This is a genomic window from Varibaculum timonense (assembly GCF_027694345.1).
Lineage (GTDB): Bacteria > Actinomycetota > Actinomycetes > Actinomycetales > Actinomycetaceae > Varibaculum > Varibaculum timonense_A.
On record NZ_JAQEVU010000001.1, the window covers coordinates 57,672 to 288,357 of the forward strand.

At 50.1% G+C, this 230,686-nt stretch carries 198 protein-coding genes, 4 tRNA genes, 3 pseudogenes and 1 riboswitch (2 of these 206 only partly in view); of the genes and pseudogenes, 142 read left to right on the top strand and 63 right to left on the bottom strand.

The genetic code is table 11. The annotated features are described in order from the left end of the window. From PG728_RS00245 to PG728_RS00275, 7 genes are all read right to left on the bottom strand, one after another. A protein-coding gene (locus tag PG728_RS00245) for an MSCRAMM family protein (protein ID WP_270624991.1) crosses the window boundary here: on the bottom strand, positions 1-3,045 show its 5' portion. It extends 2,061 nt beyond the left edge of the window; only the first 3,045 of its 5,106 coding nucleotides appear in the window; it begins with the start codon at positions 3,043-3,045; its stop codon lies off the left edge, out of view. 116 nt (positions 3,046-3,161) lie between these two features. Beyond that, positions 3,162-4,499 carry a phosphotransferase gene (locus PG728_RS00250; RefSeq protein WP_270624993.1) on the bottom strand — a complete coding sequence of 446 codons (1,338 nt, stop codon included), beginning with the start codon at positions 4,497-4,499 and terminating at the stop codon, positions 3,162-3,164. Then, entirely contained in the window at positions 4,489-6,393 is a 1,905-nt protein-coding gene (treS, locus tag PG728_RS00255) for a maltose alpha-D-glucosyltransferase (protein WP_408648170.1), read from the bottom strand. The genes PG728_RS00250 and treS overlap by 11 nt, the downstream gene beginning before the upstream one ends. 44 nt (positions 6,394-6,437) lie before the next feature. Continuing rightward, positions 6,438-8,750 (bottom strand): alpha-1,4-glucan--maltose-1-phosphate maltosyltransferase, encoded by a 2,313-nt coding sequence (locus PG728_RS00260; RefSeq protein ID WP_270624995.1) that lies wholly within the window; start codon positions 8,748-8,750, stop codon positions 6,438-6,440. A 144-nt stretch (positions 8,751-8,894) separates the two neighbouring features. After that, on the bottom strand, positions 8,895-9,560 hold the full coding sequence (locus tag PG728_RS00265; protein ID WP_270624997.1) for a SanA/YdcF family protein: 666 nt from the start codon (positions 9,558-9,560) through the stop codon (positions 8,895-8,897). 4 nt (positions 9,561-9,564) lie between these two features. Further along, a complete protein-coding gene (trpS, locus tag PG728_RS00270; RefSeq protein WP_270624999.1) occupies positions 9,565-10,668 on the bottom strand; it encodes a tryptophan--tRNA ligase in 1,104 nt (367 codons plus the stop codon). A gap of 405 nt (positions 10,669-11,073) precedes the next feature. Beyond that, positions 11,074-11,988, bottom strand: a complete 915-nt coding sequence (locus PG728_RS00275) for a DUF3800 domain-containing protein (RefSeq protein ID WP_270625345.1) — start codon at positions 11,986-11,988, stop codon at positions 11,074-11,076. A gap of 408 nt (positions 11,989-12,396) precedes the next feature. On the opposite strand from PG728_RS00275, the gene PG728_RS00280 reads away from it, so the two are divergent. Further along, on the top strand, positions 12,397-16,311 hold the full coding sequence (locus PG728_RS00280; protein WP_270625001.1) for a right-handed parallel beta-helix repeat-containing protein: 3,915 nt from the start codon (positions 12,397-12,399) through the stop codon (positions 16,309-16,311). 85 nt (positions 16,312-16,396) lie between these two features. Here the strand turns inward: PG728_RS00280 and glgX are convergent, their stop codons facing one another. The 3 genes from glgX to PG728_RS00295 all read right to left on the bottom strand — a co-directional run bounded on the left by glgX (position 16,397) and on the right by PG728_RS00295 (position 20,191). Further along, positions 16,397-18,640, bottom strand: a complete 2,244-nt coding sequence (glgX, locus tag PG728_RS00285; RefSeq protein WP_270625023.1) for a glycogen debranching protein GlgX — start codon at positions 18,638-18,640, stop codon at positions 16,397-16,399. Positions 18,641-18,764: 124 nt separating this feature from the next. Continuing rightward, positions 18,765-19,391, bottom strand: coding sequence for a hypothetical protein (locus PG728_RS00290; RefSeq protein ID WP_270625025.1), 627 nt, complete (start codon positions 19,389-19,391; stop codon positions 18,765-18,767). Further along, complete coding sequence (locus PG728_RS00295; protein WP_270625027.1) at positions 19,388-20,191, bottom strand: hypothetical protein; 804 nt, start codon at positions 20,189-20,191, stop codon at positions 19,388-19,390. Before PG728_RS00295 ends, PG728_RS00290 begins: the two co-directional genes overlap by 4 nt. Before the next feature lie 214 nt (positions 20,192-20,405). On the opposite strand from PG728_RS00295, the gene PG728_RS00300 reads away from it, so the two are divergent. The 6 genes from PG728_RS00300 to PG728_RS09400 all read left to right on the top strand — a co-directional run bounded on the left by PG728_RS00300 (position 20,406) and on the right by PG728_RS09400 (position 24,720). Next, a complete protein-coding gene (locus tag PG728_RS00300; RefSeq protein WP_001129922.1) occupies positions 20,406-20,780 on the top strand; it encodes a TnpV protein in 375 nt (124 codons plus the stop codon). A gap of 366 nt (positions 20,781-21,146) precedes the next feature. Further along, positions 21,147-23,066 carry a tetracycline resistance ribosomal protection protein Tet(O) gene (tet(O), locus tag PG728_RS00305; RefSeq protein ID WP_000691759.1) on the top strand — a complete coding sequence of 640 codons (1,920 nt, stop codon included), beginning with the start codon at positions 21,147-21,149 and terminating at the stop codon, positions 23,064-23,066. Positions 23,067-23,120: 54 nt separating this feature from the next. Next, positions 23,121-23,291 carry a cysteine-rich KTR domain-containing protein gene (locus tag PG728_RS00310; protein ID WP_223213393.1) on the top strand — a complete coding sequence of 57 codons (171 nt, stop codon included), beginning with the start codon at positions 23,121-23,123 and terminating at the stop codon, positions 23,289-23,291. A gap of 345 nt (positions 23,292-23,636) precedes the next feature. Beyond that, the gene (locus PG728_RS09390; protein WP_456300831.1) at positions 23,637-23,987 is read left to right on the top strand and encodes a hypothetical protein; all 351 of its coding nucleotides are present in this window, start codon (positions 23,637-23,639) and stop codon (positions 23,985-23,987) included. A gap of 69 nt (positions 23,988-24,056) precedes the next feature. Then, a complete protein-coding gene (locus tag PG728_RS09395; RefSeq protein ID WP_456300835.1) occupies positions 24,057-24,290 on the top strand; it encodes a sigma-70 family RNA polymerase sigma factor in 234 nt (77 codons plus the stop codon). Between the two features lie 94 nt (positions 24,291-24,384). Next, complete coding sequence (locus PG728_RS09400; protein ID WP_456300832.1) at positions 24,385-24,720, top strand: hypothetical protein; 336 nt, start codon at positions 24,385-24,387, stop codon at positions 24,718-24,720. Here PG728_RS09400 and PG728_RS00325 read toward each other — a convergent pair. Both PG728_RS00325 and PG728_RS00330 read right to left on the bottom strand, forming a co-directional pair. Further along, the gene (locus PG728_RS00325) at positions 24,682-24,900 is read right to left on the bottom strand and encodes a hypothetical protein (RefSeq protein WP_270625031.1); all 219 of its coding nucleotides are present in this window, start codon (positions 24,898-24,900) and stop codon (positions 24,682-24,684) included. The two genes, PG728_RS09400 and PG728_RS00325, sit on opposite strands and share 39 nt — an antisense overlap. Beyond that, positions 24,897-25,613, bottom strand: coding sequence for an ABC transporter ATP-binding protein (locus PG728_RS00330; RefSeq protein ID WP_270625033.1), 717 nt, complete (start codon positions 25,611-25,613; stop codon positions 24,897-24,899). The genes PG728_RS00325 and PG728_RS00330 overlap by 4 nt, the downstream gene beginning before the upstream one ends. A 194-nt stretch (positions 25,614-25,807) precedes the next feature. Between PG728_RS00330 and PG728_RS00335 the strand changes: the two genes are divergently transcribed. The 6 genes from PG728_RS00335 to PG728_RS00360 all read left to right on the top strand — a co-directional run bounded on the left by PG728_RS00335 (position 25,808) and on the right by PG728_RS00360 (position 30,683). Next, positions 25,808-26,596 carry an electron transfer flavoprotein subunit beta/FixA family protein gene (locus tag PG728_RS00335; protein ID WP_270625035.1) on the top strand — a complete coding sequence of 263 codons (789 nt, stop codon included), beginning with the start codon at positions 25,808-25,810 and terminating at the stop codon, positions 26,594-26,596. A gap of 9 nt (positions 26,597-26,605) precedes the next feature. Further along, positions 26,606-27,589: an electron transfer flavoprotein subunit alpha/FixB family protein gene (locus tag PG728_RS00340; protein ID WP_270625037.1), complete on the top strand. Its 984-nt coding sequence runs from the start codon at positions 26,606-26,608 to the stop codon at positions 27,587-27,589. Continuing rightward, entirely contained in the window at positions 27,589-28,848 is a 1,260-nt protein-coding gene (locus PG728_RS00345) for a cysteine desulfurase family protein (protein WP_270625038.1), read from the top strand. The genes PG728_RS00340 and PG728_RS00345 overlap by 1 nt, the downstream gene beginning before the upstream one ends. Further along, the gene (mnmA, locus tag PG728_RS00350; protein ID WP_270625039.1) at positions 28,849-29,958 is read left to right on the top strand and encodes a tRNA 2-thiouridine(34) synthase MnmA; all 1,110 of its coding nucleotides are present in this window, start codon (positions 28,849-28,851) and stop codon (positions 29,956-29,958) included. A gap of 50 nt (positions 29,959-30,008) precedes the next feature. After that, positions 30,009-30,093: transfer RNA gene (locus PG728_RS00355), tRNA-Leu, on the top strand. A 113-nt stretch (positions 30,094-30,206) separates the two neighbouring features. After that, positions 30,207-30,683: a peroxiredoxin gene (locus PG728_RS00360; protein ID WP_072510062.1), complete on the top strand. Its 477-nt coding sequence runs from the start codon at positions 30,207-30,209 to the stop codon at positions 30,681-30,683. Positions 30,684-30,748: 65 nt separating this feature from the next. On the opposite strand, the gene PG728_RS00365 is transcribed toward PG728_RS00360, so the two are convergent. Both PG728_RS00365 and PG728_RS00370 read right to left on the bottom strand, forming a co-directional pair. Further along, positions 30,749-30,825, bottom strand: a tRNA-Lys gene (locus PG728_RS00365). Positions 30,826-30,849: 24 nt separating this feature from the next. Further along, positions 30,850-30,923 (bottom strand) — tRNA-Lys (locus PG728_RS00370). A 127-nt stretch (positions 30,924-31,050) separates the two neighbouring features. Here PG728_RS00370 and dnaE point away from each other — a divergent pair. Continuing rightward, positions 31,051-34,599, top strand: a complete 3,549-nt coding sequence (dnaE, locus tag PG728_RS00375) for a DNA polymerase III subunit alpha (protein WP_270625042.1) — start codon at positions 31,051-31,053, stop codon at positions 34,597-34,599. 822 nt (positions 34,600-35,421) lie between these two features. On the opposite strand, the gene PG728_RS00380 is transcribed toward dnaE, so the two are convergent. Beyond that, a complete protein-coding gene (locus PG728_RS00380; protein WP_270625044.1) occupies positions 35,422-35,664 on the bottom strand; it encodes an RNA-binding S4 domain-containing protein in 243 nt (80 codons plus the stop codon). A gap of 61 nt (positions 35,665-35,725) precedes the next feature. Here PG728_RS00380 and PG728_RS00385 point away from each other — a divergent pair, with 61 nt between their 5' ends. From PG728_RS00385 to PG728_RS00425, 9 genes are all read left to right on the top strand, one after another. Next, positions 35,726-36,679, top strand: coding sequence for a hypothetical protein (locus PG728_RS00385; RefSeq protein WP_270625046.1), 954 nt, complete (start codon positions 35,726-35,728; stop codon positions 36,677-36,679). Positions 36,680-36,756: 77 nt separating this feature from the next. Continuing rightward, entirely contained in the window at positions 36,757-38,082 is a 1,326-nt protein-coding gene (gene hisD, locus PG728_RS00390; protein ID WP_270625048.1) for a histidinol dehydrogenase, read from the top strand. Positions 38,083-38,100: 18 nt separating this feature from the next. Further along, the gene (locus PG728_RS00395) at positions 38,101-39,351 is read left to right on the top strand and encodes a dicarboxylate/amino acid:cation symporter (RefSeq protein ID WP_270625049.1); all 1,251 of its coding nucleotides are present in this window, start codon (positions 38,101-38,103) and stop codon (positions 39,349-39,351) included. 139 nt (positions 39,352-39,490) lie between these two features. Next, positions 39,491-40,615 (top strand): histidinol-phosphate transaminase, encoded by a 1,125-nt coding sequence (locus tag PG728_RS00400; protein ID WP_270625050.1) that lies wholly within the window; start codon positions 39,491-39,493, stop codon positions 40,613-40,615. Next, on the top strand, positions 40,612-41,211 hold the full coding sequence (hisB, locus tag PG728_RS00405; RefSeq protein WP_072510055.1) for an imidazoleglycerol-phosphate dehydratase HisB: 600 nt from the start codon (positions 40,612-40,614) through the stop codon (positions 41,209-41,211). The genes PG728_RS00400 and hisB overlap by 4 nt, the downstream gene beginning before the upstream one ends. Then, complete coding sequence (locus PG728_RS00410) at positions 41,208-42,014, top strand: hypothetical protein (protein WP_270625052.1); 807 nt, start codon at positions 41,208-41,210, stop codon at positions 42,012-42,014. The genes hisB and PG728_RS00410 overlap by 4 nt, the downstream gene beginning before the upstream one ends. Further along, complete coding sequence (gene hisH / locus PG728_RS00415; RefSeq protein WP_270625346.1) at positions 42,004-42,645, top strand: imidazole glycerol phosphate synthase subunit HisH; 642 nt, start codon at positions 42,004-42,006, stop codon at positions 42,643-42,645. Before PG728_RS00410 ends, hisH begins: the two co-directional genes overlap by 11 nt. A 10-nt stretch (positions 42,646-42,655) precedes the next feature. Continuing rightward, positions 42,656-43,381 carry a bifunctional 1-(5-phosphoribosyl)-5-((5-phosphoribosylamino)methylideneamino)imidazole-4-carboxamide isomerase/phosphoribosylanthranilate isomerase PriA gene (priA, locus tag PG728_RS00420; RefSeq protein WP_270625055.1) on the top strand — a complete coding sequence of 242 codons (726 nt, stop codon included), beginning with the start codon at positions 42,656-42,658 and terminating at the stop codon, positions 43,379-43,381. After that, positions 43,374-44,177, top strand: coding sequence for a hypothetical protein (locus PG728_RS00425; protein ID WP_270625058.1), 804 nt, complete (start codon positions 43,374-43,376; stop codon positions 44,175-44,177). Before priA ends, PG728_RS00425 begins: the two co-directional genes overlap by 8 nt. 24 nt (positions 44,178-44,201) lie before the next feature. Here PG728_RS00425 and PG728_RS00430 read toward each other — a convergent pair whose 3' ends face one another. The 4 genes and pseudogenes from PG728_RS00430 to PG728_RS00445 all read right to left on the bottom strand — a co-directional run bounded on the left by PG728_RS00430 (position 44,202) and on the right by PG728_RS00445 (position 46,930). Further along, the gene (locus tag PG728_RS00430; protein ID WP_270625060.1) at positions 44,202-45,200 is read right to left on the bottom strand and encodes a metal ABC transporter permease; all 999 of its coding nucleotides are present in this window, start codon (positions 45,198-45,200) and stop codon (positions 44,202-44,204) included. Further along, entirely contained in the window at positions 45,197-45,928 is a 732-nt protein-coding gene (locus PG728_RS00435) for a metal ABC transporter ATP-binding protein (protein ID WP_270625062.1), read from the bottom strand. The genes PG728_RS00430 and PG728_RS00435 overlap by 4 nt, the downstream gene beginning before the upstream one ends. Further along, positions 45,919-46,290, bottom strand: coding sequence for a metal ABC transporter solute-binding protein, Zn/Mn family (locus PG728_RS00440; protein WP_408648175.1), 372 nt, complete (start codon positions 46,288-46,290; stop codon positions 45,919-45,921). The genes PG728_RS00435 and PG728_RS00440 overlap by 10 nt, the downstream gene beginning before the upstream one ends. Further along, a pseudogene (locus PG728_RS00445) lies at positions 46,190-46,930 on the bottom strand (metal ABC transporter substrate-binding protein). Before PG728_RS00445 ends, PG728_RS00440 begins: the two are co-directional and overlap by 101 nt. 216 nt (positions 46,931-47,146) lie before the next feature. Here PG728_RS00445 and PG728_RS00450 point away from each other — a divergent pair. The 4 genes from PG728_RS00450 to PG728_RS00465 are packed head-to-tail and all read left to right on the top strand — an operon-like array spanning position 47,147 to position 52,517. Beyond that, on the top strand, positions 47,147-48,541 hold the full coding sequence (locus PG728_RS00450; RefSeq protein ID WP_270625064.1) for a glycine--tRNA ligase: 1,395 nt from the start codon (positions 47,147-47,149) through the stop codon (positions 48,539-48,541). 6 nt (positions 48,542-48,547) lie between these two features. Then, the gene (locus PG728_RS00455) at positions 48,548-50,017 is read left to right on the top strand and encodes a YibE/F family protein (protein ID WP_270625065.1); all 1,470 of its coding nucleotides are present in this window, start codon (positions 48,548-48,550) and stop codon (positions 50,015-50,017) included. Further along, positions 50,007-51,221, top strand: coding sequence for a tRNA dihydrouridine synthase DusB (gene dusB / locus PG728_RS00460; RefSeq protein WP_333558155.1), 1,215 nt, complete (start codon positions 50,007-50,009; stop codon positions 51,219-51,221). Before PG728_RS00455 ends, dusB begins: the two co-directional genes overlap by 11 nt. A 6-nt stretch (positions 51,222-51,227) precedes the next feature. Then, entirely contained in the window at positions 51,228-52,517 is a 1,290-nt protein-coding gene (locus PG728_RS00465) for a deoxyguanosinetriphosphate triphosphohydrolase (protein WP_408648172.1), read from the top strand. A gap of 8 nt (positions 52,518-52,525) precedes the next feature. Here the strand turns inward: PG728_RS00465 and PG728_RS00470 are convergent, their stop codons facing one another. Further along, positions 52,526-52,972 carry a hypothetical protein gene (locus PG728_RS00470; RefSeq protein WP_270625068.1) on the bottom strand — a complete coding sequence of 149 codons (447 nt, stop codon included), beginning with the start codon at positions 52,970-52,972 and terminating at the stop codon, positions 52,526-52,528. 122 nt (positions 52,973-53,094) lie between these two features. Between PG728_RS00470 and PG728_RS00475 the strand changes: the two genes are divergently transcribed. From PG728_RS00475 to PG728_RS00485, 3 genes are all read left to right on the top strand, one after another. Further along, positions 53,095-53,364 carry a hypothetical protein gene (locus tag PG728_RS00475; RefSeq protein ID WP_072510043.1) on the top strand — a complete coding sequence of 90 codons (270 nt, stop codon included), beginning with the start codon at positions 53,095-53,097 and terminating at the stop codon, positions 53,362-53,364. Between the two features lie 329 nt (positions 53,365-53,693). Continuing rightward, on the top strand, positions 53,694-55,748 hold the full coding sequence (dnaG, locus tag PG728_RS00480) for a DNA primase (RefSeq protein WP_270625069.1): 2,055 nt from the start codon (positions 53,694-53,696) through the stop codon (positions 55,746-55,748). 220 nt (positions 55,749-55,968) lie between these two features. Next, the gene (locus PG728_RS00485; protein ID WP_072510041.1) at positions 55,969-56,229 is read left to right on the top strand and encodes a DUF1540 domain-containing protein; all 261 of its coding nucleotides are present in this window, start codon (positions 55,969-55,971) and stop codon (positions 56,227-56,229) included. Positions 56,230-56,428: 199 nt separating this feature from the next. On the opposite strand, the gene PG728_RS00490 is transcribed toward PG728_RS00485, so the two are convergent. Both PG728_RS00490 and PG728_RS00495 read right to left on the bottom strand, forming a co-directional pair. Beyond that, positions 56,429-57,403: a diaminopimelate dehydrogenase gene (locus PG728_RS00490; RefSeq protein ID WP_270625073.1), complete on the bottom strand. Its 975-nt coding sequence runs from the start codon at positions 57,401-57,403 to the stop codon at positions 56,429-56,431. A gap of 101 nt (positions 57,404-57,504) precedes the next feature. Continuing rightward, positions 57,505-58,290 carry a glucosamine-6-phosphate deaminase gene (locus PG728_RS00495; protein WP_072510039.1) on the bottom strand — a complete coding sequence of 262 codons (786 nt, stop codon included), beginning with the start codon at positions 58,288-58,290 and terminating at the stop codon, positions 57,505-57,507. A 172-nt stretch (positions 58,291-58,462) separates the two neighbouring features. Here PG728_RS00495 and PG728_RS00500 point away from each other — a divergent pair, with 172 nt between their 5' ends. From PG728_RS00500 to PG728_RS00515, 4 genes are all read left to right on the top strand, one after another. Beyond that, entirely contained in the window at positions 58,463-59,506 is a 1,044-nt protein-coding gene (locus PG728_RS00500) for a LacI family DNA-binding transcriptional regulator (protein WP_270625074.1), read from the top strand. Between the two features lie 184 nt (positions 59,507-59,690). Continuing rightward, the gene (locus tag PG728_RS00505) at positions 59,691-61,055 is read left to right on the top strand and encodes an MFS transporter (protein WP_072510037.1); all 1,365 of its coding nucleotides are present in this window, start codon (positions 59,691-59,693) and stop codon (positions 61,053-61,055) included. Between the two features lie 37 nt (positions 61,056-61,092). Continuing rightward, a complete protein-coding gene (locus PG728_RS00510; RefSeq protein ID WP_270625076.1) occupies positions 61,093-61,908 on the top strand; it encodes a phosphatidylinositol-specific phospholipase C domain-containing protein in 816 nt (271 codons plus the stop codon). A gap of 9 nt (positions 61,909-61,917) precedes the next feature. Next, entirely contained in the window at positions 61,918-62,697 is a 780-nt protein-coding gene (locus tag PG728_RS00515) for an inositol monophosphatase family protein (protein ID WP_270625078.1), read from the top strand. Positions 62,698-62,889: 192 nt separating this feature from the next. On the opposite strand, the gene PG728_RS00520 is transcribed toward PG728_RS00515, so the two are convergent. The 3 genes from PG728_RS00520 to PG728_RS00530 all read right to left on the bottom strand — a co-directional run bounded on the left by PG728_RS00520 (position 62,890) and on the right by PG728_RS00530 (position 68,768). Continuing rightward, the gene (locus tag PG728_RS00520; RefSeq protein WP_270625080.1) at positions 62,890-65,259 is read right to left on the bottom strand and encodes a glycogen/starch/alpha-glucan phosphorylase; all 2,370 of its coding nucleotides are present in this window, start codon (positions 65,257-65,259) and stop codon (positions 62,890-62,892) included. A gap of 161 nt (positions 65,260-65,420) precedes the next feature. Further along, positions 65,421-67,154, bottom strand: coding sequence for a glycoside hydrolase family 13 protein (locus PG728_RS00525; protein WP_270625081.1), 1,734 nt, complete (start codon positions 67,152-67,154; stop codon positions 65,421-65,423). 12 nt (positions 67,155-67,166) lie between these two features. Next, positions 67,167-68,768, bottom strand: coding sequence for a DEAD/DEAH box helicase (locus PG728_RS00530; RefSeq protein WP_456300833.1), 1,602 nt, complete (start codon positions 68,766-68,768; stop codon positions 67,167-67,169). A 270-nt stretch (positions 68,769-69,038) separates the two neighbouring features. On the opposite strand from PG728_RS00530, the gene PG728_RS00535 reads away from it, so the two are divergent. Next, complete coding sequence (locus PG728_RS00535; protein ID WP_270625082.1) at positions 69,039-69,644, top strand: ferritin-like fold-containing protein; 606 nt, start codon at positions 69,039-69,041, stop codon at positions 69,642-69,644. Positions 69,645-69,730: 86 nt separating this feature from the next. Here the strand turns inward: PG728_RS00535 and PG728_RS00540 are convergent, their stop codons facing one another. Continuing rightward, a complete protein-coding gene (locus tag PG728_RS00540; RefSeq protein WP_270625083.1) occupies positions 69,731-69,958 on the bottom strand; it encodes a DUF3107 domain-containing protein in 228 nt (75 codons plus the stop codon). A gap of 245 nt (positions 69,959-70,203) precedes the next feature. On the opposite strand from PG728_RS00540, the gene PG728_RS00545 reads away from it, so the two are divergent. Both PG728_RS00545 and PG728_RS00550 read left to right on the top strand, forming a co-directional pair. Next, the gene (locus tag PG728_RS00545; protein ID WP_270625085.1) at positions 70,204-73,524 is read left to right on the top strand and encodes a PD-(D/E)XK nuclease family protein; all 3,321 of its coding nucleotides are present in this window, start codon (positions 70,204-70,206) and stop codon (positions 73,522-73,524) included. Beyond that, positions 73,521-77,006: an ATP-dependent DNA helicase gene (locus tag PG728_RS00550; RefSeq protein ID WP_270625086.1), complete on the top strand. Its 3,486-nt coding sequence runs from the start codon at positions 73,521-73,523 to the stop codon at positions 77,004-77,006. The genes PG728_RS00545 and PG728_RS00550 overlap by 4 nt, the downstream gene beginning before the upstream one ends. 3 nt (positions 77,007-77,009) lie before the next feature. Here the strand turns inward: PG728_RS00550 and PG728_RS00555 are convergent, their stop codons facing one another. Beyond that, entirely contained in the window at positions 77,010-78,101 is a 1,092-nt protein-coding gene (locus PG728_RS00555) for a phosphotransferase (protein WP_270625349.1), read from the bottom strand. A gap of 504 nt (positions 78,102-78,605) precedes the next feature. Between PG728_RS00555 and PG728_RS00560 the strand changes: the two genes are divergently transcribed. The 8 genes from PG728_RS00560 (at position 78,606) to PG728_RS00595 (ending at position 86,265) form a co-directional block, all read left to right on the top strand. Continuing rightward, positions 78,606-78,929, top strand: coding sequence for a hypothetical protein (locus tag PG728_RS00560; RefSeq protein WP_072510027.1), 324 nt, complete (start codon positions 78,606-78,608; stop codon positions 78,927-78,929). Between the two features lie 530 nt (positions 78,930-79,459). Continuing rightward, complete coding sequence (locus PG728_RS00565; protein WP_072510025.1) at positions 79,460-80,437, top strand: sugar-binding transcriptional regulator; 978 nt, start codon at positions 79,460-79,462, stop codon at positions 80,435-80,437. Between the two features lie 113 nt (positions 80,438-80,550). Then, positions 80,551-81,201: a deoxyribose-phosphate aldolase gene (gene deoC / locus PG728_RS00570; RefSeq protein WP_072510024.1), complete on the top strand. Its 651-nt coding sequence runs from the start codon at positions 80,551-80,553 to the stop codon at positions 81,199-81,201. Next, positions 81,201-82,604 carry an L-fucose:H+ symporter permease gene (gene fucP, locus PG728_RS00575; protein WP_333558156.1) on the top strand — a complete coding sequence of 468 codons (1,404 nt, stop codon included), beginning with the start codon at positions 81,201-81,203 and terminating at the stop codon, positions 82,602-82,604. The genes deoC and fucP overlap by 1 nt, the downstream gene beginning before the upstream one ends. After that, positions 82,604-83,626, top strand: coding sequence for an aldose 1-epimerase family protein (locus PG728_RS00580; RefSeq protein ID WP_072510023.1), 1,023 nt, complete (start codon positions 82,604-82,606; stop codon positions 83,624-83,626). Before fucP ends, PG728_RS00580 begins: the two co-directional genes overlap by 1 nt. After that, positions 83,627-84,529: a ribokinase gene (gene rbsK / locus PG728_RS00585; RefSeq protein ID WP_072510022.1), complete on the top strand. Its 903-nt coding sequence runs from the start codon at positions 83,627-83,629 to the stop codon at positions 84,527-84,529. Between the two features lie 816 nt (positions 84,530-85,345). Next, positions 85,346-86,017, top strand: coding sequence for a hypothetical protein (locus tag PG728_RS00590; protein WP_072510021.1), 672 nt, complete (start codon positions 85,346-85,348; stop codon positions 86,015-86,017). Next, entirely contained in the window at positions 86,017-86,265 is a 249-nt protein-coding gene (locus tag PG728_RS00595; RefSeq protein ID WP_270625091.1) for a hypothetical protein, read from the top strand. Before PG728_RS00590 ends, PG728_RS00595 begins: the two co-directional genes overlap by 1 nt. A 158-nt stretch (positions 86,266-86,423) precedes the next feature. Here the strand turns inward: PG728_RS00595 and PG728_RS00600 are convergent, their stop codons facing one another. The 5 genes from PG728_RS00600 to PG728_RS00620 all read right to left on the bottom strand — a co-directional run bounded on the left by PG728_RS00600 (position 86,424) and on the right by PG728_RS00620 (position 91,522). Continuing rightward, entirely contained in the window at positions 86,424-86,648 is a 225-nt protein-coding gene (locus PG728_RS00600; RefSeq protein ID WP_270625092.1) for a hypothetical protein, read from the bottom strand. Positions 86,649-86,885: 237 nt separating this feature from the next. Further along, a complete protein-coding gene (locus tag PG728_RS00605) occupies positions 86,886-89,177 on the bottom strand; it encodes a YhgE/Pip domain-containing protein (RefSeq protein WP_270625094.1) in 2,292 nt (763 codons plus the stop codon). A 68-nt stretch (positions 89,178-89,245) separates the two neighbouring features. Next, on the bottom strand, positions 89,246-89,770 hold the full coding sequence (locus PG728_RS00610) for a dihydrofolate reductase (protein ID WP_270625096.1): 525 nt from the start codon (positions 89,768-89,770) through the stop codon (positions 89,246-89,248). A 10-nt stretch (positions 89,771-89,780) separates the two neighbouring features. Further along, complete coding sequence (locus PG728_RS00615; RefSeq protein ID WP_270625098.1) at positions 89,781-90,575, bottom strand: thymidylate synthase; 795 nt, start codon at positions 90,573-90,575, stop codon at positions 89,781-89,783. Positions 90,576-90,712: 137 nt separating this feature from the next. Continuing rightward, positions 90,713-91,522 (bottom strand): hypothetical protein, encoded by an 810-nt coding sequence (locus PG728_RS00620; RefSeq protein WP_270625100.1) that lies wholly within the window; start codon positions 91,520-91,522, stop codon positions 90,713-90,715. A 135-nt stretch (positions 91,523-91,657) separates the two neighbouring features. Between PG728_RS00620 and PG728_RS00625 the strand changes: the two genes are divergently transcribed. From PG728_RS00625 to PG728_RS00650, 6 genes are all read left to right on the top strand, one after another. Next, positions 91,658-92,176 carry a DUF2505 domain-containing protein gene (locus PG728_RS00625; protein ID WP_270625101.1) on the top strand — a complete coding sequence of 173 codons (519 nt, stop codon included), beginning with the start codon at positions 91,658-91,660 and terminating at the stop codon, positions 92,174-92,176. Between the two features lie 70 nt (positions 92,177-92,246). Next, a complete protein-coding gene (locus tag PG728_RS00630; protein ID WP_072510014.1) occupies positions 92,247-93,698 on the top strand; it encodes a sensor histidine kinase in 1,452 nt (483 codons plus the stop codon). Beyond that, a complete protein-coding gene (locus PG728_RS00635) occupies positions 93,699-94,634 on the top strand; it encodes a TatD family hydrolase (RefSeq protein ID WP_270625103.1) in 936 nt (311 codons plus the stop codon). A 172-nt stretch (positions 94,635-94,806) separates the two neighbouring features. Further along, a complete protein-coding gene (locus tag PG728_RS00640) occupies positions 94,807-95,892 on the top strand; it encodes an aggregation-promoting factor C-terminal-like domain-containing protein (protein ID WP_072510012.1) in 1,086 nt (361 codons plus the stop codon). Positions 95,893-95,904: 12 nt separating this feature from the next. Further along, positions 95,905-98,061, top strand: a complete 2,157-nt coding sequence (gene ispE / locus PG728_RS00645) for a 4-(cytidine 5'-diphospho)-2-C-methyl-D-erythritol kinase (RefSeq protein ID WP_270625104.1) — start codon at positions 95,905-95,907, stop codon at positions 98,059-98,061. Next, positions 98,058-99,932 (top strand): ABC-F family ATP-binding cassette domain-containing protein, encoded by a 1,875-nt coding sequence (locus tag PG728_RS00650; RefSeq protein ID WP_072510010.1) that lies wholly within the window; start codon positions 98,058-98,060, stop codon positions 99,930-99,932. The genes ispE and PG728_RS00650 overlap by 4 nt, the downstream gene beginning before the upstream one ends. A 67-nt stretch (positions 99,933-99,999) precedes the next feature. On the opposite strand, the gene PG728_RS00655 is transcribed toward PG728_RS00650, so the two are convergent. Next, the gene (locus PG728_RS00655) at positions 100,000-100,536 is read right to left on the bottom strand and encodes a MarR family winged helix-turn-helix transcriptional regulator (protein WP_270625107.1); all 537 of its coding nucleotides are present in this window, start codon (positions 100,534-100,536) and stop codon (positions 100,000-100,002) included. Between the two features lie 154 nt (positions 100,537-100,690). Next, complete coding sequence (locus PG728_RS00660) at positions 100,691-101,308, bottom strand: TetR/AcrR family transcriptional regulator (RefSeq protein WP_072510008.1); 618 nt, start codon at positions 101,306-101,308, stop codon at positions 100,691-100,693. A gap of 166 nt (positions 101,309-101,474) precedes the next feature. Here PG728_RS00660 and PG728_RS00665 point away from each other — a divergent pair. From PG728_RS00665 to pth, 4 genes are all read left to right on the top strand, one after another. After that, positions 101,475-101,546, top strand: a tRNA-Gln gene (locus PG728_RS00665). 242 nt (positions 101,547-101,788) lie between these two features. After that, entirely contained in the window at positions 101,789-102,766 is a 978-nt protein-coding gene (locus PG728_RS00670) for a ribose-phosphate diphosphokinase (protein ID WP_270625111.1), read from the top strand. A gap of 239 nt (positions 102,767-103,005) precedes the next feature. After that, positions 103,006-103,623, top strand: coding sequence for a 50S ribosomal protein L25/general stress protein Ctc (locus tag PG728_RS00675; protein ID WP_270625112.1), 618 nt, complete (start codon positions 103,006-103,008; stop codon positions 103,621-103,623). Positions 103,624-103,705: 82 nt separating this feature from the next. After that, complete coding sequence (gene pth / locus PG728_RS00680) at positions 103,706-104,302, top strand: aminoacyl-tRNA hydrolase (protein ID WP_270625114.1); 597 nt, start codon at positions 103,706-103,708, stop codon at positions 104,300-104,302. Positions 104,303-104,320: 18 nt separating this feature from the next. Here the strand turns inward: pth and PG728_RS00685 are convergent, their stop codons facing one another. Continuing rightward, positions 104,321-105,448: a hypothetical protein gene (locus PG728_RS00685; protein ID WP_270625116.1), complete on the bottom strand. Its 1,128-nt coding sequence runs from the start codon at positions 105,446-105,448 to the stop codon at positions 104,321-104,323. A gap of 43 nt (positions 105,449-105,491) precedes the next feature. Between PG728_RS00685 and PG728_RS00690 the strand changes: the two genes are divergently transcribed. The 5 genes from PG728_RS00690 to truB all read left to right on the top strand — a co-directional run bounded on the left by PG728_RS00690 (position 105,492) and on the right by truB (position 111,735). Next, a complete protein-coding gene (locus tag PG728_RS00690; RefSeq protein WP_072510002.1) occupies positions 105,492-105,956 on the top strand; it encodes a ribosome maturation factor RimP in 465 nt (154 codons plus the stop codon). Positions 105,957-105,975: 19 nt separating this feature from the next. Next, positions 105,976-106,965, top strand: coding sequence for a transcription termination factor NusA (nusA, locus tag PG728_RS00695; protein ID WP_072510001.1), 990 nt, complete (start codon positions 105,976-105,978; stop codon positions 106,963-106,965). A 307-nt stretch (positions 106,966-107,272) separates the two neighbouring features. After that, positions 107,273-110,047, top strand: coding sequence for a translation initiation factor IF-2 (infB, locus tag PG728_RS00700; protein ID WP_270625119.1), 2,775 nt, complete (start codon positions 107,273-107,275; stop codon positions 110,045-110,047). A gap of 70 nt (positions 110,048-110,117) precedes the next feature. Continuing rightward, complete coding sequence (gene rbfA / locus PG728_RS00705; protein ID WP_270625120.1) at positions 110,118-110,642, top strand: 30S ribosome-binding factor RbfA; 525 nt, start codon at positions 110,118-110,120, stop codon at positions 110,640-110,642. Between the two features lie 58 nt (positions 110,643-110,700). Beyond that, complete coding sequence (truB, locus tag PG728_RS00710) at positions 110,701-111,735, top strand: tRNA pseudouridine(55) synthase TruB (protein ID WP_270625122.1); 1,035 nt, start codon at positions 110,701-110,703, stop codon at positions 111,733-111,735. A 1-nt stretch (position 111,736) separates the two neighbouring features. On the opposite strand, the gene PG728_RS00715 is transcribed toward truB, so the two are convergent. The 4 genes from PG728_RS00715 to PG728_RS00730 form a co-directional block, all read right to left on the bottom strand. Further along, positions 111,737-112,543, bottom strand: a complete 807-nt coding sequence (locus tag PG728_RS00715) for a carbohydrate ABC transporter permease (protein ID WP_270625124.1) — start codon at positions 112,541-112,543, stop codon at positions 111,737-111,739. Between the two features lie 2 nt (positions 112,544-112,545). After that, complete coding sequence (locus PG728_RS00720) at positions 112,546-113,439, bottom strand: carbohydrate ABC transporter permease (RefSeq protein ID WP_270625125.1); 894 nt, start codon at positions 113,437-113,439, stop codon at positions 112,546-112,548. Between the two features lie 72 nt (positions 113,440-113,511). Next, the gene (locus tag PG728_RS00725; RefSeq protein WP_270625127.1) at positions 113,512-114,870 is read right to left on the bottom strand and encodes an ABC transporter substrate-binding protein; all 1,359 of its coding nucleotides are present in this window, start codon (positions 114,868-114,870) and stop codon (positions 113,512-113,514) included. Positions 114,871-114,896: 26 nt separating this feature from the next. After that, the gene (locus PG728_RS00730) at positions 114,897-115,829 is read right to left on the bottom strand and encodes a carbohydrate kinase family protein (RefSeq protein ID WP_270625129.1); all 933 of its coding nucleotides are present in this window, start codon (positions 115,827-115,829) and stop codon (positions 114,897-114,899) included. A gap of 79 nt (positions 115,830-115,908) precedes the next feature. On the opposite strand from PG728_RS00730, the gene PG728_RS00735 reads away from it, so the two are divergent. The 5 genes from PG728_RS00735 (at position 115,909) to PG728_RS00755 (ending at position 121,585) form a co-directional block, all read left to right on the top strand. Beyond that, the gene (locus PG728_RS00735; RefSeq protein ID WP_270625131.1) at positions 115,909-116,646 is read left to right on the top strand and encodes a DeoR/GlpR family DNA-binding transcription regulator; all 738 of its coding nucleotides are present in this window, start codon (positions 115,909-115,911) and stop codon (positions 116,644-116,646) included. Then, a complete protein-coding gene (locus PG728_RS00740) occupies positions 116,643-118,010 on the top strand; it encodes a family 4 glycosyl hydrolase (RefSeq protein WP_270625132.1) in 1,368 nt (455 codons plus the stop codon). Before PG728_RS00735 ends, PG728_RS00740 begins: the two co-directional genes overlap by 4 nt. A gap of 149 nt (positions 118,011-118,159) precedes the next feature. Then, on the top strand, positions 118,160-118,366 hold the full coding sequence (locus PG728_RS00745) for a hypothetical protein (protein ID WP_270625134.1): 207 nt from the start codon (positions 118,160-118,162) through the stop codon (positions 118,364-118,366). 2 nt (positions 118,367-118,368) lie between these two features. After that, positions 118,369-119,358, top strand: a complete 990-nt coding sequence (locus PG728_RS00750; RefSeq protein WP_072509996.1) for a bifunctional riboflavin kinase/FAD synthetase — start codon at positions 118,369-118,371, stop codon at positions 119,356-119,358. A 163-nt stretch (positions 119,359-119,521) separates the two neighbouring features. Beyond that, positions 119,522-121,585, top strand: coding sequence for a Na+/H+ antiporter (locus PG728_RS00755; protein WP_270625138.1), 2,064 nt, complete (start codon positions 119,522-119,524; stop codon positions 121,583-121,585). A 1-nt stretch (position 121,586) separates the two neighbouring features. Here PG728_RS00755 and PG728_RS00760 read toward each other — a convergent pair whose 3' ends face one another. Continuing rightward, positions 121,587-123,173, bottom strand: a complete 1,587-nt coding sequence (locus PG728_RS00760) for an aspartate:alanine exchanger family transporter (protein ID WP_270625352.1) — start codon at positions 123,171-123,173, stop codon at positions 121,587-121,589. Between the two features lie 131 nt (positions 123,174-123,304). Next, entirely contained in the window at positions 123,305-124,204 is a 900-nt protein-coding gene (locus PG728_RS00765) for a TetR/AcrR family transcriptional regulator (protein WP_270625140.1), read from the bottom strand. Between the two features lie 130 nt (positions 124,205-124,334). Here PG728_RS00765 and PG728_RS00770 point away from each other — a divergent pair, with 130 nt between their 5' ends. The 8 genes from PG728_RS00770 (at position 124,335) to PG728_RS00805 (ending at position 134,764) form a co-directional block, all read left to right on the top strand. After that, positions 124,335-128,864: an acyl-CoA dehydratase activase-related protein gene (locus tag PG728_RS00770; protein ID WP_408648177.1), complete on the top strand. Its 4,530-nt coding sequence runs from the start codon at positions 124,335-124,337 to the stop codon at positions 128,862-128,864. Positions 128,865-129,050: 186 nt separating this feature from the next. Continuing rightward, a complete protein-coding gene (locus PG728_RS00775) occupies positions 129,051-129,758 on the top strand; it encodes a hypothetical protein (protein ID WP_270625145.1) in 708 nt (235 codons plus the stop codon). After that, positions 129,751-131,889 (top strand): MucBP domain-containing protein, encoded by a 2,139-nt coding sequence (locus PG728_RS00780; protein ID WP_270625146.1) that lies wholly within the window; start codon positions 129,751-129,753, stop codon positions 131,887-131,889. The genes PG728_RS00775 and PG728_RS00780 overlap by 8 nt, the downstream gene beginning before the upstream one ends. Before the next feature lie 10 nt (positions 131,890-131,899). Beyond that, entirely contained in the window at positions 131,900-132,412 is a 513-nt protein-coding gene (locus PG728_RS00785) for a hypothetical protein (RefSeq protein ID WP_270625148.1), read from the top strand. A 160-nt stretch (positions 132,413-132,572) separates the two neighbouring features. Beyond that, positions 132,573-133,004 carry a hypothetical protein gene (locus PG728_RS00790; RefSeq protein ID WP_270625150.1) on the top strand — a complete coding sequence of 144 codons (432 nt, stop codon included), beginning with the start codon at positions 132,573-132,575 and terminating at the stop codon, positions 133,002-133,004. A gap of 78 nt (positions 133,005-133,082) precedes the next feature. Beyond that, a complete protein-coding gene (locus PG728_RS00795; RefSeq protein WP_270625151.1) occupies positions 133,083-133,598 on the top strand; it encodes a hypothetical protein in 516 nt (171 codons plus the stop codon). 64 nt (positions 133,599-133,662) lie between these two features. Continuing rightward, on the top strand, positions 133,663-134,178 hold the full coding sequence (locus tag PG728_RS00800) for a hypothetical protein (protein WP_270625153.1): 516 nt from the start codon (positions 133,663-133,665) through the stop codon (positions 134,176-134,178). 67 nt (positions 134,179-134,245) lie between these two features. Then, the gene (locus PG728_RS00805; protein ID WP_270625154.1) at positions 134,246-134,764 is read left to right on the top strand and encodes a hypothetical protein; all 519 of its coding nucleotides are present in this window, start codon (positions 134,246-134,248) and stop codon (positions 134,762-134,764) included. An 87-nt stretch (positions 134,765-134,851) separates the two neighbouring features. On the opposite strand, the gene PG728_RS00810 is transcribed toward PG728_RS00805, so the two are convergent. The 3 genes and pseudogenes from PG728_RS00810 to PG728_RS00820 form a co-directional block, all read right to left on the bottom strand. Continuing rightward, positions 134,852-135,781 carry a Fic family protein gene (locus tag PG728_RS00810; protein WP_270625156.1) on the bottom strand — a complete coding sequence of 310 codons (930 nt, stop codon included), beginning with the start codon at positions 135,779-135,781 and terminating at the stop codon, positions 134,852-134,854. Between the two features lie 118 nt (positions 135,782-135,899). Next, a pseudogene (locus tag PG728_RS00815) lies at positions 135,900-136,175 on the bottom strand (type II toxin-antitoxin system mRNA interferase toxin, RelE/StbE family); the annotation flags it as partial. 32 nt (positions 136,176-136,207) lie between these two features. Next, positions 136,208-136,507, bottom strand: a complete 300-nt coding sequence (locus PG728_RS00820; RefSeq protein WP_270625157.1) for a type II toxin-antitoxin system RelB/DinJ family antitoxin — start codon at positions 136,505-136,507, stop codon at positions 136,208-136,210. A gap of 164 nt (positions 136,508-136,671) precedes the next feature. On the opposite strand from PG728_RS00820, the pseudogene PG728_RS00825 reads away from it, so the two are divergent. Then, a pseudogene (locus PG728_RS00825) lies at positions 136,672-136,878 on the top strand (AbrB/MazE/SpoVT family DNA-binding domain-containing protein); the annotation flags it as partial. Then, a complete protein-coding gene (locus PG728_RS00830; protein WP_270625159.1) occupies positions 136,878-137,045 on the top strand; it encodes a PIN domain-containing protein in 168 nt (55 codons plus the stop codon). The pseudogene PG728_RS00825 and the gene PG728_RS00830, both read left to right, overlap by 1 nt. Here the strand turns inward: PG728_RS00830 and PG728_RS00835 are convergent. Then, positions 137,034-137,753 carry a hypothetical protein gene (locus PG728_RS00835; RefSeq protein ID WP_270625160.1) on the bottom strand — a complete coding sequence of 240 codons (720 nt, stop codon included), beginning with the start codon at positions 137,751-137,753 and terminating at the stop codon, positions 137,034-137,036. The two genes, PG728_RS00830 and PG728_RS00835, sit on opposite strands and share 12 nt — an antisense overlap. Positions 137,754-137,995: 242 nt before the next feature. On the opposite strand from PG728_RS00835, the gene PG728_RS00840 reads away from it, so the two are divergent. The 26 genes from PG728_RS00840 (at position 137,996) to smpB (ending at position 168,720) form a co-directional block, all read left to right on the top strand. Then, the gene (locus PG728_RS00840) at positions 137,996-139,048 is read left to right on the top strand and encodes an ATP-binding protein (RefSeq protein WP_270625161.1); all 1,053 of its coding nucleotides are present in this window, start codon (positions 137,996-137,998) and stop codon (positions 139,046-139,048) included. Continuing rightward, positions 139,041-141,257: a S8 family peptidase gene (locus PG728_RS00845; protein WP_270625163.1), complete on the top strand. Its 2,217-nt coding sequence runs from the start codon at positions 139,041-139,043 to the stop codon at positions 141,255-141,257. The genes PG728_RS00840 and PG728_RS00845 overlap by 8 nt, the downstream gene beginning before the upstream one ends. A gap of 192 nt (positions 141,258-141,449) precedes the next feature. Continuing rightward, positions 141,450-142,520, top strand: a complete 1,071-nt coding sequence (locus tag PG728_RS00850; RefSeq protein ID WP_270625165.1) for a virulence RhuM family protein — start codon at positions 141,450-141,452, stop codon at positions 142,518-142,520. A gap of 516 nt (positions 142,521-143,036) precedes the next feature. Next, a complete protein-coding gene (gene rpsO, locus PG728_RS00855; protein WP_024058511.1) occupies positions 143,037-143,306 on the top strand; it encodes a 30S ribosomal protein S15 in 270 nt (89 codons plus the stop codon). Between the two features lie 201 nt (positions 143,307-143,507). Then, a complete protein-coding gene (locus tag PG728_RS00860) occupies positions 143,508-145,877 on the top strand; it encodes a polyribonucleotide nucleotidyltransferase (protein WP_270625168.1) in 2,370 nt (789 codons plus the stop codon). A gap of 73 nt (positions 145,878-145,950) precedes the next feature. After that, positions 145,951-146,430, top strand: a complete 480-nt coding sequence (locus PG728_RS00865) for a hypothetical protein (protein ID WP_270625169.1) — start codon at positions 145,951-145,953, stop codon at positions 146,428-146,430. Positions 146,431-146,438: 8 nt separating this feature from the next. Further along, positions 146,439-147,758, top strand: coding sequence for a M16 family metallopeptidase (locus PG728_RS00870; RefSeq protein ID WP_270625171.1), 1,320 nt, complete (start codon positions 146,439-146,441; stop codon positions 147,756-147,758). 9 nt (positions 147,759-147,767) lie between these two features. Beyond that, positions 147,768-148,250, top strand: a complete 483-nt coding sequence (locus tag PG728_RS00875; protein WP_270625172.1) for a hypothetical protein — start codon at positions 147,768-147,770, stop codon at positions 148,248-148,250. Positions 148,251-148,252: 2 nt separating this feature from the next. Next, complete coding sequence (gene dapB / locus PG728_RS00880) at positions 148,253-149,008, top strand: 4-hydroxy-tetrahydrodipicolinate reductase (protein ID WP_270625174.1); 756 nt, start codon at positions 148,253-148,255, stop codon at positions 149,006-149,008. Position 149,009: 1 nt separating this feature from the next. Further along, the gene (locus tag PG728_RS00885; RefSeq protein ID WP_270625176.1) at positions 149,010-149,582 is read left to right on the top strand and encodes a GNAT family N-acetyltransferase; all 573 of its coding nucleotides are present in this window, start codon (positions 149,010-149,012) and stop codon (positions 149,580-149,582) included. A gap of 63 nt (positions 149,583-149,645) precedes the next feature. Beyond that, positions 149,646-150,548: a 4-hydroxy-tetrahydrodipicolinate synthase gene (gene dapA, locus PG728_RS00890; protein ID WP_270625178.1), complete on the top strand. Its 903-nt coding sequence runs from the start codon at positions 149,646-149,648 to the stop codon at positions 150,546-150,548. Between the two features lie 177 nt (positions 150,549-150,725). Then, positions 150,726-152,417: a ribonuclease J gene (locus PG728_RS00895; RefSeq protein WP_270625179.1), complete on the top strand. Its 1,692-nt coding sequence runs from the start codon at positions 150,726-150,728 to the stop codon at positions 152,415-152,417. Positions 152,418-152,419: 2 nt separating this feature from the next. Continuing rightward, a complete protein-coding gene (gene lysX, locus PG728_RS00900; RefSeq protein WP_270625180.1) occupies positions 152,420-155,839 on the top strand; it encodes a bifunctional lysylphosphatidylglycerol synthetase/lysine--tRNA ligase LysX in 3,420 nt (1,139 codons plus the stop codon). Between the two features lie 22 nt (positions 155,840-155,861). Beyond that, positions 155,862-156,800 (top strand): PfkB family carbohydrate kinase, encoded by a 939-nt coding sequence (locus tag PG728_RS00905; protein ID WP_270625181.1) that lies wholly within the window; start codon positions 155,862-155,864, stop codon positions 156,798-156,800. Positions 156,801-156,901: 101 nt separating this feature from the next. Continuing rightward, complete coding sequence (locus PG728_RS00910) at positions 156,902-159,418, top strand: FtsK/SpoIIIE family DNA translocase (RefSeq protein ID WP_270625182.1); 2,517 nt, start codon at positions 156,902-156,904, stop codon at positions 159,416-159,418. 50 nt (positions 159,419-159,468) lie between these two features. Then, on the top strand, positions 159,469-160,788 hold the full coding sequence (pgsA, locus tag PG728_RS00915) for a CDP-diacylglycerol--glycerol-3-phosphate 3-phosphatidyltransferase (protein WP_270625183.1): 1,320 nt from the start codon (positions 159,469-159,471) through the stop codon (positions 160,786-160,788). Positions 160,789-160,960: 172 nt separating this feature from the next. Beyond that, on the top strand, positions 160,961-161,281 hold the full coding sequence (locus PG728_RS00920; RefSeq protein ID WP_072509974.1) for a helix-turn-helix domain-containing protein: 321 nt from the start codon (positions 160,961-160,963) through the stop codon (positions 161,279-161,281). Positions 161,282-161,285: 4 nt separating this feature from the next. Continuing rightward, positions 161,286-161,552, top strand: a complete 267-nt coding sequence (locus PG728_RS00925) for a DUF3046 domain-containing protein (protein ID WP_270625184.1) — start codon at positions 161,286-161,288, stop codon at positions 161,550-161,552. A gap of 267 nt (positions 161,553-161,819) precedes the next feature. After that, a complete protein-coding gene (recA, locus tag PG728_RS00930; protein ID WP_270625185.1) occupies positions 161,820-162,893 on the top strand; it encodes a recombinase RecA in 1,074 nt (357 codons plus the stop codon). Between the two features lie 23 nt (positions 162,894-162,916). After that, positions 162,917-163,501, top strand: a complete 585-nt coding sequence (locus tag PG728_RS00935) for a regulatory protein RecX (protein ID WP_270625186.1) — start codon at positions 162,917-162,919, stop codon at positions 163,499-163,501. 34 nt (positions 163,502-163,535) lie between these two features. Then, a complete protein-coding gene (locus PG728_RS00940) occupies positions 163,536-164,015 on the top strand; it encodes a CinA family protein (RefSeq protein ID WP_270625187.1) in 480 nt (159 codons plus the stop codon). Positions 164,016-164,056: 41 nt separating this feature from the next. Next, positions 164,057-165,178 (top strand): peptide chain release factor 2, encoded by a 1,122-nt coding sequence (gene prfB / locus PG728_RS00945; protein ID WP_270625189.1) that lies wholly within the window; start codon positions 164,057-164,059, stop codon positions 165,176-165,178. Between the two features lie 108 nt (positions 165,179-165,286). Beyond that, positions 165,287-165,979, top strand: coding sequence for a cell division ATP-binding protein FtsE (ftsE, locus tag PG728_RS00950; RefSeq protein ID WP_072509968.1), 693 nt, complete (start codon positions 165,287-165,289; stop codon positions 165,977-165,979). 8 nt (positions 165,980-165,987) lie between these two features. Next, the gene (gene ftsX / locus PG728_RS00955; protein ID WP_072509967.1) at positions 165,988-166,902 is read left to right on the top strand and encodes a permease-like cell division protein FtsX; all 915 of its coding nucleotides are present in this window, start codon (positions 165,988-165,990) and stop codon (positions 166,900-166,902) included. Positions 166,903-166,904: 2 nt separating this feature from the next. Further along, positions 166,905-168,191: a peptidoglycan DD-metalloendopeptidase family protein gene (locus PG728_RS00960; RefSeq protein ID WP_270625190.1), complete on the top strand. Its 1,287-nt coding sequence runs from the start codon at positions 166,905-166,907 to the stop codon at positions 168,189-168,191. 25 nt (positions 168,192-168,216) lie between these two features. After that, positions 168,217-168,720: an SsrA-binding protein SmpB gene (gene smpB / locus PG728_RS00965; protein WP_270625192.1), complete on the top strand. Its 504-nt coding sequence runs from the start codon at positions 168,217-168,219 to the stop codon at positions 168,718-168,720. Positions 168,721-168,749: 29 nt separating this feature from the next. Here smpB and PG728_RS00970 read toward each other — a convergent pair whose 3' ends face one another. Beyond that, positions 168,750-168,998 carry a WhiB family transcriptional regulator gene (locus tag PG728_RS00970; protein ID WP_270625195.1) on the bottom strand — a complete coding sequence of 83 codons (249 nt, stop codon included), beginning with the start codon at positions 168,996-168,998 and terminating at the stop codon, positions 168,750-168,752. 193 nt (positions 168,999-169,191) lie between these two features. Further along, a complete protein-coding gene (locus PG728_RS00975) occupies positions 169,192-172,362 on the bottom strand; it encodes an FtsK/SpoIIIE domain-containing protein (protein WP_270625196.1) in 3,171 nt (1,056 codons plus the stop codon). Between the two features lie 118 nt (positions 172,363-172,480). Here PG728_RS00975 and ligA point away from each other — a divergent pair, with 118 nt between their 5' ends. The 6 genes from ligA to PG728_RS01005 all read left to right on the top strand — a co-directional run bounded on the left by ligA (position 172,481) and on the right by PG728_RS01005 (position 180,732). Beyond that, the gene (gene ligA, locus PG728_RS00980) at positions 172,481-175,066 is read left to right on the top strand and encodes an NAD-dependent DNA ligase LigA (RefSeq protein WP_270625198.1); all 2,586 of its coding nucleotides are present in this window, start codon (positions 172,481-172,483) and stop codon (positions 175,064-175,066) included. Between the two features lie 45 nt (positions 175,067-175,111). Further along, the gene (locus PG728_RS00985) at positions 175,112-176,353 is read left to right on the top strand and encodes a phospholipase D-like domain-containing protein (RefSeq protein ID WP_270625200.1); all 1,242 of its coding nucleotides are present in this window, start codon (positions 175,112-175,114) and stop codon (positions 176,351-176,353) included. A 62-nt stretch (positions 176,354-176,415) separates the two neighbouring features. Next, positions 176,416-176,712 (top strand): Asp-tRNA(Asn)/Glu-tRNA(Gln) amidotransferase subunit GatC, encoded by a 297-nt coding sequence (gene gatC, locus PG728_RS00990; RefSeq protein ID WP_270625202.1) that lies wholly within the window; start codon positions 176,416-176,418, stop codon positions 176,710-176,712. Between the two features lie 2 nt (positions 176,713-176,714). Beyond that, positions 176,715-178,208, top strand: coding sequence for an Asp-tRNA(Asn)/Glu-tRNA(Gln) amidotransferase subunit GatA (gene gatA / locus PG728_RS00995; protein WP_270625204.1), 1,494 nt, complete (start codon positions 176,715-176,717; stop codon positions 178,206-178,208). 10 nt (positions 178,209-178,218) lie between these two features. Next, positions 178,219-179,715 (top strand): Asp-tRNA(Asn)/Glu-tRNA(Gln) amidotransferase subunit GatB, encoded by a 1,497-nt coding sequence (gatB, locus tag PG728_RS01000; RefSeq protein ID WP_270625206.1) that lies wholly within the window; start codon positions 178,219-178,221, stop codon positions 179,713-179,715. Positions 179,716-179,979: 264 nt separating this feature from the next. Then, complete coding sequence (locus PG728_RS01005; RefSeq protein ID WP_270625207.1) at positions 179,980-180,732, top strand: hypothetical protein; 753 nt, start codon at positions 179,980-179,982, stop codon at positions 180,730-180,732. 706 nt (positions 180,733-181,438) lie between these two features. Here the strand turns inward: PG728_RS01005 and PG728_RS01010 are convergent. From PG728_RS01010 to PG728_RS01030, 5 genes are all read right to left on the bottom strand, one after another. Continuing rightward, on the bottom strand, positions 181,439-181,966 hold the full coding sequence (locus PG728_RS01010) for an O-acetyl-ADP-ribose deacetylase (RefSeq protein WP_270625209.1): 528 nt from the start codon (positions 181,964-181,966) through the stop codon (positions 181,439-181,441). Next, positions 181,957-182,478: a peptide-methionine (S)-S-oxide reductase MsrA gene (gene msrA, locus PG728_RS01015; RefSeq protein WP_270625211.1), complete on the bottom strand. Its 522-nt coding sequence runs from the start codon at positions 182,476-182,478 to the stop codon at positions 181,957-181,959. Before msrA ends, PG728_RS01010 begins: the two co-directional genes overlap by 10 nt. Positions 182,479-182,556: 78 nt before the next feature. Continuing rightward, on the bottom strand, positions 182,557-183,387 hold the full coding sequence (locus PG728_RS01020) for an SGNH/GDSL hydrolase family protein (RefSeq protein WP_270625213.1): 831 nt from the start codon (positions 183,385-183,387) through the stop codon (positions 182,557-182,559). Positions 183,388-183,545: 158 nt separating this feature from the next. Further along, a complete protein-coding gene (rpsT, locus tag PG728_RS01025) occupies positions 183,546-183,812 on the bottom strand; it encodes a 30S ribosomal protein S20 (RefSeq protein WP_072509953.1) in 267 nt (88 codons plus the stop codon). Between the two features lie 337 nt (positions 183,813-184,149). Continuing rightward, positions 184,150-184,578: an RNA-binding S4 domain-containing protein gene (locus PG728_RS01030; RefSeq protein ID WP_270625215.1), complete on the bottom strand. Its 429-nt coding sequence runs from the start codon at positions 184,576-184,578 to the stop codon at positions 184,150-184,152. A gap of 166 nt (positions 184,579-184,744) precedes the next feature. Between PG728_RS01030 and PG728_RS01035 the strand changes: the two genes are divergently transcribed. The 4 genes from PG728_RS01035 (at position 184,745) to hemW (ending at position 190,405) form a co-directional block, all read left to right on the top strand. Further along, positions 184,745-186,307: an LLM class flavin-dependent oxidoreductase gene (locus PG728_RS01035; RefSeq protein ID WP_270625217.1), complete on the top strand. Its 1,563-nt coding sequence runs from the start codon at positions 184,745-184,747 to the stop codon at positions 186,305-186,307. Between the two features lie 61 nt (positions 186,308-186,368). Continuing rightward, complete coding sequence (gene lepA / locus PG728_RS01040) at positions 186,369-188,222, top strand: translation elongation factor 4 (protein ID WP_408648178.1); 1,854 nt, start codon at positions 186,369-186,371, stop codon at positions 188,220-188,222. 3 nt (positions 188,223-188,225) lie between these two features. After that, positions 188,226-189,092: a tRNA (guanosine(46)-N7)-methyltransferase TrmB gene (trmB, locus tag PG728_RS01045; RefSeq protein WP_270625221.1), complete on the top strand. Its 867-nt coding sequence runs from the start codon at positions 188,226-188,228 to the stop codon at positions 189,090-189,092. Beyond that, positions 189,092-190,405: a radical SAM family heme chaperone HemW gene (gene hemW / locus PG728_RS01050; RefSeq protein ID WP_270625223.1), complete on the top strand. Its 1,314-nt coding sequence runs from the start codon at positions 189,092-189,094 to the stop codon at positions 190,403-190,405. Before trmB ends, hemW begins: the two co-directional genes overlap by 1 nt. On the opposite strand, the gene PG728_RS01055 is transcribed toward hemW, so the two are convergent. Together PG728_RS01055 and PG728_RS01060 are read right to left on the bottom strand one after the other, a co-directional pair. Next, the gene (locus tag PG728_RS01055; protein ID WP_072509949.1) at positions 190,406-191,293 is read right to left on the bottom strand and encodes a DUF3097 family protein; all 888 of its coding nucleotides are present in this window, start codon (positions 191,291-191,293) and stop codon (positions 190,406-190,408) included. 21 nt (positions 191,294-191,314) lie between these two features. Beyond that, the gene (locus tag PG728_RS01060) at positions 191,315-192,118 is read right to left on the bottom strand and encodes a glutathione S-transferase C-terminal domain-containing protein (protein ID WP_270625225.1); all 804 of its coding nucleotides are present in this window, start codon (positions 192,116-192,118) and stop codon (positions 191,315-191,317) included. Here PG728_RS01060 and PG728_RS01065 point away from each other — a divergent pair. The 14 genes from PG728_RS01065 (at position 192,117) to leuA (ending at position 205,817) form a co-directional block, all read left to right on the top strand. Next, positions 192,117-192,266 carry a hypothetical protein gene (locus PG728_RS01065; RefSeq protein WP_270625227.1) on the top strand — a complete coding sequence of 50 codons (150 nt, stop codon included), beginning with the start codon at positions 192,117-192,119 and terminating at the stop codon, positions 192,264-192,266. The two genes, PG728_RS01060 and PG728_RS01065, sit on opposite strands and share 2 nt — an antisense overlap. A gap of 5 nt (positions 192,267-192,271) precedes the next feature. Next, positions 192,272-192,392, top strand: a riboswitch (FMN riboswitch). A 73-nt stretch (positions 192,393-192,465) separates the two neighbouring features. Beyond that, positions 192,466-193,530 (top strand): bifunctional diaminohydroxyphosphoribosylaminopyrimidine deaminase/5-amino-6-(5-phosphoribosylamino)uracil reductase RibD, encoded by a 1,065-nt coding sequence (gene ribD / locus PG728_RS01070; RefSeq protein WP_270625228.1) that lies wholly within the window; start codon positions 192,466-192,468, stop codon positions 193,528-193,530. Next, on the top strand, positions 193,515-194,108 hold the full coding sequence (locus PG728_RS01075; RefSeq protein ID WP_072509946.1) for a riboflavin synthase: 594 nt from the start codon (positions 193,515-193,517) through the stop codon (positions 194,106-194,108). Before ribD ends, PG728_RS01075 begins: the two co-directional genes overlap by 16 nt. Next, a complete protein-coding gene (gene ribA / locus PG728_RS01080; protein ID WP_270625230.1) occupies positions 194,108-195,352 on the top strand; it encodes a GTP cyclohydrolase II in 1,245 nt (414 codons plus the stop codon). Before PG728_RS01075 ends, ribA begins: the two co-directional genes overlap by 1 nt. Positions 195,353-195,393: 41 nt before the next feature. Continuing rightward, positions 195,394-195,867, top strand: coding sequence for a 6,7-dimethyl-8-ribityllumazine synthase (gene ribH, locus PG728_RS01085; protein ID WP_270625232.1), 474 nt, complete (start codon positions 195,394-195,396; stop codon positions 195,865-195,867). Between the two features lie 147 nt (positions 195,868-196,014). Further along, complete coding sequence (hrcA, locus tag PG728_RS01090; RefSeq protein ID WP_270625234.1) at positions 196,015-197,040, top strand: heat-inducible transcriptional repressor HrcA; 1,026 nt, start codon at positions 196,015-196,017, stop codon at positions 197,038-197,040. Positions 197,041-197,064: 24 nt separating this feature from the next. Further along, on the top strand, positions 197,065-198,174 hold the full coding sequence (gene dnaJ, locus PG728_RS01095) for a molecular chaperone DnaJ (RefSeq protein WP_270625236.1): 1,110 nt from the start codon (positions 197,065-197,067) through the stop codon (positions 198,172-198,174). After that, positions 198,171-198,953 (top strand): 16S rRNA (uracil(1498)-N(3))-methyltransferase, encoded by a 783-nt coding sequence (locus tag PG728_RS01100; RefSeq protein ID WP_270625237.1) that lies wholly within the window; start codon positions 198,171-198,173, stop codon positions 198,951-198,953. Before dnaJ ends, PG728_RS01100 begins: the two co-directional genes overlap by 4 nt. Then, positions 198,954-199,913, top strand: a complete 960-nt coding sequence (locus tag PG728_RS01105) for a PhoH family protein (protein WP_270625238.1) — start codon at positions 198,954-198,956, stop codon at positions 199,911-199,913. After that, positions 199,910-200,365 carry an rRNA maturation RNase YbeY gene (gene ybeY / locus PG728_RS01110; protein ID WP_270625240.1) on the top strand — a complete coding sequence of 152 codons (456 nt, stop codon included), beginning with the start codon at positions 199,910-199,912 and terminating at the stop codon, positions 200,363-200,365. The genes PG728_RS01105 and ybeY overlap by 4 nt, the downstream gene beginning before the upstream one ends. Positions 200,366-200,367: 2 nt before the next feature. After that, the gene (locus tag PG728_RS01115; RefSeq protein ID WP_270625241.1) at positions 200,368-201,657 is read left to right on the top strand and encodes a hemolysin family protein; all 1,290 of its coding nucleotides are present in this window, start codon (positions 200,368-200,370) and stop codon (positions 201,655-201,657) included. A 2-nt stretch (positions 201,658-201,659) separates the two neighbouring features. Then, the gene (gene era, locus PG728_RS01120; RefSeq protein WP_270625243.1) at positions 201,660-202,718 is read left to right on the top strand and encodes a GTPase Era; all 1,059 of its coding nucleotides are present in this window, start codon (positions 201,660-201,662) and stop codon (positions 202,716-202,718) included. Positions 202,719-202,875: 157 nt separating this feature from the next. Beyond that, a complete protein-coding gene (locus PG728_RS01125; protein ID WP_270625245.1) occupies positions 202,876-203,916 on the top strand; it encodes a LacI family DNA-binding transcriptional regulator in 1,041 nt (346 codons plus the stop codon). 149 nt (positions 203,917-204,065) lie between these two features. Further along, positions 204,066-205,817, top strand: a complete 1,752-nt coding sequence (gene leuA / locus PG728_RS01130; RefSeq protein ID WP_270625248.1) for a 2-isopropylmalate synthase — start codon at positions 204,066-204,068, stop codon at positions 205,815-205,817. Positions 205,818-205,986: 169 nt separating this feature from the next. On the opposite strand, the gene PG728_RS01135 is transcribed toward leuA, so the two are convergent. Together PG728_RS01135 and PG728_RS01140 are read right to left on the bottom strand one after the other, a co-directional pair. Then, positions 205,987-206,319 (bottom strand): HepT-like ribonuclease domain-containing protein, encoded by a 333-nt coding sequence (locus tag PG728_RS01135; RefSeq protein WP_270625249.1) that lies wholly within the window; start codon positions 206,317-206,319, stop codon positions 205,987-205,989. Continuing rightward, positions 206,316-206,651 (bottom strand): nucleotidyltransferase family protein, encoded by a 336-nt coding sequence (locus PG728_RS01140; protein WP_270625250.1) that lies wholly within the window; start codon positions 206,649-206,651, stop codon positions 206,316-206,318. The genes PG728_RS01135 and PG728_RS01140 overlap by 4 nt, the downstream gene beginning before the upstream one ends. A 235-nt stretch (positions 206,652-206,886) precedes the next feature. Between PG728_RS01140 and PG728_RS01150 the strand changes: the two genes are divergently transcribed. From PG728_RS01150 to uppS, 3 genes are all read left to right on the top strand, one after another. Continuing rightward, positions 206,887-208,191 carry an ATP-binding protein gene (locus PG728_RS01150; protein ID WP_270625252.1) on the top strand — a complete coding sequence of 435 codons (1,305 nt, stop codon included), beginning with the start codon at positions 206,887-206,889 and terminating at the stop codon, positions 208,189-208,191. 180 nt (positions 208,192-208,371) lie between these two features. Further along, on the top strand, positions 208,372-209,103 hold the full coding sequence (recO, locus tag PG728_RS01155; protein ID WP_333558158.1) for a DNA repair protein RecO: 732 nt from the start codon (positions 208,372-208,374) through the stop codon (positions 209,101-209,103). Positions 209,104-209,110: 7 nt separating this feature from the next. Further along, complete coding sequence (gene uppS, locus PG728_RS01160) at positions 209,111-209,893, top strand: polyprenyl diphosphate synthase (protein WP_270625254.1); 783 nt, start codon at positions 209,111-209,113, stop codon at positions 209,891-209,893. A 99-nt stretch (positions 209,894-209,992) separates the two neighbouring features. Here the strand turns inward: uppS and PG728_RS01165 are convergent, their stop codons facing one another. Continuing rightward, on the bottom strand, positions 209,993-211,216 hold the full coding sequence (locus tag PG728_RS01165; protein ID WP_270625255.1) for a DUF1015 domain-containing protein: 1,224 nt from the start codon (positions 211,214-211,216) through the stop codon (positions 209,993-209,995). A gap of 140 nt (positions 211,217-211,356) precedes the next feature. Here PG728_RS01165 and miaB point away from each other — a divergent pair, with 140 nt between their 5' ends. Together miaB and miaA are read left to right on the top strand one after the other, a co-directional pair. Continuing rightward, complete coding sequence (miaB, locus tag PG728_RS01170) at positions 211,357-212,871, top strand: tRNA (N6-isopentenyl adenosine(37)-C2)-methylthiotransferase MiaB (RefSeq protein WP_270625256.1); 1,515 nt, start codon at positions 211,357-211,359, stop codon at positions 212,869-212,871. A gap of 8 nt (positions 212,872-212,879) precedes the next feature. Beyond that, entirely contained in the window at positions 212,880-213,824 is a 945-nt protein-coding gene (gene miaA, locus PG728_RS01175; protein ID WP_270625257.1) for a tRNA (adenosine(37)-N6)-dimethylallyltransferase MiaA, read from the top strand. A 27-nt stretch (positions 213,825-213,851) separates the two neighbouring features. Here miaA and PG728_RS01180 read toward each other — a convergent pair whose 3' ends face one another. The 3 genes from PG728_RS01180 to PG728_RS01190 all read right to left on the bottom strand — a co-directional run bounded on the left by PG728_RS01180 (position 213,852) and on the right by PG728_RS01190 (position 216,677). Beyond that, on the bottom strand, positions 213,852-214,205 hold the full coding sequence (locus PG728_RS01180) for a hypothetical protein (protein WP_270625258.1): 354 nt from the start codon (positions 214,203-214,205) through the stop codon (positions 213,852-213,854). Positions 214,206-215,217: 1,012 nt separating this feature from the next. Next, on the bottom strand, positions 215,218-216,366 hold the full coding sequence (hypD, locus tag PG728_RS01185) for a hydrogenase formation protein HypD (protein ID WP_072509927.1): 1,149 nt from the start codon (positions 216,364-216,366) through the stop codon (positions 215,218-215,220). A 41-nt stretch (positions 216,367-216,407) separates the two neighbouring features. Further along, a complete protein-coding gene (locus PG728_RS01190) occupies positions 216,408-216,677 on the bottom strand; it encodes a HypC/HybG/HupF family hydrogenase formation chaperone (protein ID WP_072509926.1) in 270 nt (89 codons plus the stop codon). A gap of 96 nt (positions 216,678-216,773) precedes the next feature. On the opposite strand from PG728_RS01190, the gene hypE reads away from it, so the two are divergent. After that, on the top strand, positions 216,774-217,916 hold the full coding sequence (gene hypE / locus PG728_RS01195) for a hydrogenase expression/formation protein HypE (RefSeq protein WP_270625261.1): 1,143 nt from the start codon (positions 216,774-216,776) through the stop codon (positions 217,914-217,916). Between the two features lie 44 nt (positions 217,917-217,960). Here the strand turns inward: hypE and hypF are convergent, their stop codons facing one another. Continuing rightward, positions 217,961-220,261 carry a carbamoyltransferase HypF gene (gene hypF / locus PG728_RS01200; RefSeq protein ID WP_270625263.1) on the bottom strand — a complete coding sequence of 767 codons (2,301 nt, stop codon included), beginning with the start codon at positions 220,259-220,261 and terminating at the stop codon, positions 217,961-217,963. A gap of 114 nt (positions 220,262-220,375) precedes the next feature. Between hypF and PG728_RS01205 the strand changes: the two genes are divergently transcribed. The 6 genes from PG728_RS01205 to PG728_RS01230 all read left to right on the top strand — a co-directional run bounded on the left by PG728_RS01205 (position 220,376) and on the right by PG728_RS01230 (position 226,610). Further along, positions 220,376-220,726 carry a hydrogenase maturation nickel metallochaperone HypA gene (locus PG728_RS01205; protein ID WP_270625265.1) on the top strand — a complete coding sequence of 117 codons (351 nt, stop codon included), beginning with the start codon at positions 220,376-220,378 and terminating at the stop codon, positions 220,724-220,726. Beyond that, on the top strand, positions 220,726-221,514 hold the full coding sequence (gene hypB / locus PG728_RS01210) for a hydrogenase nickel incorporation protein HypB (RefSeq protein WP_072509924.1): 789 nt from the start codon (positions 220,726-220,728) through the stop codon (positions 221,512-221,514). Before PG728_RS01205 ends, hypB begins: the two co-directional genes overlap by 1 nt. 137 nt (positions 221,515-221,651) lie before the next feature. After that, on the top strand, positions 221,652-222,869 hold the full coding sequence (locus PG728_RS01215) for a hydrogenase small subunit (protein ID WP_072509923.1): 1,218 nt from the start codon (positions 221,652-221,654) through the stop codon (positions 222,867-222,869). Continuing rightward, complete coding sequence (locus tag PG728_RS01220) at positions 222,869-224,617, top strand: nickel-dependent hydrogenase large subunit (RefSeq protein ID WP_072509922.1); 1,749 nt, start codon at positions 222,869-222,871, stop codon at positions 224,615-224,617. Before PG728_RS01215 ends, PG728_RS01220 begins: the two co-directional genes overlap by 1 nt. Continuing rightward, positions 224,614-225,963 (top strand): Ni/Fe-hydrogenase, b-type cytochrome subunit, encoded by a 1,350-nt coding sequence (cybH, locus tag PG728_RS01225; RefSeq protein ID WP_270625269.1) that lies wholly within the window; start codon positions 224,614-224,616, stop codon positions 225,961-225,963. The genes PG728_RS01220 and cybH overlap by 4 nt, the downstream gene beginning before the upstream one ends. 14 nt (positions 225,964-225,977) lie before the next feature. Then, a complete protein-coding gene (locus tag PG728_RS01230; RefSeq protein WP_270625270.1) occupies positions 225,978-226,610 on the top strand; it encodes a hydrogenase maturation protease in 633 nt (210 codons plus the stop codon). 4 nt (positions 226,611-226,614) lie between these two features. Here the strand turns inward: PG728_RS01230 and PG728_RS01235 are convergent, their stop codons facing one another. Next, positions 226,615-226,971: a hydrogenase maturation nickel metallochaperone HypA/HybF gene (locus PG728_RS01235; RefSeq protein ID WP_072509920.1), complete on the bottom strand. Its 357-nt coding sequence runs from the start codon at positions 226,969-226,971 to the stop codon at positions 226,615-226,617. Positions 226,972-226,995: 24 nt separating this feature from the next. Between PG728_RS01235 and PG728_RS01240 the strand changes: the two genes are divergently transcribed. The 4 genes from PG728_RS01240 (at position 226,996) to PG728_RS01255 (ending at position 229,405) form a co-directional block, all read left to right on the top strand. After that, positions 226,996-228,249: a nickel-dependent hydrogenase large subunit gene (locus tag PG728_RS01240; protein ID WP_270625273.1), complete on the top strand. Its 1,254-nt coding sequence runs from the start codon at positions 226,996-226,998 to the stop codon at positions 228,247-228,249. A gap of 61 nt (positions 228,250-228,310) precedes the next feature. Then, positions 228,311-228,538: a HypC/HybG/HupF family hydrogenase formation chaperone gene (locus tag PG728_RS01245; protein ID WP_072509918.1), complete on the top strand. Its 228-nt coding sequence runs from the start codon at positions 228,311-228,313 to the stop codon at positions 228,536-228,538. A 96-nt stretch (positions 228,539-228,634) separates the two neighbouring features. After that, positions 228,635-229,024 (top strand): hypothetical protein, encoded by a 390-nt coding sequence (locus PG728_RS01250; RefSeq protein ID WP_270625274.1) that lies wholly within the window; start codon positions 228,635-228,637, stop codon positions 229,022-229,024. A 12-nt stretch (positions 229,025-229,036) separates the two neighbouring features. After that, positions 229,037-229,405, top strand: a complete 369-nt coding sequence (locus PG728_RS01255) for a hypothetical protein (RefSeq protein ID WP_072509916.1) — start codon at positions 229,037-229,039, stop codon at positions 229,403-229,405. A 373-nt stretch (positions 229,406-229,778) separates the two neighbouring features. Here PG728_RS01255 and PG728_RS01260 read toward each other — a convergent pair whose 3' ends face one another. Beyond that, positions 229,779-230,384, bottom strand: coding sequence for a class I SAM-dependent methyltransferase (locus tag PG728_RS01260; protein ID WP_072509915.1), 606 nt, complete (start codon positions 230,382-230,384; stop codon positions 229,779-229,781). Positions 230,385-230,517: 133 nt separating this feature from the next. Here PG728_RS01260 and PG728_RS01265 point away from each other — a divergent pair, with 133 nt between their 5' ends. Next, on the top strand, positions 230,518-230,686 hold the start of the coding sequence (locus PG728_RS01265) for a DUF885 family protein (protein ID WP_270625275.1). The gene runs 1,532 nt beyond the window's last position; 169 of the gene's 1,701 nt are visible here — the first part of the coding sequence; it begins with the start codon at positions 230,518-230,520; its stop codon lies off the right edge, out of view.

Here is a 230,686-nt window from a genome sequence, read left to right on the forward strand (position 1 = left end):
AGTCTTGGCGTTAGTGATAACAAATGCGGCAGCGCTCACCGCCGTATTATTTACCTTTGCCTGGTATCCCTGAGAAGTTTTCTCGAAAGTTACCGTATAGGAGGTCTGGGCAGGTAGCTCGTATCCTTGAGGAGCCTGCGTCTGGGTAAGTACATAGGTCTTGGCAGGATCAAGATCATTTACGGTGAAAGTACCGGAAGTAGAATCTGGTACGTTTACTGCCGCCCCGCCCTTTTCAGTCAGGGTGAACTGTCCGCCGCTTAAGGCTTTACCCTGACCGTCTTGTAGCTGCCAGCTGAAAGTAGTTTTTTCCGGCTGTGGCTGGGGAGGAGCGACTGTATCTTCGCATTTGGTAACCGCTGTCACGGTAGTATCAGCGGTGAGTTTCGCCTGTGATAGGTCAGTCTCGCGTATTCGACTTCCGTTAAGCTCCCAATGGTCAATCGAACAGGTCTTGCCGGAAATCGTAGGCAAAGTTACTGCCGGTAGCGCCCCTAAAGAGGAGTTCGGGGGCAGATAACGCTCGGTGGTGTAAGCCTGCGGAAGGCTTCCGCCCTCGCCAGCTACTTGGTATTTTAACGAGTAACCCTGCGCCCATAGCAATCCGTCCTGAGTGTATAGCTGAGAGGTGACCGGGAAGGTGAACGCGCCCTCTGCTTGCTGATCCCCGTGATAGGCGAAGAGCCGCGGAGTCACCCCAGATTGCAGATAGTAGTTGCCAGTTTTGGGAACCGAAAATGCCAATCCGTTATAAAGGGTGCTGGTAAGAGCCGAGGAAAGCACGGTTTCGCCCTCGGGGGTAACCAGGGAGAAAGGTATGGTCTGTTGGTTTTGAGCTAGCTTGCTGACCGCCGTGGTGAGTCCCAAAGTTAAGGGCGAACCGCTGCCATCAACGCTGCCGTCTGCAAAACGTAGGTTTAATACCTGCCCCTTGCCCTTAACGGCATCAAGCGGCATATTAACCCCATTGGCTAGGGCGAACTTGCCGCGATTACTGCTGCCGTCAGTGCGGGGAGAACCAATCGGGGAAGTGACCTGGATTTTTGCCCCTGCGTCCAAGTTTGCGGTAACGGAGTTACCAGAGCCGTTGCTCTTAAAGCCGAGCCCTACGCCCGAGCTGGCTTGCCCGCCAATCAAATCCAGGTTGGGACTACCGGAAAGAGTGATTTGGGCTGGTACTTGGGTTTGTAAACCAGAACCAATTGCAGCACCGAAACCGTAGCCTAACTGTTGCTTCTTAGGTAGGCGAACTGGCTGGACATAGGCTTTCACGGTGGGGGAACCAGAGATAGTGACCTTAAAGGGATCAGCTACGTAAGGTTTGATGTAACCGGCGCTGCCAATCACCGCCCCGTGCCGAAGCCCAAATACCTTGGCTGTAACCTTTGCTTGGTCGCTAATGCTCACCTGACCAGAACGGTTAGTGGCTGCTCCGATTGCACCATTTGGTGCTTCATCGTCCTCTAAAGAATCGGTATCAGTTTCCGCGGTCACCTGGGCATTGCCAAAGATGCGAACCTGATTTTGAGATTGTCCACGCGCGGTGTCCTCGTCTAGGCGAGAGTTCCCCTCGAACTGCTCTGCTGGGGGAAGCCCGCCCGCTCCGATAGCTGGGGATTCGCGCACCACCCCGAGCGCTTTTACTTCGGCGTTATCGGAAATAGAAACGGTGGAAGCTCCGGAAGCGAAGCCTCCGCCGATAGCTGCTCCTCGCCCATTGGAATAGGCAGCAACTTGCGCATTGCCGGAAATTTTCACGTTTACGCTGGCGCTGTCAGGACCAGAGCCAATAGCGGCAATGTCACCAGTGGCCGCGAGGGTGGAGTCGGCAGTCCCTACGCTCACTTTTCCGCCGCTGATTGCTACTTCGCAGCCGGGAGTGAGCGGCCATCCAAAGTCAGCAAAGTTTTCGTTCCAGTTACCCACGCCGCGGCAACCGATATTCATAGCGCTGTTACCGGTGTCGGAAGCGCTAGGAGTCACCTGTACCAAGCCACCACTAATGTTTACCTTTGCATATGCCTGGGTGTAAACACCCTGCGCAGCGCCATCTTTGCCCTTCATGGGGGTGGTGAAACTGCCCGCACCTAAAGCAGTGTGATTTCCGTGGGCGTTAATCTGCCCGCCACTGACGTTAATAGCTACCGCAGCTCCGGTTTTTGCCCAAGAAATATCGGCAGAGGTAGGCATTTTAACTGCGCCGCGACCAGCACCGATAAATGCGCCACCATAGGAGCCGTCGCCAGTCTTGTCTAGGTTAATAGTGCCACCAGTGATGTTAATAGTTCCCCCAGCACTCCAGGGGGTTTCGTCATAGTTGTTGAGCCACGAGGGGTTAGTTCCCGATTTAACCTCGTAGAAAGCGCCACCGGAACCAATCATGGCTGCGCTTTGCGAGGAAGCCTGCAAATTCAACGTACCACCAGCGATATTGATAGTGCCGAAAGTCGAGAAATGCTGAGTACCGATGAGGGCAGCTTGCGAAAGTGGGGAAGTGGGGTTGGAAAGATTCAATACGGAAGAATCTTCACTGCCAATAGTCAGCTGGGTATCGGCTTTAACCTGCACTAACGGCAGAGGTGAGGGGTTGTCCTTAGTAGCATTTTCAGAGGAGGCCTTGCTGCGAGTAAAGGTATTGTCGCCCTTGAAAGTGAGCCGGTTTTGCGGGTTCTTATCCCCGGCAACCACGATAGCTTTATCAGGGTAAGCGGTATTGTCAATCTGCAAGTTGTTTACAGTCAGGGAGTGACCCTCGCTCACCACAAAAGTTAAACCTTTGAAAGTCTTGTTAGCTGAGCCGGTGATGGTGACATTGCCAGCAACGCTAATGCTGCGACCGTTAGCGTCGGCTGGTAAGTTGGCATCGCTTAAATCAATATCCTTGCTGACCTGGGTACCTAGTTCGTTCCAGTTCTTGATTACCTGCCCGTTAGCGGCATTGGCGATACCTACCGCTAGAGCCGGCCCGAGTAGGGCAATCATATATCCGACCAGGGATAGGACGAGCACTAGCGCTGTGGGGCGCTTTGCTATGGGATTGCGCATCGAAACTCCTGCTGATTTTCAAAAGTTAAAAAGATTACAATTCTGTAACAACTCTACCAGATTTAGGGGTTGGTGCGCTAGTGTGTTTACTCTGTAAAAACGACTGTTCTTGCAGCTTAACTTGATTGTGGCAGAAGTAGCATTAGCGCCTCTAAGGGGATATGTACCCAGTCAGGGCGTTGCGCCGCCTCGTAGCGTAATTCGTAAAGCGCTTTTTCCACTTCAAACGCTCTAAGCACCGCCAAGGCCGGGGCAGGCAGTTGCTGATCTGCGAAATATCCCTCCAGGAATGCTAGACGAGCGCGGTTCAGCCAATCGCCGTTTTGACCGCCCTCTACCCGGGCATAGTCAAACGATCGCAACATTCCCGCAATATCCCGCTCTACCTGGTCAGGGGCAGTTCGCTCCTCTAGAGGACGCAGAGGCTCGCCCTCAAAATCGGTTACATACCAGCGCCCACCGCTATAGAGGCATTGCCCCAGGTGATAGTCGCCGTGAACTCGTTGAGTGGGAGGCAGCGCTCCCAGTGCGGTCAGAGCCTGCGCTAAATGCTCGATTTCGTTGCCAATCTGAGGGTGGCTAGAAAGAGCAGGATAAGACGCTTTAGCCTGCTCGTACTGGTAACGTAAACGGCTGGCAAGCATAGTTCCCGAGGATGGATTCTCACCAGCTCCAAAAGCCGCTAATAGATGGCGGTGCATATCCGCTGTGAATTCTCCAAGCTCGCGGGCAAGGGTTTCGGGATTCTCGCCACTGCGTGCCAGGGAGCACACCAGTTTGAAACCATCTTTCGCCTCGTCAAGGAGGGTAGCTGCGCAGGCGGTAGTCACCTCTTGGGGCTTACCATCTTGATTCCAGAGGTTTAGTAACGAATAACCAATAGGCTTGGGAATACCCTCCCATCCGGTCTGGGCTAAGGCGTTAGGGGTGCTGACCTCGGGATTTAGCCCCGAAACTAGCACTCGGAAAAACTTGATAATTGTAGGATATTTCCCCCGGATGAGGACGGAAGTATTGGACTGTTCCCCGGTAAGAACCGTACTGGTTTCGCTGGCTTCCAACAGACGAGGAATAAAGTCTTCCGGCTCGGGCAGTAGCGGAAGCGTCCCGGATTGGTGAGCTAAACTCAGCCAATATTTCACATATTCAGGGTAGTAAGGGGCATCTACCAGGTAGTAAGGAGTGTCTTGCGGGCAGATTGTTCGTCCGGCAATACCGGAACCCTCCCAATTGGAAACCAGCGCTAAAGGCAGGTGATACCACACATTCTGGGCTTCAAGAATAAGTAGCCTGAAACGCGAATCATCAAGCTCGCGATAATCTAAAACCCGCACTTGGGAGCGTTTAAGACCAGCAGGAAACCAACGCCGCAAACTCAAATAATCCCAAATGGCATCAATAATGGCGTCCCGGTCTGGCCAAGGTAGCCGGAAGTTAGTTACATCAGCGCTCATTATCGTCCTCCTTCAATAACGAGAAATCTAACGCCGGATAGGAAAGCTGAGAGCCGGAAGAACCCGTGCTGTCTAAATCATTAATGGTGCTGGTAGTGTCCACAATCACCGGTAGGGAAGTACTGACTGTAGCCACTTCGAGGCTGAGTTCTTTATTATCTTCAACCTGGTCAGCAGCAAAAAGCTCCAACCAATAAAAACCGTGGCGATTCATAGTTACGGTTACGGTTTCATCTGCGCCCACCGTGGGGAACCAACCCCCGTCGAAAGCCTCACGCAAACCCCAAGAAGCCATGCCCGGCAAGAATAATTTCGCTGCCAGCGCGCCCTCGCCCAGATTGTAAATACAAAGGACGGTAGAATTTTTATCCCGGCGGATAAAAGCCAACACCGAATCCTGGTCGGCTCTAACCTGCGAAAGCGAACCTTGACCAAAACAGGTAAGGCGACGTCGTAAATGAAGCGCTTGCCGCAGCCAATGCAATAAGGAAGTAGGACGCCCCAAAGATTCTTGCACGTTAATGGTGCGGTTATCCCAACCGGGAGAGTCAATCAAAGGAACCAAGAAAGAATCCGGATCCGCGGTAGAAAAACCGGCGGTAGAAGAAGTATCCCACTGCATGGGGGTGCGTACCCCGAAACGGTCAGGAAGCCAAATGTTATCACCCATGCCGATTTCGTCCCCGTAATACAAAAACGGAGAACCCGGCATAGACAGCAAGAGGGCGTGCGCCAGTTCTACTTTACGCCGCGAACCCCCCAGTAAGGGCGCGAGACGGCGGCGAATCCCCACGTTAGCGCGCATACGTGATTCCGGGGCATACCAGGAATACATATCTTCGCGTTCCTCGTCAGTAACCATCTCTAGAGTTAGTTCGTCGTGGTTACGCAGGAAAGTACCCCATTGAGCGCCAGCAGGTAGCTCGGGAAGCTCTGCCAATATTTGACGAAGCCCCTTAGAGGAGCCGGTTTGCAAAGCCGCAAACAACCGAGGCATCAGTGGGAAGTGGAAACAAATATGACACTCCGGGTCGTTCTCAGTCCCGAAATAGTCAATCACATCAAGGGGAGGTTGATTGGCTTCCGCCACCATCAAAGTTCCTGGAAACTCCGCGTCCACCATTTTTCGAAGTTCGCTCACAAACCAGTGAGTTTTCGGGAGGTTTTCGCAGTTGGTGCCGTTTTCTTCAAATAGGTAGGGGATCGCGTCCAGACGGAAACCATCCACCCCGGTGCGACACCAGTAACGCACCACATTCATTACTGCCGCTTGCACCGCCGGATTCTCAAAGTTCAAATCCGGTTGGTGCGAAAAGAAACGATGCCAATAGTATTGCCCGCGTACCTCGTCATAGGTCCAGTTTGAGGTTTCGGTGTCGATAAAAATGATACGCGCGTCCTGATAATCGGTATCGCTGTCGCGCCAAACGTAAAAATCCCCGTATTCACCCTCTGGATTCTTGCGGGAAGCCTCAAACCAAGGGTGCTGGTCAGAGGTGTGATTGACTACGATATCGACCAATACCCTAATTCCGCGCTCGTGGGCGGCCTCCACCAGGGCGGTGAAATCTTCCATCGAACCAAAAGCCGGGTTTACGTCCGTATAGGCACTAATATCGTAGCCTCCATCGCGCATAGGCGAAGGATAGAAAGGGGGAAGCCATAGGCAATCCACCCCCAGCCAAGCCAGATAATCAAGACGCGAAATCAACCCCTGGAAATCCCCGATACCGTCCCCGTTAGAATCAGAAAAAGCCTGGATTAACACCTCGTAAAAAACGGCGCTGCGATACCAGTTGGGAGACTCAGAGGGAGAAGAAACCGGACGGGAACAAGGGCGGGGAAACAACAGGTTTCCCCGCGGCTCGGTTTCTTTAGATATGCTTTCGCTCAAGCAAGACTCCTTTAACTATTTCCAAGAACTGTGCCAATACCCGTTTAGTCGGATTCCACCGCGAACACGTGGGCTACGCGCTCATAGGGATTAAGCTCAAAATAGTTGCTGGCTCCCCACTGATAGACCTGTCCATCCAGTTCGTCGCGAACTTTGAAACACGATGAGGACGAGTATCCGCTAATCTTCAAATCCGCTAAATCCAGGTAGACAGAACCAATAGCGGTATTCTTCGGATCTAGATTAACCAGCACAATCACGGTATCTGCGCTTCCAGTCGGCGACTCCCAAGCATCTAGATGACGAGAAAAGCAAACCACACTGGGGTGAGTAGTGGGATGAATACTCAGGTTTCGTAGCCTTTGTAAAGCCGGATGCCGCCTGCGGATACCATTTAGGCAGGTTAAGAGGGATTGGATTTCTTGAGCGGTTTGACCGGAATAATCACGCGGTTTGAACTGGTATTTTTCGTTATTAATCTGCTCTTCAAAACCTGGTCGCTGTACATTTTCTATCAGTTCATACCCAGAGTAAATCCCCCAATTGGGAGAACCGGTAGCTGCTAAAACTGCTCGCATTTTGAAAGCCGGTTTTCCGCCCTCAACCATAACTTGCGTGAGAATATCATGGGTGGTTGGCCAGAATGACGGTCGCATATACGAGCAAGACTCCCAGGACACCTCTTGTAAGTATTTTTCAATCTCCTCGCGATTATTACGCCACGCAAAATAGGTGTAGGACTGATGGAAACCAACCTGAGCTAAGGTGCGCATCATGGCGGGACGGGTAAATGCTTCCGCAAGGAACAACACTTCGGGGTGTTTTTCGCGGAACTCCGCTAATATCTCTTGCCAGAACTGCACCGGTTTTGTATGCGGATTATCAACCCGGAAAATCGTTACCCCATGGGCAATCCATTTTTCGATTACATCACGGACAGCGTTATATAGTCCGCGATAATCAGTGTCGAAACTCAGGGGGTAAATATCCTGATACTTCTTTGGGGGATTCTCGGCATAGGCAATCGTGCCATCGGGACGATGCTTGAACCACTGGGGGTGTTCTTTTACCCAAGGATGGTCGGGAGAACACTGCAACGCCAAATCCAGTGCTACTTCCAGCCCCAGTCCTTTAGCTTTCTTCACAAAATAATCAAAATCATCAAAAGTGCCAAGCTCAGGATGAATAGCGTCATGACCACCCTGGGGGCTGCCGATACCATACGGAGAGCCAGGGTCACCGGGCGCAGCCTCTAACGCGTTATTGCGTCCTTTGCGGAAAGTAGTACCAATCGGATGCACAGGAGTTAGATACACCACGTCAAACCCCAGGGAAGCAATCCGGGGTAAATCTGAGGTAGCAGTACGCAAGGTACCAGAATGCCACTGTCCCTCTTGATCTTGGTAAGCGCCAATGGAACGCGGAAAAATCTCGTACCAAGAACCGTATAGGGCGCGTTCGCGATCAACCCGCAAAGGATAGGTGCGCGAAGATTCTAGCAGGTCACGCAAAGGGTGGGTGCGGAAAATGCCGCGGATTGAAGAATGAAGCCCCACCGATAGGCGCTCTTGAATCGGGCGGGTTTTATCCCGCATTGCTTTAGCGGCCTCATGCAGCCGGGTAACGCGCTCACTGTCAGGAGGTAGTTGGGCGGGATTGTTAAGTGCCTGCCCACGGGCAGCCCGTTCAAGAAGCAATGCCCCCTGCTCGAACTCTAGTTCAACATCAATACCTGCCTGAATTTTGATTGAGGCTTCTTTACTCCAGGTTTGATAAGGATCTGACCAGGTGTCTATGCGGAAACTCCAGTCGCCGGGAGTGGTTGGTTTTAGCCATGCCTCTAAACGATCCAAACCGGGGGCAACATCATACATTCGTACCCGCATGGTTTCCGTCCCCTCGGGGTTAAACAATACGGCTTCCGCCCCTAAAGCGTCATGCCCTTCCCGAAAGACGGTGGCACGTACCGGAAAAGACTCGCCTTCTACCGCTTTAGCTGGCCACAGCCCATCTTCGATAACCGGTTCCACTTCGGTAACCGGAATCCTAGCTAGGCGGGCAGAGGCAGGGAATAAGTTTCGCGGTTCTAAGGACGAGGGCGCAGATTTCGCTCTACTAGCGCGCTTGCGGGTGGTGGTAGTAGCGTTACTAGCAGCTTTCTTTTCCCCAGTTGTTTTCTTAACCGTAGAGGTCGTGGTGGTTTTCTTTGTGCTTGCGGCTTTAGCGGTCTTGGCTTGACGCACGCTTCGCTTTACCCCGGTGGAGTTAGGTTTAACTGTTTTTGTGCTGGCAGCTTTGCTGGACTTAGCTTTTGCAGCTGTAGTCTTTGTGGGCGAACTGGAGGTGTCGCTTGCCATGCTGTCTCCTTATTTGATGGACTCTGCTTATTCCAGCCTAACAAGTGCAACTGTCTCGCGCGCCTTTTCAATCCTGGTAAATAACGGGAAAATCAGCCATTCCCGCACGAAACCAGGTAGAAAAATCGCTAAAATCGGTCGTCTTTAGTCGTTAGTAGCGGAAGCTGATTCCTCCAAAGAAATTTTAGGACCGAGATAAGTTGGTTTCTGTTTGGTAGTTACCCAAACAACATCTTTGGTTCGTGCCACCCACTCGCGAATACTCCTCCCGGTCTGACCTGGGTAACTATTCCCGGCAGCCCCAACTCCCCAAGCCTCGATACCGCGGCTTTCGAAATCATAGAGGGCGCGTGGAAGATGATAGGGCTGAGTAACCACTATCGCAGTGCGCACCGAAAAAATAGCATCCGCCCGATAAGCAGACTCATAGGTCGAAAAACCGGCATGATCGGCGTAAATATCCTCAGCTTTTACCTGGTGTTGTCGCAGCCAGTTCCGCATGGATTTAATCTCGTCATAGTGTACTTGTCCATGATCACCACTAATCAGAATCTTTTTCGCAGCCCCCTCCTGATACAGATTCAAAGCGGTTTGTAACCGATGAGCCAGAATCGGAGAAGGCGACCCATCCGGATAGGTAGCTGCCCCCAACACCACAATCACCTGTGCGCCCTTATCTTTTGCCTCGGAAAGGGAAACAATCTGCCCCTTAGTTCGATGCAAAACATATAAATTAGTTCCGGCCACGCAAATAATGACCATCACCACCAGGGTGATTAGGAGTTTTATCAGTGTTCGCAGTGGTTTCATAGGGCTAGTAAACCATGTTCATTGCTTGACGTACCTCGCCCAAAGTCTCGTTTGCGACCTCGTTAGCGCGCTGATTACCGCGATGTAAAATATCCCATAAATAACCGGGGTCAGCTAGCAGCTCTGCCCTTCGCGACCTAATCGGAGATAAAGCGGCATCTAAAGACTCCGTGAGTACCTGTTTCAGTTTCCCAGCCCCCTGATCCCCGATTTCTTCAGCAATAACGCGAGGATCTTGCCCACTGGCAAGACCGGCAAGGCGCAAAAGATTAGACACTTCAGGGCGATTATCCGGGTCGTAAGTAATATGACGCTGTGCATCAGTCTTCGCGCGTTTGATTAGTTTCGCGGTCTCGTCACTGGTCATTCCCAGCTCGACCGCGTTGCCACGCGACTTCGACATTTTTTCGCCATCCAAGCCTAAAATCAGGGCTCCATCTCCGGAAAGAAGCCCCTCAGGGCGAGGGAATACCCGACGTTTTAGGGAAGATTTACGTCTAAATACCCGCTCAAAACGATCCGAGATTAGTCGTGCCTGCTCCAAGTGGGGGAGTTGGTCTTTACCTACCGGAACCAGATTCGCTTTACAGAACAAAATATCGGCTGCCTGATGCACCGGATAAGTGAGCAGCAGTGCCGACATAGGGCGCTCGGAAGCCAATAGTTCAGATTTCACTGTAGGGTTACGGTGCAGCTCCGCCTCGGTCACTAAAGACAGGAAAGGCAGCATTAACTGGTTTTGAGCTGGCACTGCTGAATGGGTAAAAATAGTGGTCTTTTCGGGGTCAAGTCCACAAGCAATATAGTCAGCGAGCATATTCAGGACGCGCTCGCGAATCGGACCGGTTCCCTCCCTATCAGTGATTACCTGATAGTCGGCAATTAGAATCCAGGTTTCCACCCCGCGCCGCTGAATCGTCACCCGGTTTTTAATTGTTCCGAAATAATGCCCTAAATGTAGGGCACCGGTCGGGCGATCGCCGGTGAGTACCCGGAACTTGCTGGGGTCTTTATCTATTGCTGCCTCAATCTCTTGAGATACCCGCTCCGCTCGTTGTAGAGAGGCTGCGTCGGTAGAATTTTCTAGTTTTTCGCCACTATCACTCATAGCCCCAGTCTACGGTGCCAATGATATTCCCGGGAAACCGGGTGCAATCCTGTAGCTATTCTTGTTTACCGAAGCGGTTTAATCTGATACTGGTTGCGGGTCTGGCTCGGTAAAAGCACTCCGGGGACCCCGTGACCTGCTACGCAGGTTGGAGGGATTGTTGGAATCAGTTGGAATGGGGACGTATCCGGTTTGCAGGTGATGATTTAGTGTTCGTCCCTCTCGTATCTTTTACCGGCCGCGACCCGAAAGATCTTTATCCGCTTAGCCACATCTGTATAAGAAATGTAAGCTGCTAGGTCTGGTTGCACCCGGTTTTCGGGAATGGAGATGAATAAAGGAGCGTGTCGGCTGTTAGTTGTGAGTGCAGTTTTTGTCAGAAGGATTGAGTGCGCGGTTCACGATCTAGTAGCAGGTGGCGTAGTTGCCGAGGAATTTCGGGTAGAGATCTTTCGTGGTGCTGCTTGCGGCGCGGATTTTGGAGTGTTCGCTCGTGATCACGCTGAGCCGGTCGCCAAAATACTTGAGTGCCCACTTATATTCAGCAAAATTCGAATCGTACTTGTATGCAGCAATACGACCAAGGATTGCACATATCCAGTCCGCGCATTGAACCGTTTGATACAGATGACTCTCCACCTCCATCGGCGGCTCCACAAGTTTCGTAGCATCTTCACTGCTGAACATGAACGCTGCTGCGCCAGCGAAAATCTCCAGTCGCTCCTTCTCGCCCTGTTTATCGAGCACCATCAACAGATTCTCAGCAGCAGGCAAATCCCAATTCACTCGTTGAATCAGCTGCTTCATCACATGGTCGTAACGCTCAGCATTCGTCTCAGGGACCTCAATCGGAGTACCGCGCAGTTTCTCCTGCCCATAAAACACCACGCGAGCATCCAACGATTTCAGCGTGTCTAAAACCCTGAAAATGAGGCGACGAGTTTCACGATACTTCTCGATATTCTTCGTGGTCAGCAACGCTGAGCCTTTCTTTTCCCAATGCTCCACGCGCTTACCTGCCGAGATTACTTTCGCCTCAATTTCTTCACGTAGCCCACGCTCCTTAACGAAACGGAAAATACCAGACAGCTTGCGAATGTTCTGGGCTGGGATCACAAAACCGCCGAGTCCGAATACTGGGTGAGTCTTATAGGACGGGTCGAATCGACTCACGTATGCACCGTTATGCCCAAACTCGTCGAAATACCCGACGTACACGTCACCTCCCGCTACGAACACGAAAGCCCGCGAAATCGCGGGCTTCGGAAGTGGAGCACCGAAGTGCGTCCACAGGTAAATATACCAGAGCCCTGCCGTCACCAGCAATAGCGGATACTAGGGTCAAGGGTTAATACCTAAACCACCCCGACACGCCCGGGAAAAGACACACCATTCGGGCATTAGCCCTAATTTTCACGCGTTTCATATTCCTACAGCTACACCTGCGCGTTAATCCTTTCGGGAATCTGCCAAGAAAAATTTGTTAGACAAAAATGCTAGTTGAGTAGGGTTCATGCTGCTGGTGGTGAACTTCAGCTCGGGGTTAGGTGGGGGCGGGGGGATATGTAAGATGCTTAGCCAGGTAGCCAGGGAAGCGCTAGCGGAAATCACCGCCACCATGAAATCTGCTCCTGCTTGCTAGGGAGGACGAGGCAAATATATAGTGACTAAACAGCAAGCTTTTCGCTATATAAGCCAGTAGGCAATGATGCCACAGAAAGATATCCGATGTTGCATACCGTTTTCGCTAGGTTAAACCCTGCTAGTCACCTGTGTCCCCCCGAAAAACCAAAGACTTTAAATAAAATCATTTCGGTTATCGGCATCTTGAGTCTAGTTATTACGGCTCTTGCCTTGGCCGCTCCTACCACTGCGCTAGCTAAGGAAAAGGAATCAATAACGGTAAATGCTACTGCTTTCGGTGCTGACCCCAGTGGTAAAACAGATTCTGCCCCTGCGGTAGAAAAAGCGATAGAAAAGCTGAAAGAGCTGCGAAAAATACACCCGGATAAATCAATAGTGTTACGTTTTCCTACGGGAAGATATGATTTTTACCCCGATAAAGCCCCAGAGCGCACCCTATATGTTTCCAACACGGTGGGTGCAAGTGAAAAATTCAAAAAGAAACGAATTGGAATCCTAATTGAGGATTTAGATGACGTGACTATAGATGGTAGCGGTTCACTTTTTATGTACCACGGAAAAATGACTGAATTCGCAGCCATTAATTCCAAAAAAATAAAAATACAAAATGTAGCTACCGATTTTGCGACCCCAACCGTAATAGATCTCGCGGTAGAAAAAGTTGATAGTGACACCAAGACAGCTACTCTTCTAGTTCCAAAACAATACAACTATTCTTTGAATGGTAATGATATAACGTGGTATTCCGATAGCAGTCCTTATAGTAACCAACGATACTGGACCACAAAGCAATCAGAATTTAGCTATATGCAGGCATATGATGCTTCCAAACAGCAAACTTGGAGAGCTGGCAACCCGAATAGCACAATCTTTGCTAATGTAACCTCTATTAAAGAAATAAAAACCGATAATGCCAGTCATCTAAAAGTTACCTATTCTAGCCCGCTTAACAAGTTGTTGAAAAAGGGAATGTATTTTCAGATGCGGCTGTTAGACCGAGACCATCCCGGAATGTTTATTTGGAAATCTAAAGATGTCGCTATTGAAAAGACTCAGATAGGTTTCTTACACGGCTTTGGGATTGTGGGGCAACATAGTGAAAATATAACTATTGATAATGTTCGGTTTGAGGCTCCTGCGGAAACCGGGCGTTCTACCTCTGGATTTGCTGACTTTATCCAAATGTCAGGAACAAAAGGTAAAATACGGATAACTAATTCCTATTTTTCTAACCCTCATGACGATCCCATTAATGTTCATGGCACATTTAATGAAGTAGTCGAAAAAATAGCCGCAAATAAAATCAGGGTACGTTTCAAACATCATGAAACAGCCGGTTTCCCCAATTACTTCATCGGGGATCAAGTTGAGTTCTCTACTAAGGGGAATATGATTACTGTTCCAGATTCTGTGCGAACCGTGACCGCAGTGGATGGTCCAGACGGTAGGGGAGGAATCCAGGGTGAAGGCTCTGGAAATCTCACCGATATTATTTTGACCTTTGATAAAGACATTCCTGCCCAAATTGGGGTGAACGGCACCCACGTAGTAGAAAATATTACCTACACTCCCGAAGTGGAAATATCGAACAATGTTTTCACCGCCACCCCCACGAGAGGGATTTTGGTAACCACCCGTAAAAAAGTGGTTATAGAGAATAACACCTTTGACGGAATCGGAATGGCAGGAATATATATTTCTAACGATGCTCAAGGCTGGTACGAATCCGGTCCAGTCAGAAACCTAACGATTAAGAATAATACTTTTTTGAATGGCAGTTCCCAGGCGATATTTATACAACCGACTAACCCGACTGTCAGTGAAACAAATACTGTTCATTCAAACGTGAATATTACCGGAAACAAGTTCTATATTCTGAGAGCAGGCGCGCAAAATCCTGCGGGCAGTGGGCGAGATGCGCAGCGAGTCCTAGATGCTAAAAGCACAAAAGACCTCAGTTTCACGGATAACACAATCTGGCTGCAAGACCCCGGAATCTTGACTTTATCGTCAGAGCAGAAGATAGTGCCGGTGGGAGGCAGTATGCGACTGCTTACTTCCGGCAGCCCAATGACAAATACCGCTTTATATCGTCTGCAAGGAAACAAAACCGTTACTATTGCCAATAACAAATATGGGCAAGGCATAGACACTTCCATAGATGTTTCCCAGATGGATTCCGCTAATATCAACATCAGTAATGATTTAGCCAAGACTAATGGGGCAGTTGTAACTAACCCCCCGACCTCACCGACCGTTACTCGCTACTTTGTTTCCTCGAATCCGAACGTAATAAAAGTAGATTCTGAGGGCATAGTTTATGCACTAAGTGAAGGTAGCGCCACACTCACCCTGACAGAAGTTGCAGGAACCGGAGATAAGGCGGTTAAACGCACTTCTAATCCCTTAACGCTGCAAGTTTCAGCAAATTCCGGTGCGCCACAGGAAATCTACAGCTTTACTGATAAGTGGAGCATAGAAACAGAAGATTCGGCTCACCAAATAAAACCTAACGAATTTGGCTTCACTTCCACCTATTCATCTGGAGGTCTTTACCAAGAACAACAAGGAAAAAACATTTTAGTTGGTCAGGTGATAGACCCTGAAAGCTCCAGTGATTTTGAAATTACCGTCAGGCAACAGGGACTAACCAGTTCTTCGTGGTCAGATACCGGAGTTTACCTGTATAAGGATCAAAACAATTACCTTGCTATTCAAAGAAAACACCGCAATGGTAATATCCGAAAGATTGCCCAGGTTAGAGAAAGTTCCGCAAAAGCACAGGAAACTTGGTACGGCGGAAATGAGACTGTACGAGCCGGTGAAAACGCCGAATCCGTCCTCATGAAGTTTTCAAAACAGGGAAATACTGTTACCACCTATTTCAGTGTTGATAACGGAAATAGTTGGAACAAAATCGGGCAAGCAGATGCTAGTTTCCTAGGTAAAGATATAAAACTAGCTTTTGCTTCCGCTAGTAGTTCTGAGCCCGATGGGAATAAGACCCCGGTTTCCTATACGGATATCACCCTAAACGGTAAAAAGATAAAAGTAGGAACGAAGAAAACTGTCCAGGACATAACGCCCAGCGGAAAGATTCCAACCGCAAAAAACACTCAAGCACGGATTACCGGTTCCGTTGCTGGGCTATTAGATGGCGAGATAACTACGATTCCCAATGTTTTTAACTACGCCGCTACTACTGATGCCGGTCATTCCGTGATTAAGGTTGCTTTCAAAACAAGTCCGAAAGCAACTATGCGGCTCCAATTGAATAACAAAGAACTAAAACCAGGTGCAGGTGGAACAATTAATTCTATTCAATTAGCTCCCGGCACAAATATCTTAAAAGCTGACGTTATCGCAGAAGATGGAATAACTCATTCGGTTTACCGATGGACAGTGTTAAATACTGATACTCGGGCTAATAGCACTCCGACCACGAGTGAATCCTCACGCAGCGCGCAAATTAGGGTTCCAAACGAGCAGGCAAACATGGGGACAGCGACTATAGAACCGAACACTATCAAGAGCGTAAAACTGTATAAAGGTGACACTGTTACTTTGAAAGCCACTCCCGCCGAAGGGTATCGCTTCACTGGTTGGCGTCTCGCAGACAAGACAGTATCTTCCGAACCCGAGTTTTCCTATACGCTCGCAGACAGGGATGTCGTATTTAACGCAACCTTCGCCCCTATTTCCTCCCCGGATACTCCTCCTATAGACACTCCTCCCAGCGATACCCCCACTACCAACCCGCCAACAACAGATGGAGCTACCCCCGATACTTCTAGCGGGGGCAAAGCTACCCCCAAGGACGTAGCTTCCCAAAAGGGAACCACAAGGCAAACACAAAGTGGTAAGAACTCAAAACCTACAGTAGCTGGGCTTACAAAAACTGGTTCTCAAGATGTATTTTTACTTGCACTTACATCACTCATTCTAGTTAGTGGGGGCGCAATAATCCGAAAGCGTAAAAGCTCTCAGCTGAGTAAATGATTTTGATTTAGTTTTTCTGCTAGAAAAAACCATGGCGTAGCTCCGCCCCGGTTATTGCTGGGGCGAAGCTAGCCGGGAAAAGAGACTAATCCTCGCGGGAATCGGCTAGGAAAAGTTTGATAGATAAAGGCTCAAGCAGGATATCGTCACCGGCCAGGTTAAGCGAAGGCACGTCCTCGTCAGCTTCTGTAATCGCAGAATCCCATACCTCGTGGTAGGCAGTTCCTCGACCCGGAGCTAAGCGCACATGTTTCGGGGAAAGCATCCCATTGAAAACTGCCAGCAAATCCTGATCTCCATAGGGGCGTCCGGAACGTAACATTTGGAAAACCCGGCTGGCAGGGTCATGCCACGCCCGGTCGCCCATTAATAGTCCCACCTGGTTGTACCACGACAAATCCGAAATCGTGTCCCCAGGGTGAGGTTTACCAGTCAAAAACTTTGAAGGACGGAAAACCGGGTGTTCACGTCGCAAAGTAATCAATTTTCGTACAGCTCTGTAGAGCTCTTTTTGCCACTCCGCCAGTTCCCAATTCAACCAGGTAGTCTCATTGTCTTGACAATAGGCGTTATTATTGCCACCTTGAGTGCGGGCAAACTCGTCACCTGCCAGCATCATCGGGGTACCGGAAGAGATAAACAGGGTGGTAAACATATTGAGGGTTGAACGAATCCTGGCGGCAGCTAACTCTGCTAAAGGAGAATCGGTTTGTAATATTTTCTCGGCTTCATGACCGGGAATAAACACCCGTCCTTCACTACCATGATTCCAAGACAGGTTGTTATCTGAACCGTCGCGGTTGTTCTCTAAATTATTTTCATTATGTTTATGGTCGTAGCTAACCAAATCCCCCAAAGTGAAGCCATCGTGAGCAGTCAGGAAATTAACCGAGCAACGCGGGGAACGGACTGCGGGAATATGCCCAGCCCCGTAAATATCTTGGGAACCAGAAAGGCGAGATGCCAGTTCAAAAGGGGGAGCCCCGCGAGATTCACCCCGAGACTGCGCCCGCCCATCGGATACCCAAAAACCGCGGACGGTGTCCCGGTAACGGTCATTCCAGGTAGAAAACGGTAACGGAAAATCTCCAGTCTTCCAGCCATCTGGTCCGACGTCCCAAGGCTCGGCAATCATTTTAACGTCCCGCAAAACCGGGTCATCTAAGCAGGCTTGGAAGAAAGGATGGAAACGGGTGAAATGCTCCTCGCCACGCGCGCAAGTAACCGCCAGGTCAAAGCGGAAACCATCAATCCCTACCTCGGAAACCCAGTAACGTAAAGAATCAAGAATCATTTGGACTACTCGCGGATGGGAAGTATCCAAAGTATTTCCGCAACCGGTGTAATCAATGTTTCCACCTTGGGAATTCAGGCGGTAATACATAGCATTATCTAGGGCGCGCCAAGAAATTGCCTGTCCATCTGAACTGCCTTCACAGGTGTGGTTATAGACCACATCTAGCAGCACTTCTATCCCATTTTCATGCAGAATCGAAACCATGTCCCGGAACTCATCAAGGACTGCGGTAGGGCCTAGACAGCGAGCCTTACTGGTGGCGTAGGAGGGTTCCGGAGCGAAATAGGACAGGGAGGAATATCCCCAATAGTTATTTAATCCCCGCTCGTTTAAGAATGCTTCCGAGAGTTTAGCGTGCACCGGCAATAGTTCAACCGCGGTGATTCCCAGGTCTTTTAGATAGGAAATAGTTACCGGGTGTGCCAATCCGGCGTAGGTCCCCTGTAGTTCCTGGGGTATTCCCGGTAACTGTTTGGTGAGCCCCTTGACATGAGCCTCGTATATTACGGTATTTTCCCAGGAGGTTTTAGGACCGGGAACTACCTCAAACTGTTTATCTACTACCACTGCGCGTGCCGTAAAGGGCGCCGAGTTGGTGGGGTCTAATTGGAAAGGATACAGCGGGTAGAGCGCCGCATCTGTTTTATGGGCGTAGGTTTGGCTGCAAAGCTCAACGTTTCCACTAATCGCGCGGGCATAGGGGTCGAGGGCGAGCTTATAGGGGTTAAAAAGATGTCCCTGTTCCGGATTCCACGGTCCCCAGGCGCGAAAGCCGTAGCAAGTTCCAGCCGTTATCCCGGCAACGTGGCCGTGCCAAATACCATCTGTTGGTCCGAGCAATCGGTAGCGCGTTTCTTGGGCTGTAGGTTCTCCGGAAGTGAAAAAACAGACTTCTACCGCCTGGGCATTAGGGGCGGTGACAGCAATATCAACCCCGTCTCCCTCTAGATATACCCCTAGGCGGCTAGGTTGGGTTGCACCAGCGTTTACCGAGGGACTGGACGGCTGAAAAGAGTCGTTCACTAAATGCACAAGGTGAATCCTATATCTTGACTGTCTGTCCACCTATTTATACAGGTAAAAAGCTTATCTGAGCTTTTTATTTTAGAACCTTTCCCCTTTGGAAAAGTGGCTAATCAGGGGTAGTCAGGGCTAATCACCGCTGCTGTCGATAAGGAATTGAGGCTAGGGGATAGGAGACTAATAGGGCGGTTATAAATAATGCCGATACCAGTAACCAGCTGCTATGCCAATTTTTAGCGGTGGCGAATACTTGCGCGGTAATACCTAGGGGAAACAGGTGCTGCGTCACTACGATAGTAAAGAAAACTAACGTAGGTGTAACTATAGATACTGCTCTACCGGCTAAAAGGAGGGCGAGCATGGACAGGGAACCCAAAACGATAGGGGTACCGAGAAAACCGATTATACCGGGAAGTTGATAGCCCAGTTCGCTCCATTTGATGCGTAAATACCAGGTGATAGCGGGTAGGCAAGGGCTAATGATCACTAAAGCGGTGAAAATGCTGTGGATCGCCCGACGGGTTGGGGGAGCTTTAAGCTCAGCCTTATTGAAGTGCGGCTTGGTAAATGTGGGGAGAAAACTGGCGGCAATGAGTGCGCATATCTCTGCGATACCTACTGCGCGGGCAGGAAACCCGGCTTTCACGCTAACCCCGATGTAGGTCATGGGGAAAGATAGGGAAAGTATGGATAACGCAATCAGGAACAACGCACCCACGTAGGCGTTGCGGGCGTGCAGGAATCCATTAACGGTGTTCATAGCGTTTTGTTTTTCAGGGAGCAGGAGGTGATGAGCTTATTTTGGGTGTGCAGGAAGGAGCTAAGTTCCCTCTCGCTCATGTGCGCAAATGTGGAGTTTACCTCCGGAGAAATATGTTCGGCTAGATTGGGGTATTTGGCGCGCTGAAGCAGCTCATGGGCGATTGCAGAATTGAGGTCGTGACTTTCGATAGTTTTCGTCTTGTCGATACAGCGGTCAGTGGTAGCCGCGCTCACCACTTGCCAAGCAATGCTTTCTTCCAGGCTATTAGCAACGTTTTCGCTATCATAAGGACCGGAATCCACAATGATGAAAGCCTCGCCGTTTCTCGGTAAATCTCGTTCAACAACGGCATCGTCGCTAATGGTGGTTAGCAGAGAATTGATTCCCACCTTTTGTAGCCGGGTGATACTTTTTTGTATCGAAGTGCGTGCTGGCAGGTTTTGTTCATGTAGGCAAACCTGGAGCTCTTGAATCCTAAAGCAACTGGTTTTCACCGGTCGGTGAACGGTTAGCAATTCTGGTCGCCATACAAAAGCGCATCCGACCAGCGCAAGGACGCATACTATGGGAACTATTTGGGGGAGTAGAAGATTTCTCTGGTGCGCAGATGAACCTGGGTTTTTGCCTGTAAGCGGGAAACTTAATGCGCTGTAGCCTGCTAACAGCAGCGTGCAGGCAAATATCAGCGAGAAGACTGCTACTGCCGGATTGGTTTCAAAACGAGCCGAGCCCGCTACCTGGTGAACCGGAAATAGCAGAGCCAAAGAACGCAGTATCGGTTCGGAAATTATTGCCATTAGAGCAAAAGTAGCGACCGATATCAGGGGTGCTATAAAGATTCTTTTTATGGCAACTCCGGTGAAAAAACCGATAGCGACTAGCGTTATAACCCCAGAAAAAGCGACCAGTAAGCTTGCCCACGACGCACTTTCACCACTCCCGTAACGGCTAGTGATGTAGGACGGATTTTGCGGACATTCAAAATAAAAAAGAATGTGGAGGTAACAGACAATGGCAAAATCATTATTTGAGGAACTGGGCGGCAAATACGAAAGGCAAGGGGATTATTTGATACCGTGCTTAACTGTACCCGCCGAAGAAGAACAGGCAATAGGCATCTGGGGGCAACGGCATTTAGATTATCTAAAACAGTACCGTAAAGTTACATACACCAATCTTCTTACAAGCGGCAGGCTAAACGCCTACCTTGCCGACATCAACAGACAGGCACAGGAACGCTTTGAAAGGCTCATAGAGGGTATGAAACAGGCACAGGGCATAACGGAACAGCTAAAGGCAGAAAACGCCTTAGAATGGACAGGATGCCTCAATAACATAAGGGCTTGTGCGAGGGAGATTGTGGAAAAGGAAATTATTTTTGCATAAACAGATGATTAGTGGCAGGGGGAAATCCTGCCGCTTTTTCTGCTTTAGTTTGTCAGCTTGACAAATAAAGGGTTAAGGAATATAATTAGATTCAGTATTATACAAGGAGTTAATAAATATGCGGCAAGGTATTCTTAAATAAACTGTCAATTTGATAGTGGGAACAAAAAGTAGCAGTCCCGTTTCACTTTTAATATGGGGCTTAGTTTTTTGTACCCAGTTTAAGAATACTTTTATCATGTAATTTTATATGCCCGAAAACATATAAGTGTTTTGGGGCTATTGGAGTTATTTACCCAGTGATAGGAGTATTTATCACTGGGTATTTTTATGCCCTTTTTTGGGTGTTGATAGGAGGAAAATCACATGAAAATAATTAACTTAGGCATTCTGGCTCACGTTGACGCAGGAAAGACAACATTAACGGAGAGTTTATTGTATACCAGTGGTGCAATTGCAGAACCAGGGAGCGTAGATAAAGGCACAACAAGGACAGATACAATGAATTTGGAGCGTCAAAGGGGAATCACTATCCAGACAGCAGTGACATCTTTTCAGTGGGAGGATGTAAAAGTCAACATTATAGATACGCCAGGCCATATGGATTTTTTGGCGGAAGTATACCGTTCTTTATCCGTATTAGACGGAGCAGTATTATTAGTTTCTGCAAAGGATGGCATACAGGCACAGACCCGTATACTGTTTCATGCACTACAGACAATGAAGATTCCGACAATTTTTTTCATCAATAAAATTGACCAAGAGGGGATTGATTTGCCAATGGTATATCAAGAAATGAAAGCAAAGCTTTCTTCGGAAATTATAGTGAAGCAAAAGGTTGGGCAGCATCCCCATATAAATGTAACGGACAATGACGATATGGAACAGTGGGATGCGGTAATTATGGGAAACGATGAACTATTAGAGAAATATATGTCAGGGAAACCGTTTAAAATGTCAGAACTGGAACAGGAAGAAAACAGGAGATTCCAAAACGGAACGTTATTTCCCGTTTATCACGGAAGTGCTAAAAACAATCTGGGGATTCGGCAGCTTATAGAAGTGATTGCCAGTAAGTTTTATTCATCAACGCCTGAAGGTCAATCTGAACTATGCGGGCAGGTTTTTAAGATTGAATATTCAGAGAAAAGGCGGCGTTTTGTTTATGTGCGTATATATAGCGGAACATTGCATTTGAGGGATGTTATTAAAATATCTGAAAAAGAGAAAATAAAAATCACAGAGATGTGTGTTCCGACAAACGGTGAATTATATTCATCCGATACAGCCTGCTCTGGTGATATTGTAATTTTACCAAATGATGTTTTGCAGCTAAACAGTATTTTGGGGAACGAAATGCTGTTGCCGCAGAGAAAATTTATTGAAAATCCTCTCCCTATGCTCCAAACAACGATTGCAGTAAAGAAATCTGAACAGCGGGAAATATTGCTTGGGGCACTTACAGAAATTTCAGATGGCGACCCTCTTTTAAAATATTATGTGGATACTACAACGCATGAGATTATACTTTCTTTTTTGGGGAATGTGCAGATGGAAGTCATTTGTGCCATCCTTGAGGAAAAATACCATGTGGAGGCAGAAATAAAAGAGCCTACTGTTATATATATGGAAAGACCGCTTAGAAAAGCAGAATATACCATCCACATAGAAGTCCCGCCAAATCCTTTCTGGGCTTCTGTCGGGTTGTCCATAGAGCCGCTCCCTATTGGAAGCGGAGTGCAGTATGAAAGCAGAGTTTCACTTGGATATTTAAACCAATCGTTCCAAAATGCGGTTATGGAGGGGGTTCTTTATGGCTGCGAGCAGGGGCTGTATGGATGGAAAGTGACAGACTGTAAAATCTGTTTTGAATATGGATTGTATTATAGTCCTGTAAGTACCCCCGCAGACTTTCGGCTGCTTTCCCCTATCGTATTGGAGCAGGCTTTAAAAAAAGCAGGGACAGAACTATTAGAGCCATATCTCCACTTTGAAATTTATGCACCGCAGGAATATCTCTCACGGGCGTATCATGATGCCCCAAGGTATTGTGCAGATATTGTAAGTACTCAGGTAAAGAATGACGAGGTCATTCTGAAAGGAGAAATCCCTGCCAGATGTATTCAAGAATACAGGAACGATTTAACTTATTTCACAAATGGGCAGGGAGTCTGCTTGACAGAGTTAAAAGGATACCAGCCAGCTATTGGTAAATTTATTTGCCAACCCCGCCGCCCGAATAGCCGTATAGATAAGGTTCGGCATATGTTCCACAAGTTAGCTTAACAGCTTGCAAAAGTCATATAAAATGAGATTTGAAAGGATTAGAGACTAATTATGATGAAATGCGAATGGATATTGTGTCCTGTTTGTGGGAGCAAAACCCGTAATAAAATTAGGAAGGACACTGTTTTGGAGAATTATCCCCTTTATTGTCCAAAATGCAGACAAGAAAGCTTGATTAAAGTTGACAACTTGAAGATAACTGTCATCAAAGAGCCAGACGCTTAAGACGCAGAGCCGATGAAATTGTGGAACAATTCACGAATCATCGGCTCTTTTTGTTTCGTATTTGAAAGAACAAACTCACCAAATAAAAAAAACGATATTCGGGTGGGTTATTTTGTTATACCCTAAATTACCCTCTGAATTTGTTTTTAAATTTGGAGGGATTTTTTTATGTTCTTTTTTCGGGCGGTTATTCATCTGCTCATACGAAGTAAAATTTATCAATACATAGCATATCAGAGAATGGCAGGAAACCAGTTAAAAAAATTTCTGCCAGTGCAGCGGTACTTCTCACCTTGAAAGTGGAAGTACAATCTCCATACAACAGAATTTGTATTTCCCATAACCGTGAAGGTCACAGAGCCTTTGCGGTTTTTCTTTTGTCGTTTTTTGTTGGAAAGTGCCGCAGGGCTGTTTCTGGTGTGCGTTGCCGCTCCCCGCCTCTCCATCTGGATTTTTACATTTCAAAAATTCAGATTGGAGGTATTAGCGGTGAAATACGCACCAAGAAAAGTATATATCAAAGAAAGCGGCGGCTATGTGGAACTGTCCTATACGGATTTCTGCCGCCGCAGGCAAGCCGACAAGGGATATATGGACAAGCTGTTTATCCCCGTCCAAGGTTGTCTGCTTGAAGTCGTAAGGGAGCAATATGCGGACTTCTACCGTGACAGGGAGCGGTGGCGTTACCTGCAATAATTAGATGCGAGGAACAGCCTGCTATCTCTGGACGGATTTACGGACAGCGAGGGGAATCCTCTGGACTTTATCGCTGATGAAGCGGCGGACATTGCGGAAACCGTTGTCAATGCTGTTATGGTGGACAGGCTGAAAGCCGCCCTGCCTTTGTTGTCGGATAGTGAGCAGGAGTTGATACAGGCAATCTTTTTTGACGGACTTTCCGAGCGTGAAGTCGGGGCGAGGTTAGGCATAACCCAGAGCGTTGTGAACAAACGCAAAGCCAGAATCCTAAGAAAACTAAGAAAGATAATAGAAAATTAAAATTTAAGGCGTTCAGCCCCCTTGTTTTTTCCTTTGGGAAAATGAGGGGGCTTTTCTCTGCCCTCTCAATCAATTCTGATTGGAGGAAGAAAGAATGGCATACAACCACGGACGGGAGGACAGGAAATGGCGTATCTGGAAAGAAGCGGAGGAAAAGCTGCTGCGTGAGTGCGGCGTTGATGAAGTGACCATTGAGCAGATACGCATAGCGGACAGGGCAGACTTCAATTCCAACAGGCGGTTTTACCGATGGACGAATGAAGTAAAGCAGTGGGGTGCAGCCAAGAAGATGCCCGGTAATAGCGAATGCAACGATGATTCCCAGTTGTCGCATGGCGGCTTTAGATCGCATTTTACCGGTGCTATTGACCTGAAAAATTCCTTGTCTAGGTCAAATCATAATGGCTATGGCACTGCTTGCCCCTGCTAGTAGAGAACCAGGAATCAACAAAGCATCGTGAAGTAAACGGTTAGTTTTTGACCAGAGGAAATAATCTGCCTGGAGGGTAGAGATAGAGGCGATGAAAGCTCCCGCCGCCATAATCACGAACACGAAAGCTAGAATAGTTTTTGGGATTGGCCACCAAGTTAGTTTCTGTTTTAGCTTCATACAACTGACGCTTTCAAAGAATCATTAACTGCCTGGTCATAGGCGCGCTCGATTGCGGTACTGGTGACGCTGTTTTCGCCGGTAAATCGGTGGACGAAATCGCTAACTGAACCAGCGAAAAATGAAGTCCCTCCACTGAGCAGGACAATTCTTTGGGCAATTTGGGTAACGTCCTCAATTAAGTGGGTACTTAAAAGTATGCAACGGTTTTTTGATAGTTCAGAGATTGTTTGCCGCAGATGATAGCGGTGCGAAGGATCTAAACCTACTGTTGGTTCGTCAAGAAGTAGTAACCGAGGATTGTCGATTATTCCTACCGCTAGGGCTACTCGTTGTCGTTCTCCGCCACTGAGAGTTCGCACCCGACGTTTCAGTAGTTTTTCTAACGATAGGGTATCGATAACTTGCTTAACGCTTTGCTCTTGGGAGTCGCCATTTTTCCCGCACAGCCACGCGGCATAGTTTAAGACTTGAATTACCTTAGCTCCCGCGGGCATTTCCGAAGATTGCGGGACGTAGCCGATTTTATATTGTTCAGGTATTTGTATGTTTCCAGAAGTTGGACGCAGCGCGCCAGTAATACATTTAAAAAGAGTCGATTTTCCAGCACCGTTCGGTCCTAAAAGTACCGTCACGCCCGCTTCAACCTCGAAGGTGACATTAGAAAAAACGGGGTGCTTGCGGTAGGCGAAAGAAAGATTATCAATAACCAAAAAAGCAACCTTTCATTGGAAAGCCGGGTGTTAACCGCAAGTAGCAATCTAGGCGGATTACCAAAGGCATCACTTGAACAGATGCAATAAGTATATACGTGAGGGCAGTAACATTTGAGGAAAAACTTCCTCTGTGAGCAAAGAGGACGTGCTGGCTACTTTTTCACTGGGAAAGCTTGTGGCAAGGTAGAAGTATGAGGATTGTCGTAACTGTAAAACATGTACCCAACCCGCAATCTGAGCGGCGAATCGAAAACGGTCACGTGGTGCGCGGAGAAGAAGATACCCTGAACGACCTGGACGAAAACGCCATCGAGGCAGCGCTCAGCGCGAAAGCGGCACTGCCGGAAGCCGAGATTATTGCCCTTACTATGGGGCCGGAGGGGGCAAAGAAAGCCCTGCTGCGCGCCCTCCAAATGGGGGCAGACCGGGCATATCACCTGTGCGATTCGGCGCTAGCAGGCTCAGATGTGACCGTGACTGCCCGGGTGCTAGCGCGGGCAATCCAAAAAATCGGGGACGTTGATTTGGTGGTTTGCGGAAGTTCTTCCCTTGACGGGATGACCTCGATGCTGCCGGGAGCGCTAGCAGCTACCCTGGGGTTGCCGGTAATAACCGATGCTTCTGAAGTTAGCTTCAGCGCCGAGGCGGTGGCAGCCACCTGTTATCAACAGGGAACTTACCTCGGCTTACGGGTAAAATATCCCCTGGTGCTTTCGGTAAATGATGAAGCTAACCGGCCGCACTATCCCGGATTTAAAGAAATGCTGGCGGCAAAGAAAAAAACCATTGTGCAATGGGATTTAAAAGAGCTAGAACTTAGCCCTGAAGAAGTAGGGGCAGCTGATTCTGGCACAGAAGTCTTGGATGCCCAGCTGTATAGCCAAGAAAAGAACCAGGGAACGATAGTTACCGACTCGGCAAACGCTGGCGAAGCATTAGCGAACTACCTGGTCGAATCCGGTTTTGCGCAGAAGAAGTAGGAGGAAATCGTGAGTGAGAAAATAGCAAAAGACGTCCTAGTTTTCGCCCATCCAGATGCGGCGCATCCTCAGCATTTATCGGTAGCGGCCGCGCGCCTGATTACTCTGGCGCGCGAAATCACCAGTGGCAAGGTAGTAGCGCTCGCGCCCTCCTCAATTACCCCCCAACATTTCTCGCAGGTCGGGGTAAAAAAGGTTTACTATTTCAACCCGGAAGAAACTGGAACCTGGCAGGTAGGGGCAATCCTGGCTGACCTGGTGGTTTCGGCGGTTCGCAGCAGCGATTTCGGAGTTGTTTTATTGCCTTCCACCTCTTGGGGGCGGGACGCAGCCGGACAAGGCGCGATTCTCCTCGGTTCAGGAGCTAGCGTGGACGTGACCAACCTAAAGGTGGCTGACGGAAAATTGATTGCCGGTAAATCGGTGCTCGATGGCACTTGGGAAACCAGCTACTATATGCGTCGCGGGATTCCAGTGGTGGCTATGCGCACCACTTCGCTTTCAGCGGTTCCGGCAGCCGAAGCCGGCGAAGTAGAAACCGAGAATCTCCCGGTTCAGCTGCGGGAATCCACAAAACGGATTCAAGTAGTCTCTAGGGAAGAAACCGGTTCCACCCATGCCGGTCTAACCGAGGCTCCGGTAGTGGTATGCGTTGGTCGTGGCGTGAACAGCGACTTGAAACCGGCTGAAGAACTGGCAGAAGTCTTAGGGGGCTCGGTGGGGGCTACCCGGGTAGTCTGTGAACAAGGGTGGATGGATCGAGCCGCCCAAATCGGACAATCCGGGATTTCTGTCGCCCCCAACCTCTATATCGGGATGGGGATTTCCGGGGATCACCACCATGTCTGCGGGATTAGAGGAGCCAAAAAAATCGTGGCTATCTGTGATGATCCCGAGGCGCGCATTTTTGAAATGGCAGACTTCGGGGTGGTCGGGGATTTATTCACCGTGGTTCCAGATGCCCTCTCTAGAATCAAACCGTTGGACGCATAGTGCAGCTAACCTACCTCGATAACGCCGCTTCCGAGCCGCTGCGCCCTAATGCTCTTGACGCGATGGCTGACGCTGCGCGTTCGGTAGCGAGCCTAGGGCTTAATCCGTCCTCGGCTCATGCCGCCGGGCGTAGGGGAGCAGCCCTGTTAGAAACTGCGCGCGCCCAGGTAGCGAGGGCGCTGGGCGCTGAACCGGCAGAAGTTATTTTCACCGGGGGCGGCACCGATTCTTGCGCCCTTGCCTTGCGCGGCCTGGCTAGGGCAGTGCGCCGCCAAAATTCTTCGCGTACCCAAGTGGTAATCAGCCAGGTAGAACATGATGCGGTTAGGCTCAATGCCCGCGACTTGGTGGCAGATGGATTTGAGCTGAAAGTGCTGCCAGTTACTTCCCAGGGGGTAGTTGATTTAGAGGACGTGCGCAGCCTTAATCCCGCCACCGTGGCAGTACTGTCGGTGATGAGCGTATGTAACGAGAATGGCGTTATTCAGCCTCTTCGCGATATCTGTCAGATCGTGCGGGAAAAAGAACGTAAATACGTACCGGAAAAGGCTGCTGTTCTTCCTGAAATATCTCTACCTGGTAATACTTCCAGGAAAAGTGCAGATAAAAGCCGGATCGCTATTCACACCGACGCGATAGCCGCCGCCGGGCGCCAAGAAATAAACTTCGCTAAATCACCCGTAGATGCCCTTTCTCTCGCCTGTCACAAGGTGGGCGGTCCGGCGTCCTTGGGAATTCTGCTAGCTCGCCGGGAAGTAAACATCGACAGCGATAGGCGCGGGGGAGGGCAAGAGCGGGCGCTCAGAGCTGGTACTCAAGATGTGATTGCTGCGGTAGGGGCAGCGGCAGCATTCGCGGCAGCCCAGCAGGAACTAGCAGAAACTACCCGACGCCACCAGCAGTTACGAGAAAAACTACTGCAAGGAGCGCTAGCAATACCGGGAGTAAAACTAGCTAGCGACGCCCCGGCAGTACCCGGCATTGTCCAGTTTGTGCTGCAAGGTGCAGAGGCAGAAGGACTGCTATTTGCCCTGGATCAGGCGGGAATCTGTGCTTCTGCCGGGTCAGCTTGCCACACCGGGGTAGCCCGCCCCTCCCCGGTACTATTAGCACAAGGCTACAGCGAAAAGGACGCCCTCGGATCTTTACGGTTATCTTTTGGCTGGTCCACGTGTCAGGAGGACATAGACCGGTTTTTACAGGCACTACCGCAAGCCTTGAGTGCCTCCCGGAAACTAGCAGAGCGGGAGAGGAAATAAATGAAAGTATTAGCAGCGCTCTCTGGTGGAGTAGATTCCGCGGTCGCCGCCGCCCTCGCAGTCGAGGCCGGACACGACGTTACCGCCGTACATATGGCGCTAAGCGCTAACCAGACCCAAAACCGTTGCGGCTCGCGCGGATGCTGCACGGTAGAAGACGCTTCCGATGCCCGCCTGGCTGCCTCCATGCTGGGGATACCGTTTTACGTGTGGGATATGGCGGAAACCTTTGAGGAAACCGTAGTAGAAGATTTCCTCAATGAATACCGCCGGGGACGCACCCCTAACCCCTGTGTGCGTTGCAACGAGTTCGTAAAATTTAGGGAACTCGCTACCCGCGCCGATGCGCTGGGATTCGATGCGGTGTGTACCGGGCATTACGCGCGCGTTTTGAACGGACCGGGTGGAGTAGAACTACACCGCGCCAAATGTATCGAAAAAGACCAATCCTACGTATTGGCGGTAATGGGGCGGGAAACTCTCGAGAAAGTGATATTCCCGCTAGGGGAGTATGAATCGAAAAGCCAGGTGCGCGCAGAAGCAGAGCGGCGCGGTCTGCCCATGTCTGCCAAACCAGATTCCTACGATATTTGTTTTATCGCTGATGGGGACACCGGCGGTTTCTTACGTTCCCACCTGGGTGACCAGGTGGGAAAAATCGTGGATACCTCCGGCGCGGAAGTTGGCACCCATTCGGGGGCGTACCAGTTCACTATCGGGCAACGCAAAGGACTAAACCTGGGTAGACCGGCTGCCGATGGTCGTCCCCGCTACGTCCTCGGTACCGATATGAAAACCAATACGGTAGTAGTTGGAGCCAGTGAGCTACTCAGTGTAGACATCATCGAAGCGAGTGACGCGGTATTACTGACCGATTCGCGAGATTCAGCGCTAGCGGGGCAGGTAGAAGTAACTTTGCAATATCGCGCCCACGGGAGCGAAGTACCAGCGAAAGTATGGCTGCGACAAGACGGAACTTTGCGCGCCCAGCTGCTCACCCCCACCCGCGCAGTCGCCTCCGGACAATCCCTAGTGGTTTATTCCGGGAATCGTGCAATATGTGAGGCAACTATCGAATGTGCATTTAAGCAGGAAAATCCGTCAATGTGATAGAACGAATTGGCAAGGAGGGGCTGGGGTAGGTTAATATATTCAAGCCAGCGCGAGTGGCGGAATTGGTAGACGCGCTAGATTTAGGTTCTAGTGTCTTACGACGTGCGGGTTCAAGTCCCGCCTCGCGTACCACAGCAAAATGCTTTAGCCAGCGTAAACGCATAGTTTAATCTACTTTCGTATTGCTAGAGTTGCGCCAGATAGATATGCTCAGGTAACAACCGTGAATCTTAAAAGGAACAACATTGGCAGAACTACAGGTTGGGCAAATAGCCCCAGATTTTACTTTACCCACTGAGCAAGATCAGGAAATTAGTCTCCAAGAACTGCTGAAACAATCCGAAAAAGGCGCCGTAATCTACTTTTACCCCAAGGCATCGACCCCTGGCTGTACTACTGAGGCCTGCGATTTCCGGGACTCATTAAACTCACTAAAATCAGCTGGATACGCAGTCATGGGGATTAGCCCCGATAAAATCCCGGCTCTAGAAAAGTTCCGGGAAAAGCAAGACCTAAACTTCCCCTTAGCCTCCGATCCGGAACGCGAAGTAATGAGCAGCTATGGAGCATACGGGGAAAAGAACTCCTATGGTCGCCTGGTAAAAGGAGTAATCCGCACCACCATAGTAGTAGGTAAAGATGGAAAAGTCGTGCTGGCAAAATATCGGGTACGCGCCAAAGGACACGTTGCTCGTCTGCGTAAAGAACTGGGAATCGATTAAAAACAGTTAGCGCCTTCGGATTAGGGGTAAAACCTAGAAGTGGCTGGTAACAAGGGAAATAGACCTGGTACGCCACCGGGGACTCGAACCCCGAACCCTCTGATTAAGAGTCAGATGCTCTAGCCAGTTGAGCTAGTGGCGCAGGTAAAAGTCAAAACGACTTTCGTACGCCACCGGGGACTCGAACCCCGAACCCTCTGATTAAGAGTCAGATGCTCTAGCCAGTTGAGCTAGTGGCGCATCGCTGCTAAACGCAACGAAATAAACTTTATCCCGCCAGGTGCGTCCTAGGGAAACCGATAACCGCATTGGGAGCAGATTCACATGCGGAAGAAAACTAAGACAGAGCCGGGATAAACTGGTGGGCATGGCGTCAGCGAAAGATTTTGTTCATCTTCATGTTCACACTGACTATTCCATGTTGGATGGGGCAGCACGTATCGGAAAACTGGTAGAGCGGGCAGTCGAAATCGGGCAACCAGCAGTAGCAATCACCGATCACGGATACCTGTTCGGGGCATACGAGTTTTATAAAGCCGCCACCGACGCTGGCATTAAACCCATAATTGGGCTTGAAGCCTATATCACCCCCGGAACCTCCCGCTTTGATCAGACCCGGCAACGGTGGGGAGAAGAAAGCCAGCGGGCAGATGATGTATCGGCACGCGGCGCCTACACCCATATGACGCTACTTTCCCGCACCACCGAAGGAATGCACAACCTGTTTCGCTTAGGGTCGCTCGCCTCCATCGATGGGCAGATGCAAAAATGGCCGCGCGCCGACCGAGACCTGCTGGAACGCTATTCAACCGGACTGATTGGAACCAGCGGATGCCCCTCGGGAGAAATCCAAACCCGTCTGCGCCTAGGACAGTGGGAAGAAGCCAAAAAAGCCGCTGGAGAACTGCAAGATATTTTCGGTAAAGAAAACTTCTTTGTCGAACTGATGGATCACGGACTCAAAATTGAGCGCCGGGTACGCAGCGAGCTACTTGAACTCGCAAAAGTTATTAACGCGCCCCTCATCGCCACCAACGACTCCCACTATGTTCTCGAAAGCGACCAACCCACCCAGGACGCTCTGCTGTGTATCAACTCGGGTTCGCGCCTAAACGATGCTGACCGCTTCCGATTCGAGGGCTCAGGGTATTACCTGAAAACGGCAGAGCAAATGCGTGAACTCTTCTCCGAATTCCCCGAAGCCTGCAATAACACCCTGAAAATCGCGGAAATGTGCGAAGTACATTTCAAAACCACCGCCGAGGGCGCCGACTATATGCCCCAATTTACGGTTCCGGCCGGAGAAGACACCACCAGCTGGTTCGTAAAAGAAGTCCAACGCGGCCTACACCGACGATACCCGCAAGGCATACCCGAAAAATCCCAAAAACAAGCCGACTACGAATGCGGAATCATCACCCAGATGGGATTCCCCGGATACTTCCTGGTAGTAGCCGACTATATTAACTGGGCGAAAGCGCAAGGAATCCGGGTAGGGCCGGGACGTGGCTCCGGAGCCGGATCCATCGTGGCCTACGCGATGGGGATAACCGAACTCGACCCCCTCGAACATGGGTTAATGTTCGAGCGCTTCCTCAACCCCGAGCGGGTATCTATGCCCGATATTGACGTAGACTTCGATGAGCGCCGGCGCGGAGAAGTCATCGATTACGTGACCGAAAAATACGGGAAAGACCGGGTCGCACAGGTAGTCACCTACGGCAAAATCAAAGCCAAACAGGCCTTAAAAGACTCCTGCCGGATCATGGATAAACCCTATGCGTTAGGCGATCAGCTCACCAAGAAAATGCCCCCCGCGATTATGGGTAAAGATATTCCGCTCTCGGGAATCTACGATGACAAGCATCCGCGCTACGGGGAAGCCAGCGAATTTCGTCAATATGTTTCCGATAACGAGGGCGAAGTAAAACCAGTTATCAAAATGGCGCAAGGTCTAGAAGGGCTAACCCGCCAATGGGGAGTGCACGCCTGCGCCGTAATCATGTCCAGCCATGATTTAACCGATATTGTCCCCATGATGAAACGACCCGCTGACGGGGCAATCATCACCCAATTCGACTATCCCACCTGTGAAACCTTGGGACTGTTGAAGATGGATTTCCTGGGGCTACGTAACCTGACCGTCATCTCGGACGCCCTCGACAATATCGTGGCTAATGGGAAAGAACCCCTAGATTTAGAGCAAGTTCCCCTAGATAACCGCCCCACCTATGAGCTACTTTCCCGGGCAGAAACCTTGGGGGTATTCCAGCTGGATTCCGCGGGAATGAGGTCGCTAATGCGGCTAATGAAACCCACCGAATTCTCCGATATATCCGCGGTCGGCGCCCTCTACCGGCCTGGTCCTATGGGGGCAAACTCGCACACCAACTATGCTTTGCGAAAAAATGGACGCCAAGAAATCGAGCCCATTCACCCCGCCCTCTCCGAAGCCCTCGCCGATATTTTGGACGAAACCTACGGCCTTATCGTCTACCAGGAACAGGTAATGGCAATCGCCCAAAAAGTCGCTGGCTATTCCCTGGGGCAAGCAGATATTTTGCGCCGCGCCATGGGCAAGAAAAAGAAAAAGGAGATGGATAAACAGTATTCGCGTTTCCATGACGGAATGATTGAACGCGGATACCCGGAAGAGGCAGTCAGTAAACTATGGGAAATTCTGGTTCCATTCTCCTCCTACGCGTTCAATAAATCGCACTCTGCAGCCTACGGGTTAGTTTCCTATTGGACGGCGTATCTAAAAGCCAACTATCCCACCGAATATATGGCGGCACTGCTGACCTCCACCAAAGATAACAAAGATAAACTAGCCCTGTACCTGCGAGAATGTCGGCGCATGAATATTGCGGTACTCCCGCCGGACGTGAATGCCTCCGCCTCAGATTTCACTGCGGTTGGCGAGTCTATCCGTTTCGGTCTATCGGCGGTGCGCAATGTCGGAACTAACGTGGTTGCTGAAATCGTGAAAACCCGAACCGAAAAGGGAGAATTCACCTCTTTCCACGACTTCCTAGACAAAGTTCCGATTGAGGTTTGTAACAAACGAGTAATCGAGTCCTTGATTAAGGCCGGAGCTTTCGACTCTTTAGGGCACAGTCGTCGTCCCTTAGAATCTATCCATATCGAAGCGGTTGATTCAGTAATCGATGTGAAACGAAACGCCGCTATGGGGCAAGAAGACCTCTTCGGCTCGATGAGTAAAGATGCGGGCGTATCGTTCACCATCCAAATTCCAGATTTACCGGAATGGGATAAATCGCAGAAACTGAAATATGAACGCGATATGTTGGGACTTTACGTTTCTGACCACCCTCTCCAAGGAATGGAAACTATTCTCGCTCACAACAGTGACACCGAGATTATTGATCTTTCTTCCGATGATGGGGTGAAGGACGGTCAGCAAATCCAGATTTGTGGGTTAATCACTGGTTTGCAACGTAAAACCACTAAACGAGACGGTAACCTGTGGGCAATCGCCACGATTGAAGATATTTCCGGGGCTACCGATGTCTTGTTTTTCCCGCAAACCTACCAAAAGTATTCACAAGACCTGGTAGAGGACGAGATTGTCAGTGTACGAGGGCGGGTGCGGGTTCGTGACGATGAAGCCTCGCTATATGCGCAGGAACTAACCTTGCCAGATATTAGTCAGGTTAAAAACGGCCCGCTAAATATTTATATCCCCGCTAATCGGCTAACCGAAGAAGTTGCTGGGAATCTGCGTGAAGTGCTTGCTTCTAGTCCCGGACAAAGTCCAGTACGAATGCATCTATATACTTCCACCGGTTTTACAATAGTTCAGCTTGGAGATAACTTGCAGGTAAACTATGGTTCTGGCTTGGCTGCGCAGCTTAAAACCCTGCTAGGTTTACATTGCCTAGAAAAACGCAAATAACCTTCCGTACACCGCCGGTTTAGTCCTGACGTTCCGCCTGAGACAGGCGGTATCCCACCGTACGGGTTGGGTCGTAAAAGCGCTCGGGGCAGAAGTTTTTCCGTCGGTTCCCGCACGGAGCCTGGGTTTTTCCTCCCTTCCGCGCACAGGGGCGGGCGTGGGGGAGAAGTTTTTCCTCCTGCCCAAGAATTCGGAAAACGTGGCGGCGCTTTCCGAATTCTTATGCCCACCGCACCCACTCGGATAAAACTTCTCCCCCATGCAAGGGGCACAGCTGGTAGCAGATTTCCGCAAGGTACGTACTGAGCGTGCAGGAGCGGATTTAGTTCCCGCATCCTACCCCTCGGCATGAATCTGCGCCCCCGCTCCTAGTCGGAGGAAACTTTCCCTCTGCATTTCTGGTCTTACTTCCGTATCTTTTACCGGCTATGCCCCTTTTGGCTGACGTTTTGACCCTCCCGGTGCGGTTTCACCCTCCCGAGATGGGAAATATGGTTGAAATTGGGGTGGTTTGCCGGTTTTGGGAGGGTGCTTTTGTCTTGGGAGGGTGAAACTGTTCTGGGAGGGTGGTGTTGTTGTCCTGCATATTTCCTGGTTGTATCTGTCTGCCTGACGTTATCACCCTCCGGGGACGGAATCGCCCTCCCGAGATGGGAATTGTGGTCAATATGGAGGCTCTTTGGCGGTATTGGGAGGGGGATTTTGTCTGTGGAGGGTGAAAATGCTCCTTAGATTGTCGTAATTGCCTTTGCATATGCCGGGAAGTTCCGCGCTCAGAATGGGGGTGCTTTTAGCGATCTAGGGTGACAATAACGAAAGATATTAAAGGGAAACCTGCGCGCCGTTAGTACCCTCAGGGAGATTAACCCGCACCACATCGCCGGGCTTAAGGGCACTGCCACGGCGGGTTTCTACCTCGCCATTGACCGTAACGTCACCGGATTGAATCAGTATTCGCGCCTCGGCTCCGTCCTCTACTAGGTTGGCAAGTTTTAGAAACTGTCCTAGTTTTATGACACCGCGCACGGAAATAGCGGGTAAGGTCGGGCTGTTATTATTTGTCACGTCTCAAATGATACTAGACTGATAACAGTATGACTTTATTGATGCACGGTGGAGGAGCTAAATGAGCAACCCCGAACAGGTAAGAATACCGGACGCAAATAATCAAGGCGGAGCTAACTGGCCCTTTGCAACTCCGCAGGTTCCATCCAGCTCTTCACCACAAACCATGTCTGCATCTGGGCAGCCAGCTCCGGCATTTCCGGCTCCTGCCGCTCCTCCTGCCCAAAATGTTCCCCAGTACACTCAGCCGAGTACCGCTTCTACGCCCTACACCCCTGCGGGATTCAACCCCCTGCCGGCTAGTTCACAGGTTGCATCATCTTTAGAGCAGCCAGCAGCTAATCAATCAGTATCAACACCGGCAGAGGTTCCTAGCGTTCAGCGGCAACCAAGCAATTCACTCCCGGCGGCGGTCACAGGTTTTTCGGAAACTGCTGAGCTAGCGGCTTTACCAATAGTTGATCCGGTACTTGAACAAGTCTCGGTTCAGCAGGCGTCCTCGAATATAGCTGAGAATAGTTCGGCAGCTACCGCCCACAGTGAACCCGAGCCTGAAAAAAATGAAGGTTCAACGACTTCTAAGGTCAAAGACTTGCAGGTATCGGCGGTAGAGATTAAACAGTCATTACATCAACAGGCGCAAACGCCCTGGTGGTTAGATGCGCTGGTGGCGCTATCTTTGGCGGGCGTGATGGTGTTCAATGGTTTCGGTATGAACCTAGGAATGCGGATAGGATCCCTGATAGTAATGGTTATCGCCCTGGTCTTAATTACCTGGTATCAGGGGGATGCGCAAGAAAAATCCAATACTTTCCTGGCGGCAGTGCTTTTGGGTACGGTCTGTGGATTCCTATCGGGTCTGATAGTGGTTGCTGCCTCTCTCTATATGGTTTCCCCGATTCCCGCCTGGTATCCCTGGGTATTGTGGCTGGTCTCGGCGGTGCTGTTGTATTTAACCTATCGAGGTTTCCGCGATTGGGTAATGCGCAAACTTAACCAGAAATCCGAAAAATAAACTGTAAACAAAGTCAAAACATTTTATTTACTGGACTTCGCAGCGGCGAAAAGCGTTAAAGGATTTAGCATATCCTCATGCTGTCAATTACCGATTTTCGCTCAGGTATGCCTACCGGAATAGCGCTACGTGACGCGCTTCCTCGCGCAAGTATGAACGTAGAGGACGCAGCCGAGAAAATTCGTCCCGTTCTGGAGGACGTAAAACTGCGAGGTGCGCAGGCGTTACGGGATTGGGCAGAAAGATTTGATGGGGTTAGACCGAAATGTTTACGGGTCGAAGCCGCAGAGCTTTCTAAAGCACTGGAACAATTAGATCCCCAGGTTCGCGAAGCAATGGAAATAGCTATCGCCCATAACCAGGCGGGACATCGCGCGCAACTGCCAAATGAACAGGTAACTCAGATAGTGCCGGGGGGTACGGTTACGCAACGCTGGATTCCGGTAGAGCGTGTGGGGCTATACGTTCCGGGGGGATTAGCGGTCTATCCGTCCTCGGTAATTATGAATGTGGTGGCAGCTTCAGTAGCCGGGGTGGAACAGATTGCGGTAGCTTCCCCGCCGCAAGCACGTTTTGGCGGTAGGGTTCACCCCACAATCTTGGCTGCTTGCCAGTTGCTGGGAGTCAGCGAAGTCTATGCGGTGGGCGGAGCGCAGGCAATTGCAATGTTTGCGTATGGCGCGAAAGGGCAGGCAGGTCTGGATTCCGATACGCTATGTCAACCGGTAGATGTGATTACTGGTCCAGGAAATATTTTTGTGGCAGCAGCTAAACGCCTGGTGCGCTCGGTATGTGGTATCGACGCGGAAGCCGGTCCTACCGAAATTGCAATTATCGCAGATAGCGGCGCAAATCCCACCTTGGTGGCTGCGGATATGATTTCGCAGGCAGAACATGACCCGAACGCGGCTTCGCTCCTGTTTACTGACAGTGAGGAACTTGCTACTGCGGTTGAAGACCGAATCGTTAGGGAAGCGAAAGCGACAAAACACTCCGCGCGGGTGCGGGAAGCCCTCAGCGGCAAACAATCCGGAATCGTATTGGTAAAAGATATGGAGGACGCGGTTAAGGCGGTTAATGCTTACGCTCCCGAGCATCTGGAAATTCAAACCGAAAATGCTCATGAGCTTGCCCAAAAAATCCGTAATGCAGGAGCTATTTTTATTGGTTCTTACACTCCGGTTCCGCTCGGGGACTACCTGGCAGGTTCAAACCATGTGCTGCCCACCGGAGGAACAGCCCGCTATGTGGGAGGACTTTCGGTAATGGCATATCTAAAACCGGTGCAGCAGGTCGAATATGACCGCACCGCCTTGAAAACAATGGCGCATCCGCTCACCGCCTTTGCGGATGCCGAAGATCTTCCGGCACATCAAGAAGCTGTGAACTGCCGATTTAGTTAATAAAAGATAGGAATAAGTATGGCTGAGAATAATGTACGTATCCCCAGTGTGTTTAAACAACTGCTGTTTTGGGTGTTGGTAGCAATCCTTGCCGGTGCGCTTATAGGTTTGATTCCCGGTTTACCTAAAGGATTTATTGCCCCGTTTGCTACCTTTAACGATATTTTCGGAAAATTTCTGAGTTTCTGTATCCCCTTGATTATCTTGGGGCTGGTAGGTCCGGCTTTAGCAGATTTAGGGCGCGGAGCTGGCAAATGGTTACTGCTCACGGTAGGTATTGCTTACGGATCTACCTTATTTGCCGGTTTTGGAACCTACGGGATTGCATCGGTCGTTTTCCCCCGGATTCTGACTGAATCGGCTCCCGAACTTAAAGAACCCAAAAATGCGGTGGCCTCCCTGCTAGGAGATAACCTGAACATTTCCCCGGTGTTGGACGTTACCGGCGCCTTAATCTTGGCGTTTATCCTGGGGATTTGCATGGCAGCGCTTAACACTCCCACGCTACATCGTGCCTATGGAGAGTTTCGGGAAATCACGATGTTGATGATTAAGCGGGCTATTGTTCCGCTGCTTCCGCTGTTCATTTTCGGAACTTTTCTAAATATGTCTTACTCGGGGCAGATTGCACTGGTAGTCAAAGTGATGATTAAAGTAATCCTAGTGTCGGTAGTCCTAACCGTGGTTTTGCTGCTGATTCAATATGTAGTGGCAGGGATGATTGCCCAGGTAAATCCGTTCGTAGCGCTTGGGAGAATGGCGAAAGCCTATTTCACGGCGCTAGGTACTGCCTCTTCGGCGGCCACTATTCCGGTTACTTATCAGTGTGCTCGTAACAACGGGGTTTCTGAAGAAATCGCTGGTTTCGCAGTTCCGCTGTGTGCCACTATCCACCTGGGTGGTTCAACGGTTAAAATTACTGCTTTTGCCCTGGCAGTTATGCAGATGACTGGGCAATCTATTTCTTTCGGGAAAATGGCGATGGCGATTCTTATCTTGGGGGTCACTATGGTTGCAGCTCCGGGCGTACCCGGAGGGGCAATCGCGGCTGCCCAAGGGGTGTTGATGGGATTCCTTGGCTTTTCTCCCGAACTGTATTCGCTGATGGTGGCGTTATATGTGGCGATTGATTCTATCGGTACTGCCACTAACGTTACTGGTGATGGCGCGATTGCTCTGATTGTGAACAAGCTGGCAGGTGGCTCACTGGGCTCTGAGAAAGGTAAAGCTATGTCTACGGCGGAAACTATTGTTTCTGCTACTGACTAGAACCAAGTTAGCACCTTAAACAGGGGTAACGTCCGCGGGGTTTAGGCGTCCTCGTCAAGAGAAATTAGCTGGCAGAGGACGCGCACTAAATCCTCGGGTAAAGCCTTTAGAATGGGAGCAAGAAAGGAACAAGTTTTTTATGAATCAGTCCCCCTTGCTGCCGTTACGTGAAGAACTGGCCGCTGTCACCCCCTATGGAGCGCCTCAGTTGGAGGTTGAGGCGCGCTTGAATGTAAACGAGAATCCCTATTCTCCCAGCCCGGAAATGGTAGCTGATATTGCTAAAGCGGTGGCTAGGGTAGGGGCAGGGTTGAACCGTTATCCAGATCGGGATTTTGTGGAACTTCGCCAAGCCTTAGCGGACTATTTGCTCCTAGAATGCGGTCATAGTTTCCCTGTTCAACATATTTGGGCCGCTAACGGCTCGAATGAGGTGATGGCACAGCTGCTGGGTGCTTATGCGGGGCCGGGACGGATTGTTTTAGGAACCGAGCATTCTTACTCTATGTATCCCGAGTATGTGCGGGGCGCGCACTCGCGCTATGTTACGGTTCCTCGGCAAAGTGACTTTAATGTTGATTTAACGGTTTTAACTGGGGCTTTACAAGATTTGCGGCCTAGCGTTTTGCTACTGGCTAACCCGAATAACCCTACGGGTACGGTTATTACTGAAGCTGACCTGAAACAGATTTTGCAGGTAGCACAGCAGACCGGTCCCATTATTGACGGTGAATCTACCGCAACAGTAGTGGTAATTGACGAGGCGTACGGGGAGTTCCGGGATTCGGGTCAGCCCAGCGCCCTCGCCCTCTTAGAAAAATTCCCGCACCTGGCAGTTTCGCGTACCATGTCCAAGTCGTTCGGTATGGCCGGTTTGCGGCTGGGCTACCTGGTGGCAGCAAAGACCATAATCTACGATATTATGCGAGTGCGTTTGCCCTATCACCTGTCTGCACTTACCCAGGCGGCGGCTATCGCGGCTTTGTCTCACGCGAGCGAACAACTTGACCAGCTTGCCCAGTTGCGTAAGCGCCGAGATAAACTGGCTAGCTGGCTTGCAGCTCAGGGGTATGTTGTGCCGAAAACTCAAGCCAATTTTGTGCTCTTTGGTCCATTTGAAAATCGACATAAAGTGTTTAATGACTTATTAGAACGCGGAGTGCTGATTCGAGAGGTCGGACCGACCGGGTTTTTAAGGGTTAGTATCGGTAGCGAACGGGAAGATCAGGCGTTTCGCGCCGCATTGGAGGAGGCAACCAAATGAGCCGTGTCGGCAAGGTAACGCGAAAAACCCAAGAATCAGAGATTACGGTAGCGATTGATCTCGACGGTTCCGGGCAGAGCCAGATTTCTACCGGAGTTCCTTTCTATGACCATATGCTGACTGCATTGTCTAAACATTCCCTGATTGATATGCAGATTCAGGCTAGTGGTGACCTAGAGGTTGATGTCCACCACACGGTAGAGGACACTGCGATTTGTTTAGGTAAAGCCTTGAAGCAAGCCTTGGGGGACAAACGGGGGATTCGCCGCTTCGCTGATGCGACTATTCCTTTAGATGAGGCTCTCGCCAGGGCGGTGGTAGATGTGGCAGGTCGTCCTTATTGCGTGCATGGCGCAGAACCGGAAGGACAACAATATCACCTGATAGGCGGGCATTTTACTGGGGCTTTAACCCGGCACGTGTGGGAGTCGTTTGCTTACAATGCCGAGATTTGTTTGCATGTGCAACTGCTTTCTGGACGCGATCCGCACCATATTGTAGAGGCACAGTTTAAGGCGGTTGCGCGGGCTTTGCGGGGCGCGGTAGAGCTAGATTCACGGGTAGAAGGTATCCCCTCGACGAAAGGTGCTCTGTGACGGTTTCAGGAATTCCAGAGGACGATCAGGGACGTAGTGAAAATAATCGCTCTGGTAGGGGCGATTCTTCCAGTGAGGGCTGGTCGCGTAATAATGATGATTTCGGCGACTTGGATTCTCAGATGAAACCGGAAGATTTCTTCGATGAAGTCATTGCCCAGTCGGGGCTGGATGGTGAGGAGCTAGACGGATTCCAGGAAGAAGTAGATCAGGATTTACAGGCCTGGAAACACCTTGAAGACCTGCCTCCGGAGCCGGGAGATGTCGCATTGGTGCTGACTAATCTGTTAGAGCCGCTTCCCCTTGCCACTATGATGGCGGCGCATGAAATAGATGGGCGAATTGTGGAAACCGAGTCGGGTTGTGTGGTTTGGAAAAGGCTGACTACCACCCCTGATGATGAGCTTGAAGCTCTGCTAGGTGAGGCGCGTCCGGTTTCTAAAGAGGCGGAGGCTCTTGCCATGACAGTATCTAAAATTACTCCCTACGGGGCAGTATTATTTGTCTCTACCTTGCGTTCTGATTCTGATGCTGACCCTGGTGTTCAAGGGCAGATTAGTGCCCGTGTCTATTATGATGGTCGTTTTGACCGCACGATTCCGGCGGGACCTTTAGTTTCTTGTGCTGATGAACGTATCGAGGATTTGTTACTTGGTCGCACTTCCCCCGAGGATTATCCTCAGGTAGAGCCACCGCGTCTGCGCGATTTACCAGGTATTTTATTGCGGCAACTTCGTGGTCTCCAGCAAGATGTCCGGCGTCAAAAAGGCAAAGATGACCAGAAGGGCGATAATGGTGACTAAACAGGTTGCGGTTTTCGACTATGGTTCTGGCAATGTGCGCTCGGTGGTTAATGCCCTGCGTCATATCGGGGTAGATGCGCAGCTAACCAGTGATTTTTCCACCTGTATGCAAGTAGATGGTTTGGTAGTGCCTGGGGTTGGGGCTTTTGCCTCGGTAATGGCAGATTTGCGATCTCGACGCGGTGATATCCTAATTGATCGCCGTCTGGCAGGAGGGCGCGCGGTACTGGGGATTTGTGTAGGTATGCAAATCATGTTTGAACGAGGAATCGAACACGGGGAAGATGTCTTAGGACTGGGGGAATGGCCGGGAACAGTAGAGAAACTGAACGCTCCGATTGTCCCCCATATGGGCTGGTCAAAGCTGAAAGTAGGGGAGGGTTCTTCCCTATTTTCAGGAATAGAGGACGAACGTTTTTATTTTGTACACTCTTACGGGGTGTTAGCTGACCCGGCTGGACATTACCGGCAGTCTGACCGAATGAAACCCCCGATTTTTTCGTGGGCAACCCATGGGCAGCGTTTTGTTGCCGCCGTTGAAAATGGGCCGTTATCTGCTACCCAGTTCCATCCGGAAAAATCAGGGGAAGCAGGGATGGAGCTTCTTCGTAACTGGACGCGGGCGTTATAGGGGGAAATAGATGTTAGAACTGTTACCGGCCGTAGATATTGTGGACGGTCAAGCTGTACGTTTGCATCAAGGCCAGGCCGGCAGTGAGAAGGTTTACGGCAATCCTTTACAGATGGCGCTCTCTTTTGCGGATGCCGGTGCTTCCTGGCTGCATCTTGTAGATTTAGATGCGGCTTTTGGGCGAGGAAATAACGCGTCAGTGGTGCAAGAAATTGTGAAAACTGTGTCCCTAAAGGTTGAGGTTTCTGGGGGGATTCGTGATGATGACTCGCTAGAAAGGGTGCTTGCAGCGGGGGCGAAGCGGGTAAATCTGGGTACTGCCGCTATCGAGAAACCGGAGTGGACTGCCAAAGTTATTGGTGAATATGGCGATGCGATTGCGGTCGGTTTAGATGTTCGTGGTACTACGGTGGCAACTCATGGTTGGACTAAGGATGCGGGGGATCTTTTTGACCTGATTGGATACTTGGATGCAGCGGGGTGCGCCCGCTATGTGGTTACCGATGTGATGCGGGACGGGACTTTGAACGGCCCTAATACTCACCTGCTGGCACAAGTTTGTCAGGCAACCAAGGCGAAAGTGGTCGCTAGCGGCGGGGTTAGTTCTCTAGAGGATTTGCGTGCCTTGTGGGCATTGACCGACCTGGGGCTGGAGGGAGTCATTGTCGGGAAAGCGCTTTATGCGCAGGCTTTCACGATTGAGCAGGCTCTGATGGTAGCTTCCGGGAGTGAATAGTTTGTCCGCCATCCGCCGGGGAAATCCTGCTTTAGGTTTCGATAAGTCTTTACCTCCCTCTCAAGAGGACGCGATTTTGCGTGCTTTGACTCGCAAAGTTAATCCCGCCGACCGAGGCGATATTGAGCCAAATATGGCGGCAGCATTTGCGCAATCGGATTTTTCTGAATGCCTTAAAGCTATTGCTGCTGCTTTAGAGCTAGGACGAGTCATTTTGCCGGTTGTTCCGCACGCGGTTACGGCGGAAAATCCCTGTTCTAGTGGAAGTTTGCCCCAGCTTCAGTTAGAAAAAGTTGCCGGGGTGAGGGCGGTTCCGGTTTTTTCTTGTCTTTCGACTTTTGAGGCGGCTATCAAAACCGGCTTGGCTGCTTCTTTGCTGAATGAGGACGCACAGGGGGAAACTACTAGCTCGGCTAGTGCCCGCCCTTTGCCGGTTAATGCCCGCGCCCTCGCCCTTACTGCTTTAAATAATCCGGGTAGGATTTTGCTCGATGGTCGGTACCTTTTACCTCGTCCCTTGCTTAATGCGCTTGCCAGTGGAGATGAGTGGCTTCCGGCTTGGGAGAATCCTAATTTTTTAACTCAGATTTCACTCCTGGTTGAGCAGGTTTTTCCGGGTGCTTCTTGGTCGGTTGTTCCTCGCCCAGCTGGGATTGATCAGCTGCTAATCGCGCTTGACCCCACTATTACTGACCTTGCTGACGCTTTAAATAGCTTGCAAAACCGGATTAACTGTCTGGAAAACTTAAGAGAGTCGGTTGATTTATTGGCGGTCACCCCGGTTCCTACCTCTTGACGCTAGCAATCTCTAAGGGCGTGCTTAGCGGTGTTCGCAACTACTGATTTCGGATGGTGTTCGCAAATGTTTCCGGTACACCAGAGGACGAAGCGCGGCTGCCAGCCCATATAGGGTTATCAACCCCATTACGATTGCAGAGCCGGAGGCGGCGGCGGTGAAATAGGAAAATACCAGTCCCGCTATACAGGTGAGCATTCCCAGTAACATAGCCCATCCCATGGTGGCGTTGAATGAGCGCGCATATATTTGGGCAATAGCTACCGGCACAATCATTAGGGCTGACACTAACAGTACTCCCACTACTCGCATAGCGGTCGATACTGTTAGAGCGCTAACCAGCGCTAAACAGATGGTAAGTCGGCGTACCGGGATTCCGCAGGCGAGCGCAAACTCTTCATCGTTGCAGATGGAGAAGAGCTCGCGGCGCATTCCTAGCCCAAAAACGAGAATTAAAACTGATAGCGCAATAGTTAAATAAACATCCGACCAGGACACCGCAGCGATGGATCCAAAGAGGTAAGAGTTTAACTGGTTGGTAGAGCCTCCAGCTAGGGAGATTACCAGCACTCCGGAGGCGATACCGCCGTAAAAAAGGAGCGCCATAGCCACGTCTGCACTGGCTGCGCCTTTGGCTCTTACCAGTTCAATAATTACGGCTCCGATTATTGAGGCGATTACGGCTCCGGGAATGGCTAAGGCGTCACCTCCGGCTATTTCGGTTAGGTTACCGACTACCCACCCTAGAGCCACCCCGGTCAGGGCAACGTGCCCGATTCCGTCTCCTAGTAAAGATAGGCGGCGCTGCACTAGATAAGTGCCAATTACCGGTGCGCTTAAACCAACGAGAACTGCCACTATCAGTGAGCGCAGGAAGAAAGGGGAGGATAGGAGGGATTCCCAATCGGCGGTAAAGCTGGAAGTGAGGGAATGTGTCCTCGGGTTTAAAGGTAAACCGTACGCCTGTCCGGGGGCGGAAGTTGAAGATAACGAGCTAGGGAGGTAGCTGGGGTAATTAATCATTTTTCTTCTACCATCAGGGAGGATTGGGGCTGGTTAGTGGGAGTGTCGCTGGCAATTTGCCCGGATACCAGGGTGATGGTGCGATCGATTAGGGGGGCTAAATAGCCGTGTTCGTGTAGCACAATCAGCATGGTTTTACCGGATTGTTTTGCTCGGTTAATTATGTCGGCTAGGCTCTTGGCACTTTGACGGTCAATACCTGCCAGGGGTTCGTCCATAATCAAGAATTCTGGCTCACGTACTAGGGCGCGGGCAATCAATACTCGCTGTTGCTGTCCGCCCGAGAGGAACTGGAATTTTTTGTTTGCTGCCTCGCCTAGTCCGACTTCTTGGAGCGCTTTCAGGGCGCGTTCTTTATCGGAGTGTTTTTTCCTTAGCCGACCGGCGGGGAGTAGCCCAGAACGCACCACTTCCAGGGCGGTTGCTGGTATTGTGCCGGACATTGTTTTTCGTTGAGGAACGTAGCCGACTCTAGCTAGGGCTTTAGCGTGGGTTTTATCGCTGGTTTTCGCTCCAAAAATCTCAATTTTACCTGCACTGACCGGGTTTAGTCCGATTGCGGTGCGTACCAAAGTAGATTTTCCGGAGCCGTTTTCTCCGCACAGTGCCACTGTGCTTCCCGCTTCGATTGCTAGGTTTATATTTTTGAGAATCAAATTGCCCGTTAGGGCGACAGATAAATCTGTCGCCCTAAGAGGAATGGATGTGGTTTCAGCTTCTATACGCATTTCATGGCTTTGCTTAGTTTTGTGAGGTTATCTTCCATTACTTGCAGGTAATCCCGGCTTTTATCTACTTGGATTTCTAGGGGGTCAAGCACTTCGGATTTGATTCCCAGCTGCTCGGCGAGAGTTTTGGTGTCTTTATCTCCTAGGGCGCTTTCCGAAAATAGTACGTTAACTTTCTTTTGCTTGGCAATGTTTGCGACTTCTTGGAGCCGTCCGATAGAGGTTTCAGCTTCCGGATCGACTCCTTTTACCCCTATCTGTTCAAATCCGTACCGTTTCGCTAGATATCCGTAGGCTTCGTGAGCAGTGATTACGGTGGGAGTAGCGCATTTTTTTAGACCGGTTTGGTATTTTTTGTCCAGCGAGCTGAGCTTTTCTTGTAAAGCCTTGCCATTTTTTTTCATAGGTGGAGGCGTGGGCACTATCGGCTTTAGACAGGGTTTGCACTACCTGGGGTACGATTGCCGATAGGCGTTCTGGGTCTAGCCAAAAGTGGGGATCGAAGCCTCCGTGATGATGATGACCGGATTCATGGTTGTGTTCTTTTGATTCCTTAGCCTGTCCTGCTTCTTCGTGCTGATGTTCTTTTTCGTGTTCTTCGTGATGCTCGTGCTCTTCCTCGTGGTCTTCGTTTTCTGTAGAGGAGAGCTTATCTAGTTTGGCTGCTTTAGCTACGTCTAATGCGTTCTTGGGGGCTGCTTCTTTTACCGCATCGTCTACCGCGGATTGGAAACCTGACAGGTAGATTAGGGCATCTGCCTACGACATGGTGGTGAGGTCTTTTGCTGATAGTTCTACCTCGTGGGCTTCGCCTGCGGGGGTTAGGTTGGTTACGTTTACCATTTCTCCGCCTACCTGGCTAGTTACATAGGCGAGGGGGTAAAAGGAGGCAACGGCGTTTACTTTGCCTTTTTCTGAGGTTTGTGCGGTGTTAGAGCATCCGCTGAGAGCTAGGGCGCCTATCGCGGCAGCGCAGATTATTGTGGTCATTCCTTTACGCATGAGCAAAAATATAAACGATAACCGTTCTCAAAAGCAAAATGAAGTGCAGGTCGTGTTTTTTTGCTGACCAGATTACGGGGCTCTTTAATCTCGGTTACGCTCAGGTTTAGAGGTGTAAATCACGCTGAAGCGTTCTAGTGCTAGTAAAGCGGAACGAAGCCGGTAGAATCTGGGAAGTGGCGCTTTTGCGCCGGAAACAAGGTTAAGGAGACAAAAGTGGCTGAAACCCCCTCGAAGTTAGATAGCGTAATCAATCTGGCAAAACGGCGTGGATTTGTCTACCCGTGTGGGGAAATTTATGGTGGAACCCGTTCCGCCTGGGATTATGGTCCATTAGGGGTAGAGCTAAAAGAAAACATTAAACGGCAGTGGTGGAACCGGGTGGTGCGTTCGCGCTCCGACGTGGTGGGGCTAGATTCTTCAGTAATTTTACCCCCCAAAGTCTGGGAAGCCTCCGGTCACCTCAAGGCTTTCACCGATCCTTTGATTGAATGCACCTCCTGCCATACCCGTCACCGCCAGGACGAACTGCAAGAAGCCTATGCGGAAAAACACCAGCTCGCTTCGGCAGACGAAGTATCTATGGAGGACGTGCCTTGCCCTGGCTGCGGAAAGCGAGGACTGTGGACTCAGCCCAAAGCTTTCTCCGGTTTGTTAAAGACTTTCCTCGGGCCGGTAGATGATGAAAAAGGTCTACACTTCCTGCGCCCCGAAACCGCGCAAGGTATTTTTATCAACTTCGCAAATGTGATGTCATCTGCCCGTATGAAACCTCCTTTTGGAATCGGGCAGATTGGAAAATCTTTCCGCAACGAAATCACCCCCGGTAACTTTATTTTCCGCACCCGCGAATTTGAACAGATGGAATTAGAATTCTTCTGTGAAGCTGGTTCTGATGAACAGTGGCATCAATACTGGATTGATGAGCGCCTAGATTGGTATCGCAGCCTGGGAATCAGTGATGATAACCTGCGTCTATATGAGCATCCGAAAGAAAAACTCTCGCATTATTCTAAACGGACTGTAGATATTGAATATGCTTTCGGTTTCCAAGGCTCAAAATGGGGCGAACTAGAGGGAATTGCCAACCGTACTGACTATGACCTGGGAGTACATCAAGAAGCTTCCGGGAAGAATCTAGATTATTTTGATCAAGACAAAGGTAAGCGTTGGACTCCCTATGTGATTGAACCCTCTGCCGGTCTAACCCGCTCTCTGATGGCGTTTATGGTGGAAGCCTACTGTGAGGACGAGGCTCCCAACGCTAAAGGGGGAGTAGACAAACGCACGGTGTTACGTCTGGATCGACGCCTCGCCCCGGTAAAAGTGGCAGTTTTGCCCCTTTCACGTAAGGATGAACTCACCAGTCCGGCTCAAGAGCTGGCACAGGAACTGCGCGCTAATTGGAATATCGACTATGACCAGGCAGGACAGGTTGGTAGACGCTATCGCCGTCAAGATGAAATTGGCACGCCTTTCTGCGTCACTTACGATTTCCAGTCCCTAGATGATCAATGTGTTACTGTGCGCGATCGGGACTCGATGGAACAGGAACGGGTAAAAATTGAGGAGCTAACTACTTATCTAGCTTCCCGTCTGCTCGGCTGTTAAGGCAGGGTGCTTTTGCATCTCCATTCCACTCATTCAAAGCGCCTTAGGCGAGATGATAGGGTACTTCGACGTGCCCGCTTGCTGCTAGGTGCGCTGATAGTACCGATTTTACTGGCAATTATTGGCGGGATTGTAGCTCTATATACCCCTAATCCTTTAGGGGATTCTGTGCAACAGTGGGCGCAGCAAGGGGCTAATCGTTTAAGCGGTGAGGTGACTGGTCTAGACGGTAACAAATGTTTGATTAGTGGACTTAAGTTCCCGCAGAGCTCTGCTGACCCTACCGGCGGTATCCAGGAGACTCAACCTTTAGTGTGCGTAAAAGTCCTGGAAGGACAGTGGAAAAACAAAATAGTTCCAGTCAGGATTCCCGAAGAATCTAAATCTGCGATTCGGGTAGGAACTGCGGTTTGGATGCTTTACGATGTCGATGCGGCTTCTACGGGTACTCCGTTCCTATTCACCGATATTAAACGAGGCAACGCCCTATTGATATTGGCCGCGCTTTATGTGGTGGTGGTGCTGGCAGTAGCAGGTAGGCGCGGTTTTTTGGCGCTCCTGGGGCTGTTGGCGTCCTCTTTGGTGATTGTGTTCTTTATTCTGCCGGCTTTAATGGCAGGTCAGCCCCCAATGCTAGTTACTTTGGCAGGTGTGGGGGCAATAATGTTTCTTTCGGTGTATCTGGCACACGGGGTTACTATTCGCACCACGACTGCCCTAATAGGCACCCTTTTGGGGCTGTTAATAACGGTTCTGCTTGCCTATATCGGTACGCGGGCGGTAGGTATTAGCGGGGCAAGCGACGAGGACGCCTTGATTTTGGGTACGCAACTGCCGGTATTGTCGCTTCCCTCCCTGTTTATGTGTGGAGTTGTAATCGCGGGTCTTGGGGCTCTAAATGATGTGACTATTACCCAGGCCTCGGCGGTGTGGGAGCTAGATGAAGCTGATCCCTTGATGAACCGGCGGAAACTGTTTTCTCGGGCGATGCGGATAGGGCGCGACCATATTGCTTCCACGGTTTATACTTTGGCTTTCGCCTACGTGGGGACAGCGCTTCCCACCTTGATTTTAGCGATGCTCTCGCAGCGTCCGTTTTTGGAGCTGCTTACGGTGTCCCAAATTTCCGAAGAAATAGTTAGAACTCTGGTTGCCTCTGTCGGACTGGTTTTGGCAATTCCAGCCACTACTTTGGTGGGGACATTCCTGGTCAAATTGGTTTCTAATTCTTCTGCAAAGAACCTATCGGCAGATAAGGGTAGTGAAGATTTGGCAGCGCGCTCCGCGAGCGATAACGGGGAGGTTTCCTCCCTCAAGTCGGAAGTGGACAATTTCGATTCAAAATCGATTGCATCAGTATCGGAAAACCTAACTACCTCGGCTAATAAACTAGCGTCAGCTAGCGTTTCAGTGCTTCATACCTACGGAAATAGTGAATCTAGCTCTCGTGACCTGGGAGATGGTAATGTCCACTAAATTAGGGCAAATTACGATTGGAACTGCGCTGGCTTTAGCCCCGATGGCGGGGGTAACTAACGCGCCATTCCGGCGGATTTGTCGTCAGCAAGCTCAAAGGGCCTTGGCTGATTGCGGGATTAAATCTGACACTACAGCCCCCTATGGGATTTATGTTTGTGAAATGATTACTGCCCGGGCACTGGTAGAACAAAATCCTGTCACCCTTAGCTTGCTGAAACCTGATATGGAAGAACAGCTGCGCTCGGTGCAGCTGCATGGTGTTGATCCGTGCGCGATGGGCTCGGCTGCGCAGATTCTGGTTGAACAGGGACTAGCCGATCATCTAGATATCAATTTTGGCTGTCCGGTACCGAAAGTGACTCGCAAAGGCGGGGGAGCAGCTTTGCCTTGGAAACTTGACCGTTTCCGTCAGATTGTTGCCGCAGTTATCGCCGGAGCCAAGCGGGGAGCAGATAAGGCTGCTAAAAGTTTTCCCGTGCCGGTGACCTGTAAGATTCGTGTTGGGATTGATGATAACCATTTGACCTATTTAGATGTGGCTCAGATTGCTGCCGAAGAGGGGTGTAGCGCGGTTTTCTTACATGGACGTACCGCTAATCAATACTATTCTGGCAGCGCTAACTGGGCGGCGATAAAAACCCTAGTGTCACTGCTTGATATTCCAGTATGGGGTAATGGGGATATTTTCTCGGGTCAAGACGCCCAAAAGATGTTGGAGCAAACTGGTTGTGCCGGGGTGCAAGTTGGTCGCGGTTGCCAGGGACGTCCGTGGCTGTTCTATGACTTAACCTGTGCTTTACATGGGGTAGATCGTCAGGCTGAACCTAGTTTAGGGCAGGTTTGTGACCTGGCTTTTAATCATGCTCAGTTGCTGGTTTCCTGGATGGGCAGTGAAGAACGTGCTCTGCGTGATATGCGTAAGCATTTAGGATGGTATTTTCGGGGTTTCCCATTGGGGGGAGAGTACCGGGTAAAACTTAGCAGCACGTCCTCCTTAAAAGAGTTAGAACAATTGTTTTCTAGTTTAGATAGGGATTTGCCATACCCGCCCTCGGCTTTGGGTAAACGAGGGCGCGCCGGTCATGCCCGCAAGACTCATCTGCCGGAGGGCTGGCTACAATCACGGGAGGTTGATGAGCAAGCAGAGCGAGTATTGCAGGCGGCTAAACTCGATACTTCTCTTGATGCGGGTGGTTATTGATCGAAAATGCTTAGCGGGCAGTTTAGACTGGGAAATGTGAAAAGTGCGCCCTATTCTCCCCGTGACCGCGAACGTTTCAAAGCTGAGCCTCCCAAGTCCTCGGAGCGTACCGACTATGCTCGCGATCGGGCACGGATTATGTATTCGTCGGCGTTGCGCCGTTTAGGGGCAAAGACGCAGGTAGTAGGGCCATCTACGGATTCTTTTGTGAGGACACGCCTGACACACTCTATCGAAGTCTCCCAGGTGGGGAGGTCTTTGGGACTGGAACTGGGGTGTGATCCCGATATTGTGGATGCTGCTTGTCAAGCTCATGACCTGGGGCATCCTCCTTTTGGGCATAATGGTGAGCGCGCATTAAATCAGGTGGCTGCGAGTATTGGGGGATTTGAAGGCAATGCCCAGACTTTTCGGCTGCTTACCCGCTTAGAACCAAAAATATTGGGAGACGATGGTCGCTATCTGGGGTTGAACTTGACCCGCGCCACTTTGGATGCGGTCTGTAAATATCCTTGGCTCAAAGGGCAGGGGGCGGATTCGGATTATTCGACCCGCAAATATAATTGTTATGACGAGGACGCGGAAGTTTTCACCTGGATGCGTACTTTTTCTCCGCCCCATCAGAGGTGTTTGGAAGCCCAAATCATGGATATTTCTGATGATATTGCCTATTCGGTTCACGATGTAGAGGACGCGATTCAAACCGGGGAGCTAGATCCGGCTTCTTTTGAGCAGTCTCAGGTGCGTGAACAGGTGTTTCAATCCTGTATTGACTGGTATGGGGCGGGGCAGGTAGAGCTGCTTCCCCTTGCATGGGAGCGAATTACTTCCCATCCGTCCTGGCTTAATAGTTTTAATGGTTCTTATCAGGATATGGCTCAGCTTAAAGATATGACCAGTCAGTTGATTGGGCGTTTTTGCCAGGCGGTGGCGAGCGCTACTTTAGAGGCGGCTGGTTCGTCTCCGTTACATCGTTATGATGCTGACCTGGTAATTCCGCCAGACACTTTGTCGGAAATTAAGGTGTTAAAGGGGATGGCAGCAGCTTTTGTGATGCAGCCTCGCGAAAAAGACCCGATTCATTTACAGCAGCGTACCCTGGTTTTCGAGCTTTCGGATGCGCTCTGGGAGCGTCCAGAGCTTTTAGAGGAACCGTATTTGACGCTTTGGCGCAGAGCAGAAAATGATAATCAGCGTCAGCGAGCTATAGTTGATCAAATTGCTTCTTTAACCGATACCTCGGCACATCAGTGGCATGGACGTATCTGTGGAATGTTCCGTTCCCTACAGAGCTGATTTTTGGCTTAAAAACCGTCGGGGTAATTCTTATTATTTGGAAAGCCATTCCATTTTATTTGGGATTTAGATTTTTCTGCTTTCTTTTCCTCAATTATCCCTCTAAATATCTCAGCAAATGATTTTGAGCTGGCGTCATCGTCATTATTATCTTTGTCGGAGTCATCGTTATTTTCGTCCTTTTCCAACCAGCGATCAAGTGGGTCTGCAATAAAAGGTAGGATAAACGGTATTGGTATCCACAGGAGACCGAGAGCTATAAAGACAGTACTCCAAGGAATTTTTATCCCGGGGACAACTAAAACAAAATAGAACACGTTGTTTTCGAGATATCGAACAAATAGAGCCAGAAGGGCAACCCCAAGTCCAATTAATGCAGCTTGTGCGAGCCTGGGAGCAAGTAACAGATAATCCTCTAGAGAATTAATTACTCTGTCGGAATTGGGCTTAGGCATAACCGGTAGGCTGTTTCCGGTGACTTTTTCCTGGTTAGAGTTAAACGGAGTTGGTTGTGAAGGATAAGAGGTAGGGGTGGTTTGAGCGGAGTTTGCCTTAGCTAGGGGCTGAGGTGGGGAAGGTGGCTGCAAAGATTGATTATCCTGGGCAATCTGCGGAGGTCGTGGAGGTAGTGGAGGTTGCGATTCTTGCCAAGGCTGCGCCGGTTGTGCGTCGCTGTAAGGTTGCGGAGACTGCGGAGACTGGAGAGGTGGATTCGGGGGTACGGCATTGTATGGTGATGAACCAGGGTAGCCTAGCGGTGGAAGTGGTGGCTGAGGAGGATTGTTTGGTGGAGTCATGGTTGAATGCCAGCTTTCTGATTAGAATAGTCATTTTCGGAAATGGTTAGACAATCTGAACCAATTCCGGGATTATTCTTAGGCTACTTCTCTAGTCTATTTTTAGTGCCGACTTGAATGTCTGAGTTGTGATACAGACCGAGCTAGTTGTGATAAAGATAAACAGGAAAACCCTTGAATAAAAAGAGGTTTAAGAAAAGGACTATTTGCTTTAATAATAAAAGTTGTGAGGATAATCGTGTTACTAAAATAATTACTTGTAATTCCGTTTTATTAAAGCTATTTTGCTGCTTAGAAAAGCATTATTGCTCTATATAAATCTTTTTTCGTTAGAAAGTAACGTAGCTTTCTACGCCCGCCCTCGCCTATGATATGAAATATGGCTGGGCTTATTCGACGCGAGGACATTGATCAGGTACGCGAGCGCGCCCATATTGATGAAATCGTAGGCGAACATGTGGCACTGCGTCCTGCCGGGGTGGGATCTTTAAAAGGGCTATGTCCTTTCCATGATGAGCGCACCCCCTCATTCCATGTTCGTCCTGCTCAAGGGTATTATCATTGCTTTGGTTGCGGTGAGGGCGGCGACGTTATCAAATTTGTGGAAACCATTAATCACCTGTCTTTTAGTGAAGCCGTTCAATATCTGGCAGACAAAACCGGGGTGACTTTACGCTATCAAGAGGGGACAGACAAAGAATCAACAGACCCGAACCGGGTTTCGCGTTCGCGAATCTTGGAAGCAAACCGGAATGCCTCCCAGTTTTTTCGCTCGCAATTGGGCAGTAAAGAGGGACAGATTGCCAGGAATTTTTTGAACCAACGAGGGTTCGATGCCGACGCTGCTGCCCGCTTTTCTTTAGGATATGCCCCTAACTCGTGGAACGCCCTCTTGTCTTATTTGCGTAAACGCGGATTTACGGAAGTGGAACTGGCAGCTTCCGGGTTGTTTTCTACCGGGCAGCGCGGTCCTTATGACCGTTTTCGAGGGCGAGTTATTTGGCCCATCTGCGATTTGACGGGGGCGGTCGTGGGTTTTGGGGCGCGGCGATTGAGCGAAGAAGATAAAGGTCCGAAGTATTTGAATACCCCTGAAACTGCGGTTTATAAGAAATCGCAGGTACTTTATGGGATTGAGATGGCAAAGAAAGCCATCAGTAAGCAGCGCCGAATTGTGGTGGTTGAAGGCTATACCGATGTAATGGCTGCTCATCTTTCCGGGGTGGAATGTGCCGTGGCTACCTGTGGCACTGCTTTTGGGGATGGGCATGGGCGCATTGCTCGGCGTTTACTGGGGGACAGTGCAGATGCCGCTGCCGGGGTAATGTTATCATCTGGTAAAACCCGTGGTGGGGAAGTTATTTTTACTTTTGACGGCGATGAAGCGGGACAAAAGGCGGCTTTGCGGGCTTTCGGGGAAGATCAGTCCTTTGCGTCTCAAACATTTGTAGCTATCGAGCCGAGCGGCAAGGATCCTTGTGATTTATGGCAAGCTCAAGGGGCAGGAGCGGTACGAGGTTTGGTGGATTCTCGTCGCCCTCTGTTCGAGTTTGTTTTACGCACTACCCTAAAGTCTTTTGACTTGGATACGGCAGAAGGACGAGTTTCAGGTTTGCGAGCAGCCGGACCTATTGTTAGCCAGATTCGCGATCTTGCGTTGCGCTCTGAATATACCCGCCGCCTGGCTGGTTGGGTGGGAATGCCAGAAGAGGAAGTGCGGCGGGCAGTGCAGAATTCTCCTCGCCCCGAGCGTGGCGGTTTTGGCGGGGGCAGGGGGCAGTTTCCTAATTCACAGGTTTCCCCGAACCTAAATGTCTATCCCTCAACTTCGCCCGCGCACCGTTCCGGAACCCCTGGTGCTGGCGTTGGCGCTGGTTTTCCGGGTGCTGCCTCCAGGGTTAATTTGCCCAATTCCACAGATCCGATTGCTAAGTTGGAGCGGCAAGCTCTGGAATGTTTGCTACAGCTGCCGGCTAGTCTTTTTGGGGTAGGGGTAGAGACGGTTTCGACAGCGGCATTTCGAGTACCCATGTTTAGCGCCCTTTTTACCGCGATTATTGCTTTGGGCGGGCTGGATAAATATGCGGAGCTGTGGCGCGACGCCGAGGACGAACTGGGACTTAAAGGGCAGCGAGCGGTGATTCTGGCCAATAAACGATGGGGTGAACTCTTAAATGCGCAGGTAGATTCGCAGTTGCAGGGGCTGGTTTCTGCGCTGATTGTTTCCCCACTGCCTCAAGATGATTCTGCCCGCCTAAGCGAGTATGCGCGGGGGGTGTGGCAAGCGGTGATTCGCGGTGACCTGTCACGCCAAATCGCAGAGACAAAGGCGCGATTGCAGCGCTGTGACCCTCAAGATGAACAGTATCAACAGATTTTTTCTACATTAATGAACCTAGAGAATGCCCGCCGTAACCTGCAAGAATCTAAATAAGCAACAACTTAGGTACTCAATACTAATTTAAGTAATGACGCTATTGCTATTTAAATTTAGGGAATACTGTTTCAATTATTAGAAGCTAAAAAGCTTTCTATCAGCAGTTATGGAGTTTTATTAATAGGGGTGACATTTTTGTGTTTAATTGCTTTTACTTTGTTGCTTCCCTTTGTAGATTGAAATTGTCTTTATAAAAAAACTTCAAAGGAGGAACACAATGGCAATGCCAGGAGTAAATTGTTCAGCTAGTGATTGTGCCTTTAACGATAATGGTTGCAACGCTTACGCGGTGACCATCGCAAAAGGTGGATGCGCAACCTTTATTGCCCTAGACGAAAAGGGGGGACTAGGAAAAGTTAATTCCCAAGTGGGGGCGTGTCAGCTTGCCGACTGCAAATTCAACAAACACTTGCTCTGCCAAGCTGATTCCGTCAAAGTGGGAGACGACGAAAAATGCCTTACCTTTGCTACCGCCTAGGTAATCAGGTCAGCAGCAGTTAAGAATCTGAATTCTTAACTAAACAGGCAGGATAATAACTTAAGGGGCTGAGGAGTAATGATGCTCCTCAGCCCCTTAAGTTATCGGTTTCACCCCACAGGCGAACCTTCACTTAAAGATTCGCTGACCTAAAACTGTTCCGGGCTAATGGGTTCTTATCTACAGTTAAAGGAACTAGCTATAGCAGTTGGGCACGTAGCTGCTCGGGGGAGGACGGGGAATACCAAGCGGGGGGAATATCCAGGACGCTGGCGGCTCCGATATGTCCGTTTTCGTGCAAACGTACCAGGGCGCGAGCGCTGGCGGTCACCATTGAGCCGGTGAAATCGGGGTTGGAATCTAGTTGCAGCTGGAAGCGGATCAGATGTTTGACCCCCTCTTGAGTGTGACCGAGACGGAGGACTTGCCCTCCGTGGGGCATACCGGCGTGCTCACGTGCCAGTTCCTGGGCGGAAATAAAGTTTACTGTGGTTTCATAATCTGCGAAATACTTCGGCATTTCTTTAATTTCGCGGGTAATCCGTTCTTTATCGGCGCCTTCAGCGGCAACTACATAGCACAGGCGTGAGTGTTTATCTGCCGTGCTCAGCTCGGGGTTTTCTCCGCTTTCTACCGCCTTGATTGCTGCTTCGTTGGGGACAGTGTATTGCACTGCGCCCTCGACCCCTGCAATCCGGCGAATTGCGTCCGAGTGTCCTTGAGATACCCCGCGTCCCCAGAAGGTTTGGGTATAGCCATTCGGGAGTACCGATTCACTTACTACCCTGGCAATCGAGAACAGCCCCGGATCCCAGCCGGTAGAAATCAAGGCAGAATGTCCCGCTTCCTTGGCGGCAGTATCCATATCGGCAAAATAGGCGGGAATATCGGCGTGAGTATCAAAAGAATCAACAGTGTTAAAGTATTTAACCGCTGCCGGTCCTTGGGTGCGCAAATCCGTGGCGCTGCCTCCACAACAAATACACACATCAACTTGTCCGGAAAAATCTGCCATCTGCGAGACAGAATAAACCGGAGTGCCGGCAGTTTCTAAATCTTTAGGATTCCGGCGAGTAAATACCGCGACTGCCTGCATATCTTCGGCGGCATTAACTGCTCTTTCAACCGCGCGTCCTAAATTTCCATATCCATTGATTGCCACTTTTATAGTCATAGCCAGATACTACAAGTTGTATCCTGTTAGATGTGAAAACTGCCCAAAACCTAGACAGGGAAACGTCTAGGTTTTGGGCAGGACGGTAACTAGGTAAGTATTTAGTAGCTGAGCGGCAAATCGGGGTATTCGGCTTGCCAAGTTTGCCGATAGTAATCGGTCAGTTGCAATTTGCTGGCGGCAGCTTCATCAGCGATGATGAATGCGTTTAGGTGGTACTGCAAAATAGAGGCAGGCCAAAAAGCGCTGACCGCGCCCTCTACCGTTGCGGCAACGGCATCGGCTTTTTGGGAGCCGAAAGCCAACAAAACCGCTTGACCCGATTTCATAATGGTAGATAGCCCCTGCGTGACTGCCTGCTTGGGGACATTAGCTTCGTCGTTATCGAAGAAGCGGGCGTTGTCGGCAATAGTTTGGGCGGTTAAGGTCACCACATTTGTGGGGTTAGCTAGGCTGCCGGTCGGTTCATTAAAACCGATATGTCCATCGGCGCCGATACCTAGAATCTGTAAATCAACTCCGGGGGCGATTTCTGCTTCATAATCTCGGGCAGCCTGGCGAGGGTCGGAAGCAGTGCCATCGGGGGTGTGTAAGTTTTCGTCCTTGAGACCGGTCTTGTCGCTGCCAACCAGTTCGCGGCGCAATACGTTACGGTAGCGTTCGGGGTGGTCGGGAGCGATTCCTACATATTCATCTAAAGCCCAGGCGGTGCATTCTTCCAGGCTAAATTGTCCTTGCTCATGGGCGGCGCGGAGCTCAGCGTATAGACCTTCGGGAGTAGAGCCAGTTGCTACCCCCAACCTAAATCCCGGTTTGACTTGGGGAATAATCAGTTTTGCCGCTAGTTTGGAGGCATCTTCGGGGGTGGGGGTAATCGCAATATGCATGTAAATCTCCTTTGGTAGGACTTTTCCATCGTTGGCTATTGAAAGTCCCTCCCATTATCTCACACCTGCTAACTTGGAAAGGATTGCTAGCGGCTAAGCTTAAGATTTCCGGTTTTCCTGTTACCGAGGTTGAACGTGAGAAAATAGGGTTAGACGGTAGTAGGAGGACGAAATGGCGCAGCGCAAAAGAGTTACGTTAAAAGATATTGCACAAGAAACTGAGTTATCAATATCTTCAGTTTCACTTGCGTTGCGCAATGACTCGCGAATCTCCGAACCGGTGCGTGAACGGGTTAAGGAAGTTGCCCACCGTTTGGGGTATCAAGTGGATTTGTCGGGGGCGATGCTTCGCAGTTCTAAACCTAAGATAATTGGAATAGTTGCCCAGCTAGATCAAGAGTTACATAACAAATATGTCGAGAATATAAACCGTTGCGCCCAAGAAGCTGGCTATCGTACGATTACTCAAAACGCTTCCCTATTTAATGATTATCGGCAGGGATTAGAGGCTCTGTCTCAGCTACGGATTAACACTTGTGTAGCGATTAATCCTGTTTTTAGCGGTGAGGAACTCCCGGCAAACCTAACTCCCGCAGTAGTGGTGGGGCAAAGCGCGTTAGCGGGCGCTGACTTGGTGCGTTCATCTAACTATAGCGGGCTGCTTGAACTGGTTTTGCATCTAAAGTCTTTAGGACATGCAGAAATAACTTACTTGGACGGTCCGAAAAGCTATTCATCTAAAATTCGTCGCCAGGCACTAATGCGTGCTGGCAAGGAAGCGGGCTTAAAAGTTCATCCGATTTTGGCAGGTAATACTGTGGATGATGGGTTTAAAGTCGTGCAGCAACTTTTGACTGATTCTTGGAGTCGCCAAAAATCTCGTAATGATTTGACTCGGGTTGCTTTATTGGGGGTCACAGCGCTGGCTTGTTATAACGATCAGGTGGCGCAGGGGGCTATGGTGGCTCTATATAGAGCTGGTTTTTCTATTCCCGCTGATATTTCGGTGAGCGGGTTCGATAACTCTCTGGGGGCGTCCTCCCTGGCTTTTAATTTAACCACTGTGGATAGGGGGGCGGCGAAAGTTGCTGAGCACGTGACTTCACTGGCGATTAGAAGAGCTTCCGGTCAGGTGGCAGCGCCGCAAGAGCTCACTGTGGAGAGTTCTTTGGTAATTAGGCGCTCTACCGGTACAGCTTTCTTCCTGCAGAACTAGGAGGGGAAAAGATATTAAAACGTTAAAACAAAAAAATCTAAAAATAGCACTTTTATGCTCTTTCGTAAATTAAGGCTGCTGATAAAACCTATTCAAACGTTTGACTTAATGTGAGAGATATTTTATTGTAGGGCTATGTGCTAAAGCACATCTAGGAATTATTTGCAGCAAAGGAGCTACGAATATGCGTTCAAAGTTAAATAACCTGGGATTCACGGCGACTTCATTTCTGTCGCTGGTGCTAATCACAGTAAATGCGCAGTTAATTTATGCTTTTTGGGACATTCGGAACACCATTCCCAAAGATTTTCCTACCGCCATGGGGGTCACCGACGCTCAGGCAGGGAACCTATATTCAATGCAAGGTTTAGTTATTATCCTGGGAACCATTGCCTTGGGATGGATAGGCGATCGTTTTGCGATTCGTACTATCATGCTGATTTCTTCTCTGGGTGCGGGAGGGATTTCCCTATTCATCACCGTATTCTCACCCAATCTCTCCCTGGGGACGCTGCTCGTATGCTTCTTCTTGATGCTGCTGTTTACCGAGGTATTATTCAAACCAGCCAACTTCAAAGCAGTTAGCCTCTCAACTACTGAAGAACATCAAGGCAGTGCATTTGGCTTTTTCGAGTTTGGACGCGGTCTGCTCGCGTTCCTGGTTTCTTTGCTTTGGACCTTGATGCTGGCATCAGGAGCCAGCGCTCGAACCATCATGTATACCTCCTCGATAATCGTCCTGGTAGCCGGGCTAATGGTGTTCTGGGCAGTACCAAAAGGACAAAAAGTCGGCAATGAAGACACCCAAGCAGCTAACACTGTAGAGGCAATCAAAGGGGTTGGGAAAGTAGCTAAACTGCCGATAGTCTGGCTCACCGGTATTAACGTTTTCTGTATCTATGGCACTTTCGTAGCTGCCGGAACTTATTTTGCTCGCTTCTTGCAAGCCGGATACGGAACTTCGGCTGTGGCTGCCGCCGTGTTTGCAACTACCGTAATCGGCTTGCGTATGTTGCCACTGGTTTCAACGATTCTGGTAGAAAAAGTATTTAAATCAACGGTAAAGTTCATGAGAACTATGGAAATAGTTCTGGTAGTTCTACTGGCGCTGATTGCGGCAATCTTCTTCACCAACAGCCCAGCTATCAGCTCTTATCCAGCTGGTCAAGTACCGGGTAACCTGATCTCTAGTGGAATGTTCTGGGCGCTAATCGTGATGATGCTTTTGGCATCTGCCACCACCTTTATGATTCGGGGCGTCTACTACGCTCCCATCGGAGAGTTCGGGATTGCCAAGAAGAACTCTTCAGCTGCGATGTCTTTTGCAATCACTGTCGGATATATCCCGGCGTTATTAGCTCCCATTGTGCTCGGTGGTCTGATTACCCCCTCCATTACTGATAGCAATGGGAAAGTAATCACCGAAGTGCTAACCTCCACCAATGTACTGGGGTCTGCATTCTTAGGATTGGCAGCTTTGGCTCTGGTTGCAGCGGTAATGTCACATCTCATGGTGAAAATGCAGCGCCGCCAAAAACAAATGAACTGAGGGCAAAATGAAAGCAGCTGTTAAACAAGCAGACTGGATGGCTCAACATCCAGATTCAGTTTCCATCGCTAATCTCACTATCGTGGGAACTCATGATTCTATGACCGCAACCTGTCCGCAAAGATACTATAAAACTCAGACTCTCCAGCTTGCAGAACAGTTAGATATAGGGGTCAGGTTTTTAGATTTGCGGATTCGTTCTAGCCTGGTTGCAGCTCACCGCGAGTGGATAAGCACAATTAAAGCTACGGACATATTGCAAACTATCCGAGAGTTTCTAAAGAATCATCCGCAAGAATTCCTCTTAGTTAGATTCCAAAATGCAAATGAAAATAAGGATGATTTTCCGCGGTATTGTCAGCAAATTACGAAACTGATTGCCGAAAACAGAGATTTATTCTTCCTATGGAAGAAAGAAAATCAGATTCCCATCAGTGAGCTAACTTTAGGGCAGTTACGCGGAAAAATCCTGGCATTGGAATGTGCTCCCAGCCAGTATGAATCGATGTATTTACCAGATTGTGTTTGGGCATATCCCTGGCATGAAGCCGAGAAAATACGGCTGCAAGACCTATGGGATGGCCCCAGTCTAGAAGCTAAACAGCAGGCAATCTTGCAACTAGGGGAACAATCTGGAACTGGTGAGCTACGTTTGAATCATATTAGCGCCACGAATGGACAGTTAGGATTCCCCGATGCCTATGCCGCTCAGCTAAATCCGTGGATTTTTGATATTTATACCAAGGAGGAAGCGAGATGCAAGCAAAGGGCGCAGGTGCTAATTTTTGACTATCTTACCCCTGAGATTGCTCAAACTTTGATAGATGCTGGGCTAAGTAACTGCCAGAAGTAGGTGAGGAACATGGAAAAGCCGGAATTGCTGAAACTATTGGATTATGCAGTAGCTACCGTTAAAAAAGCCGCAGCTATGGCGCTTGAACCGGGAATGGAACTAAATATTACCGCTAAAAGCAGCCGTAATGATTTAGTTACCGATGTTGATAAAGCAATAGAGCAATTTATTGCGAATCAACTACTGGAATTTAGTGGCTACCCAGTGCTCGGAGAGGAAGGACACCAGGTTGATTCTTTCGAGGGACGGGTATGGCTGGTAGATCCCATTGATGGGACGATGAATTACATAGAAACCAAGCGAGATTACGCAATTTCCTTGGCATTATGTGAAAACGGAGTCCCGGTTCTGGCAGTAGTGCAAGATGTGGTGGCTGATAAGACCTATACCGCGACTTTAGGGGGAGGGGCTTATTGCAATGACCTTCCCTTAGAGGCGGTGAATTCGGATATAGATTACCGCCAGGTAGTTCTGCTAACCGATTTAAAGGAAATCCGAGCGCTTCCTCGCTTATCTCAAGTTTTAGAGGAATCGCGGGGACATCGCCGATACGGTTCTGCCGCATTAGAAATGGTGGAAGTAGCAGCCGGTAGGGCAGGGGGATTTATTCATCTTTGGGTATCCCCTTGGGATATAGCGGCGGCGACTTTAATCTGTCGGGAAAGTGGATGCTTAGTTTCCCGCTTTGATGGTACCAGCATGGATGTGCGCCAGAAAGGATCCGTTTTGGCGGCATGGCCTGCCGTACATTCCGGGCTGCTGTATCGGTTGGTGCAAGCTCCTGCCTAGCGGGTTAGCGCAGTCGCGTGCCAGGGTGAAGCCGCGTGTCAGGGCAGCGGATTTGTCCTGGGAAAACCGGATAGAAAAATAATCGCTGGGGGGAAGAAAGATTCTTCCCCCCAGCGATTATTAGCTATTGTCGCGAATCTAGCCATCGCCGCAGCTAGTGCCACCTACCTTGAGGCGGCACTAGCGGTGAAACTAGATTTTTTGTGCCTGTATCTTCCAAACCTCTTTAGCGTAATCAGCTATGGTACGGTCAGCGCTGAATCGACCGGATTCACAGATATTAATCCAGCATTTGCGCGCCCACTCCATCTGGTCAGCATACTCGAGGGCAGCCCGGTCGCGAACCTCACGGTAATCGGCAAAGTCACCCAGAACATAGTACACATCAGCTGGTTCATACCCATTCGAGTCCAGTAACGAGCCCAAAAGGTCATGGAATAGCCCAGTGCCATCATCATCTAAAGTGCCATCAACGAAAGCATCTAAAGTGCGTTTAAGTCCCGGCACGGTTTCATAGAGATGGCGAGGATCGTAAGTGCGCCGCAGCTCGGGCAGTTCTTCCTCTTTCGCCCCGAAAATATAGGCGTTTTCGTCCCCAACTGAATCCACAATCTCTACATTTGCGCCATCTAAAGTTCCCAGGCACAGCGCTCCGTTCATCATGAACTTCATATTGGAAGTACCGGAAGCTTCTTTGCCAGCAGTAGAAATCTGTTCGTGAATATCAGCAGCCGGAATAATATGTTCCGCCGGGGATACATTGTAGTTCTCAACGAACACAACTTGAATAATCTCGCGAACCTGCGGGTCGGAAGCAATTAGTTCCCCAATAGTATTGATTAACTTGATGATTGCTTTAGCGCGTACATACCCGGGAGCTGCTTTCGCCCCGAAAATAAAGACTCGATGTGGCCAGGGCTTTTGCGGGTTTTCTTTAATCCGGAAATACAAATCCAAAATATAGAGCGCGTTCAGTAACTGCCGCTTGTACTCGTGTAACCGTTTAATCTGCACATCGAAAATAGCGGAAGAATCTACCTTAATCCCGCTACGCTGCTCCAACCAACGCGCAAAATCCCGTTTGTTATCGGATTTTACCCCCAGTAATTGAGCCATCAAATCAGAATCGTCAGCCAAATGCCGTAAGGATTTCAGCTGATCCATATCATTAACCCACTCGGTGTTGCCCAGCTTTTCAGAAAGCAGCTCTGCTAGGCGAGGATTGCATTGTTTGAGCCAGCGCCGAGGAGTAACCCCATTGGTCTTGTTATTAAACTTTTGTGGCCATATCTCATGCCAGTCTTTCAAAGTCTGCCGCTTAATAATCTCGGTGTGTAACGCAGCCACCCCATTGATAGAGAAAGCAGCGTAGCAAGCAATCCAAGCCATGTGGATACGACCGCCATGAATGGGCGACATATAGTCAATGCGACCAGCATCAAAGCCCAGGGCTTCTAGCTCCATCCGGAAACGGCGGTCAATCTCCGTTACAATCTCTAGGATTCGCGGGAATAAGCGCTGGAAGATTGAGTATTCCCAAGTTTCCAAAGCCTCGGCTAGAACCGTGTGGTTGGTGTAGGCAAAGGTGTTCTGTACGATTTGCCAGGCGCTTTCCCAATCCATGCCATGGTCGTCAAGCAAAATCCGCATTAGTTCTGGAATCGCCAGCACCGGGTGGGTGTCATTCAGCTGAATACAGTTGTATTTAGCGAAATCATGTAAATCTTGACCATGGTGCTTAATGTAGTTATCTACCATGTCTTGCAAGGAAGCAGACACGAAGAAGTACTGTTGGCGCACCCGCAGTACTTTCCCCTCGAAAGTGGTGTCATTGGGGTAGAGTACCCGGCATAGGTCAGCAACCCGTTCCCGTTCGATAATCGCATCGGTGAACCGCTGAGAGTTGAAAGCCTCATAGTCGAACTCTTCCATCGGTTCTGACTTCCAAAGACGCAAAGTGTTTACGTTATCGGTGCCGTAACCGGTAATCGGCATATCATAGGGAACTGCCCGCACCTGCATATCGGCAAAGTTAATAAAGCGGGGTTCTTCCTCACGGCGAAGGACGAACGGATAGCCTTCTTCCATCCAGGGATCAGGGTGTTCACGCTGGTTTCCGTTTTCGAAAGACTGTTTAAATAATCCGTAACGGTATAGGATTCCATATCCGCGAACTGGCAGGTTCATAGTGGCACAAGAATCCAAGAAACAGGCAGCTAAGCGCCCTAGACCGCCATTTCCTAAAGCGGCATCATGCTCGGCTTCCAAAACGTCAGTTAGAGAAATGCCGAAAGCGTTGGTTGCTGCTTTCGCGTCCTCTAAAAGCCCTAGGTTATCTAGGTTGTTTAGTAAAGCCCTTCCCATTAGGAACTCTGCGGAAAAATAATGCTCTTGGCGTCCCCCCGCATACTTATCGGTAGTTTTTTCCCAATTTTCAGCGATTCGTTCAACTACCGCTTGCGACATTCCCGTCCAAAACTCCATAGGAGTGGAAGCCTCAACGCGGCGTCCAGAAATTGAACGAGTGAAAGACCCAAGAGAATCTGTAAGGTTGTCTGCCATTTTTAAACTCCTTGCAAAACTACGGTTACAGGCTACCGGTTGAGACGCAAATAGCGGTGCTTAAAATCCTTATTTAATAAGTGTCATTAGTTACATCTGTCCTCAGATTTCTTAAAAAGGCTTTCACCAGGCTCTATTAAGTGTGGCTGCGGGGAAGCGGATTAAATCTCAATCCATAGGGTCTGCCCCGGTCCAATCCCGCTATCTTCGACGCTGGGGGCTGCGTCCTCAGAAATGATTGTCGGGGTTTGCAAAAGCACCTTCGTCCCCTTACTTAAAGCCAATTGAGGGAGCGGGCGATAACCTACTGCCAGGTTGGTAGCAACTATTACTTTTCGTCCACAACTAGCTGTAACCAGCAGTGATAGTACCTCCGGGTCGCTGTCCAACCAGGTTGATTTTCCCATTCCCAGGCCGAGGCTACGGCGGGTAGCGAGCATTTTCCGGTAAAAATTTAAAGGGGAGTAGGGATTAGACTCTTGCACCTGTGCTGACAGTTCTCCCCAATCAGCTGGTTGCGGTAGCCAAGGGGAGCTAGCTCGCGCAGGCGAAAACCCAAAGTTAGAGCTGGGATTATTTGACCAGGGGAGAGGTACGCGGCAGCCGTCGCGTCCGCGTACGCGATAACCGGAACGTTTCCAGGTAGGGTCTTGGCGGGCATCATCAGGAAGCGTAGTCGCTTCCGGTAGCCCCAGTTCCTCGCCGTTATAAAGGTAAATCGAGCCGGGTAGCCCCGCCAGGAAAGCGGTCGCTGACAAGGCTCGGGTAAGACCGATTTCCCTATCTGGTTGCGGGTCGGTTACCCCGATTCCATTGTCAGTGTTTGCCCCGGTAGGATAGCCAAGCCGGGTGCTGTGGCGCACCGTGTCATGATTGGAGAGTACCCAGGTGGCAGGAGCCCCCACCGATGCCGAGGCTTCTTGGGTGCGGCGGATAACTTTACGCAGCGCGCCCGGCTCCCAGGGGCAATTAACTACCGAGAAGTTGAAAGCCTGCGACATTTCGTCTTCGCGTACATACATAGCTTCTTGTTCTGGGGTATTAACCCAGGCTTCGGCAACTAGCATCCGGTCACGTCCATATTCATCTAGGACTTGGCGCCATTCGCGATAAATATCGTGCACCCCTGGCTGGTTAAAGAATGGTCCCACATCGAGGGCGCGGCCATTTTCGCTGTTCGGTCCTTCATAGTTAAGGCGATCTGGACCGACCAAATCATCGGGTAGCGCGGGGTCTTTCACTAAGCCGTGCGCCACATCTACCCGAAAACCATCTACCCCGCGGTCTAACCAAAAACGCAGGTAGGAGCGAAAAAACTCGTGAACTTTCGGGTTTTCCCAGTTGAAGTCAGGTTGGGAGGCGTCGAAAATATGCAGATACCACCAGTCGCGGTCGCTTGCTTTGCCACTTAGGGGCTCCACTTTTGACCAGGCAGAACCGCCAAACATGGAACCCCAGTTGTTGGGAGCGCCATCGCTAGATTTACGGAACATATACATATCGCGTGCCGAATCTCCCGGCTGGGCAGCTAGCGCCTGCTTAAACAGGGGATGTTCCCAAGAGGAATGATTAGGAACCACATCAATGATGACTTTTATCCCGCGGGCATGAAGCTCGGCGAGAACCTTATCGAAAGTCTGTAAGTTCCCATATTCGGGATTAATATCCAGGTAGTCGGCTACATCATAACCGGTATCATGCTGGGGTGAAGGGTAGAAAGGAGAAAACCAGACTGCATCAATGTTCAACTGTTCCAGGTAGTCGATTTTTTCTAGCACGCCACCCAAATCCCCAATTCCATCCCCGTTGCTATCGGAAAAGGAACGCGGATAAACCTGGTAAATAGCGGCGCTACGCCACCACTGATTCCAGTCATTTCTGTGCAACTGGTTCATAGCGTATCCCCTTTACTCTTCGCTACCTTTACGCCGTCGGCTCCGATTTCGGCGAGGACGAGGCTGTCGTTGGGTTCCAGCCCCCTGGTGGGTATCGCGCTCACGGCGTCTGTCGCGTCCCCCGCGGCGCTCTCGTCCTTTCCCGCCTTGAGAATTCCTTCCCCGACCACCGCGATTGCGTCCGTTACGCCCTCCGCGCCGGCCACCGGTTTCCCCTAAATCTTCCAGCTTTTCAGCGGATAAACCTGCCCGCTTACGCTGAGAAATAGGTAAACGAGAACCCGCGTCTTCGGGAATATCTAAATCGGTGTATAGGTGGGCGCTGGTGTGATAGGTTTCTACCGGTTCTTCCGCCCCCAAAGAAAGTTCCTTATTTATCAACCGCCAGCGGGGAACATCATCCCAATCAACAAAGGTAATCGCGGTGCCGGAATGACCAGCCCGCCCGGTACGTCCAATGCGGTGAATATAGATTTTTGCGTCCTCGGGGCACTGATAGTTAATAACATGGGTAACATCATCAACATCAATACCGCGGGCAGCCACATCAGTTGCTACCAATACATCAACTTTTCCATGCCGAAAGGCACGTAAGGACTGTTCCCGTGCTCCTTGCCCCAAATCCCCATGTAGGGAAGCAGTCGCAAAGCCGCGGCTATTCAAATCATCACTAACCCGCGCGGCGCTGCGTTTAGTGCGGGTAAAAATAATGGTGAGACCGCGCCCACGTGCCTGGAGAATACGCGCCAGTACCTCGATTTTATTGAGGGCGTGGCAGCGGTAAATAACTTGCCGAGTAGTTTTAACCGTGGCTCCCTGATCGTCTGGATCTTGCGCCCTAATATGGGTGGGATGCTCCATATAGCGCCTGGCCAAAGCGATTACTTCTCCGGGCATAGTGGCGGAAAACAGCATCGTGTGACGGTTAGCAGGAGTGCGGGAAAGTAACACTTCCACATCGGGAAGAAAACCTAAGTCAAGCATTTCATCGGCTTCATCTAACACCATGGTGCGAACTGATGAGAGGCTCAAATGTCCCTGTTTCATCAGGTCAATCAGGCGTCCAGGGGTGCCAACCACCACCTCAACCCCCCGCTTTAGAGCCGCAACTTGCGGCTCGAATGCACGTCCTCCATAAATTTCACAGATTCTAACGCCGCGACGAGAAGCTGCCTGCGTGGTTTCCCTCGCTACCTGGATAGCTAGCTCGCGGGTAGGGAGCACAATCAAGGCTTGTGGATGTCCAGGGTCTAGGAGGTCTTCGTAGCCATCCTCACCCGGAGCCACCACGTCCTGCAGAACCGGGAGTGCAAACCCCAAGGTCTTACCGGTGCCGGTCTTGGCTTGCCCAATAATGTCATGGCGCTCCAGCGCCACCGGCAAGGTGAGAGCCTGAATGGGGAAAGGATGGACAATGCCCGCCTCGGCTAAAGCTTCACAAAGCGGGGAGCTCACCCCAAAATCGGCAAAAGTTTTATCGCTCAAATCCATTGAGGCTTCCCCCACCACATCGGCTTCCACCTGCTCGGTAGGAAGCTCGTGGGCAAAGGAAGTATCAGCGATTCCGCTAGTTGGCTGGTTAGACTTTTCAGCTATCAATCGATTACCTTTCACGGGGAAAACTTCCCCTACAGTTGGAGGTAGCCGATCGCAAAAAATCTTGGCTTAGCGCTTCAAGGCGACGCCACGCGCCCTTGGAAAAAACTTCGTTCACGAAAACGATCGGTCAACCCGTTGTCGTCGAAACCATCCTATCCCACGCCTGTTGAAAGCAAACAATGAGGGTAACTAAACTTACAGCTTTTTTGAGGGTAAATAACACCCAGTAAATGCTCTGCCTTTCAAAAGCTAGTATCGCAGCGCCAGGCAGGATAATCTAAGAGGGTGAGTGACGCACAAAGACTGGGACTTATTGGGTACTTCACCTTGGCAATGCAGCAACGTCTAGCAAAGGACGCTTCCTTGTGTCCCACGGTGGAACAAGAAATCGCCCTTGGACAGATGTCGGCACGGGCTTGGGAAAACTATCAAAAGGTGGCTCAGGTCAGCCAAAACGTAGCGGTTGATTTACCGGAAGAAATGAAACAGTATCTCGGGCTTACCGTCCAGCTAGAGGAGCGCTTGCGTCCTACTGACTGGTATGAACGCCTGGTGAAAAGTTACGTAACTATTGGAGCTATGGCAGATTTTAACCACAGTTTGACTATCGGATTATCCCCGGAAATCCAACCCCAGCTGGCAGAGGTTTCTTGGGGCTGTGGGCAGGAAGAATGGGCGGTTCCGCTAATTACCCAAGCTTGTGCTACCCAAGTGACTGTACCCGCGCGGCTTTCGCTTTGGGGTAGGCGAGTCCTGGGGGATGTTCGCTCCACTATGCGTCAAGCAATTGTCGGCTACCCGGAACTGTCAGGGCAGGGCGCAGAAGATATCCCTGAGGAAATAAAAGCACGTCACCGAGCACGAATGGAACGGGCTGGTCTAAAAGCCTAGGCGAGTCAGTGTTAAGCAGTAACTAAATGCCGAAATTGTTTACCGCCTTGGGCTAGCCATGCGGTATATATGCTGTTAAAAGGGTTTTACCCGATACCAAATCCCACCCGTTTGGGTTCGGGTTTACCTACCTGGCAGTAAGCAATTAAACGCGAATTAATTAAAACCTGCTGACCGTGTTTATCGGTTAGGGTAAGCAATTTACCTGGTTCATCTAGGGCGGTCTGTAAAACAGATTTTACCTGTTCAGAATCCATTTCTACTTCTAAATCTAAAGATTTGGCAACGCCTTTAAGTCCCAGGGAAATATTCACAGTATCCTCCGTTTAACTTCGTGTTCTGCTCCCCATCCTACCTGCCTTAGCTAAGGCTTTCCCCGATTGCTTGCTGAGAGCAAAATATCTTTAGCTAGATTTATCCTAGGAGCAAGTTATCCCGATTATCTCTCTCTCGTTTATTTTGAAGCGAATAGGATAATCGGCTGCTTAGGGACTGGTCTTTGTTACGGCTAAACAGATAAGGACGCGGCGAGAGGGGGCTGCTCCCTATAATTGTTTCCATGGCTACTTTTTCTGTTCGTCCCGCCCCTTTTCCTCCTGAACTGGAATTACCAGAGTTTAGTGAAGCTAGAGCGCAGCTGCTTTCGCGTTTAGATTCAGCTAGCTCCCTAGTAGTTGCGGGCGTGGCTGGCAGTGGAAAAACCGTCCTCGCTTTGGCAGCAATGCAGCAATTACGCAAGCAGGGCGATACCGTGCGGGGACTGGTTCCCTCACGGTTACGTGCCGATTATTTGAACACTTCCCGCTGCGCCCGGAGTCTGCCTATTGCTCGTCCTTTTATTACCCCGAGCGCTTTAGCTTTCCAGGTTTTGCAGCAATTTGCTATGAAAAGACGCCAAGCTCTTCGCGAACCGGTGTTACTTACCGGCTCTGAAGAGGAAGCCAGAATCCGGGAGCTTTTAGAAAAAGTAGATGCCCCCTGGCCTAGCTACATCAACGCCGAGCTTCGCAGCAGCGATTATTTTTGTTCCGATCTGCGTTCCCTGTTCGCAACCTGCGCCCATTGGGGACTTAGCGCTCAGGAATTAGATGAGCTAGGACGCGAACGTAAAGTTACAGAATGGCAGGCGGGAGCCGTCATGCTCAGCCAATACGAGCCATCTTTTAAGGACAACAAATGGGATGCTGCCAGAATGCAAGACCGGGCAGCTAGGTTGCTGCAAAACTGGGAGCAGGATGCTGCCATCTTAGAACCGCCGCTTTTGCCGGATTGGATAGTTGCCGATGACCTGCAAGACTGTCCAGCTTCAACTATCCGAATGCTCAGAGAAATGGGCAAGCGGGGAACAAAAATTTTCGCCCTATTTAATCCCAAAGTAGCGGCAGAAACGTTCCGGGGAGGATACCCGAACGGAGCTAAAGAACTGTCTGAACAGTTAGGATGTCCACTTGTATCCTTGGAAGAATCATTTCGGGAAACAGCTGGCGGTCTAACCCTTAGCGATCCACTCAGTCAAAAACTAGGCGGAGACAGTGCGCGCGATCAAAAAATTGCCCAGTTTTCCACGATTTCTTCGCAGGCGAGGGCTATCGCGGAATACTTACGCTACCAGCATCTAAAACGGTATGTGGCATGGAATGACATGGCGATTATTGCCCGTACTCAGGGGCAGCTTGATGAACTTAGTGCCTTGCTGGAGGGCTTGGAAATTCCTATCAATCACCGGCGTCGGCCCATGCTGTTTAAATCCAACCAGATTAGCGGCTCCTTGCTTCGCTTTTTCACTATTGCAGGGCAATCAGAGTTAGCTAAATCTATTTCCCCTCGAAAAACAAAGCAAAATGGGCAGGGACAGGCCCCAGCTTATGACCTAGGTATTGGATACTGCTGGGACGAAAAGTTGATTACTGCGCGCGGTAAAGCCATCCGCCAGCTGCTTCGCTCCCCACTTTTTGCCGTGGATTCTTTGCAGATGCTCCGTTTGGAGCGTTCCTTAGTGGGAGCCCAGATTGCAGTAGATACCAAACTAGAAGAGTTTTACGCGCTACTAGGTACTCCTCGTTTTCCTCTTAGCCAACTTCAAATGGTAGAGGGAGCGCAGGTTTTGATTCGTTGCCACCAGGTTTTTACCGCTGCCGTGTCTGCTTTGACGCTTCCTCCCACGCAAGCCTTAGAGAAAATCTGGTTAGAGTTGCAGTTAGAAGAGCAATGGCGTCACCGCGCCTTAGCGGGAGACGAATTCGCCGACCAGGCATTAGACGCGGTGATTTCTTTAGTTAGACACGCCGAGATTTGGTCACAACGGCATTTAAGCGCGAATATGACCGACTATTGCGCGGTGCTTTTGCGGCAAAGGCAAGCCGAGGACGTGCTCAGCGGCAGTCACGGTCTCAAACCTGCCGTAGCTTTAGAAACTGTGTTCTCGGCAGCCGGACGTACCTGGGACACCTGTGTAGTAATTGGAATGCAAGATGGGCAATGGCCTTTACTTTCCGAAAGTGGCTCGCTACTTAGAGTTGGGGAATTATCAGAGTTAATGCACGCGACTGCGCTACTTAGCCCCTCGGGGAAACTTCAGGAGGTTCCCGGTGGCTCCAGAAAACGCGCCCTCGAAACTGAACGTTCCTTAGCGAGGTGCGCCCTGAGTCGAGCCCGAGAGAAAATGCTGGTAACCGCACGTTCAGGTAATGAGGACGTGCCTTCGATTTTTTTCATTAACCTCGGTGAAAAAATCAAAAATGGAGATTTTAATACTGCGCAATATCTAGGAAATAGCTGGGATACCTTAGGGGGAAATGATTTAACGGCCAGCTCAAAGCTGAGGGATAAAAACCATGAGGAACAGCAACTATTTCCCTCTGTACGCTCTTTGGTGGGGTATCTTCGCGCCCTACTTTCACAAGACATTCCAGTAGATGCCCCTGGGGGTACATCAGAAGATGCGGATAGCTACCGGCGTAAAGCCCTAGAGACCTTGGCCTATCTAGCCACACAAACAGTAACTGCCGCAAACCCGCAAAGCTGGCGACAAGTGGGTCGAGATTCTAGCTGGTGGACAAATCCGGCGGGATTAAAGCCAGCTGGTAGTAGAGTCGGAATTTCTCCCTCTACCTTGGAACAGTTAAATGATTGCGAACTTCGCTGGTTGCTGGAACGCCGAGGCGGTCAAGAAGTCGATGCTACCGGCAGTCTTTCTTGGGGAACCTTGGTGCATCAGATAGCGGAGGAAATGGGGGATAACAGTTTAAAGGAGCGCCTAGATTTCTTTTATTCACACTGGCCTCAAAATAAAGAGACGTTTTATTCGCGAACCGAACTGCAAAGCAAAGAAGATATGATTGTTCGCCTCTCGCACTATCTGGATAATCATAAAGCACCGGCGGTGAGCGAGATTAGTTCACGCGCATTCGTGGGTGAATCAGCGCTACTTAATGCCCGGATTGACCGCCTGGAAGCCGGAGAGGACGGGGTGCGAATAGTTGATTTCAAAACTATGAAAAACCCTCCCAGTGCACAGGAAGTAAAGAACCATCTCCAGTTGGCTTGCTACCAGCTGGTACTGGAAGCCATGCTAGCGGGAGACGATTCTCAGGCGGCTAAGGCTCTTTCGCCCGTGCTTAAAGCAACCAAAGCTGAAGTGCAAAGTTCCAGTCTGGTTATCGTCTCTAAAGCTAAGGGAAGCCGGGAAGCAGAGATTCCCAAAGAAATGTCGCAGGCTCCTTTAACCGATGAACAGAAAGAACAGTTAGCGCAAACCATAGTTGATGCGGCGCAAGTAGCGGCGGGAGCGGTCTTTAAAGCGGTAGAAAACGCTAAATGTGACCACTGTAAACTGCGTTCTTGCTGTCCATTGATGAGCGAAGGAGAGCCAGTCCTATGAGTATAAATCCCGAAATTAGTTATTCTCCCGCGCAAATTGCCGAGGCAATCGGGCAGTACCGCCCAAACCCAGATCAAGAAAAGGTTATTTGCGCCCCGGTGGATAAACCAATGATGGCGATTGCGGGGGCGGGAGCTGGAAAAACCGCGACTATGGCTTTCCGGGTGGTCTACCTGGTGGCAAATGCTTTGGTGTCTGCTGAAAGAGTTCTGGGGCTGACATTTTCCAATAAGGCGGATCGTGAGCTATCTGAGCGGGTCAATAACTATTTGCGTCAGCTAGCCAGGCATAAAGATTTCTCTAAGGTTGCGGATTTTTTAACCGACAGTGAAACTGGTGCTCTAATGCGACCGGTAACTTCTACCTATAACGCTTTCGCTAACCAAATTGTGCGCCAATATGGTTCTCGACTGGGGATTTCCCCTGCCTGTGTCCTGCTAGATGAGGCGCGGCGTTGGCAACTGATGTATCAGGTTGTTAGTGAATGGGCCGGGGATTTAACCACTGAACTAAGTATTGGGGCGACTGTAAAAAATGCCTTGGCTTTAGGTTCGCAGCTGCGCGATCAACTAATTGAATCCGAGGACGTGCGGGCTGGTTTAACTCAAATGAAGCAGATGTATTCAGCGGGTCAGCCGGGGAAACGTTCTAATAAACCCAATAAAAATATGCAGAGTTTTCTTGATTCTCTAACCTATAGGGCAGAGTTATTAGATATTTTTGCTGAATATGAAAAGTTAAAGAAACAAAACGGCTATCTTGAATACTCTGATCAGATATATTATGCCGCGCTTTTAGTAGAGAAATTTGACGATATTAGAGAACAGATTCGTGCCCGCTATGACGTGGTTTTATTGGACGAGTTCCAAGATACTTCTGTGGCGCAGCTAAAACTGTTTTCTACTATTTTTACCGGTAAGGGCGTGATGGCGGTCGGTGACCCCAATCAAGGTATCTATGATTGGCGTGGGGCTTCAGATTTATCTATGCAACATTTCTTGAGTAGTTTTGGAGTGCCAGCTAGCGAACACGCTGCCCATATTCAAGATATGCCGGTGACCTATCGTAACCGGGAAGCGATTTTAGAGGTAGCTAATCAGGTGGTTTTACCTTTACGGAACCTTTCTGCGGGCAAAAGCGCTATCCAGGTTGAAAGCGAGGTTCGTGCCAGGCTTTCTGGGTCGGAACCAGAATACAAACTTGATCCTGCGCCCTCCCCAGATCAATTCGCCGCGCCCTCATTAGGGGTAAAAGCAAAAGAGCTGGTTACCTGCCCGCAAAAGCGAGATGACCCCGGTGAAGTCCAGATGTATTTTGTGGAAGATTCCCAGCAAGAAGCAGAGTTGGTTGCCGATTTCTTTGCTGAACGTTGGGCGGAGCGTGAACAAATAATAGCTAAAAATCAGCAGCTACCTCCACAAGAACAACAAAGCGTTCCCACCGGGGCGATTCTAATCCGGAAGCATTCCCAAGCTCCGCTCCTTACCCAGGCGCTACGTAAACGGAACCTGCCGGTAGAAGTGAGTGGGGTAGCGGGACTGATTTACGATCCGGCAGTTGCTGACGTGATTGCGGCGTTGCAGGTGTCGGCAGATGCCGGACGCGGAGATGCCTTAATGCGGCTAATAACCGGGTGTGGAATTAGTCCGGCTGATATCGATTTATTATGGCGTTGGGCAGGGCATTTAGCTAATCCCGAGGACGACCAGGGCGTTCGCGTACAACCCTATTTAATGGACGCACTCGATAACTTACCCCAGCCAGGCTGGACAGTTAAAGGAGCGGGGAGCGCTTTTAGCCCGGAAGCCTATCGCCGCCTAGATATTTTACGTTCCCAACTAGCTACTGTGCGCCGCCACCTGCATGATTCTTTAGGATCGTTGGTGCAGCGCACAATTTTTACTCTTTGCCTAGATTTAGATGTGAAAGTACGTCCCGATGGGGGAATATCTGCCAGGTGCTTGGAAAGTTTTGTAAAGATTGCTCGTGATTACCAGGCAAGTGGAGTAAATGCCGATTTACCTGGTTTCTTGGAATGGTTAAAGTTTGCTGACCAGCAAGGCTCGGGACTGGATATGCCATTGCAAGAACCAGATCCAAACGCTATTCAACTCATGACTATCCATGCCGCGAAAGGACTGGAATGGACTTGGGTAGCCGTTCCGGGGATGGATGAGTCTCGCAGCGGCAGTGGCAGTTTACCGAAAACCGCTATCTCTGTTAATAAGGGCGAATGTAAGGATTCCGCCTGGATTAGCGATAAAGGGATGATTCCATATGATTTGCGCCCAGATAAGCAAGTTCTCCCCACCATTGAGCGCGGCATTGAGGACAGCGGTTATGACTTCGCTGAGGGAACATTTTCCGATAACCCCAAAGTTATAACCAGTTATCAGTATGCGTTAGGTTTTCACTCCCAACTAGCGGATCGGCGGCTAGCATATGTGGCGTTTACGCGCGCTGAATCCAAATTGTTGATTGGAGGTAGCGCCCATAGTGCTACCTCCAAGAAAGAGCGGGTTCCTTCCCAGTTCTTAGCGGAAGTCGATAGCAGCGGAAAGCTGCGCGAGCTGCGTAATCGACAAGCAGATGAAAACGATAGCTGGGAGGCTCCCCCGCGTGAAGAGCCTTGGCCGGGCGCGGTATCACCGCAGCTGTCTAGGCTTTCGGTGGCGGCGAGAGAGCTCAGTGAGTTGATTAGCGGTATTCACGCTCACCCCTTTTTACACCGGTTAATGTCCACCTCTGATTTAGAGGAGGCACAAGACATGGCGGACAGTCATTCTTCTTGGCTCAGTCAGGCTTTGCAGCTAACCAGAGATTTACGGGTTGAACAAGAGTATCTAGGGCAGGTTCAAATGCCGGTGTCTAGTGGCGTAACCCGGGCAAGAGAACTGCAAGATAACCCCGCGGCTTTCGCCTTAAATCAGCGTCGGCCTTTGCCAGATTTCCCCACCGCGGGTGCTAGGGTGGGCACGTTGTTTCACCAGTGGGTCGATCAGCAGCAACGAGGTAATGATTATCCTCTTCCCGAAAATCTCGATACCCAGGTGCGTGAAGATTTGCGCTCGTTACAGCACAGTTGGCAGCAAGCGAAAATTCATCCCGAGGACGGGTGGGAATATATCGATTCCGAGGTTGAGTTCTCTGCTCCGATGACTATCAAACTGGTGGCTCGTATCGACGCTATTTTACGGAATCCCGCAACCGGTAAACCCACGATTATTGATTGGAAAACCGACTCTTTACAGTTCGATGAATCCGGGACTATTAGTTACAAAGCTGGCGAGCTAGTGGCAAAATATATGCAACAGATTAATACCTATCGCCTGGTGTATGCCTTTTCTAAAGGAATGCGCCTTGATGAGGTGGATGCGGCACTATTTTTTGTTAGACACCAGTTGCTGTTGCCGTTAGAGGATTGGCAGGCAAGGCTAAATCTGCCCCAAAAACTCGAAGAACTGTTCCCAGATTTGGTCTAGCTGCTAGGGTTGGTCATTTTCGCTCTGATTATCCGGGGAATCGGTATTTAGCTCCTCCTCGCCCTGCGAATCCGCAAGGGTAGGTGAGTCCTGGTTGTTGGTTTCTTCCCGGTCAGCATTAGGGGTGTCGGTCTGACTCGTCCTAGCGGTTGTTTTTGGGAGGGCGTCCTCGCGCAGAGCCGGCAGTAACCCGGTTGCGTCCAAAGTATCGGCTAGTTGAGAGATTAACTCGCGGGCATCGCCTATGATTTCGTCATTGTTTTCATGGACTCCATGCAGTAGCCACTCTAGAAGTACCAGCTCGGAGTGGAGTTCTATGCGGGTTGTAAACTTTGGGTCTTCAACTAGACGGAGTTTTCGATAAGTCGCTAACACCCAGGTAGCGAAGTCATCTGAAGAGGAGGAAACTACCCAGGCGAGGTCGCGGGCAGGGTCGCCAATTTGGGCTTGTCCAAATCCGGTGATACCGCTGATGGTTTCGTCCTCTATATATAGGTGTTGTTCTAATAGGTCATTGTGAATGAAGGCTGGCGAAAAATTCCATAGGGAAGTATCTTCTAAACGTTCCTCCCAGCGTTGCCAAAGACGTGGGGGGATGGCGCGCGTGGTTGCACCCTCGTCTAAGAGGTGAAGCCAACGGCGGCGAATCTGGTCGGCGGTGAAAATAGGGCAATCGGCGCTCTTTAAAATCCGGGCGGGTAGGTCATGTAGGGAAGCGAGGGCAGTACCTAGGGAGATAGCGAGTTTTTCCGATATTGTGAAGTCCTCTGCTTGCGCGGGTCTACCCGAGAATGCGGGATGTATGAGGGCGTGTTTTCCTCCTACTATTCGTACCGAGTGCGCTGGCCAGGGCACTGAGAAGGGGAGGCGGGCTCCATCGTGTGAGAGAACCCGCATGATTCGGGTTTGAGTTTGCAGTTGTTTATCTAGGTGGCTAGAAGTTGGGCAAGTGACTAACCATTTGCGTTCGGCAGTGTCTTTAACTGCGCATACTCGCATTTCTTCGGTTTCAAAATGTGGAGAAGAAAGGGAAATAAAGTCAGTCTCGGGCATCGCGGCGGATGCCATAGCCGCTAGAGGTAGAAAATTGTCCATGTCATTCACTGTTTTAGGTTATCAAGCTGGGAGGATTTCGGGGTTTAAGTGAAGCGCTAATCGGATTTTTTGAGGTTTTCGGGCTCGTTTTTTTATTGGGAGTGGCTTACGGGGGTGCTGTTTTTGGTTGGGGTTGGTGCTTAGTGGGAGTAATGATTGACGAAAGTAGAATCTCTATGAGGTAGGGCACGAAAAGATTTGAAGTGATGAAAAAGTTATTAGATAACGGTCATGAGGTAGGTGTTTTTAAGGGAAATTTGGCGGTTATCCCCAATACTTACCAGGTGGTAAGTATTGGGGATAAAATATTGTGCTAAATAAAAAAATCTTTATATTCCCTGGTTGAAGCGGTAAAGACACTTGTTTTTATAGTTTCCGCTATATAAGTTTTTGGCAATTGTGGCGCACATCACGTAAAAATAAGGGCTATTAGCTTGCTTTCATCTAACCGGGTGGTAAGATTGATACCAACAAGAAAGAATTCAAGTCGTGAGGGAGACTGAAATGAACAACAAGGCTTCAATCAAGAAGATAGCTGCTTGCGGAATCGCTGCTGCTGCTTTGATTCCAGCTGGTGTCCTCACCGCTCAGGCTGCCGAGGGGCTGTCCAATGATGGTGTTCAGACTTCCGTTCAGATTCAGGCTCGCACGACCGAGGTTAGCGGAAACCTAGCTGCTAACGATGTTGATGCTACAGCTTATGCGGCCAACAATCTCTCCGCGATTGACCGTATGGGCGGCGCCGGCACCCTCGCCGGAATCGTTATCTTGGGTGGCATCGGCGCTGCCGGTGCTATCAGCCTTACACGTTCCTTCATGATTGGGTAGCTCCTCTTACTACCTAATAAGAAAAACCCCGGGTATCCCTCAACTGCCCGGGGTTTTTCGCACCCCGAAAAACCTTTCCGTGCTTATGTTTAACCGTGCGTTCGCTCATTTCCCGGCAAATAAAGTCGAGCCAGAAAGAATTGCGGTAGTGGTTAATAAGTGCAATCGTGTTATCGCGAGACGGTCGAGTTCTTTCACAAAATAGCTGATGTGAGCTTTAAAATCTGGGTTAATACCTATAATTTCATTACTTTTTAGGGGCGTGGTTTCCTGAGGTAAACGTCTTATCTTGGCTTACGTTACGCAGCGAGGAAATAATTGCCAAGCCCATTCCGCTACTACTAATAAATGTCGCTCTCCAAACACTAGGAGCATCCCGAAGCTGCTAATACACCAATCCGACAGCAGACTCCCTATGTTTACGCGAATACTTCCTAGGTGTAAAACAATCCCCTCAAGTAACCAAAAAAGATAATTCACAACGACCTTTAGGTTTAGTTAGAGTGGGTGTCAGGCTGTTAGATAGTTCTATGGTAGTTAAAGATCGTTTGGGAATGACCCGCAGGGATCGGCAATCTCTGGACGTGGCTAAGCTTTACTATAGTGGGTTATCCCAAAGTGAAGTCGCAGATATAATGCATATTTCCCGACCGAATGTTTCTAAACTACTTACATATGCTAAGGGGCGCGGGTTCGTAAAAATCAATATAGAGGATCCACGCGAGCAAGACAGAGAATTGATTGATGCCCTCCGCTCCGTCTTTTCACTTGATGAAGTACGTTTGGTTTCGCCACCTAGAAGGCGCGATGTTGATATTCGCAAGGCTCTAGGAAAAGCGGGGGCAGACCTATTCATGAATCTTGTACGCGATGGTGACACGGTTGGGGTTTACTGGTCGCGAACTATTCAGTCATTGACCGCAAGTCTGCGCACGCTAGATTTACAGCGGGTTACCGTAGTGCAATTGGGGGGCGATTTGAAAATGCCATCCATGGATCTATCTACGCGAAACAGTTTCCGGGAGTTACGACAATCTTTAAAGGCAGAGGTGCATATGATGGGCTATCCAATAGTTATGGAATCTGCCGGTGCGAAGCTGACGATTGAAAGAGAAGGGACTGTAAGTAGAGCAATGGAGCTTGCGCGCCGAGCACGAATCGTTCTTTATTCAGTTGGGTCAGTTAGTTCAGAGGGAAACCTGTTGCACAGTCCGTTAATTAGTAAGGATGAAAGAGAATTTTTAGCTGCGCACTCAGTGGGTGAGGTATGTTCACACTTTATTGACTCAGATGGTCGAGTCTGCCTGCCAGATCTCAACAATCGCACTCTGGGAATTTCTCTTCCAGATTTGCGGCACAGTGAGCAAAAAATCCTTTTAGCGGGAGGAGCCGATAAGCTCTGTGCAATCAATGCCGCATTGATTCGGGGGTATGCTAACCGGTTGGTAATAGACACGGCAACGGCACGCATGCTATATGCCTTGACTCAAAAGAAAAAGGGGAAATAACTAAAATGGCACATATGTGCCAATAATTTGGTGTGAATGCATAGCTCGCAAAGTAGCGTGAAACCAGTGACAAGTCAATCAGTAACTTGCACGAAGTCGAAGGAGACGTAGATATGACCACTAAAGCAAAATTAATCGATCATACCCTGCTTGCCCCGGATGCTACGACCGAAGCAATCAGAAAGCTTTGCGATGAGGCTAAGGCTGCTGGCTTCTGGTCAGTGTGTGTAAGCCCTAATAGGGTTTCACTGGCGAAGCGTGAGCTTTCTGGTAGTGATATTAAAGTATGTACTGTAATCGGATTTCCCTCCGGAGCGCATTGCACAGAGGTGAAAAAAATCGAGACTGCCCAAGCAATTTCGGACGGTGCGCAAGAGGTCGACATGGTGGTAGACCTGGGGGCAATCAAAGACGGAGATTGGTGCACAGTTCAGCGGGATATCGCTGCTGTAGTCCAAGCAGCGGGTGCCGAAGTATTAGTGAAGGTCATCTTGGAAACCTGCTTACTTACCGATGAAGAAATTGTGCAAGCATGTGAATGTGCACAAGAGGCGGGCGCAGACTTTGTAAAAACTTCCACGGGTTTCTCACAATCCGGTGCCAGTACGCACGCAGTAGAGCTTATGCGCAAAACTGTTGGCTCAAAAATGGGCGTGAAAGCATCTGGAGGCATCCGAACCTCCTCTTCCATGGATGAAATGATCTCGGCAGGAGCTAATCGTATTGGTGCCTCTGCCGGAATTAAACTGTTGGGAGAGAACTGATGAGTACAGATGTAAAAAACTCACCGAAGAATCAATTAATGCCGGAGCGAAACACTCCCCAAGGACAAACAAATAACACTTTAGGACTGATAAAGGATAATGCATTGCAATTATCCGATGGATACCTATCGCGAACACCTATTTTTCAGTATCTCTTATTATCGATTTGCTTCCCTATGTGGGGGATAGCTGCAAGTCTCAATGATATTTTAATTACGCAGTTTAAATCAGTTTTCACACTTTCTGACTTTGCTTCCGCTTTTGTGCAGTCGGCATTCTACGGTGGGTATTTCATTATTGCTATCCCCGCCTCCCGAGTAATCCGCTCTACATCCTACAAAGTAGGAATCATGGTTGGTCTAAGTGTTTATATAATCGGTTGCTCGATGTTTTTCCCGGCCTCCCGCATGGCAACATATTCAGTTTTCCTACTATCTCTATTTGCAATCGCAATAGGGTTATCGTTCTTAGAGACCTCCTGTAATACTTACTCCTCTATGATTGGACCGAAAAAATATTCCACGCTGCGACTAAATATTTCCCAAACTTTCTATCCTCTGGGATCTATCGGGGGAATTTTGTTGGGCAAGTACTTGATTTTTTCCGAAGGTGCTGCGCTTCATAATCAGATGGCCAACCTTTCGGCGGACGAGTCGCAACAATTTGCTCGGGAAATGCTTCAACGTACCTTGCATCCCTACCGGGTAATCATAATGATTTTGCTAGTGATGTTGGTTCTAGTGATGATTACACAGTTTCCAAAGTGTAAACCAACAGTTACCAAGGCAAAAGAGACCACAAAGGCAACTGTGTTCGAGACTCTGAAATACTTAGCTGGAAATCGCAGATTTAAAGCTGGTATCTTGACCCAGTTTCTTTATGTCGGTATGCAGACTGCGGTCTGGTCTTTTACTATTCGACTTGCCTTACAACTAGATCACGGTCTTAATGAAAGAACCGCCTCGAACTTCATGATTTTTTCGTTCATCGGATTCTTCTTGGGTAAATTATTGGCAAATATCTTGATGACTCGATTCAATCAAGACCTCGTCCTCGTTGGTTATTCTGTTTGTGGATTGGGGGCGCTAGTATATGTAATCCTAGTTCCCAATATGACGGCAGTTTATGCTGCGGTATTGGTGTCGTTCCTGTTCGGACCGTGTTGGGCAACTATTTACTCGCGCACATTAGACTCAGTAAAAGATAAGCGTTATACAGAAACTGGCGGAGCAATAATTGTTATGTCGATTATTGGTGGTGCAGTTATCCCCGCAGTACAGGGGCTAGTTTCTGACCTTACCGGTTCAATGCAAGTATCTTTTGCTGTGAATCTCTTTTGCTTCGGTGCGGTATTCATGTACTTCTATTTCTCCTACAAGACTTCTCAAAAGGCTGAAATCTAATGCAATACGAAATTAATTTAACAAAATCTCTTTTTACACCGCTAGAGACAGAAATACTTCATTCAGAGCAATGGTCGGTAACCGCGAAAACCTATTCGTCAGGAGTTGCTTCACTTACCATCCATAATTCGCTCGGGTACGTTGAGATTTTGCCGTTCATGGGGCAAATCATATGGGATGCAAATTTTTGCGGGCACAGCCTACGTATGGAAAGTATGTTTTCTGAGCCAAAACCTGCGACCCTAATTGAGGATACCTACGGGTGCTTTGCTTTTCATTCGGGACTGCTCGCTGCCGGTTGTCCCGGCGAAGGCGACAATCACCCTTTGCATGGAGAATTTGCGTGCGCGCCCATGGACTCGGCAAAATTAATCGTTTCAAATGATGCTATTCGTGTAGTTTCTTGCTGCGAGTATTTGAAAGGCTTCGGGAATCACTACTTAGCCAATCCGGCTGTGACTTTGCGCCAGGATTCATCTATGTTTGACATTGAACTGCGAGTGCAAAACTTGTCTAAGTATGCGTCAATGCCTCTGCAATATATGTGCCACATGAACTATGCGTTTGTGACAAACGGAAAAATAACACAAAACTTGCCTGTAGAGGCCTTCAAACTGCGTGAATCAGTACCTGCGCACGTTAAACCAACCGAAAATTGGTTGAAAATAAATGCAGATATTAGAGCCGGTAATCGAGATGCTAATTCCTTGGAAGGAGCCGAAGAGTTCGATCCGGAGATCGTTTATTTCGCTGATGCAGTCGATGAAATGACTAAAGAAGCGATTATAGAATTGGATAGCCAGAATGGAACGGTATTTGAAACCCGTTTTAGCACTGAGAGTTTCCCAGTGGTTACGCGCTGGATATTGCACAACGCAGATCAAAAAGTTGCTGCGTTTGCGCTTCCCGGCACCTCGCGTCCAGAAGGGCGTGAAGCAGCTCGTAAAGCTGGAACATTGATTGAACTTGCTCCGGGAGAAGTTCGCAATTTCAAGGTAACCACTGGGATAAAGGAGAAATAAATGGATATTGCAGTAGTTGGCTCTAATATGGTTGATTTAATCTCCTATATAAATCGAATGCCGCGTGAAGGTGAGACCGTAGAAGCCCCGGATTTTTGTATGGGCTGTGGCGGTAAGGGTGCGAACCAAGCCGTAGCTGCTTCTCGATTAGGCTCAAAGATTTTGATGGTTACCAGGGTGGGTAACGATATGTTTGCAGACAACACCATCAGAAATTTCGCCGAGAATGGGATAGATACAGATTTTGTTTTACGCACTGAGGCTACCTCGGGAGTTGCCCCAATTTTTGTAGATCCCCAATCCCGTAACTCAATAATCATCGTGAAGGGTGCAAATGCATTCCTAACTCCTGATGATGTAGAAAGTGCTAGGGCACAAATTGCCAAATGTAAATTGATTGTGATGCAGCTGGAAATTCCGTTAGAAACGGTATATTCAACTATACAATTAGGAAAGGAATTAGGTATCCCCATTCTGCTGAACCCAGCACCAGCTGATCCTTCCTTATCGTTGGAACGGGTAAAAGACGTAGAGTTTATAGTACCGAATGAGAGTGAACTGTCTTTACTAACCGGAATGCCGGTAGATACCGAGGAAGATATCCGCGCCGCCGGTCAAGTACTTATGCGATCTGGAATTCCAAATGTAATTGTTACTTTAGGGGCTCGCGGAGCTTTGTGGATTAGCGATTCGGGGGAGCAGTTGATTGCGGGTACTTCCTCCCGAGCACTGGATACCACCGGAGCAGGTGATGCTTTTATTGGATGTTTTTCTCACAGCTGGACTCAGAGCGGTGATATAGCAGACTCGATTCGCAAGGCAAATATTTATGCAGGTGATGCGGTAACTAAACGAGGAACGCAAACCTCCTATGCAACAGCAAAGGAGCTGAAATTTAGCTAATATCATTTGCGTGTCTACCTGGTAATCACGTAGCTACTGGGCTTATTTAGTAGTTACACTACTTTTAGTAGTGGTCGGCACAGACAACGTTAGAATTATGAGGGTATGAGGCAGGGGTATTTTTATCAATCTGCTGCTACTCTTGGATGCCCTTCCTCTATTTAGAGGAAGGGCATCACGCTATTTTTACTGAGTTGATTGCGTGCGGAGAGGTCGAATCCTGCTCAAGTGCATGGGGTTTTATTTCTGCCTATTTTGAGAGGGTTAGGGATATGAGTAAGAGGTGTTCGCACGATTTTAAGGATTACGTGGTTCGGATGGTGTGTGAGCAGCTTGAAATGGTTTGTTCTCTAACGTCTGTTGAACAGATAAAATCAATGTCTCAGTGTGCGCGGTTTGCGTGATTAATTCCTGATAAAGGAACTGAAGCAGATATATGCAGGTGGCTACGAGATCTACGGGAAGCGGAAAATGTAGTTGGAAATCTTTAGAATCTGTAGTTAGATTTCACAAATTCCGCGAACCGGTAGTTCTCATCGAAAATCTACACGATTTCCCCTGCTATCACGATATTTATCAATTGCCTGGCATATGCTTTTTAACTTTGTCACCCGATAAGCGTGGGGAGTAACAAAGCCTCAAATAGGTATTAGCCAGTTAATCGCGGATGGGGCCCAAGGCGCTTAGGGGAATCACGTGTATACCGCTAGGTAGGGTATACCCGGAAGTGCTGCGTACTGGTTTTATTCCGCTTCTTGATACTATTTGTTTTACTGCCGCGCGGTAGAAAATGACCCAACACGACAGGAGCAAAAAATGAAAAGAAACATTGCAGCCATGACGGTGTTACCATTATCGGTTTCTTTACTTTTTACCGGTTTTAGCGCACCAGCATTCGCAAGTGAGACCGTACCGTATCCCAAAGATCAGGTTATCGTAAATACCCATACACCGAGTGTTGCAAACTGTGCTTCTGTGATTACTCAGGAAAATGAGAATTCATTATTCGATTTGGAGACTAAAAACCAAACAAGTAACGTCAAGAATCTAAAGCCGTCGTATTCATCTCCCTCACGAGAAGATATCAGTTTTTATGGAACTGATGATTTAGAAACAATTGCCTTGTTAAAGGAGATAGAAAAAGGCTTTGAGTTCTATGGAAACGAGGGAGCGTACGATGACTTAGTAATTCCTGCTATACAGACTCGGAGTTGGGGGACATTTGCCAACTGTATAGGAAACGGGTTAGCAAAGTCCTATGGATTGGATGTGTTAAAACGGGCTTTTAATCAAGAAGTTCGTAAGGCATTAAAATCACGCAAATGGAAAGTTGCCTCATCTGTGATGCATCGAAATCTTAAAAAGTTTTTAGGTAAGAAAGTCGCTTCTTATGTAATTAAAGTGATTGCAAGTAAAGCACTTCCAGGAGGATTACCTGGTCAGATTGCTTTTCAGGCAGGAAAATGTGCCATCAAGGAAGTTTGGTAGTGATGAAATCTGTCAAGAAAACGCGAATGGGCGAACCTAGCTTCGCAAAAGCTCTAGCAATAAGCATTCTAATTATTTTATCTGTACCGCTTCCCCTAGCGTTTTACATGAGTGGTATCGATTGGATATTTCAGGGGATATCAGCTGTTCCAAAAGAGTTTTTAGCTACATATTTTCTTGAATTGTTGATTCTGGTTATTAGCATTTCTGTATTTAAAATTAAAGAAAAAATATCTCAGCAGAAATAGTCGTAACTTTTTTATATTCACCAATCAGGTAACCACTGAAAATAAGCACTCATTTTAGGCAAAGCCCCGAGTAGACGGTTGAACGGCTCTCGGGGCTTTGCCACATTTGACGCAGTAGGGGATACTGTCGGGTTGATACCTGAATGGGAATTAGTCCATTAATCGCGGATGGGACCCAAGGCGCTTAGGGGAATCACGTGTACACCGCTAGGTAGGGTATACCCGGAAGTGCCTCCGGTTATGATGGCTAGGAAATCTGGGGGAGTAACCATTCGGCTCTTCCGCAAACGGAGAAGGTTATTCTCGGCAGCAGAAATAACGCTATCTGATTCTCCAAGTTTTACCTCAAGACCTGCCCAGTTTCCATCATCAAACTCAAGCAAAATATCTACTTCTAGATCTGATTCGTCCCGGTAGCCAAAACAGTTAGCGTCAATTTGCTCCGCGTAGGTGCGAATGTCTCGAACCGATATCGAAATAAATATCGCTTCTAACAGCTATATTGATACTTTTGCGAGGTTTTTGCTTATATGTTTGCGAGGTTTTCGTTTGCACTTTTGCGAGATTTGTTCGCCTTAGGATGAATGAAAAGACCGAGGTATCGCCCGGGATTGATGAGGCTAGCTGCTCTGGTTTTCCTTGGCCTGGCGAGTATATTGATCAAAATCTTCCACATTGTTGTTGGAATCCCCACCCAAGGGGGAGGAGACGAGTGGAACTTTCTTGAAAGTAAGCGCGGGGTCGTAGGGCATAGGGCGCTGACCCTTGCGACGCGCAGCAGATATGAAAGTAACCAGCCAAGAAATCACTGTCCAAATCGCCAAAACCACGAGTGCTTTGCCCAAATGTAGTTCCCCGCCGGCAATAGCCGCGCGAATCGTGCGTGCCACGTGGGTCATTGGGAATAGCGGGCTGAGGAACTGGAAGAACTTCGGAGCGGTTTCTACTGGGAAAGTTGCCCCGGTAGAGGTTATCTGTAAACACAATAAGATTACTGAAAGGGCGCGTCCTCGATAACCCAAACCGGCTACGCATGCTTGGTTTACTGCTACATATCCGATAGAGGCTAATACTGAAATCAGAATCAATGCCACGAAATTATGAGGATTTATCTTTAAGAACAGTTGCAAACCGGTCACTACCGTAACTGCTTGAAGTGCCCCAAATAGCGCGCCTATTGACATAGAACGGAAACCGCAACGCCAGAAGCTTTCCTGAGGGTGACGTCGTAAATCCAATGCCGGGAAAATCAAGAAAATAGCGATTCCCCCAATCCATAGACACAAAGCCATAAAGAACGGGGCAAATCCGGCACCGTTGTTACTGACGGAGTTTTCGCGCACGGATTTAACATCTGCAACTGTGCTGGCAGATTTAGAAACTTTATCCGCTTGAGTGCTGCTGACCTCGGGAATCTGCTCGGCTCCGCTGCGGAGACCGTCTTGGAGGTTTGAGGCTCCCTCGCCAAGTTGGTCTATACCGACAGAGAGCTGTTTTCCACCATCGGAAGCTTTTTTCGCTCCCTGTGATAGCGAGTTAAGACCGCCAGTTAGAGCGCCTGTTCCTTGCTGTAGTTGAGCCGAATTCTTATCTAAGGTGGCAGCGCCGGAAGCTAGTTTATTAACTCCTTTTTCTGCTTGAGCTAATCCGTTAGCGAGCGCAAATGTGCCATCTTTTAAGGTTGGCTTATTTTTTCCGTTTTGGGAAGCAGGGGTAAGGGCAGTCTGTCGGCTCAGTTCTTTTATTCCCTGGTCAGCGGTGTTTAGTTTCTGTTTGATTTCTTGAGGATTGAGCTGGGAGAGTTTATTTGCCATTCCAAGGAGGTCTTGGGCTTTCGTGATTTTTTCCGCTAGCTGTTGCAGGGTTAAACCTTGCTGCTTGGCCATATCAGACAATAATTTGCACTGGGGAACTGTGGGCAGCGCAGCTGGAAGAACCTGAGCACAAGCGGTAACCACTCCTTTAAATTCGGTTAAAAACTTTGCAATTTGTGCAGCATCAACGTCTGAATTAGCTAGCGGCGCTAGCAAATCAACTAGGTCATTTCCTTTCTTAACCAATTGGGAAACCTCAGGTTGAATAGCGGAAACCTGCTGGTGGATTTGATCGACTCCGCCATCAACTTGTTGTGCACCTGCCGCTAACTTGGGCATATTGGCATTTAGCTGACCAAGTCCAGAGCTTAAAGTAGATACTCCGCCGGTATAGGCGCTCACCCCGTCTCGAAGCACTAGCGCGCCATTGCGGATTTTAACGCTCCCATCGGCGAGTTCTCCTAGTCCTGCCACTAAAGTATCAGCGCCGTCCCCTAATTGTTTTCCGCCCTCGGCAAGTTTTCCGGCACCGGAGCTGGCATCTAGAAAACCCTCTTTTAGAGTTCCGGTTGATAGTAAGAGTTGGTCAATATATCCGGCAGCTCCCTGTTGCGATAGGGCAGCTTGCAGGGCAGATGCAGCTGATACCGCCATCGTGCCCTGTAGGTAATTCACCGAGTCATCGGTACGCAGCTCCAGCCGAGCTTTCTTGGTAGGTACTTTGTTTTCCGGGTTGGCAAGATTTGCAAACGAGCTAGATAAATCATTAGGGATTATCAGGGCTGCCTTGTAGGTTCCATCTTTTAGCCCGGTTTTTGCCTGTGATAGCGAGGACTTTGTCCAGTCAAAGCCTGGGGCGTCCTCTTTGTAAAGTTCGTTTTCTAGACTTTTGCCGAGGTCGATAGTTCGGGTTTTTTCGCCAGTGTTAGCTTCTGCCGGGGAATCGAGGTTTACGACCGCTGCTTTTAAGGTCCCTACCCGTTCCATTGGATCCTCGTATGCCCAGGTAAACAGACCGGAATACATTAGGGGGATAATCAGGACACCTACGACTACCACTATGTTGGAAAGAGTGTTCCAACGATATTTCTTTCCCATAGTACCTCCGGACTTTACTGATGAAATCTTTACCAAAAGATTACGATACACCAGTGTATCGAATGGTGTTAATCGCTGGGGTTTTCTGCTCTTTCATAGTAGGTAACCTGCCAGCGACAATCCCCCGAAATAGGGCGAAACTCACTGTCAGAACGCAGTGAATTTTTTTTCCAAATAGCGGGGGAAATTAGGGGAGCATGAGCAAAATCCTCACTGTCTCCTACATCTAAATCTAGGTAGGTAACTACGAGTTCATCAGCTATTTCCATACCTTCTGCGTATAGGCGCGCCCCTCCGGTAATCCAGCAGCGCTCAGCGCCCGAATCCTTAGCTAGGGTCAAAGCCTCGGATAGCGAAAAAGCAAGAGATGCGCCCTTTGCCTGATAGCTTTCCTGCGAAGTCAATACGATATTTAAGCGCCCAGGCAAAGGCTTTTTACCCAAGGCTTCAAAGGAACGCCGCCCCATAATAATAGGGCTGCCCATGGTGGTGGTTTTAAAATGCTTGAAATCAGCGGGGACGTGCCAAAGCATTCCCCGACCGTCTCCGATAACTCGATGGGCTGCCTGCGCCCAAATCATGCCAATATGCATTTGCTGTCTCCTAAACTGCTATCGGGGCTTTAATCGTGGGGTGGTGCTGATAATTCTCAACCTGTACATCTTCCCAGGTGTAGCTGAATAAGGAGTCTGCGGGGCGTAAATGCAAAGTGGGGAAAGGATAAGGACGGCGAGCAAGCTGTTCTTTAACCTGCTGGATATGGTTGTTATAAATATGGCAATCCCCGCCTGTCCAAATCAATTCACCAACTTCTAATCCGCTTTGCTGAGCCAACATATGGGTTAGTAAAGAATAGGAGGCGATATTAAAAGGGACACCCAGGAACATATCGCAAGAGCGTTGGTAGACTTGCAACGATAGACGACCAGACGCTACATATGCTTGGAATAGCAGGTGACAGGGGGCAAGAGCCATTTTGTCCAGTTCCGATACGTTCCAAGCAGATACCAGTAGCCGCCTAGAGGACGGGTCTTGTTTTAGATTAGAAAGCAGTTTTTCGATTTGGTCGATATTTCCTTGCCTACTTGGCCAAGAACGCCATTGCACTCCGTAGACCGGTCCTAGTTCGCCCTCTTCGTTCGCCCAATCATCCCAAATATGAACGTTTTTTTCCTGTAACGGTTTTACACTGGAGCTTCCCGATAAGAACCAGAAAAGCTCCTCGGCGACTCCGCGCATAAAAACTCTTTTGGTGGTAATCAAGGGGAATGATTTTGAGAGGTCATAGCGCAATTGAGCGCCAAAAAGTGAACGAGTTCCGGTGCCGGTTCTATCTTCCTTTTGGTTTCCGCTCTCTAAGATTTTTTGCAGTAAATCTTCATATTGTGTATCTAACACGCCCTCACCTTTCGCTAGTGTTACCCCATATTTTAACGGCAATCTATCCGGCTCGATCGCCAAGCCTGAGTATTCGCCGCAGGTAGTACTTAGGCAGAATGGATAAAGCTGGGAATAGTTGGTTGGTAGGGGTAGTTTTACTGCCCGGCGCTAGCTTTTATCTGGCTTTCAATGTTGATAACCGGTGCTAGCTCAACCATAAATTCCTGTGCGGAAAGGTTCCGGATTTGCCCTAAAGCTGCTTGTACGCCCGCTACTGTCCGTTTGGCGACCGCTTTCCCAGATAAATATCCAACCCCGGCTCCGATTCCAAAAGGAATAAGACGTCCGGCAATGCGGCCAGCGCTGCGATGTGCGAGTTTCTTTGAAGCATACTTCATTAATGCCTTATTTACCTGACTTATTGTGGGGGAGGAAAGGTTTTTCAAGGACGAGCGTGCCCAACTAAGAGAACGTAATCCCAACTGATCGGATACAATCCGAGCGCCCTCTTCTCCCAGGAGACTAGACAATATCAGGGTGCGGCGTTTTTCCCGGTCGGCAGGGCGAAAACCATGCAAACGGCTAACGGCCAAAATATAGGTGGTAGTCTGCAAGGCGTAGGTAGCAAGCTCGCCGGCAGTAAGCCCTAAAGCTACCCCGGTACCAGCTCCCGGTATTGCCGCTCCGGCTCCTACTGCCGAGGAAGCGTAGGCGGTGCGAGTGATATATTGCTTGGTCAAAATGGTTTCAAGCTGCGCAACATCTGCTTTCGGGTAGGTGTTTACCAGTTTTAACAGCTTGTTGTCGATGTATTCGTTGGGAATATCCAGTACCGCATCTAGTACTTGTCCAAAGTCTGAAGCCTGGCGTATTTTAGGCAGTACCTCTTTGACGGTGGTAGCTATCTGCTCTTTTGGCAAACGCGGGTGAGGCTGAAAGCGTTTGAAAACTGGGCGCTTGAACATTTTGTTTTCACTCCTGGCAGACTAGATGGTCAAAACTGGATACAATCAATACTGCTTAATACTTTTAGGTTAGTCTCCAGGGCGTTTAACAGCGAGCCTAAACGGTGTGAGAGCCTCCAAAGAAAGGGAGATAGCTTGCGTGAGTTTCAGCTGGAAATTCAGTATCCGTCCTCTCCAGAGCAGGTTTGGGCGATGCTTACCAATCCGGATTTTCTAAAGTTTCGCTTCAGGCAAATGCCGGCTTTTCTTGGCGAGGTGCAACTTGAAAAAGCCGATTCCGGTATTTATATTTCGCGGGCGACCCTTAAGCCTCACGCCTGGCAAGAACTTGGAAGATATGCCCACCTACTTCCAGAAGAGTTAGCGATAGAAATAGTGGAAACCTGGGTGGATAATCCGGCTGTTCCTCTAATAGCTGAAGGCAGTTTTCAGGTGAATATCGCTAGTATTCCAGTAACAATCAAAGCAGATAGTCAGCTGAAGTATCCAGAAAATAACCGGCAGGAAACCGTACGTCACCTCTCGGGAAAACTGGAAGTCAAATTGCCGTTTATCGGCGGTAAAGTTGAGCGGGAAATTCTCTCCCGGATGCAATTGTTAGCTAGCGCGGAAGAGGACGCAGCGGCAAGTTGGCTGCAAAGTAGCGCTCAATAGAATTTCCGTTCAGGGATACCTCATAACTTGCCGATGTCGCTCCTAGCATAGACTGGTAACCGTGAGCGGGATGAGGGAACTGATTCGCCGGTACGGTCAGGATTTATCGGACAGTGATAGCGACCATCTGCATATGTTGGTGGGCGATTGGCAGGTTTTAGCTGATATTGGCAGTGCCGATTTGATTTTGTGGATTCCAGATGACCAGGGGCGGTATGTAGCGATTGCCCATACCCGTCCGGGATCTGGTTTTACTATCCACCTTGATGACGTGGTGGGGCTTACGGCTTCGCCAACGCGCTCCAGAATGCTTAAATCTGCCTTTGCTCCGGATTCGCAGCCTACTACTCCGGAAGTGCGCTGGGCGGGTTCTTATTCGGTAATCGCCAATGCGGTTCCGGTTCGTCACGACTCTCGGGTAATTGCTGCCCTCACCGTAGAGGTTAATATTCAGTCTTTGCGTGTTTTTGAACAGCAAGAACAGTGGTTTCATAAAACCGCGAATATGCTTTGTGAAATGATTTCTCAAGGTAGTTTTCCGGCTGCTTCTCTGCCGGCAGCTACTACTCACGGGATGCCGCGCCTGATTGATGGCGCGATTAATTTGGACGCAGAGGGCAGAGTGCTGGATTTGACTCCCAATGCGCGCTCTTGTCTACGTCGCTTGGGAGTTCGGGAAGAGGTTATCGGGGCGGTTCTCGCTGAGCTAATAACCGAGGTGGTTCAAGATCAATGCCAGGTCGATGAAACCTTGCCGGTGGTGGTAATGGGGAAAGCGTATTGGCTGGCAGAAGTGGAGTCGCCCTCGGGTATTGTTTCTTTACGTTCGTTGCCTTTAGAGCAGTCTGGCGAGCGAATGGGGGCACTTTTGTTGTGTAGAGATGTTACTGAGGTGCGTAGACGCGAACGCGAATTGATGAGCAAAGATGCTACGATTCGCGAGATTCATCATCGGGTGAAAAACAATCTGCAAACTGTTTGTGCGCTTTTGCGTCTGCAGGTTCGTCGTTCCGATTCTCAAGAGGTTAAAACAGCCTTAGGGGAGGCAGAACGGCGGGTTGCCTCGATTGCGCGTGTTCATGAAGAGCTATCGCAAACGGTCAGTGAAACCGTAGATTTTGACGAAATGATTTCTCGCCTACTTAGAATGTCGGCGGCAATGGCGGCAACCGATCAAGAAGTTGATACTGAGTTTGTTGGTAGTTTCGGAATGATTGATGCCGAGACAGCTTCGGTACTGGCAGTGGTGATTTCAGAACTGGTTGCTAATGCGGTTGAGCACGGTTTGGCAAATCGTGATGGGAAAGTGGTTTTAGAGGCTAAACGTGAACGCAGTGAGCTCGATGTTTGGGTGCGCGATAATGGTAGTGGTTTAGAAGATAAACCGCTGAGCGGACTGGGAACCCATATTGTGCGCACTCTGGTACGTGCAAATCTTAAGGGCTCTATTGATTGGAGTTGCCCCGAGGAGGGCGGTACGAAGGTGCATATCCATGCCCGCATTGAGGAGGACGTTAGATAAATGGGGAAATCACGTAGACGGCGTGGCTGGCCAGACCTGCCCAGCTCTTTGGCGGGCAAAATAGTTGATAATCATACCCACTTGCCGCTGTGGGAAGAGCAGATTCCCCTGGTAGAGGGGGTACGGCTGAGTCTAGATGAACAATTGGAGAGGGCGAAAACTGTAGGGGTTAGCGCCTTGATTACCTCAGGCTGTCAAATCGATGAGCTTGCGCCTACAGTGCGATTAACTGAGCAGCATCCCCAGGTATTTTGCGCGCTTGCTATTCACCCGAATGAGGCCGCTTTGCACGCGAAAGTGGTAGCTAAAGCGCCCGATGGGCAAACCTATTCACTGAAGCCTTGGCATGAAAACTATTCCTTAGAACAGGCGATAGCTGAAGTTTATGAGCAGGTAAAAGGCTGCGACAAGGCGGTTGCGATAGGCGAGAGCGGATTGGATTATTTTCGCACTTCTGCGCAGGGAAAATCTGCGCAACAGCAGGCTTTTAGAATGCATATCTCCCTGGCTAAAGAGCTGAATCTACCATTGCAGATTCATGACCGGGAGGCTCATGCCGACACTATTCGGATTTTAATGGAAGAGGGCGCTCCCGAGCGTACGGTTTTCCACTGTTTTAGTGGAGACAAAGAAATGGCTCAGGTACTGGCAGAGCAGGGGTGGTATGCCTCTATTGCCGGGCCGGTCACCTATAATGCGAACGAGTGGCAGCGCGATGCTGCCCGAAAGATACCAGCTTCGCTATTGCTGGTGGAAACCGATGCGCCCTATTTAACTCCGCATCCGCACCGGGGGCAGCCGAATGCTTCCTATATGCTTGCCTGGACGGTGCGAAAGCTGGCAGAAATCACCGATAAAAGCGAACCTGAACTGGTGAGCCAGCTACGTAGTAATACTCGTGAGGTGTATGGACAGGCGGTAACGGCGCTAGATTAGCGGGACGTTAATATCTATTCACAAAGTCTATTGTGCGAGGTAGACTGGTGGTGTTTTATTCCACTAAGGAAATATATCGAACAGGTAGCTATTTGGTAACAATCAGGTTACAGTTATTTCTGATTGGGGGTTTTATTTCCCAGGGTTACCATCTAGTGCAGCGAGGGTATACGTGAGCAGAAAACATCGGCGCAACCAGGTGAAGCTAACAGCCATTTTCGCCGGGATATGCACAGCTATCGTCCTGGGAGGATTAGCGGCGGTAGCCAGTGAATATAAAAGCGTAGCCGTCACCGTTGATGGCGCTACCCGTCAAATGCAAACCACCAATCGCACAGTTGAACAAGTTGTTTCCGATATGGGAATTAAAGTGGGTAAATATGATCAAGTGAGTCCCGCCCTGGATACAAAAATCTCCCGAAACCAAAAAATCAAAATAGTCCACGCTCGCCCAGTCGTCCTCCAAGAAACAAAAAATGCCCAGGTTGCTTGGAAAACCGCCCACCATGATGCTCCAGTATTGCAGACAACTTTCCGGGTGGACAATGCCGAGGTTAAAGGAGTCTATAAACCGGGTTCAGACCCGCGAACAGCAGCCCAAGCAGCAGGTATCAAACTGTCGAACCTAGATAGAGTCACCGTTGAACAAAGCAGTCAAAATACGGCAACCATTAAAGTCGCGCGGGTGCAACGGGGCATAGAGAAAAAGGAAGAAAAATCTGCCCCGGAAGTTAAAAAAGTAGAAGACAAGACTTTGCAACCCGGAGAAGAGATTGTAGAAAACGAAGGAAAACAGGGCGTTACCGCAAAAACTACTTTTGTAGAAAAAGTTGATGGCAGCGTCAGTTTTCAGTCTGCTGAACAGGTAACTACCCTGGTAAAGGCAGAACCAAAAATTGTGCGATTCGGACCGGCAGATAATTCTGGTGACACCAATTATGGACCGGTAGTTCCCGCCGGACAGGCGCAAGAAATCGCCCACCAAAAAGTTATTGCCCGTGGCTGGTCCGAGGGGCAGTTTACCTGCCTAGTTAAACTGTGGAATCGGGAATCAGGGTGGAATGCTTCAGCGAGAAATCGCAGCTCGGGAGCGTACGGTATTCCTCAGTCGCTGCCAGCAAACAAGATGGCATCTGCGGGTGCGGATTGGCGTACTAATCCTGCCACTCAAATCGAGTGGGGACTCGGCTATATTCAAGGACGCTACGGCAGTCCCTGTGAAGCCTGGAATCATTCTGAACGTATAGGCTGGTACTAGTAAGCTAGGGGGGTGGAAAAAAACCCTCCGGTTACGCTTTTGACCCCTAATGCGGTCAGCCAGCTCTGTAAGAGGCTGGATATTCGTCCTACGAAACAGTTAGGACAAAACTTTGTTACCGAACCCAGTGCAATCCGTAAAATTGTGCGCGAAGCAGGGGTGAAAGCAGGGGAGCAGGTTCTGGAGGTCGGACCGGGACTCGGATCTCTTACCCTGGGGCTTTTAGAGGTCGGGGCGAATGTGGCTGCCTGCGAGATTGATTCTCGCTTGGCTGCTTTTTTGCCGGCAACGATTGCTAGTCACGCTCCTCAATCTCTAGAGCGAGCCTACCTGGTAAATAAAGACGCTTTGAAGCTAGTCCCCTCAGATTTAGAGAACTTAGTGGCTCTGTCAGAGAGCGCAGGTGAGGGGGGCAAAGAGCTAGATGCACGGCGAGCTAGCGGGCAGACAGAAAGCGAGCATCACCCTGGCAAGGCTTTTTTGCCCGAAATTCTGGTTTCAAATCTTCCCTATAACGTGGCAGTTCCGGTGCTATTGCATCTATTTGCAGTTTTTCCCTCCTTAAAAAGAGCGCTGGTAATGGTGCAAAAAGAGGTAGCTGTGCGTCTTAGCGCCCCGCCGGGCAGTAAAGTTTATGGGGTTCCCAGCGTTAAAATCGCCTGGTATGGTAAGGCGCGCATGAAATCCGATATTTCGCGGCGAGTGTTTTATCCCCAGCCCAATGTAGACTCCGCGCTGGTAGAAATCGTTCGCGCTCCTAGCGACAATCTTTACTTTCAAGATGATAAGCAAAAAAGCTACCTCAGCAGTGAAAAAGAAATCAGCCGACACTTAGAAAAAACACTCACCACGCAAGAATCAGAGCGCAGGCAACGGGAATTAGTCTTTGAACTCATTGATTGCGCCTTTGCGTCAAGGCGGAAAATGCTGCGTTCTTCATTGAAAACTTGGGCAGCTCCTCTCGCAGTAACGCCCCTATTGCGCGCCGCGGGAATTGCCCCGACCGGTCGGGCAGAAACCTTAACTATTCGCAACTTTGTGGCACTTGCCAAGCTACGCTCCGTTTTAGAATCCAGAGTGGAAAAAACTCCGATTATCCCGGATAAGACCGGTATCAATATAACTACCCTAGAGCGGGAAGAAAACAGCGTTCCCGCGTCCGCGCCCGCTGCGCCCTCAAAGCCAAGCCTTCCAGCTGCCGAAACTGCCTCTGCCAGGCAAGCCCAAGCGGTAAGCAACGGCAAAATCAACCTATTTTTGGCAGCTACCAGGGCAAATGATGGCTACCATCCCCTGTCTACTCTGTTTCAAGCGGTTAATCTGCGTGAGAAAGTAACAGTTAGCTTACAAGAACAAGGTCTCGATATTGACATAAAATTCGATGCTCCTGAGGGAGCGGTTGGTTATAGTCCTGACCGCGACCAACAAGCACTAACCGGGTTGGCGGTACAAAATAACCTCGCAACCCGCGCTTTTTTGCTGGTAGCGGAGCAGTGTGGCTACCAGGGGGGAGCAAAAATCAGTATTGAGAAACAAGTGCCGGTAGCCGGGGGTATGGCAGGGGGTTCAGCCGATGCGGCTGCGGCCCTGCTGGCTTCTAACCAGGTTTTAGCTGCCGGGATTTCTCGTCACCAATTAGCTGAAATTGGGGCAAAACTAGGGGCGGACGTGCCATTTGGGCTCTATGGGGGAACCTGTTTTGCAGACCGCTACGGAGACCGGATTACCCCGCTTCCGCCAGCGAACTCCCTGTCGGTAGTCGCCGCGGTTTCTCCTAACACCCTTGCTACTCCCGCAGTATTTAGGCAATATGATAAAAGTGATTGTCTCCGGCAAAAATTACCGAATTTGGCGGAATTAAATTCCCTGCTTCAAGCTCTCTATCAGGCAGACTTGCCGGCTCTTGCGCAGCTGATTCAAAATGATTTGCAAAATCCAGCAATCAAACTCATGCCGCAGCTGGCACTAACCCTAGAAGTTGCCAAACAGCAGGGAGCGGTGGCTTTTATTTCTGGGTCTGGACCTACTGTGATTGCTTTAGTACAAACCGATTCGCACGCGCGCGCCCTGGCAGTAGAACTAGCGAAACTAGATACCGTCTCCTATGCTCTGCCGCTTACTTTTTCGACCCCCGCCTGTCCCCTAGATAGAGAGCATTGGTTAGCGTGAAAACTTTCCTAGCTGGAACTAAAGACGTATCCGCGTTGGCAGGGCCGCGCCGACTCTTGGCGGGAGTAACCTTAAGCCTTTTCCCCGCTGACCGGATTGGTATTCTCGGACCAAATGGAGCCGGCAAATCCACCCTGCTTCGTCTGCTCAGTGGTGAGCAGCAGCCAGATAGCGGTAGCGTAACCTATGCGCCCGGTATCAGTTTTGCTGCCATGTCACAACAGGAAACTCTAGATTCCGCTTTAAGTGTTAAACAGGCGGTTCATGCAGATATTCCTGACTATCAGTGGGCATCTCAACCTCATTTGCGAGCCATAGACCAAGGATTATTGTCCGATGTGGACATGGAGACTAGCTGTGGGGAACTTTCAGGGGGACAGGCGCGCCGGGTAGTGCTTGCACGAACTTTAGGGCAAGATGCGCCGATTCTTGCTTTAGATGAACCCACTAACCATTTAGATGTCGAGGGCGTAGCTTGGCTAGCTAAATATCTGAATAACCGTTTCAGCTCGGGAAAAGGAGCTTTAGTGGTTATTACCCATGATCGTTGGTTTCTCGATGCGGTCTGCAACCGGATTTGGGAGGTGGTTCCAGGCGCAGATTCAGGAAACGGTCGTCCGCAAATACCGGGACATATTGAAGAATATGACGGTTCATACGCGGCCTATGTGCTGGCTCGGATGGAGAGAGCCCGGCAAGCCGAAGTGGCGGAAGAAAAACGTCAAAATCAGTTACGCAAAGAGCTAGCCTGGCTGCGGCGAGGGGCTCCGGCTCGTACCTCAAAACCAAAATTCCGTATTGAGGCGGCCGAGGCCTTAATCAGTGACGTTCCGCCCTTAAGGGACAGTGTAGAACTTGTGCGCTTAGCTTCAGTGCGTTTAGGGAAACGAGTCATTGAACTCGAAGATGTTTCATTTTCTTATCCCGAATCGACGCGAAATATCTTAAACCAGGTGACCTGGCGATTAAACCCAGGGCAGCGCGTAGGAGTAATCGGCGTTAATGGGGCTGGTAAATCGACATTACTGAAAATAATGAGCGGAGAACTCACCCCTACAAGTGGAAAAATCAAACGGGGGAAAACCGTGCAGCTCGCAACCTTGGCGCAGTTGCCTCAAATCGGACAGATGAACCCCGACCTTAGAGTAGTGGAAGCAATCTCGCAGATAAAAGAGCGGATTATTTGGGGAGAAAAAGAAATCACCGCCACGAAACTGGTTGAGAAACTGGGGTTTTCAAAAGAACGCGCCTGGACAAGGGTAAGCGAACTATCGGGTGGGGAAATGCGCCGCCTACAGATAGCTACTCAGCTGCTAGCCGAACCTAATGTTTTAATTTTAGATGAGCCAACTAATGATTTAGATACCGACACATTGGCGAAACTGGAAGATCTTTTAGATTCATTCCCCGGCACCTTGATAGTGGTTAGCCATGACCGATACCTGCTGCAACGGGTAACAGATTCGCAGGTAGCGCTGCTGGCTGATGGAACCTTGGCGGCGTTACCGGGAGGGGTGGAGCAGTATCTACAAATGCGCGCTGCCCGGCAATCAGACGGGGTAGCTAGTAATGGTGTGGGAGAGCAGAAAAAGAGCGAAGGCGAGGGTAATTTAGCCTCCTCGAAACCCCCTAAGAAAAGCGGGGCTGAGATTTATCGCACCCGCAAAGAGCTGTCGGCGATTGAAAAGAAACTTGACAAGGTACAAACCCAACTAGCAGCTCTTGATGAGCAGCTAAGTGAAAGTGCAGCCGATAGCAGCCCTCAAGGCTTGCTTCACCTGCAAGAACTAAATAAACTTCGTACACAGCTAGTTGCTAACGAAGAAGAACTGGAAGAAACCTGGCTGCGTCTTAGCGAGATTCTAGACTAGCTAACCTGCTCAGCGTACGGGGAAAATAGCTGCTTCGGTAATTGGGTGGGGTAGGGAAGGCAGGTGCTTAGCGCAGAGGACGCACCGGTGTACCCTCAAAGGGCAGTAGTAGCTGGCGCAGCAAAGCCGAAAGGGTTTTCCGCTCGTCCTCGTCCAGGGGAGCTAGTAGCTCAGACTCCCTCATCAGTAGCTCTTTGAGAGCCGAATCAACCCGGGTAACCCCCAAATCGGTTAGGGTTACCAATACCGCCCGGCGATCATGCGGAGAGGGAGTGCGCTTAACCAAGCCTTTCTTTTCTAAACGGTCAATCCGGTTGGTCATAGTTCCGGAAGAAACCAGCAGTTCTTGCAGTAATGTGCCCGGGGTTAGGGAATAGGGCGAGGCGGCACGGCGCAGTACCGAAAGTACATCGAACTCCCAAGGTTCCATCCCCTGGGCGCTGAAAGCCTCTTTACGAGCCAAATCAAGATGGCGTGCCAGGCGCGCTACCCGCGAGTACACTTCCATTGGGGAAACATTAAGGTCAGGGCGTTCAATCTGCCAGGCTAAAATGATGCGGTCTACTTCGTCAGTAGCCTCGGTGGGGTAGTTTTCTGCAAGCACAAGCCAAGTTTACTGGAAGTGGCGAGAACGGTCTATTGTTTCCCGCCGACCTCTATCCTCTTAGCTCTAGCTTTACCTGGGGTGGGTAAGATTTATCGATAGAAGCGTTCCGAAGATAGCCTCCTAGAGAGCGAGATTGCTCTGCCTGGAATGGCTAACTAGCTAGTTTCTTCGCAGAATCGGTCACCAAATGCGGATCTTTGCGCATTCCGGACAGACCATACCAGACCAGATTAACAATATGTGCAGCTACCTCTTGTTTAGAAGGTTTGCGTTCATCAAGCCACCATTGTCCCACTTGGGAGACCAATCCCACCATCATGTGGGCATACATCGGTGCCCAATCGGCATGAAAGCCACTGTCTCGGAAGTGCTCTGCTAATAGAGCCTCAACTTTTTGAGCCACGTCCCCTATCACCGAGTAATAAGAGCCTCGAGACTGGGAGGCGGGTGAATCACGCACCAAAATCCGGAATCCGTCAGTATAGGTGTCAATGTAGTCTAGCAGCGCAAGTGCTGCTCCCTCTGCCATGGCTCGCGGTGACTGGGATTGCTCTAGCACCCCGATAATGGCGGAAACTAGCTGTTGGACTTCACGGTCTACAATCACCGCATAGAGTCCTTCTTTGCCTCCGAAATGTTCATAAACTACCGGTTTGGAAACTTTTGCTTTCGCGCTAATCTCCTCCATGGAAGTAGCCTCAAATCCCTTTTCTGCAAATATGGATCTGGCCACACCAATCAGTTGTTCCCGCCGTTCAATTCCGCTCATTCGCCGTTTCTTACTCACCCCTCTATCATTGCATTTTTGTTTTTCTCGTGGAGGTTTTCCTCTTCTGGGCTGGTATCAGGAAATAAGGGGAGAAATAGGGCAGATATACCGGTTCTCAAGTGCGGTTTTAGGAAATTATTTTTGTCTGTGTAATATAGAGGAGTGATCCGCCCTGGTGTATAGGTAACACGCGGGCTTTTGGTGCCTTGAGAGCCGGGTTCGAATCCTGGGGGCGGAACTGGCATTTGATATGCCTATTTTTCCAATCCGGCTACCGGCAAGGGGTCAAATAGTGGAAAACACGCCCTCCTTAGCGATTGTCTTATCTGCTGATAAATGCACCCCGAACAGTTTTTACGGAAAACAATTTTTTCAGATGAATCTAACTGTCGTTATGGAATGACTCGCTAGGCAAACAATGACTTGTAGAATCAAAATAACGATATGGCATTATCGGCCAGAAAGTGAAAGGTAAACAGCATGACGGGGATTAAATCCGCAGGTCAAAAGCATCTTCTGATTGTGCCTGGGCGGGCATACCCCGAACTTGCGCAAGGGATCGCCGAGGAACTACACACCGAGGTACTTCCTACTGTCGCCTACGACTTTGCCAACGGCGAGATCTATGTTCGATTCTCTGAATCCGTGCGCGGGGCAGACTGCTATGTGGTGCAATCTCACACCACCCCGTTAAACAAATGGGTGATGGAGCAGATGATTATGGTTGATGCTTTAAAGCGGGCATCGGCTGCTCGGATAACCGTGGTGGCTCCATTCTTCCCCTATGCACGGCAAGATAAGAAGCACCAAGGACGTGAACCCATCTCTGCCCGTCTAATCGCCGACCTGTTCAAAACTGCCGGTGCTGACCGCTTGATGAGCGTAGATTTACACGCAGCCCAAGAACAGGGATTCTTTGATGGGCCTTGGGATCATCTCTATGCACAACCAGTACTGATTGACTATGTGAAGAGTCGGGTAGATAAAACCAACCTGACGGTAGTTTCCCCAGATGCAGGACGTATCCGTGTAGCTGAAAAATGGGCAAACAAGTTAGGTGGATGCGAACTGGCCTTCGTGCACAAGACCCGGGATACTACCCGTCCTAATGTGGCAGTGGCTCATAGGGTAGTCGGCACTGTTGAGGGACGAACCTGTGTCTTGGTAGATGACCTAATCGATACCGGTGGCACTATCGCCGAAGCGGTAAAGGTGCTGCTACATTCGGGGGCAAAAGATGTGATTGTGGCTGCTACTCACGGAGTTCTTTCTCCGCCTGCCGCTGAACGTCTTTCCACCTGTGGGGCGCGGGAAGTTATCGTTACCGACACTCTGCCTATTTCGGATGATAAGCGTTTCCCGCAGCTGACGGTACTACCAATCGCTCCGCTGCTGGCCAGTGCGATTCGGACTGTATTTGATGACGGATCGGTTACTGCTCTCTTTGATCAGGATTAAAGTACCGGCAGTATCTAAAATAACCGCAGGGTAAAATACTTTCTGGCAATTAATATGAGTTGCCAGACCTTTTCGGGCTTTGGTTTTACCCGCCCGGATTGGTAATATATGCTAAATCAAGGTTGCCTCGGCGAGGGCGCGTATTGATTAACCAATAGGTGCCGTAATCGACGTGGCCGTGAGGTTTTCTCACGTCCTCCGGGGTCCAGTAATATCAGTAAACCTAAGGAGGAAAAATAATGGCAGCTAAACTAACTGCGCAGCTACGTGAAGAAACTGGTAAAGGTGCTGCCCGCCGGGCACGCCGCTTAGGGCTAATCCCCGCAGTTCTTTATGGTCACACCCTTGAAAAGAACCTACATCTAAATCTGCCAGGGCACGAAGCTTTCCTAATTGTGAAAGATAACCCGAACGCGATTATCAATCTAGAGGTAGACGGCAAGAGCCATCTGGTTCTTATCAAAGAGATTCAGCGCCATCCGGTACGCCGCGATATTTTACATATTGACCTGCTAGAAGTTCGCCGTGATGAAAAAGTAGAGGTCGAAGTACCAGTTGTTCTCGTGGGAGAATCTGCTCCCGGTACCGTGGTAAACCTGGAAGTATTCCACTTGCCCGTAGAGGTATCCCCGCTAGAAATTCCGGAAGAAATCTCCATCAACGTTGAAGGCTGGGAAGAAGGTCGCGTACTTTACGCTCGCGACCTAGAGCTGCCCGCCGGGGTCATCACCACTTTGGACGGTGACCATGACATACTTTCGATTACTCTGCCCGAGGAAATGCCGGAAGAGCCGGCAGCAGGTGAGGCAGAATCAGCAGCAGAACCAGCTAAAGAAGACGCCGCTGAAGAAGAATAATCTCTGGTTATACTTTTCGGGGAGGGCATCAGACCTCCCCGAAACCAATTTTGTACAGAATTAAAGTTGTTAGGGAGCGAAAGTGCAAGAATCCTGGCTGGTGATTGGTCTGGGTAACCCCGGAGAAAAATATGCCTATACCCGTCATAACGCTGGGCATTTAGTAATTAAAGAACTAGCGGAAAGTCAGGGAGTCCAGCTACGCCGCCATAAAAGTGGCTGCCAAGTGGCTACCGTCCATCTGGGCTATCCTGGAAGCGAAATATCGACTTTCAATATTGCTACTTTAGATTCCTATATGAACACTTCGGGAATTCCAACCGCAAAACTGGTCAAGTTTTTTAATATAGATCCCGCTTCTAAGCTGCTAATAATCCATGATGAGCTTGATTTACCCGCCCATGAATTACGATTAAAACGCGGCGGTGGCGAGGGCGGTCACAACGGTTTACGCTCTATTTCTCAGAGCCTCGGAACTAAAGACTATGCCCGCTTACGGATAGGTATCGGTCGTCCTCACCCTCGGCAAGACCCAGCTGACTATGTGTTATCCCCCTTTGGGCGAGCAGAAAAGGCTCTACTTGAAGAGACAGTAATAAATGCAGCTAACGCGGTAACTGACGTGGTGAGCTTGGGATTTACCCAGGCTCAACAGCGACTTAATTCCCAAAAATCCTAGTTAGCCTTAGCAGGGGCATTACTTAACGGAAACGGAACTACTAACTGTTGCTGACATGTCCTTTAATCCCGGTAAAGCCCCAGAATCAAAACCTAACTGTTCCTGTAGCTCACTTAAACTGCTTAGCGTTTGAATCAGCCCCAAATCCTGCAAATTGGGCGTTATAGAAACCAAATCAATTTGTAGCTGCTGCGCAAGAGTTAAACCATGAGAGATTGCTTTCTTGTCAGCGCCGCTAAGACCAGGGTACGGCTGGTAGGCTGCTTGCCGAGGATCGGAACCCAGCTGGCTAACCAGTTCCTGAAGCTCACGACGAAGCAAAGGAGTAATTGCGTTAGAAACCAGCCGTTTTAGCTGTATCTCGCCCCCTTGAGCCACATTTTTTTCCAGATTAAAACGTAAAGAATCCAGTTGCCCGATGATGCGTTCCAGTTCTACCTTTTGCGCCTGGGTTAAGGGCTGTTTTGTTCCTTTTTCGCTGCCTTTATCCTCCGGGCTGGACTTATCGGTACTCCACTTGCCATTTATATAACGCAGCGGCGAAAGCTCACTAGGGCGGGCTGTAGGCAGTGTTTGGGCCGCGGTCGCCGCAATTTGTTTATTGTCCCGCCCCATCCCAATTCCTGCCGAGATCAGCACTTTCGCCAAGGAGGCCGTATCGCGCAACTGCTTTGCCTCGTCCTTATCACCCTGAGTGGAATCTTGACTCCGCGCGACGAGGGCGCTAAGAATAATCCCGTCATTTAATGTATCTGCCTGACAATCCACCATTTTTTGTAGCAAAGCCTGGGCATTTGCCGGAGTACGGAAGGGGAGGGGCTCGGGCAGATTTTCTGGCTTTGCCTTGCCTTTCAGTTTCACCGAGGTGCTAGGCCATCTAGAACCAAGAGCTTTACTGCGATTAGCGAAACGGTTCTTGAACTCTAAGAGATTGGGACTGCCTTGAAAAACTTGTTCAATTCCTGCCTGTATTGCCTCCTGGCAGGCGCTAGCGCGATAGCGAGCCATTTGAACCTTGCTGGCAATAACCGTATCCCCGCTACCATCATCAAGGTGTACGCCGCAGCCGGAAATACTCAAGGAAACGGCGAGCATTAAGGTTAAGGAAACAATGCCGGTTTTTCTCATCAAGATTAAGTTTGCCACGGGTAACATTATTTTTGAAATGCTAGATTAGCGAGGCAAAGAAATGACGAAAGAAAAAACAAAACTAGAACAACAACTCCGCGACTTATTAACCTCCGACTGTGAAGCGGTAGGGCTCTATTTAGAGGACGTGTCACTAAAAAGAGCCGGTAAATATACCCGCTTAGTAGTGACGGTAGATTTACCGCGAGGGCCTGGACCCGTCCTCGAAAATCAGCTTTCTGCCGTTACCTTGGCAATATCTAAACATCTAGACCAGGCAGACCCGATTAAAGCTAGCTATAACTTAGAGGTCACAACTCCGGGAATTGAACGCCCCTTAAAGGACGAACGCCAGTATTCGCGGGCAATTGGTCACTATATTCAGGTAAGAAAATATGACAGTGCCAGTGAAGAGGGTAAACTATTGGCTACAACAACTGAAGAAATCGAACTGGAAACTGCCAGCGGTTCGCGTGTTATTGCCCTTAAAGATATTGAACACGCGCAGATGGTAGTACGGTTCTAAAGGCTCGTAAGGAGCATCAATGGATATTGATATGACCGCGCTGCGCATGGTTGAGGCAGACAAGGGCGTTAGTTTAGATACCCTGGTGTCTGCCATCGAGGATGCTTTACTAAAGGCGTATCACAATGCTCCCGGCGCATTAGCGGACGCGCGGGTAGAAATTGACCGCAAGAACGGTCACGTAATTGTCATGGCTGCCGAAATTGATGAGGACGGCAACAAGATTGGCGAATTCGATGACACCCCCTCCGGTTTTGGACGTATCGCTACCACCACTGCTCGTTCCATCATTATGCAGCGGTTACGCGAAGCCGAGGACGACCAGGTACTAGGGTCTTTCCGGGATAAAAAGGGCGAAATTGTCTCGGGGATTATCCAACAGGGTGGCGACAAAGATACCGTGGTGGTCAAAGTCGGAGAATATGAAGCAGCTTTGCCGAAAACCGAACAGGTCCCTGGGGAAAAATATCGTCACGGTCAGTGGATTCGGGCAGTAGTGGTTAAAACTATGCGCGGAGACAAAGGTCCACGTATCGAGCTGTCCCGCCGGCATCCAGATTTAGTGCGCGGTCTATTTGCTCGGGAAGTTCCCGAAATTGCCTCCGGAGAGGTAATAATCGAATCGGTGGCTCGCGAAGCCGGATATCGTACCAAAATTGCGGTGAGCTCTTCCCGCCCAAATATCAACGCTAAAGGGGCTTGTATCGGACCGATGGGGCGGCGGGTTCGAGCCGTGATGAACGAGCTTAACCACGAAAAAATCGATATCATTGATTATTCTGAGGATGTAGCCGAGTTTGTCGCTAACGCCCTATCACCTGCGCATGTTACCTCTGTCACGGTTGAACCAGCTGAGCATATTTTAGCGCACGTGGTTGTTCCCGATTTCCAGCTTTCTCTCGCCATTGGAAAAGAGGGGCAGAATGCGCGTTTAGCTGCTCGTTTAACCGGAGCAAAGATTGACATTCACTCTGATACCGATTTAGAAGACCCACAGCCAGAATCTTAAAACAGCGACAGTTTTGTTCCCTGCCCCTTAGGTGGCTTCGGGTATTTTGAGCTAAAGCGTTAGTATAGAAGTAGAACCTGACATTGGTTGCAATGGCTGCACCGGTTCTGGGCTTTCGCCTTGACCGGTGCTTTATTGTGACCACCGCAGGAACTCTAAAAGTAAGGTTACCGGTATCTACACCCTGTAGATACCCGATACAGGAAAGCAGGGTTGGAAGCTGATGGTCACCCGATGAGCAACCAGCGATGATCTGCCAATTAAACCAATAGTCTGCTCCTCGCTGGGCAGACCAGCAAGGAGAATTGTGGCGAAACTTAGAGTTCATGAGTTAGCGAAAGAGCTCGGAACCACCTCGAAAGTCGTGCTGCAGGCACTGAAAGATTCGGGAGAGTTCGTAAAAAGCGCGTCCTCTACAATAGAGGCTCCGGTTGCGCGTAAAATGCGTGAGCATTTTGCCAAGCTCGCCGTAGAGGTAGAAGCAGCAGCTCCCAAAATTAAAGAAGCGAAGAAAAAAGTCGCTAGTAAAACCGCTAAAGTTAAGGCGGCTAAAAAAGCTAAAACGCAAGAAAATGAAACCGTAGCAGCTGCCGGGACCGCCAAGGAAGATAACAAACCAGCTCCCTCGGAGGAATCCAAGAAAGCGGCGTCAATTAAACCGGGTCCTAAACCCGGTCCAAAGCCAGCGCCTAAAGCAGAGAAACCAAAATCTGCCCCAGGTGGACCTAAACCAGCTCCTAAACCCGGAAAATCGCCGGGAAGTTCTGCGCCAAAACCGGCACCTCGTGCTGGCGCGCCCCGTCCGGGCAACAACCCGTTCGCCTCTGCGCAGGGGATGCCTCGTCCTGGCGGGCCGCGTCCGGGTAATAATCCGTTCGCGTCCTCACAGGGAATGCCCCGTCCGGGGGGAACCTCAGGGCAGCGTAAGAGCAGCGGAAGAGGTCGCCCCGGAAAGGGTAATCGTCGTCAGTCCTCGGCAACCCCCAACGTAATGCCGGCACATTCCGCAACTACTCCCATGATGGATCAACCGGCTCCTTCCCGTGGTCAGCGCCGCGGTGCAGCCGGACAAGGAGGACCTGGCGGTTCGGGCGGTCCTGGTCGTCCCGGCGGTCACAAGATGAATAACCGTGGTCGCGGCGGTTTCGGTGCCACTCAGGGGGCATTTGGTCGCGGCGGTTCCTCGAAATCTAAACGGCGTAAATCCAAACGGGCTAAACGCGCCGAGTACGAGCAACAAACCGCTCCGAAGATTGGCGGCGTACAGGTTCCCCACGGGGATGGTTCCACGCCTTTACGCCTACGGTCTGGGGCTTCACTAGCCGATATGGCAGATCGGATTGATTGCGATCCCGCATCCTTGGTAACTGTGCTGATGACCTTGGGTGAAATGGCAACCTCGAACCAATCCTTGGACGAGGACACCTTGATGACGCTCGGCTCTGAACTGGGCTATCAGGTACAGGTAGTTTCCCCAGAAGATGAAGATCGCGAACTACTCGAATCTTTCGATATTAACCTACGCGAAGAGGAACAAAGCGATGAAGAGGACGCTTTGCCGCGTCCTCCGGTAGTTACGGTTATGGGGCACGTAGACCACGGTAAAACCAAACTATTGGACGCTATCCGTGATACCGATGTGGTGGGCGCTGAACATGGGGGAATCACCCAGCATATTGGTGCTTACCAGGTAAATATCGATGTGGACGAGGTTCGCCGGGCAATCACCTTTATTGACACCCCTGGTCACGAAGCCTTTACCGCTATGCGTGCGCGCGGGGCGGAAGTAACCGATATCGCGATTTTGGTAGTTGCCGCTGATGACGGGGTTATGCCTCAGACAGTGGAGGCGATTAACCACGCCCAAGCCGCCAATGTGCCGATTGTGGTAGCGGTAAACAAGGTTGATAAACCTGACTCTAACCCGGATAAAGTGCGCGCTCAGCTCACTGAATACGGTCTGGTGGCCGAAGAATATGGCGGCGACGTAATGTTCGTTGATGTATCGGCTAAACAGCGTAAAGGTATTCACGAATTGCTAGAAGCGGTGCTGCTGACTGCGGATGCTGCTTTAGAGCTGAAAGCTAACCCGGATGCTGCTGCTCGCGGGGTCGCGATTGAAACTCGCCTGGATAAAGGGCGGGGCGCGGTCGCTACGATTTTGGTGCAGCGCGGTACCTTGCGGGTCGGGGACTCGATTGTGGTGGGTTCGGCTCATGGTCGGGTTCGTGCCATGCTTGATGAATACGGCAACCAAGTTGAACAGGCCGGTCCGTCCTTCCCCACGGCTGTTCTTGGTTTAACCAGTGTGCCGGGAGCCGGTGATTCTTTGTTAGTGGCAGAAGATGAACGTACTGCCCGCCAGATTGCCGATAAACGCCAAGCGCAGCAACGCGCTGCCCAACTGGGCAAACGTCGCAAACGGATTTCTTTGGAAGATTTCAACGCGGCTTTGGAGCAGGGCAAGGTAGATACTTTGAACCTGATTTTGAAGGGCGACGTCTCTGGCGCGGTCGAAGCCTTGGAGGATTCGCTACTCAAGATCGATGTGGGCGAGGAAGTGCAGTTGCGGATTATTCACCGTGGCGTAGGCGCAATCACCCAAAACGATATCAACCTGGCCAGCGTAGACAATGCGGTAGTTATCGGCTTCAATGTGCGTCCGGCGCAGCGCGTAGCCGAATATGCTGATTCGCAAGGCGTAGATATGCGTTTCTATAACGTTATTTACCAGGCGATTGAAGATGTTGAGAGCGCTATGAAAGGTATGCTCAAACCCATTTATGAAGAAAAGCAGATGGGTGTGGCAGAGATTTTGCAGGTTTTCCGCTCCTCTAAGTTTGGTAATATCGCCGGTTCGGTGGTGCGTGAGGGTCTGATCAAGCGGGGCGCCAAGGCTCGCTTGGTACGTGACGGAATCGTGGTTGAACCTGAACTTCAGATTTCCTCTTTGCGTCGCGAGAAAGACGATGTGACTGAGGTTCGCGAGGGTTACGAATGTGGTATTTCCTTAGCGATTAAAGATATTCAGGTTGGTGACCATATCGAAACCTGGGAAATGGTAGAGAAACCGCGCGATTAGCGTTACTGGTCGGCTTTTCGGGCGCGAGCTGTTTGCGCCCGAAAAGCCACTTTTAGGTGAAGGAGTTTTCATGGCTGATCAGGCTCGTAGGCGCAGAGTTGAGGAACGGATTCAGACCACGGTGGCTAGGCTATTGGAACGCCGGGTTAAAGATCCGCGTATTGGTTTTACTACCATCACTGATTGTCGGGTTACCGGCGATTTGCAGCATGCTACCGTGTTTTACACGGTTTTTGGTGATGAAAAGCAGCGTGAAAAAACCGCGAAAGCATTGAACAGTGCCAAAGGGCTGATTCGTTCAGAGGTCGGCAAGGCTCTTGGTATTCGCTTGACACCCAGTGTCGAGTTCACTTTGGATGCTTTGCCGCAGCAGACTGCCAGTTTTGAAGAAACCCTTGCCAGCGCCCTCGACTCGGATGCGAATCTGCGTGAAGGGGCTCAGGCAGCTACTTATGCCGGGGAGGAAGATCCTTACCGTAAGCCTCGGGAAAAGAAAATCTTTGAACCTCAAGAAGCAGAGCCTACTTTCACTGAATGGACTGGTGAAGATGGTTTTGCTGATACCGATAGTTTTCCAGACACGGATAATTCTTAAGACCTGGACGCTATTGGTAATCGCAAAATGTGAAGTGGTGAGTTGAATAGTTTTGACTGTGGATTCGCTTGTTTCTGACCCTACTTTTGCTCCGTTAGGTGCAGATATCGAAGTTCCCCGCGCCCAAATAACAGCTGATGACGGGGTGCTAGCTGTTGATAAGCCCTTGGGGATTACCAGTCATGATGTGGTTGCCCGGCTGCGCCGTCTCGCGGCTACTCGCAAGGTGGGTCATGCCGGTACTTTGGATCCGGCCGCATCAGGCGTATTAGTTGTTGGTCTTGGCCGCGGCACTAAACTTTTACAGTATCTGCAAGGGCTAAAGAAAACCTATATTGCCCGGGTTTGTTTCGGGGTGGAAACTGATAGCGAGGACGCGCAGGGAACTATTACCGCTAAACGGGGCGCTGGTATACAGGATTTAGCGGGGATTCAGACCGTGTTGCAGCATTGGCGTGGGCAGGTAATGCAGGTTCCTAGTGCTTTTTCGGCTTTAAAAATCCGAGGTCGAAGGGCTGCTGACCGTATTCGCAGCGGAGAAAATGTGCAGCTTCCGTCAAGGCCGATTACTATCTATGAGCTTACTTTGCTGGGGGAACCGGAAGAGGGCGTCCTCGATGGGAGTCGGGTGGTTTATCAGGATATTCGGGTGACGTGTTCGGCTGGTACTTATGTTCGTGCCTTGGGGCGAGATTTGGGTAATGAACTGGGTATAGGGGCGCATCTTAGGGGATTGCGGCGGGTTAGGGTTGGTCTTTTTGGGCTAGATACTACCCAAAATGAGGCGGAGGATTCTGCTTTTCCTGTCTATAACCTGCAGGAACTATCGCGTCTAGTTGCCGATAAACAGCAGTTGCCAGTAGTTAATCTTGATGAAATCTGCGCGAGGATGTTTCCGGTTTGTCCGGTGAGTGCGGAGGTTATTACCGCTCTGGGTTATGGACAACGTCCGCTAGCTAATCTTGAAACTATTGGGGGCGGTTTCGCAAATCCAGATACCGTTTATGCCTTGGCTGACGACCAAGGTTCGATAGCTTTTTTGGCGCGGCTTCGCGATAACTCCTGGCGCAGCGTCCTAAATCTCCGCTCGTAGATTATCCCTTAACTGCGCCATCAACCATTCCAGAGATAAAGAACCGCTGGAGACAGAAATAGATTATAACCATTGGTAATGCCACCCACACGGCTCCTGCTGCCAGAAGGGTTGAACCTTGAGTATATTGTCCTTGGAAGAACGCTAATCCAAGGGGAGCAGTCATAACTATTCCAGACGGGGACATAATGAGTGGGATTAAAAAGTCATTCCACGTCCACATAAAGGTTAGTAAAACTAATGTAACCAAAGTTGGTATAGCTAAAGGGATTAGAACTTGATACATAATACGCAAGTTCCCAGCGCCATCTATGCGGGCAGCTTCAATAATTCCGGGGTTAAAGTTTCGAAAGAATGCTCGCATCCAAAATGTTCCAAATGCTAAGGATTGAGCGATTTGGGGTAGTGCAACCGCCCAAATAGTGTCCGTTAATCCCAGGCTCCGAAAATCATAGTATAGCGGCAAAATGATTGCCTCAGTTGGAATCATTAATCCGAGCAAGAATAAAAAGAAAATGATTTTTTCGCCGCGTGGTTTTAACACTGCCAGGGCGTAGCCACTCATTATCGATAGAACCAGGGCTATAAAGACCACTACAACCGCTATGCGGAAAGAATTCCACATATATTCTGAGAAATGTCCTTGATGCCAGGCAGTAATGAAGTTTTCTGGGTGGAACCAGGAGGTATCTCCTACCTTTTCCGCTGATAAGGCAAGATAAATAACATAGAGAATTGGGGTTAGCGTCAATATGGTTGCTACCGCTAGCAAGATGAAAGCAAATGCTTTTTGTTTCGTGGAATGCATGGTTACTCTCGTTCTCCTATGAGGTTTACACCTAAGTTGATGAAGAAAATTATTAGAGTTAAAACAACAGCTAGGGAGGAAGCTACTCCCACCTCTCCGAGACGGAATGCATGGTTATATACCTCATAGGAGGGAACGGAAGTAGATGAACCCGGACCTCCGGAGGTAGTTATATATACAAGGTCAAAAGTCTTTAGAGCTGCGATAATGGTTAAAGTTAAGGAGACAACAATCTCTGCACGTACTCCCGGAACGGTAATGTAAAAGAATTGGCGAATAGGTCCTGCTCCATCAACCCGTGCAGCTTCATAGTATTCTTCGGGAATTCTGGTCATACCTGACATGAGTAGAACCGTGACTAAGCCGGTCGAGACCCAGGTGCCAATGAACCCTACAGCGATGAGCGCCGTTTTGAAGTCCCCGAGCCAACCGCGAGTAATAGTGTCTAAACCTATAAGACGTAAAGCTGAATTGACCAGTCCGTTTGGGGCATAAAGCTGACGCCATGCTATTGCTAGAACCACCATAGCTATTACTTGCGGTAGGAACATAACTGTTCGGAAAAAACCAGTGCCGGGAGCTTTACCTCGAATTAGAAGAGAAGCTAGCAGCATTCCCAAAAGAAGCGGAATTATGGCGTAGAAGATAATCAGGATTATTGCGTGTGTGAACGAAGATAACAGTACCGGATTTGAGAATAAAAGGCGGTAGTTGTCAATACCTACCCATTTCGGATCCGATAATCCGTCCCACTCGTAGAGAGAAAAACCGAAGACCCGGACTATGGGGTAAAGCATGAAAAGACTATAGAAAATAACTGGGATAGCTAAAAGTGCCCAGGCGCTAAACTCGCTGCCGCGCCTTAAGTGCTTTTTCTCCTGGTGATGCTGGTTCAATGGGAATCATCTCCTAGGGAATTGTGAGGTTTGGGAGCTGCAAGCAGCAACTCCCAAACCTGACAGTTGTGTTTACCGTTGTATGGCTTTGTTATAGTGAGCGTCCATCGTCTCTATAAATTTTTCCGGGGTAGTTTCTGACGCTAATAAACTTTGTAGTGCTGCACCCAAGTCTTTATCCATGGTGGGGGAGGCATAGTTCATATAGGGAAGAACATTGCCTTTGGTAGTCAGTTCTTCAAAAGCTTTTAGGACATCCGCGGTGATATCGGTTTTATCTCCTAGGTAACTTGCAGTGTTGTTGATAGGGACATTGCCGGTTTCGGATAGTACTTTCATCGCGTCTTGGTTAGTAATGAAATCAATATAAGCTGCAGCAACGTTCTTGTCTTTTGCTTTGGTGGAGATAGTGAACGGCAGACCAGTTCCTCCGGTGGTTTGTATTTTGTCCATGTTCTCACTCTTTGGGGGAAGGATGAACTTTACATCGTCTTTCATAGCTGCTTTTAAATCAGGCGCTAACCAGGAACCTGCTATCAGGAATACTCCTTCTTTTTTGCTGAAAGACTGCCAGACGGAATCATAATCTAAGCCGTTATAGCCTTCGTTGAAATACCCGCTCTTTGCCCAGTTAGCTAAGGTTTCGGCAGCTTTTTTATTTCCCTCGGTTTTCCAACTAGCTCCCTTGTTTCCGAATCCTAGGGTACGGATAGTGTCGGCTTTTTCGCTAGCACCTTCAACTACTCCCCAAACATGGATTCCGGGCCACTGTTCCACGTTGCCCAGCATGAGGGGAGTGCCGCCCTTATCTTTAATGGTTTTTAGAGCTTTGTTGAAATCTTCCCAGGTTTTTGGGGGTTCCAAGCCGTATTTTTTAAGTTCCGAAGGCGCATAATAGATGCCGACAGATTCGCCAACTTGGGGAAGGCCATATAGGTTTCCGGTACCGAAGTCTTTGCCATCGGTAGAGTATCGCGCATAGCCCAATATGTCTTTGGAGTAGTTCTTCTCCCAGCCGTAGGCTTTTGACCATGGTTCTAGGGAAACTAATTGTTTCGCGCTAACAAATTTGCCCATCATAGAACGGGCGTTATCTGTTTGCGCAACGTCAGGACCGTCCTTACCTGATAGCGCAAGAGCGAGGGTGGTGGTCAGGTCATCGTAAGATTTCGATACTCGTTTTATTGTTATATTTGGGTATTTTTCTTGGAACTTTTTGTTCAGTTTTTCTATTTGCTCGTTTTGTCCTCCACGACTTTCTTGATCCCAAACTGTTAAAGTCTGTTTAGGTAGCTTAGAAATGTCAGTGACTATTTCTGTAGTCTTCTGCTCGCTAGATTCGCTACTCTTTTGAGGTGCGCAGCCACTAAGGGCTCCGATACTGAGTGCTGCCATCGCAGTTATTGCCGCAGCGTGCTGCCAATGCTTCATTGCATATCCTTTCGGTGTCTGTTCTGTTAATGATTTATTGTTTGATAGAAGTCTTTTAGCTCTCCAAGTGTGGGGGCAGCCAGAGCTGAGCCGGCTCTAGTGGTTTGTAAGCTAGCTATATAAATAGCAATGGTTGCTGCATCTTCCAGGTTGAGCTCTGCACTTAATGCCCAGATTAGACCGGCAGTGAAAGTGTCTCCTGCTCCGGTGGTGTCTTTAACGCAGACGTTTGGAGCCGGTAAATCATATCTTTGATTATTTCGGGAGTGAACGTAAGCTCCATCGTTTCCCTGCGTGACGATAATATCTGTACCCAGGCTAGCTAGTTTATTAGCAGCGAGACTAACGTTGTTGAGCCCAGTAAGTGCACATGCTTCCTCGCTATTGGGTACAAAGATGTCCACCTCGTTAATTGTGTTGATTAAGTCTGGATTCTCGGTGTCTTGCCAGCCAACATCGGCTATAACTTTGGTTCCGCGCTCACGCCAAGATTTAATTTGCTTGGAGTTTGCGGCAACATCTGCCAGTCCGATAGATAAGAAGTCTGGTGGACGGGTCAATGGGGGAAGGGGTGGGGTGCACGGCATTCCGTGACTTATCAGGGCGCGTTCTCCCTGATAGGGGAGAGCAACTGTTAAGTTTTGATGCTCCCTTTGTTGGGAGTATTTCATATCTACTCCCATTGTTTCTAGTGCGTGTTTGCAGATGTTTCCTAGAAAATCATTGCCGATAAAACTGCATATTTCGACGCTCATTCCCAGCCGAACGCAGGCTATTGCTTGGTTGGCTACTCCACCCGGTCCCCATTCCAAAGAGTCCGACCAGATTTCATGCCCTAGGCTCGGGAAAGCTTTAAGACCGGTAAAGTTTAAATCAAGAAATAGTGGTCCAGCGGTTATCACGTGTGTCGCCTTGGAGGCAGTGTTGTGTTGCTTCAAGAAGCCTGATAAATCACGCATGTGGCTATTATTGCACAAAAACTGACAGAAATTGCGTAAAGTTGCGCAAAAGTGAAAGAAAGTGGGGTAAACTTAAGTCATGTTGCCACATCAACGCCGGATGCAAATTGCCAATATCGTCAAAAAAAACGGGAATATGACCATTTCCCAGTTGGCCAACCATCTACAGGTTTCAGATTCCACTATTCGCCGAGATTTATCACTTCTTGATCGCGAGGGGATGCTGACTCGCGTTCGTGGCGGTGTTATCGAATCTGATGTAAACCCTTTCGTTGAGGTTGCGGCATATGCACATGATGAAAAGCAGCGCATCGCTAAGGCTGCATCGGAGCTAATAGCGGATCGTACGACCGTAATAATTGATATTGGAACCACAGGTGCGGCATTAGCTAGAGAACTTCGTGGTCGAGATTTAGCGGTGATTACTACCTCGCTGGCGGTAGTTGATGAATTACGAGACTCCCCCCAAACGGAACTTATCGTTCTTGGAGGAGTGCTGCGTCAATCTTACCGTTCCCTAGTAGGAAACATTCCGGAAAACGCCCTTTCTCAAATTACTGCCGATTATGCTTTCCTAGGAACGTCTGGCGTGAGATCTGATGGGATGGTATTGGATTCCACCGGTATTGAAGTACCTATTAAACACAGTATTTTGGAGCATTCGCTAAATACTTACCTATTAGCAGCCACCGATAAATTCCCTGGATCTGGCTTGTTAAATGTTACTTACATAGAGAACATGACCGGATTGGTAACCAGCGCTGATAGTTCATTACTTCCTGAACAAACTAAAAAAATAGAGGTGATTTTTGCATGAAGTTAGTAATCATTGGGGGAGGCGGATTTCGAGTACCCCAGGTTATAGAAGTTCTAAGTAGTCCGGAAGCAAAACTCCGAGTAGATGAAGTTGTTCTATATGATGTTGATTGCGCACGTACAGATGCAATTATGGCGGTTTTGAGAGGGTCAGGGTTCTTAGATTGCCCTACCAGTCCATCGGTTTCAGCTTGTTATGACCTGTCTGAGGCTCTTGTTGGTGCTGATTTCGTATTCTCAGCCATGCGGATTGGGGGAACGTGCGGTCGCATTACTGACGAGCGAGTTGGCTTGGGGCATGGTGTCCTAGGTCAGGAAACCGTTGGTGTCGGTGGATATGCTTACGCCCTCCGCACTATCCCCGCAGCCCTAGAGCTGGCTCGCACTATTAAAAAGGTTGCACCGGAGAGTTGGACAATCAACTTCACTAACCCTGCCGGGATTATTACTCAAGCAATGCGAAAAGTTTTGGGACATAAGGTAATCGGTATTTGTGATACCCCAATCGGTCTCATGCGCAGAGCTTGCGCGGCTTTAGGGGTAAACCAAGAGGACGTGCAATTTGATTATGTGGGATTAAATCACCTTGGTTGGCTGCGTACCTTGGTAAAAGATGGGGAAGATTTGCTTCCACAACTGCTCGCGGATGATGACTTATTGGACCATATGGAGGAGGCTCGCACTATAGGGGGAGATTGGATTCGCGCAATTGGGAAGCTACCTAATGAGTATCTTTACTACTACTATCTAAATCGCGAATCACTATCCCGTATTAAAAATGGGGAGCAAACCAGAGGAGAATTTCTTAACAGTCAGCAAAGTGGTTTTTATTCAGACGTATTAAAAAACCCGCAAAAGGCTTGGCAGCTATGGAATCAATATCATAATGAGCGGGAAGCAACTTATATGGCAGAATCAAGAGACCCAGACAAACGGGATGGAAGGCGTGCAGAAGATATTGCGGGAGGCGGCTACCAAGAAGTTGCTCTAGGAATTATGGAAGCACTAACTCTGGATAGTCCAGCGCGAATGATTCTTAACGTCGGTAATGGGGATTGCGCAGAAACCCCGTTGCTGATTCCTGAGCTAAATGCACAAGCCGTGGTGGAAGTTCCTTGTTGGGTCGATGGTAGCGGTGTTCACCCTCAGAAAGTAGCCCCGGTTACTGGGGCGGAACTGGGTTTGATAACTTCGGTTAAAGCGTGTGAAGAGTTGGTTATTGATGCGGCTATAGAAGGGGATAAGACCAAGGCCTGGCGTGCTTTCGCCTCCCATCCCCTAGTAGATTCGGTATTGGTGGCTCGTAAGCTCCTAAATGACTACTGTGAGAAAAACCCGCTAATCGCCAAAGTGTTTACAAGCTAGTTACTGATCTTAGATTTTGCTGGTCGGTTCGTTTTTGTTTTAGAACTATAGCTGCTTGAGTTGGCATATTGCGATTATCGCTGCGGGCTGAGCCAGTGGAAGGCTCAAGGTGAAATGTATTAAGTTTACAAAGTAGCTAAAGGAGAAGCATGAGCCAAAACCAAAATACCGGAAACACTGGAAATACCGAAAATACCGCAAACATCGGAAACAATGCCAAGAAAACCTGTGGCTGTGGCTGCGGTTGCGGAGGTAAAGGCAAAAGCAGAAAAACTGCGGAAGAAAAACGCACCGGTGAGCTAGGAGTTCCCGCAAATGGTCGTCCAGAACTAGGCGTAACTAAAAACGGTAGCTAACTGTGCAAATCTGGACACGTCCTCCCCACCTGGAAACTAACGAGCGCACGGTCGCCACTATCGGAATTTTTGATGGGGTACACAAGGGGCATACTCGGATTATTAAAACTGTAGTATCCAGGGCGAAACGAGACGGGCTATATGCGGTGGCAGTAACCTTTTCCCCGCACCCTTCGGTTATTCATAACCCGACCAACCCTACCGCCCTAATTCAACCTCTCCCAGATAGGCTAGATGCTTTAGCTGCTTTAGGGCTGGATGCCACCTGGGTAGTACCCTACACTCGCGATTTAGCTAATCAAACTCCCCAACAGTTTATTGATAGCTATTTTGTAGATGGTTTACATCTAAAAGAAATCGTGGTGGGACAAGATGTTCGTTTTGGCCGCGATAACTGTGGGGATATTGAAACCTTGCGTCAATCCGGCAGTAAACAGGACTTTCAGGTGATTGAGGTTGCCGATATTACTGACGCTCAAGCGCGACGTTACTCCTCCACGCGGGTGCGTCAATGTTTGGCAAGGGGAGACGTTCAGGGCGCCGCCCAGATTTTAGGGCGCAGCTACCGGCTGCGGGGAATCGTAGAACGGGGCTTTCAACGAGGACGTCAGCTTGGTTTCCCCACCGCTAACCTGGGGCAGACTGCCGGACTGGTGATTCCCGCTAATGGGGTTTACGCGGGGCTCTTGATACGTTCAGTTCCTGGCACTAACGCGGTTGAGCATTTACCGGCCGCGATTTCGGTGGGTACTAATCCTCAGTTTTCTGGGGACAAGGTTACGGTGGAAGCTCATGTGTTAGGGCGGGCCGACCTTAATCTTTATGATGAACCAGTTGCGATAGATTTTATTGCTCATCTGCGTCCGATGCTGAAACTAGAGAGCGTAGAAAAACTGCTTGCGCGAATGGATGAAGATTTGCGTTCCTGTAGCGAAATTCTGGGTGTTCCTCCAGCTGGTAGAATTAATCCAGCGGATGTAACCGCACAATAGCTCGCTAGACAGCTACTTCGCTTACCTGGGGGTAGCTGACTGCTGGAGCTGCTGGCAACGAAAAGCCTGATTTTCGCCCTTTTGAATCCATAGAGGATTTATATAGCGGGTGGTGGGGCTGAACTTATCAAAACTGAAAATAAAAGACTAGGGACGCTAAAGAATGGAAACTTTGCACTTTGTAGTGGTCGTTTTGAGCTTTGTGCTGCTTTCGTCAGTCCTTGACCAGATGATTTCGCGAGTCTCTCTGCCGTTGGTGCAAATCGGGATTGGTTTGCTAATGGCCGTTTTTATCAGCGGACCTCTTGAATTTAGTTTAGATCCCGAGCTGTTCTTGGTGCTCTTTATTGCTCCTTTGCTCTATGATGAATCCCGAAACGTTTCTAAACGATTGCTTTATCGGCATTTTTCGGCAGTGCTCAATCTGGCGATTGGCTTAGTCATTTGCAGTTGTTTAGCTGTGGGTTTCTTCTTGAACTATTTAGAGCCGTCAATCCCGCTTACGGCGGCTTTTGCATTGGGGGCGGCGTTGGGGCCGACCGATGCGGTTGCAGTAGGAGCCTTGTCGGGAACGGTAAAACTTAATTCGCGGCAAAGCACTTTGTTAGCTGGTGAAGCCCTGATTAATGATGCTTCCGGGATTGTTTCTTTTCAGTTCGCGGTGGCGGCCGCCGTCACTGGTGCTTTTTCTTTAACCAATGCGGCCGGAGCTTTTGCGGTTTCGTTTTTGGGGGGATTGTCTCTCGGGGTGTTACTGGGGATTGTATCTTTGCTGATACTCAAGGCGGTGCGGGGGATTGGGCTAGAGTCCACGGTTTTCCATGTGACTTTTGAACTGCTTTCACCTTTCGTTTTCTTTATTATTGCCGAAGAGCTACACGTTTCGGGGATTTTAGCGGTAGTTGCCGGTGGTCTTTTGGTTACTTTACTTCCGCAGAGGACGAGTGCTTTTGCTGCTCGGGTACGTCTGGTGTCCGGTTCGGTTTGGGAAGTCGTCGCGTTTATTCTCAACGGGATTGTGTTCATCATGTTGGGTACGCAAATCCCGGGGGTGTTTAACAGTACTTGGCGTGAAAATTCTAATCCGTTATCCCTAATTGGGCTAGTTTTTGCGATAACCTCCCTCAGTGTAGTGCTGCGTTTTGTATGGGTTTTGCTTTTCGATTGGCGCTACTACCGGCGTTTGCAGCGACGGGACAAATCCTCAATAGAGTCTACAGAGGTTTTTGCGGGCGGCAAGGTTAGCACTCTCAAACTTATTCAAAATGCCCTGGTCACCACGTTAGCTGGACCTAAAGGGGCAGTTACCTTATCGATTGCTTTCACTTTGCCACTGGTGACGGCGGGAGGAAAAGAGTTTCCTGCCCGCGGTGAGTTAATCTTTATTGCTTCCGGCGTTATTTTATTGACTTTGCTAATGGCTAATTTCTTGACCCCCTTGCTTACTCCTGCTCCGGAAATACCTGATGATACCGAGCTTCATCAGGCACGTGCCCGGGTAAAGAAGCAGGTAATCAAGATTTTGCGGGAAGAGTTCGCGCCGCGTTCCCCTTTGGCGGTCACGGTGGTTTGTACGCGTTTGACCCGCCAAATTAATGAGGATTTGGATTCTTCTCATTCTCATAATCTTTTCCGTGAGATTCGGATTGATACTATTCGTCACCAGATGCGTCTACTCGATGAAATCGCGGATTCTGGGCAGGCAGATAAAGCGGTAGTAGTGGCTATGCGCAAAGTTTTACGTCGCTCCTTACTATTGTCGGGTTCGCAGTCTACCGCGCATCATCCTGGGAAAAGCTTGCGCGGTGTTGGTCAGTTTCTGCGTAACCGTTTAGGGGACTGGTTCAAGAAGATGCGGTTAAGGTCTGGTTCTGTCCCGGTAGTCGAGAATCCTAATGGGATGCGGGCGATGCGTTTACGCATGGAAGAGGAAGCCATCAAGTATTTGCGTGCCCGTCAAAGCACCACCGACGATTTGGAGCGTCAAGTTGCTAGCTATCTGCTGGAAGATCACCAAGAGATAGTTAAAGTTTTGAAGAATGATTCGCGCTCTTACCGTAATGATTTGCAGGCAAAAGTCGATGACTTAGAAGAAGAGTCCTTGCGGCTGCAACTGGGATGTATTCAGGATTTACGGGAGGACGGTACTCTCAGCGATGATTTGGCTGATGCGCTGCGGCAAGAAGTTTACCTGTTACAAATGAATTATGCTGATGCTGGTCATTAAGCTAAAGCACCATCACGATTTGTACTAGCACGATTTTTGCGATAATCCCGAGGGCGAAGGTGGCAGAATATCCAGATTCGCAACGCTCATCGGGGATAGTGCTCTGTACGTGACTGAGAATTGCGGGCTGCCCCACGAAACCGGCGATTGCCCCCGCCATCCGGGCAGTAGAAAGCCCTAAGAATTTTCCGAGCAGCCAGAATGCCACCAGCACTGGCACTATACCGGCAGCAGCCAATAGCCCGATTTTTATTCCGGTAAGGGAAAAGGCGCTACTGGCAAAGGCTGGTCCAGATGATAAACCTACTGCCGCCAGGAATAGCACCAGTCCCATTTGTCGCAACATATTATTTGCCGAGGGCGCCAGGGAGAATACTAATGGCCCCAACCGGTCAATGCGCCCTAGTAGTAATCCCACTACCAGCGGACCAGCCGCGGCGCCTAAGGCGAGTGAGCCGAGAGAACCCAGGGGGATAGTGATGAGTCCAAGTGCCACCCCGGCGGCAATCCCGAGTCCGAATGGCAGATAATCGATGGCAGAGATTTTATGTTCCGAATCCCCGAAAGTTTTAGCAATATCGTTTAACCGTTCTATTGGGTAGACAACTAATACCCGATCCCCCATTTGCAGGCGGGTTTCAGCAGTGGCAAGCATATCGGTGTCGGCTCGGCGCACGCGGGTTAGGAGTGATTGAAAACGAGCCGGTAAGAACAGATCTGCAACTTTTTTCCCCACTAAACGCTGGTTGGAAACTGTGAAGCGACGGAAATCTATATCTTTCCGGTCAGCAGAGATGTCTTCCCCTATTGGCGTGCCTAAGGTTTTTCCAGCGGTTTTAACCGCATCCGGAATGCCAACCAGGAAAGCTAAATCTCCGGCTTTTAGTTCCCCATCGGGGTGGGCAACCTGCATTTTGCCGTCCCGCAGCAGATAGGAAATCCGTAGCCCGCCTTCCGAAGACCCCACGACCTCGGCAATCCCCGGTATTTCTTGGATTCTCATCGGGTTTTCTACCCGAATAGTTTGGGTAAAAAGTCCGGCCGCTGATGCCGGGTTTGGGTCATTTTTCGCTGGAAGTTTTATCCGCATGAGTGCTGTCACTACCACCATGGTTACGATTACCCCCACCGGGTAGGCAATCGCGTATCCTACTGCGGGCTGGGCGCTTCCTCCGGCAGCGTCGGTCGCGGCTGCTAGAGCTGGGGTGGTAGTTAGCGAACCGGCGAACATTCCTCCCAGTAGCGGGGAACTAAGCCCCAAGGCTTTGCCGCCGAAGGCCACCACTAGGGCGTAAACGGCAAGTAAAACGACAGCCCCAATCAGTAATGGAGATTGTTTGCGCAGGTCGCGGAAGAAAGAAGCGCCCGCCGCCAAGCCAATAGTGTAGACAAAAAGTGCCAAGCCGATAGCGGAGACCAGGGACAGGTTTTCTCCGAGCGCCGGGTTTAACGCTCCGACTGCCAGGCCGACGAATAAGGCCCCGGCAGCACCGAACTTTAGAGGGCCGAAAGGTATCGAACCGAATAGAGTTCCCAGGGCGATTACTAAAAATAGGGTCAATAGGGAAGAAGAGGCGAGTATTTGCATCACCCTTTCAGGATAGCGAGGATAATCTGTAAAACGCATTCTGCGATGTCAGCAAGCTGCCAGCCCGCCCTTGGGGGTTTAAAATACGACAGAGCTAATCAGACCTTTCTGAAAATAAAGGATTATTCTTATTAAACCTGGTTCTGGTCGGTACTTTCCGGGAAGGTGGACTTTAGCGTGGGGAAGATTTCCCGAGCCAGGTTGTTGATTTGGGTTTGCAATATGGGGGCGAGGCGGTTCTGTAATTCACTGCGCTCCATGGAGGCTACCGGCTCTAACTGCACGATATAGCGCATCGTTGCTACTCCGTAAATCATGGACATCAAAATTTCAATCAGCATCGGGAAGCGTGACTCTAGCTGCCTTTTTTGTACCGGAGGAAGATAGGGGGCAAGCGAATCTAGCAGTTGGACTACCCCTTTTTGTAGATTGTCGCGGATATAGCTGCGGAACCGCTGGGTGGTTTCAGCGTCGGTAATAAGCGCGCGCATCAGGGCTTTCATTCGATCTTTGGTGAGGCGTTCCTCGTAAAGAGTGAAGGCGAAATCCAATAGCCGCTCGGCTACTCCCTCAATTCCGGGTTCCCATAGTTGGAGGACTTGTTCTAAGGGGTCAAGCGGTAAATCGAAGCAATCTCGAAATAACCGCTGTTTGGAGCGAAAATAATAGCTGACCATTGCGGGGTCGCAACCCGCCCCTTTAGCAATCGAACGCATCGTGGTGCCGTCATAGCCGCGGGCAATGAACTGGGATTCGGCAACCCGCTTGATCTGTTCGCGCATTCTCCCGCGCGCTCCCCGCGGCCCTCTCCCGTGACCAGGGGAACGTTTGGCTGTTTTTGGGACAGAAGATGGGGTTTTGGCTTTCTTAGTTCCCGGCTTTAAATCCCGAGCGCGCGAATTAGCTAACGTTTCCTTTTTGTAATCATCGGTGGTTAATTCATCGTCACCGAAACTTTTTCCGCTGACTCTTTTTCGCTTGCTAGAGCGTTCCTGCTGGTTGGTGTGATTTTCTCTGGATTTTGCGTTCATAGTTTTATCCTAATTTCAACACCCTGTGAATTTAGTGTTTTCAGCTTACCTTGAGGTGGTGATAACGACTCCGGGAGATGCTATGAGTAAGACAACTGCCGCCCTTGACCTTGCGGGTGCAGATGGTCTGATTTCAATCGGGGACACGCATACGCTCAAACTGGGCATCGACATTGGCTCTACCACGGTAAAAGCGGTGCTACTTGAGGGTCGGCAGGTAATCTTTTCCGATTATCGCCGCCACCATGCGGATGTGCGCGGGGAACTGGCCGGCTTGTTGCGCGATATTAACGCCGCGCATCCAGGAATTACCGTAAAGGCCGCGGTTACCGGTTCCGGGGGGCTTTCGGTTGCCGGAGCGATGAAAGTACCTTTCGTGCAAGAAGTTATCGCCGGTACCAAAGCGGTGGGCGATACTCATCCGCAAACCGATGTGATTATTGAACTGGGCGGGGAAGATGCCAAAATCACCTATCTGCACCCCACTCCCGAGCAGCGTATGAACGGCACCTGTGCCGGGGGAACCGGCGCTTTTATCGACCAGATGGCTACCTTGCTACACACCGACGCCTCGGGGCTAGACAAACTTGCCGCCCGTGCCAACCAGCTTTATCCGATTGCCTCGCGTTGCGGGGTATTCGCGAAAACCGACCTGCAGCCCCTGCTTAACGAGGGCGCGGCGCACGAAGACCTCGCGGCCTCGATTTTTACCGCAGTCGCCACCCAAACTATTGCCGGACTGGCCTGTGGACGCCCGATTCGCGGAAACGTAATGTTCCTGGGCGGGCCGCTGCACTTCCTGCCTAACCTGCGTAAAGCCTATGAGGAGCTGCTGCCTAAAGCCGATAGTTTCTTCACCCCGGAGCACGCCGAACTTTACGTGGCCTTGGGGGCAGCCTTAAGCGCAGGTAAAGGGGAGCCGCGCCCCCTCGAACAGTTAATAACCAACCTGACCACCGGGAAAATCGATACTGATTCGCAGCGGATGCGCCCGCTATTTGCTAATGAAGAAGAACTCGCGGAATTCCGTGCCCGCCACGACAAGGAAGTAATCCCGCAACTACCATTATCCGAGGCGCGGGGGCGCTGCTTCCTGGGGGTAGATTCCGGGTCTACTACGATTAAAGCAGTCGTGATTGACCAGGATAAACGGATCGTATTCACTCACTATGCTTCCAATGAGGGCGACCCGGTTTCTGCGGCAGTGGAAATTGTGCGCCGTATACGCACTGAACTTCCCGAGGGCGCCTATATTGGGCGCGCCTGCTCCACCGGTTATGGGGAGGGGCTGGTGAAAACCGCCCTTAACTTAGAGCAAGGCGAAGTGGAAACGATGGCGCATTTCCGCGCCGCTGAAGACCTGCTGCCGGGGGTTTCCTCGGTGATTGATATTGGCGGGCAAGACATGAAATATCTGAAGATTCGCGCGGGAGCCGTGGATTCTATCTCGGTGAACGAGGCTTGTTCGTCTGGTTGTGGATCTTTCTTGCAGACCTTTGCTGCCACTATGGGAACCAGTGTGCAAAGCTTTGCCGCCGATGCGGTAGCTGCCAAAGCGCCGGTGGATTTGGGTACGCGCTGCACCGTGTTTATGAACTCTTCGGTAAAGCAGGCGCAAAAAGAGGGTGCGAGCCCGAAAGATATTGCGGCTGGGCTTTCCTATTCGGTGGTGCGTAACGCCCTCTATAAAGTTATTAAACTCAAAACCCCTGAAGAGCTGGGAGAAAAGGTAGTTGTCCAGGGGGGAACTTTCCTTAACGATGCAGTGCTGCGGGCTTTTGAGCTGCTAACTAAACGGGAAGTGGTGCGCCCTAATATCGCCGGTTTGATGGGTGCTTATGGGGCGGCATTGATTGCGAAACAAGGAGATGACGGCCAGGGTGAATCTACCTTGGCAACCCTGGAAGACCTAGAGAAATTCCAGGTAGAGACTACTCGCAAGACCTGTCGGTTGTGTCAAAACCACTGTCAGATGACTATTTCTACCTTCTCGAATGGGGAGCGGCACGTGTCGGGGAACCGCTGCGAACGCGGAGCCTCCTTAGAAAAAGTACCCAAGAAGTCGGCACTGCCGAACCTGTTTGATTGGAAATATAAGCGGATTTTCGGGTATCGCCGCCTGACCGAAAAGAAAGCATTCCGCGGGGATATCGGTATTCCCCGGGTACTGAATATGTATGAAAACTATCCGCTCTGGTTCACTATGCTCACCAAGCTGGGCTTTAGGGTGATGGTTTCGGGACGCTCCAATCATGACCTGTTCGAGACCGGGATGGAGTCGATTCCTTCTGAAAATATTTGTTACCCCGCGAAACTGGTGCATGGGCATATCGAGTCCCTAATTAAGAAAGGGATAAAAACTATTTTCTATCCCTCGGTGATTTATGAACAACAGCTGGTGGAAGGCACCGATAACTGCTTTAACTGCCCGGTGGTGGGTACCTATCCCGAGGTTATCCGTAACAATATGGAATCGGTGCAAGATAGCGATGTTCGCTTAATCAGTCCCTTCTTGAACCTGGGTAACCGAGAGTTTTTGCCCAAGCGAATCGCGGAAGTATTCGCTGATTGGAACGTTACCGAGGAGGAAGCCAAATCCGCCCTCGATGCAGCTTGGGAAGAGGACGCCGCGGTCAAGGCAGAGATTCGGGAGAAAGGCCGCGAAGCTTTAGCGTGGATTTGTGAAAACGGGGTGCGCGGGATTGTGCTGGCAGGCCGCCCCTATCACCTCGATCCGGAAGTTAATCACGGGATTCCGGAGTTGATTATCGGCTTGGGAATGGCGGTATTTACCGAAGACTCGGTGGTAGATAGCCGCCTGGAGCGCCCTTTGCGCGTGCGTGACCAGTGGGCTTATCATTCTCGCCTCTACGAGGCGGCTGCCCGGGTGGGCGACGAACCCGATCTGGAGCTGGTTCAGCTGAACTCTTTCGGTTGCGGTGTAGACGCAATCACCGCTGACCAGGTGCAAGAGATTTTGGAGGGGCGCGGAGACGTTCACACCGTCCTCAAGATTGACGAGGTTTCCAACCTGGGAGCCGCCCGGATTCGGCTGCGCTCTCTAGATGCTGCCACCCGGGAGCGGGAAAGCTCCACGGTGCTTACCTATCCCAGTGCGGATAGGATTGGTAATCCGGATGCTGCGCCAAGAGGGTCAGCAGAATCGGCAGTTCCCACCCGCGTTGATCCGGCCGCCGAAGCGGCAGCGGAGGAAGCCCGCTTGCAGGAAGCTGGTCACTTGCAGGTGCATTCTAAATTCACCGAGCAGATGCGCAAAGATGGTTGGGAGATTCTGGTTCCTCAAATGGCGCCGATCCAGTTCCGAGTAGCACAACCGGTGGTGCGCCGCGCCGGATTGAACGTGCGGTTGCTGGAACATACTTCGCGCGAATCGATGGAAACTGGCCTCAAGTTCGTAAATAACGATTCTTGTTACCCCGCGATTGTGGTGATCGGGCAGCTGATTGAGGAGTTCACGTCTGGGCGTGCCAACCCCGATAAAACTGCGGTGGCGATTTCGCAGACCGGAGGAATGTGCCGAGCAACAAATTATGCGTCCCTGCTACGTAAAGGGCTGCGGGATGCCGGGTATCCGCAGGTACCGGTGATTGCCGCCTCGGTGCAAGGCATTGAAGAAAACCCGGGTTTCCAGCTGTCTTGGTCGGAAATCCACCGGATTTTGCAAGCTATCTGTTTAGGTGACATGTTGCAGACTATGCTGCTGCGCATTCGCCCCTATGAGCTGGTGAAAGGTTCCGCGATGGAGCTTTATCGGCGCTGGGATCAGATTATCCAGGAATGGTTTGCGGCTGGCAAATACTCGGCCACCTGGGGCGGCCGCCTCAGCTATTCTCGTCTGATTAAGGAATGTGTCAAAGAGTTCAATGCTTTTGCTTTGAACGATGAACCACGCCGCCCCCGGGTTGGTTTGGTGGGAGAAATCCTGGTGAAGTTCCACCCGGATGCGAATAACCATGCGGTGAAGGTCATTGAAGAAGAAGGCTGTGAAGCGGAGCTACCTACCTTGATTCAGTTCTTCCATTATTCTTTGGCCAGCGGGAACTTTGAGCGGGACGAAATGGGCAATTCTCGCAAAGTTAAGTTAGCTATGGATACGGGGCTGTGGGCGTTAGAGCGCTATGAGGATGCGATTCGCCGGGCTTTCGCCAAAACTAACGGCAAGTTCGAGATGCACCGGCGTATTAAGGATATGGCGGCGCGTTCTGTCGATATTGCAAGCATGGGTAATCAGGCTGGTGAAGGCTGGTATTTGACCGCGGAAATGGTGGACATGATTGAGCATGGCTGCCCTAATATTATTTGCGCTCAGCCTTTTGGGTGTCTGCCGAATCATGTGATTGGCAAGGGTATGTTCCGGGCGCTGCGTAACCGTTATCCGCAGGCTAATGTGGTGGCTGTCGACTATGACCCCGGTGCCTCGGAAGTTAATCAGCTGAACCGGATCAAGTTGATGATTGCGACTGCCCTGCGCGGTGAGGAATTGGCTGATGATTTCGATGGTTTACCCGAGGGCGCGCGCGGAGGCGGCTGCGGATGCGCGTCCTCGTGTGGTAGCGGAGTGCAGTGGAATTCTGAGGTTCAAGTTAGCCCCGCCGGTAGGCGTTCCCTGCCGATTACCCCGGTTAGCGCCGCGCGCTAAGGTTTTTGGGGCTTAGCCGAGGACACCCCGTTGTGACCCCGGTAATACCGATGTTACCTCTATTGGTTGTGCTCTCGCTGGGGAATCAACTATTATATTGATTTTTTATCATGTTTTTAGTTAGGGTTTGGGTGTTCAGTTATTCCGTGGTTAGCTCCCTTCTGGGGTTTTGAGTTTGGGAAAGATATGAAAAGAAACCTGCCTGCTTTGTTGCTGGTGTTTATTTTCCTCTTTTATTGGGTGAGCGTCCCGGTTGTTTTTGCTGCCGAACCGGATAAGCCAGGGCGGGGAACAGGCTTTGGAAATACCGCTGTAGATAGTGATGGCGCAAATAACTCCACGGTGTCTGGAGGAATCGAACCTACGGTTACCATTGGGGGTTCCGTGCCTTCTTCGGTTCCAGTGCAGGATATTGATTCCGCTAGTGATAACCGGGATCCGATTATTGAGGAAGTAAATGTTCTTGGGGATTTTAATCGCTCTGCCAAGGGAATCAGCTACTTTAAGGACATAACGATTTCTCTGGTTGCAGATAATCTTACTGATGATAATTTTCTGTCGCCGGAGGGCCTGCATTGGTCTTCTCGCACTGGGGTCGAGTTAATTAAAGGGCAAATTCTTGGGGATTTTGATTTTTCTGTTTTCCCTAATGATGTCCCGAAGGCTCGGGTTAAGGCTTTTCGGATTGATGATGGTGATTCCGGCAGGATAACTTATGTGGGTAGAACGCGCTCGGGCATTGACCTTGATTTAATTTGGACGGTGACCGGTTCCGATAAAGAGGATTGGGCAGCTCATTCGGGGTACGCGAATAGTAAAGTGAAAGGTTTAGGGTTTACGGGAGAGCAGTTTTTTTCCGGGTGCTCGCGGAAACTCTATTGCGGTTTTGTATGATAATGCCAGTAATTTGGGTTTGCGTTACCAGATTGTGAAGCATGGTACTTTCGTGGAGCAACCGGTTGTGGTCAGTTTTATTTCCACCGATATTGATTCAGCTCAAGGTGTTGAAACAGACTTAGCTAATCTAGTTGAGGTTATTCCGCCTGATTCTCATCTGGTGAAGAAAGATGGGATTATTTATGACACTACCAGGGGAGCGGTTAATCTGAACGGTTCGGCAGCTCTCCCTCGTGGCGGGTATTTAGGGGCGGGTTTCCTATCAAACTTTAACTATGTTTTTTATTCTCCTGCTCCGCAACGGGTTAATAACTCGTATCATTATCCCAAGGCGGTTAGGTACGATATTTTCGGTTCCAGTCTGCAAGCTAAAATTACGCCACGACTACGGCAACATATCTCGGTTAGCTATGTGGATACTTCGGGTAGGGAGCTGAAACCCGAGGAACGTTTCAAGGGTTATACCGGGGAAAGCTACAGTTTTTCTGCGCCAGGTATTGACAAATATCAGCTGGCAGCTGTGGAGAAAGATGTTAGAGATATTTATCGTCCGCGGGTAAGGTTTATTTATTCTCCGATTAAAGCCAGTTCTTCCCACCAGGTAGGTAATCCTGGAAGTTACCCCACTTATTCTAAGCATTCCTCATCTGCGGTTGCGGGTCGTAAAAGTGTTGCCCGCTCCCCTCAGATAAAGCGAGAGGCTCGGCGTTTTTCTGCACCTAAACCGGCTTCTAAGGCTTTGCCAGCTAACAGAGAGCCGATGCGCAGGCAGGGCAAGGTCGCTAAGAATAATGGCGCGCAGGGTGCGAGTGATCCTTTTTTGGTTAATACTGGGATGACGGCAGCGGAGAAACGGTTATTCCTCGACTACGTTGAGGAGATAGGACGGCAGGCGCGCCGCAAATATGGTAGTGATACTCATAGAATCAACCATTTTATTGCTAACGCAATTGCTTACCCGGTGTATAAAGACGACCCGCTGCAATCACGGGTGAATGATTTTGGCGAAGAACCCAAGGTGAGAAACCGTGTAGAGATATATAAATCCTTGACAAATATTCACAATAATAAGCAGTACTGTATAGATTTTCCCCATTTTGCGACTACTCTTGCTTCCGCGGAAAAGAGTAGCCCTAACAAAGAAGCATTAAAGTTTCTAGCCGGGTTGTCTCCTAGTAATTTCCTGGGGGTTAGTCCCAGCGATAATTTCTTTCAGCTTAACTCCTTGACTGGGGATAAGCTGACACATATTGATAGTAAAGACCGCAATACTGATATTGATGCGATTATTTTTCATTATCACCCTGATTTTAAAAATCTTCCTTTAGATAAACTGTTAATCAAGTATTATCATCGGCAGAATTTGACTTCTGAAAGACAGCGTCTATATCATGAAGTGCTCGCACAGCAGGCATCCACCTTGGCGTCTGCGAAAACCCAAGAATGGTTAAATACTTGGTATGCTACTATTACGCTTGGGGCTCTCGCTTTAGTAGGAATTAAGCTGTTTTCTGTATTTAAAAAGAGAACATTAAAAGAGTGGGAAAAGTTTAAAAGTAGCATTGGGAATGTAAAGAAAAATCGTTTTAAGTTTACTGTGCTTAACTCCAAGGTATTTCTATTTCATCCCTATGTAAAGCATTTAGTATTCCCTGCTACCTCCAAGGTTATTAAATCTACTCGCTTTTCGGTAGAAAAGAGCTTTCTTAAACCTGTGGTACGTAAAGTGATTAAGCCAGCAGTGAGATTGGCGAAAAAGATTGTATATCCCCTATATAGGCGGGTGGTTAAACCGACAGTGCATCGTGTGAAAAACAAGATTATTAAACCATTGATTAAGAACATTAAAAGACGGATTATTAAACCAATGTATAGGCGGGTAATTAAGCCCTTGTATCGTAAACTTGTAAAACCTATCTACCGGCGGATAGTGAAACCGGTCTATAAAAAAATAATTAAACCCGTCTATAACAAGCTAATAAAACCGGTTATTAAACCTATATATCAAAAAATTATTAAGCCTGTCAGTAGCTTTGTTAAAAAACAAATTATTAAACCTGTTAAAAGTTTCATAAAAAATAAAATACTAAAGCCGGTAGCAGGATTCTTTAGGCGGCTTTGGGGATAGGGGTAGATTCATGTTAAAGAAGGTTTTTTTGTCGGTTTTTGTCGTTGTGCTTGTTAGTGCATTTTGCCTTGGGTATGGGATGCTGAATTTGAAGATGAATTCGGTTTATTATGCTCAGTATACTCCTCATAGTGAGGGGGTGGAACCGGTCCTTATGGAGGTTGTGAGCAATTTGCACTGGATTTATACCCCCGATGCTAAAGGGATTAAATATGATTATGATGGGAATAATATAATTTATAATACTAACTTTTCTGGGAGAGATACTGCATTTACTTATTATTATAGAGGAGAATATGAATATTATGATAATGGTAGTCTAACCTACTCTTTTGATAATAGATTTAAATTTATAGATGTTTGGAATCAAAGAACTCTAAAGATTTCTGCCGAGCCGGTCGATGTTTCAGCTGTGAAGCGGGATATTTTTCGGGTGGTTCAGCCGGTGGTGGATGCGCAGCCGGAGCCTTTCTTTAATTTGCAGTGGATTTATGATTGGGTGAATAAAGATCGTTTTAATTAGTTTCTAATGGAGGTTCTTGTAATAAGAAAATTGTTTGGGTTTTGAGTTATTGAGGGGAGGGCTTTATAGTGCTTAAGATACTTAAGAAGCTTTTTCTTTCGGTTTTTGTTGTTGTGCTTGTTGGGGTGGTTTGGTTTGGCTATGGGGGCTGAATTTGAAGATGAATTCGGTTTATTATGCACAGCATACTCCTCATAGTGAGGGGATTGAGCCGGTTCTTATAGAGGTAGTCCGTGACCTTACCTGGGCATCAATTCCTGGGCTTAAGGGGATTGAATACGATTTTGATGGAAGTAACATCATCCACAATTATAATTCTGCTGGGAAAGATTATGCTTTTTCTTATTACCCTGATGAAACCTATGTATATTATGACGGTGGAGGAGATTTAGCTTATAACTTCAATAAAGATTTTAAACTCGTTAGTGTATGGAATATGAAAAATGCCGATTATTCTCCTGATCCTGTTGATACTTCAGCGATAATACGGGATATTTTTCGGGTGGTTCAGCCGGTGATTGATGCGCAGCCGGAGCCGTTGTTTAATTTGCAGTGGGTTTATGATTGGGTGAATAAAGATCGCTTTAATTAGTTTTTATTGGAGGTTCTTTTAATAAAAAAGTAGCTTGACGTTTTCAGTTATTTAAGGGATGGTTTTCTAGTGCTTAGGATGCTTAAGAAGGTTTTTCTTTCGATTTTTGTGGTTGTGCTTGTTGGTGTGGTTTGGTTTGGGTATGGGGCGCTGAATTTGAAGAAAAATTCGGTTTATTATGCGCAGCATACTCCTCATAGTGAGGGGGTGGAGCCGGTTCTTATGGAGGTAGTGCGTAATTTGCGCTGGATTTACAACCCAGATATTAAAGGGATAAAGTACGATTACGACGGCTATAGAAATATCTATAATAAAAAATATGGGAAGACTGAAGCTGCTTCCCTTGCCTATTACTTCCGGGAAGAATACTTGTATGATGATGGCAACTTTTTGCTTTATACGTTTGATAAAAGATTTAGATTGATATCGGTGTGGAATGTGAAAACTCTAGAGTTTACTTCTAAACCAGTCGATGTTTCAGCAGTGAAGCGGGATATTTTTCGGGTGGTTCAGCCGGTCATTGATGCGCAGTTGGAGCCATTTATTAATTTGCAGTGGATTTACGATTGGATAAATAAAGAGCGGTTTAATTAGATAGTTGTATGCTTTTTATTTAGGGTTTGTTTGGGGTTTTGAGTTATTGGGGGGAGGGTTTTTGGTGGTTAAGAAGGTTTTTCTTTCGGTTTTTGTTGTTGTGCTTGTTGGGGTGGTTTGGTTTGGGTATGGGGCGTTGAATTTGAAGAAAAATTCGGTTTATTATGCGCAGCATACTCCTCATCGTGAGGGGGTAGAGCCGGTTCTTATGGAGGTTGTGAGTAACTTAGATTGGAGTTACACCCCTGATATTAAAGGGATAAAGTACGATTACGACGGCTATAGAAATATCTATAATAATAAATATGGAAGGGATGAAGGCGCTAACTTTGCTTATCTCTTTTCGGAAGAATACTCGTATGATGATGGCAACTTTTTGCTTTATACGTTTGATAAAAGATTTAGATTGATATCGGTATGGAATCAGAAAACTCTAGAGTTTACTTCTAAACCTGTCGATGTTTCAGCGGTGAAGCGGGATATTTTTCGGGTGGTTCAGCCGGTGGTTGATGCGCAGTCGGAGCCGTTGATTAATCTACAGTGGATTTATGATTGGGTGAATAAAGACCGGTTTAATTAGCTTCTAGTGGAGGTTCTTGTAATAAGAAAAATGTTTGGGTTTTGAGTTATTGAGGGGAGGATCTTTGATGGTTAAGAAGGTTTTTCTTTCGGTTTTTGTTGTTGTGCTTGTTGGGGTGGTTTGGTTTGGGTATGGGGCGCTGAATTTGAAGAAAAATTCGGTTTATTATGCGCAGCATACTCCTCATAAGGTTGGGGTAGAGCCTGTTCTTATGGAAGTAACACGTAACCTTGACTGGATATACACCCCAGATATTAAAGGGATAAAGTACGATTACGACGGAAGCAGAACTATCTATAACGAGAATTATCAAGATGGTGAAAAACTGGCAATATTTTCCTTTTCCTCTGATCCTCGTTATTTATATTGCAGCGAAAAGTTTATTATTTATGCTTTTGATGACCATTTTAAGTTATTGAGTGCTACCGATAGGCAAGAGCGTAAGATCTCGATTAAAGAAATTAATCAAACTGAACTAATACGTGAGATTTATAGAGTAGTTCAGCCGGTGATTGATGCACAGTCCGCACCCTTGTTTAATTTGCAGTGGGTTTATGATTGGGTAAATAAAGACCGCTTTAACTAGCGACCTCCTCGTGGGTTCTGGAGTGCATGATTAGACTGGGCGGCTTGCAATCTCCAAAGTCGCTAAAGAAAATATCTTTATTTAACATCACTTTAGGCTGTTAGGGGGAGTCTCGACTTCAAATAGTTCTAGGAGGGCGCGGAAAGTATCTTGCCCATCTAAACAGGTATCAAGTAGGAAGCCTGGTTGCGATTCGTATTCTTTTAAGCCGCGGTAGTAGTAATACTTTTTACGATCTTCAATAATAAAAGGCACCAGATTTTGTTTTAAGCATTCCTTAAAGGCAATCAACCGCCCTACGCGCCCATTTCCATCCTGAAAAGGATGGATTTTTTCAAACCGGTAATGAAACTCAACGATGTCAGCTAGGGACACATTTTCTTTTGCCAGGTAAGCAGTTATCAGCGCTTTCATAGCTGCGGGCACCTCTTTAGGTGTGCTGGTCTTAGTGCCACCCACCACATTGGGGCGTTGCTTGTAATCTCCGATTTGAAACCAGACAAGCCTCTCCGCTTGCGTCCTCATTTTCAACAGATAGTGAAGATGCTTAATAATATCTTCGCTGAGCGCTTCTTCTGCTACCTCAATGCAGTAATCAATAGCGCGAAAATGATTAACGGTTTCAATAATGTCATCAACTACCAGGTCGTCCTCGGCTCCCAGAGTATTGGTTTCAAAAATCCGTCTGGTTTGCTCTTCGCTGAGGGTACTGCCCTCAATATGGTTAGAGTTATAGGTCATGCGGATTTGCAGCTCATGGTAAAGACCGCCGGGAATCCGGTGCTCCTTTTCTTCTCTAAGTCTTTGGAGGACGGGGTTAGGGGAGACTGTGTGGCACAGATCCGCTTTGTTGCAGGAAAAATAGCCGCATAGCTTGTCCATGACCTGATCTGCCAGCTTTTCTCCCTTCGCGATTTTGGCGATAGTGCGCGAGGAGATTTTCAGGATTGAAGTCAGCTCAGATTTCTTCAAGCCCCGCTCTAGCAGTTTCTGGTTTAGCCCCTCGTAGTCGTACACCGCAAACACCTCCAAAATCTTTACTTATTACAGCAAGAAACCAGCTATAAGTAAAGATGCTAAGGTTGCGAGGTAAAGATAAAGATTTGAAAGGTATTCAGGGGCTCTTAAACCAGATTCATCCTAATCGTTCCTTCCCCTGGAACAGCTGCCTATGAGAACCTATGCGGATGAACCTGATTGTCTGGTTTTTCCGCAGCTGATGATAGACCATCACCACGTCAAACGCGCCTTCTTGTAAATGTAGACCCCAATAGCCGGTGTAGGTTCCCCTTGGGTTGGTTAGCTTATGAGGGTTGTAGGTAGGTGGTATCTCCCCGATTTCCTCAACAGTGTAGATTAGCTCGCGTATTTCGTCTTTGATGTGGGGATGATGGCGAACTATTTGCTTATAGTCAGTTTGGAATTAGCGGTCAAAAATAATTTTCATGCTAGGGGGTCCAGAAATTCTATTGCCTGGTTTGCGTCCTCAAAAACTGCCCCATCTTCTGAATCTTTACCCTCTATAACCCTTTGTGCGTGTGCTAGGGCGCGAGTTGTCTTCGCATTGGGGACATAGGTGAGGGCGGGACGAATCGGCAGCGCCTGATCCCGTACTGCCTGCTTTAAGAACATATTGAGTGCTGTTGTCATATCAAGCCCCAGGGCATCGAAAAGCTTCTCGGCAGACTGTTTGGTTTCTGTGTCTGTTCGGAAGTTAATTCTGGTAGCAGTGGAAGTGGTCATAACGATCACCCTATAGTCCAGTAGAAGTACAATATACTCATATTGTACTTCAATTGGGGCGTTTAGTGAATACTTCTGTGTACTTGAGTTCGTGGTTTCTCTAAGATGGCTTAGATGCACACTCGTAATATGAATGCCTCCTATGCAGCCTCTGGGGGAGAAGAGGGCGTTTGGTGATCCCTTCGGCGCTGCGCCGTAGCCAAAAGTGGGAACCAGGCACCCAACTGTTGATGCTAGATACCCCAAACGGGGTTATTACTATGACTCAAAAGCAAGCTAAACAGGTAATAAGGAAACAAATTGGAGCCGGCAGCCTGGTGGAGGAACTGCTGGCGGAGCGCCGCAGCGCCGCTCAGAAAGAATCTTTCTAATGTTTGTTTTAGATGCTTCTACTCTCCTGGCTTTCTTGCAAGAAGAACCCGGATGGCAGCGGGTAGAGCAGGCACTGGGGCAAGGCGTGGTTGGCGCGGCTAACTGGTCTGAGGTACGGATTGGTGTCTTAATGTGCGTAGTTGTCGGTAATGTGTCAGTAGTATAAAGCGTACACCACTAAAAATAGCCCTCCGGAGAAAATAATCCCCGCTAGCGCTGAGAGAAAAAGCAGCCTTGGTTTTGTGCGTCGCAGTGATACCAGCAGGCCAACAACGGGAATAAAACCCGTGATGGCTACGACTGCGAGTATTTCTAGGCTGCGCAGGTCTACGCCTTGCAGTAACCCCACCACTACCGGACCTAAAATTAAACCGAGGGGGAAGCCGGTGGCGATAGAGCGTTGAGTCAGCGTTCCATAATGAGCAAAAAATGCCATTGAACCAACGATTACTCCGCAGCCTACCCCTAGCAGTGTCCAGACTAGGGCAATCTGTGCAATGTCGCTGCCTGCGGCACTTGGACGCAAGTTATAGGCAGGGATTGCACAGTAATAGATTGCTAACGCAAATAGAATTGAAACGGAAGCTACACTAGCAGCGATTTTCGAGGATTTAGAGAACCAGCCCACCAGCAGCGCAATCATGACAAACCCTAGCCCGGAACTGGCTAGCTTCGTCATAATCGTGATGAATACTCCCGAAAACGGGAACATATCATTTGCGACTGAACCGAAACCGATTAACACCGCAAGGCTCAGACCAAGGGTTATAGTTGCGCCAACAGCGGGGCGTTTGGAGTATTTGGCGGGAGGGAGACCCCTCTGTGTACTGTCTCTATTCAAAAACTCGGCATCAAAATCACGGGTTTCACGCATTAGCTAACTTTAGCTCATTTTCGGGATTTTTCCGTTGTTTATTTGTCGGGGCGCGCTCGGGAGTGACCTGTCGCGCATTGGGGGCTGGACGGCGCGGGGGTTTTCGAGGACGATTTAATCACTATTAACGTTTTCTATCAGCAGGGAAGCCCTATTTTTTGTGAATACTTGAAATCTTGTCCCAAATTACTTGTATTTGTCCCAAAATGTGCCTATGCTTGTGTCTAACGAAAGGGGAAGTCTTGAAGAAACGCAATGTAATCAATCTAATCAGGTATCACGAAGATAAAAATGAATCTGCTTTCCGCTCCGAAGTCTCAGAAATCGCTCGTGACTTTGAAGCTGCCGGTGACACGGAGCTAGCAGCATATATTATGGCGCTTATTTCGGATGCTAACGCGTTAGTTCCACAAGCTTTAGGGGAGGACGGGGGAGATTTTCTCCGTCGCTTTGAGTCTGCTTCAACGCCGTTGCCTCTCCCAGAAGCTATAGCCATGGATGTGACCGGTGTATGCAATGCCATCTCCCACAATATTGGGGTAAACAAGTTTTTATTCCAAGGTCCTCCGGGCACCGGGAAAACTCAGACATCTCGCCAAATCGCCAGAATAACTAAACGTGAGCTTTATCTGGTGGATTTTAACGCGGTTATTGACAGCAAACTTGGACAAACAGGTAAGAATATAGGTCGTCTTTTCGCGGAAATAAACGATATGAGACACCCCGATAAGGCAGTGGTCTTGTTCGATGAAATAGATGCCCTGGCACTTGATCGGGTAAATAACCATGATGTTCGGGAAATGGGCAGAGCTACTTCGGCATTATTAAAGGAACTCGACTCTCTAAATGAACAGGTGGTATTGATAGCCACTACCAATCTTTATGAGGCCCTCGATAAAGCCCTCGTCAGAAGATTTGATTCCATTATTGATTTTGGTCGGTACAGCAGGGACGACCTGTTAGAAATATCTGAAGTGATGCTGAGCGGATTATTGGACAAGTTCAAAAATGTGGCTCGCAATGTGCGCTTGTTCCGAAAAATCATGAATCAAATGCCGGAGATTCCTTACCCGGGAGAACTTGAGAATATGCTGCGAACTTCGCTTGCCTTCAGTAAACCCGGTGATCTTTACGATTATCTGCGTCGTCTCTATTCCCAGGTCTGTCCGGGGAAATCTATTAAGAATTATGCAGAACTGAGTCAGCAGGGTTTCACCTTGCGAGAGATCGAAGTGCTCTCGCAGGTGCCGAAGACAACTATTTCTCGGGAACTAAGGGAGGTGCGTGGTGAATAACCTGCTTCAGCTTAAAGGTCAGTTCCAAACCAAAGCTGCTGGGCGGCCCGGTTCGCCCCAACTGCCCAAGAATGGGGAAGTTACTGCCAAACACCTGTTAGATTTGCGGCAACAGCTGGTGGAAATAAAGGAGTATTGGCAGAACAAGCAGATACCCTTCGATCTCTTAATCAGCGTTTACTATAAGAAAGTAACAGCTAAAAGTAACCGGATTCGCCGCCTACTCGGCAGAGGTAGCTCTGGGGCTAGTAATTTCATTGTGGGATCCCGCTTCGAGGGGGATTTGGGTAACACCCACCATGTGATTACCTATTGTGTCAGCGAAAGCATAGTTGATGATTCCATCGATGTTTTAGATGGTTGCGCAGCAATTGTTGATAAATACGGTGGCAGTATCGATTATGAAATGTTGGAGCAAATAAAAAAGACTTCCAAAAATAAGTGGATTTATAAACTGCCGAAGAGCAGCTTTTTCCAGGTAATCCGGGATGCTTATTTCGCTGAGCGGTTCGGTATACGTGCTCAGCAGGAGGCAATTGACGGCTGGGTAGTTGTGAATATTTACGATACCGGATACGACGATGTTTACAATTTTCTAAAAGATTTGGGTTTAAGACTCACCCCTGACCAAGTGTTGGGAAGCGCTCTCCGGTTGAGCCCGGAGCAATACAGTGTATTGATAGGGAAATATCCCTTCCTGGTATCGATGGCGATTTCCGATATCTCCAAGTTAACCCCCGAAGAGTTTGATGAGGCGGGTATCAATCCTTTGGATATACCTAAAGCGGGTAATGAACCCATTATCGGAGTGATTGATACCCCATTTGATGAAAACGTATATTTTTCCGATTGGGTGGAGTCAATAAATCGGATTCCCCCTGAAATTGAAATACGACCGGAGGATTATGCTCACGGGACAAAAGTTACGTCGCTTATTGTCGATGGTCCAAGTCTCATGCCGAAGCTGGACGATGGTTGTGGTCGTTTCCGGGTACGGCACTTCGGGGTCGCTACCGGGTCGCGCTCGGATTCGTTTGCATTCATGAAGCATGTGACAAGAATCGTGGAACAGAACCGTGACATTAAAGTATGGAACATTTCCCAGGGTTCTGTGCGAGAGATTGCGCGTAACTTCGTGTCTCCCGAGGGCGCTATTTTGGACGAATTGCAGTCTCGCTTTGATGACATTGTTTTTGTGGTGGCAGGTACTAATCAAACCCATGACAAGCAGCAGAAAATTGGGGCTCCTGCTGATTCCATAAATTCCTTAGTTGTAAATGCAACCTCATTTTCGGGTGAAACTGCTAGTTATTCTCGAAGTGGTCCAGTCTTGGAATTTTTCAAAAAACCTGACGTTTGCGCAGTTGGTGGAGACAGTGGTGGTCTCATGTATGTCTATGCAGGAAGCGGGGGTTCTTGGGTACAGGGAACTTCTTTTGCGGCACCGTGGGTAACACGGAAAATGGCGTATTTGATGCAGATAATGGGATTTAACCGCGAAGTAGCCAAAGCACTGATAATTGACGCGGCTGCGAGATGGAAACATCACGAAGATTCTAAACGAGGGTACGGTCAGGTTCCCATTCGTATAGAGGACGTGGTTCAGTCTAAAGATGATGAAATTAAATTTGTCTTGACTGGGATTGCTGATTCCTACGAGACTTATAACTTTGGTATTCCAGTGCCGGTCGTAAACAGCAAGCACCCGTATATTGCCCGTGCCACCTTGTGCTATTTTCCCCCGTGTGACCGCCGTCAAGGCGTGGACTATACCAGTACTGAATTGGATTTACACTTTGGGCGTATTGATGACAAGGGTAGGTTGATAGCGCTTAACAATAACCGTCAGGGTGAAAATGATGATTACACTACTGAGGCTACGGCGCGTAATAGCTACCGCAAGTGGGATAACGTCAAACATATCGGTGAAGATTTTCGTAATGGTCAGCGCGGTAGGAAAGCATACGAGACGCAGATGTGGGGGTTGAAAATCCGCAAGACCACCCGGTGGGATAAGCCTGCTAGCGCCCCCTATGGAAATTTGCGGTTTGGGATAGTGGTTACTTTGCGGGAAATGGATGGTGTGAACCGTATAGATGAGTTCATTCAAAAGTGTTCGCTGCGTGGCTGGATTGTGAACAAGGTGGATATCCAAAACCGCTTGGATATCTACAATGCCGCCGAGGTGGAGATAAATTTTAAAGAATAGCTTTTATCTTTACAGGAAGAAATGCGCCACCGGGACTCACCTTGCTATCGGAAACAATTATTTGGGGTTAGCGGGAGAGGGCGAGAATCGCGCGGCGCAAACAGTCGGATCGGACTCAGAAGTGACGGTTTGCGAGTCAGTGATGATTTGCGAATGGAAAACCTCAATCGAAGGATGGTTAAGAAAAACGGTATGACGAAGAATAGTAAAGCTGAAAAGAGCCCCGGAAAGGCCAGTTCTCGGACAATAATTAAGCATGATTCCGGGCAGTTTCTGGTATTCACCGCTCAGCCCGGTGCGGGCGTTGAAGTGCGCTATCAAGAGGGAACGATTTGGCTGACGCAAAAGCTGATGGCGCAGCTGTTTGACGTGGATGTGCGGACAGTGAGCGAACATCTGCGAAATACTTTTATATCTGGAGAGTTGGAGAAAAAATCAGTTATCCGGAAATTCCGGATAACTGCTAGCGATGGCAAGTCCTACCTCACGATGCACTACAACCTAGATGCCATTATTTCCGTTGGCTACCGTGTTAACTCTATTCGCGCTACCCAGTTCCGCCAGTGGGCAACCGCAGTGCTTCGAGACTTTACTCTGCGCGGCTATGTTATTGACCGCGCACGCATGGAATCGGGGAAGATTCTCGGGCATGACTATTTCGAGGAACTACTCCAAGAAGTCCGCGAGATTCGTCTCTCCGAGCGCCGCTTTTACCAAAAAATAACCGACATCTATGCCACCGCAGTCGACTACAACCCCAATGCCCCCACGACCAAAACATTCTTCGCTGCCGTTCAAAACAAACTACATTACGCGGTGCATGGTCATACCGCTGCCGAGTTGATTGCCCAGCGAGCTGACGCTACCAAACCGCATATGGGGTTAACGACTTGGAAAAACTCTCCGGATGGGAAAGTCCTAGCCAGCGATGTTACCGTAGCCAAGAACTACCTCACGAAAGACGAATTGGCTGATTTAGGACGAATCGTTGAAGCCTATCTAAACCTGGCAGAATCGCGTGCCAAGCGGCATATTCCCACCACCATGGAAGAATGGGAGAAATTCCTAAACCAAGTACTCACTCTTGATAGTCGCGAACTCTTAGAGAGCGCCGGGAAAATCTCTAAGAAAATAGCCGACCAGGCAGCCAAAGAAGAACTGGAAAAATATCGAATAATCCAAGACGCGGAATATCAATCCGATTTCGACAAGTTCGCTGCCAAAGCCTTGGAGGCTGGGGACTATGATGGCGAAACCAGATGAAATAATCACCGAACTAAGATATGCCTTCCGCGCAGGTTAGGGCGTGCCGCAGAGTGCGGGGGATTGGTTTATCCGAGTAGGCGCGGTGGGCATAAGAATTCGGAAAATGCCTGCGGTCTTTTTCCGAATTCTTGGGCGGGAGGAAAAACCAAGACCCCGTGCTGAGAAGGTAGCTCAGTGTGACTAGGGGGCGCGGCCGGTAAAAGATACGAACGGGGCTTGACCTGCGTAGCAGGTCACGGGGTCCCGGAGTGCTTTTACCGAGCCAGCCCCGAAATGGAGAATTAGATAAGTTCAAGACCCCGCGCGTAACTTGCGACAGCGTCCTCGTCCTCGCCCTCGCCCTCGCGCTTACCCCTGCGCTACGCGTGTCCTAGTTCACCAGCGTCAAAATAGGATTGCCAGCAGCGATAATGTTAGGCTAGAAAAGCCGTTACAAGCCGGCCACGGATGCGTCATGCCCGGGTGAAACTGCCCCGGAGCTCCGTGCAACAAGTAGAAGAAAAGGAGAACCCAGTGGCACTGAGTAAAGAAGAAAAAGCCAAGATCATGGAAGAATATGCGACCCATCCCGGTGATACGGGTTCGCCTGAGGTGCAAATCGCGCTGCTATCCAAGCGGATTAAAGATTTAACTGAACACTTCAAAACTCATGCGCACGACCACCACTCCCGCCGCGGCTTGATGCTGCTGGTAGGGCAGCGTCGTCGCCTACTCGGTTACCTAAAAGACATCGATATTGAACGTTACCGTTCCCTAATCGCTCGTTTAGGTTTGCGTAAATAGTTTGCTAATCGGCCCGGTTAACGCCGGGCCGAATTGCTATCACCCCGGTTTCGGTCTTCGGTGGTGGCCTCCGGATCAGGCGCAGCAGTTTCTAGTCGCCTATCTCCGTGGGTCTCGATCGTTGACCGCCCATCACAAGGTGATAGCTCTCAGGAGGGCATCGGCCCTAGAAGAAGGAATACAAGGAGTAAATAAAAGAAAATGATGGACGATCCAGAAGTGATTGCCTCCGAGGCAATCATCGATAACGGTCGTTTCGGACAGCGCACCGTGCGCTTCGAAACCGGTCTACTCGCCCAGCAGGCTGCCGGCAGTGCGCTGGCATACCTGGATGATGAAACCACAGTTCTATCTGCCACCACGGTAGGTAAAAACCCGCGCGACCAGTTTGATTTCTTCCCGCTCACCGTTGACGTGGAAGAACGCCAATACGCGGCGGGACGTATCCCCGGAAACTTCTTCCGGCGGGAAGGACGCCCCGGCACGGAAGCGATTCTCGCAGCGCGCCAAATCGACCGTCCGTTGCGCCCCTCATTCGTAAAAGGGCTGCGTAACGAGGTACAGGTGGTAGCTACGGTACTGACCGTACACCCTGATGATGCCTACGACGTGCTAGCCATTAACGCTGCTAGCATGTCCACCCAGATTTCCGGTCTGCCCTTCTCCGGGCCGATCGGCGGCACTCGACTATCCCTAATTGATGGACAGTGGGTAGCTTTCCCACGTTACAGCGAAATCGAGCGTTCCACTTTCAACATGGTGGTTGCCGGACGGGTTATTCAAACCGCTGATGGCGGCGAAGACGTAGCCATTATGATGGTAGAGGCCGGCGGCGGCGAAGGCACCTGGGAACTAATTCAACAGGGACAGACCGCTCCGACCGAAGATGTAGTAGCTGCCGGTCTGGAAGCCGCTAAACCTTTCATTAAGGAACTATGCCGCGCGCAAGCGCAGGTAGCGGCCAAGTGTCAGAAAGAAACCCTAGAGTTCCCGCTATTTAAAGACTTCGAGGACGAACACTGGGATGCGGTGGCCGAAAACTGCCGCGAACAGCTTGACCAGGCCGTACAGATCGCAGAGAAACTCGAACGGCAAAACCGGGTTGATGAAATCAAAGACCAAATGCTTTCCGACCTGGAAGAGCGTTTCCCCGAGGGAGAGAAAGAGCTCAAAGCCGCTTTCCGCGCCCTCGAAAAAGAGCTAATCCGTACCCGCACCCTAAACGAAGGCGTGCGGATGGATGGACGTCAGCCCAACCAGATTCGCTCGCTCTATGCGCGCGCCGGAGTGCTGCCCCGCCTGCACGGATCCGCGATTTTCCGTCGCGGAGAAACCCAGGTGTTGGGGGTAACCACCCTGAATATGCTGCGGATGGAACAGCAGCTCGATAACCTCAGCCCGGTGACCCGCAAACGCTATATGCATCAATACAACTTCCCGCCCTATTGCACCGGTGAAACCGGTCGCGTGGGCAGCCCCAAGCGCCGCGAAATCGGGCACGGTCACCTCGCGGAAATGGCGTTAGAGCCGGTACTTCCCTCCAAGGAAGAATTCCCTTACGCTATCCGTCAGGTATCCGAAGTTATGGGGTCTAACGGCTCTTCCTCTATGGGTTCGGCTTGCGCCTCCACGATTTCGCTACTAAACGCGGGTGTGCCACTAAAAGCTCCGGTTGCCGGGATTGCCATGGGGCTAATGAGTGAACCGAACGAGGACGGTACCACCAAGTACATGACCCTCACCGATATTTTGGGAGCCGAGGACGGCTTCGGGGATATGGACTTCAAAGTAACCGGTACTCGGGACTTTATTACCGCCCTACAGCTAGACACCAAGCTGGACGGTATCCCCTCTGACGTGCTGAAAGGTGCGCTAGCTCAGGCTAAGGAAGCCCGCCTGGAAATCTTGAACCTGATTGAACAGGCTATTCCAGAACCGGACGAAATGAGCCCCTATGCTCCGCGCATCATCACCGTACAGGTGCCGGTAGACAAGATTGGCGAGGTCATCGGCCCGAAGGGCAAGATGATTAACCAGATTCAAGAAGATACTGGCGCGGAAGTAACTATCGAAGATGACGGCACTGTCTATATTTCTTCCTCCGATGCTGAATCGGCAGAGGCAGCTCGGGCCGCCGTGAATGCAATCGCTAACCCGCAAATGCCTGAGGTAGGGGAGCGTTTCGTGGGAACCGTGGTTAAGACCACCTCCTTCGGGGCTTTCATATCCCTGACCCCCGGCAAGGACGGTCTGCTGCATATTTCCCAGATCCGTCGCCTGGTAGGGGGCAAACGCATCAACCAGGTAGAGGACGTACTGGGCGTTGGCGACCAAGTTCAGGTAGAGATCGAAGAAATCGATGAACGGGGCAAACTGTCCCTGGTGGCGGTACTCAGTGAAGAGCAAGAGGCCGCATTAGCTGAAAACGAAGCTAAGCAGGAATCTCGTCGCTCCGAAGACGAAGAGCGTCCTCGTCGCCCTCGTAACCGTAGCCGCCGGCATCGCAATAATCGTCGCGATGATCGACGTGACGATCGCCGCGAAGAGCAATCAGATGGTGACGATGAATAATCGCTAAGAATAGTTGGCGAGGGCGAGTAAATGGCGCCCTCGCCAACTTTTATTTTCAGGAAAGAGATATACAGTGCGCAGATTTTTTGATTTGCTGCTTGCAGGGATAGGCATATTTGTTTCCCTGTTTATTTGCCTAATCTTATTTTCTGTTACCGCCGGTGATGAACAGGGACTGGCTACAGTTTTTACTGTTTTTTCCCTGCTAATCATCTCGGCAATCTCCTGGATATTTTTATCCATATTGGCTGGTATTCGCCTAGTTTTTAAGTTAGATGCCTGTCCTTTTTGGGGACGAGCCTTAATCATCTCCATCCTGAGTTTTGGGGCTTGTCTGCTTTATGCATTCATATCCGCTAGCGCCCAAGCTGAATTATTATCGGTTGCGCTCGCGATTTTCTCGGCTTTTACTTTCGCCTTATTCGGTTGTGCTTTAGCGATAAAAACTATCTCAACCAAGAAACGCTCTAACCAAGAAAATGAAACCGCTAAAGCTATAAAGAATCCCAGAAAAAACGGCAGTTTTAAGCCCAAAAAATCAAGAGGGAAATAGAAAATAATATGCCTGAGATTAACGATTTTGAACTTCCCCTCAATGCTGATTGTCCTCGCATCAGCATTAAAGAGAACGGCACTTTAATTGAGCGGTCGATACTTCCCGGCGGCATCCGCTTGATTACCCAACAGGTTCCTGCCTCGCCCTCGGTCGTCCTCGGATTTTGGATTCCGGCAGGTTCTCGTGACGAAGGTGAGGAACATCTAGGCTCTACCCACTATCTTGAACACTTACTGTTCAAAGGCTCTGCCACCCGCAGCGCGAAGGAAATCTCCCGTTCCTTTGATGCCGTAGGGGGAGAACTAAACGCTGCCACCGCCAAAGAATCCACCCACTATTATTGCCGGGTACTCTCCCGCGACCTGCCAATGGCGGTGGAAGTGCTCACCGAAATGCTAGCGCGCCCAGCCTTGGCACAGGCAGATTTCGACCTAGAACGCGCGGTTATCCTGGACGAACTGGCCATGTCGCAAGATGATCCCCAAGATGTTTGCTACGAAGAATTCTTAAGCCAGTTATATGGGGATTCTCCTCTTGGTAGACCAGTTGGAGGTACGGCAAGCACCGTAGCTGCTACCCCCTTAGAGGCAGTGAAATCACACCATCAACGCTGGTATCAACCTCAACATTTGGTGGTTGCTGCCGCCGGTGACATCAGCCATGACTATTTGGCAGAACTGATAATGACAGCAGCTGCAAAAAACGGTTGGGAACTTGATAGCGGTAAGGACGCGGAAATCCCTTCCCGCCCCGCACCCCTTCCAGCCGTTAGAGCTGATAAACAGCTAAATAAAAAGGTTGAGCAAGCGCAAATCATTATCGGTACCCGTTCCCTGCCCGCCAATTCCCCCCAACGTGACACCTTAAGTCTATTGCTGACCATACTATCGGGGGGAATGTCCGCTAGACTTTTCCAAGAAATCCGGGAAAAGCGGGGACTTGCCTACTCGACCTATGCGTTTGATAGCTCCTACACTGACAGCGGAGCCTTTGGTCTTTACGCCGGTTGCGCCCCTAAGAATCTGCAAAAGGTTACCGATTTATTGCATAGGGAACTAGAAAAACTAGCTGAGAGCGGAGTTGAAGAACGCGAACTCAAGGAAGCATTAGGGCAGCTCAGTGGGGGAGTGCTACTGGGGATGGACGATAACAGGGCACGGATGGCGCGCCTGGGACGCGCAGAAGTTACCGGAGGACGTCTGCGCACTATCGACCAGATGAATGCGGCGCTGCGGCGTGTAACGGTGGCAGATATTTGCTCTCTAGCAGCGCAATTCTTAGACGCACCCCAGGTGAAAGTCACAGTAAGCCCCACCGTGTCATAAGCTGATTGGGTGAAGTTAAAGAGATTATTCCCTTTTCTGGTTAGCGCAGCTCTACTTGCTGGCTGTAGCCCCGCCACCCAGTCCCCTCAAACAAAACCGGTTCCAGAGGAAACCAACCCTAAGGTGACCAGTTCGCCAACTGCTGCCCCTGAGACTTCTAGCCCTAGCGCAACCCCTACGGTTAGTTTCACCCCGAAAGCTAATCTCAGCGAGGCACAAAATAGTTTCGTCAAACAGGTGATGGAAAAGAATCATTACAATCAAAGAACCGCCGAACTGGTATTAGGGCCCGCCCAATCCCTATGTGGGCTGCTAGATACAAAGCAGGCGGATTCTGCCGCCAATAAAAAAACTCTCTTTGACATTTATAACAAAGTCGATTCGGCGGATTTGCGGCAGGAATGGTACAACAATTTATCGGTTGCCGGACAGACTATTTGCCCTGATAAATCCCAAATAATTAATGCGAATAAACCTGAAGGTGTGAAATAGAGATGACTGACATACTGAAAGTTGCGGTAATTGGTGCCGGTGGGCGTATGGGACAGACCTGCTGTGATGCCATCGAGAACTGCACTGATATGCAGCTGGTTGCCCGCTTAGGTCGCGGTGATGAAATCACGGCACAAACTTTGCGGGGAGCGCAGGTCGCTGTCGAGTTCACTATCCCCAACGCCAGTTTCGCTAATACCGAGGCGATTTTGCGCGCTGGTGCGCACGCGGTAGTAGGTACCTCAGGCTGGGACGAGGACGCACAGGCAAAAATTCAGGAAGTGGCGCGCGAAACTGGGCGTAACGTATTGATTGCACCCAACTTTGCCCTCTCCGCAGTGCTGGTGATGGTTTTTTCCCGGCTGGCTGCACCGTTCTTTACTTCCGCCGAAATCGTAGAAACCCATCACCCTAATAAACTAGATGCCCCCAGCGGGACAGCGCTAGCAACCGCCCAGCAAATGGCAGCCGCCCGCAAGCAAGCCGCTATTCCTGCTGCCCCCGATGCCACTACCACCGACCCTGAGGGCGCGCGCGGCATGAAAGTTGGGGACGTGGGGATTCATTCCTTGCGGATTCTGGGAGCTAACGCCCATCAAGAAGTAATCCTAGGTAACCAGAGAGAACAGTTACGACTAGGTACTAACTGTTTTGACCGTTCCTCTTTTATGCCGGGTATGCTGCTGGCTGTCCGTAAAGTTACTGATGCGGCTCCTCTTACGGTGGGGTTAGATAAAGTCATGGATTTAGGAATCTAAGGTGTTATCAAGGTCAGATGCAACCGGATCGGTTCGCCTCGCTAAAAGTGAAGATATGCCGAGTTGGGGACAAATCCAATCGGCTGCAATGCGTAAAGATTTACATTCTCATTTAGGGCAGGTAGACCCGCAAACCTTAGCGTTGATTAACTCCGGAGAAATCACTAAAGCCTGGACGCAATCCCTGCTTAGCCCGCCCTCCCCAAAACATCATTTACTTTCGGCGGTAAATAAAGGACAGGTTGTGGGAATGGCGGCGATTGCCCCGGCTCCTACAATGTTGGCGAAGCCGAAACAGTCTCCGCTAGCGCAGCGGGGAGCAGATTCGGAAATCGTGGCGCTAGAGGTTAGTGATTGGGAAAAGAACCTCGACGATGCTTCTCGCCTACTTCACGCGATTGTTGATATGTTGCGTCTTTCGGGAGCAAGTCGGGTACAAATCTGGTTGGCGGCTGGGGGGAAAGAAAAAATCCGCTTCTTTTCCGAATGCGGATTTTCTCCGGCGGGTCTACGTCAGGGCTTGCAGGTGGGGCAAGAATCCATGGTGCAGCACCTGTGGTTTTGTGACCTTTAAACCCCTCTCGCTCGCTTTTTGGACGAAATAAAAATCGGCAGGTAGAGCAGGTACAGTGGAGTCATGAGTAACCTAGAGAGCGCTTTTCGGTTAGCTGGTTCGGTTGGGGTGGCGATGGTAACCCCCTTTCAACCTGATGGCGCTGTAGATTATGACGCCGCCGCAAACCTAGCGAAACACCTGGTAGACCAGGGAGTAAACCATCTGGTGCTTTCTGGAACCACCGGGGAGGCTCCTACCACTCATCTAGATGAAAAAGAACAGCTGATAAAGGTGGTTCGCCAAGCAATCGGAGACGATATTTTCATTACCGCCGGCGCTGGCTCTAATGACACTGAACACTCAGTACGGATGGCGCGCAGCGCCCAGGAAGCCGGAGCTAACGGGCTTTTGCTGGTTTCTCCTTACTATTCTCGTCCCTCCCAAGAGGGGCTATATCAGCACTTTGTGAAAGTATCCTCCCAGGTAGACCTGCCGATAACTCTTTACGATATTCCCGGACGCACCGGGGTAGCTATTGGTGATGAACTACTAAAACGTCTGGCTGAAATCGATAATATTGTGGCGGTCAAAGACGCTACCGGCAAAGTCGAGGTAGGTGCAAGGCGGATAGCGCAAACCGGGCTAGCTTTTTACTCCGGTGACGACGCTCTTAACTATTCGTGGCTAACTCATGGGGCTATCGGGATTATCAGCGTGGTCGCTCACGTATCCGCTCCCAGCTACCGCAAAATGGTGCAGCTGGTAGAAAGGGGAGACTATCAGGGGGCTCTGCAACTTTCCCTAGAACTGGAGCCCCTGGTAAAAGCGTTAATGGGAGGGGGACAAGGAGCAGTAATGGCCAAGCACGCCCTCGCCCTCCAAAAAATTATTCCCTCTGATGCTTTGCGTTTGCCTCTAGCCCCAGCCAGCAGTGAAGAAATAAAACAGCTGCAAAAAACGCTTGCAGATTTCGCTTTGCTCTAAGTCTGCTTGCTCGCTGCCGCTACCACTAATATCCCTAACCCCAACGCCGCTAGTTATTCCCAATCACTAACCGCCCAGGCGGGGTATTTTAACCCCAAATAGCTAAGCGTCACTATATTTATATCTTTTGCGCGCGCACGTTTGCCATAAACGAGCAAAATCGCAAGAATTAGACGTGTGAATCCGCTATATCCTGAACTTCCTTACCCCCCCGCCCTCAAATCTGGTGCTATCCGGATTATTCCCCTAGGAGGACTGGGGGAAGTAGGACGGAATATGACCGTCATTGAACTGGACGGCAAAATCCTGATTGTGGACTGTGGGGTGCTCTTCCCTGAAGAGCTACAACCCGGTGTTGATTTGATTCTCCCCGACTTTTCTTACCTGAAAGAACGGATGAATGACGTGGTAGGGTTGGTGCTCACCCACGGACATGAAGACCATATCGGGGCAGTACCCTACCTGTTGCGACTACGCGAAGACATACCGATTTACGGTTCTGAACTGACCCTCGCTTTTTTGCGTCCCAAACTGGAAGAACATCGACTGAGCGCGGCGCATCTACATCAAGTCAGTGAGGGCGAGAGTATTGACCTAGATAATTTCACTTGCGAATTCTTGGCAGTTACCCACTCGATTCCCGATGCCTTAGCCGTTATGATTCGCACTTACGCTGGAAACCTGCTGGTAACCGGCGATTATAAACTTGATCAGCTGCCACTGGATAAACGAATCACAGACCTGAGAGGTTTCGCCCGCATGGGGGAAGAGGGCGTTGATTTGTTCCTGGTGGACTCCACCAATGCGGAAGTGCCGGGCTTTATCACTCCGGAAAAAGAAATCGGTCCGGTAATCCGCCAGGTGTTAGCCGAATCCAGTGGGCAGGTAGTGGTAGCTTCCTTCGCCTCCCATGTGCACCGGGTACAACAAGTCCTAGAAGCTGCCCAGGCGGTGGGCAGAAAAGTTTGCCTCTCGGGTCGTTCTATGGAACGCAATATGAATATCGCTGCTCAAGCAGGTTATTTAGAGCTAGACCCCGAAGTGGTGGTGCGCGCCGAAGATATGAAGCATTTACCTGCCAATAAACGAGTATGGATGGTTACCGGCTCCCAAGGTGAGCCTATGGCAGCGCTATCTCGGATTGCGCAAGGGCAACATCGGCTAGTGACTTTGGAACCTGACGATACCGTCTTGTTGGCGTCCTCCCTAATACCGGGGAATGAAAACTCGGTTTACCGGGTAATAAACGCGCTGATGCGCCAAGGAGCCAAGGTAGTGCATAAAGGTAACCGGGCAGTGCATGTTTCCGGGCACGCCGCTCAAGGAGAATTGCTTTATACCTACAATATCGTCCAGCCCAAGAACGTCATGCCCATTCACGGCGAAATTCGACATTTGATTGCTAACGGTCAGATTGCGCACGCCACTGGGATTGCCGAAGAGAACATTGCTCTAGCCGAGGACGGGGTAGTAGTAGACCTCAAAGATGGAAAAGCCCAGGTAGTAGGGCAGGTTGATTGTGAATATGTTTATGTTGATGGTGGCTCCATCGGCGAAATTGATGAAGACCAGTTGAAAGACCGAATGACCTTGGGGGAAGAAGGCTTCGTGTCAGTATTTGCCGCCGTAGACGTGCCCACCAAGATCATTGTTGCCGGTCCGCATATTACTGCGCGGGGAATGGCCGAGGACGAGGGAGTATTTAGAGAGGTACTCCCGGACGTGACCGAGGCGCTGCAAAAAGCCTTAAATCTAGGAGATAGCGACCCCTACCGCCTCCAACAGGCAATGCGCCGCGCCCTGGGACGTTGGGTGGCGCGCCGGTTGCGGCGTCGCCCGATGATTGTGCCGGTAGTCGTGGAGATTTAAATATGAATGCTAGCAGTAAGACTAAAAGCTCTTGGAAACAGCAGGTTCCAGTATGCGCCGGTTGGGTTTACAGCTTGGGGGCTATCTTTTGCCTGATAACCATAGTTTTACGTTATCTGTTTGAATTCGGTTTTAACCGGATAACTGTCTATATACTGCTTACTTTGGGGGTACCGGCGCTTCCTACCTTATCGACGGCGGTACTGCTAGCTTTTGTAGCTCTCTTGTGTTTTATGCGAAAACGCCTGGCAGTAATCGTAATGATATCCATGCAATCCCTGATGGCTCTACTGTGTTTACTAACCTTAATTGTCTTATGGTTCGATGGAGAACTAAAACAGAAATATGCGTTAGAACCAGCAATTTTTCTGGTTATCGCGATTGGAATCATCGTCCTTTTAACTAAATCTGTCTCTGGATTTTGGGGGCGGGTAAAGCTGCGTTCCCTGTTAGTTGGCTTCAGCATAGTATTGGCGGGGGAGGCAATCTTATTTGGAATTGCTTTTGCTTTGACCCGCCACCTCACGCCAGCAACTATTGCCTCTTCGGATATAGCGCTGTGGGTGCTGCGACGTATCAGCGGATTACCGTTCTTGTCTACGCCTCAAATAAATACCCTGTTGCGAGAATTTCCCGGAATCAAAGCATTATCGCTGATAGTGATGATTCTGTCGGCAGTTATTATCTTCTATGCGGTGATGCGTATTCTGATTGGTCAACGCTGCGAAATTCGCAGCAAACGAGATGACCTGCGTTTACGTAAACTTTTGATTCAATGGGGAGCAGAAGATTCCCTAGGGTATTTCGCTACTCGTAATAATCGCACGGTGATTTTCAGTTCCGATGAATCCTCAGCTATCTCCTATGGAGTCAGCGGGGGAATAGCTTTAGCCGCCGGTGACCCGATTGGAAACCCGGATTCCTGGGAAGACGTGGTTTTACGCTGGAAAAAGCATTGTTACAGTCAAGGTTGGATTCCAGCCGTGATAGCGGCCAGCGCTCAAGGAGCCAGAGTCTACCGGCGCAGCGGGATGATGGTGAAAAAAATGGGAGACGAGGCCATCATCTCCGCTGACAGATTTGATGAAAACTCGGTACATGGTCGCGCACTCCTGGCTGCTCAACGGCGGATTAGACGTAGCGGAATCAATATCGAAGTGCGCCGCCAAAGCGAAATCACTCCCTGTGAGCTAAGCGAACTAGAAATGGCAGCCAGCCTGTTTCGGATTGGGAATGAACGCGGCTTCTCAATGAGCCTAGATAGAGTGTTCGCCCCTCAAGATGATCGACAACTTATTTGCACCGCGAGAGGAAACAACGGTGAACTACAGTGTTTACTGACTTTTGTTCCCTGGGGGCCGCGCGGAGTCTCTCTGAATTTGATGCGCAGGGCAAAAAATGCTGCCAACGGGGTAGTAGAAGCAATGGTGCTGCAAATGCTGCAACACGGCTTTGAACAGGGTATTGATCGGTTCTCGCTCAATTTCGCCATGTTTAGAGAAATATTTGTTGAGGGCGAATCGGTAGATGCCACTCTTAACGACCGTTTTAAACGGATTCTGTTTATTAAGGCTTCAAAGTTTTGGCAGTTGCAGTCCCTATATGAATCTAACGCCCGTTACAATCCACGTTGGTTAAGCAGGTATATGTGCTTTTCTTCGGACCCGCTAGTGCCTTTGACTCTAATAGCTGCCGGTTGTTTAGAAGGCTTTATTCCCGCGCCCGCCTCTTTGCTGACTCTCAAAGGAACTCAATGGGAAGCAGACGAAGAGTATTTAACTCAGCTGAAACATATCCGCCAAGAACTCACCTCTCAGGCGGTTACCTATAAACTCACCGACCAGCAGAAAGTCCGCCGTAAAAAAGCAGAAAAGCTATTATCGGTCGGGATAGAGCCTTTCCCTCCCGGTTTTGACCTAGGCGAGCCTTTGGAAAAGGTGTTTAAGCAAATAACTAACCGCGGGGCTCTAACCTCACTACCTGGGGGTAATGCTCAAAATGCTGACATTAATCCCCCTGGCAGCGCTGCTAGCGTGACTGAGGCATCCACTTGCGGGAATTCGCCCTTAAAAACCCATGGCCGCATCGTAGCAAAACGCAACCATGGGGGAGTATGGTTCTGGGATTTATATGACCGGGGAACCTACCTCCAAGTAGTTTTAGAAAAACAACACCTAGCTTCCCGAGACTTCGCTAATCTGCCCCTACTTGACCTGGGAGATCAAATAGTCGTCAGCGGAACCTGCGGCACTTCCCGCAACGGCACGCCCTCACTAATTGCCCAAAAATGGGTGCTAGCTGCAAAAGCGCTTCGCCCCTCACCCCACCCGAAAGAAAACCTAGACGAGAAAACCTCCGCTCGCGACCGCACCCTAACGCTGCGTAACGACCCTGTAGCTCTGCAAATGCTAGAAGAACGCTCGCGGGCATTAACAGCGGTACGTGCGGAGCTTGCTCAGGCAGGATTTTTAGAAGTAGAAACCCCGATACTGCAAGCCGTGCAAGGCGGCGCTAATGCGCGTCCGTTTGTAACCCGCTCTAATGCTTACTCTATCGATATGTTTTTGCGTATCGCCCCCGAGCTATATCTAAAACGCCTGGCAGTGGCGGGAATGGGGGCAATTTTTGAAATGGGACGCTCTTTCCGTAACGAGGGCGCTGACGCAACTCATAACCCCGAGTTTACGTCTCTAGAGGTTTATAAGGCGGGCGCTGACTACCTGGAGATGATGACTTTAACCCGCAAACTCTACCAGAGGGCGGCGCGCGCGATTCATGGACGAGAAATCGCTTTACGTCCCCTTAGCGACCCGGGAAATCAAAAGATTGAGCGTAGCGTAAAGGGAACAGATTATTATGCCTACGATATTTCTGGAGACTGGCCGGCAATTCCGGTTTACCAAGCCATCTCTAAGGCTTTAGAGGAAGAAATCACGGCAGATACTGGGGAGAGCGTTCTCCGGCAAGCTTGCCAGAAGTTCGGTATCGAAACTCCTCCCGGAGCTGACCATGGAAGATTAATCGGGGCGCTCTATGATGAGCTGGTCGAGGCTAAAACCACTCGCCCCACTTTCTATATGGATTTCCCGGTTTCATCTTCGCCGCTGACCCGAAAACACCGTGCCCATCCGCGCCTGGCAGAACGCTGGGATTTGGTGGCTTTTGGTATGGAACTAGGAACCGCCTATACCGAACTGACAGATCCGCGTGAACAGCGGGAACGTTTTACTCAGCAGTCGCTGGCGGCCGCTGCGGGTGACCCGGAAGCAATGAGCCTAGATGAAGATTTCTTGAACTGTTTAGAACTGGGATTATTGCCTTTGGGAGGGCTAGGATTAGGAATGGATCGCATGGTAATGATGCTGCTAGGTTGCGATATTCGCCAAGTGCTGGCATTCCCGTTCGTCAAACCGCGAAGCTGAAATCCGAAATAGGTTGGAATCAATGGATAATCAGAAGAACAAGCTGGTGTCAGTAGCAGCAGTAGTGCTGACTTTACCTCTAAAAATGCCGCAACTGCCCGAGCGGGGAACCACCGTTCTAGGGCAGGCGCAACGTCCGGGAGTGGGGGAGGCAGCAGAGGTAATGATAGCTGCCGCTCGCCAGGCAGTACCGGTAATCAACCTGTCTTGCCTGGGAACTGGTCCTAACTCTACCCAGGCACGCCAAGTGCTGCGCAAAGCCAATATCCAGACCAAAGCGGTCGAAGTAGTTGGCGATATTGGCATGAAAATCCAGATGATTGAGACTGGAGGCTACTATGCCTCGGTGCTCACTACCGGGGTGGAGGTCGATATTTCTGCCCTGGAACTAACTAAAGTTGCCTTGCAACCGGGCGACTTAGTATATATTTCCGCTGGCGACCTCATACATTCCTCGTATCGTTCCGCTCTGGGGCAATGGTTACCCACCATAGCCGCTGAGGTAACGGTAGTGATGGCTGCTACTCCTCGAATATCGCAAATTGACCCGCACTATGTTTCCCAGGTGCTACCTTACGTTGATGTCCTGACCTGTAACGAGCACGAGTCTCGATTCTTACCCGGCTCTGTTGGGCATCTTAGCTGCGGATATGTGGCGGAAAAGCTTCCAGAATCTGCCTGGGCGGTAGAGCGGGTGGGCTCTCACGGTGCGAAACTTATTGATGCTCACCGTGAAACCATGATTCCCTCTCTGAATGTGAAAGCTGTCGATACTTTGGGGGTAGGGGCGGCTCATACCGGGGTTTTGCTGGCGGAACTGGTTAAAGGGCATAAGCGCCGGGAAGCTCTGGCCAGGGCGAATATCGCCGGGGCTTTAGCAGCTACGAAGGAGGGAAATGATGCCTGCCCTGATGAAGTCGAAATTAGTCGATATCTCGATAAAATCGTTTTCTGGTCTTAAAGGCTGATTGTGGCGTAGAAATCCCTTTGAACAGCTAATTTGTTTATTTGCGGCGTGGCAGTCGTCGGGAAGTAATCCTTGAAAGGTAAATTGCCATTGTTATGGTAGCGAGAAAAACTAATAAGAATCAGAATTCAGATAGCCCGGAAACCGGTAATTCCCGCTTGCGAGACGGGATAGCTTTTTTACTAATTGCCCTGGCTGCAATGTCGGCTTTAACCGAATGGTTCTCCATGGACGCCCTCGCTACCCGGATGCTCCATCATCTAGCTGCCGGTTTGCTAGGTATCTACAGTATTTTTGCCCCGCTGCTTTTAGTGTGGGCAGCCATTAGCCTGTTCCGTCACCGCGACCCGGAGGGTTCTCAGCTGCACATTCTGGTGGGCACCATTGGAATGGCAGCCGCCCTAAACGGCATCACCCATGTGGCTTGCTCTAGCCCCAATATCAGCAATTTTGCGGCAATTGAGAGCTCGGGCGGTATTTTGGGGTGGTTATTTGGGCATCCGCTCAAAATTATTGTTACTGCGGTAGGGGCGGTAATTCTGCTGGTTTTACTGGGATTATATTCCCTGCTAATCGCCACTAATACTTCTTTGTCTCAGGCTTTTGGAGCAATCAGTAAGCTGTTTCACCGTTTCCAGGACACTGTTAATGAAAAGAAAGACCAAGCGGGCAGTATCAGCGAGAATCAAACAGACGATACCGACCAGACCGGTGGGCAGGACGAGCCGGCTTCTAAGACGACCAGGCGGCTTAAACGTTGGGAACGTCTAGCAGCGCAAGCATCAGACAATGAGGATAACTCCGAATCTGCCACCACGATTCTTCAATCTCCGGAGCAAGCTGCGAAAACCGAAAAACCAGCGCGTACTACCCGGTTAAAGCTACCGGAAGAAACTGCAAAGACCGAAGTGCTAGCAACCCCTAGCGCGCAGGCTACCGATTCAGCTGCGACTGAACAAGTCGAGGAAGATGACTCCCAGCTGCAACTGCCGGGAGCCGGTCAGGCGGGGATAGAACTGGCCGATGGACAAACCTATGACTTACCCAGTGAAGAACTGCTGGTAAAAGGAAAACCACATAAAGTTCGGTCGGAGGCTAATGACCGGGTAGTATCCGCCCTAGAGGCAGTGTTTACCGAGTTCGGGGTGGACGTTTCAGTGACCGGTTTTTCCCGCGGGCCGACCGTAACCCGTTATGAACTTGAACTGGGACCAGGGGTAAAGGTAGAAAAAATTACCAACCTTAAAAATAATATCGCTTACGCGGTAGCCAGTGCTGACGTGCGCATTCTATCCCCGATTCCCGGTAAGAGCGCTATCGGGATTGAGATTCCTAATACCGACCGTGAAATTGTGGTACTGGGTGATGTGCTGCGTTCTGCCGCCGCTCATCAGTCGAGCCATCCGATGCTGGTTGGGGTGGGCAAAGATGTCGAAGGCGGATATGTAGTTACCAACCTGGCTAAGACCCCTCACCTTTTGGTAGCGGGAGCTACCGGTTCTGGTAAATCATCTTTCGTGAACTCGATGATTACCTCTTTATTGATGCGTTCAACTCCGGAACAGGTGCGTTTAATCCTGGTTGATCCTAAACGGGTGGAATTAACTATTTACGAGGGGATTCCGCATCTAATTACCCCGATTATTACCGACCCCAAGAAAGCGGCGGAAGCCCTGGAATGGGCGGTAAAAGAAATGGATCACCGCTACAACGATATGGCCAATTTCGGGCATAAACATATTGTTTCTTTCAATCAGGCAGTTCGGGAAGGAACCGTCATCGCCCCGCCTGGTTCGCAGCGTGAAATCGCAACCTACCCCTATTTATTAATTGTGGTAGATGAGTTAGCCGATTTGATGATGATTGCTCCCCGGGACGTAGAGGCCTCTATCCAGCGGATTACCCAGTTAGGGCGCGCCGCTGGTATTCACCTAGTGGTTGCTACCCAGCGTCCCTCGGTAGATGTTGTAACCGGTATTATTAAAGCCAATATTCCCTCCCGACTGGCTTTTGCGACCTCTTCGATTACTGATTCCCGCACTATTTTGGATCAAGGAGGTGCGGAGGCTCTTATCGGTCAAGGTGACTCTTTGTATCTTCCCGCCGGTACCTCTAAGCCTTTACGTATTCAAGGAGCCTGGGTGGGTGAGGACGAGATTCAAAAAGTAGTTGATGCGGTCAAAGAGCAGATGAGCCCGAAATATCGCGAGGATGTGATTGTCAAGGAGGAAGATAAACCCAAGGTTGCGGAAGATATTGGGGATGATCTTGATGACCTGTTAGAAGCGGCGCAATTGGTGGTAAATACTCAACTGGGCTCTACCTCTATGTTGCAGCGTAAACTGCGGGTAGGTTTTGCGCGTGCCGGCAGGCTAATGGATTTACTGGAGTCTAGGGAAATTGTCGGTCCATCTCGAGGGTCTAAAGCCCGGGAAGTGCTGGTTTCTCCCGAACAGTTACCAGAAGTATTAGCAATGTTGCGAGGGGAGAAACCCTCCGCGAAAGTTGCCGATTCGCCCTCGCCAAATGCGCTAACCAGCGAAGATGTCTCACTTTTGGAAGAAGTTGAGGGTGAAAGCGAGGAAGACGCTTGGGAACTTACTGGGCGCTAAGCACCTATAATGCGGTTTAAGAGCACAAAAATCTATTAGGGTAGTAGTTGATGGAAAGTAAAGATAAGCCTACGGCTTCCCCAACCAGCTGGCAGCAGATAATCCCGAACGTCCTCACAATCGTGCGAATCGTGCTGGTTCCGGTTTTTATTGTGCTGATGATTCTGTATCATTTGCGCGCTTCTACTGTGCTACTAGCCTTCTCGCTGCTAGTTTTCATGGTGGCTGCCTACACGGATCATCTGGATGGAAAACTGGCGCGCCGTTGGCAAGTAGTATCTAACTTTGGAAAACTCCTTGACCCCATTGCTGACAAAGCCCTGATGATTTCGGCTTTTGTCTTACTGTCCCTGTTTCAAAACCTGTGGTGGTGGTTTACCGCAGTAGTGATTTTGCGGGAGCTGGCAGTCACCGGGTTGCGGATGTATTTACTGCGTTCTGGGGAAGTACTTCCCGCCTCCAAGGGGGGCAAGATTAAGACCAGTCTGCAGATTTTAATGGTGTTCCTGTGGATGCTGGCGGGGATTTGTTATCCTCTCCATGCGCAATTGGGAATTTTCATTATGTATTTAGCAATCGCTGCCTTGATTGCTGCCTTCGTAGCTACTGTTCTTTCGGGAATGGTGTATTTCCTAGATGCTCACGATAACCAGAAGAAACAAGCTGAGCATCCAGAAACTGAAAGCAACCCGGAAGATAAACCAGCTCACAGTAGCGATAAACAGCCTGGGGACAAGAATAAAGAATCCCTAAAACCGCAGGAAAAAGCTAGCGATTCTACCTCCGGAGATTGCAACTCCCCCAAAGATTTACCGACCAAGGGCGATAAACCGCTTAGCGATAGCTCCCGGGATTTGGTAAAGAATTCCGTATCTAAGGGCGAGGACGAGGCGAAGTTAGATACTAAAGAAAAGGGGGAGGAAAAAGAAAAAGACTCATCTCCTTCTAGTGAACTGGATTCTGCAGAAAACACCTCGCATAAAGCCGCTTTCCCTTCCCGTAGGCAAAGGCGAGCCAAACAAAAGGCGTCAGGCACAGACCAGGCTGGCTTAGAACGTGGGGACAGTGAACAAGTAACTGGGCTTGACTCCCCTAAGGTCGAAGCTACTTCTATTCCGCATTCGCGCTTCGACGTGCCGGATTTATCGCAAAACTCTGCTCAGGCTGCTAAGAACCACGGGTCAATAGAAATCGAGGAGTCGTCCTCAGAATCTGAGAAACTAGCCGATAAACCCGATAAAGCGGGTAGTGATGATTCGGAAACTAAGAGTCTGTCTACCGAAACTGACCGTGAAGAGACGGCTAAAGAGGCTAAGAGCCGATTTGCGCTTTCGCGTTCCCAGATGCGGCGCAACCATAAAAAGAAATAAGCAGCCAGCTAAATCACATAGCTGTGAACACTCGCACTTTTAGGGAATAACGGAATGAGAACGTAAATAGCGGTGTTGGAATTAATGTAAAGCAAAACGAGGATATGTGACTAGCGATTGCCACGACCAGCTCAAAGCCCGATGAGGCAATCCGCAGATAAGGGGATATGCTATGGATATGACGGAAAAAGATACGGAGAAGAAAACACCGTTGCTGCGTGAAGAGATTGGTCAAGTCTTAAGAATGGTGCGGCGTTCTCAAGGGCGTACTTTACGAGAGGTTTCCACCAGCGCCCAGGTGTCTTTGGGATATCTTTCCGAGGTTGAGCGGGGACAAAAAGAGGCATCTTCAGAGCTTTTGGCTTCAATCTGCAAAGCCTTAGAAGTACCGATGGCAATGGTACTGCGGGAAGTCTCTTTACGGGTTGCGGTAGCCGAGGGGCTTTCGGTGCGTCGTCAGATGCCCGAAGTTCCGGTACATTCGGTAGTCTAGCCAGGTGAAGCGCTCCGAATTTGATTATGCCCTGAAAGCCGTTTTTGGACAGGCTTTCGGGGCATCTTTATTGACTGATTTGTACTTACCCCAGTTGGGGGCTACTCCCGCGCAGGCCTTAGCGGCGGGAAAAGATTTACAACAGATTTGGGATTCATTACTTGTAGAGACTGATAGCGACCCCGAATTGCGTTTTATTCACCGCGCTGACCAGCGAACTTTAGATGAGCTTTGTGCAAAAGGGGTTTTAAGGAAAAAATCCCGGAAATAGCCGGGGCTTTTATTTTTTAAGGACGCAGACCGATTTTTCGGATTGCTCTTGTCGGCGTGCCGAATTTGTCGAACATCTGTTCGCTAGATAAAGTTGTACCCAGGCGCGCAGCCAGCGATTTATCCTCGTCGGATTATCGCCAGGCTGTTAAACGTATCTGGTCGTGCGTAGCGTCAGCTTGGAACCTCGGTGAGGGGAACACCAAGGCAGGGGAAACCCAGACCAGCCTATTAACAGTTCGGAGAGAACCAGAAAGGACTAACTACCATGGCAAAGAAAACTGTAAAACGACAGGTAAATGCGGGTGGCAATCGGGAACAGGCGCTAGACATGGCTCTAGCAGCGATTGATAAACAATTCGGTAAAGGCTCAGTGATGCGCCTAGGGGAGAATACCCATCGTCAGGTAGAGGTCATCTCTACTGGTTCAGTAGCTTTAGATATTGCCCTGGGAGTGGGAGGATTACCCCGGGGGCGAATTATTGAGATTTACGGTCCAGAATCTTCCGGTAAAACCACAGTCGCCCTGCACGCAGTGGCAGCAGCCCAAAGGGCAGGCGGTAACGCCGCCTTTATTGATGCCGAGCACGCCCTCGATCCTGAATATGCGAAAAAACTGGGGGTAAATACTGATGAATTATTAGTATCTCAACCAGACACCGGGGAACAGGCACTAGAAATCGCCGATATGCTGGTACGTTCGGGCGGTATAGATATTTTAGTAATCGACTCGGTAGCGGCGCTAGTTCCCAAAGCGGAAATTGATGGGGAAATGGGGGATTCCCATGTTGGTTTGCAGGCGCGACTAATGAGTCAGGCACTACGTAAAATGACGGGTGCGCTTTCAGCTACTGGTACTACTGCCATTTTCATCAACCAGTTGCGCGAAAAAATCGGGGTTTTCTTCGGATCTCCGGAAACCACTACCGGTGGTAAAGCCTTGAAGTTTTACGCCTCGGTGCGCATTGATGTGCGCCGGATTGAAACCCTCAAGGATTCTTCGGGACCGATTGGTTCTCGTACCCGCGCGAAAGTGGTTAAGAACAAGATGGCTCCCCCTTTCAAGACTGCCGAGTTCGACCTGATGTACGGAGAGGGAATCTCTAGAGAAGCCTCGATTATTGATTTGGCCACCGATTTAGGTATCGTGCGCAAATCTGGGGCTTGGTACACCTACGAGGGCGATCAACTGGGGCAAGGTAAAGAAAACGTTCGCCAATACCTAAAGGATAATGCCGAACTGGCTGGGGAAATAGAGCAGAAGATTCTAAAAGCAGTGGGAATTATCAATGATGAGCCGGCCGATAGTGCCAATGAGGAAACGGCGAAGGCTGGCGATTAACGGCTAATCTTAGCTAAATCCCTATGGTTAGATATTTAGACCCGGAAACTGATTTTGGGATACCGGCCCGGAAGAAAACAGCCTCATCTTTAGCCTCCCGTAGGCAAAAGAATGGGCAGCTTCCGCGCGAACAAGCCCTAGAAGCAGCGCGAGAGCAAGCGTTGCGAGTGCTAGATCGCAACGCTTGCTCTAGTGCCCAGATTCAAAAAAAGCTCTCAGTCGCGGGATTTCAACCGCACATTTGCGAGGAAATCGTTAATCACCTCCTTGAAGTGGGGTTACTAAACGACCGGGAATATGCTGCCATGCTGGTACGAACCCGCTTTCGGGAACGGGGATTAGTAGGGCACGCCCTAATACAAGAGCTAAACCGGAAAGGAATCCCGCCGGCGTTACATCCGCAGGCATTGGCACAAATTGATGCTACGCAGCAAGAAGAAAGGGTAAAGGAGCTGGCAGAAAAGAAGGCGCGCACTCTGGGAAATGTTACCTACCCACAGGCGATGCGCCGTCTTGCTTCCTTTTTGGCACGTAAAGGCTATTCGCCAGCTCAATGTCGTGAAGCTACCCACCAAGTATTGTCTGCTATGGAATTTGACGAAGATTAAACCCCTCCAGCTTGTTAGGTGCAATGATTAAGATATGAACGAAGAACTAGATATACTTGCCCGTCGGTTACTGAAACTACTCAAAGATAATAACTACTCAATTGCCTGTGCAGAATCCCTGACTGCGGGGCTAGTGTGTGCCACCCTTTGCGATATTGCCGGAGCCTCACAGGTAGTAGCTGGTGGGGTAACGACTTACCAGACTCGCACCAAACGGGAAATCCTGGGGGTATCATCATCGCGTCTAGAAGAAACTGGCGCGGTAGATTCGGTGGTGGCTGAACAGATGGCGCAAGGGGCAGCCAGTCTATTTGGCGCTGAGGTAGCGCTGGCAACTACCGGGGTTGCCGGTCCGGGCAGCCAAGATGGTCATTCGGCAGGAACCGTATTTATTTCGGTTATAACTCCCGCCGGGGCAGCAACCACCGAGCTTTCGCTATCGGGAAGCCGTTTACAGATTCGTTTAGCAACGGTAGCAGCGGTTTTAGAACTAGCAATCGCGGCTTTGAGTTAGGGATTTATCCACCGGGCTACTTCCTCAGGTAACCTGGAAAGGTGGCATATGACTATGATGAAGAACTTGAACGGGCGCAAACTACTTTAGAGAAAATCCAGGCGGTTACGGTTCCCGAAAAGCTCCAGGCACAGATAAAGACCCTGGAGCAAGCCAGCACAGACCCTAATCTGTGGGACGACCCTAACCGAGCTCAGGAAATAACCTCGAAGCTATCCCATTTGAAGTCCCGCCTGGGGCAGGTTGATAGGCTCGGTCAAAATCTAGAAGATGCCCTCACCCTAAAAGCAATGGCCGGGGAAGAATTAGGCAGTGACCGCGAAGAAATCCTAGCTGAGTTGCGCGCCCTTTTACGCAAGCTGAACAAAGAATTGGCTGACCTTGAGGTGCATACTTTACTTTCCGGTGAATATGATGAACGCCGCGCGGTGGTCACTATCCGTTCCGGGGTGGGGGGAGTAGATGCTGCCGATTTCGCTCAAATGCTACTTAGAATGTATTTACGCTGGGCAGAACGCCACAATTACCCCACCCAGGTGATGGATACGTCCTATGCAGAAGAAGCCGGGATTAAGTCGGCGACTTTCCAAGTAGACGCGCCCTATGCCTATGGGACTTTATCCGTAGAGGCGGGAACGCACCGTTTGGTGCGACAAAGTCCCTTTGACAACCAGTCACGCCGGCAAACTTCTTTTGCCGCGGTGGAGGTCATTCCCCTAATTGAATCCACTGACCATATCGAGATTCCGGAATCAGATTTGCGAATTGATGTTTTCCGTTCTTCTGGTCCGGGTGGACAATCGGTAAACACCACCGACTCGGCAGTACGAATGACCCATATTCCCACCGGAATAGTGGTCAGTATGCAAAACGAGAAATCTCAGATTCAAAATCGGGCTGCCGCCTTGCGAGTGTTGCAATCCCGACTGCTCCAGTTGCGTCACGAGGAAGAACAGGCAAAGAAAAAAGAGCTGGCCGGAGAAGTTAAAGCCTCTTGGGGTGACCAGATGCGCTCCTATGTGTTACATCCCTACAAAATGGTGAAAGACTTACGTACCTCTCAGGAATCTTCGCAGGTAGATGCGGTGTTGGATGGTGATATTGACGCATTTTTAGATGCCGGGATTCGCTGGCGCAAAGCCAATGAGGAAAGCGAAAACTAGCACGTCAAGACGTTAATATCTGCCTAACCGGCGTGTAAGCGCCAAAGGAAAGCCTCTAGGCGTTATGTTGGTCAGTGCTGGAAACTGCCAACACTTAGTAGGGGATGCATGATTACTTTTGATGACGTCTCGATGGTGTATAAACGGGGGGCTCGCCCTGCTTTAGATCATGTGAGCTGCAATATCGAGCGGGGAGAGTTTGTGTTCCTGGTTGGGAAATCCGGTTCCGGGAAATCAACTTTCATGACTATGATTTACCGCGAAAATTGTCCGTCCGAAGGTACGGTTACGGTACTGGGAAAGGACGTGGGTCGGCTTTCCCGCTGGAAAGTCCCTAAATTGCGCAGACAAATCGGAACAGTTTTCCAGGACTTTAGACTTCTCGATAACAAATCAGTTCAGGCAAATGTTGCCCTAGCAATGCAGGTGATTGGACGTCCTCGCCACGCGATTAAAACCGAAGTCCCCGAGGTGTTATCCCTGGTGGGGCTAGAAGGCAAAGAGAAACGAATGCCTTATGAGCTTTCCGGGGGCGAGCAACAGCGGGTAGCGATTGCCCGCGCAATGGTTAATCGTCCAGAAATCTTGTTGGCAGATGAGCCTACTGGAAACTTAGATCCGAAAACCTCACTGGGGATTATGCGACTGCTGGATCGGATTAACCGCGCCGGAACCACGGTGGTAATGGCAACCCATGATGATGAAATTGTTAATCAAATGCGTAAACGCGTAATTGAATTAGTCGATGGGGAAATTATTCGCGACCAGGATCGCGGCGTGTACGGTTCGAGTCGTAGCTAGGAGAAACAATGCGTTTGCGATTTATTCTTGGTCGGGTGTTTTCTGGTCTAGGCCACAATATGGCAATGACCATTTCAGTAGTGCTAGTAACTTTCATTTCCCTGCTATTTGTGGGCGTGGGCGGTTTATCTCAGATGCAGGTATCCGCTATGCAAAAGGAATGGTACGCAAAGGTAGAAGTGAGCGTTTATATGTGCGCTCAAGATGACCAGGTAGCTAACTGTAACGGACAGGAAGCCACCAAGGAACAGATTCAAGATGTTCGCGACGAGCTAGAGCGTGGAACTTTAGCGGCTTATGTTGATCATTTTGAATTCCAAAACCACGATCAGGTGTATGCGGATTTTCAAAAACAATATGGCGACACCACTTTAGGACAGGCCACGAAGCCAGAGATGCTGCCCGAGGCATTTAGGATTAAATTAAAAAATCCCTCTCAGTATGAGATTGTGTCTGCGCAGCTAGAGGGGCAGCCTGGGGTAGAGCAGGTTCAAGATCAATCACAACTGGTTCAACCTTTAATGAATCTGTTTAACCAGGCAACCCGGATTTCTCTGGGACTAGCCGCGGTAATGGCATTCGCCGCGATTTTGTTGATTGCAACTACTATTCGTCTTTCTGCTATGTCGCGGCAAAAAGAAACCGAGATTATGCGGATGGAAGGGGCTTCTGCTTTATTTATCCAGCTTCCCTTTATGATAGAAGGCGCACTTTGTGCAATTTTAGGTGCGCTTTTAGCTTGTGGAACTTTGTTCGCCGGGGTGAAATATCTTGTTCAAGGGTGGTTACAAAAAACTATTCCCTTTATCCAATTTGTGGGAGTGCGGGAAGTGCTGATTCTATCTGCCGTGATTGTGGGAGCCGCGCTGGTGTTATCAATAATTGCTTCCGTGACTTCTTTGGCTAAATACGCAAAGGTATAGCCATGTTGAAAAGGAAACGGATAGGGACTTTTGCGGTCAGTGTCGGACTGGCACTGGCCATGGTCTTAGTCGGGAACAGTGCCACTACCTTGGCATCTGATCGCAGCGATCAGGTTGATAAGCAGAAAGCCGCATCCGATAGAGCTGCGAAGCTGCGCGCCTCTTTAGAGGACGTGAGTGCAGATTTAGCCGACTCGGTGATTGCCCTTGAGGAAGCGAAAGATGCGCAAACAAAAGCACAAAGTCGCTATGATGAGGCAGCTCGTGTACAGGCGAGTGTCGCGCGAGAGCAAGCCCAGGCGCAAGATAACTTAGAGGTAGCTAGCGCCCAGCTTAAAAGGGTGGAAAAAGCTTTAGCGCTATCGCAAAAGAAAGAGAACGATAACCTGATTAATATCGGGAAAATTGCGCGGCAAACCTACACTAATCCTTCTCTAAATGGCTCTTTTGAGTTTTTTATCTCCGGTAAAAACAGCACTGACCTTAGTACCTATGCTCGTAACGCTTCCTTGGCTACTCAGATTCAATCCGATACTTTAAAGCTGGTACAAGACCAAATCGTGGGACAAAGAAATTCTCAGGCCGAACAGCGTGAGCTTACTTTGCAAGTTCGCAGATTAAAAGAGCAGGCGGATGCGGCTTTGAAAAGTGCCGATGCCGCTAAATCGGAAAAAGCAGACAAACTTGACGAGCTGAATAAAACGGTTGCAGCCAAGGAAAAGCAAGAGCAGGATTTAAATTCAAAGAAAGGCGAGATTGCTAAGCAGTTAGAGCAGGCTGAAAAAGATAAACAGGATGCTCAAAAACGAATCAGTGAGATTGACGCTAAGAACCGTGAAACTAAGGCTGCCGGTAGCGCCGGCACCAGCACCGCTGGTTTTACTACCGGTTCGATTTTCCAAGGTCCGATTAAAGGACAATTGGCGCTGACTTCTCCTTATGGGTATCGCATTCACCCGGTAACTGGACAGCGCCGTCTGCATATGGGAGCCGATATTCATGCGGCCTGTGGTTTACCGCAATACGCAGCAGCTAATGGGACGGTAGTGTCTACCCGCTATGAGGGGACTGGCGGAAACACTGTCACTATTAATCACGGCATGATTGCGGGCAGTTCTTGGGTGAGTGTTTATCGACACATGACGCATTTTGCTTCCAGTCCGGGGCAAAGAGTGTCCAAAGGTCAGCTCATCGGCTATACCGGTGCTACTGGCAGGGTTACCGGCTGTCACGTGCACTTTGAGTTGTGGAAGAATGGCTCGGTAATTAACCCGATACCCTTACCCTAGGAATATGAGGTAGCGTAGAGACGCTATGAGTAAGAAAGCTAAGAATCAGGTTGCCACGGGTGGGAAGAACTCTATACAGATGATTGCCCGCAATAAGAAAGCTTTGCACGATTTTTTCGTCGAGGATACCTATGAGGCTGGGCTGGTACTAACCGGTACCGAGGTTAAATCTTTGCGGATGGGCAGAGCCTCTCTTAGCGAAGCTTGGGTTGAAATTGATCGTGGGGAAGCCTGGCTGCAACATGCCCATATCCCCATGTATATTAATGGCACTTGGACAAACCATACGCCTTTGCGGAAAAGAAAGCTTTTGTTGCATAGACGCGAAATTGAAAAATTAGATTCTCAATCCCAGGCTAAGGGATACACAATCGTCCCTTTGGAACTGTATTTTTCTAAAGGACGAGTCAAAACCAAAATCGCATTAGCTCGCGGTAAGCAAGAATGGGATAAACGCCAGAGCCTGAGGGAACAGCAAGATAAGCGGGAAGCGCAGCGGGTTATGAAAGATTGGAATCGCCGCGGCTAATTACCGGCTGAGATAAGCTAGGTCTCTGACTAGCAGACGCGGCGAGCGCGAGCTTTCCGGCGACGCATACTGCGACGTTCATCTTCGCTCTTGCCACCCCATACGCCGGCATCTTGGTTGTTATCCAGCGCCCAGCTTAAGCAAATGGATTCCACTTCGCAGCGTGCGCAGACCAATTTTGCCCGTTCAGCCTGTGCGATTGCCGGACCGGTGTTTCCGATTGGGAAAAATAGTTCAGGGTCTTCTTCTAGGCAAGCAGCGCGGGAACGCCAATCCATTTACGTCTCCTTTTAATGACTAACTGTAAGTTACGATTTGGGGTTAGCTGTCCGTAGCAACCAAGTCGTAGGACAACTCCTTTAACAGTTACTATTTTTTTGTTTACGAGGGGATAAATCAAGAGGTAAAACAACTTAGATATGATTATTTGCGGTGTAACGTGTCACAAATGGAAAAAACTTGTCAATTTATTTAAAAAATTGCCGTTTGAATGGCTATTCCTTTACCGTTCTTTACTAAAATTCCTCGTCCCGGAATGGGACTCAAACTATCGGGAAGTGCCTGAGAATCCAGGTCTTTAACAAACGGTCTGCATACCCTTCCGTCCCCTAATATCAGTAGAATTGACCGTTGGCGCAGGTCGGCGAGTGACGTTGAGAAAGATGTCTGAACAATCTGGGGGCTGACGGTGGCAATTAGGTGTCTTCGCCCTATCCTTTCGTTGCTAGGGGCGTCCTCCCCAGAGAGAGGCTGCCCTGTTTGGGCAAAATAGGTTTCTTCTACTCTCTTTTCCGTGGGTAGCTGGTCAAGACGCGAATCATTACTGCTTAACCCCTCTAAAACCAGATGGTGTGGCATAAAATGTGACAGCAACCTGGCAGCATTAGTTTTTCCACTTTTAGCCTCCCCAATAATTAGCCAGTCACGTTCAAGGTCAGCCGGTTCTAGCTGCAAATCCCCAGATAATCCAGTGGCGAACACTGCAGGAGAAGAGGAATCATCATTAGAGGTCGGAATAGTGAAATGCTTAGGCAGAGCACAAAGAGACGCTCTTGGGGATGGTAAGAAATGAGCAGGCTGCGCCGGTGGAGGAGACGCAGCCCTAAAAGGCGTGCATTGAGCACTGGGAGAAAATACGAAAACTCCCGCACCGCCTATATGCTCTAACACTTGGGGAGTAAAACCAGCCTGTGCAACTTGGATATGGTCGCGTATTTTCCCAACTATCTGAGTTTTCAAACCCCCAAATAGACGTGAGGAAGCCTGAGACGCCTCGCTAACCACCAGTAAAGAAATTCCCAGGGCTTCGCTTTGGCGGCATAATCTCGATAATAAATCGTGTCCCGAAAGCACCCCGTAGGTTCGCTCTAAACTATCCAGTACGTCCTCACAATCATCAATAATCAGTGTCCCCGATAGCTGTCCCCGGCAAGCCCTTTGTAGGGTTTCCAAGCTTACCTGGGGGCTGGTAGCGATAGTTCCCGGCCAGGAAGCGCGGCTAATAGTGCGAAAGGAAGAACCGAAAAACTCGCGAATAGAAGGACAAATAACATGAACTTCCTCTCCCGCATTAGCCAGCTGTAGTGCCAGCATTAAAGCTAAAGAAGTCCGACCTGAATCCTTTGAACCCACCAGGTGAAGAGAAAAAGGCAGTGAAACCGTTAAAGGAGCAGTGCTTTGAAGGCTGGGATAATCCCCTAAGCCTAAGGTTGCGCCCTTAGAGACAGGGGGCAGTTCAGAAAGGGAGATTTTTTGGGGAAGAGGTGGAGCCCAAGGAATATGAGGCGGGTAGGTAGGTTTCCAGCTCAGGCGGCATAAATGCGTGATAGTTTCAATCTGGGTAGCCTCAGAAATCCAAGCAAATTGTAGGAGCTTTCCCGCGGCTTCCCTCGCAGATTTTATCCAGGCACGTCCAGCAATTGCCGGCAGTTGCGCGCTGCGCCCATCTCCTAGAATGTCGCAAGAATCTGCCGTTTCTAGTACCCGCAAACAAACTCTCAACGCCATATTAGATTTAATCTGACCATCAACTATTCCTGCCGGGCGCTGAGTAGCTAAAACTAAATGAATCCCTAAGCTGCGTCCTAAAGTTGCCAGCCTAATCAAGGAATCCAATAAATCAGGGTGATCGGTAGCTAATACTCTAAACTCATCGACTACCACCACAATCCGAGGGTGAGAGAGAGTTTTGTGTTGCTCCCGATACTTGATTTCTGCGTTTAATGACAATAGGGCACGTCTGGTAAGGGAAGGCTCTAAATCAGTTAAAATCCCTAGGACGTGGGGAAGAGCTTGCAGCTTCTTAAAAGCGTCCCCGCCCTTGTAGTCAATCAACACATATTGCAGTTTGCTGGGAGGATGTGCCAGCGCCATCGAAATTAACCAGGTAGTTAAGGCTGCCGACTTTCCGGAACCGGTAGTACCCGCCAGTAGTGCATGCGGACCGTCTTTTATCAAATCCAAGTAAACAATCTCACTAGCATCTTTAGCCACTGGAGCGCGCAAAGAGTCGGAACGATTCCAAGTGTTTTTGATTTTGGCTATCGGATTTTCGGCTTCCAGTACCTCTTGCCACAAACAACTAAAGGGAACTTGCTGCGGTAGCTGGGTGCTAGCAGCTGTGTTTGTGGTGCTCACCATGAACTGCCACCAAATAGAACTGGGTAAATCTGCATTAAAGGTTGCACGTGACCCCTTAGATACCGGCACTATTCTGTTTGTCCATACGGGAGCTTCGCCGGGTGAATTTGCCCAAGTTACGCAAATGTCCCCAGCTGAAGATAAAGGTGTTCTATCAGGTGGAACCACAATTACCCGGTCACATTTAGCGTGGGCATCCTCAGGATTGATGCTCTCGGGAGGTCTGTGGGGAGCAGAGGAATTAAGGAAACCCAAGCGATATTTAGATTCTTCTTGCCAAGCGATTTGCCCCGCCCACCAAAAGGCGCGCTCACGGGCATATCTACCGGTAAAACAGAGTTTATCTCCACTATGGGCACGAACTACCTGGTGGGGACTTACCCACGCGCCCACTTGCTGATTTGGGTTAGAAGCAAAGGGAGGCGCATTAGGGCAGCTACTTTGAGTAGCGGTCAGTAATAGTTGTGCGGGACTCACTGGACGCGGACGACGATAAAACCAGACCCCGAGGGCAATCAGCAGGCAAACCCCTAAGATAATGCCAGCCCAGGTGCGGGGAATCTGTAGCACCGAGGCTAATGACAATGGTAGGAACAAGAACATCGGTAGAAACAACCACTGTCGCCAAGAGGCAGTATTAAGCTGGGGTCGCGGACGCGCAACAGTGAGCACACGAGGACGTTTGGCAACTTTTAACACCGTGTTTCCTGCTCTAATCCGCGAGGAAGCTCCCAGTTCTTGTTGAAAACGCAACCTAGTGAACGGAGAAACTACGCGGCCGCGAAAAGTGCCATTACTAGAGCCCAAATCACGCACCCAAATCTTCCCTGATTTGTTAATAAAGAGGACGTGCTCGCGCGAAACGGTTTCATCGGCTAACTGGGCTCGTCCTAGGCGGCAGTAGGAATGGTTTAAGGGCAGCACTATCCCGGCAGCCGGGCCGCGCTCTACCTGTAAATGACAGGGAGCTGCCAAGGCATCTTGCACTGATTTGGTTGCCACTTTGTCAATCTAGCTACCAGAGTGCTTTGCTTGCCACCTTTTCTGTATCCCTGTGGATAACTTGATTCTAAAGGAGGGAAACTTTTTAGTTTCTAGATAAAAGGGGAAAATAAAAGCTATGGCGAGCGAATATGAGCATGAACTACTTAAAGCACAAAAACAATGGCAAGACCTGGTTAAACAGATTAATCAAGCCCGAGTTGAATACTATGACCGTGACCGCCCCACCCTCTCCGATGCTCGTTATGATGAGCTATTTCGCCAGTTAGGAGACTTAGAGGGACGATTCCCGCAATTAGTAAACCCAGATTCTCCTACCCAAACCGTAGGGGGGAGTGTGCAAAAAACTTTTTCTTCCGTAACCCATCTAGAGCGGATGGTCTCTCTAGATGACGTGTTTGATACCGAAGAAGTATCGAAATGGTATCAACGAATGTCGCAGGCAACTGGGAAAGAGAATCCTCAGGTTAGCGCGGAAGTAAAAATCGATGGCTTAGCGGTTAATCTTACCTATCGGAATGGGAAACTAGCTCTGGGCGCTACCCGCGGAGACGGCACAGTAGGGGAGGACGTGACTGCTAATATCCTTACCATCAGCAACATTCCCCGAGTTTTAGCCGGGGCAGTTGTGCCGCAGATATGCGAAATCCGCGGGGAAATCTATTTTCCACTGGCGGCTTTCAAACAGTTAAATGAACAGCGCAGCAGGGAATGGGAAGAATACAACCAGGCAAAAAGAGAAGGTAATCTTGTGGCTTGGCGTGCCCAGCGACAAAAAGCTGGTCTTTCCACCAAGGTGGAACCACCTTTCGTTAATCCTCGTAATGCGGCTGCCGGGTCGCTGCGGCAAAAAGATTCGCAAATAACCGCTACTCGTCCTTTAGCATTAATTGCTCACGGAATCGGAAAAGTTAGCTGGAAGCAATCGGATTTAGAAGCAGGCTTTAACCCGCCAGATACCCAAATGCAATGGTACCGCCAGCTTAGACAGTGGGGTTTGCCGGTCAGTAACTACACTAAATCCCTAAGCGGTCTGGCAAATATTCAGCGCTACATTTCGGGCATTGGCAAACAACGTCCCGATATTAGCCACGAAATAGACGGGGTAGTGCTAAAAATAGATGACCTTAAAACCCAAGATGAACTGGGCTTTACCGCGCGTGCTCCGCGCTGGGCGGTTGCCTATAAATTCCCGCCGCAAGAAGTTCACACCAAACTGGTAGATATCCGAGTTGGGGTAGGGCGCACCGGCAGGATAACCCCCTACGGGGTAATGGAAAAAGTGCTGGTAGATGGCTCTAATGTGGAGCGAGCAACCCTGCATAATCCTTATGAGGTGCGCCGGAAGGGCGTGAAAATCGGGGACACCGTGGTGCTACGCAAAGCCGGGGACGTGATTCCCGAGATTGTCTGCCCGGTAGTGGATTTACGAGACGGTAGTGAACGCGAATGGCAAATGCCAAATACCTGTCCCTCCTGCGGTAGCGAAATTCGACCTGAAAAGGACGGAGATAAGGATCTGCGTTGCCCTAATCAGCGCCATTGTCCCGAACAGATAAAAGAACGAGTTATTTTCTTGGCTTCGCGAGGGGCGCTAGACATTGAGGGGCTGGGGGAGCAATCTGCTGCGGCGCTGACTATGCCCGAGGCGGCTCGTCCTCAGGTTATTTCCGCCCTCTCTAAAGGTAACGCAGTAATGGTAGCAGATAGGTTTGTGTATATTCCTGCTGGTGAAAAGATCTTTGAGGCGGATAGTGCTCAAGTTGAATCCCTGCTGCCATTGCCACAAGAAGCAGCCCTGCCTCTAGAATCAAGATTATTTGATTTAGATTCTGACCAGTTACTTACAGTAAAGACCTGGAATCAGAAACTGGTTACTAAAGCTGACCGTCTGAAGCTAAAATCCCAGCTGTTAGCGGAAGGTAAGAACGAAGAAGAAGTCCAAACTTTGGTTCGCCAGCTACTAGGAAGCGGCGAAATCTGGACCTACACCCCCTATTTCGCCAATTCCAGGGGAGAAGAATTATCCCTAGGGGCACGAGGCAAAGTTTTACTAGCAGAACTAGAAAAAGCAAAAACTCAGCCACTTTGGCGGGTATTAGTGGCGTTATCAATCCGGCATCTAGGCCCGCAAGCTGCCCGTACTTTAGCGGCGCGTTTTAATTCAATAGCGGCGATTGGTAACGCTAGCGAGAGCGACCTTACAGTGGTAGACGATATTGGACAAGAGATTGCCTCCTCAATTAAGCGGTGGTTCAGTATAGATTGGCATCTAGAAATCGTAAGTGCCTGGGAAAAAGCCGGGGTGATGATGCGGCAGGAGGAATCCTTAGATTCTCCGCAAACCTTGCAAGGACTAAACGTGGTGGTTTCCGGACGGGTAGAAGGATATACCCGAGACGAGGCAAAAGAAGCCCTAATGAAAGCGGGGGCTAAGTCTGCATCCTCGGTATCAAAAAATACCGACCTGTTGATTTATGGTGAAAAAGCCGGTTCCAAGCTGAAGAAAGCCGGGGAACTGGGAGTTCCCTGCTTACCGCAGCAGTATTTTACTCAGCTTATAAAGGACGGATTACCGGCAACCTTGCAAAAGCTATCGGGCGAGGGCGGGTCTAAAGAAATCACTGCTCCCTCCACTTCTACTGAAGCGGACTCGCCTGCCAGTGGGATAGATTCTCCTGACGTTACCGATAGTCTATTTTGAGCGTCCCTTATAGAAAATCCTCGGTGAAGAGATAGGCTAATTGTTATGTTCAAGATCCCGAAAAAGACCGTTCCGCGCCTAATCAGGGGCTTGAAAATCTTGGGTGCGCTAATCGCGACCTTACAGGCGATTACAGTTAGCGTTATTGTCGCAATCGACCAGTTACGAAAACTACGGCAAACCGGTAAACCGGATGGCTACCCCCGGATTAGCGCCCCCCCAATGCGAGTTGATCGCTCTCGTCTAAACATCTATATGGATGGAGAAACTCTTTATCGCGATATGCTTGCGGCTATCGAGGGCGCGAAAGAGCGGGTATTCTTTGAAACTTTTATCTGGAAATCAGATGAAATCGGACAAGAATTCAAAGATGCCCTGATTCGGGCAGCAGAGCGTGGCGCTGAGGTCTATATAATTTGGGATCGCTTCGGAAACCTGGTGGTAGATCCGCGCTTTTTCCGCTTCCCCCGGCTAAAAAATCTGCACGTCCTGAGATATTCTCTCAAACACACGGCACGTGACCATCGCAAAATTTTGGTAGTAGACTCGCGGATTGGTTTTGTTGGGGGATACAACATTGGTTCCTATTATGTCGATAACCAGTGGCGAGACACTCACCTAAGAATTAAAGGGTCCAATGTTTGGGAGCTGGAGAGTGCTTTTCTTGATTTTTGGAACTATGCCCAAAAGTGGCATTTGCGTTTAAAGAAAGTGCGCGATCCACGGGGCAGGTCATGGAACTCGAAGATTCAGGGCTGCGTAAATGACCCGAAACGACTGCTATTCCCGGTGCGGGGAATGTATGTAAACGCCCTCGATAAAGCGCAAGAATCCGCCTATATTACTTCGGCATATTTCGTGCCCGATCGAGTAATTCAACGTTCTCTGATTGACGCGGCTCGCCGAGGAGTAGACGTAAAAGTACTGGTACCGGCAAAATCTAACCATATTATTGCCGACTGGATTTCTCGTTCTTATCTAACCGACCTGTTAGATAACCAAGTCGAGCTGTGGCTTTATGACAATGTAATGATTCATGCAAAAACCGCCGTTATTGACGGTACCTGGTGCACTATCGGCACTGCTAATATCGACCGGCTGTCGATGACCGGAAATCATGAAATTAATATGTCGATTACTTCACGACAACTATCTGCGCATATGGAGAATATTTTCTTTACCGACCTGTTAAATGCGCGCCAGATTACCCGCCATGAATGGAATCAACGTCCCATGGTGTTTCGAGTAGCAGAGAAACTTTTACGTCCTTTCGCTTTCCTGGTTTAAGCGCAACGCCCCGCACGTTGCGCTAATATGACCGGAACAGTCTTGGGCATTAGACTGGGAATATGTCTACGATTGATAGGGATGAGGTAGTGCGGGTAGCCGCTTTGGCTCGAATTGCACTCACTGAAGAAGAAATAGACCAGTTCGCGGGACAGCTAGAACAGATAGCTAGCGCGGTAGCCACCGTATCTCAGGCAGTAGGTCCAGATACTAAAGCCACCTCCCACCCGATTGAAATGACCAACGTATTACGCCCTGATGTAGTGGGCGATTGCCTGAATCGGGATGAATTATTGGCAGGAGCTCCTCTGGCAGAAGACGGACAGTTCCGCGTACCGCAAATCATTGGGGAGGAGTAACCGTGGAAGATTTCTTGAAACTTTCAGCCCTGCAACTAGCGGAGAAGCTGCGCGCTGGGGAGCTGACCTCCGAGCAGCTAACCCAGGCTTGCTTGAATCGGATTGAACAGTTAAACCCGAAGCTAAACGTGTTTGTGCATTTAGATCCCGAGGGTGCGCTGGAGACTGCTCGCCGCGTGGACAAGGGTCGCCAGAACGGGGAAGAACTGCATCCCCTGGCGGGAGTCCCGATTGCTTTGAAAGACAATATGGTTACCCGCGGACAAGAAACCACCTGTTCGTCAAAGATTTTGGCTGGTTGGAAGCCTCCCTATGATGCGACGGTAGTTACCAAAATCAAGGAGGCGGCTCTACCGATTATTGGTAAAACCAATATGGACGAGTTTGCCATGGGCTCATCTACCGAACATTCTGCCTTCGGCCCTACCCGTAACCCTTGGGATTCTTCTCGGATTCCGGGAGGTTCCGGCGGAGGCTCGGCCGCGGCGGTTGCCTCGTTTATGGTTCCCTTAGCTTTAGGTTCCGATACTGGCGGCTCGATTCGCCAGCCAGGGGCAGTTACCGGCACAGTGGGGGCGAAACCCACCTATGGTGCGGTTTCCCGTTACGGTCTGGTGGCAATGGCGTCCTCGCTAGATCAAATCGGTCCGGTTACCCGCACGGTTGCAGATGCGGCGGCCTTGCAGGAACTGGTGGGCGGTCATGACCCCTTTGACTCTACTTCTTTAGATGAACCAGTTCCGGCTTTGCTAGATGCCGTGAAAGAGTATCAAGGGAAAACAGATTTATCCGGTCTGCGTTTGGGAGTAGTTAAACAGGGCAGTGGTGACGGCTATGAAGAGGACGTGACTGCGGCTTTCCAGGCGACTGTTTCGGCTCTCGAACAGCGCGGAGCTAGCGTTAGCGAAATCGATATGCCTTCTTTCAAATATGCGTTAGCCGCCTATTACTTGATTATGCCCGCAGAGGTTTCTTCAAACTTGGCACGTTTTGACGGGATTCGTTTTGGGATTCGGGTGGAGCCAACCACCGGGCCGGTGACTGCGGAAACCGTTATGGCCGCTACCCGGGAAGCCGGGTTTGGGGCAGAGGTGAAACGCCGAATTATTTTGGGTACTCACGTTTTATCTGCTGGATATTTTGACGCTTATTATGGCAGTGCTCAAAAGGTTCGAACCTTGGTACAAGAAGACTATAACCAGGCGTTCTCGCAGGTAGATGCCTTGGTTTTGCCTACTTCGCCCACTGTTGCTTTTAAGCTGGGGGAAAAGATTTCTGACCCCTTGACTATGTACAATTGTGATATCGCAACTATTCCGGCGAATCTGGCAGGAATCCCCGCAATCAGTGTTCCGATTGGGCTTGACCATCAAGGACTGCCGATTGGTTTCCAGGTAATGGCGCCCCAACGCGCCGATGCCCTCATGTATCAGGTAGCCCAGGCAGCAGTTGAGGCTTGCGGCACCGATGTTCCGGCTGCTTGCCCGGTGAAGTAGAGGAGAAGCAATGAGCGATTTAATGAAATACGAAGATGCGGTATCTAATTTCGATCCGGTTTTGGGCATGGAAGTCCACGTCGAGCTGGGTACTGAAACCAAAATGTTTGATAGCGCCCCGAACTCTTCACTGGGAGAACCCAACACTCGGGTAACCCCAGTTTCAGTGGGATTGCCTGGATCTTTGCCGGTAACCAACCAGCGCGCAGTTGAATATGCAATCAAAATCGGACTTGCCCTTAATTGCGAAATAGCTCCTTACTGCCGGTTTTCTCGCAAGAATTATTTCTATCCCGACCTGGCAAAGGCCTACCAGATTTCCCAATATGATGAGCCTATCGCCCATGATGGCTATGTAGATGTAGAGCTAGACGATGGGGAAATCTTCCGGGTAAATATTGAACGCGCCCATATGGAAGAGGACGCCGGTAAGAACACCCACATTGGGGGAGACGCTGGTCGTATTCAAGGGGCTGCCTATTCCCTGGTGGACTACAACCGCGCTGGGGTTCCTCTAGTTGAGATTGTTACCCGCCCTATTGAGGGCGCGGGGGCTCGCGCTCCCGAGGTAGCCGCCGCCTATGTGCGTACTTTACGGGATATTTTCCGAGCTCTAGAGGTTTCTGAAGCCCGGATGGAACGGGGGAACGTGCGCGCGGACGTGAACGTATCTTTGCGTGCTAATCCGGATGCGCCCTTGGGAACCCGCACTGAAACTAAGAACGTGAACTCGTTTAAAGCCATTGAAAAAACGGTTACCTTTGAGATTCGTCGCCAAGCCAAGATTCTTTCTGACGGCGGCAAAGTTATCCAAGAAACTCGTCACTGGCATGAAGATACTGCTACCACTTCTTCGGGGCGGGAAAAATCCGACGCCGAAGATTACCGCTATTTCCCGGAACCCGATCTAGTGCCGGTAGCTCCCGCGAAAGAATGGGTGGAACAGCTGCGCGCTAACCTGCCGGAACTGCCGGTAGCCCGGCGCCGCCGCCTGCGCGAAGAATACGGTTTCTCCGATATGGAAATGCGGGACGTGGTAAATGCGGACGCTTTGGATATTATCGAGGCCACGGTAGAAGCAGGAGCCGCGCCCCAGGCGGCACGTAAATGGTGGATGGGGGAGATTTCCCGAATCGCTAAAGAAAAGAATCTGGATTTAACTGAGGTTTCGGCTACTCCCGCCGATGTGGCGCAGCTGCAAGACCTGGTAGACCAGGGCAAACTTAACGATAAGGTGGCTCGGAAAGTGATTGCCGGGGTGCTGGATGGTGAAGGCAATCCCGCAGAGGTAATGCAGGCACGCGGATTGGAAATCGTGCGAGATACGGCCGCGCTGCAAGCGGCAGTCGCCCAGGTGATTGCGGATAATCCGAAAGTCGTGGAACAAATAAAAGCCGGGAAAGTTAAGGCGATTGGCGCCCTCATGGGTGGGGTCATGCGTGCCACCAAGGGGCAGGCAGATGCCGGGGAGACTCGGGAGATGATCCTCAAGCAAATCAACGGCTAAGCAGACAATGTTACTAATGTGACTAATTACCTCTTGTTCTAAATTTAATAGTTGCTGCAAGTGCTATCAAGTGGCTCTGTCAGAAGTTTTTACTGGCAGAGCCGCTTTTTTATTTTTTACAAATAATAATTCGGTTTCTTTAAGTCGAATTAATAAAAAATTCTGGATGCTGGAAAAGTTCATTTCTTGAACTGAGCTTGACAAGCGGGGGGGGGGTAATAATTTTGCATTGTTCCTGTCAGAAGTACTTGTAGGAGTATTAAAATGAAAAATCTTGTCAAAAAAACTGCAGCTGGCGTTTTTGTAGCCGGTTTGACTTTCGGGTTTGCCCCGGCTGCATTTGCAGCTGACGCAACCCCCGCTTGCTGGGTAGACGCTGTCGAACAGGCAGAGGTTCACTACGCCAATGAAAATGGAAAGCTCACTGAACTGCAGCTGACTACCAACCAGGCTGATGGTGCTATGAAAAAAGCCGAAGCTGATGTAAAAGCCGCTAAAGCTAAGGTTGCTGCCGCTAAGAAAGCTTTCGACGAGAGCAAGACCCAAGCCACTCCCGAAGGAGACGCTGCTAAGAAGAAAGCTCTCGATGATGCTAACGCCGATTTAACTAAAGCAGCTGCCACTTTGAAGAGTGCCACTGCGAAATACAAAGAAGCAAAAGGATACTCTGATATTCAGGAAGGCACTGTTAAAAACTATGTCTATCCGGCTCTAAAGAAGATTCAGGACGCTGATCCTGCCGCCTATAACAAGGCTCACGGCTGCAAAGCTACCCCCTCCAAACCGGCAGAAAAGCCCGCGAAACCTCAGGTAAAGCCCGGTAAATCCGAAAAAGGGACTGCGGTTGCTGTCGCCGATACCAAGAAATCTGCAAATAAGCCAGTCGCTAAACCGGCTAAGCAGAGCAAAGGAAACCTGGCTAGCACCGGTGCGGTTGCTGCTTCTCTAGCTGGTATCGCGCTAGCCTCGGTAGCCGGTGGAACTGGTGTAGTTGCCTGGCGCCGTCACAAAGCGTAAGGGCTGCGCTTAAGCGATTTTCGATGATTTATTGACCTTGTAATCATCTGGCAATCCATAGGGCTTGGACGAGAAAATCTCGTCCAAGCCCTATTACTTTTGGGCATTAGCCCATAACGTACGCGCGGGAGCAGATTTCGCCTCCTGCCCTGAAAACTGGATGTAGATACTTCCGCGCGGGGGAGAGATTTTTCCTCCGGCTCAAGCCCGCGGAATTGTGTACGTGGTTAGGCGCGGGGGCGGATTTTGCCTCCTGCCCAAAAGCTCGTAAAAGACCTTGGTCTTTTACGAGCTTTACGCCCGCCTAACCTGCTCGGCATAAATCCGCCCCCGCACCTGGTATGCGAATTTAGGATTTTTAGTCAGATTCCCCTCAAGTCGGCCGGCGTCATTCTTTACTCCTGGGAGGAGCTTGACTTCGACTAGACAGACTCTGCATCTCTAGCTGTCGTTTTCGGACATTCAGTATTCAGATGATGAAATCTGTAAGTCTGCGGGCATTAAGGCTGCGAGAACGCTTACTGGAAGCGCGCGGGGGAGAGATTTTATCCGAGCGGGCGCGGTGGCATAAGAATTTGGAAAACGCCGCTACGTTTTCCAAATTCTTGGGCGGGAGGAAAAATCTCTCCTCCGCGCATATGTTCCTTCCTGCGCATAAACTCGCCTTCGCGGGGGACTTTTACCTTTACCGCAAATAAGTCTGCTGCTAGTTGGCGATGGCTTTTAAGGCGTGCTGGTAGACTTGCTGGTCTTTGGAGCTAAAACAACAGATAGTTACCGATTTTAATGCAGAGGGAGAGGCGGCGAATTCTTTTATTTCACCCAGGGCTATTTGGGCAGCTTCGGCGATAGGGAAACGGTAAACGCCGGTGGAAATAGAGGGAAACGCAATCGAGTGACAATTATTTTCAGCTGCCAGGTGCAGACTATTTCGCCAAGAAGCAGCTAAAAGTGCAGTTTCACCGCTCCTCCCTCCCCGCCAGATGGGACCTGGGGTGTGAATAACGTGCTTGGCGGGCAGGTTATAGCCCGCGGTAATCTTGGCTTGGCCGGTGCGTGCCCCGCCCAAGGTGCGGCATTCTTGGAACAAATCAGAGCCCGCCGCGCGGTGAATAGCGCCATCAACGCCCCCTCCTCCTAAAAGAGAAGTATTAGCCGCATTCACGATAACGTCTACCTCTAGGGTAGTAATATCTCCTAAAATTACCTCTACCTGCAAGGATTCTAGTTGCATTTCATTAGCCCATTATCTCTAATGGAGCAGTAGCCTTGAGGATTTTTCTCAAGGTAGCGTTGATGATAGTCCTCGGCGGGATAAAAGAGGGGAAGGTGCGAGGCAGAAGAAATCTCGGTAACCGGAGCCGCTCCGTAAAGATTTTGGATTTGCGGTGAAAGCTCCAACATAACTGCTTGCGCTGCCTTTTCCTGAGCAGCCGTAGTCGGGAAAATCTGAGAGCGGTATTGTGAACCAATATCTGCTCCCTGGCGATTTAGAGTAGTGGGATTGTGGTGGGAGAAAAATATTTCCAGTAGCTGACGGAAACTGACTTGCTGCGGGTCAAAATCTACTCGAACCGTTTCAGCATGACCGGTAGTATCGGTGCAAACCTGTTGATAACTGGGATTGTCAGTATGTCCTCCCATATAGCCAACTTCGGTGCGGGTAACCCCCGGAATCTGGGCAAAAAGGCGCTCGGCTCCCCAAAAGCATCCCATAGCAAAATAAGTGGTTTCGATAGTTTCCATACCGCCAATTATAGGGGGGCGCCGCCACCTCCGCTCACGGAAGCTACGTCCTCTAGGTGAAGAAGGGGACGGTGCTAACTAGGGTAAGAAGTGTTCGGTTACCGCAATAAGCTGCGGGTATTTAGGGGTGCGACCGTCCCCGGAAGAGCGTCCTTGAGAATGTCGTTTCACCCACGGCCACAAGTGCTCCCTAGCCCAAACAAGATTCTCAGCTGCCCGGTAACGGTCTTTATTTGCTAGAGCCGGTTTTTGATAGTCAGAGTCCACTACGGGCTGCCCAAGCCCTTGCAGCGCTGCATTCATGACTATTTTGTGTCCCTGATTGGTTAAATGTAGATGATCTGGAGCCCAAAGAGAAGTATCCCTAAGCGAGCGCAATCCCCACAAATCCATTACGTAGCAGTTATAACGCCGAGCAATAGACCAAAGATTCGAGTTAAAAACGGCAATCGTCATCCGAGATAAACCCAGTAGAGGAGAATGCTTAGGGTCGTAGTTGGCACAAAGTAAAACCTCTACTCCTTGCGCACGGGCTTGCATCACCATTTTCTCTAGCAGAGCCGTAACCTGATCGGGGGCACATCCGGGTCTTATTAAATCATTTCCCCCGGCAATAATAGAGATTAAATCCGGTTTCATAGCTAAGGCAGCAGCGAATTGTTCCCGGTAAATCTGTTTTATTAAACGTCCTCGAATAGCTAAATTGGCATATTTGAGAGGTTGTTTACCGTCGCTAATCCGGCGCTGGGACAGCTCGAAGGCTAGACGGTCTGCCCAACCAATATAGATAGGGTCATCGCTGCTTTCGTCTAGGGTATCGGTCATGCCCTCGGTGAAAGAATCACCGATAGCTACAAAACTATCCCAGGGGACAGGAGGTATCTGCGCTGTTTTATTTTCACTAGCCACGGCTCTACCCTAAACAAAAGCCGAGATAAGGGCAAAGGTATTAACCCGGATTTAGGGGGATAGATAGGGGTGAAATAAAAAATATCCCACTGCGAGCAGTGAGATATTTTTTGTAATACGCAGCTGTCAGAATGACTGACCACCGGATACGCTAGAAACTATTTTTCTAGGGTATTAACCAGTTTCGCCAGTTTTGACTTGCGGTTAGCCGCCTGGTTGCGGTGAATAATCTTCTTTTGCGCGGCGCGATCCAGCTTTCGGCTGGCAAGCTGCAATTCCGATTGTGCTAGCTGAGCATCCCCAGCAGCCACCGCTTCGCGGGTACGCCGTACCAGCGTCTTTAGCTCGGATTTTACCGAGCGGTTACGCAAACGGCGCTTTTCGTTCGTACGAATACGTTTTTTCTGAGACTTAATATTTGCCAATGTTTCACTGCCTATGAGTTATCCAATATTCGGTCCAGAGGGCTGAGCCGGAATCGGACTGGCGTGTGGGGCACGCTGGCAAGAAACCGGCAAGACTGAAGCCGACCGGGGCTAAAGTCCGGCTACTACTTTAACAGTTACTTTAGTCGGAAACGAAAAAGAATCCCGGTAGGTAAGCAAGCTCACTTCCTAGGAGGAATTGCAGGGGAATAATCCTAGTAAGTGGGAATCATAGTTGAAAGGGAAAGGTGAAAGGTAGCCGATTTAGCTAGCCCCAAAGAGCAGCTCGCAGCGCAAAATATCCGCAAAAAGTGGAACAGTCAGCAATAAAAAAGATTTATCTGCGCCCCTGGTTGGGGTTACGTCCGCGTAACTGATCGAGCTGACGACGCTCTTTTTTCGTGGGTCTGCCGCTTCCGACCTCGCGGCGAGGCAAAGTCGGTAAAGACAGTTTCGGTAGCCTTTCGGGAGTTAAATCCTCGTAAGCTAAGCGTGCCTGCGGGTAACTAACGCGCCGAGACAATAACTGTTTAACTGTCAAAATATGGTCAAAACCGCCGATACGTACCACCACATTATCGCCGATACGTACCGGTGAGGAGGCTTTCGCGCTCTTGCCATTAACTTTTACGTGTCCAGCTTTACAGGCTTTAGCTGCTGCAGAGCGGGTCTTATATTTGCGAACAGCCCACACCCAAATGTCGGCGCGAACAAAGCTGACCTTATCGAGGTTAAGGGCTGCGTCCTCTTTATCTGATGCGCTCAATATAGTGCCTTTATCGCTGTTTTAATCCCGGCAAGAGTCCCGGTTTTTACCAAAAACTCTATTTTTCATTCTACTGCCTAGTTTCTAACCCCCACGCGCGCCACAATTAGCGTAATCTTGGTACTAGAGGATTTTCCCCGCAAGGGGCGTTGAGGAAAGGAATAAATTGGTATCTAACCCAGTTCCCGCTGCCAAGTTACCAAATGGGCGGGTTCCTTTAAATATATTGGAGTTGGCGCCGCTTTCTACCGGGATGACCCGGAAAGAAGCCCTGGACACTTCGCTAAATCTGGCGAAGAACGCTGACCGTTTAGGGTACAACCGCCTATGGGTGGCAGAACATCACGGTTCGCAAGTGTTCATGTGTTCTGCCTCTTCGGTGATAATCACTCGCGCCCTCGAAAACACTACCAGGCTGCGGGTAGGTGCGGGCGGGGTGATGCTACCTAACTGGTCCCCCTTGACAGTGGCAGAAACCTATGGAACGCTCCACACTATTTACGATGGTCGTGTGGATTTGGGGTTAGGGCGAGCTCCGGGAACTGACCCTGCCACTGCTAGGGCGCTACATCGCGGATCGAGTGAGCCTGCCTATTTCGAGGAAGATTTAGAGGAATTAGCGTCCTATCTTTCAGATCAAAAATCGGTTGTCCATTCCGGAATGGTGTCTGGGGCAGAAGCCTCTATTTTGGGGATTGAAGTTATTAGTGTCGATCGTCCTTTCACTCGGGTGCGTGCCATACCAGGCGAGGGGACAGCGATTCCCATGTGGATGCTTTCTTCCTCGGCAGCTGGCGCGAAAGTAGCGGCTGATTTGGGGATGCCCTATTCTTTTGGGGGTCATTTCGCCCCCCATAACGTTGATGAAGCCATAGAGATTTACCGGCGCGAGTTTAACGCTAACGCCCCTACTGCCATGGTGGACGAACCGGTGGTAATGATGGGGGTGAACGTTATGTGTAACGAGGACGAGGCGGAAGCTAAATACCAGTTCACCACTACTCAACAGGTGCAAGGTAACGTACTTTCAGGTCGCCCCGGGACTTTAACGCCCCCTACTGACGATTTAGATGCTACCTTAGGCGAGAAGCTAGCTGACCGGGTGCGGGCTTTGCAATCTATCCATGCGGTAGGTACCCCCGAGCAAGTAGCGGAAAAACTCGATTGGGTGTCACGTAAATACATGGTAGATGAGATTATTACGGTAACTCATGCCTATGATCCTCAGGTTCGTATTCACTCTTTGGAACTGGTTGCCAAAGAATGGGGACTGCCGATTTTACCCGAATCTACCGAGGAAGAAACCGCAGCTGATTCTACTTCTCAGGCAAAAGAGGTGGAAGTAATAAAGATTAAAGAATCCGAGGTTGAACGCGATAACGGAAAGCCCAAATCGCCCGCGCCTCGCAACCGTTCCGCCGTCTATGGTCCAATCCATCGTAGCGAACGGAAGAAACCGGCTCTCAAAGATAAATCAGCTGCCTCTACCGCCGATAATGCTGAGCAGACCAGCGAGCAGAAAACTCCGGCAAAGAAAACCGCTACCCGCAAGAAAACAGCGGTCAGGAAACCGACCGCTACTAAGAAAACTACCGCGAAAACAGCGACTAAAACCGAGATAGCTGCCAAGGTAGCTCAAAGCGATAGCTCAGATGTCAGCCCAGAAGAAACCCCCGCAAAATCTGCTACCCGTACCCGTACTCGGCGTAAACCACGTCCTCGCAGTTAGGCTTGAGCGTCCTGTGGCTATACGATAGCGCAGAGAGATAACCCAGAATAACAGGAAGAATATACGATTGGCTACAAGCGACCGCGATTTAGGGATTGCCCCCGCTAACACCGATACTCAGCGGATTCGTAATTTCTGCATTATTGCCCATATTGACCACGGAAAATCTACTCTCGCTGATCGTATGTTGCAGGAGACCGGGGTAGTTTCCGAGCGAGAAATGCGCGAACAATATCTAGACCGGATGGATATTGAACGCGAACGGGGAATCACCATTAAATCCCAGGCAGTGCGGATGCCCTGGCAAGTGTCCGATACCAACTATGTACTTAACATGATTGATACCCCCGGTCACGTGGATTTTTCCTATGAGGTGTCGCGTTCTCTGGCTGCTTGTGAGGGGGCGATTTTACTAATCGACTCTTCTCAAGGAATTGAGGCTCAAACTCTTGCCAACCTTTATATGGCGATGGAACATGATTTAACTATCATTCCCGTGCTAAATAAAATTGATCTTCCAGCTGCTCAACCTGACCGCTGTGCGGAAGAAATTGCTGGTCTTTTAGGGGGTGCCCCTCAGGATTGCCTGCGGGTTTCGGCAAAAACCGGCGAGGGAGTACGCGAACTACTAGACCGGATAGTAGCGGAGATTCCCCCGCCGCACTCGACGGGGCAGCAGGCACGTGCCCTGATTTTTGATTCCGTATATGACACCTACCGAGGGGTAGTTACCTATGTGCGCATGATGGATGGGCATCTAAATAAAGGGCAGCGGGTCAAAATGATGTCTACTAGCTCTGAACATGAGCTTTTAGAGATTGGGGTCATCTCTCCAGAGCCAACCCCAGCGAGTGGGCTAGGTCCGGGCGAAGTAGGCTATTTGATTACCGGTGCCAAAGACGTGCGACTATCTAAAGTCGGGGATACGGTAACTAGCGCGAAAGATGCTGCTACCGAGAGCCTGCCCGGCTATAAAGAAGCAAAACCCATGGTTTATTCCGGGATTTACCCGGTAGATGGGGATGATTTTCCAGATTTACGTGAAGCTCTTGACCGTTTGCAGCTAAATGATGCCGCGATTACTTTCGAGCCTGAAACCTCTGTCGCCTTAGGATTTGGTTTCCGTTGCGGGTTCTTGGGGCTGCTGCATTTAGAAATCGTAAAGGAACGTTTAGAAAGAGAAGCGGGACTGTCGATTATTGCCACTGCGCCCTCGGTAATCTATCGGGTTACCCAAGAGGACGGGACAGAACTAGAGGTTACTAACCCTTCCGAATACCCAGATGGCAAGATTTTTGATGTCCAGGAACCAGTGGTTGAAGCCACGGTGCTTACCCCGAATGATTATGTGGGGCGAATAATGGAGCTTTGCCAAGGTAGACGCGGGATTCTAGGCAAAATGGAGTATTTGTCTTCCGATAGAGTAGAGATGCATTACCGTTTGCCCCTAGCGGAAATCGTTTTTGACTTCTTTGACCAGCTTAAATCCCGGACGCGGGGCTTTGCTTCTTTGGATTATCACGAATCGGGTACGCAGTCAGCTGATTTGGTGAAAGTAGATATTTTGCTAAATGGCGAAGGCGTGGATGCGTTTAGCGCTATCGTGCATCGCGATAGCGCCTACGCATACGGAGACAAGATGACGCGCCGTTTGAAAGAACTGATTCCCCGCCAGCAGTTCGAGATTCCGGTGCAGGCAGCAATTGGATCGCGCATTATTGCTAGGCAAACGATTAGGGCACTGCGAAAAGATATGTTGGCGAAATGTTACGGCGGGGATATTTCTCGCAAACGCAAACTTTTAGAAAAACAAAAGGCGGGGAAGAAACGAATGAAAGCAGTAGGCTCGGTGGAAATCCCGAATTCTGCTTTTATTGAGGCAATAACCCAGGATAGTCCCAAGGGAAAGGGGTAAATCATGAGTGAGCAAATGATGGCTAATGAGGACGCAGTAGACGGGATTGAAGTGGAAGAGGACGTTTTGGCTGTTGATGAAAGTAGCGACAGTGCTGAAGGCTTTGACCTTTCGTCACCAGAAGGACGGTATATGGCCAGGTCTAAATCTTTTGTGTCCAGGGCACGCCAGCTTAGCGATTCCCTGCAACACACTTGGGATGCTCATGCAAAAGAATTTGTAGTCGAAGTCCCGATGGGAGCCGGTTATACAGCGGTTGCTGAGGACGCGAAACCCCTTTCGTTTAAACGGTTATTTAACCGCGACAGTGTGGTGCGTTTAGAGATTGGTACCGGCAATGGGGAACAGATTGTGTCTGCAGCGGTATCGCATCCGGATCGTGACTATATCGGGTTCGAAGTTTATCGTCCGGGGGTAGCACAAACCGTCTCGAAAGCGGTCAAAGCCCGGGTGGGTAACTTGCGGATTATCGAGGCTGATGCGGCGCAAGCGTTGCCGATTTTGTTCCCGGAAGCGTGCCTGGACGAGGTTTGGACTTTCTTCCCAGATCCGTGGCGTAAAACTAAACATCATAAACGACGCCTAGTGCAGGCGGGCTTTGCCCAGGCGGTGGCTAGGGTATTGCGTCCTGGGGGAGTATGGCGGCTAGCCACCGACTGGTCGGATTATGCTTTCCAGATGCGGGACGTGATAGAGAATTCCCCCTACTTCGAGAATCCCTATGCCGGGGTTAATCCTCATGAGGACGACCCCGACCCGGGGCGCGGCGGGTTTGCTACCCGCTGGGAGGGGCGAGTAATGACCAAATTTGAGCGTCGCGCCCTAGATGCGGGACGGGAAGTGTTCGATTTGGTGGCACAGCGGCTCTAGTGGGGGGTACGCTCAGATTAGAGCAGCTGTTTTCAACTGCTGATAAAGGACGGTTCCCGGATAAAATTGGGGCTTCACCGGGTTCTTCCCGCCGGGATTCTCCGGTTTCTCTAACTACCTTAAAGCCGGGTTTTGCCCTGTATATTCATGTTCCTTTTTGTAGGGTACGCTGTGGATATTGTGACTTTAACACCTACGTGAACGATTTTGGTTCTGGGGCAAACCGGGAAAGCTATCATCAATCTGCGCTTAAAGAAATCAGGTTAGCGACCAGTTTTTTGCGGGAGCGAAACCTGACCATACCCCCGCTTTCCTCGGTTTATTTCGGAGGAGGTACTCCTACTTTGCTTCCCTCAAAGGCGTTGAGGATGATTTTAGAGGAGGTAAGGAGTGCCTGGGGGATAGCTGCGGGGGCGGAGGTCTCGATTGAAGCGAACCCGGACACTATAACCGAGCAGGTAGCTCAGGATTTAGCGGCGAGTGGGTTTACGCGAGTCTCTTTGGGAATGCAATCAGCGGTTCCTAAAGTGTTGGCTACTTTGGATCGCACGCATAGCCCTAAGAACCTTCCAAACGCGGTGGCAGCGCTGCGTAGAGCAGGTCTAGCGGTTTCCTTGGATTTAATTTATGGAACTCCGGGGGAATCTCTAGCGGATTGGGAAACGTCCTTACAGGAGGCTTTGAGGCTGGAGGCTGACCATATTAGCGCCTATTCTTTGGTGATTGAGCCGGGAACCAAAATGCACGCCCTAGTGAAAAGGGGAAAACTACCTCCGATTAACCCCGATAGCCAGGCGGAAAAATATGAAATGGCAGATGCGCTCCTTGCGGAAGCGGGTTTTGTTTGGTACGAGATTTCCAATTGGGCAAGGCTTAAGGAAGGGGAGAATCTTCCCAGCCCCACTATTCCGGATGCTACCTATTTGACGAACGTTTCCCGTCATAACCTGGCGTATTGGCGGGACTGGAACTGGTGGGGGATTGGACCGGGCGCGCATTCTCATCTCGGCCAGGTGCGGTGGTGGAATCAGAAGCATCCGCGGACCTATGCTGAGCAGGTAAGTGCCGGTCAGCTCCCAGTTGAAGATGGGGAAGTGCTTGATAAATCCGGACGTGAGTTAGAGCGGATTATGCTGGGACTGCGAACCGCAGCGGGAGTAAAATCCCTGACCGCAGCGGAAAAAACTCGGCTAGCAGGGCTAGTAGCTAGCGGCTATTTACAGGAAGAAGCAGCCGCTCGCGGTGAGGCGATATTAACTTTGCGCGGACGTTTAATGGCTGACTATGTTACTGGTCAGCTACTGGGCTGGTAGCTAGCGGGTGTCGGCGGCGGTAACGAAATCAATTAGGGACTCTACCGGCCCTAAAAGACCGGGTTCTAGGTCGCGCCAGTCGCGCACTTGCCGCAAAATATGTTTCCAACCCTGAGCAATATCCGCTTGGGTTGCAGCCGGCAAGCCTAGCGCTTGCAGGCTGCCCACTTTAATATCGGTGCCGCGCGGCACCTGCGGCCAAGTGGATAACCCCACTCGCTGCGGTTTTACTGCTTGCCACACGTCCACAAAGGGGTGCCCCGCAATCGCGACTGCGTCCTCGCCAAAAGTTTCGATACACTGCTGGGCGATACGCGACTCTTTAGAGCCGGCTACCAGGTGATCCACTAAAGCACCGATTCTTGTCCGCGGGGTCGGAGCGAACTCGGCTAGCCGCTCTCGAAGATGATCCACCCCGTCCAGGATTTCTACTACCACTCCTAACTCGCGCAGGTCATCGCCCCAAACGTGTTCTACTAGCTCCGCGTCGTGGCGTCCTTCTACCCAAATCCGGGAAGCCCGCGCCACCCGCGCTCGGCGCTTGTCCTGGCGAGGGTCGCGGCGTGAACCCGAATTAGTGGCAGCGCGACCAGTTGCCAATTTAGGAGAGTTTTCGTTTTTCACTTTAGGTGCGGGAGCCCGTAGTTCTACCGGTTTCCCGTCAATCCAAAAACCGGCTCCTAGTGGGAAAGCCCGCACTATGCCACGCCGATCCTCCAGCTCCACCAGATACATTCCCCCGGATTTATAACAGCGCAAGACCGCGCCTACAAAACCGGTCATCACGTCCTCAACTACCAGGCCGCGGGTAGCAGCCACCGGGCGGGAAGCAGGGAGCTTGCGCCAATTGTCGTTAGCGAGGACGTCTTTTCCGTAGCGATCTAACACGCCCTAACTATAGGGGAAACTTTAAGCGCTACAGGCGATCGCCCCGGCAGAGTCTTCAGATTCGCCACTGCCGGAATAGTTAGGATCCAAAGCCGCCGCCTCTTCGGGACTGACCCAAGCCGGCAACTTGCTCAAGCGAGAAAGATATTCGCTAATGGCCTCGAAATCACGCAACATTTCGGGAGCGGACGAAGAAAGCACTTGGAAAACCACAAAGGCGCGAATATCGCTTTCGGTGGGCTGCTCACCAGTAAGGAACGGATTTTCCCGCAACATATCTTCTAGGCGCTCCAAAGTCAGCGAGAAATCCTGGCGAGCTTGCAGCGTAGCTTCACCGTGAGAAACCGACCAAGACGGGCCAACTAGCTGCTTATTTAGCCAAGCGTCGAGGGTATCTAGTTTTGCTCGCTCCGCTGCCGGGTACAAATCCGGGGCTTCAAAATGACTAAAAGGTTTCCAGGCGGTGCAAAAATCGAGCAGCATATCGGCGGACTCGGTGGCCACAATCTGGTTACCCCGCTGGGAATCTAGTATCACCGGTACGGTTTGCGGGTCATCAGGCTCAAAATTGGGTTGGCGGCGATACAGCTCGCGCGCTGAACGCACCATCAGCAGCGGATCATAGGAATAGCCATCCCGAATAAACTCGAAACCATCCGGGCCCGATCCGGTAGCGTAACGAACCCCGATTGCGCCCTCTAAACCTAAAAGCCGCCGCGCAATTGTAACCCGGCGACAATAAGGGCAGGTGGGAGAAACAACTAGCAGGAAGCGACCGGCCTGTACCGGTAACTCTTCGCTACCAAAACGATAATTCGGAATCATGGACAACTCCTATTCTTGGATTCATTCTCATTATGGCAAATGGGTGTTCTCCTCGCGCGTTAAACGGGGCGCTATCTCCGCTGGCAAGGCGCAAGGCTGGACAGCGGTAGCTCGTAACTCAAGCAAACCGAGAGAAAATGTGGCATAATAAACGGGTGCTCCGGGGTCGGTGAAAATCCGAACCGGCGGTAAAGTCCGCGACCCGCCTATATGGGCGGCTGAACCGGTGAAATTCCGGTACCGACGGTTATAGTCCGGATGAGAGGTAGCACGGGCAGTCAGGCTCGCGTGGCGTTTTCGCGCGCCCACGCCTCCTCGGAACACCTAGCTTTGCGAGGAGGTTTTTGTTGGCGCTGTCTATTCCCCCTAAATCTGCCCTAACTCACGCCCTTGCTGCCGCCGCTAAAGCCGCATTGCAAGGTCCTAGAATCGGAGGAAATCCCCAGGTAGGCTGCGCTATTCTTTCTCCTGCCGGCAGGATATTGTCAATGGGGTATCACCGGGGAGCGGGCAGCGCTCACGCGGAAGTAGATGCGCTCTCTAACCTAAAAGAGGATACTGGCTCTGCTCCGCTGACGGCAGTAGTCACCCTGGAGCCGTGCAACCATAGTGGTAAAACGCCTCCCTGTAGCCGCGCCCTGCTTGAAGCGGGGATTAAAAACGTAATCTGGGCAGTCCCAGACCCTAATCCTAGGGCTAGTGGTGGCGGAGAGTATCTACGAAGCCAGGGGATTAACGCGATTCCCGCTAGTGAAGCGGGGATTGACGAAAACGTCCTCGCGAAGGCGCGGGAAGTTAGTGCCCACTGGGTGCAGGCCACCCGGCGCGGCCGTCCCTGGACGATTGCGAAAGTGGCGCAAACCCTGGATGGGTATTGCGCCGCTAAGGATGGTTCTAGCCAGTGGATTACCAATCGGCTCTCGCGTGCCTATGCGCACCGGATTCGTTCCAACGTGGATGTGATTATTGCCGGTACCGGTACCGTCCTCGCAGATAACCCGCAACTGTCGGCGCGTCTAGCCGATGGACGCGAGCTCCCGCACCAGCCGCGTCCCCTCGTGGTGGGCAAGCGCAACCTTCCCGCAGAATATTACCTTGCGGGCAAAGCAGAACAGGCTCGCACCCACGACCTTAAGACGGTACTAGAAAGCTGCTATCAGCGCGGAGAGATTTTCGCGCTCCTGGAGGGCGGGCCGACCTTGGTGACCGCAGCGTTGAAGGCGAATCTCGTAGATGAACTACATATTTACCAAGCGTCTCGCCTGTTGGGCGCGGGGCACAAAGGAATAGGCGACTTGGGGATTACCGCTTTGACAAGTTCCCTGGATTTCCATTTACAACAGGTCAAAGAGTTAGGCGGAGATGTTTTCTTGGCGTTAGAAAAGGAAGGGACAGCATGTTTACCGGACTAATCGCAGAGGTCGGGACAATTAGCTCGTTAAATAAGCGAGAAGCAGACCTCGAAATTGGGATTTCTTGCACTTTCGCCTCCGAGCTGTCCCCCGGAGAATCGGTGGCTACCTCCGGGATTTGCCTGACCGTAACCCGGGTAGAAGGCGATACTTTCTATGCTTACGCCATGCCGGAAACCGTCAGGCTTACCACTTTGGGGCAAAAGCAGGTTGGCGAGGGGGTTAACCTGGAGCGCGCCCTCCTGCCTACGGATCGCTTAGGGGGACACCTGGTTGCCGGGCATATTGACGGCACCGGCACGGTAACTTCCCTAGAGGAAGGGGAGCGTTGGCGGGAGCTACAGATTTCGGCTCCGCCCTCATTAATGCCCCAGATTGCCCGGAAAGGCTCGATTGCGATCGACGGGGTATCTCTAACCGTAACCGCGGTGGGTGAGGACTATTTCCGGGTTGCAATCATCCCCGTCACCCGAGATAACACTACTTTAGGAACGCTTTCAGTCGGATCTTTAGTCAATTTGGAGACTGACCAGATAGCGAAATATGTGGAACGTCTACTTGAGGGGAGTAAAAACTAATGAGTGACTTGGCCAAGTTATTCGCGCGGGTCAGCGCGGCGCTACGGGCAGGAAAACCCGTCCTGGTAGCGGATTCTAAAGACCGGGAAAATGAAGTAGACGCGATTGTCAGTGCTCAAGAAGTTACCCCCGAGTGGATGGGGTGGATGGTGCGTTATACCTCCGGTTATATTTGCGCCCCCATGCCGGCGGAACGTGCGGATTTGCTGGGATTGCCGATTCAATGGCCAGCTAATCAGGATCAGCTGCGCACCTGTTACACCGTTTCTTGTGATGCCGCCAGGGGAGTTACCACCGGGATTTCAGCTGCGGATCGCCGTACCACTTTGCGGGCTTTAGCTAACCCTCAGGCCAGCAGTGAGGATTTGGTACGTCCGGGACATATTTTGCCGCTTAGGGCGCGCAGTGGCGGGGTTTTTACCCGGGCAGGACACACCGAGGCGGCCGTAGATTTAATGAAACTGGCAGAGCTGATGCCGGTAGCCGCTATCGGGGAAATGGTTCACGATGACGGTTCAATGATTCGTTACCATGATTGCCCGGCGATTGCGGAAAAGTTTGGTTTAGAACTAATAACAGTCGCGGAACTAAAAGATTATCTATCCCAGATGCAACCGCGAACAGAGGTACTTGCAGCTGCTCGGGTCAAAGAGATAGCCAGCGCCAAAATGCCCACCAAGTTTGGGGACTTCACCGTGCGCGCCTATCGAGACGCAGAGCAGAGCGCAGTCCATATCGCTTTAATCTCGGAAAAGACCCCCGAGGATACCCCGCTGGTGCGGATTCATTCCGAATGTCTGACCGGGGAAGCTTTCGGTTCACTGCGTTGCGATTGCGGGCCGCAGTTACAGCAAGCGATGAGGCAAGTAGCCGACGAGGGCGGCGCGATTATTTATCTGCGCGGTCAAGAAGGGCGCGGCATTGGACTTGGGGAAAAAGTTAAAGCCTATGCTCTGCAAGATAAAGGTCGCGATACCGCACAGGCTAACCTTGACCTAGGGTGGCCGATAGACTTGCGGGAATATGGGGCTGCCTCAGCAATTCTTAGGGAACTAAAAATAACTAACATTCGGTTACTAACCAATAATCCCCAAAAAGCATTGCTAGACGAAGATGGGATTACGGTGGCAGAAATCGTGCCCTTGGAAGTAGGCATCGACCCGCATAATATCGAATATTTACGCACCAAACAGCGTTTGGGGCATACTTTCCATAACCTTGACAAGTTAGCCGAAGGAAAATAGCTACGCCCGTCAGATTGAATAACAGACCTAAGGAGATAGAAATGGCTAGAGGGGGAGTTCCCGATTTACATACTGGTGGCGAGGGTAAAAAAGTAATAATTATTGCTACCCGCTGGCATGAGCAGGTTATGGAGGGGCTGATAGCAGGAGCCAAACGCGCCTGTAAGGACGCGAAGACAGACTATGAAGTGGTGCGGGTTCCAGGCTCTTTTGAGCTTCCCTTAGCGGCTAAAACCTATGCTGAAAGCGGGAAAGCGGATGCCCTGGTTTGTCTGGGAGTAGTCATTCGCGGAGGAACCCCTCATTTCGATTATGTGTGTGACGCGGCAACCTATGGGCTAACTAAAGTGTCAGTTGAATCCCAGATTCCTTTAGGGTTTGGGCTGCTCACCTGCGATAACCTAGAACAAGCCCTAGATAGGGCGGGTCTGGAATCCTCTAGCGAAGATAAAGGTTACGAGGCAGTGCAAGCAGCTTTATCGATGGTGCAGGTGCTGACTGAGGCTCAAAGCTGAGGGTAGTTACCTTTAGCTGTACGCGAATCTGCGATTTGAGGTTAATAACTAGCTGGCAATCAGGGTAGAGTTAGCAGTCGAGGCGGTAGAGTGCTTAGTTTTAAGGATATTGAGCACCTATCGTTTATTTGAGGACAGCGAGGAGATATGAGCCAGGCAAGCATCCGGCGCGACGACGTTTTGCGAGCTATCGTCACCGATTATGTAGAAACCGGTGAACCCGTAGGCTCTAAAGCGTTGGTGGATCGGCATGATTTGCGAGTTTCTCCCGCAACCGTACGTAACGATATGTCGGTTTTAGAGGAAAAAGGCTACCTTTATCAACCGCATACTTCAGCCGGTAGAATCCCCACGGAAAAAGGATACCGGGCGTTCGTTAATCAAATCTCTAAACTTCGTCCTATTACCGCTGCTCAACGCCGCGCGATTGAGGCTTTTGTTCTCGGAGCAGCCGATTTCGATGACATAGTTGAGCGTACCGTGCGCGCCTTAGCCCAGCTAACTAGGCAGTTGGCGATTGTGCAATACCCCCACTATGAACGCAGCGGATTACGACACCTTGAACTAATTCCAGTCGCAGAATTCAAGCTGTTAGTAATTGTGATTACCAACAGCGCTCGGGTGCAACAAACAACCATTGACACTCGTTACGAGGTCGATAGTGCTGCCAGCCGCAGCCTCGCCCTCTTGCTGAATTCTACCTTACAGGGAATGGAAGATAGTCAAATAGCCCAGTTAGAGCCGGTTTTAATGGCAGGAGCCTCCCCGGAACAGCTAGAGCTTATTTCCCAAATATTACCGATTATTCGCGAGGCTCTCACCGGGGAACAAACCGAACGGATTGTAATGGCGGGAGCGGGAAATTTGGTGCGCTCTAGCCCCGAATTCTCTCGCTCTATCGGTCCGATTCTAGATGCTTTGGAAGAACAGGTTACTTTGCTGCGGCTATTCTCAGAAATCGATCAACAAGATTCACCAGTAACGGTAACCATTGGCTCAGAATCGGGAGAGCATTCCCTGTCTGAAACCTCTATTGTGGCAGGGGCTTACGGAGATAAAGAAAGCGGGGTCGCCCATGTGGGGATAGTTGGCCCGCAAAGAATGGACTATCCGCAGGCAATGAGTATCGTGCGTGCGGTTTCGCGCTATTTATCGCGGATGATGACCAGGTAGATTAGGAAAGAGGAATAAATATCGGTGGCTGATTACTACGAGATTTTAGGGGTATCCCGGGACGCTACAGAGGCAGAAATTCGGCGCGCCTATCGCCGCAAAGCCCGCAAATTGCATCCCGATGTTGCCGGGCCACAGTCAGAAGAGGCTTTCAAAGAGGTATCGATGGCGCACGAAGTCCTCTCTGATCCGGAAAAACGCCGCCGCTACGATATGGGAGGCGATTCCGGGTTTGCCAGCTCCGGTATGGGTGACTTTTCCATGTTCTCCGATATTTTCGAGAGCTTTTTCGGAGGGGAAACCAGCGCGGGGCCAACCCCCAGGGGCAGACGCGGTGAAGATTTACGTCAGCGCCTAGAAATCTCCTTAGAAGAAACCGTTTTCGGGGTAAAGAAGCAGATAAGAGTGCGCACCGCCGTTACCTGTCCCACCTGTGAGGGAAGCTGTTGCGCGCCGGGAACTTCCCCGCGTACCTGTCAGGTTTGTAATGGTCGCGGCTCGGTAACCCGCTCTACCCGCACTTTCCTGGGACAGATGCAATCTACAGTTCCCTGTAGCGCCTGCGCCGCTCACGGTACTACTATCCCAGACCCTTGTCCCGAGTGCTCCGGGGAGGGTAGGGTGCGAACCACAGTCACCATGCAGGTAGAAATCCCGGCGGGAGTGCAAACTGGGCATAAAGTGCAGTTGCGTGGCAAAGGCGCAGTAGGGCCGGGAGGCGGTCCTAGTGGGGATTTATATTTAGAAATCCAAGTGAGTTCTCATCGGGTATTTTCCCGGCAGGGAGATAACCTGGAAACCACCCTGCGGGTGCCGATGACGGCCGCCATTTTGGGTACTAAAGTCGATTTAGAAACCTTTGACGGGACTCAGGAAATAACTATTTCTGCTGGTACGCAACCGGGAGAACAAATTCGCTTACCCGGTCTGGGAGTAGGACGTTTGCAACGGCAAGGACGCGGAGACCTGATTGTAAACATTATGGTGCAAGTACCGACCAATCTTGACAACGCCCAACGCGACCTAATCGAACAGCTAGCGCAACTACGCCGGGAAGATAGGGTGGAGCCCGAACCGCTTGCAGATAGCGGTGTTTTCTCTCGCCTGCGGGAACGATTTGCAGGTAAGCCATGATTCTTCCAGTCTTTCTTGGCGATAGTTCCTGCCCGCCCTTAAACGAACTTGAGCTAGGCGCGGTTGGCTCTCTAAATGGGGCAGAAGCCCGACATGCAATCGGTTCGCAACGTCTGGACGTAGGGGACATCCTCGACCTAGTTGATGGCAAAGGGTTGCGTCTGCGCTGTAAAATTACTGCTAGTGGCAAAGACTGTTTTGACTTTCAGGTTCAGCAAAGGCTGCACCTTCCCCTCCCACAAACCCAATTCGGGCTGATCCAGGCGCTTTCCAAAGGAGGACGTGACGAGCAGGCAGTAGAATCGGCAGTCGAACTGGGGGTCAGTATCGTGCGTCCCTGGGCAGCTAAACGTTCAATAGTGCAGTGGAAAGGTGCGAAACTTCAACGGGGGGAAAAGAAATGGGAAGCGTTGCTTAAAGCTGCTGCTAAACAATCACGCCGCGCAAATTGGCCGCACTTAGAGCCACTAACTGATTCGGCTAGCTTGACTGAAATAATCGCTGCTGGTGGCAGGGAACAGCGATTTATACTCCTTGACCCCGATGCTTCTCTGCCTCTGGCTAAAGCCTGGGAACAGGTAAGAGAGGCGAAAATGATACACCTGATAGTAGGCCCGGAGGGCGGGGTGAGCCCGGAGGAAACCGCCCAATTTATAGCGGCCGGTGCAATCACAGCTAGGCTGGGTCCAACTGTTTTACGTTCCTCTAGCGCTGGACCTGCCGCAATAGCAGCTTTAGGACTTACTAGCGGGCTGTGGAATCGGGAGGAATCGCTCTAAATGGTTGCTAACCAAGCCCAGGTACTTTTGCCCGAAGATCTCGATCCGGTTTTAGTGTTCGGACCGGGCGACCAAGTGCTGCGGGCAATGCAAGATAACCTGCCAGGGGTGCGGATAACTACTCGCGGAGGAATCGTAACCTTCCTGGGTAATCCAGGCGAGGCGCGGATGGGGGCGGATTTACTTAGCGAGCTTATTACAGCGGCTAGTCACGGCAATCCGCTATCTGCTTCGGCAGTTACGCAAGCCTTGAAGTTGATGTCATCGCAGGAAGCCTTACCGGTATTGCACACCAAGCGCAAGCAGATAAGAGCAAAAACTTCCGGTCAAGAAACCTATTTAGACGCAATTTCTAATAATCGGATTGTATTCGGAATAGGACCTGCTGGCACTGGTAAAACCTATCTGGCAATGGCTAAAGCGGTAGAAGCCCTAGAATCCGGAGCGGTTTCCAGAATCGTTCTGACCCGTCCGGCAGTGGAAGCTGGTGAATCTCTCGGTTTTCTTCCAGGAAATCTGACCGAGAAAATTGACCCCTATCTGCGTCCTCTTTATGATGCTCTACGAGAAATGCTGGAACCTGCCGAACTTGCCCAGCTGCTAGAATCCGGAACCATTGAGGTCGCTCCGCTCGCCTATATGCGCGGGCGCACGATTTCCCATGCATTTATTGTGCTAGATGAAGCCCAAAATACCACCCCGCAACAAATGAAAATGTTCCTCACCCGGCTGGGGGAGGGCTCAACTATGGTAGTGACCGGGGATATTACCCAAATTGACCTGCCTAGGGGAAAACTGTCGGGACTCAAAGACGCTAAAAGCGTCCTCACCGGAATTAAAGATATAGATTTTTGTTATTTGACCAGCGAAGACGTGGTGCGCGATAAGCTGGTGGGGATGATTATTGATGCTTATGAGCGCGCTTTTGCCAGCCGAGACCTAAGGGAGGAACAGCGGTGAGTGTGGAAGTCTTAAACGAAACCGACTATCAAATCGATGGAGTTGAGTTCCAAGAATTAGCTGACTATGTTCTTAGCACTATGCATGTGTCACCCGAGGCAGAAATGTCGCTGATTTTCGTGGAACCAGACGTAATAGCCGCCTTGCATGAGCGGTGGTTAGATTTAGAAGGCCCGACCGATGTGATGAGTTTTCCTCTAGACGAACTGCGTCCCGGAAGCGTAGATTCTCCCACCGAGGCAGGTATCTTAGGGGATATTGTGATTTGCCCCGAGGTTGCTCAGGCGCAAGCCGCCAATGCGGGACACTCTTCCACCGAGGAAATGCTGCTGCTTACAGTGCACGGTATGTTGCATCTACTTGGCTATGACCACGCCGAAAAAGAAGAAGAAAAGGAAATGTTTGCTTTGCAGCGCAAATTATTACTGACTTTCTTAGCAGAGCGGAGCTAGATTTGTTATCTCAAATACCAGCGGCGGCTCTACTGGCTTTAGCTATTATTTTGGTGGCAGTAGATGCCGCTTGGGCAGCGGCATTGGGAGCTTTTCAAACCCTTTCTCATGCGCGGGCTCAAGACCTGGTAGAAGAGGGACATCGTCGCGCTCCGCTAGTGCGCTCCCTGCTAGACCAAAAGGAAAACACCTTGGCTATTTGCCAATCCTGGCGTTTGTTTGTGCAGATATTAGCGGCTACCTGCATGAGTATCGCAATGTTGGGGTTAGGGTTTCCCTGGTGGGCCTCCCTGTTGATGACAGTGCTGGTATTGGGGGTGTTGCTGCTTATTTTTGCTACTTTTGCGGGAATGCGTGTGGGGCAGTATCGCCCCGAAGCTACCGCTTTATGGCTGAGTAAAATGGTGAGTTTCGGGCGAATAATATCGGTTCTGTCCCGCCCGGTAGGATGGATAGTGCAAAGGATAGCGCCACTTTCCCCAGTTGAGGAAGCTGCTTCCCGCGCGGAAATCGCGGAAGATTTCCGGGAAATGGTCGATGAAATGGGGCAGGAAGAGAATCTAGCTTTCGAGGACGAAGATCGCCAGATTGTGCGCTCGGCTCTGGAACTGGGGACTACTCTGGTTCGGGAAATTATCGTTCCGCGTACCGATATGGTGGCGGTAGAAACCACAACTTTAGCTAGAGAGGCTTTCGAGGTTTTTATCCAATCCGGGTTTTCTAGAATTCCGGTTTTGGGAGATGACGCCGATGATGTCCGGGGAATGCTTTATCTAAAAGATTTGATTTCCCGCTGTTTTTCCCGCCCCGAACTGATGGATCATCCGGTTCCAGAAATGATGCGAGCAGCTTTTTTTGTCCCCGAAGTGATGCTTGCCGATGATTTGATGCGTCAAATGCAGGCAGACGCACCCCATATTGCGGTAGTGGTTGATGAATGGGGTGGCACGGTCGGTCTGGTAACCATCGAAGATATTTTAGAAGAACTGGTAGGAGAAGTAACCGATGAGCATGACCGTGCCGAAGAAGAACCTCAACAAATTGCAGCAGATACTTGGGTAGTGCCTGCACGTTTGGGGTTAGATGACTTAGCGGAGTTGGTGAATCTAGAAGTAGATGATGATGAAGTGGACACCGTGGGTGGGCTACTGGCCAAGGCTTTGGGGAAAGTACCACTGGTAGGGTCGAAAGCGAAAGTAGCTGGAATGGAACTAAGGGTAAAAAGCGTTTCCGGTAGGCGTCGCCAAATGGATACCCTATTGGTAAAACGTCTAGAAACAGAAATGGATTAGCAATGAGCGTATCGCAGTCCTCCTGGTCACTTTCTCACCGTGCAGGTTTCGTTTCCATAGTGGGACGCCCTAACGTAGGAAAGTCTACTTTAACTAATGCCTTGGTTGGGCAGAAAGTCGCGATTACCTCCTCCCGTCCCGAAACTACCCGACATAATGTGCGCGGTGTGGTTCAAGGTGAGGATTATCAGATTGTGTTGGTCGATACTCCCGGTCTGCACCGCCCCCGCACGCTGCTGGGTAAACGGCTAAACGATATGGTGCGGGAAGCCTTAGTAGACGTGGATGCGGTGGTGTTTTGTGTACCTGCCGATCAAAAGATTGGCCCGGGTGATCGCTATATTGCTGCCGAACTTAAAGAGCTGAATATCCCGGTGGTTTTAGCAGTTACCAAAGCCGATTTGGTTTCTAAAGAGCGAATGGTGGCAGCGCTAGTGGCAGCTGAAGAGCTGGGGGAGTGGAACGATATTGTTCCATTGAGTGCTTTAACCGGAGAAGTAAACGTTCTTGCTGATCAGATTGCGAAATATCTGCCATCTTCACCCCCTCTTTATCCCCGTGACCAGGTTAGTGACGAATCGGTAGAAAAAACGATTGCCGAGTTTGTGCGGGAAGCCGCATTGGAGGGGGTGCGTGAAGAACTACCGCACTCGATAGCGGTGCAGGTAGAGGAGATTCTTTATCAGGGTGAGGATACTGGGCCGCAACTGGGATACGGCAGTCACCGCCTCCCTAAAGAACAGGTGCCTACTAGCAAGGAAGGTAGGGGCGCTGGCGAGGCTGAGAGTGGCCCCTCGTCCTCCTATGACGGGGAGGATAATGCCGGAACTTCTCAAGAGGAAGTTAAGCCCTTAGATGTGCACGTGAATGTGTATGTGGAACGCGATTCCCAAAAAGGAATTTTGATAGGTAAAGGCGGCAGCCATATTCGCCGAGTTCGGATTAAAGCTAAACGGCAGATTCAAAAGTTACTGGGCCGGCCAGTGCAGCTCCACCTGCATGTCCGGGTAGCGAAGAACTGGCAATCTGACACGAAAATGTTAGGGCGTTTAGGTTTTTAGTTTTCGCTAGCTCCACTGTTTTAGGATTGAGGGCGCATTTGGTTACGGCACTAGGGGCAATGTTTCATTTTTAGCTTTCTTGTAAACGTTTCCTCAAAGGTGAGTTTTCTTGCTAGGATTTTTAACGTTAAGTTTTTGCGCGAGGAGGCGTTTTCTAATGGCAACCATCCGTGACGTGGCAAAAGCCGCTGGGGTTTCGATTGCTACCGTATCGCGCGCCCTCAACGGCAGTACCCATCTGAGCGTACAGACCCAACGTAAAGTCCTAGCCGCAGCCGAAGAGCTAGGGTATCAAAAAGATCGCTTAGCGGCAGCTATGCGTACTGGTCGTAGCGGAACGATTGGGCTGGTAGTTGGGGATATAATGAACCCGTTTTATGCGATGCTGGCTCACTGTGTGGAACGAGCCGTCCATTCCCATGCCACTTCGCTGCTGCTGTCTAACGCCCATGAAGATGAAAAAAGCTATGAAAACGGGATTAGGGCGTTGGCAAAACAAGGGGTGGATGGACTGTTAGTAGTACCCCCATCACGGATAGCTCCCGGGTGGATACATCCCGAGGCTCCCGATGGTTTACCCATGGTGGCTTTAGACCGTGAAGCACCGGGAGCAGCGATACCCTCGATAGTGATTGATTCTGCCAATGCTATGCAAGACATGGCTGAGCATTTGTGCTCCTTAGGTTATAGCCGTCCTGCCTATCTGGCAGGTCCAGAGTTTTGTATCGCGGGTAAAAGACGAGCTGAAAAACTGCAAGAAAAATTAGCCAGCAGCGGGTTTAGCCATTTAGAGATTGAGTATTGTCTGCACGAGGCAGTGTCGGCAGCTAGTGCCGCTCGCTGTATTCTGTCGCTATACCGTCCAGATATTATTATCTGCGCTTCTAACCAGATAGCTCTAGGGGTGTTGATGATTGCGAAAAGTTTGGGAATACAGTTGGGAGCAGATTTGGGACTGGTAGCCATCGATGATGTTCCCTGGTTTTCGGTAATATCTCCGGCGATTACCGTGATTGACCAGCCGGTCGATAAACTCGCTAACCTGGGGGTGACGGTGCTGATGAAGCAGATTTTTGGTGCGTCCTATACCCCTAAACCAGGAGATTGCCTGATAGCTGGAGAGGCCGCGTTTATCCCTCGGGAATCAACTAAGGAACCGCAACCCTCAGCTCAATATGCGGGACGTTGGTTACCGTAGAATAGGCAATTTGCTTAAAGTAGAGCCATGCGCACATTCATTCTGCTACTAGATTGCCGCGACGAAGTCCAGTAATACTGGTCGAGGCTCGTCGCGGGTTTATTTGCCGTTTCGGCCAGCCATCTAACTGAGCAGAAAGAAATCTTCCCATGCGAACTACTGGTAAAGCTCCTCGGCAGCAGCCTTCTGGAATGCCGTTTCAAAAATATGCTCACTTTTGGGATACTTCCCTGAAACTGTCAGATCGCACCTGGCCAGATAGAAATGTTACCCAGGCTCCCCGTTGGCTATCTACGGATTTGCGGGACGGTAATCAGGCGTTGATTGAGCCGATGGATTCGAGGCGTAAACGCAAATTGTTTGATTTGTTAGTGCAGATTGGGTTGAAAGAAATTGAGATTGGGTTTCCGGCGGCCTCACAGGTAGATTTTGATTTCGTGCGCTCGCTGGTGGAAGAGGACGCGATTCCCGAGGACGTGTGCGTTTCCGTGCTTACCCAGGCGCGCGAAGATTTAATCGGACGTACCATAGAGTCCCTAGTGGGAGTGCCGCGCGCCAATGTTCATATCTATAACGCCACCTCACCGACTTTTCGGGAAGTAGTATTCCATAACGATAAGGCGGCTACCGTGGAACTGGCAGTAAGCGGGGTGCGTGAGGTAATCGCGCAAGCTGAAAAGCAATTAGATGATTCCACGGTTTTCGGGCTGCAATATTCTCCAGAAATCTTCGTGGATACCGAAGCTGAGTTTGCCCTGGAAATCTGTGAAGCGGTCATGGATATTTGGCAGCCTGATGAGGATCGCGAAATTATTTTGAACCTGCCGGCAACTGTGGAGCGTTACACCCCGGACTCTTATGCGGATCAAATCGAATGGATGAGCCGGAACCTGAGTCGCCGTGAACACGTCTGTTTGTCGGTACATAACCATAATGACCGGGGAACGGGGATTGCTGCGGCAGAACTATCTATGAAAGCCGGTGCTGACCGGGTAGAAGGCTGCCTATTGGGGCAGGGGGAGCGCACTGGCAACGTAGATTTGATTACCTTGGCAATGAATCTTTATTCCCAAGGAATCGACCCCATGTTGGATTTGTCCAACCTGGATCGGGTGCGTGAAACCGTAGAGTATTGCACCCGGATGGAAACTAATCCCCGCCAGCCCTATACTGGCGATCTGGTTTACACTTCCTTCTCTGGCTCTCACCAGGATGCCATTAAGAAGGGCTTTGATAAGCGTGCCCGGGAAGTTGCGGCTGGTGGCGGTAATCAGAACCAGGTAATTTGGGCGGTTCCGTACCTGGCGATTGATCCCGGTGATGTAGGACGCGACTACCAGGCTGTGGTGCGGGTGAACTCCCAGTCTGGCAAGGGCGGTATCGCGTTCCTGATGAAACGTGACTACTCTTTGGATTTGCCGCGCCGCTTGCAGATAGAGTTCTATCGCCATGTCCAGGACTATACGGAAAAGTTCGGGGGCGAGGTCGATTCACAGCATTTGTGGAAGATTTTCGCTGACGAGTATTTGCCCGGAGAGGAATATCGCCTGGAGCCTTGGGGGCGTTTTAAGCTGCGTGATTCTCGCGCAGATAACAATCATGAAACTGGGGAAGTGTCCTTGCGGGCGCGGGTTAGCGATAATGGTACTTTGCGCACTTTAGAGGCGGTTGCGCCCGGTCCTATTGAGGCGTTTATTAGTGCTTTCCAAGAGCTGGGTTTGGATATCAAGGTGCTCGATTATGTAGAGCACGCGATGGAAACCGGTGAGAGTTCGCGGGCAGCGGCCTATGTGGAGGCCGAGATTGCCGGTCAGGTGCTTTGGGGGGTAGGTATCGATCCCTCGATTACCCGTGCTACCTACAAGGCAGTCATCAGCGCCCTCAACCGCGCGGAACGTTAGGGCGTCTGCAAAACCTGCGTTAGAACATCTGCAAATGGTGCGTTAGGGTGTCTGCAAACAGTGCGCTAGCACCCTGGGAGTAACCTAGGAGCGGTAGGGGGATTACTGCTACTCCGTCTTAGCATGGGCGGATAATATGTAGAACCAATTCTTTCTAAAGTTGTCTCCGTTAAAGGTAATCCCCTAAAGCGTTCTTTAAAGCCGGCAGGTGGTTTTCAACTACGTCCCTGATTATCTGGATATCAACTCCGAAATATTCGTGAACTAGAATATTGCGAAATCCTCTGATTTGCGTCCAGGGAATATCTGGATTTGAGTCGGTGACCTTACAAGACAAACGGCTGGTGGCTTCCCCTATTATTTGTAGGTTCCGTTCTATAGCATCCTCTACCATCTCAGTAAACTCGGCAGAGCTATCAGGGGTTAGTTGTTTCAGATAGCATTCACATTTGTTAATTGCTCGTAAAATGTCTTGGCAGCGTGATTTATTGTCTCGAATCATAGCGGTACTGCCTCATCGAGTGCTTGCTGATTAACCTCTGATTTTACTAGTTGAACAGGGAAAATATCTATATTTTTCCCTAAAAGCTCCCGGGTTTCCGCCAATAGCCCGCTCGCCCGCATCAACAGGTTTCCGTCCTCGGGGCTCATCTCGATCAAGATGTCGATGTCGCTTTTAGCGTTGGCATCGCCACGGGCTACCGAGCCAAAAAGCAGCGGATTAGAGGCTCCGTATTTTTCCAGTAAAGACCGAAACTCGTTGATATTTGCGGCTAATAGGGCGCGCAACTGCATCGTTTCCGGAGTTAAGCTACCTGGGGTATCAACGAACACAAAATCATGCTATCAGTTGCCAATCAGAGTTTCACTGCTAGTAGCTACGTATTCGAGGTGAGGGAGTAGGTATCGATCCTTCGATTACTCGCGCTACGTATAAGGCGGTTATTAGCGCCCTCAACCGCGCGGAACGCTAGGATGTCTGCAAAACCTGCGCTAGAACGTCTGCAAAAAGTGCGCTAGGGCGTCTGCAAAAAGTGCGCTAGAGCTTTTGAACTGCTATAATAAGCATGTGGATACCGAAGCAATAGTGGGTAGACCCTATCTACCCCGAATGATTGATAGCGCCTTGCAAGAAATCCTGCACGGGGTAGGCGCCGTTATAATCGAGGGTCCTCGTGGGTGCGGAAAAACTATGAGCGCCCTAAATGCGGCTAACTCTTATATCTTTTTAGATACTCCCCACGCAAAAGAAATCTTTGATTTTCAACCTGAATTACTTCTTCGTGGTGATACCCCCCGACTGTTAGATGAATGGCAGGTTATCCCCGAAAGCTGGAATCTAGTTCGCCGCGAGGTAGACGGCAGGGCGGAGCGCGGACGTTTCATTTTGACCGGATCCGCCCTCCCAGCTGATGACATTACCAGACATACTGGGGCGGGACGCTTCTTGCGTCTTACCCAGCAAACCATGACTACCTGTGAAAAAGACCAAGTTCTGGGCAAGGGTAGCTCAATGCCATCTATATCCCTACGCAACTTATTTGCGGGGGAATTCCCTGACCTTTTCCCTGGTCAAGATGACCCCACCTCGGCAATCAATCTGCTATGCCGCCCGGGATTCCCCGATATGCTCTATGATGACTTTTCGCTTTCTTCCCGCCGTATCAGTGCATATATTGATGAGGTAACCCGCCTAGATTTGTCTCGCCTCGCCGAGATTCGGCATTCTCCGCAAGTGATCAAGGCAGTCCTACAGTCGGTAGCGCGCAGCGTGATTAGTGAGTTAACGATAGACACGATTCGCCGCGACATCATGCGACTAGCAGCAGAAATCCAAAATAGAACCATTTCTAACTATCTGGAACTACTAGGGAGGATTTTTGTAGTTCAAGAGATTCCTGCCTGGTTGCCGCAGCTACGTACGAGAGCAAGGCTGCGTACGGCCAGTAAATATCATCTAGCTGATCCAGCTATGGCGGTTAATCTTCTGGGAACTACGCCTACTCAGCTAGCCTATGACCCGAAAACTCTCGGCTTGATATTAGAAAGCGCCGTTCTCCATGATCTACATACCCTGATTAGCTTTTTAGGAGGTAGGCTCTATCACTACCGCGATAGCTCCGGTCGGGAAATCGATGGAATTGTTACTCTTCCTGATGGGCGCTGGGCAGGTATCGAAGTCAAACTAGGAACCGCCAAAATCTCTCAAGCAGGGCAAAAACTGCAAGAAATCGTGAATACGCTCGATTTAGAGGTGATGAAGAAACCTTCGTTCCTGGCAGTAGTTACTCTGGCTGGACCGATAGCTAAGCTCACGAAGCTGGAAAATGACGTTCCTACCTTTACATTTCCAATTCAAGCTTTGGGCGTTTAAAACTTGCTGAAGTGCATTTATAATGCTCTAGCAATCGTTTTGCAGGGGTTCTAGCAATCGTTTTGCAGGATTTGGGTGGCTGCGGATATTCGCATTTGCGGAGGAGAGCGCTAGTAGTCACCCCAAGCCCCTGTGAACTATATGAGCTGACCTAGCAACTAGATATGAGATAATGAGCGGGTGCTGCGAACCTATACCGACCAGGCGATAGTCCTGAGAACCACCAAACTAGGGGAAGCAGACATAATCTTGACCTTGCTCACCCTCGAGCATGGGCAGGTACGAGCGGTAGCCAAAGGACTGCGCCGCACCTCCTCAAAATTTGGGGCGCGCCTGAGCCCCTTCAACCGGGTAAAACTGCAGCTACACTCCGGGCGTAATCTGGACACGGTTACTCAGGCTACTTCGCTCAGCCTCAATGCCCCGGCAATCGCCTGCGACTATGAACGGTACCTCTCGGGGCAAGTAATGCTAGAAACCGCCGAGAAGCTTTCCGAGGGCGAGGCTTCGCGCAGTCAATACCGGCTGCTAGCTGGCGCAATACCCGCTTTAGCAAACCGGGCGCACCGCCCCGGCATGGTGCTATCCTCCTACCTATTGCGTACCCTAACCATTGCCGGATGGGCGCCGGCTTTAGACCAATGCGCGCTCTGTGGGGCTGATGGCCCCTTTAAAGTTTTTTCCGCACCTGCCGGTGGGGTAGTTTGCGAAAACTGTCAGTTAAGCGGAGGCACCCGCATCTCTAAACCAGTAACCGACCTGCTCGCCGTACTGCTGGCGGGACAGTGGCCGCAGGTATACCAGGCGGATCCGCTAACTCAGGGGATAGCAGAAGAAGTGGTCACCGCCTATACCGAATGGGTGTTAGAGCGAAAGCTAAAATCCCTGTCCGTTATGGCACGCAAGGCATAATAAGAATATGAGCGATAAAGACTTCGTAGCCACCGTTCCCCCCGGGCAAGGTAGCCCTATGCCCCCATTATCGTCAGTTCCCTCCCACGTGGCGCTAATCATGGACGGCAACGGCCGCTGGGCTAACCAGCAGGGATTGCCGCGCACGGCAGGGCACCAGGCCGGGGAATTGTCGCTCATGGACACCCTGGCCGGGGCAGTAGAGGCCGGGGTAAAATTGGTGAGTGTCTATGCTTTTTCCACTGAAAACTGGAAACGTTCCCCGGCGGAAGTGCGTTTCCTGATGGGGTATTCGCGGGATGTGATTCGCCGCCGCTCCCATGAACTAAACGACTGGAACGTGCGCATAGTTTGGTCGGGGCGGCGCGGTCGGCTATGGAAATCGGTTATCAAGGAGCTAGAAGCGGCCGCCGAACTGACCCAAAATAACACCGGCATGGTGTTCAATATGTGTATTAACTATGGAGGGCGCGCGGAACTGGTTGATGCGGCTCGCGCGGTTGCCCGGCGGGTGGCGTCTGGGGAAATCAGCGAAAACCATATCCGCGAGGACACCTTGGCACGAGAAATGTACTTAGGGGGAATGCCGGATGTGGATTTGCTGATTCGCACCTCCGGGGAACAACGCCTTTCTAACTTTTTACTGTGGCAATGTGCCTATGCGGAGCTTAGTTTCGTTCCCGAGATGTGGCCAGAGTTTAAACGCGAACATCTCTGGCGGGAACTAGCCGCATTTGGAGGACGCAATCGGCGTTTTGGGGGTGCGAAAGACCAACCTTGCTCGGCTTAAGTTTGCCTGCGTCCTCGTAAAAATAGGGGCGTTAAACCCCGGTAAATCCTAAACCGGTTCGCAGTTCGGGTCTGAGAACGTAGAAAATACAGTCTATCCCTAATCCCAGAGGGGATGGGCAAACAGACCGCTGCCCAGTTTCGGTTCAAACCAAGTGGATTTAGGGGGCATGATTTTCCCCGCGTCAGCCACCTCCATTACTTGGTTAATCTGGGTAGGGTACATGTAGAACGCGCAGGCAGCACCCTTATCTACCGCTGCTTTAAGCTCGCTGTCCCCACGAATCCCGCCTACGAACTCGATACGTTCACTGGTGCGCGGATTGGTAATTCCCAGCAGGGGAGCAAGTACCTGTTCCTGCAGCAAAGACACATCTAAAGAATCAGGCAGCTCTTTACCGGCTAAAACCTGGGGACGGAAGCGGCAGGCATACCATTTGCCGCCGAGATACATACTGAAAGCACCAGCATTTTCCGGGGCAGCAAACTCGCCTAGTTCACTTAGCGCTACTACCTGCGATAAGTCTTTCAAAAACTGTTCGGGGGTGGTATCTCCCCAATCAAGCACCAGCCGGTTATAGGGCAGACATCGCAGGTCGTGGTCGGGAACCGCGACCGCTAGGAATTCATTCCAGGGGGCATCTGCGCGCCGGGGGCGAGAAAGTCCCACTTTGGCCGCGGAAGCCGAGCGGTGATGTCCATCGGCAATATAAAAATAGTCCAATGATTCAAAGATGCCGCTAGCTAAAGAAGTGTCTTCCGGCGAGAGCGGCCATAGCTCATGGACAGTGCCCTCCAAAGTTTCTCCTTTGAGCAGTGGCTGGTCTTGAGTTACCCGCGCGGTGAGGGCGTCTATTTCTTCACGGGCGCGATAGGTGAGAAATACCGGTTCAGTATGGGCATTCACCCGGTCAAAATGTTTAATCCGGTCGGCTTCCTTAATCGCTAAAGTCTTCTCGTGCCGTTTAATAGTGCCGTCTTGATAATCGCCAACCTGGGCACATCCTACGATTCCTACCTGGGCTCTTCCTCGCCAAGTCTCCCGGTAAAGATATAGGCAAGGGCGGTCTTCGCGAACCAGCACGCCCCGGTCAATAAAACCTGTCAGATTAGCGGCTGCCTGCTCATGCACTTGGTCAGCGTGTTGATCCACACTGAGGGGCAAATCAATTTCCGCGCGCGTGATATGTAGATAAGAGTTCGGGTCTTTGCCCTGCGCGCTAGCTTCCTCACGGTTCATAACGTCATAGGGCAGTGCCACTACTCGCGGAGCAGCCTCACTAGTGGGACGCAGCGCACGGAAAGGACGCAACTTCGGCATCATAATCTCCTTAAAGCTATTATCTCTATCTTCACCCTAGCGGCTCTGCTGGAACTCCTAACGGAAACGCCGCCTATTAGAATCTTGCATTATTTCACAATAGTTTTCTCCTAAGACGCAACTGACTATTATACTTAAGCGCGATGACAAGCAACGATAAAATGCCTCGCACCTATCATGTGCGTACCCTGGGCTGCCAGATGAATGAGCATGACTCCGAACGGATGGCAGGGCTGCTAGAAGCTGACGGCTTGATACCGGTGGAATTGGTGCCCAAAGCAGCCGCGCGCGCCACCAATGCCGGGGACGGCGGCGCTGATGTGGTAGTAATCAACACCTGCTCGGTGCGGGAAGCTGCAGCTAACCGCCTCTTCGGGAACCTGGGGCAACTGGCCAGCGTGAAGCGGGAACGCCCCGGAATGCAAATCGCAGTGGGAGGTTGCTTAGCGCAGCAGATGCGCGAAAAAATCATTGAAAAAGCCCCCTATGTGGACGCGGTGTTCGGCACCCACAATATAGATGTGCTCCCCGCATTACTTAGGCGGGCACGGCACAATCACCGCGCTGAAGTAGAAATCGCAGAGTCGCTGCAAGTTTTCCCGTCCACTTTGCCCACCAGGCGAGAATCCTCCTATTCCGCTTGGGTGTCAATCGCGGTCGGCTGCAATAATACCTGTACGTTTTGTATTGTGCCCTCCCTGCGGGGACGGGAACGTGATCGCCGACCTGGGGAGGTGCTCGCGGAAGTAGAAGCCGTGGTTTCTCAAGGCGCGATTGAAGTGACTTTGCTCGGGCAGAACGTCAATTCTTATGGCGCGGGATTTGGGGATCGCGGAGCGTTCGCCAAGCTGCTGCGTGCCTGCGGAAATATCGAGGATTTAGAGCGGGTACGCTTCACCTCCCCTCATCCGGCAGCTTTTAGTGACGACGTGATTTGGGCAATGGCGGAAACTGAAAACGTAATGCCCACCTTGCATATGCCACTCCAATCGGGCTCTGATACTATTTTGCGCGCGATGCGCCGCTCCTACCGGCAAAAACGTTTCCTGGGGATACTGGATAAAGTTCGGGACGCTATGCCCGAGGCCGCGATTTCCACCGATATTATCGTAGGCTTCCCCGGAGAAACCGAGGAAGATTTCCAGCAGACTCTAGAGGTAGTAGCGCAGGCTCGTTTTGCCTCTGCTTTTACCTTCCTGTATTCGCCGCGTCCTGGCACTCCGGCGGCTGACCGAGAAGATCAAGTACCTCACCAGGTGAAACTGGAACGTTACAACCGGTTGATTGCGCTGCAAGACCAGATTTGTTTGGAAGAAAACCAGAAACTTGTAGGCAGCCAAGTTGAGGTATTAGTTTCCGAGGGCGAGGGGCGAAAAGATCAAGAAACTCACCGGGTATCTGGTCGCGCCCGAGATGGACGCCTAGTCCACGTAGCATTACCTTCCGGACAAAAAATGCCGCGACCAGGAGATATGGTGACGGCTACTGTCACTCATGGCGCTCCCCATAACTTACTTGCAGATTCTGCCTTGGAGGGAGGATTATTCTCGGTGCGCCCCACCAGAGCCGGGGATGCTTGGCAGGCGCGTCAGAGTAAACAGGAAGAATACTCCCAGCAGGTTTCACTGGGACTTCCCACCATTCGTCCTCGCGGATAGGTAGCCTAATGGATTCCTCCAAGCTTCCTCTCCTAGCGGTAGTCGGGCTAACTGCCAGCGGTAAATCTGGTTTTTCCCTGCAATTAGCTGCGGCGTTGGGGGAGAAAGGAATCACTTGCGAGATTATTTCGGCTGATGCCTTCCAGCTATATCGCGGTATGGATATCGGAACCGCGAAGATTCCGGTAGATGAACGCCGGGGAATCCCACATCACTTGTTAGATGTTTTACAGCTAGACGAAAAAGCGTCAGTAGCAGACTATCAGCGCAGTTGTCGCCAAATTATTGAGCGAATTCGCGCACGCAAAGCGCTACCGATACTGGTAGGGGGGAGCGGACTATATGTACGCGCTGTCCTTGACAAAATTGAGTTTCCCGGAACTGATAGCGCTATTAGAGCTCAGCTGGAAGCGCAGACCGCGCAACTGGGGATAGAGAAAATGCATCAACGCCTCGCAGAAGTTGATCCGCAGTCCGCAGCCAGAATCGTGCCGGCTAATGAACGCCGGGTCATTCGCGCCCTGGAGGTCTATGAGCTAACCGGCAGGAAATTCTCTGCCACTATGCCACGGCGGGAATACTTCCAACCTGCTTTGCAATTGGGAATCTCCTGGCCACTTCCCGTACTTGATGAGCGCATAGCCCAACGCACCACCCAAATGCTGGCGCAAGGATTTATCGCGGAAGTCGCGGAGCTAGAAAAACAGGGGCTGGCAGATACTCCCACTGCTTGCCGCGCCACCGGCTACCAGGCGGTTATGGATTTGCTAGCCGGAAAAATCACTCGCGACGAGGCTGCAGAGCAAATAGCGCTGCAAACTCGGCAATTAGCACGCAAACAGCGTAAATGGTTCCGCAAAGACCCGCGAATCCATTGGTTAGACGGCGAAGCCGGCACATCCGCCAACGTCAAACAAGCCCTAACTCTACTCGGAATCAACGAAGAGCAATAAACTGCCTAGAATTCCGGTTTGACTAGGTTAATGCAGGTAAGAGCGCGGAAAACTTTTTTCCTCCTGCCCAAAATCCGTATTTGCCCGCGGCAAATACAAATTTTGGACATAAAGCCCGAAAAATAATTCTGATTTATAACCGGGTATCCGAAAGCTAAAAATGTGATGGTAAGCGTGTCTAGCCTGCTCGGATAAAAACTTTTCCGCGCTCCTTGAAACCGTTTCAGGAAGTCGCAGTACATCAGTTGTATTGCTTTTCTTGTGGCGGTAGAACGGTGTGTCTAACGCGGGGGCGAGAGGAAAAACCTCGCCCCGCACCGACAATTTCCAGGCATATGTGCAGGCAGCAAGAACTATATAAGCAACGTTTTCACCCTCCACAGACAAAAACACCCTCCCAATATCGCCAAACCACCCCCAAAGCGACCACATTTCCCATCTCGGGAGGGTGAAACTGTATCGGGAGGGCGATAATGTCTCGAAATTGGGTGCGACCGGTAAAAGATATGAGAGGGACAGACTACTTAGGGAGAACGGGGAGCGGTTTTATGTCGAGGGGAAGGCTTCGGGTGTTAAACCCGTGAAGATGCCAGAGTATTTTTACGGATTTCGGGGCGCGAGGAAAATCTTGCCCCGCATCGACATTTTTCAGGCATATGTGCAGGCAAGTAGAACCACCTAAGTAACGTTTTCACCCTCCACAGACAAAACCCCGCCAACATGCAGAATGAATTAGTTGTATTGCTTTTCTCGCAACGAAGAAACAGCCTAGTGGCTGAGCGCGGAAAACTTTTTTCCTCCTGCCCAAAATCGTGCGCGGGGGCGAGGTTTTTCCTCCCGCCCAAGAATTCGAAAAACGTGGCGACGTTTTCCGAATTCTTATGCCCACCGCGCCCACTCGGATAAAACCTCGCCCCCTCGTTTAAGGATCTTGAATCGCGACAGGCCGGGAAATTGGAGTTTTCGAGGAACAGACAGTGGTAAGTAGCTGCGAGCCTTGCATGCGGGGGATAGTTTTATCCGAGCAGGCTTCACCCACTTGACATCATATTATTGGCTTTCGGATACGCGGTTAATTATCAGAATTGTTTATTGGTAGGCGGAATAACTATTACCCGCACGTTTGGCTCATTTGTAACGTCGGAGGCATAGGCGTGTTTTTTGCTTTGGGGAGGTAGAAGACAAATTGTGCAAGGAAGAGTTTGCGAGCAAAAGGGTCGCGGCCGGTAAAAGATGCGAGAGGGACAGGTATGCTGTCACTATCTTTTTTAGTCGGAAACACGCTTTTTAGCCTCCTGGTATAACTTCCTATTCTCGCTGAAGCGAGAAAATCGGGGTCCCCGGAGCGCTTTTACCGAGCCAGACCCGAGAACAGACCAGAAAGCAGGCTTGGCTAATCCTCAATCACGATGGCGTGGGCGGTTTCCCGGTCAATGCGCCCAAAGTTATAGAACGCGGCGCAGGCTCCCTCGGGGGAAACCATACAGGTACCGATGGGTTTTTCGGGCGAACAGGCAGTGCCGAACACTTTACATTCCCAAGGTTTAATCCGCCCAGTGAGCACCGATCCGCATTCGCAAGCGGGGGGATCGGGAACCCGCACCCCCGGCACGTTGTACAGTCGCTCCGCGTCCCAGGCGGCGAATTCCTCAGAAATCCCCATCCCGGAATAGGGCATCCAGCCGAGACCGCGCCACTCGAAAGTGTCGCGGGTGGAAAATACCCGGTCAAGAAGTTTTAGGGCAGCCAAGTTACCTTCGGGACGTACTACTCGCGAATACTGGTTTTCTACTCGCGATTCACCGCGTTCGACTGCTCCCGATAGGTATTGGTCGATTAGCATGGCTACCGACTGTAGAATATCGAGCGGCTCAAAACCGGTTACTACCACCGGTTTGTTGTATTCTGTGGGCAAGAATTTGAAGGCGTCCGAGCCCACGACGGTGGCTACGTGACCGGGGCCGATAAAACCATCAATCCGGGTTTCATCTGCGCCTACGATTGCCCTCAGCGGTGGCTCAATTTTAACGTGGTTAGAGAACACGGAAAAGTTCTTTACCTGCTGTTTCTTGGCTGCTAGCAGGGTAACGGCAGTCGAGGGCGCGGTAGTTTCAAACCCGATGGCAAAGAAAATAACCTTTTTATCCGGGTTTTCTTTCGCAATCTTTAAAGCATCTAGGGGAGAGTAAACGAAACGGATATCGCGCCCGCGCGCCCTCGCCTGGAGCAGGGATTCTTGCGAGCCCGGTACCCGCATCATGTCCCCGAAAGTCGTCAATATGACGTCCGGTTGGTTAGCCAGCCAGAGGGCGTCATCGACCCTTCCCATGGGGATTACGCACACCGGGCAGCCCGGGCCGTGAATGAACTGTACGTTTTCGGGCAATAAATGCTCAAGGCCGTGCCGGTAAATAGTGTGGGTGTGTCCGCCACAAATCTCCATAAATGCTAATGGGCGCTCAAAATGACAAGCCTCCGCATTGATACGTTTTACCAGTTTGCGCGCAAACTCGGGGTCACGGAATTCGTCTACATATTTCATTGGTTCACTCTTCTTTTTCCACGTGCAGGCTTAATTAGGGGCTAATCGGCGGAGGTGGTCTTGAACTGTTCTAGTTCGTCCTCGAACTGTCCTAACTTTTTTATCTGCTCCAATGTGGTGGCCGCCTCATCGGCATCAATCTGAGACATTGCAAATCCCACGTGTACCAGCACCCAGTCTCCAACTTTTAAACCTTCGTCTGCCAGTAAATCGGTGGAAATCATGCGTTCGACTCCCGATAGTGAAACTTTGGCGCGGCCACTCTCGGTTTCGTCGAATGCTACGATTTCGGCTGGTACTCCCAAACACATATGAATCTCCTTCAGCAAGCTTCTTTTCCAGATTACTGTCATTTAGTTGAGCTATCAAAAGATGAAAATGACACCTCGTTGTGCAATTATCGATATATGGATCCGAAAAACCGGCTTAATCAAGATGAAGCAAAAGTAAACTCCAATATTGCCCGGGTACGCAGTCGCGGCATGAAACTCAAAGATGAATACGTGACGCTATCGCATGGGGCGGGCGGGAAAGCGTCGGCTGCCCTGGTGGAACAGGTTTTTGTGTCCGGCTATGGTAACCGGGTTTTAGAGGAACTGACCGATGCAGGGGTGCTTCCTTTAACGGAAATTCTCGGCGTTTTTGCCGAGGACGAGGACGCGCTAGCAGATTTTTCCGGGTATAAGTTGGCAATGTCCACTGATTCTTATGTGGTTAATCCGATTGTCTTCCCCGGCGGCTCTATTGGAGAGCTCGCGGTTAATGGTACCGTCAACGACCTGGCGGTATCTGGTGCCATCCCCAAAGTAATTAGTGCCGGTTTCATTTTGGAAGAGGGATTGCCGATTGCGGATTTGCGCCGGGAAGTACAGGCGATGCGAGATGCCGCCGAGAAGGCTGGGGTAAGAATCGTTACCGGCGATACCAAAGTGGTTCCCAAAGGTAGCGGCGACAAATTATTTATTAACACTGCCGGAATCGGGATTGTACCGCCTTCGCGCCAACTAGGAGCAGACCAGGTGCAGCGCGGTGACCGGATTATCGTTTCGGGAGCGATTGCCGATCACGGGATGTCGGTGATGATGGCACGCGGGGACCTGGCGATTGAAGCCCCGATTAAATCCGATACTCGCGCGGTTAATTGCCTGGTTGAAGGCTTATTGGGGGCAGTACCGCAGACCCGCTGGATGCGGGACGCTACGCGTGGCGGACTAGGCACAGTGCTCAATGAGCTGGCGGTAGCTGCCGGCTTGGGGATAGCTATCGAGGACGAATCTATTCCGGTACACGATATGACCCGCGGTGCCTGCGATATGTTGGGTATCGACCCTATCTATGTGGCGAACGAAGGCATGTTCTGTGCGGTAGTTCCCGCTGATCAGGTAGATACCGCGCTGGAGACGCTGCGGGCGCTTCCGGGCGGAGAAGAAGCCGCTAATATCGGACGGGTAGTTTCCAAACCGGAGTCATCGGTGGTGATGGTGACGGCTTTCGGGGGGACTCGGATGATTGATATGTTGGTGGGCGATCCGCTGCCGCGAATCTGCTAATAATCTAGGCGAGTACGTTAAAGGCCGGATGGTACCTAGTGATATTAGCCCTCGCTTGCCCCTAAAACCGTTGCCCACGCCTGTCCTAGGCTCAGCCCCCCATCATTTGGGGGCACGGTGCGGTGGGTTAATACCTTGAAGCCTTCCTTGCGGAGCAGGTGGGTAAACTGGGTGCTAAACAGGCGGTTCAAAGCCACCCCGCCAGTTAGTCCCACCGTAGATATCTGGCTTTCTTCAGCTAGTTCCTGGGTTTTATTAGCCAGTAATCCTGCCAAGCCCACATGAAAAAACCAGGCGCGTTCCCCGATTTCTCGTTCGCCCTCACCTAAAATTTCAAACAGGTCTCGAAAAGATTTGAACGTTTTAGGACGGGGAAGCGGGTTAGTATGCGCCCAGTTAGTGGCAGCGGACTCTAGCTGCATGGCGGCTTGCGCCTCATAGCTAACGGATGTGCAGATTCCAAGGATAGCGGCTGCGGCATCAAATAATCTGCCACAACTGGTGGTGGATACTACTCCAAAACCGCTGTTTAACTGACTTTTAACCAGCTCAAGTTCGCCGGTATTACCCTGCCTATCGCCAATTTCTTCACTGATTACTTCTGCTATCCAATCCAGATTCCAGTCGTGAGCAATCCCTAAAGCAACTCGCCAGGGATAACGCACTGCCCGGTCGCCTCCTACCAAGCTAAATGAGGGCAGGTGAGCGCGGCGTTGCCAGGTCTCTCCCGCAATCTCCAGGATTTCTCCTCCCCAGATAGTGCCGTCAGCGCCATAACCAGTACCGTCCACTGCTACTACCAGGGCTCGGGATTGGCAATCTCGCTCCGCCAACAGGGAATAAGCGTGGGCTACGTGATGTTGTACCTGCACTAATTCGATATTTTTAGCGGCGGAAAACCTTGATGCCCAAGCGGTGGTCAAGTAGGCGGGATGTAGGTCGCAAACGATTCGTTCAGGTCGAGCATGCTGGAAATTTAGCATTTGAGTGACCGCCCTATCGAAGGCTTCTTGACTGGCAAGCGTACCCATATCCCCGATATGTCCCGAAATATGTGCCAAATCTTTGCTGGCCAGGCAAAACGTGTTTTTTAATTCTCCTCCCACCGCTAAAGTCGGAACTTCAGCTTTTCTAGGTAGCGGTACTGGTAGTGGTGCATATCCTCGGGACCGCCGCGAGGGGATAGTAGTCTTCGAGTTCCCCAAGAAAACCGAGTCTTCCATCGGCAGGTGAATATCACGGTCATGGAATACAAAAGCATCCGCAATTTTTGCTAAACGCGAGGCGGCGTCCTCGTTGGTAAAACACAAGGGTTCTCCTGCCAGATTCCCTGAGGTCGCAACCAATGCCATCTCAGCGCATTCAGCGGTTAAAAGTTCCAAATGTAGGGGAGCATACGGCAGCATCACCCCAATATCGTTAAGACCGGGAGCAATGCTGGCTGCCAGGTGGTAGTCAGAACTTACCGGGGCAATCACAATCGGTCGAGATGGGCTGGTCAGTGCTTCAACTTGGGCTTGATTAAGTTGAGCAAGATTGCGTGCCACTTCAATATCGCCCACCATGACTGCGAAAGGTTTATCTCCACGATTTTTTCGTTTACGCAGCCGGGCTACCGTCTCTTCATTGCGGGCATCACACATCAGATGGAAGCCGCCGATACCTTTAACTGCCAAGATTTCCCCGGCACTTAACCGCTGACGAGCCTGAGATAAAGCCGCATCAATCAGCGGGGCACGCTTTCCGACTGGAGGACGCAAATCTGGTTTTTTTGCTTCGCTCACCCACAACACTGGCCCGCAGTCAAAGCAGCTTATAGGTTGCGCATGGTAGCGGCGGTTTGTCGGGTCTGTGTATTCGGCGTGACAAGCCCGGCACATCGGGAATTTAACCATAGTGGTGGTGTCCCGATCATAGGGTAAGTTCATCATAATAGTGGCGCGCGGGCCGCAATTTGTGCAGGTAGTAAAGGGGTAGTGGTAGCGCCGATTATTGGGATTTGCCATATCGGTTTGGCAATCGAGACAGGTGGCAGTATCGGGAGGAATCAGGGTACGTACACCGGGGCGGCGACGCGATTTAACTATTTGAAAACTGTGTTCACCTTCGATGTCGGGCATTTCTTGGGCGGCGCATTTTAGAACCTGAGCCAATGGGGGGAGGGTAGCGAGCAGCTTGGAGATGAAATCTTCAATGTCTTGGGGACTGCCTTGTACCTCTATAAACACCGATTCGTCATCATTTCCCACAAAACCGGTGATGGGAAAATCGCTAGCAACTCTCGCTACGTGAGGACGAAACCCTACTCCCTGTACTACTCCGCGTAGTCGATAGGCGCGTCGCATATTTGCCTCCCCCATCTAAAATATCTATCGTCCTAAGCCTAGCGGTAAGCTCAAAGTTAGATGTCGGGCGAGCCTAGGCGCGTCCTCGCCAATAAGAAAACCTAGGGGGTCGTTATGCATGAAGTTGCACTGTCACGCCAACTTGCGCGGATAGTGTCGCGAAATGCAGCTGGACGTGAGGTGCTAGAGGTCGAATTAGAGGTAGGGCATCTGCGTCAGGTAGTTCCCGAAGCTCTCTATTTCGCCTGGGGAGCGGTTCGTAAGACTACTTTGCGCGGGCCGGCCCGGCTTAATATCACCGAAATACCGGCGGTGGTGTCTTGCCGTGAATGTAAAGCTAGCACCGAATTGCGGGAAGTGTTGGATTTTCGCTGCCAAGAATGCTCCTCGCGGGATCTGCAGATAATTAGCGGGGAAGAGTTTAGAGTGGTGTCTATTGAGGTTTCGCCAGAAAGGAAACAATAATGGGACGTTTTCATCGCCATGATGATGGTACAGTTCATGCGCATGATCATGGGGAGCATTCTCATCACCATGACCATGGGGAATATGTGGTCGATCCGGAACTAATCGGGGATCATTCCGGCTATGAAACAGGTCGGGAACGTATAGAGATTTTGGAAGATATCTACGCGGAAAATGATCATTTGGCAGATCATAATCGCCAGTCATTCCGGGAAAATAACGTAAAAGTGGTGAACCTGATGAGTTCGCCTGGTTCGGGGAAAACCACCCTGTTAGAGCAAACTTTGTCTAAGCTGCAAGGACAAATCAGGGTAGGAGTTATCGAGGGTGATATTGAAACCCCTATGGATTCTGAACGTCTGGCAGGATACGGGGCGCAAATTTCTTTACTTAACACCGGTCACGGTTTTGGAGGTGAATGTCACCTGGATGCCCCGATGGTGCATAAAGCCTTGTCAGCATTGGATTTGACCGCTCTTGATTTGGTGATTATTGAAAATGTTGGCAACCTGGTGTGCCCGGCAGAGTTCGATGTTGGCGAAACCGCTAAGGCGATGGTTTTTTCGATTACCGAGGGCGAGGATAAGCCCCTAAAGTATCCGGTGATGTTCCGCTCGGTTGAGGTGGTCGTTGTCAATAAAATGGATCTCGCGCCTTATCTAAACTTCGATATGCAAAAATTCCGGGGTTTCTTGGAGCAAGTCAATCCGGGAGTGAAGGTCATTGAAGTGTCGGCCTTAAATGGTGAAGGCGTGGATGAGTGGATTGACTGGCTGCAAAATCTATGAATACGTAATTGCTTCATTGCGTAAATAATAGGGTGCTTATACTCAATTTTAAGCCAATATTGAGGGACTAGGTATTGTAGTTCACAGACTGCTTGTCTAATATTATTTCTAATTCCGTCACCAACAAGGGATTACGTATGAGCTATGACATTAAGCCTTGGCGAGAAGGTACCCTCGCCGAAAATCTAGCCAGCGCCGGGGTTAGCCGACGTGATTTCGTGAAGTATTGTGCTGGTCTAGCCGCTATTTTCGCGGTTGGAACTCCCGAAATGGCACACGCAGCTCCAGCACAAAAAGCCGCCGAGGAGCTGGCCGATAAACTGGGGGCAATCACTAAACCTAATGTGGTTTGGCTGCAGCTTCAAGAATGCACCGGTTGTATGGAATCCACCCTGCGCAGTGGGGGAACTACTGTGGAAGAGGTGGTGCTAAACCTGTTGTCCGTGAACTATAACGAACTGGTGATGGCGGCAGCTGGGGAAGCGGCAGAAAAAGCGCTGGAAGAAACTAATGCCCGCGAACATATCCTGGTGGTAAATGGTTCTATTCCTACCAAGGATGGCGGAATCTACTGCACTATCGGTGGAAAATCGGCTGAACAAGTCTTGCAGGAATCTGCCAAGAACGCCACTATGATTTTGGCTGTTGGCGCCTGTGCCGTATATGGATCTGTCCAAGCCGCTAAACCTAATCCCACCGGTGCGGTAGGCGTCGATGAAATTATTAAAGATAAACAGGTAATTAATGTTTCGGGTTGCCCCCCAATCGGTGAGGTAATCACCGCATCTTTAACCTATATCTTGACTCACGGTAAGGCTCCCGAAGTTGATTCTGAGGGTCGTCCGCTATTTGCATATGGTCAGAGGATTCACGATTCCTGCCCGCGTCGTCCTCATTTCGATGCCGGCCAATTCGTGCGCACATTCGATGATGCCGGGGCGCGTGAAGGCTGGTGCTTGTACGATGTGGGCTGTAAAGGGCCTTCAACTTTTAGTCCCTGCCCGATAGTGCAATGGAATCTGAAATCAGGGTGGCCAATTGGTGCAGGTCACCCCTGTATCGGTTGTACTGAACGAGATTTTTATGACCGGTTTACGCCTTTCTATGACAAGTTGCCAAATATCCCCGGTTTTGGGGTAGAAGCCACTGCCGAAAAGGTAGGTCTGGGTTTGACCGGGGCGGTAGCAGCTGGGGTGGCGGTACACGCGGGAATAACCGCTGCTAGAGCCGCAGCTGACCGCAAAGCTACCAAGAATTCTCCGATGGCAGCTTTCGGAGACAACGCAGTTGGGGGCGAAAATAACTCCCTAAACGAGGACGCTACTAGCGATAAACAGAACAGCGAGGCGAAGTAATGACCGAAAAAGTAGTCATCGATCCCCTAACCCGTATCGAGGGTCATCTGCGTATTGAGATTGAATCCGAGGGAAAAAAAATTAAGAAAGCCTGGAGTGAAACCACCCAGTTCCGCGGTCTTGAAACCATCGTTCAAAACCGTGATCCGCGTGATGTTTGGGCGTTTGTGCAGCGTATCTGCGGGGTTTGTACCTCCGTTCACGCTATTGCTTCCATTACCGCAGTAGAGGACGCAATAGGATCAGTTCTTCCCGATGATGCCCGCTTGATTCGCTCCCTGGTACTAGGGTCGCAAGAAATCCAAGACCATGTGATTCACTTCTACCACTTGCACGCCCTAGATTTTGTTAATGTTCCTAACGCGGCAAAAGCTGACCCGGCAAAAGCGGTCGAGTTTGCGAACTCTATTGGTTCAAAGTGGCGCGGAAACAACCTTAAACGTTTCACCGAAGTTAGAGATACCATCAAGAGCGTTCTTGACTCTGGTCAGCTATCGGTCTTTACCGGAGGATACTGGGATCACCCCGATTACCGGCTTCCTCCGGAAGCAGATTTGATGTGCGTGGCGCACTATCTAGATGCTTTAGAGTTCCAGCGATCCATGATTCGCATTAACACGGTGTTTGGAGGCAAGAATCCCCACCCGAATTTCCTGGTCGGGGGAATGGCCTGCTCAATTGATCCTAACTCTTCGGAATCCATTAACCAGGTACAATTAGATCAGGTGAAAACCTGGATTGATGAAATCGTAGAATTCGTAAATGACTGCTATTACCCAGACGTTTTGGCAGTTGCCGGGGTTTATAAAGACTATTTCGATATCGGGGCTACCCACGCGAACTATCTAGCGGTAGGTCTTGCTGGTGCCACCTTTGGGGGAGACCCCAACAAGTCCCGGGTCGATTCTCGACATAGCGCCATTAAACCTGGCGTGATTTTGAACGGGGATTTGAGCAAGGTTCATCCTTTTGATCCGCACAAGATTGAAGAGTTTGTAACCTCAGCCTGGTACGAGTATTCAGTGGGGGACAAGAAAGGTCTTACCCCTGATAAAGGGGAAACCACCGTTAAATATAACGGACCAAAGCCGCCATTTAAGTGGCTAGGTGATGACTTTGATGGTAAATATACCTGGTGTAAGGCTCCTCGCTATGACGGTAAACCGATGCAGGTCGGTCCGGTGGCGCGTTTGATGCTCGCCTATGCGCAAGGATTTGCGCCGGTTAAGAAGCTAGTGGAATCCGCCGCCTCTACCCTGGGAATTACCCCTGCTCAGATTAACTCGACGATGGGGCGCACCTTTGCCCGCGCTGCCGAGGCAGTAGTTTCTGCCAACTTACTGTTAGAGGATTACAACGCGCTGGTCGCCAATATTAAAGAAGGTAATATAGACGTTTTCGATGCCAGCAAATGGGAACCCTCCTCTTGGCCACAAACCGCTCAAGGTTACGCCTTTGTTGAGGTTGCGAGAGGTAACCTCTCCCACTGGGTCACTATCAAGGACGGTAAAGTTGCACGTTACCAGGCAGTGGTTCCCACCACCTGGTTAGCGGGAGGACGTGACGCTCAAGGAGTTACCGGTCCGTATGAAGAATCACTGATGGGCACGGGAAATCATCCCTTAGTAGACCCGAAGGCTCCTCTGGAACCGTTACGCACGATTCACTCTTACGATCCGTGTATGTCCTGCGCCGTGCACGTCCTCGACCCGGAGGGAAATCTTATTAGCGAGGCGGTGACTTCATGAGCTCCCAAAATACGCCCTCCCCAAAAACCAATCCGAACAGTGAAAACGCAAACTCTACCCTAGAGGGCGAACCGATAGAACCGGCAAAAACCGTCAGCACCGGGAATCAGGATAAAGAAATCCAATTCTTTGGTAATGAGAGCCATAAATCCAGTGGGATTGAGGTTGGGGGCGGTTTTAGCTGCTCTGACCTGTCGATGCGCCGCTTGCTGTTAATGGCAGCGGTTAGCCCTACTGGCAGCAGCGATCCGGTTGATATTGCCCTTAAAGAATCCCTGCGTTACCGCTTCAAACACGGGATTCCCAATAGCGAGATTCCCGCAGAAAACTTTGATCCCGCTCAAAACCGGCGTTACTCGTTGGCTCGGATTAACGATATGAAGCGCACCAAGACCGGTGAGTCCATGAACATCGTGATTGCTCGCGGTGACCTGGAATCGGTAATGAATGTGGCGAAACCAGAGCGGGCTTTGCGTACTCTGCTTCGTAAAAACGCACAGATGGCTGGCTCTAGGGGATACCGCTGCCTGGGGGTAGCTACCGCTAGGGTAGATGAAAATGGCGAATGTGGTCCTTTCCAAATGGAGGGATTTATCAATGTGCGACCGGTTGGTACCGGTTTGCAAGATGATGACCTTACCCCCACCACCGAGGATTGGGTAAGGCTGAGCGTTTGGTCTGTCGGTTTACGTTTCTTGCACTGGTTGAATGTATTTCTGATTGTGGTTATGTCGGTAACCGGTTATTACATTATGGATCCCTTTTTTGGAGATACTTTCTTTAGGGGCGTGGATATCGGCTATCTGATGGGCATAATGCGTTTTATTCACTTCGTCGCGGCTTTCACCTGGATAGCTATCGGTGCGGTACGGGTAGTTATCGCCTTTGTGTCCAAAGATCGCTACTTACGCTGGGAGACTTTCTGGCCGTTCAAGAAAAAAGAGGACTTGAAGTACCTGAAAGAAACTGTCGGGTTCTACCTGTTCTTGCGGAAAGAGGGGCCGCTATATGTGGCTCACAACCCGCTGCAGCAACTTACCTATACTTCGGTCTATGTTATAGGGGCTTTCCAAATGGGGATAGGGATGGCTCTTTACGCCCTCCCTTACAGGAACACCAGCCTTTTCTGGGCGATTATGGCAGCACCAAACGACTGGTTTGGGATACCATTCATGCGTCTAGTTCACGCCATGATTATGTTCCTATTCTGGGGTTTTGTAATTGCTCATATTTATTTGGCTTTCCGGGCTGATTCTCTTGAACGCCATGGAGGAGTCTCGGCAATGATTTCTGGAGGAGTGTGGATGCGTCGTACTTCTAAACCAGTTGATGCCCCCGAGCTGTAGCCGGAAAGATTCTAATGATTAAAGGTGAACAGTTACCCGCGTCCTCCCCGTCTGTTTCTTTGCGGAAACCGGCAGAGGGGGCCACTATAGCTGCAGCTGACCGCCCTCTACCGGATTTCTCCAGGGTGGACGGTAAGGGCTGGGCAGGAAGCCAATATACGGTTCTTGCAGTTGGTAACCCAATCATGGGTGATGATGGAATCGGGCTAGAGATTTTAAAGCAGTTGCGTAAACTGCTGAGCGTTCGCCCCAGTTGGCAAGAGGCGATTAGTCGAGGAGAACTAGCTCTTTTAGAGGGCGGAACGGGGGGAATGGAGCTGGTTCCCGTTGTTCAAGAATCCGAGAATTTACTGATATTGGATTCGGTAGCAGCCGGTGCAGGGCGTATTCCCGGTCAGGCGCTCCATTTGAGTGGGGATCATGTGCCGCGCTTGCTTTCGATGAAAATGTCTCCTCACCAGGTAGGTCTACTAGATATTCTCACTTCCGCCCGGCTTACGGGCAAAGAACCTCGCGTAATCGAAGTAGTAGGGGTAGTTAGTGAGGACGTCAATCTGCATTTGGGTTTAACCTCGGCAGCTAGCAGCGGGATTGAGCAGGCTACTGCTTATGCCGCCCAGATTCTTGACTCTTGGCTTTCCCCGTAGTTGTCTATTCCTTATCCCACTCAACCCAGGAGATATCAAACTCGCGACCATGGGTAAGGTTCGCGGTTGGGGTTTGGCATTTTGGACAAAGCAGGGCAAAGAACTCATCTATCTCGACTTCTCGCTGGCATTTTGGACAATAAACACTGGCTGGGATGGGATTAATTTCCAGTTCAGCGCTTTCGCAGATAGTTTGAGCCTTGGCTATGGGCCACGAGCCGTAAAGAGCCTGGGGGATAGCACCTGACATAGCCCCCACATTTAGCGAGACTTTTTTAACTCGGGTAACCTGATAATCAGCGTCAGCGGCTGCTTTTTCAACCGCCGCCACTACCGAAGTTAATAGCCCAAGTTCATGCATATATTCATTTTCTTGAGGAGATTCATGAAAATCAACCTTGACGAGATTATTGATCCCCTAGAAGGACGGGTAGTAGTTTCCAAAGACCGGCAAGGACAATCCCAGGCGCGTTTTGATTTGCAAGGACTTCCTCGCGTTGATGCAATGTTGGTGGGAAAATCTGCCCTGGAAGCGCTGAAAATGACCGAGCATTTGTGCGGGATTTGCCCGGTGGCACATCATTTGGCTGGTATGCGTGCCCTTGATGTGCTCAGCCAAAGCGAGCCGCTGTCCAAAGCGGCAGAACTTACTCGCCGTTTACTGCATTATGGTTCGATTGTGCAAACCCATTCGCTACGTTTCTTGATGCAAGATAGGGATGCGGGAATAGCGATTAGATTGGTAGCGAAAAAAATGCTGGTAGCAGCGGGTTCTCCCGGTCATTTCCCAGTTAGCGCCCTTCCCGGCGGGGTGCGTGCCTTGCCGGAACTGAAAGCTTTAAAAAACCTGGATGAAGCCCTGCCGGATGCAATTGAAGCCGCTGAAGAATTATGTGACCTGGCCTTTAGATTATCTAAGGAATCCCGCTTAGCTGATGCTTTTTCTGGCTCAGAGGTGGCATTGATTAACGAGGACGCAAACCCGGATGTTTTTGGTACTCGGGTTAGGGTGGTTCTCGAACAAAAAATCATTGACGAGTTTTCTTTCTCGAAATGGAATGAGCGTATCAGAGAGGAAAACCCGCACACTCCTGCTCCGCGTCCTTATCTGCGAGCATTGGGAGTAAATGAGGGGCGATACCGGGTAGGTCCAGTAAGCCAGCTCTCTATCGGTACTCTTCCTAGCCCTAAGGCAGCAGCGGCACAAGAACGCTGGCTGGCAGAAAGTCGCAACGCGCAACCTGCTCGGGCGATAATAACCTTACATCTTCTAGAAAGAACTACTGAGCTTGTTAAACAGCTATCGCGCCTGGTAGGGCAGGTAAATTCTGAGGAGCACACGGCAGGGCGGCAGGTGAAATTTAGCGGCGGACAAGCCAGCGGTCTGGTGGACGGGCCTAGAGGAATCTTGGCGCATACCTATGCCACTGATATGGAAGGAATGATTACTCAGGCAACTATCCTTACTCCCACTGCACAAAATGAGCCATGGCTTGCACAGTTATTAACCCAAGCCATTGCGCTTGACGGGGCACAAACCCAGGGGGCGCTGGAAGAATCTATTCGAGAAGCTGACCCCTGTCTGCCCCTCAGTTCCGCGCCCAGCGGTCAGATGGGGCTGAAAGTTGATAACGTTTAGAGGACGTGAGGGATTTTAGGGTTTAGAGAACTGGGAACTGTCTAGGGAAAGGAAGTAAGCCATGTGTGTGGGGGTTCCCTGCAAGATTCTATCGATAGAGCCGGGTCTAATGCCGATGGGACGAATCGATGTGGCGGGACAGGTTCAAGATGCCTGTATGGCATATGTTCCCGAAGCTAAGGTAGGGGACTATGTCCTGATTCAAAATGGTTTCGCAATGAATCTTTTAACCGCTGAGGAAGCCAAAGAATCGCTGGACACCTGGCGGGATTTGGGAATGATTTCTTAACCCAATTTCGGGTTTTTAGATTTAAAGTTACCGCGGTCACGATTAAGATGTCTGTTAGACTAAGTTCGAACTAGATAGATAATTAAAGGAGTCATTATGGCGTGTTTTATTGTTCCAACTGTGGAAGCAGCAGCGCTAACAGTTGCTAAGAAACATATCGCGAAGAAGGCAGAAGCTGGTGGCTCTACCGAAGGTGCTCAGCGTTCGCTAGATTTAGTTCGTAAGCTGACTTGGCTAACTAATCTTTTGTGGGGCGGAGCTGTACTGCTTGCTTTTGAGCATCTGTGGCACGGCGAAGTGATTCCTTTTTTCCCGTTCCTATCGGCACTGACTGAGCGTTCAACTGCCCAACAGATGCTCTTTGAAATGGGCACTGTGGGGGTCGGCATGGCGCTATTGGTTACCGTAGTTTGGGGCGTAGGTCTAGCCTTGATTCGTGCTACCGAGCGCCGCAACCGGGTTGCAACTGAAGCAAACGCAGCTTAAAGGAGCTTTCTCGTGACTTTACTAATAACTCTTTTTGCGGCAATCATCGCAACCGCGTGTTGGTATGCTCGTGCCCCTAAATCAAAAATGCGTCTAGACCTGCTGTGTTGGATGTACTGGGGAGCATCCCTAATGTGGATGGTTGATTTACTTGCGGAATATCTCGAAGCCGGCACAGAAGTTTTCACTCCTGCCCCTCTCGATATGCTGCATGATTCCTATCTCGGGCTATCCGTAGTGGCGCTGGGTGGCGTTATCTGGGTTGTCTACCTGATTGTGAAAGACCCCCGGGGAGTGCGCAGCCAAGTTCTTGCCCAGCAAGAATCGGCTATGCACAGCGATAGTGCCATAGAGGCGAAGGAATTAGCGGTTTCCCACTAACTGTTTTAGCAATTTTCCCAACAGGGATAGGGGAATACTTCCTAAATAGCTAAAGACTACATAACTGTGCGGGCAGATACTTGTTAAAAGTATCTGCCCGCGTTTAGTTATAACTGCTGTAGCTCATGAACGCGGGGGATGCCTGTTTCCTCCCACCCCTGATAATCTGGCTGAAAAGCTTGTATAGGCATTCGCTTTGATTAGATAGCTAGTAGCGCGGGGAATAACTTTTTCCTCCCGCCCAAGAATTCGGCAAACGTAGCGACGTTTTCCGAATTCTTATGCCCACCGCGCCCACTCGGATAAAAGTTATTCCCCGCGCCTTTATCTGGGTTCCTCATCGTCCCAGAGAGCGTTATTTGCGCTCGTTTAGCTATGCAGGGGAAACCGCAAGCAGACGAAAACCTTTTTTAGAAGCGAGGCGACGGGTAGGGAAGCCTTGCGTACACAGCCACTTTTGCATCGAATCTGCGCCCAGGTTCTTTCCCATCACCAAAATGGCTTCGGCGCCCGGTTTTAACAGTGGCAACCAGGTTAGCAGTAACTGTTGGAGGTGCTTTTTTCCAATCCTAACTGGGGGGTTTGACCAGATGAGGTCAAGTCCTCCGGCAGTTTTTACGGCTGTAAGAATCTTCTCGGGAGATTCCACCTGAACAGCTACTCCTGCCCGCCTAGCATTGGTTCGGGTAAGATCCCGGGCGCGCTCATTCACATCTACCGCCAAAACCTGTGCGGCGGGACTCAAAATCCCCAAGGAGATTGCCAGAGGTCCCCAGCCGCATCCTAAATCCAAAAAAGTCCCATTTTTAGGAGGTATAGGTGCGTTTGCCAATAAAATCTCGGTAGCTTTATCCAAGTGGCGGGACGAGAAAACCCCCGCCGCGCCCTCTAAAAGCAGTTCCCTACCCGCAAGCGATACTTTAATCCTATTGCGCTCACTCGGCGCAGCCACCTGTTTGTCCGTAAAATATTGTTCCATTACCTTAAGACTATTGGTTTTACGTAGATAATGTGTACACGCAATACTATCGGTCTTATGGCCTCACTGTTAAGCTAAGAAAAGAACTCAGATAAGACAATGAAAGCGGGAAAGGAAAACCGGGGAGAGCAGGGTGGAAACTGATATTAAGCAAATCGACACCGTGCTGAACCAATACATCACCGCTTATGCCCGTATTGACCCTTTCAAAGCTACCGAGTGGGGAATATCCGGCTACGATGCTATGCTCCCAGATTATTCACCTCCCGGTATCTCAGAACGCTACAACTTGCGTAAAGACA

Excerpts from the sequence above, each read along its gene's own strand:
- PG728_RS00250 (WP_270624993.1), bottom strand. The coding sequence starts at position 4,499 with ATGAGCGCTGATGTAACTAACTTCCGGCTACCTTGGCCAGACCGGGAC.
- PG728_RS00260 (WP_270624995.1), bottom strand. The coding sequence starts at position 8,750 with ATGGCAAGCGACACCTCCAGTTCGCCCACAAAGACTACAGCTGCAAAA.
- PG728_RS00265 (WP_270624997.1), bottom strand. The coding sequence starts at position 9,560 with ATGAAACCACTGCGAACACTGATAAAACTCCTAATCACCCTGGTGGTG.
- trpS (WP_270624999.1), bottom strand. The coding sequence starts at position 10,668 with ATGAGTGATAGTGGCGAAAAACTAGAAAATTCTACCGACGCAGCCTCT.
- PG728_RS00280 (WP_270625001.1), top strand. The coding sequence starts at position 12,397 with ATGTTGCATACCGTTTTCGCTAGGTTAAACCCTGCTAGTCACCTGTGT.
- PG728_RS00290 (WP_270625025.1), bottom strand. The coding sequence starts at position 19,391 with ATGAACACCGTTAATGGATTCCTGCACGCCCGCAACGCCTACGTGGGT.
- PG728_RS00295 (WP_270625027.1), bottom strand. The coding sequence starts at position 20,191 with ATGGCAATAATTTCCGAACCGATACTGCGTTCTTTGGCTCTGCTATTT.
- PG728_RS00300 (WP_001129922.1), top strand. The coding sequence starts at position 20,406 with ATGGCAAAATCATTATTTGAGGAACTGGGCGGCAAATACGAAAGGCAA.
- PG728_RS00310 (WP_223213393.1), top strand. The coding sequence starts at position 23,121 with ATGAAATGCGAATGGATATTGTGTCCTGTTTGTGGGAGCAAAACCCGT.
- PG728_RS09400 (WP_456300832.1), top strand. The coding sequence starts at position 24,385 with ATGGCATACAACCACGGACGGGAGGACAGGAAATGGCGTATCTGGAAA.
- PG728_RS00325 (WP_270625031.1), bottom strand. The coding sequence starts at position 24,900 with ATGAAGCTAAAACAGAAACTAACTTGGTGGCCAATCCCAAAAACTATT.
- PG728_RS00335 (WP_270625035.1), top strand. The coding sequence starts at position 25,808 with ATGAGGATTGTCGTAACTGTAAAACATGTACCCAACCCGCAATCTGAG.
- mnmA (WP_270625039.1), top strand. The coding sequence starts at position 28,849 with ATGAAAGTATTAGCAGCGCTCTCTGGTGGAGTAGATTCCGCGGTCGCC.
- dnaE (WP_270625042.1), top strand. The coding sequence starts at position 31,051 with ATGGCGTCAGCGAAAGATTTTGTTCATCTTCATGTTCACACTGACTAT.
- PG728_RS00385 (WP_270625046.1), top strand. The coding sequence starts at position 35,726 with ATGAGCAACCCCGAACAGGTAAGAATACCGGACGCAAATAATCAAGGC.
- hisD (WP_270625048.1), top strand. The coding sequence starts at position 36,757 with ATGCTGTCAATTACCGATTTTCGCTCAGGTATGCCTACCGGAATAGCG.
- PG728_RS00395 (WP_270625049.1), top strand. The coding sequence starts at position 38,101 with ATGGCTGAGAATAATGTACGTATCCCCAGTGTGTTTAAACAACTGCTG.
- PG728_RS00400 (WP_270625050.1), top strand. The coding sequence starts at position 39,491 with ATGAATCAGTCCCCCTTGCTGCCGTTACGTGAAGAACTGGCCGCTGTC.
- hisB (WP_072510055.1), top strand. The coding sequence starts at position 40,612 with ATGAGCCGTGTCGGCAAGGTAACGCGAAAAACCCAAGAATCAGAGATT.
- hisH (WP_270625346.1), top strand. The coding sequence starts at position 42,004 with ATGGTGACTAAACAGGTTGCGGTTTTCGACTATGGTTCTGGCAATGTG.
- priA (WP_270625055.1), top strand. The coding sequence starts at position 42,656 with ATGTTAGAACTGTTACCGGCCGTAGATATTGTGGACGGTCAAGCTGTA.
- PG728_RS00430 (WP_270625060.1), bottom strand. The coding sequence starts at position 45,200 with ATGATTAATTACCCCAGCTACCTCCCTAGCTCGTTATCTTCAACTTCC.
- PG728_RS00435 (WP_270625062.1), bottom strand. The coding sequence starts at position 45,928 with ATGCGTATAGAAGCTGAAACCACATCCATTCCTCTTAGGGCGACAGAT.
- dusB (WP_333558155.1), top strand. The coding sequence starts at position 50,007 with ATGTCCACTAAATTAGGGCAAATTACGATTGGAACTGCGCTGGCTTTA.
- PG728_RS00465 (WP_408648172.1), top strand. The coding sequence starts at position 51,228 with ATGCTTAGCGGGCAGTTTAGACTGGGAAATGTGAAAAGTGCGCCCTAT.
- PG728_RS00470 (WP_270625068.1), bottom strand. The coding sequence starts at position 52,972 with ATGCCTAAGCCCAATTCCGACAGAGTAATTAATTCTCTAGAGGATTAT.
- dnaG (WP_270625069.1), top strand. The coding sequence starts at position 53,694 with ATGGCTGGGCTTATTCGACGCGAGGACATTGATCAGGTACGCGAGCGC.
- PG728_RS00485 (WP_072510041.1), top strand. The coding sequence starts at position 55,969 with ATGGCAATGCCAGGAGTAAATTGTTCAGCTAGTGATTGTGCCTTTAAC.
- PG728_RS00490 (WP_270625073.1), bottom strand. The coding sequence starts at position 57,403 with ATGACTATAAAAGTGGCAATCAATGGATATGGAAATTTAGGACGCGCG.
- PG728_RS00495 (WP_072510039.1), bottom strand. The coding sequence starts at position 58,290 with ATGCATATTGCGATTACCCCCACCCCCGAAGATGCCTCCAAACTAGCG.
- PG728_RS00500 (WP_270625074.1), top strand. The coding sequence starts at position 58,463 with ATGGCGCAGCGCAAAAGAGTTACGTTAAAAGATATTGCACAAGAAACT.
- PG728_RS00505 (WP_072510037.1), top strand. The coding sequence starts at position 59,691 with ATGCGTTCAAAGTTAAATAACCTGGGATTCACGGCGACTTCATTTCTG.
- PG728_RS00510 (WP_270625076.1), top strand. The coding sequence starts at position 61,093 with ATGGCTCAACATCCAGATTCAGTTTCCATCGCTAATCTCACTATCGTG.
- PG728_RS00515 (WP_270625078.1), top strand. The coding sequence starts at position 61,918 with ATGGAAAAGCCGGAATTGCTGAAACTATTGGATTATGCAGTAGCTACC.
- PG728_RS00520 (WP_270625080.1), bottom strand. The coding sequence starts at position 65,259 with ATGGCAGACAACCTTACAGATTCTCTTGGGTCTTTCACTCGTTCAATT.
- PG728_RS00525 (WP_270625081.1), bottom strand. The coding sequence starts at position 67,154 with ATGAACCAGTTGCACAGAAATGACTGGAATCAGTGGTGGCGTAGCGCC.
- PG728_RS00545 (WP_270625085.1), top strand. The coding sequence starts at position 70,204 with ATGGCTACTTTTTCTGTTCGTCCCGCCCCTTTTCCTCCTGAACTGGAA.
- PG728_RS00550 (WP_270625086.1), top strand. The coding sequence starts at position 73,521 with ATGAGTATAAATCCCGAAATTAGTTATTCTCCCGCGCAAATTGCCGAG.
- PG728_RS00555 (WP_270625349.1), bottom strand. The coding sequence starts at position 78,101 with ATGGACAATTTTCTACCTCTAGCGGCTATGGCATCCGCCGCGATGCCC.
- PG728_RS00560 (WP_072510027.1), top strand. The coding sequence starts at position 78,606 with ATGAACAACAAGGCTTCAATCAAGAAGATAGCTGCTTGCGGAATCGCT.
- PG728_RS00565 (WP_072510025.1), top strand. The coding sequence starts at position 79,460 with ATGGTAGTTAAAGATCGTTTGGGAATGACCCGCAGGGATCGGCAATCT.
- deoC (WP_072510024.1), top strand. The coding sequence starts at position 80,551 with ATGACCACTAAAGCAAAATTAATCGATCATACCCTGCTTGCCCCGGAT.
- fucP (WP_333558156.1), top strand. The coding sequence starts at position 81,201 with ATGAGTACAGATGTAAAAAACTCACCGAAGAATCAATTAATGCCGGAG.
- PG728_RS00580 (WP_072510023.1), top strand. The coding sequence starts at position 82,604 with ATGCAATACGAAATTAATTTAACAAAATCTCTTTTTACACCGCTAGAG.
- rbsK (WP_072510022.1), top strand. The coding sequence starts at position 83,627 with ATGGATATTGCAGTAGTTGGCTCTAATATGGTTGATTTAATCTCCTAT.
- PG728_RS00590 (WP_072510021.1), top strand. The coding sequence starts at position 85,346 with ATGAAAAGAAACATTGCAGCCATGACGGTGTTACCATTATCGGTTTCT.
- PG728_RS00605 (WP_270625094.1), bottom strand. The coding sequence starts at position 89,177 with ATGGGAAAGAAATATCGTTGGAACACTCTTTCCAACATAGTGGTAGTC.
- PG728_RS00610 (WP_270625096.1), bottom strand. The coding sequence starts at position 89,770 with ATGCATATTGGCATGATTTGGGCGCAGGCAGCCCATCGAGTTATCGGA.
- PG728_RS00620 (WP_270625100.1), bottom strand. The coding sequence starts at position 91,522 with ATGTTCAAGCGCCCAGTTTTCAAACGCTTTCAGCCTCACCCGCGTTTG.
- PG728_RS00630 (WP_072510014.1), top strand. The coding sequence starts at position 92,247 with ATGAGGGAACTGATTCGCCGGTACGGTCAGGATTTATCGGACAGTGAT.
- PG728_RS00635 (WP_270625103.1), top strand. The coding sequence starts at position 93,699 with ATGGGGAAATCACGTAGACGGCGTGGCTGGCCAGACCTGCCCAGCTCT.
- PG728_RS00660 (WP_072510008.1), bottom strand. The coding sequence starts at position 101,308 with ATGAGCGGAATTGAACGGCGGGAACAACTGATTGGTGTGGCCAGATCC.
- PG728_RS00670 (WP_270625111.1), top strand. The coding sequence starts at position 101,789 with ATGACGGGGATTAAATCCGCAGGTCAAAAGCATCTTCTGATTGTGCCT.
- PG728_RS00675 (WP_270625112.1), top strand. The coding sequence starts at position 103,006 with ATGGCAGCTAAACTAACTGCGCAGCTACGTGAAGAAACTGGTAAAGGT.
- PG728_RS00690 (WP_072510002.1), top strand. The coding sequence starts at position 105,492 with ATGACGAAAGAAAAAACAAAACTAGAACAACAACTCCGCGACTTATTA.
- nusA (WP_072510001.1), top strand. The coding sequence starts at position 105,976 with ATGGATATTGATATGACCGCGCTGCGCATGGTTGAGGCAGACAAGGGC.
- rbfA (WP_270625120.1), top strand. The coding sequence starts at position 110,118 with ATGGCTGATCAGGCTCGTAGGCGCAGAGTTGAGGAACGGATTCAGACC.
- PG728_RS00715 (WP_270625124.1), bottom strand. The coding sequence starts at position 112,543 with ATGCATTCCACGAAACAAAAAGCATTTGCTTTCATCTTGCTAGCGGTA.
- PG728_RS00725 (WP_270625127.1), bottom strand. The coding sequence starts at position 114,870 with ATGAAGCATTGGCAGCACGCTGCGGCAATAACTGCGATGGCAGCACTC.
- PG728_RS00730 (WP_270625129.1), bottom strand. The coding sequence starts at position 115,829 with ATGCGTGATTTATCAGGCTTCTTGAAGCAACACAACACTGCCTCCAAG.
- PG728_RS00735 (WP_270625131.1), top strand. The coding sequence starts at position 115,909 with ATGTTGCCACATCAACGCCGGATGCAAATTGCCAATATCGTCAAAAAA.
- PG728_RS00740 (WP_270625132.1), top strand. The coding sequence starts at position 116,643 with ATGAAGTTAGTAATCATTGGGGGAGGCGGATTTCGAGTACCCCAGGTT.
- PG728_RS00745 (WP_270625134.1), top strand. The coding sequence starts at position 118,160 with ATGAGCCAAAACCAAAATACCGGAAACACTGGAAATACCGAAAATACC.
- PG728_RS00755 (WP_270625138.1), top strand. The coding sequence starts at position 119,522 with ATGGAAACTTTGCACTTTGTAGTGGTCGTTTTGAGCTTTGTGCTGCTT.
- PG728_RS00760 (WP_270625352.1), bottom strand. The coding sequence starts at position 123,173 with ATGCAAATACTCGCCTCTTCTTCCCTATTGACCCTATTTTTAGTAATC.
- PG728_RS00765 (WP_270625140.1), bottom strand. The coding sequence starts at position 124,204 with ATGAACGCAAAATCCAGAGAAAATCACACCAACCAGCAGGAACGCTCT.
- PG728_RS00775 (WP_270625145.1), top strand. The coding sequence starts at position 129,051 with ATGAAAAGAAACCTGCCTGCTTTGTTGCTGGTGTTTATTTTCCTCTTT.
- PG728_RS00785 (WP_270625148.1), top strand. The coding sequence starts at position 131,900 with ATGTTAAAGAAGGTTTTTTTGTCGGTTTTTGTCGTTGTGCTTGTTAGT.
- PG728_RS00790 (WP_270625150.1), top strand. The coding sequence starts at position 132,573 with ATGAATTCGGTTTATTATGCACAGCATACTCCTCATAGTGAGGGGATT.
- PG728_RS00795 (WP_270625151.1), top strand. The coding sequence starts at position 133,083 with ATGCTTAAGAAGGTTTTTCTTTCGATTTTTGTGGTTGTGCTTGTTGGT.
- PG728_RS00805 (WP_270625154.1), top strand. The coding sequence starts at position 134,246 with ATGGTTAAGAAGGTTTTTCTTTCGGTTTTTGTTGTTGTGCTTGTTGGG.
- PG728_RS00820 (WP_270625157.1), bottom strand. The coding sequence starts at position 136,507 with ATGACCACTTCCACTGCTACCAGAATTAACTTCCGAACAGACACAGAA.
- PG728_RS00830 (WP_270625159.1), top strand. The coding sequence starts at position 136,878 with ATGTTTGTTTTAGATGCTTCTACTCTCCTGGCTTTCTTGCAAGAAGAA.
- PG728_RS00835 (WP_270625160.1), bottom strand. The coding sequence starts at position 137,753 with ATGCGTGAAACCCGTGATTTTGATGCCGAGTTTTTGAATAGAGACAGT.
- PG728_RS00850 (WP_270625165.1), top strand. The coding sequence starts at position 141,450 with ATGACGAAGAATAGTAAAGCTGAAAAGAGCCCCGGAAAGGCCAGTTCT.
- PG728_RS00860 (WP_270625168.1), top strand. The coding sequence starts at position 143,508 with ATGATGGACGATCCAGAAGTGATTGCCTCCGAGGCAATCATCGATAAC.
- PG728_RS00870 (WP_270625171.1), top strand. The coding sequence starts at position 146,439 with ATGCCTGAGATTAACGATTTTGAACTTCCCCTCAATGCTGATTGTCCT.
- dapB (WP_270625174.1), top strand. The coding sequence starts at position 148,253 with ATGACTGACATACTGAAAGTTGCGGTAATTGGTGCCGGTGGGCGTATG.
- dapA (WP_270625178.1), top strand. The coding sequence starts at position 149,646 with ATGAGTAACCTAGAGAGCGCTTTTCGGTTAGCTGGTTCGGTTGGGGTG.
- lysX (WP_270625180.1), top strand. The coding sequence starts at position 152,420 with ATGAATGCTAGCAGTAAGACTAAAAGCTCTTGGAAACAGCAGGTTCCA.
- PG728_RS00905 (WP_270625181.1), top strand. The coding sequence starts at position 155,862 with ATGGATAATCAGAAGAACAAGCTGGTGTCAGTAGCAGCAGTAGTGCTG.
- PG728_RS00910 (WP_270625182.1), top strand. The coding sequence starts at position 156,902 with ATGGTAGCGAGAAAAACTAATAAGAATCAGAATTCAGATAGCCCGGAA.
- pgsA (WP_270625183.1), top strand. The coding sequence starts at position 159,469 with ATGGAAAGTAAAGATAAGCCTACGGCTTCCCCAACCAGCTGGCAGCAG.
- PG728_RS00920 (WP_072509974.1), top strand. The coding sequence starts at position 160,961 with ATGGATATGACGGAAAAAGATACGGAGAAGAAAACACCGTTGCTGCGT.
- recA (WP_270625185.1), top strand. The coding sequence starts at position 161,820 with ATGGCAAAGAAAACTGTAAAACGACAGGTAAATGCGGGTGGCAATCGG.
- PG728_RS00935 (WP_270625186.1), top strand. The coding sequence starts at position 162,917 with ATGGTTAGATATTTAGACCCGGAAACTGATTTTGGGATACCGGCCCGG.
- PG728_RS00940 (WP_270625187.1), top strand. The coding sequence starts at position 163,536 with ATGAACGAAGAACTAGATATACTTGCCCGTCGGTTACTGAAACTACTC.
- ftsE (WP_072509968.1), top strand. The coding sequence starts at position 165,287 with ATGATTACTTTTGATGACGTCTCGATGGTGTATAAACGGGGGGCTCGC.
- ftsX (WP_072509967.1), top strand. The coding sequence starts at position 165,988 with ATGCGTTTGCGATTTATTCTTGGTCGGGTGTTTTCTGGTCTAGGCCAC.
- PG728_RS00960 (WP_270625190.1), top strand. The coding sequence starts at position 166,905 with ATGTTGAAAAGGAAACGGATAGGGACTTTTGCGGTCAGTGTCGGACTG.
- smpB (WP_270625192.1), top strand. The coding sequence starts at position 168,217 with ATGAGTAAGAAAGCTAAGAATCAGGTTGCCACGGGTGGGAAGAACTCT.
- PG728_RS00970 (WP_270625195.1), bottom strand. The coding sequence starts at position 168,998 with ATGGATTGGCGTTCCCGCGCTGCTTGCCTAGAAGAAGACCCTGAACTA.
- ligA (WP_270625198.1), top strand. The coding sequence starts at position 172,481 with ATGGCGAGCGAATATGAGCATGAACTACTTAAAGCACAAAAACAATGG.
- PG728_RS00985 (WP_270625200.1), top strand. The coding sequence starts at position 175,112 with ATGTTCAAGATCCCGAAAAAGACCGTTCCGCGCCTAATCAGGGGCTTG.
- gatC (WP_270625202.1), top strand. The coding sequence starts at position 176,416 with ATGTCTACGATTGATAGGGATGAGGTAGTGCGGGTAGCCGCTTTGGCT.
- gatB (WP_270625206.1), top strand. The coding sequence starts at position 178,219 with ATGAGCGATTTAATGAAATACGAAGATGCGGTATCTAATTTCGATCCG.
- PG728_RS01005 (WP_270625207.1), top strand. The coding sequence starts at position 179,980 with ATGAAAAATCTTGTCAAAAAAACTGCAGCTGGCGTTTTTGTAGCCGGT.
- PG728_RS01010 (WP_270625209.1), bottom strand. The coding sequence starts at position 181,966 with ATGCAACTAGAATCCTTGCAGGTAGAGGTAATTTTAGGAGATATTACT.
- msrA (WP_270625211.1), bottom strand. The coding sequence starts at position 182,478 with ATGGAAACTATCGAAACCACTTATTTTGCTATGGGATGCTTTTGGGGA.
- trmB (WP_270625221.1), top strand. The coding sequence starts at position 188,226 with ATGAGTGAGCAAATGATGGCTAATGAGGACGCAGTAGACGGGATTGAA.
- PG728_RS01065 (WP_270625227.1), top strand. The coding sequence starts at position 192,117 with ATGGACAACTCCTATTCTTGGATTCATTCTCATTATGGCAAATGGGTG.
- PG728_RS01060 (WP_270625225.1), bottom strand. The coding sequence starts at position 192,118 with ATGATTCCGAATTATCGTTTTGGTAGCGAAGAGTTACCGGTACAGGCC.
- PG728_RS01075 (WP_072509946.1), top strand. The coding sequence starts at position 193,515 with ATGTTTACCGGACTAATCGCAGAGGTCGGGACAATTAGCTCGTTAAAT.
- ribA (WP_270625230.1), top strand. The coding sequence starts at position 194,108 with ATGAGTGACTTGGCCAAGTTATTCGCGCGGGTCAGCGCGGCGCTACGG.
- ribH (WP_270625232.1), top strand. The coding sequence starts at position 195,394 with ATGGCTAGAGGGGGAGTTCCCGATTTACATACTGGTGGCGAGGGTAAA.
- hrcA (WP_270625234.1), top strand. The coding sequence starts at position 196,015 with ATGAGCCAGGCAAGCATCCGGCGCGACGACGTTTTGCGAGCTATCGTC.
- PG728_RS01100 (WP_270625237.1), top strand. The coding sequence starts at position 198,171 with ATGATTCTTCCAGTCTTTCTTGGCGATAGTTCCTGCCCGCCCTTAAAC.
- PG728_RS01105 (WP_270625238.1), top strand. The coding sequence starts at position 198,954 with ATGGTTGCTAACCAAGCCCAGGTACTTTTGCCCGAAGATCTCGATCCG.
- era (WP_270625243.1), top strand. The coding sequence starts at position 201,660 with ATGAGCGTATCGCAGTCCTCCTGGTCACTTTCTCACCGTGCAGGTTTC.
- PG728_RS01125 (WP_270625245.1), top strand. The coding sequence starts at position 202,876 with ATGGCAACCATCCGTGACGTGGCAAAAGCCGCTGGGGTTTCGATTGCT.
- leuA (WP_270625248.1), top strand. The coding sequence starts at position 204,066 with ATGCGAACTACTGGTAAAGCTCCTCGGCAGCAGCCTTCTGGAATGCCG.
- PG728_RS01135 (WP_270625249.1), bottom strand. The coding sequence starts at position 206,319 with ATGATTCGAGACAATAAATCACGCTGCCAAGACATTTTACGAGCAATT.
- uppS (WP_270625254.1), top strand. The coding sequence starts at position 209,111 with ATGAGCGATAAAGACTTCGTAGCCACCGTTCCCCCCGGGCAAGGTAGC.
- PG728_RS01165 (WP_270625255.1), bottom strand. The coding sequence starts at position 211,216 with ATGATGCCGAAGTTGCGTCCTTTCCGTGCGCTGCGTCCCACTAGTGAG.
- miaB (WP_270625256.1), top strand. The coding sequence starts at position 211,357 with ATGACAAGCAACGATAAAATGCCTCGCACCTATCATGTGCGTACCCTG.
- miaA (WP_270625257.1), top strand. The coding sequence starts at position 212,880 with ATGGATTCCTCCAAGCTTCCTCTCCTAGCGGTAGTCGGGCTAACTGCC.
- hypD (WP_072509927.1), bottom strand. The coding sequence starts at position 216,366 with ATGAAATATGTAGACGAATTCCGTGACCCCGAGTTTGCGCGCAAACTG.
- PG728_RS01190 (WP_072509926.1), bottom strand. The coding sequence starts at position 216,677 with ATGTGTTTGGGAGTACCAGCCGAAATCGTAGCATTCGACGAAACCGAG.
- hypE (WP_270625261.1), top strand. The coding sequence starts at position 216,774 with ATGGATCCGAAAAACCGGCTTAATCAAGATGAAGCAAAAGTAAACTCC.
- hypF (WP_270625263.1), bottom strand. The coding sequence starts at position 220,261 with ATGCGACGCGCCTATCGACTACGCGGAGTAGTACAGGGAGTAGGGTTT.
- PG728_RS01205 (WP_270625265.1), top strand. The coding sequence starts at position 220,376 with ATGCATGAAGTTGCACTGTCACGCCAACTTGCGCGGATAGTGTCGCGA.
- hypB (WP_072509924.1), top strand. The coding sequence starts at position 220,726 with ATGGGACGTTTTCATCGCCATGATGATGGTACAGTTCATGCGCATGAT.
- PG728_RS01215 (WP_072509923.1), top strand. The coding sequence starts at position 221,652 with ATGAGCTATGACATTAAGCCTTGGCGAGAAGGTACCCTCGCCGAAAAT.
- PG728_RS01220 (WP_072509922.1), top strand. The coding sequence starts at position 222,869 with ATGACCGAAAAAGTAGTCATCGATCCCCTAACCCGTATCGAGGGTCAT.
- cybH (WP_270625269.1), top strand. The coding sequence starts at position 224,614 with ATGAGCTCCCAAAATACGCCCTCCCCAAAAACCAATCCGAACAGTGAA.
- PG728_RS01230 (WP_270625270.1), top strand. The coding sequence starts at position 225,978 with ATGATTAAAGGTGAACAGTTACCCGCGTCCTCCCCGTCTGTTTCTTTG.
- PG728_RS01235 (WP_072509920.1), bottom strand. The coding sequence starts at position 226,971 with ATGCATGAACTTGGGCTATTAACTTCGGTAGTGGCGGCGGTTGAAAAA.
- PG728_RS01240 (WP_270625273.1), top strand. The coding sequence starts at position 226,996 with ATGAAAATCAACCTTGACGAGATTATTGATCCCCTAGAAGGACGGGTA.
- PG728_RS01245 (WP_072509918.1), top strand. The coding sequence starts at position 228,311 with ATGTGTGTGGGGGTTCCCTGCAAGATTCTATCGATAGAGCCGGGTCTA.
- PG728_RS01250 (WP_270625274.1), top strand. The coding sequence starts at position 228,635 with ATGGCGTGTTTTATTGTTCCAACTGTGGAAGCAGCAGCGCTAACAGTT.
- PG728_RS01260 (WP_072509915.1), bottom strand. The coding sequence starts at position 230,384 with ATGGAACAATATTTTACGGACAAACAGGTGGCTGCGCCGAGTGAGCGC.